Origin of the sequence: uncultured Bacillus sp. (assembly GCF_958411575.1) — a bacterium.
Classification (GTDB): domain Bacteria; phylum Bacillota; class Bacilli; order Bacillales; family Bacillaceae; genus Bacillus; species Bacillus spizizenii.
The window spans coordinates 171,114-382,758 of record NZ_CATYRA010000003.1; the positions used below are offsets into that span (position 1 = coordinate 171,114).

The following is a 211,645-nucleotide window of genomic DNA, read 5'->3' on the forward strand; positions in this document are numbered from 1 at the left end:
ATAGCTAAACCTATCTTTAATGTCACACACAATTTTAAAATTAGTACATCACTTAGATTAGAGGTGTACTTTTTTAATTATTTCGACCTCTTAAATGACCTCATTCACCACAACAACAAGAATTAAAAATGTGAAAAAACATGTTTTTTCAATCAAACAATCACTTCTATTCCTGGAACGTATACTCCTTTTAAACTATTAAACCTTGAATACGTTAAAGCAAGATACCTAGCTCGTACAGAAATAGTGGCATAGAGGTTGGAGAATTATTAAATCTGAACAGGATAAAACGAAGGAATGCTTTCTTATTTTTAATACCAAACAACAGATAGTGATAAAATTTAAATAAATCTCTATCGAGGCACGTTACTTCAATAAAAGGAGGAATTTAGGGGAAAAAGGCTAATTGTTATTTGATGTATTATATTATTGGAGTGATTTGAGTGATAAAATTTTTTGAGTATAACTGGCAGGTTAGGGATCAATGGTTTACTTGGTGTAATCAACTAACCACTGAAGAGTTACTTAAAAACCATCTTGGTGGAGTAGGAAGTATTTTATATACCCTTTTTCATATTATTGACGTGGAATATAGTTGGGTTCGTGCTATCCAAGGGAAAGAAGATATAGTTGTTCAGTTCGCTGATTATCGCACACTAGACAAGGTTAAATCTCTTTCAAATACATTCCGAACTGAAATTATTGACTTTTTAGAAACAAATGTAGATGAAATAAAAGATGAGCTTGTAAGCGTTCCTTGGGATAAAGAAGTTTTATATACGAGAGACGAAATATTACACCATATCATAGCTCATGAAATTCACCATATTGGTCAACTTTCTGTATGGGCTAGGGAATTAAAATTAAGCCCAATATCAGCTAATTTTATTGGCAGAAAATTAAAATCTGTCCATTCTTATTGAAGTAAGGGGGGCTTTATTGTAACAACAAGTCCGATATTGTTGTTGTAGTAAATGAAGTCATTTGTAGTACAAAAAAGGATAGATAGAGCATATTTCTCTGCTCACCTATCCTTTTTTTGTTTTAGTCTATAAAAAGTGTGACATTCCATTGGGAATCTTCTAGATAATAGTGACCTTTAATAAAATTTGTGCAGAGTCGGCTTTTTCTTTATCCCTCATCAATATCAATGCGATACGCTTCAAACCATGTATGAATTTGGGCAAGGTGGGCGATCAGCTGAGGCCCCTTCATGAGCTGCCCGAACCACGGAACCTTGAAGGAGGAGCCTTCCGTTTCTAAGAGCTGATCCAATTGTTTTCTGTCCAGCAGCGTATGAAGCACAGAGTCCTTTTGGCTTCTGATCGTTTTCAGCCATTCGCTGACGCCTTTTGTATATTCCGGGTGGTGTGTTTTCGGATATGGGCTTTTTTTGCGATACAGAATGTCATCAGGCAAAATGCCCTCGAGCGCTTTTCGCAAAATGCCTTTTTCCCGGTTGTCATGCATTTTCATTTCCCATGGGATATTCCAAACATATTCCACGAGCCGGTGATCGGCGAACGGCACCCGCACTTCAAGGCTCGCCCCCATGCTCATGCGATCCTTCCGATCCAAAAGGTTCGTCATAAACCAAAGCATATTTAAATAGAACAGCTGTCTTCTTGCTTTGTCCACACCCGTTTCTCCATCTAATAATGGCGTTTCCGCCAAGGTTTCTTCGTATTTGGCATTTACGTATTCTTTAAGATTCAATTTTTTCTGCCATGAATCAGAAAGCAGCTTGATCCGCTCTTCTGTCGATCTCATCCATGGAAAGCCCGACTCAACGTCTGCCATATGGAACCACGGGTACCCGCCGAAAATCTCATCCGCGCACTCTCCCGACAGGCTGACGACAAAGTCCTTTTTGATTTCCCGGCAAAACCACAGCAGAGACGAGTCGACATCAGCCATTCCCGGCAAGTCTTTGACCAGTACGGCTTCCTCCAAATGATCGACGAGATTCTTTTGGCTGATGACGCATTTGTGGTGTGTTGTGCCGAAGGCCTCTGTCATTTTTTCAATCCAAGGCCCATCGTCATTCGGCTGAAAAGCGCTCGCTTGAAAAAATTTATCGTTCTCTTCGTAATCAATCGAATAAGTATGAAGTGGTGCTTTTCCTCCCTTTTCAAAATGGCCTGCTGCAATCGCTGTAATGGCGCTTGAGTCCAGTCCGCCTGATAGGAACGTACAAACCGGCACATCCGACACAAGCTGTCGCGTCACCGCATCCTGAAACAACGATCTGACATTGGCAACCGTGTCATCAAAACTGTCCGTATGTTTTTCGCTTTCAACATTCCAATAACGCCAAATATTCAGCCCGTCTTTAGAAAACGTCAGCGCGTGAGCCGGCCGGACTTCTTTTATGCCTTTAAATACGCCACTTCCCGGGGTTCTGGACGGTCCAAGCCCGAAAATTTCAGAAAGTCCTGTTCTGTCCACTTGCGCTTTTATATCAGGGTGTGCGAGGATCGCTTTGATTTCGGACCCGAAGAGAAAAGAAGATCCTTGCTTCGTGTAAAAAAACGGCTTCACACCGAGACGGTCTCTCGCAGCGAACAGCAGATCGCGCTTTTCATCCCACACAGCAAAAGCGAATATGCCATTGAGATGGTCTACACAGTCTTCCTGCCATTCAATGTAGCTGTGCAGCAGCACCTCCGTATCTGACGTACGCTCGAATTGATGGCCCCGCGCCCGCAATTCTTTGCGCAGGTCCTCCGTGTTATACAGCTCACCATTGTAAATAATGGTGTACGTATCCCCTTTATAGGTGCATGCCATCGGCTGGCGTCCGCCTTCAATATCGACAACCGCAAGCCTTTTATGTCCGAATAAAACATGGTGCTCTCCCCAAACGTTAGAATCATCAGGCCCCCGTTTGGAAAGAGTGTCTGTCATTCTGTTGATCGTTTGTTTTTCCTGGACGAGCTGCTTTTTAAAATCGACCCAACCCGTAATTCCACACATGTGATATCAGCTCCAATCCCGTTTCTTTCGTAACAATTTCGTTTCTTTCAGCACCTTAGTAAGTTTATGCATCTATAGGCAGATAGTTGATTTGTCCACAAAAGAGTTGTATGGGACAGGCTTGAATTGGAAAGAAAGGAGAGGAAAAAAGAAAAAGGAGACAGCATGCATGAAACGGAAACAATTATTATATAAAGAGGAACGAAAATGGGAATACGGTACCATCCTCATCGAAGATGGCATCTGTTTAATCGAAAACGGGGAAGGCGATATACTGCTTGCAGACAGTCTCCATCACAGCCCAATCTGGATCCATCATAAAGGAAAGTGGGAACAGGCCGGCTTTCAGGATAAATTGATTCTGGCATGCGGTGAAGAAAACATCTCCCTTTCAGGCGGAGAACGCATCCGCTATGAAAAATCGGTCAAGCGGCCGCTCATGGCGCTTTTGGATTCGCTTGATGACGAAACTTTTCTCGCATTTTTACAGCACTTGCACAGCTTTGGCTTATCGGTATTCGATTGCGTCTTTTCTTATAATAAAGGCGTCTTTTCGAATACATCAGAGGAGCAGGGTGTTTCGTTTTATCACTTTTCAAACGACACCGCCCAATGCGCGATGCAGCATCACTACAGCCATGACGGGACAGGAGACCGATTTGAATGGACGGCTTCCAATGGAAAGCGATCCATTATGTATTCAGCAGTCCAGCGGGGGCGCAAATAAAAAAAGCGGTGCAGCGAGCACCGCTTTTTGATTACTTCTCAACAACAACTTTTACATCCTTGCTTTCTTTTTTGTCTGTGTCAGCAGCCGTGACATACAGTACCGTTCCGGCTTTTTGTTTTTTGATTTTCACCGTGAACGTTCCTTTCGCGTCAGCTTTGGCAGAAGCAATGACTTTCTTTGATTTGTTTTTCACTCTGATCATTGCCTTGCTGTTCGCCTTTCCTTTCACTGCCGTATCCTTCGTTTTCACTGCATTTACCTTCGGTGTGCCGGAAGGTTTTCCTTTGACCACGACAATTTTATAAGATGTTTTTGCATCGCCTTTTGTCGCTTTCACATACAGTACTTGATCTTGTTTTTGAGTTGGGATATTGACCTTGAACGCACCGTCTTTTCCGGCTTTGGCACTGCCGAGTTTTTTCTTGCCGTTCATGACCTCGATAAACGTGCCTTCTTTCGCGCTTCCTCTGACAGCTGTTTGTGTGCTTTCAAGCTTGTTGACCTTGAGCTGTATATCAGCTGCGCTGACAGCCTTCATGACATTCAGCCGCCCGTAACCTGAGTGCCAGTCAACTCCAGGCGTCTTTGGAATGTCAATCGGATCGCCATTATCGTCATACATTTCTTCTTCCTCGCCATCCACGCTTTCAAAGGAAATATCATCTGCCGTCTTTTTCAAAATATCCTCTGCTTCTGTTCTTTTCAGCTTAGGGTTTTGAGCGAACAGCAATCCTGCAGCAGCGGCAGCATATGGCGTCGCCATAGATGTTCCGCTCATGTACGTGACATTTCCGTTCGGCACTAAGCTCGGGATATCAGACCCTGGAGCAGATATATCCAGACCTTTTCCATAGTTAGAGAAATCAGCAGTCATATCCATGCGGTTCGTTGCTCCGACTGACATCACATATTTAGAAGAAGCAGGATAAGATAAGGAATTGGCTCCGTCATTCCCGCTGGCTGCGGCAATCAAGACATTTTTGTCTGCTGCGTATTTCAATGCAAATTCAAGTACGCGGCTGTAGCCTCCGCCTAAACTTAAATTAATCACCTTGGCTCCTTTGTCAGCAGCATATTTGATGCCGAGGGCAATCTGTTCAGTATCTCCGTAACCTGTGGAATCAAGCACTTTTACTGGGATAATTTTCGCTTTGGCATTCAATCCAGTCATAGAAAAGCCGTTATCGCTTTGGGCGGCAATAATGCCTGCGACGTGTGTCCCATGCCCCTGATCATCCATTGCGTTGTTATTCCGTCCGACAAAATTGCGTCCGAGATCGGTTCTTACTTTTCCTTTTAAATCAGCAAGCGTGCTGTCCACACCTGTGTCTACTACTGCAATCAATGTATCGTTCAGCTTGCGTTTGGACAGCAAGGTGCTGGCAGGCTCATATTTCACATCCGCATTTTTGACACCGCCGTTTTCACCGTTGTTTTTAAGCGGCCATTGGTAAGGGTATTGAATATCGTGTGACAGGCTTTTGTATTCCTGCACAGGTTCCGCAAACTCTACGTTAGACATCTTGGATAATGTCGCAGCAGCGCTTTTGACCCGTTTGGCGCTTGCCGTATATGTGCCGTTCTGTTTCTCGTCTTTCGGAAGCTCAAATGAATACAGATTGTCAAACAGTTTCTTTGCCTTTTTCACATTGGAAATGTCTTTTTTCGATTGCGCACTTGCAGAAAAGCCCTTCATTTCATTATGTACGGATGAGAGGCTTTTATTGTTCTTCACCTTGAAAATGACCTTTGTTGTCTGAACTTCACTTTTTGCCGCAATACTGTTTTCTGTTAAAATAGCTCCTGCTGTTTTGCCTTGCAGCTGCTTGATATTTAATCGTTCCGCCTGTTTCTTTATCTCCTCTTTAAGGAAAGACGGGACTGATTGTAAAGCTGTATCATATAGCCGGTTGATTGCTTTTTGATCCTTTTCAGTCATCTTATATGAAGATGACGCTCCGTTTTCTGATACATCATCAAACAACGGCTTTAATGTCACAAGATCTTGATAGATTTCATTTCTCGCTGTTTTATTGAGTGCGAGCTTTGCCACGATAAACGGCGCCGCTTTGTAGTAAAGGCTAGTCAGCTCTTTGCCTTCTGCTGTTTGGCTCAGCTGCTCATCACGAATCGCTCTCAGCTTGTCCAGGATGCTTTTTCCCGATTTTTTCTGATCGACACTCATTTCCACCGGACAAGCTTCTTCCTGTTCTAAATCTGACGGCTGCTTTTTCGTGCCTTTATACCCAATCGAATACTTAGCTTCCGCAGCCACTTCTGCCGTTTCGCCGTCCTCTGGTTCTTCTTCTCCGAGGTATTCAACTTTTACATAGTAAGGGCCGCTCCACGCGTATGGAAAAATAATTTCGCTTTTTCCATCCTCCGCCGTGTAAGAACGGTACATCTCAAACGTTTCATCTTTAAGCGCTTTTTCCATACTTGGATATACAGATACATTCAGTACTGAATCACTCTTTACGGACAAGGCCATATGTGAGTTTTTCTGAATATCCGTTTTTCCCGGAGTCACTTTGTACCATTTCACCTGTTCTGGTTCCTTCATGGTGCCTGTCTGTTCTTTGCCGTTTTCCAGAGCAGCCGCCTGATCTATTGCACTGGTCGCTGCCGCTTTGGTTCCCGGAGAAAAAAGGCTGAAGATCAGTGCAAAAATGAGCACTGCCGCCACAAACGAGCTGAATTTTCTGCGTTTCATGATATCCCTCCTGCAAAATAATGAATCTTCTTGAAGGTATCATAATTTCATAGGACGAGATACCGCTTACAGGGAATTTTAAGGTTATTTTAAATGATTTGGAATATAAGGGAGGAAATACACAAAACCCGACTCCATCATAGGGCCGGGTTCGTGCTTTTTCTATTAAAACAATTGAAAACCGATTGGCAAATGCAGACCGAGCAGCACTGTCAGCACAAGGACAACGACGAAGCCGATCCATAAGCCTCCGGTTGATTTTTCTTTTTTCTTGCGGATAAGGAGCATTTCCATCAGGCCGATGGTGATAATGCCAAGAATCATTTTGCCGGCATATTCTCCGTTCCAGTTGGCGAAACGGACAAACAGCTCAGCTCCTGTCAAAATAATAAGGATATAGAATAACCGCAGAATCATATGAGTAATTTTTGCGCCCTTCGCACTTCTTGACGAATACAGCGAGTAGCTGACGAAAAGCAGAATCAGCGCTACCACCCATGTCGTAATATGTAGATGTGTCATACATGTTCCCCCTAACAGATAAATTACCCCACCTATAGTACCATGAACTTGTCCTCTGCCACAAAGATGAGTCTCAGAAAAAACGGGCGGGTTCGAGCCCCGACTCCTGATTGATTCAGCCGATTGGGTTTGACAGCGTTCCGATCGGGTCAATCGTAATGTCGATTTTGTCACCTGGCCGCAAGAATTTTGGCGGCTTAAATCCCTTTCCGACTCCGGACGGCGTACCGGTGGCAATGATGTCTCCCGCTTCAAGCGTCATCCCCTTTGAGAGGGTTTCAATTAATTCCGGAATGGAAAAGATCATATCGCTCGTCGAACCGGATTGGCGCAGCTCGCCGTTGACTCTTGTTTCAACCTTGAGGCGCTCAGGCTCCTGAATCGATGATTTATGTACAAGGACGGGTCCCATCGGACATGTCGTATCCAGGCTTTTTCCGATAAAAAACTGCTTATGCCTTTTTTGCAGATCACGCGCCGTGATATCATTCACAATCGTATATCCGAAAATATGGTCATAGGCGTCTTCTTTTGAAATGCGAGTGCCGCTTTTTCCGATAACGACAGCAAGCTCTCCTTCATAATCAAGCTGAGAGGTGACCTCTTCATGGCTGGTTACGATATCACCGTGCCCTGTAACCGTTACCGGCGATTTTGTAAATACCATCGGATGCTCCGGAATGTCAGCTTCGCTTCCCATTTCAATCGCGTGATCCCTGTAGTTTTTGCCGATGCAGATGATATTTTTTGACGGCTTAGGAATGGGTGCATGAAGCTTCACCTCGGATAATGAATACATAAATGACCCCAGCTCATCATTCGGTTTCTTTGCCCACTCGGCCAGTTGTCTTGCATGCGCAACAAATTTATCCCCTTCTGCGATACATTCAATCAGCGATCCCGGAATCGTCTCAAGTTCAAACAGTTTTTTTTCAGCCTTTTGCAAATCCATAATTTTCTCATCATCAATAATCAGGCCGACAAACATTCGGTTGTAAAGTTCCCCTGTCGCAAATTTCATGTTATTCCTCCATCATCTTTTAAATCAGAATCTCCTTCATGTATTCTCTGTCGAATGCTGAAATCCCTTTTTCTCATATCCGTTTTCATTTCGTTTCAGGACAGGCTTGCTGCACATATCATACAAATGTCGTTTTGAGGAGGAGGCAAGAATATGGAGAACGTACATTTATTTTTTCATCGGCAGCAGCTGAATCGTAAAGGTACTGCCAAAGGGCTTCTGGTGACAAACCGATCAGTTTCTCCCATTCTTCTCACACAGCGTGACAAGGCGGAAAAGGTATCCTATGAAATCAACTGGGAAAAGTCTCTGCTTGGTGAAAGCACACTTTTTTTGAATGCGGAACAGGATGATCCGTCCCTGATGCGGCGCAGGCTCGCTTATTGTTTTTTTAACCAGATCGGCGTTCCTGCTCCCGCTGCATCGTACAGCTTTCTGACCATCAATGGCGAGCCAGAAGGCATTTATTTGAGCATCAAGAACCATCAGCTAGCCGATAGAACAAGTTACCTTATGAAGACAGCCGATCCGAGGGTTCCGCTGTCCGTTTTTAAAAATGAACCTTCCCCGTTCTTATACGAATTTCTGACGCTGATCCGCACAGCTGAAGATGACGAATTGGCTGAACGCATTAAAATGTATCTGGATGTCAAACTGTTTTTTTTGTGGCTGATCGGCAGCGCCTGCACCAATCAAGGCTTTTATTACACATTTTGTTTAAACGAAGCGGGCCGGCTACACGTTTCACCGATAGAGACCAGATCGCTTGCCGCACACGGAATATCTGACGAAGACCCTCTGCTGACAAAAGGACGGACGCTTTCGTCAAGGCTTCTTGCCATTCCCGCCTTCCGGTCTCAATATCACACGTTAATGAAAAACGTGCTGAACCGGTCGTTTACCATTGAACGATTGTCTCCTTTCATCAGCGAATGGCATCATGACATTTGTCAAAAAGCTGATGATGATCCTTTCATAAAAAAAAGCCCCTTGCAATTCGAAAAGGAGCAGACAAACATACTTAGAGAAATTGAGAAGCGGCAGGACTTTTTGCAAGTACACTTAGCGAGACTATAGTCCTTTTCTTCCATTAAAAAGGCCGCAGCAAAAAATGTCGCTTTTTTAGTCAAATTGACGAAAGGCAACCTTTTCAGTAAAAATGGGTTATACTAACGATATCCTGTGTTTATCAAAATAAATTCTGAATTGGAGATAGTGTAATGAACAGTAAAATTGAAGAAATGAGAGTCACACTAATTGAAACAGCACAAAAATACGGCATGAATTCCAAAGAAACGATTCAATGCAGCCAAAAGCTGGATAGCCTGCTGAACACCCGAATTAAAGAAGAGATGATTTTTGGGGGATATCCCGAAAACTCCCGTATGTAAATCATTATCTATAACAATTTGAATACACCACATGTAACTCCGCTTTTTGCTCAGCACTTCTGGAATATACCTTGGGGCGAGAATATGTCCGTCCGAAAATCGAATACCGCAGCACGACATACTCCAAACGCAATTCTTCACGCAAAAACACCAAAGAAACTGAAACAAAAATCACGCAGGCGGATAGCGGCACTCTTCGCCGCATTTCCGCTCAGATAAAATACCCGCTTTTGAAATGTTTAGACATAACGACCAAAAAATGCGATCGCTTACATTCAAAGCCGATATGCCCACCTTTAAATTTCTCTCACACATATGTGCGTTTGTCATAAGCTATCGTGAATAGCCCAATTAAAATTAAATTCTATTTTTACTTTACCTGCCTTTTTTCAATTTTTCAACAAAGGATGTGCTCGTATGCCGGCCATTGTCGGAGCGTTTAAAATTAATGCGATTGGTACGAGCGGAGTCATTCACATCGGGGACTGTATTACGATTTCTCCTCAAGCCGAGGTCAGAACGTTTGCCGGTGCGGGCAGTTTTAATACCGGTGACAGCCTCAAGGTGATGAATTACAAAAACGCGACGAATGTGTATGACAACGATGCAGTTGATCAGCCGATCGCAGGGAATGCGTAAAGGAGTGTGCTTCATGAACTTTTATATTAATCAAACCATTCAAATTAACTATCTCCGGCTGGAATCAATCAGCAACTCCTCCATTCTGCAAATCGGAAGCGCCGGGTCCATTAAATCGCTTTCTAACCTGTACAATACAGGCAGCTATGTAGAAGCGGCTCCCGAGGTTTCCGCTCAGGGGCAGCCAGTTGAATTACAGGAGCCCGATACAGGTTCATTGGTTCCGCTCCAGCCTCCTGGCCGTTAATCATATGAAAGAGGTGAAAGACATGTATGATCAATCTGTTTCCTCTTACTTGCAAAACTTGAATTCCTTCGTTCAGCAGCAGGCGCTTCATATTCAGCAGCTCGAACGTCAGCTAAAAGAGATTCAAACTGAAATGAATACGATGAAACAGCGGCCGGCCACTACCATTGAGCGTGTGGAGTATAAATTTGATCAGCTGAAAATCGAAAGACTTGACGGGACTTTGAATATCGGCTTAAATCCGACAGACCCGAACAGCGTCCAAAATTTTGAAGTCAGCCAAACAACACCTGAAATCGGGATGATGCAACAGGAAGAGAGCGCTCAGCTCATGCAGCAGATCCGCCAGAATGTTGACATGTACTTAACCGAGGAAATCCCAGATGTTTTGGAACAGCTTGAAAACCAATATAACAGCAGGCTTGACGATACAAACAAGCATCATGTCATTGAAGACATCAGAAAACAAATGGACAGCCGGATTCACTATTATATGTCCCATATCAAAAAAGAAGAAAATACACCGCCTGCACAATATGCAGAACATATCGCTGAGCATGTGAAGCGTGATGTCATCCGCGCTGTAGAACACTTTCTGGAGCATATTCCATCAGAAATGAAAGGAGATGAGCAAGCATGATCTTTACAGTCATCAACCGCAACCTGGAAGTCGGGGATATCCGGATGAATGGTGTATCCAGCTCCTCTGTTTTCCACATTGGAGACGCAGAATCCATCTATTTATCTTCCATTTTCGATACGCCGCCTGAATCTCTCATTATTGGTCCGTTTGCTCCGCTGCCGTCAGACAATAATGTTTAAGCGTATATCACGCATCAGACAGATTAAATTCAACTCTCTTGGGATAGCAAGCGTTTTTCAAGCAGGCGATACAAACGAAATCGATATGAAAATAAAAGTGCTCGCTGTTCAGCGCTCGCTTTCAACGTTTTATGAAAGTGAAGGCTCATTTAACAGAAAGGAGTACCCTATTTTTGAGCAGCCCGCTGTAAAGCTTCTTCCGGAAACAGGCGTGCAAACCGCTTTTTGTCATGAGGTGCCTGTCATTTATGTCCGCAACATCAAAATTCAAGGGGTCTCATCCTCTTCAGTTTTTCATGCAGGCTCAGCTTCGGTCGTACGCGGCGACGCGCGGATTAAACATATCCGGCAGATTCAGTCTCCGCGCTCACAATCGCCAGACAAGAGCATATAATAAACAGAGACTTCGATAAAGGGTGTCGTTTATGCCAGCAATTGTCGGGCCTATAGCTATCAATTCCATATCGGGCGGAGTCGTAAACTTTGGTGATTCCTTTTACCTTTCTCCGAAAAGCTCTTCAAAATCTGCGCTCGGTTCGGGAGCAGGCAACACGGGAGATTTCCTTCTATTAAACAATGGAGTCAACGCGACAAATTATATAGACCCCGATGTCAGCGATCAAGATATGGTTGGAAACGGATAAAAGCAGCCGCTCTGCAAAGAGAGGGCTGCTTTTTAGTCATTTTTTCTTTTTTCGTTCATTTGATTTCTTTGTTTTGATCAGCTTCTCAGGCGGCTGTTTTCTGATCCATTTGACAAACCGGGCAAGCTGCGGATCGCTTCGGAGTTCATCTATTCCGTTTAATCGAACGGCAAGCTCTTGATTGCTATATAAGGCATGAATCTGTTTATGGCAAGGAATACAGAGCATCGCTGTCGGCAGAAACGTTCCGCCTTCCTCTTTCGGTGTGAGATGGTGCTCTGTCAGCTGGACATCGCTTCGGCCGCACAGCTCACATATTCCGGCAATCTGCTTTGCCATATCCGCTCCTCCCTTACATCAACTCAAGTGTTACCCGTGTTCCGCGGCCGCTCGGTTCAGCCGGATGGACGATCAGCTTTTTCGGAAGCCGTGCCCGCAGTTCCTGCACATGGCTGATGACACCGACAGACAGGTTGTCTGACTGCAGTTTTTCCAAGGCTGTCACAACCGTATCAAGCAAATCTTGATCCAGGGTGCCGAACCCTTCATCTAAGAAAAAGAACTGGAGCGGGTATTCTCCGCGAAGCTGGATCTGCGCAGACAGCGCTAGAGCAAGAGAAAGCGAGGTGAGGAAGGTCTCTCCCCCAGACAAGCTGGATACCGGGCGTTTGACGCCTCCATTCGCATTATCCCGCATCACGAATCCGCCTTCTGAATCCACTTCGATGGCATAGCGCTGTCTCGTCAGCATGCCAAGTCTTGCTGATGCGTCCCGCGCAACGCTTTCAAGCTGCTCCTCTGCTAAAAATTCAACGAAGGTATTGCCTTTAAACACAGCTTGCAGCTTGTCCAGCCTGTCGATATGTGTCTGCCATTTCTTCAGTTCAGCTTCAATTTCGTTAAACCGTTTATGATGGTCGCGAATGACGGCCAGCGCTTTCGCTGCTGCGCCTTTTTCCTCTATAGCAGCGCCAAATGCGTCCTCAGCTTCTTGTAATGCCGTAACGGTTTCGCTCCATTCGCTCTCTGATAAGGCTCTGCCGGCAAGTATCTCTGCAACTCGTTCTAAGTTTGCAGCATTTTGCTTCAGTTTATCCATAAACTGATCTATGCCCGCTTTCATCTTTTCAAGTTCAGCGTCTGGGATGAGACTTCGCTCCACCTCTTCAGTCCGGGTAAAACGGGTGCTTTTCGCATGCTCAAGCCAAGCAGCTTCCGCTTTTTCCAATCTGTCCTTCGCCTCTTTAAGGGTGAGCTCGCTTGCTGAAGCGCGGCTTTTCGCCTGATTGAGCATCGTTTGGGCGCTTTGCAGTTCTTCATACAGAGATTGCTCTTTTTCCTTTAACAGCTTTAGATCCTGCTGGACAGAGCGGAGTTTGATTTGGATCGAATCTCCTTTTGCGTAATCTCCGAGCTCATGCTCATAATCAGCTATCACGCTCTTGATGCGTTCAGCCGCATAATGAAGCTCCAGCTTTTCCCGTTCAAGCTGGTGTCCCGATTCCCGCAGCTTTTCCTTTTGTGCTTCATGCTCAGCAAGAAACGCGATGCTCTTCTCAATCCGTTTTTCACATTCTTCTGCAGCCCGATCCTTTTCTTCAATGGCTTGCTGCCATTTTTCCGCTTCATTCACAGACTGATCTTGAAACGCTTCTTTAAACATTTTCAGGCGGCTGTCCATCGAGGACTGAAGCTCAGCGATGATACTGTCAATCCGGTCAGCCTCTCTTTGTTCAAAACCGATTTTTTCATTAAGCTGATCGGCCGTTTTTAAAGACTCCTGATAGGCGCTGATCACTTGTGCCATTCGTGTTTTAACAGAAAGAATATCCTGTTTGACTTGTTTCCATTCAATTGTGGCAGTATCGAATGCCTCCTGCACCGGCTGGTTCTCGTAAGAAGCTGCCGCTTCAAGGTTCGGTGCTTGGATCGTTTGCAAAAACGGACACTGTTCAATAAAGCGCGCGGACTGTTCTTCAAGCGTAATTTTGGCTGAAAGAATCTCCTGGCTGAGTGCTGCCGCTTCCGTCAATAACACATCCGTCTGTTTGATGTTCTTTTCAAGATTGCTGTCGAGCTCATATGTTTCATGTACTGAGGCAGACGGATCATGATGGGTTGAACCGCAGACCGGGCAGGGCTTTCCGGCGGTCAGCTTTTCGGCTAACTCTTTTGTGAGCAGCGCCATTCTTGCTTTTTCACGCTGCGAGTGAAGCGTTTGCTGTCTCTTTTTAGCCTGCTCAGTCATACGTGTTAATGAACGTTCCGTCTCACACACCATATGGTACACAGTTTGTACAGCCTCATATGCCTGAATGATGTTGCTTTTTTCCGCTTCCGTCTTTTGAACGAGTGTACTTTTCTCCTCATTCATCTTCTGAAGCACGAGGTTCAATGCGTCACTTCGTTTTTTCTCTTTTCTAATTTGCTCTTCAGTCTGTCTGATGCGCAATGCCATTTCTGCGGCCTGCTGGCAGCTTTTTCGCTCATCGGATGTCACTTGCAGGGATTTTAGCTGCTGCTTCAATTCCGTCTGTCTGTTTTGCCCTCGTGTCAGACGGTCTGTTACAGTCTCCAATTCATTCATGACAGATTGAAGGGCCTCTTCTTTCTGCTGGAGTTCAGCCTTTTTGCGCTCTTCGTCTTGCTTGGCCTCACTCAGTTTGACTTCGATCTCCTGCAAACGGGAAAGCTGTTCCTGCTCAGTTAAAAGCTCAGGCTCTTTCCCGCTTTTATGCTGGCGCCACTCTTCATACTCTTCATGTTTTTGATGAAAGAAAGCGGTCCGGTCTGCTAAATCCTTTTGAGCAAGCGTTTGTTCCTTTTCAGCTTTTTCCTCATGCTGGATTGCTTCTGCGTACCGGTCCGCATAGGGCTTGAGAGCGGCGGCTGTTTCGGCTTCCAGCAGACGCTTTTTCATGCTGTCTACGTGCAGCTGTTCTTTTTCGAGACGTTTTTTCTCTTCCTCATAAGCGGCTTTTTCCTTTTGGACATTCCAAATCTCCTGATACTCCGTAAACCGCTCTTTTGCCTGATCACGATTCTTTCTCATCGCTTCCAGCCGTGCTTCTGCTTGTTCGAGAGCCTGTTCCGCCTGCTCAACCGCTTCTGAACTTGCCTCACCAAGACCGGACTGTTCAGCAAGCATTTCATTTTTTCTCGCATTGGCTTCCTGTGCCTGCCGTCTCAGCTTTTTCACAAGCCGGTCTCCATACTGCTCCAAATTAAATAAACGCTGAAGCATATGTCTCCGCTCCGCCCCTTTTAAAGACAGAAATTCAGCAAATTTTCCTTGCGGCAGGACCACCGCTCTCGTAAAGTCGTCGATCGTCAGCCCCAAAAGCTCCTCCACTCTTTTATTCACTTCGCTGGCTTTATCCGCCAGCACCGTATGCTCGTCCCTGATTTCGATGAAGCGGCAAAGTGCCGTTTTCACCTTCATTTCATCCGTTCTCTTAAAAACACGTTCGACTTTGTAAGAGATTTGATGATTCGTCTGAAGCGCAAAGGTAAAGGAAACAGACAGCGTATCTTCCGCATGGTTTAAAATTCCGTGCGTATTATTCGCCGCCCGCTCCACCTTTCCGTATAAAGCAAGCGTCATTGCATCGAGGATAGAGGATTTACCGCTTCCTGTCGGGCCGAAAATGCCGAAAACACCGGCACCGGAAAGACCCTCAAAATCTATCGTCTGCTCCTCTCTAAAGCTGTGGAGCCCTTTAATGCTTAAGACGATCGGCTTCATTTCGCATCCTCCTCTTCAATGCCTGATGCAAGCTCTAAAAACAGCTTCACCATTTCTTCATCCGGCACCGCGCCGCCAGTTTGTTTTTCATAAAACTTCTTAAAGCGGTCTTCGATCGACACATGCTTGACCTCGATCCGTTCCCGGTCTTTATTCTGTTCTTCGAAAACCGGCCTGATATGGATAAAGCCCGGGTGCGCCTTTCGCAGCCTGTGAATTTCTTCAAGTGACAGCTGGTCCGAGACACGGATTTCTAGATCAATCCAGGCATTCTGATCCCTGCCTTCATCCAGCCAGCTGTACACCTCGCTTAAGCCATTTGCGGCTTTCCACTTCACAAGTGGCTTGCCGCTTGATAATAATACCTCACGCCAAGAGGCCTCTTCCCCCGGCTTAGCATCCACGATCGTCACTGATTTGGCGTATCCCGCTTCAGAAAAGCTATAGGCGAGCGGAGAGCCCGAATAACGCGCAAGCGTCCGCGCCCGCTTGATCGTTTGCGGACGATGCAAATGGCCGAGCGCAACATAAGCTGCATCCGCAGGCAGGCTTTCAGCAGCCACCGTATAAGCGCCGCCGACTTCAATCGGCCGCTCAGAATCCGTTTGGTTGCCGCCTGCCACATAGATATGGCTGGCGGCAACCTTCACTGCATCCTTGCGGAACCGGCTTGTCATATGCTCAAACGCCTGCCTGATTTTCACGTCATAATGATCACGGAGCAGCTTTTCATCAAATGTATCGGAAAGCACTTCATTTAACCGCGCTTCAGATGGGTACGCCAGCGCTCCGACAGCCAAAAGCTCCCCTGCTGAAGGCACTTCAATATGAAGCGGTTCTGTTGTCGGATAGCCAATTAAATAAATGCCGTTTTCATGTGTCAGCGGTGAAGCGGCGGACAAACGGTCAGGATTATCATGGTTTCCGGCAATGACAACAATTGGGCGCTTTCCTCTGTCGCTAAGCGCAGACAAGCTTTCATAAAACAGCTGCTCGGCTAAAGCCGGCGGGTTCACGGTGTCAAACGCGTCCCCTGCCATTACAATGGCATCGATCTGCTCTTCCTTTACAATCGTATTCAATTCATCAAGCACATCGGCCTGTTCACTCAGCCTGCTTCTTCCTTCTAGCGTTTTTCCAAGATGCCAGTCAGCCGTATGTAAAATCCGCAAATGCTTTCACCTCTCTTTTGTATAGAAAACGAGATCCGCTCCGTCTGAATTCCCGGAGCTTACGGATCTCGCTATAATGTCAGAATGTGCCCTCCGTCAAAGAAATACAGCGCACATCCCTTTACCTTTGTTTTTGCAATTTGCTCAACTGCCTTCGTGTACAGCTGAATTTGCGTTTCATATCGTTTCTTCAAGATCGGGGCCGCTCCTTCAAAGCCGTGTTGGAACTTGCCCTCAATCCGGTCTGATTTATAGTCCAAGAGATATAAGCCGTCCTCAGTTTCATAGAGACAGTCGATGATCCCCTGCACTAAAAGCGGTTCATCTGCCTCCTGTGCATCAGGATAGATTTCCTTGGCCGGAAGCGCTAAACTAAATGGCACTTCCCGGTCCTTCCATTTAGCGCCGATCAGCTGTCCGCCGATTTCTGTATGGAAAAATTGCACGATTTCTTCTATATCAATAGCGGTTTTTTGTTCTTCAGTGAGCAGTTCTTTTTCATAAAGCTTGTGAACCGTCTGCTCCGCTTCTTCTATCGTTGGGATATGTGTAAGCGGGATATGCTGCATAACCGTATGCATGGCCGTCCCTTTCTCCGCCGCTGTCAGGCCTTTTTTCATCATGAAAGCGGGGCGCCTGTACAGAATGCTTCCGTCAGCAGGTTTAACGGGGGCCCGGCCGCTGTATTCATCCTCGTACTCTCTTTTTCTCTTGATCTCAGAAACCGACTGCTTTGTCCGAATTTGCGTGACCTCGTGATGCGGGTATGTCCAGCTCAACTGCTCGCGGGCTTTTTCATCAAATGCAAACGTGCCGGGAACTGGTTCACCTTTGCGGATCGCTTCTAAGCGCTCGCTTTTTTCTTCCGTCCTTTCTTCCAGATCATCATCCAGTAAATCATAGGAATGAATCATTCGAACGGCAAAACGAGCCGGGTGTCCTGATATATCAGCATGCGTTGCCGCACCGTTTTCAGCCAAAACCTCCATATCTCTGTGTCTCGCAAGAGCCGGTCCAATGAAATCTAAATACGTTTTTGCCTGATAACGGTCAAATTCCGGAAGAAGCCAGTCAGTCTGGGACGCGGATGCCTGCCATTTTGCGAGCTGTTTTTGATGATCCTTGCACGAGCCAATCAGAAACAGTTTTTCTTTCGCTCTCGTTAATGCAACATAGAGAACACGCAATTCCTCTGACAGCAGCTCCCTGCGCATTTTTTTCTTCATCGCAATGAGCGGCAGCGTCGGGTAGCTGATGCGCAATTGCGGATGAATATACTTTGTGCCGAACCCAAGCTCCTTGTCCAGCAGGTACGATTTGTTCAAGTCCATCATGTTAAAATTCCGGCCGAGACCTGCTGCAAACACGACGGGAAATTCGAGCCCTTTGCTGCTGTGGATCGTCATTAAGCGGACGACATCCTCCTGCTCGCTGAGCGCTCGCGCCGTTCCAAGATCATCGCCCCGCTCCTGCATGCGTTCGATAAATCGCAGGAAACGGAACAGGCCGCGAAATGCCGTCGATTCATATTGGCGCGCCCGGTCATAGAGAACTCGCAAATTGGCCTGGCGCTGTTTTCCGCCCGGCATTCCGCCGACATAATCCATGTATTTCGTGTCGCGGTACACTTCCCAAATCAGCTCAGATACTGAGTGGTTTTTCGAAAATGCACGCCATTTTTGAAGATGCCCGTAGAACGTTTCCAGCTTTTGATAAAGCTCGTCGTTCCGGTCGCCGGCAGCCAAATAGTCTTTCATCGCTTCATAGTACGGCGCTTTTTTATTTTCAAGCCGGATCAAAGACAGCTCGTTTTCATCTGCTCCGACAATCGGTGAGCGTAGAACAGAGGCAAGCGGTATATCCTGATACGGGTTATCGATCACCTTCAGCACAGAAAGCGCGACGGCAACTTCGACCGCTTCAAAATAGCCTGACGTTAAATTGGCGTAAACCGGTATGCCCTGAGCTCTCAGCTCCTCCATGATTTGCGGTGCCCACGGCATGGAGCGGAGCAAAATCACAATATCGCGGTATTGAATATTGCGGTGTGTTTTCGTTTTTCCGTCATACACCTTAAATGGCGATGAAATCAGCTTGCGAATTTCCTTAGCGATCGCTTTCGCCTCAAACTGCACCGTTTCCAGCTCTTCTGCTTCTTCGCCTGCATCCGTCTCTTCTGCGTTGTCGATCAGCAGCAGCTCCGTTTCCGTCTCATCATTGTCCGGATACGCCGCACCAAGCTTCAGCTCAGCCTGCTCGTCATAATCAACCTCACCGATTTTGCCGCCCATCAGTTGTTTAAATAGAAAGTTTGTGCTATCTAAAATATCAGCCCGGCTTCGGAAATTCTTATTCAAGTCAATTTTCCGTCCCGTGCCTTCTCCACTTTCTGTAAACCGTTTGTATTTGGAGAGGAATAGAAGCGGCTCCGCAAGCCTGAATCGGTAAATTGACTGTTTGACATCTCCTACCATAAACAGGTTGCCTGTTTCCTCAGGTCCGCTTGTGACGAGCTGCAGGATCGATTCCTGCACTAGGTTGGTATCCTGATATTCGTCAACGAGCACCTCATGAAACTGCTCTTGATAAAATCTTGCTGCCTCGCTCGGCTCGCGTTCACCTGTTTCATTCTCAGCTGTCAAAATGGATAAACAGTAATGCTCCAAATCAGAAAAATCAATGATTGATTTTTCCTGCTTCGCGGCTTCGAACCGTTTTCCATAGCTGATGACAAGCCGTACGAGCGTTTCAATAACAGGCTTCATGTCGGCTAGGCTTTTTAAATGCTGTTCAGGACTTCTCGTGAAGTAGTCGGTTTTAAGCTTTTCAAGCAGTTTTTTTGCACCGTTTCTCAAATCTGTCGCTTCCTCAAGGAGTGTAGGATCAAACTCGTCCCCTTTTACTGCTTTCACGCGCTTAAAAGAGACTGCGGGCACCCGCTTATAAAGCTCAGTAAAATCATCCTGATGCTGAATCAGTTCATCAATCTGCGCAAGATCATCAAGAAAATTGTCAGCACGCGGCGCGGGACCGCCCGGCACTTTCGTCAGTTCAAGCGCGCGCTGAAGCTTTTCCTTCGCTCCGTTAAGCACCATCTCAATATCCTCTTTGACATATTGATAAAACGGAAGCTCCTCGATGGCACTCTTTTCCGATACATCATACAAATGAACAAAGCTTTCCAGCCATGCCTCCGGGTTTGGGTGGGAACGGGAATACTCGTACACCTGTTTGACGAGAAATTGCAGATCCAGATCGTGCCGATCTGTCGTGTAGCGGTCAACAAGCTCAAAAAACGCCTTTTCGCCCTTTGCATATTCGTCTTCAAACAGCTCGTCCAGCACCTCATCCCCGAGCAGCTCGCCTTCTGTCTGATCAGCAATCCGAAAGCCCGGATCAAGATCGATCAAGTAGTAATATTTCTTCAGCACTTGCAGGCAAAAGGAATGAAGTGTCGAAATGCTGGCCCGGTTTAAAAGAGACAGCTGGCGCCTGATATGCAGCGAGCCGGGGCGTTTTACAAGCTCTTTTTCCAGGGCATCCGCGATCCGGTGTTTCATCTCTGCCGCTGAGGCGTTTGTAAATGTCACAACAAGAAGCTGGTCTACATCAATCGGGTTTTCTTCCGCGGTGATTTTCCGGATCATTCGTTCAACGAGCACAGCGGTTTTACCGGAGCCCGCCGCCGCTGCTACGAGAATATCCTGGCCGGTTGAGACAATGGCATTCCATTGGTCATCTGTCCATGTGCTGTCTGCCGGTTTAGGAATGTTCATTGCCATCTGCCTCCTTTTTTATCCACTCAAGTATCGTCTTATCCTTTTCAGCCTTTAACGGACGATATTCGTTCTCTTCTAATGATTCATCAAATTGGCATACTGATTTGAACGCACAGTATGTGCACGGCGTCTTGTTCTTCATTTTATAAGGCTCAATCGATACGCGTCCGTCGGTGATTTGTTCGCCTGCTTCTTGGAAGGTGCGGCGCACATGTTTCGTCAACAACTCAAATTCCTTTTCGCCGACTGCTGCTGAGTCCGATCTGAGAGAGCCGTCTTTTTTCAAGCCCGCATTGATGATATTTGACCGTCCCTCTTGAAGGGTCGTATCCATAAGGCGAACCGCTTCCTGATCGCCGAGGAGCAAGCCCTTCATTTTAAATTTCTTAAAGATCTCCTGTTCAATCTCGTCAAGCCCAAGCGGGAGATTAGATTGAATCATCGGGTCATGTATATGGAAATACAGCACTCCTGCCGGCGTCGCCCTCATTCCGAGCCAGTCGGCTGAATGAGTAATCGATAAATCAAGGTACGTCAGCATTTGCAGCGCCAGTCCGTAATATACTTCCGCTAAGTCAAGGCCTTTGTCGCTAGATTTATAATCGACAATCCTTAGAAGCAGGCCTTTTGAGCTTTCTGCTTTATCAACACGGTCAATTCGCCCGACAAGTTCCATCGTGCAGCCGTTTTTCAGCTTAAAGGTCAGCGGCGGAAGCGGCCCTTTTCCTCCAAAGCCCAGTTCAAGCCCGATCGGCACAAACCCGCTCGCTTTCGCATGCTCGCTTAAAATACCGGACACACGTGTCACAATTTTTTGCAGTTTTTCCTTCACATAATAATGCCGGTTTGAGCTGAGCAAAATTTCCTTTTGCAGTTTCGGTGCCAGCCGCTCTACCGCATCATAGGAAAACAGTTCACACTGCTCTTTCGTTAAATCGCGCCAATTCATTTTTTGCTCGCGCAGCCGGTCTGAAATCAGCTTTAAGCTGGAATGAAACAGCTGGCCGATATCCGGTGCTTCGAGCTTGAAAAATTGCCGTTCCTTTAGATGCAGCCCGTGTGATGCGAAATGGGAGAACGGGCACGCGTTAAAGGTTTCCATTCTCGATACACTGCCCTGAATGCGTTCACCATAGAGCTGTCTCGACACGCTGCGTTCAAGCTGCTTCACTTCATTCCGGAAAAACAGGCTTGAGAACAGCTTTTTCGATTGCAGCCTGTCCGGCTCACTCATCAGCACATTGTACGTGCTCCACCAGACGTCGCTGATGTCGTATTCCCGAGTCCATAATCTGAGCTGGCTTGCGGTAAAGGACTGTGCCACGCTTTTATTGACGACATACATAAGCTGTTCCTCATCGCTGACCTGTTCAGGTTCATTTGTCAACAGCCGCTCCTTATGCTGCGGAAACAGTTCTTCCAGCCGTTTAATGACAATCGACGGCAAAAGCGTTTTTCCTTCCGCATCAGCAATCGGATACGATACGTAAAGCCGGTCAGACGGACTGGAGAACGCCATATAGATGAGGAAATGCTCATCAAGCAGACGCTCCCGCCCGCCTGAGGAAAGCTCAATCCCAATCGTTTTCAGCCATTCCCGGTCATCGTCCGACAGCACCCCATTTTCATCAGGGCGTGCAGGCAGAACGCCGTCGTTTGCCCCCAGCACAAAGGTGCAAGAGGTGCCGTACATTCTGGATAAATCCATATTGCCGACAAACACCTGGTCAAGCGCAGGCGGAATTAGAGAAAATGTAAGCGACTCCGCGCCGGCTTCCATCATTTGCTGAAACAAATCAAGAGAAATCTCATCATCCCCCATCATTTCAACAAACTCCTCAAGTAGCTGAATGACTGCATCCCACGCCTGCTGATGCTGCTGCGCTTCAATGATTCTGCCGTCTTCCTCAGCACGCTGTCTTTCCTGATCCAGCTTCAGCGGTACATCCGTCTCTTCTAGATAGCGGTAGAGCGCCTCCGCCTTCTCCTGAACCGTCTTTGCTTTTTTCATTCGTTTTTGAAACTGAAAAAGCGGCGGAACAATCCAGTCGCGTGTGTCATTCAGCATGTTTTCCATTTCGATTTCCTGATCGGTTTGCGCAAAATCATCATCCAATGACACAAAACGTCTGTAATGGAAACGGTCGCCCTTTGTCCAGCGATCGCCTTTGATCCCGTAGGCGATACAGTAATTTTCAAGCTGATCGACCTGTTCTCTCACCTTAGTCTTCGGCTCGTTAAGCGGGAATAGCAGTTCGGTTTTCACGCAGCGAAACACCGCTTCATAACGCCAATTCCCTTTCAGAACATCAATGCTCGACCGGATAAATTCGATTAACGGATGGTTCAGCATAGATGCTTTTCCGTCAATGAAATAAGGAATCTCGTAATCTGCGAAAACTTCCTTCACCATATCCTTGTAGTCTTCCGGCTGGCGCGCAAGAATCGCTACATCTTTATAGCGATAGCCCTTCTCTCTGACTAGAGTGTGAATTTCCCGGGCAATGCCTTCCAGCTCAGCTCGTCTGTTTGCGGCTTGCATCACAGTAAAGGCCTCTTGTTTTTCTGCGTACGGGATGGCCGGGCGCGCTTCATACTGCGCCTCTAGATGTGCCAATTCCGGCGTCTGCGTATGCCGCTCAATCCCGCTCAGCTCTTTATAGGTAATGTCCAAATTCAGTTCCTTCGCCTTCTGATGCAGGCGGTAATACGTTTTCCCCGTCATTCTGAACAATTCCAGTTCATGCGGCTCTCGCTCATAAGACGGCTTGTCCGCTGTCAGCGAAAACGTGATGTGCTCTGCATGAACCATAAGCTGCTCCAACACCCTGAATTCCTGCGGCGTAAACTGATAAAAGCCGTCCACATAGATATGCGCGCCTTTTATATCTTCCGCAAGCGGAATATGCTCTGCCAGCAACGTCAAATAATCCTCAGAGTGAAGATATTGATCTGCAAGACTTTTTTCCATTTGCTGATACAGAATCGATAAGTCATGGAGCTTTTCAGATAAAACGCGTTCTCCGCGATACTCGGAAGCCGTTCCGCTTTCCGCCATCCGGCGGATATCCTCCGGTTCCAGACAATACCGCTTAAACTCTGTCAGCATCCGCTCAACTTGTGCGGTAAATCCGCTTTTATCACTTGCTTTTTGATAGACTTTAAACTCCTGTTTATGCTCCTCAATGAGCTTCCGCAGGAGCATCTGTACGCCTGTGCTCGTAAGAAACGGCCTGCTCATTCCTCCCGTATGCTGGAGGACGCGCCAGGCCAATCGTGAAAAGCTGAACACTTGAGCACGTATCATTCCGCCCATATCAGGCGTTTTAGCAAGCTCGTATTCCATTAAAAACGTCATTTGATCCGGGACTAGAAAAATGATCGGTTTCCCGAATGGAGCCCGGCGCAGTTCATCCTGAATGCTGTCGATGATCAGCTTCGTTTTTCCACTCCCGGACCTGCCTACTAAAAACTCTGCTCCCAAATTAGAAGACCCCTCTCTTTTTATCTCTATATATTTTATCGAATGTTGACGAAAATGACCAATCTGATCTATTGGTAAAAACGGCCTTTTCGCATATAAAAAGCTGAATTTCTCCGCACATGTCTTCCTGCCCTACATATACTTCTACAGAAGCCCAATTCCTAAGAATGGAGCTGAACCCTTTTGCATTACAGCTACTATCCCTATCCGGCGCCATACCGGGAAGATCCTGTTTTGATTCGGAATCTAGAAAAGGCCATTAACGGAGAATTCAGTGCGATCCAATGTTATCGCAAGCTTGCCGAACTTACCCACCGCGATGAAGTCAGAAAGCAGATTGAAGAAATCAGGCGTGACGAAATGCGCCACCTCCGTGAATTTTCCACACTGTACGGTGCCATTACCGGCAAACACATCATGCCGAAACAAACGGAGGAATGCCCGGACACTTTCACGAAAGGGCTGGACGCCGCTTTTAAAGATGAACAAAAAACAGTCGACTTTTACTTGCGTGCGGCCGAGGAAACCTCAAACTTAAAAGCGAAAGGCATCTTTACGCGCGCCGCACGGGATGAACAACATCACGCCGTCTGGTTACTATACTATTTGATGGAACGTTAGATATACCCGTTCAGGGTATATGTACATATCCATTCCCCAAAAACACACTCACCTGTTTTTTTCAAATGCAGCCGGGAAACATTAAACCATACACTGCCTTACAGGGGGAATCAACCATGGAGCAATATTCAGAAGCTTGTATTGAGGCTTGTATCGATTGTATGGAGGCTTGCAATCATTGTTTTACAAAATGCCTGGAAGAAAGCGCGCATCACGATCTCAGCGGCTGCATACGGCTTGACAGGGAATGCGCTGATATTTGCACGCTGGCGGTCAAAGCCATGCAAACGGACAGTCCGTTCATGAAAGAAATTTGCGCACTTTGCGCCGATATTTGTGAAGCGTGCGGCACTGAATGTGAAAAGCATGATCATGATCATTGCCAAGCATGTGCGAAGTCCTGCTTTGCCTGCGCTGATCAATGCCGAAGCATGGCAGCATCTTAAAAGACGGAGAGGGTTCAATAATAGAACCCTCTTTTTTATTTGGACAGCCACACGGAGTACAAATCAATCCACCCCTCTTCATCAAGCATCAAGCCTTTCACATTCTCACTTGATGTCACCTGCAGCACATTTTGATACAGCGGGATCGCATTGAACTCCTGTATAAGCTGACGGTCAATGTCCTGCAGCATATGGATTCTCATACAGCGGTCAGTCATTGAAAATATTCGTTCTGTCATTCCTGAGCATATCTGTTCCAGCTTTTTAGATAGATGCTGACACAAAAAACTGTTCTCCGACAGCAGCAAATGCAAAAATCCAAACTCACTGTCTTGATAAAACGTCGCACTGTCATGAATGATATCTGCCATCTGCACGATTTCGTGCCGGCGCAGATCAGCAGAATCACAGAATTGAAGTGTAAGCCTGATGCCATGTTGGGCGCAAACATTTTGAATCCACTCCGCATCCTCACGATGATCCGTTTCCGAAAAAGTATACAGCACCAGCGTTTCTCCCTTATATCCGCTTTGCTTCAGCAATTCAGAAGGTGAAACGCCTCCCCAATCAAAAGGACTTGGATGCAAAAAAGATGTAACCGGGGTTTTGCGATGCCCTCCCGCTTCACGAACGAGCCGTTCAGAGGAAATCAGCTTGCGGAGCGCTTTTCTAAAGCTTCGATGCTGCAGAGGCCCCTTCTTTTTCAGATTGAGTGACAAATACTGAACATGCCGCTCTTCAAAAACAGTTTGCTGCTCAGAAAATGTTTGTTTTTCTTGAATGGTAAAACCGTTCATCTCTCCGACTTGTTCAGAAAAGACAAACTCAACGCGATCCAAAAAGGGCCGTCCCTTGAAGTAGCGCTCATTGGCTTCAAGCACAAGCATCTGCCCGCAATGCTGATTCACCCGAAAAGGCCCTGTTCCATTGATCCCGCTTCCCTGTTCCGCCGGCAGAATGGACAGCCGTTCATCACAAAGAACATACGGCAAAAGCTCATTCGGCTTATCAAGTATGATCTCCACACAATAAGGGCCATTTTCTAAGACTTGTTTCACTCCGTGTAACAGCCATTTATACGGGTTGTCAGCTTGTGTCAAAAAGCGCTGAAACGTAAACGCAACATCCCGCGCTGTCAGCGGCTGTCCATTATGAAATGACACACCCTTTCGAAGAAAAAATCTCCAGCGTTTTTTCCCGTCCGCTTCCCATCCATGAATCAAATGAGGCTTCGGCTCCTGCACAGCCGGATCAAACGTGAGCAATGTATCAAATATCTGCTTGACGAAATGCCCCTCAGACCGCAAAAATATTTGGCACGGGTCCAAACTGCTGACAGATTCAGGGGTGATGAACAGCCGGAGAACATCCTTTTCTCCATTCCGGCCGGTCTCTGTCACAAAACCGAATACCTCAGAAACCCACATACCATATTCGTTTTGAAGCCCCGGAAACGCGGACTGATACTGCTGAAGCAGCTCCTTTGCCTTTTTAAGCTTTCCAGCCATTGTATATTCCTTGGCAGTTTGAAGAAGCAGTTCCTCAGGCTGGCGAAGAAATGCGATTTTGGATTTGCGGCCGCGCCCTGCCCCGCTTTCCCGTATGATCCAATTCTTGTTCTCCAGCTTATGTAATATGAGCTTTGCATTTCTTTCTGTACAAAATAAACAGTCAGCAACTTCAGTGAGCGTCATTTCGTTCATTTGCCCATATGCAGCGCATCCTATTTTTACAAGTGCCACGTAGTGCTCAATCAGCTTCAATCCCCGCACCTCCCAACAAAAGGGGAATCTTTTTCTCATATTGTCTTCACTTTTTGGGCCGCCGCCCCTTCTATACACTACTACTATATCAAACAGCGAAAGGCGGCGATCACATGTTGACCAGCTTACAGGCTATAAAATCGAGATATACCGCTCCAGTTTGGCTCCGCTTTATCGGCGAAATGCTGACAAGCCTGACAGGTGCAATGATGGGTCCTTTTATGGTGCTGTACCTGCATGAACAATTAAACGGCAGTGTCATGATTCCGATGCTTATTATCAGCCTTCAGCCATTTGCTGATATTTGCCTCACACTCGTTGCAGGACGGGTAACGGACCAGCTCGGGCGGCGCACAGCGATTCTGATCGCATTGCTGCTGCAATCAGCGGCCATGACGGGGTTTGTGTTTGCCGGTCATGCGTATGTTTTTGCCATTCTCTACGCCATGAATGGCATCGGGAGATCGTTGTACATACCTGCTTCCCGCGCCCAAATCGCCGAAAGCACGCCGGAAAGCAGACGTTCGGAAGTGTTTGCGGTTATCAATTCGATCTATTCGGCTGGCCTGACGGCAGGGCCGCTAGTGGGGATGCTGCTGTACAATCATAACCCCGTGTGGATATTCGCTTTAGATGCTGCGGCATTGTTCATCTACTTTCTGATCGCTGCACTGAAACTGCCAGAAACAAAGCCGCTAAAGACAGCTGTAACATCGGAAATGTCCGAGAGCTTTACGATATACAGGCCTGTACTGCTTCTGTTGCTGCTTTCTCTCCCCATCAGCATGTTATACGCGCAAACAGAAACAACATACAGGCTGTTCAGCAAAAACATGTTTTCTGATTATCTATCCATGCTGACCATCTACTCGGCTGCAAAAGCTTTATTCAGCTTTGTTCTCCAAGTTCCTCTTGTAAAAGGGACAGAAAAGCTTTCAATGAAAACGATCCTTTTCATTACTTATATTTGCTACTCTCTTGCGGCTGCCGGCTTTGCATGCTCAACCTCCCTGACAATGCTTTTAGTGACGGCAGCGGTGATGACAGTTGGCGAAAGCATCGGACTAACTCACATCCAGACCTTCATTTCGAAATTGGCACCGCCTCATCTGCTCGGCCGGTTTTATGCGGTATACGGCCTGCATTGGGATATATCCCGCTCAATCGGACCACTGGCAGGCGGGCTGATCCTGACATCGTTTGGCGGAGAAGTGATTTTTTACGCCCTTGCCGTATGTTTGCTGGCAGCGGGTTTATGCCTGACTTACACAATAGAGAAGCTCGAACACAAGGTCATAAGAAAAATGAATGGCTAATAGAAAATAATTCATAATTTCTTTATCAACGAAAATATACTATAGTAATAATACATTCACTACGTGAAGAATTGGAGTGTTACGTGAAAAGGAAGAAGGGTTTTACATTGAAGAAAGACGAAAATCTCCTCAAAGATCTATGGTTTATCGCAATCAGTGCAGCCGGGGGGTTTATTCTTTCATTAACCGGAATATCGATTGGATGGATGATCGGAACGCTGATTGTCGCCTGCTGTCTCGCTATGATACGGCCGGCATGGCTGATGATGGCGCCAGACCAAAAAGGAATTAACCGCCGATGGCTCGCCCTCGGGCAGATGATCCTCGGCATCGAATTGGGCCAAAAGCTGAATTTATCCGTTCTTTCTGTCCTCAAAGACCATTGGTTTTCAGTCGGCGTTATGCTGATATTGTCTATACTGCTGGCCATGCTGTCAGGATATGTGCTTTGGCGTTTCAGCAAAACGGATATGATGACAAGCTTTGTCGGTACAGCTCCCGGCGGGCTGTCCGCTATGCCGAGCATCGCACAGGAGGTCGGCGCCAATACCGCCATTGTCAGCCTTGTTCAAATGATCCGGGTGCTGCTCGTGGTGCTTTCCATTCCGTTTTTAGTCATTCTGATCTATACAAAACAAGATCGTTCTGTAAGTGCCGCAGCAGAAACACTTTCCTCAGCAACGGCAGATTTTAGGCTCGCTCCCGTTCTGTGGACCGCCGTCCTTATTCTCGCTGCCTGGGGAGCTTGCAAAGCTGCGAAATATTTAAAATTTCCGGCTCCATGGCTGCTCGGCAGCATGCTCGGTGTGGCACTTGTGCATGTTGGCGGAGCTGCGGTGATGGGACACGACATGACGGCTTGGTGGCCGTCACAAGCTAACCATGTATCGCAAGTATTTCTAGGGGCCACGATCGGCTCTAAGATGTACAAAAGCATGTTTTCCGGCGTCAGCCGCATTATCATCGTCGGGTTTGTCTCATCTGTCGGTTTAATCGCGGCTATGTTTTTGAGCGCCGTGATCGTTTCCAAGCTGACAGGAATCTCGCTCATCACTTCTGTTCTGGCATTTGCGCCCGGCGGCATTGCAGAAATGGCGACGACGTCTGTTACCTTGCATGCCGATTCCACCTTTGTCGTTGCGGTTCAGGTCATACGCGTCATCCTTGTTATTGCCCTCTTGCCGCCGTTTTATCGTCTGCTTCACCATCTTCATGGTGAAAAAAAAGGCAAAGAGAGTCCGGTAAGCGGCAGCAATGCCTAATTAGAAAAACAATCCCAATACAATAAGCTTAGGCAGTAAAGGATAGGGATTACTCTATCTGTAGAGTATGGAAGACTTCAAAATGGGGCAGGTAAGTGAAATAAAAGGGTTCAAGAATTAAGTCCACAGGAGTTTGCGGATGCTGTAAAAGAATCATTTGGCAGGGACAGTTTAATTAAAGAGCTATCTACAAAGGTAGAGCAATTTCACACTTATTTAAATCTCATTTTGATAGAAGTAATTCGAGGTTATGTACAAACTCAATATAACCAAAAAACCATTCTTGCGTAATAGCATAGGATGGTTTTTTTATTGTATATGTCTGCTCATCCGCATTGCTGCACAAAATTTGTTTGATAAGAAAATGGACCAGATTTGAAGTGACGCTACCAGAGGGTGAAATGAAAGGCGAAGAAATAATTGACGACTTTGGTATAGGAGCATTCATGAGAATTCCAAAAAACAGGCTTCCTGATTGAAAAAGAGGTTAAATATGGATAACCTCTTTTTCTATACAAAGATATAAAATGATAAGGAAGTGAAAATCTATAGTTAAGTTGATTCTCTTATAATAAGATTTGTTGGCAGTTTAATAATTTTTCTGTTTAAAGAAGTGTTACCCGAAATATACTCGATTATTTTCAACACAGCCTGTTGACCTAATTCTATTATGGGAATATCAATTGTTGTTATAGTCGGAGTAACTACTTGGCAAATCGATTGGTTGTCAAAACCAATTACAGCTAAGTCTTCCGGAACTTTAAAGCCATTTTTTATCGCCTGTTTAATAATTCCTGCGGCGACTTGATCATTTCCTGTAAATATTGCTGAGGGTCTGTCCTTTAGATCCTTTATCTTATGAAAAACACGAAAGCCATCCTCGATATTAAACAATTCGCCGAATATCCATTCATTTCTATGATGTAAATTGTAATCTTGTAAAGCTTTCAAGTAACCCTCTTTCCTCTGACATTGTGCTTCGCTATATGGAGTATCAAAACAAAATCCAATTTTTTTATGTCCTCTTTCAATTAAATGTACTACCCCCATGTATGCGGCTTCAAATTCATCATACCCAATTATCGTGATGTCCGCTGAGTGATGATATTCATTACATAATAAGATAGGACCATACTTTAAGAAAGGAGATATCTTATCCCATTCATTTTCTAAAGTTCCAAGAATAATGCCATCAACTTCTTTGTGTTTCAATAACTCTAATAGTTCCAGCTCTGTCTGTTGGTCATAAAAGGTTTGAAATACAATTACCTTGTAATTCTTAAACAGCGCTTCATGAGAGACCCCTTTTATTAATTGAGCAAAAAATGGATGGTCGATACTCGGAACCGATAAAGCTATCGTTTGTGTCTTATTTCTCCTAAAATTCCGAGCTAAATAATTGGGAGTGTAGTCAAGTTCGTTAATAGCCTCTAAGATCATATCTCTTTTTTCTTTCGACACATAAGGATGATTATTCAATACTCTTGATACTGTGGTTTTAGACACATTGCACAATTTTGCTATTTCATCAATTGTAGGCATATTTTCCCTTCCTTAAAAAAGTTATTGACATGTTATCGGTTTCAGAAATTAGGATAAATTTGTATCAAATTTTCCAGATTATAAAAATCATTGGAGGTACTGTTCATGCAAAAACAAGTTAAGGTTTCAGGTAAAAGTAAAGAAAACATGTTACTCCTAAAACACTTAAAAGGTGACGTACAAGGAAAAGAACTTGTTATTGAAGACAGTATTGTAAACGAGCGATGGAGACAAGTATTAAAAGAAAATACAGATATTGAAAACGACCTTTTCAACTACCAAAAAAATCGTGAAATCAGTAAAGTCCCTTTTATGCCTGTAGACAGATTAATAACCAATGATGAAGTGGATGATATCTTAGATACATTAACGAAAGTTTTGCCAACTGGAAAATTTACGAGTGGTTCCTATTTAGAGCAATTCGAAAAGGTTTTATCTACATATTTACATAAAAGGTATGTTATTGCAACCAGCAGTGGAACGGATGCTATTATGATAGGATTATTGGCTTTAGGGTTAAACCGAGGGGATGAAGTGATCATGCCAGCTAATAGCTTTTCAGCTACTGAAAATGCTGTGTTAGCTTTGGGAGGCGTTCCTATCTATGTAGATATTAACCCACAAACATTCTGCATCGATCCTAACAAAATTGAGGAAGCAATAACCCCTTATACAAAGTTTATTCTACCTGTGCATTTATACGGAAAACATTCAGAAATGAAGCAAATCCGTCAAATAGCAAATCGTTTTAAATTGAAAGTCATTGAGGATGCTTGCCAAGGAATTGGACTGACAGACTTAGGAAAGCATGCAGACATAACTACATTAAGTTTTAATCCATATAAGAATTTTGGTGTATGTGGTAAGGCCGGGGCGATAGCAACTGATAATGAAGAACTCGCTAAAACATGCATTCAATTTAGTTATCATGGTTTTGAAGTAAATGTGAAAAATAAGAAAGTCATTAATTTTGGATTTAATTCAAAAATGGACAATTTACAGGCAGCGATTGGTTTAGAGAGAATGAAGTATCTTTCATTAAACAACTTCAAAAGACTATTTTTGGCGGATAGATACATTACTCAATTAGCAGAATTACAGAATAAAGGCCTTATTGAATTACCAGAATTAAGTGAAGATCATGTGTGGCATCTGTTTCCTATTAAGGTAAGAACAGAAGATAGGACAGATATAATGACTAAATTACATGAAGATTTTGGTGTTCAAACAGATGTATATTATCCAATACTGTCTCATATGCAAAAAACTCCATTAGTACAGGACAAATATTCAAAACTCCAATTGGTTCATACGGAAAAGGCTCATAGTCAGGTACTGCATTTGCCATTATATCCGTCATTTACTTTAGAAGAACAAGACAGAGTAGTGGAGGGACTGTTTCATGTTATTAAGCAAGAAGTCAGAGTATAAAACGTTACCCAAGGTTGAACATCCTAAATATATTGTTTTTTGTGATTTTGATGAAACGTATTTTCCGCATACAATCGATGAACAAAAACAACAAGACATATATGAACTCGAAGACTATCTAGAGCAAAAAAGTAAAGATGGGGAACTACTAATCGGATGGGTTACTGGGAGTAGTATAGAATCTATTCTCGATAAAATGGGACGAGGAAAATTTAGATATTTCCCGCATTTTATAGCTAGTGATCTTGGAACTGAAATTACGTACTTTTCAGAGCATAATTTCGGACAGCAAGATAATGAGTGGAACAGTCGTATAAATGAAGAGTTTAGTAAAGAAAAGATTGAGATACTTGTGAAACAGTTACATGAAAATCATAACATTCTTTTGAATCCCCAAACTCAATTAGGAAAGTCGCGGTATAAGCATAATTTTTATTACCAGGAACAAGATGAAATAAACGACAAGAAAAACCTGTTAGCAATTGAAAAGATCTGCGAGGAATACGGAGTTTCAGTTAATATAAATCGGTGTAATCCCTTAGCAGGTGATCCAGAAGACAGCTATGATGTAGATTTTATACCCATGGGAACAGGAAAGAATGAAATTGTAAAGTTTATGTTAGAGAAATACAACCTAAATACTGAAAAAGCTATCGCGTTTGGAGATAGTGGAAATGACGTTCGTATGTTACAGGCAGTAGGGAATGGATATCTACTAAAAAATGCGACACAAGAAGCCAAAAACTTGCACCAATTGATAACTGATAGTGAGTACTCAAAAGGAATTACGAATACCTTAAAAAAATTAATTGGGTAATAAGGAGGAAATAGAGTATGAAGAAGATTGGTATCATAGGTGCAGGCGGTATTGCAAGAGCACACGCAACTGCTTTATCTACAATTAAAAATGCAGAGTTAGTAGGGGTGTATGACATAAATCAACAAAATGCGGAAAGCTTTGTTAAAACTTTCGGTGGGAAGACATATGAAAATGTAGATGAACTGATTGATGTCTCAGAAGGTGTAATTGTAGCATCTCCAAACTTTTGCCATAAAGAACATGCTTTGCAAGCATTAGCAAAACATAAGCATGTATTGTGTGAAAAGCCTATGGCTATTTCTCTTGAGGAAGCGAGCATAATGAAAGATACTGCTGAAAGGTTAGACGTAAGAGCTAGTATGGGATTTAATTATAGATATTTGTCTTACGTAAATATCTTAAAAAGCTTAATTATCAATAATGAACTAGGTACCATACTGTCCATAAAAGTACATTTCAAGAAAAATAGTGCACTTAGACGTAAGAAGTTTACTTGGAGAGATGACGCTAATAGTAAGAAGACTAGTGGATCATTGGGGGATCTGGGTATTCACCTTATCGACATGGTATGGTATTTGTTCGAGAGTGATTTCATCACAGAATCAGTAAGGGCAAAGATGAACACAAATGTAAAAACAAAAGAGGATAAACAGGTACTTGTAGATGACTATGCAGAAATTTATGGCCAACTGAAGAACAAGGTATTTGTAAATATCATCACATCAAAATGTTCTGTAACTGAAGACTGTGGTTTTAGCATTGAGGTAGTTGGACACAAAAAAGAGTTTAAATACCACACAGGTAATCCTCACGTTTACAAGCTTATAGATGGCTTGAACGTGGTAGACTGCCCAGTACCGCAAAGTCTATTAAACGATCCGCCAAACGAATTTTATGGTTGGGCTGATTCTTTTAGAAGCGAGTTAATCAATTGGATTGCATCAACTCAAAAAAATTGGGTTGAAATCCCTTCTTTTAGCGATGGTTTTAGATCTCAGGAAGTATTAGAAATGTTCTTTGAGAAAGATAGCAACTCTCAAACCATGTCTGTTTTAGCAGTCAACTAGTATTTAGAAGAGATAAGTTACTGAAAAAGCAGGAATTTATTTTCCTGCTTTTTCATATAGGGGTGTAAATAATGTTAAGAGGGACATATTTATTTGGATATGCTTTCTTTTTCACAGTAGGTATTATCCATATATCAACAGGAAGTTTGACACCATTTCTATTAGAGTCTTTTAACAAGACAACAGATGATATTTCGGTCATCATTTTCTTTCAGTTTACCGGATTCCTAAGCGGAGTATTAATCGCACCGTTAATGATTAAGAAATACAGTCACTTTAGGACACTTACTTTAGCTTTGACAATAATGCTTGTAGCGTTAAGTATCTTTTTTCTAACTAAGGATTGGTATTATATTGTTGTAATGGCTTTTCTCTTAGGATATGGAGCAGGTACATTAGAAACGACAGTTGGTTCCTTTGTTATTGCTAATTTCGAAAGTAATGCAGAAAAAATGAGTAAGTTGGAAGTCCTCTTTGGATTAGGTGCTTTATCTTTTCCATTATTCATTAATTCCTTCATCGATATCAATAATTGGTATTTACCTTATTACTGCATATTCACCTTTTTGTTCGTCCTATTAGGAGGTTGGTTCATTTTCTTATCTAAGAACCGAAAGTACGCTAAGAATGCTAACCAGCAAGTGAGCTTGCCAAATGTAGGAGCATTTCAATACTTTATAGGAGATCGAAAAAAATCAAAGCAATTAGGCTTTTTTGTATTTTTCGCCTTCCTATATGCTGGAATTGAAACAAATTTTGCCAACTTTTTACCTTCAATCATGATAAACCAAGACAATGAACAAATTAGTCTTATCAGTGTCTCCTTTTTTTGGGTAGGGATCATCATAGGAAGAATCCTGATTGGTTTAGTAAGCAGCAGGCTTGATTTTTCTAAGTACCTCCTATTTAGTTGTAGTTGTTTAATTGTTTTGTTGATCGCCTTCTCTTATATAAGTAACCCAATACTTCAATTGGGTGGTACATTTTTGATTGGTCTAAGTATAGCGGGCATATTTCCCATTGCTTTAACACTAGCATCAATCATTATTCAGAAGTACGTTGACGAAGTTACAAGTTTATTTATTGCTTCGGCAAGTTTCGGAGGAGCGATAATCTCTTTCTTAATTGGATGGAGTTTAAATCAGGATACGGTCTTATTAACCATGGGAATATTTACAACGATGGCGGTCATTCTAGTAGGTATTTCTGTAAAGATTAGGAGAACTAAAACAGAAGAGCCTATTTCACTTGAAAGCAAAGCTTCAAAAACACAGTAAAAAACATGTAAATGAAAGATGCTAATAGACATATCGTAAGTAAGGAGAGGACTCAATGTCCTCTTTTTTATCAGGAGAAAACAGGTTTTTAGCAAGGGAGACAGTAGATGATAGAAGTGATTATGATTCTGTACCTGTCCGAGATACGTTCAGGTGACGTAGCAAAGGTATTTACAGAATTGTTTTATGATACATAAATTAAGGTATACTAGCCTGTTGCTCCCCATCAATATAATTCTAAAATTCCCTCGAAATATTTTGAGGAAGTATCAAAAGCCAAAGATCGAATTTTGAGATTAACCGAAGATGCATGTAAACTAAAGGAGAAATCATAAAATTAGTAGGGGCGTTATGATGAAAAAGATTTTTAAAGGGGGTTTTCTGCGCGACAACCCCGAGAAAGCAATGCACTTATATTATGGAATATGTTTAGGAATCTGGCTGATTTATAATTTGGTGACATCCAGCTCCCCTGGACTGCCGCTTATCATTTTAGCCGGAGGAAATCTGATTTACGTTACAATCTTGAAAAAGAAAGAAGAAACGTGAAAAACACGCACCTCAGTGCGTGTTTTTTATTTAAAAACGTTGTGAAGCCCCCCTTCCATTTCTTCTGAGGACGGATACCATTTTGTCACCAAATCCCGAAACAGCCGTTCCGCAAAAAGAATCTCTTCCTCTGTATACCGATCAAAAAATGACAGAAACCGCTGTTCGACCTTCTGGTGATAATATTTGTGCAAACTGTGCAGTTTTTTCCCGGCCGGCGTCAATCGGAAGTAGACCTCCTTTTTGTTATCGCTGAGCTGTGTTCTGTGAAGGAAACCCGCGCCGAGCAATTTTGTGCTGATGCGCGATACAGTCGCTTTTGTCGTATTCATTTTTTCTGCAATAGACGTGACATTGATTGGTTCATTGTCCCCAACACAAGAAAGAACATGAATTTCTGTCATCGATAATTGAGATTTACTCCCGTGCTCGACATCGAGCTTCTTCAATTCGTCAGCCAAAAAGGCTTTAATGAGCCCCTCCCATTTCTCCTGCTGATGAATGAGCTCCGCATATAATTCAAAAATGTTGCGTTTCGTATGATCTGTATTCATCGGATTTTCCATCCCTTTTCATTCGATTGTTTCTTCTATTATATCGTTTTGTTACAGATGAAACAATCGAATTGAGCTACACTCGGCTGGAAACGGAAATCCAGCGGCTGATCCCTGCTTGAATCACCTCGGCATAATCGGGCGCCGATGCATCCACCGCCCAGGCAACATATCCATCAGGGCGAATCAAAATCGTATGCACGTCCCGCAACTTTTCATTCGGTTCTGCAAGCGAGGCGTTTACCGTACGTAAGCCTTTTAATCGACTATGATCACAAGCCTCCTGTGTTAGCGACAGTAAAACGAGTGTCCCGTTCTGGAGATAGCTGTACAGCCGTTCCGAACTGCCGTCGGGAAGAATCAGCTCCATGTCAGGAAGCCTTGCCCCATTCAAACGATGTGGCGCCATGTTAGGATCTGCTTCATACCTGACATCGAGCGCAGAAATTTGCCCCGCTACATATCGATTCACTTCAGGGAAGGCGAACAGTTCCGACATCATACTTCGCAAATGGAGGCCTGCTTGAGTAAAATCAAACAGCTTTGTTTGTACCCCCGTGTTCCTCAAAAGCTCTTCAGCAGCTGGGTGCCGTTCCTTATGGTAGCTGTCCAAAAGCCATGAAGGCGCAGCACCCTTGACGGCCGCCGCCAGCTTCCACCCAAGGTTCATTGCATCCTGAAGGCCGACATTCAGCCCTTGGCCGCCCGCTGGAAAATGAATATGTGCTGCATCCCCTGCAAGAAAGATTCTGCCGTCCCGATACCGCTTCGCTTGGCGGGCGGCGTTCCCAAACCGCGACATCCACGAAGGCTCGGTTAAACCAAAATCAGTCCCGCAAATCCGGATGAGGTCAGTTTTCAGCTCCTCCTCAGTGACAGGCGTATCTTTCGGCGTCTGGGTGCGATAAGGGCTGATCACGACGACACGGTACCGGTCCGGAGAAAGCGGAACGATCATGAAGCCGCCCTCTTTTGTATAAAGAGACAGCACGCCTGACGGCGGCGGAGAAAGGAGCGCCACATCTCCAAGCGCGGCGGTGACAGTGCTGTCTGTTCCCGGAAACTCAATTCCAGCCTGTTTCCGGACGGTACTTCCTGCTCCATCGGCACCAACGACAAACATGCTCGTGATCGTCCGCAGACTGCCGTCCCGATCCTTAAAAATCGTTTGCGCTTCTGTCCCGTTTTGCGTAACCGACAGTGCCTCTGCCCCTCGAAATACCTCTGCACCCAGGCTTCGTGCATGTTCCTCAAGCAGCTGCTCTGTTTTGGCCTGCGGAAGCAAAAGCGTGTAAGGACAGCTCGTATCCAAGCCTGAAAAATCAAGACGGGTATCCAGCATCGAAAAGTGCCCGGAAGGTATCTTGCTTCCTTTGGATACGAAACGTTCCAGCAGCCCTCTCATCTCAAGAAGCTCCAACGTCCGGGGATGCAGGGTCAACGCCTTGGAATGCGGAACAGACTTTTCAAGGCGCTCAATCACACATGTTTTCACCCCGGCCATCGCAAGCTCGGATGCCAGCATGAATCCGACCGGCCCTCCCCCTATAATCACTGCTTCAACATTCATCTTAATCACTCCTTTTGTTTCATACAAAACGAACGAAAACCACTAAAATAAAAGAAAATCTAAAGACAGTTTTATTTTTTGTTACGTATGTAACAATTCAAATTATAACTTCTTACAATTTTTTCTTCAACACATTTTTCCAAACCAGCACAAAAAAAGACGCCGTTTCAATTGGCGTCTTTTTATTCAGAATCGGAAATCACACCGACAATCATTTTTTCTCTAATCGGACCAAAGTGCCGGCTGTCGAAGCTGTATATGCGATTATCTCCAACGACAAAATATTGTCCTTTGGGCACCTTGCTTGTTCCCGTCACATCTTTCAAGGTAAAATCACCCGTTACATGGCTTCCGGCAGAAACAGATTTCAAATGCTTCAAAAATGGTTCAGCAACCTGCTTTCCGTTCACATACAGCTGATCATCTTTATATTTGATCGTTTCACCGGGCAAGCCGATTACCCGCTTAATCAGCACTTTTTGATCAGGGCCTTTAAATAGGACAATATCAAAACGATGGATGGTTTTAAATCGATGTGAGAATTTATTGACCAACAGTTCGTTTCCTTCCTGAAAGGTCGGGTTCATACTGACGCCTTCTACCTTGTAATCAATAAAGACGGCATTTTTAACCTGAATGGCGAGAACGACGGACACTACACCGGCAAGAAACCAAAACCGTTTTTTCATGTTACTGTCTCCCTCCATCATGCTCACGCTGACTGGCTTTCACATGCAGGTACCGCTCTACCTTTTTGCCGATGTACCATAAGATAATGATCACCAATACAGCAATGACCGTTCGAATCGGCTGTGTAATCAGTGCGTGCAGATCATATCCGATGAAGCTGATCATAAAAATCATGACAAGCTTTCCCGAGGCTGCCGCTAAAATAAACGGCCGCGTTCCGATCCTTGACAAACCGGCAACAACATTCACCGCGGCTGACGGTGTAAACGGAAAACAAAGCAGAAGAAACATGGGACCGAAGCCGTGCCTCTCCACCCATAACATCAGCTTTCTGACCGAAGGATGACTGCGGATAAAACCAAGCAATCTTCTCTGTCCGTATTGACGGACAATCAAAAACACGAGAATAGATCCAGCAGTTGATCCCGCCCAAGACAAGATGAATCCTTCCCACAGGCCAAACGAGTTCGTATTCGCCACCACAAACACGATCAGCGGCAAAAACGGGAGAAATGCTTCAACTAAAGGCAGCAGCACAGCTATGAGCGGACCAAAAGCCCTATAGCTTTGAAATAATTCAGTTAAATGTTCTTGTGTAAAATAGGATAAAAAATGCTCCAACATTTATACTCCTTACCGGGTTTGTCTATCCTTATTCTACACATTATCAGCAGAAAACTAAAAAGTTTTGGCGATTTTTTCTGTCTTGAAACATTTCACCAGCCGATATAGAATACAGATAGAACAAACGTTCCTATTGGAAAGAAGGAGTCAACATGCCGAATCTGCAGGAGGAAATATACGATTTAATTGAACGGGCTCTTTTTTTGCCCATGGCCATTACGATTTTAAATCGTGATCTTGCCGTAATTGAACAAAGCACATTAAAATTGAAGCATCCTTATAAACAGCTTATCAGCGAATCATTAAAAATAGCACAAAAGGATTTGATGGAGGTCAGAAAAGAGCTGAGGAAAAGAAAAATTGCGATCCACGAGGCGGAACGCGATGAGGCCTTTACGCTTTATGTATTTGTGATCGGTGGTTATGAAGAAAAGCACCGCTATTTTAATCCGCGAATCCGGGAGCAAGTCAGCGAATTATTAACGTTCTATTTATTTGCCCCGGACAGGCCATGAGCCTTTTGAATCATTCTGAACTCTCCCAAGACTGCCCGCTCCCTCTTCGGGTAATTCCAACAATAAATTTCAGACAATTCACACTATACAAACAAAATAAATTTATTTATAATTCGAACCACAACCATTTCACCCCAAAAAGTGACATGTGCCGCCATATCTGCGACATCATTTTCAGTACGTTTGGGCTTGCACACCCCCATCCTAAAAGAGAAGGAGGATTCTATGAAACTGATTCACGTTCTCGCCGCTTTGCCCTTTATCGGAATCTTACTCGGCATCCCTTTTGCAAATAAAGTGACTCCCTATGTGTTCGGCATGCCGTTTATTCTTGCCTATATCGTGATGTGGGCTCTTTTGACCTCTGCGTTAATGGCGATTGTGTATGTCCTCGACAAAGAAAATAAAAAGGAGGAAGCAGAATGAACGCAGCTCTCATCATCATTTTCGGCGTCCTGCTTTTGAGTATTTTTCTCGGCATACGCGCCCAAAAAGGAAAAGATATGAACCTTGAGCAGTGGACGGTTGGAGGCCGCGGCTTCGGAACCGTGTTCGTGTTCTTATTGATGGCAGGCGAAATTTATACCACATTTACGTTTCTCGGCGGAAGCGGCTGGGCCTACGGGAAAGGCGGACCGGCCTTTTACATCATCGCCTACGGATGCCTGGCTTACATCCTTTCTTATTGGCTCCTGCCGGCGGTTTGGACGTACGCGAAACAGCATAAGCTGATGTCACAGTCTGATTTTTTCACCAAAAAATATAACAGCCCGCTGCTTGGCGTGCTCGTTTCACTGGTCGGCATCGCCGCTCTCATTCCGTATCTTGTGCTGCAGCTGAAAGGCCTCGGGCTGATTGTATCGGAAACATCGTACGGCAAAATCTCCCCGACGGCCGCCATCTGGATCGGCGCCATTTCGATCACGGTTTACGTTATGGTATCCGGCATTCACGGGTCTGCCTGGATATCGGTTGTGAAAGACATCATGATTTTGGTTGTCGTTCTGTTTTTAGGTGTATATTTGCCAATTCAATACTACGGCGGATTTCAAGACATGTTTCAGCAAATTGAAACGGCAAAGCCGGGCTTTCTTACGCTTCCCGAAACGGGGCAAAGTGCGGCCTGGTTCAGTTCAACCGTGCTCTTGACAGCACTTGGGTTTTACATGTGGCCTCATACGTTTTCCGCTTCGTATTCAGCCGAAAACCCAAAAGTCTTTCGCAAAAACGCCATCATCATGCCTTTATACCAGCTGGTCCTGCTCTTCGTCCTTTTCGTCGGCTTTGCAGCTATCCTGCAAGTTCCTGGTCTGAAAGGCGCAGACGGGGATCTATCGCTTTTGAGACTGTCACTGCAAACATTTGACCCTTGGTTTGTCGGGATTATCGGCGCTGCCGGACTGCTGACGGCGCTTGTGCCGGGGTCTATGATCTTAATGTCCGCCTCCACGCTGTTTGCAAAAAACGTGTACAAAGTGTTCGCGCCCCGTACGACAGAACAGCAAGTATCGGTGCTTGCTAAGTTTTTAGTGCCGGTGATCGCGCTGATTTCGGTGTACTTTACCTTCAAAGGCGGGAATACTATCGTTACGCTGTTATTGATGGGCTATAGCCTTGTCACACAATTATTTCCGGCCCTGCTGTTCAGCCTGTTCAAGCATCATATGGTGACGAAGCAGGGAGCTTTCGCCGGCATCATTACAGGTGTCGGAGCGGTTTCTTATATTACATTGACGGAATCGACGATCGGCACTTTATTTCCCGCGCTGCCTCAAGCCGCAAAAGACTTGAATGTCGGCATCGCCGCCCTGCTTTTGAACATCTCGGTCATGATGGCAGTCAGCCTTATGACAAGGAAAGCAAAAAGCGCTGCGGCCGATCAGGCGGCATAAGCATAAAAAAAGCAATCTGGACACCAGATTGCTTTTTCTTAATTACCGTTCACAGGCGATCAGATCTTTATCGCGGTCTTTCTTTTTATTGGCATCATAAAGATCCTTAGAGACGTAAGGCTTGTACTTTGTTTTTCCGCCTTTGTTTTTCGCCTTCGACGTGCGGGCCACCCCGCCTTTGTATACTTTGTTTAACTCCTTGCAATTCTTATAGACCTTCACCTTTGTTTTAGCTTCCGCTACATGGTCAGCTCCGTATGAAAAACCGAAAACGAGACCGAGTGACAGCAAAACCGCAGCCGCTTTTTTCATGACGATTCACTCCCCCAACACCCAAAATTTAGTTGATTTATAGCTCGAATTTATCATAATTCATATAGTCTTATTTGACAAGATAAATATGGAAGAAGGGTTAGGTTTTTCTTGTTTTCTTTGTCTTTCAGTGTTCAAACTGCCAAAACGTGTTTTTCTCAGTATGTTCAGGGGTACACATACGAATGTACACCAAACAGAAAAGGAGCGTTGATGATGTCTGATTCAAACCTTACCAATCCTTTAACAGCATTTTTTCATGATGAATTTCCCGAACAATATCAAGAACCGCCAGGCCTGCAAAAGAACATGAAGCCTGTCCCTGATTGCGGAGAAAAAAGCTACAAAGGATCAGGTAAACTAACCGGCCGAAAAGCGCTTGTCACCGGCGGCGATTCCGGTATCGGCCGCGCTGCAGCGATCGCTTACGCCAGGGAAGGCGCCGACGTGGCTATTAACTACTTGCCTGAGGAACAGCCTGATGCTGAAGAGGTGAAAGAACTGATAGAAGCAGAAGGGCGAAAAGCAGTGCTGCTCCCCGGAGACTTGAGCGACGAATCCTTTTGCCAAGATCTAGTCAAACAGGCGCATCAAGAACTCGGCGGACTTGATGTGCTAGCGCTGGTTGCAGGCAAACAGCAAGCGGTCGAAAACATCGAAGACCTGCCTACTGAACAAATCTATAAAACATTTGAAGTGAACGTCTTTTCCCTTTACTGGGTTGTAAAAGCGGCACTTCCGTATTTGCCGGAGGGCGCTTCAATTATCACTACTACCTCAGTTGAAGGCTACAATCCAAGTCCGATGCTCTTGGATTACGCAGCGACGAAAAACGCCATTATCGGCTTTACCGTCGGACTGGGAAAACAGCTAGCTTCCAAAGGCATCAGAGTGAATTCAGTTGCACCTGGGCCAATTTGGACACCGTTGCAAATTTCCGGTGGACAGCCGACGGAAAACATCCCGAAATTCGGCCAAGGCACCCCGCCCGCTCCATTAAACCGCGCTGGGCAGCCAGTAGAATTGGCAGATGTTTATGTATTCTTAGCTTCAGAGAATTCAAGCTATGTGACATCTCAGGTATATGGCATCACCGGCGGAATTCCGACAGCCTAAAGCAGGAGAAGGAGCTGCCCTGTGGTCAGCTCCTTTCTATTTCTAATACCGCTCCCCGAGCTCACGCAAAATAAAATCATAAATCATCTTCGTACGCTCTTCCTTCGGATACAGCATAAATTCCTGCCGTTTCGGCACGCGGTGTTCGATTCTATCTTGGAATTTAGTTCTTAGCCATGCTGTCCGGTATACCTGATTCTCGAACGAATTATAGGAGATCGGCAACTCCATCGTTTTCCCATTCGAAAACGTCACTTCCGTATCGTCGAATTCAGTCGGTTTGAATTCTTTCACATGCACATGGGAAATCCAGCCGCATTGGGGTCTTGTCGAAGAAAGTGTAGGGAATAAAAAGATTTGATTCGAAGGGTCCACCATGATCGGCGGTTTGTGTGAAATTTTTGTTACTTCATAAGTTCCAGCTTTTCTTCCCGCATAGCTTGATCCGAAAAAACGGCAGCTTCTGTCGACAATTTGCAGCGGTTTCATCCTGACGTAAAACACGCAGTCTTTTTCAATAATTTTGGAACAAATTTTGCCGTCGATTTCTTCTGGCAGCACGGCAATTGTTGCGCCGTTCACTTCATACGATTCTAAAGGTGCGTCTGTTTTCTGACTCATATTATGGCCTCCATCCTTTTTCTGCAAAATTTATACTAATAATCTATCATCTGTTTTTATAAAACGACAGGTTTTTTTAATAAATGAGCTAAAATCATCTTTTAATGATATTTATTGGTACTAAATCACTAGTAATAAACCGGTTTTACATTCGTAAGATCTTCCGATTGACGGCATTTTGCAGGATATGTCGATAGATTGCCAAGTATTAGTTGTCTAAAAATTATAAAAATTAATTGATTTTTTCGACCGTTATCCATATACTATAAAAAAGGCATTGGGGGGATTCTTTATGAAAGAGAAAAAATCGTACACTGAGCTCATGAAGTCCCGCAACACGCAAAATACAAATGAATTTGATGTCACAATGACGGATGTCTACATTCAAATGGTGCTCGATGAATCCTTGTATAAGCGTCGGCTGGCTATGCTGACGGACCAAATCAACAAAGCCTTGGACGAAAAAGATAAAGATGCGTTTCTTACGCTCTCTAAAGAATATGCAACGCTCAAGCAGAGCGAATAAGCCAATCCTCAAGGATTGGCTTTTTTATTACCCATTCACAATTGTTCCGCCATTGACATGAATCGTCTGTCCTGTGACATAGGTGGAATCGTCACTGGCAAGGTATAAATAGCTTGGCGCCACTTCCACCGGCTGTCCCGGGCGTTCCATCGGCACGTCTGAACCAAACACTTCCACATCCTTTGCCGCAAAGCTGGCCGGGATAAGCGGTGTCCAAATGGGGCCTGGCGCTACTGCATTAACCCGTATGCCCTGCTGAACAAGCGACTGGGAAAGTGACCTTGTAAACGTAACGATCGCCCCTTTTGTCGCTGAATAATCGATCAGCGTTTTATTGCCTTTATAGGCGGTAATTGATGCAGTATTAATGATAGAGCTTCCCTTTTTTAAATGAGGCAGTACAGCCTTCGTTAAGTAAAACATGGAGAAAATGTTCGTTTGGAAGGTTCTGATCAGCTGGTGGCTTGTGATTTTTTCAATGCTGGGCTGGACATGCTGCTCAGCTGCATTGTTAACCAATATATCAATCGACGGAAACGCTTGGCTTGCCTGCATGACCACATCGTTGCAAAACGCTTCATCTCCGATATCTCCTGCAATCAGCAGGCATTTTACCCCTTCCTTTTCTACATACTGCTTTGTCTCCTCAGCGTCCTGATGCTCATTCAAATACACAATGACCACATTAGCCCCTTCTTTTGCGAATAACACCGATACAGCGCGTCCGATTCCGCTGTCTCCTCCAGTAATGATAGCGGTTTTGCCCTCTAATTTTTTCTGTATCTTCGGCTTATCAAAAACCGGACGGGGATCCATAAGATATTCAAAACCCGGCTGCTGGTTCTGGTGCTGAGGCGGCAATGTTTTCTTTTTTTGATTCGCCAATGAAATCACTCCTTTTCAACCCTATTATGTTATGAACAATCCCTGCCTCCTATGTATGAAAAGATAGAATATGGAAAAATTAAGAATAAATCTGATTGGAGGTATCATGGCTTGGCTAATCCATATTTTGCAAAGGAAGCACCTGAAACATACTGGAAAACATCAACTGACCTGCCTTCTTTTCCGGCGCTTCAAGAGGATACTGAATGTGACGTCACCATTATCGGAGGCGGGATTACGGGAATCACAACGGCGTATGAACTCACGAAAAGAGGCTTCCGTGTCGTATTGATTGAAGCAAATCAGGTTCTCAACGGCACCACTGCCCATACAACAGCTAAAATAACCGCCCAGCATGACATGATATACGATGAGTTTATCCGCCATTTCGGACTAAACCACGCAAGGCTTTATTATGAAGCCAATCAAAACGCAATTGATTACATAAAAGGAATTGTGGATGAACATCAAATTGATTGCGAATGGATCGAACAAGATGCTTATCTGTACACAGCAAAAGAAAACGCTGTACAAAAAATCCGCACTGAGCATGAGGCTTACACAAAGCTTGGCATTGAAAGGGATCTTATCAAGGATCTTCCGATTCCCGTAGGTTCTAAGCTGGCGCTTGTCATGAAGAATCAAGCCCAATTTCATCCGCTGCAATACTTAAAAGCGCTTCTGGAGCAGATTGTTCAAAAAGGCGGACGGATATATGAAGAGACCGTCGCGCTTGATATCAAAAAAGGCGAAAGGCCTGAAGTGGTAACAAAAAGCCGGCACGCCATTAAGAGCCGTTTTATCATATGCTGTTCCCACTTCCCTTTTTACGACGGAGGCGGATTATATGCTACGAGAATGTACTCTGACAGATCTTATGTCCTCGCCATCAAGCCGAAGATCGAGTATCCCGAGGGCATGTATTTGAGTATCGATCAGCCGTCAGTGGCGCTCCGCTATACCATCGTAAACGGAGAAAAGCTGATTCTCTTCAGCGGCGTAAGCCATAAAACAGGCCAGGGAAAGGACATGTCAACACATTACGAAACACTGAGACAAATGGCAGAAAGCACCATTGGCATCGAAAGCATCCCATATTATTGGTCCACCCAGGATCTTGTGACCATTGACAAAATCCCATTTATCGGGCCGATGTCGGAAAATGAGGACAATATACTTGTAGCAACCGGGTTCAAAAAATGGGGCATGACATCATCAGGAGTTGCGGCTACTCTCTTGTCAGACCTTGTAGAGAGAAAAGATAATCCATACGAAAGCATATTTACGCCGAGCCGTTTCCATCTGAACCCCGGACTGCAGAAAGTAATTTCTTACAATACAGATGTTGCCAAGCATTTCATCAAAGGCAAGCTTGAAAAGCCTGACGTTCAGTTTGAAGACATTGCGCCTGGAGATGGGAAAGCCGTCACCGTGAACGGCAAACGCGCGGGGGCTTTTCGGGATGAAAAAGGCTGCCTCCATCTCGTCGATACGACGTGCACCCATTTAGGCTGTGAGGTGGAGTGGAACGACGGTGAGCATACGTGGGATTGTCCGTGCCACGGATCACGTTTTAAGCCAACCGGCGAAGTTGTGGAGGGCCCAGCCATCAAACCATTAAAACAAATTGACCTTGATTAAACCGTTCATTTTAATGAACGGTTTTTTAAATATTTTTCATCTGCATCTTCATTCATGTTTCCCTTGGCCGATAAAAAAGAAAAAGGCTTAAAAAGCCAAAAGTAAAAATTATATTTTCCCAAGGGGGATCATTGTATTGTTATTTAAAAAAGATAGAAAACAAGAAACAGCTTACTTTTCTGATTCAAACGGACAACAAAAAAACCGTATTCAGCTCACAAACAAACATGCAGATGTCAAAAAACAGCTCAAAATGGTCAGACTAGGAGATGCCGAGCTTTACGTTTTAGAGCAGCTTCAGCCATTAATTCAAGAAAATATCGTATACATCGTCGATGCGTTTTATAAAAACCTTGACCACGAAAGTTCATTGATGGATATCATTAATGACCATAGCTCAGTTGACCGCTTAAAACAAACATTAAAACGGCATATTCAGGAAATGTTTGCAGGCGTTATCGATGATGAATTCATTGAAAAACGAAACCGAATCGCCTCCATTCATTTAAGAATCGGCCTTCTGCCAAAATGGTATATGGACGCGTTTCAAGAATTGCTTCTGTCAATGATTAACATTTACGAATCATCTATTACAAATCACCAAGAACTGCTGAAAGCTATTAAAGCGACAACTAAAATCTTGAACTTAGAACAACAGCTTGTCCTTGAAGCGTTTCAAAGCGAGTACAACCAGACCCGCGATGAACAAGAGGAAAAGAAAAACCTTCTTCATCAGAAAATTCAAGAAACCTCTGGGTCGATTGCCAATCTATTTTCAGAAACGAGCAGATCTGTTCAAGAGCTTGTGGACAAATCTGAAGGCATTTCCGAAGCATCCAAAGCCGGCACAGTGACATCCAGCACTGTTGAAGAAAAGTCGATCGGCGGAAAAAAAGAGCTTGAAATCCAGCAAAAACAGATGAATAAAATTGACACAAGCCTTGTCCAAATCGAAAAAGAAATGGTCAAGTTGGATGAAATCGCACAGCAAATTGAAAAAATCTTCGGCATCGTCACAGGCATTGCTGAACAAACAAACCTCCTCTCGCTCAATGCTTCGATTGAATCTGCCCGCGCCGGCGAACACGGCAAAGGCTTTGCCGTAGTGGCAAACGAAGTGCGGAAGCTTTCTGAGGACACGAAAAAAACCGTCTCTACCGTGTCTGAGCTTGTGAACAATACGAATACACAAATCAACATCGTATCCAAGCATATCAAAGACGTGAATGGGCTAGTCAGCGAGAGTAAAGAAAAAATGACGCAAATTAACCGCTTATTCGATGAAATCGTCCACAGCATGAAAGTCAGCAAAGAGCAATCAGGCAAAATCGACGTCGATTTGCAGGCCTTTCTTGGAGGGCTTCAGGAAGTCAGCCGCGCTGTTTCTCATGTGGCCGCATCTGTTGATTCACTTGTCATCCTGACAGAAGAATAAATATCAAAAACCGGTCTGCCAAGCAGCCGGTTTTTTCACGCTTATTATGTTAACTTATAATAAAAATAAGTTGACATAATAAAAGCCTGGATTTATTGTATAACCATATTTTATTACTGTTTGGAGGATTTCACATGCTGAGATTAATAGACATGATGCATATTGCCATTTTCACCGCGCTGATGGCCGTGTTGGGATTTATGCCCCCTCTCTTCTTATCCTTTACACCCGTTCCGATTACATTACAAACGCTTGGTGTCATGCTGGCAGGCAGCATCCTCAGGCCTAAGTCTGCTTTCTTAAGCCAGCTTGTCTTTTTGCTGCTCGTCGCCTTCGGAGCGCCGCTTTTACCCGGCGGACGAGGCGGGTTTGGCGTTTTTTTCGGGCCGAGCGCAGGCTTTTTAATCGCTTATCCTCTCGCCTCATGGACGATCAGTTTAGCCGCTTCCAGACTGCGAAAGGTGACTGTATTGCGTCTCTTTTTCACTCATATCGTATTCGGCATTATCTTTATTTATCTGCTCGGTATACCAGTACAAGCTTTTATGATGCATATTGATTTATCACAGGCCGCCTTCATGAGCCTTGCATATGTGCCTGGTGATTTGTTAAAAGCGGCTGTATCTGCGTTTCTGGCGATAAAAGTCACCCAAGCCTTGTCGCTTTCTGATACGATGTTTACGAAAGGAGGCTGACACTCATGACCATTACTCATACCTATTCAGCTATTGCCGAAAAATCGCCCGGGCGTGTGGCGATCCATACTGAATCGGAGCAAATCACGTACCGAGATTGGGCTCGCCTTGTCTCTCAAACCGCAAATTGGCTGCGGTCGCAGCCGAGCATGCCGAACCGTGTGGCAATCCTGCTCCCGAACAGCCTGGCGTTTTTACAGCTGTTTGCCGGAGCTGCAGCGGCGGGGTGCACGGCTGTTCCCATCGACACACGCTGGAGTGCTGATGAATGCAAGGAGCGTCTCTTCATAAGCGATGCGGACCTTGTGATTACTTCAGCCTTTTTCAAAAACAAACTGATAGATAGCAAGACACCTGTTGTATTGCTGGATCACTGTATGGAAGATATTTCTGAAGCATCCGCCGCTCCCTTGCCTACCATTAATTCGGAGCACCCTTTTTATATGGGGTTTACGTCAGGCTCGACAGGAAAACCGAAGGCCTTCACGCGATCTCACCGCTCATGGATGGAGAGCTTTACCTGTACGGAAACAGATTTTTCGATTTCATCAGATGATAAGGTTCTGGTTCCCGGGTCGTTAATGTCCTCTCACTTCCTATATGGGGCTGTCAGCACCTTGTTTCTCGGAGGAACCGTTTGTCTGTTGAAAAAGTTTTCACCTGTCCAAACGAAGGAATGGCTGAGCCGTGAATCTGTCAGTGTTCTCTATACCGTACCTACGATGACAGACGCCCTCACCCGTGTTAAGGCCTTTCCCAACAACCCTGTCAAAATCATTTCATCGGGTGCAGACTGGCCGGCAGAATCTAAAAAGAAGCTCGCCGTTACATGGCCTCACCTCAAGCTATACGATTTTTACGGCACATCAGAACTTAGCTTTGTGACATATTCCACACCGGAAGACAGCAAACGGAAGCCGCATTCAGCCGGCCGCCCGTTTCACAACGTCCAGATTGAAATCCGTAATGCTGCCGGGGAACGCTGTCAGCCGGGGGAAATCGGAAAAATATTTGTCAAAAGCCCAATGAGGTTTTCCGGCTATGTCAACGGCAGCGCACCAGATGAATCCGGGTGGATTACAGTGGATGATATGGGCTGTGTCGATGAGGATGGTTTTCTATACATATCAGGAAGAGAAAACGGGATGATCGTATACGGAGGATTAAACATTTTCCCAGAAGAGGTTGAACGTGTGCTTCTCTCCTGTCCAGAGATTGAAAACGCGGCTGTCGTCGGAATTCCGGACGAGTATTGGGGAGAAATCGCTGTAGCTGTCATTCACGGAAACACTAATGCCAGAAAGCTGAAAGCCTGGTGCAAACAGAAACTGGCAGCCTACAAAATCCCGAAAAAATGGGTATTTACTGACTCCTTGCCAGAAACGAGCAGCGGAAAAATCGCCCGTTCCAGCGTGAGGAAATGGCTTGAAGAAGGTGCAGTATAACTTGAATGCGGTTATTGTTGGTGCAAAACGAACGATTTTTGGAAAACAAAACGGACTGCTAAAGCCATTTCTGCCGGAGGATTTAGCGGCTCCCATCATCAGCTGTCTCAGCCGAAACCTAGAGGATCAAATCGATGAAGTGATTCTCGGAAACGCGACCGGCAGAGGCGGCAACCTCGCCAGGCTGTCAGCTCTGCAAGCCGGGCTGCCTTTATCGGTTCCTGGGATGACGATTGACAGACAGTGCGGCTCCGGCCTTGAAGCTGTGCGCTATGCCTGCAGTCTCATTCAAGCCGGAGCCGGTACGATGTATATTGCGGGCGGCTCAGAAAGCAGCAGTCGATCGCCTTTTTCAGAACGGGCCCGTTTTTCTCCAGATGTAATAGGTGATCCCGACATGGGCATCGCAGCCGAATATACGGCAGCAAACTATTCCATCAGCAGAAGCATGCAGGATGAATACGCGCTTCTCAGCTATCAACGCAGCAGAAACGCGCATGATGGAGGGTTTTACCGTGAAGAAATTGTTCCCCTCGGAGAATTGGAGATGGACGAAGCATTTCTGAAAAAGCGGCCGATAGAAGCGATTATTTCCCGTGCAAAACCGGTTTTCGACACCAGCTCCGGAACGGTTACAGCAGCCAACAGCAGCGGCATATCAGACGGAGCGGCCGCTCTCCTTGTATTGGAAGAAGAAAAAGCGGCATCTCTCGGCTATAAGCCAGTGCTCCGGTTTATCGGAAGCGCTGTCAGCGGGATTCACCCGAACTATCCGCCCGAGGCACCGGTTGATGCGATCCGTAAGCTCTTATCCGCACATGATGTCACACCTGATGATATCGATTTATATGAAATCAATGAAGCCTTTGCCGTCAAAATTTGTGTCTGCTCGCAAGAACTCGGCATCCCCTTCTCAAAAATCAATGTGCGTGGCGGCGCATTGACTCTAGGCCATCCGTACGGCGCATCGGGTGCAGCTCTGGTAACCAGATTGTTTTATGAAGCGCAAAGACGGACAGACTGTCAATATGCCGTTGCGGCTATCGGAAGCGGCGGCGGAATCGGACTGGCTTTATTATTTGAAGTTCTTGCATAGGCTTTTTCATAGGATGCGTGCTGTTGATTTAGTATAATAGCGATATGACCAAAGTCAGGAAGGGGATTTTATGACAGCCGTTTGCTTAGTTAGACATGGAGAAACCGATTGGAACCTGCAGCAAAAATGCCAAGGCAAAACCGATATCCCGCTGAACGCGACAGGTGAACGCCAAGCAAGAGAGACCGGAGAATATGTAAAGGATTTCTCTTGGGATATTATTGTGACGAGCCCGCTGAAAAGAGCGAAAAGAACCGCGGAAATCATTAATGAATATCTGCACCTTCCGATTGTCGAGATGGATGATTTTAAGGAACGCGATTATGGCGATGCGGAAGGCATGCTGCTGGAAGAACGGACAAAGCGCTATCCGGATAAAAACTATCCGAATATGGAGACGCTGGAAGAACTCACTGACAGGCTGATGGGCGGTTTGGTAAAAGTAAATCAGGCGTATCCAAACAAAAAGGTGCTGATCGTCGCGCATGGCGCAGCGATTCACGCACTGCTGACGGAAATTTCCGGGGGTGACCCAGAGCTACAAAGCACGCGCCTCGTCAACGCCTGCCTCAGCAACATTGAATTCGCAAAAGAGAAATGGCGGATTAAAGACTATAATATCAATAGCCACTTATCCGGCTTTATCAAATAAGAAAAAGACAGGCGTTCGCCTGTCTTTTCTTTTATTTCTTCTCAGCCGGCATCACTTTCTGAAGCTCATCCAAAATGGCATTCGCTCCGTCCACACTTCGGCGCAGAGACCACACCGCACGATCCACGTGGTACACATGTCCGTTTTTCACTGCCTTCAGCTTCTTCCAAAGTATATTCTTTTCGATCGGGCGTTTGCCGTCCGCATCGATGTCATCTGTTTTTCCTGTCATCAGGATGATCACATCCGGATCTGTTTTCAGCAGCTGCTCAAGTGTCATTTTCATGTTCACTGAGTCGCCGCCATTGCTTGATTCGCTGTTTTCTGACGTGCTGATCGCATATCGATAGCCGGCCTGTGTTAAAAGTCTTGATGTAAAGAAACTTTCATCTCTTGCCATAATCGTATCATTTGTATTTCCAATCAAAAGGACGGACTGGCTGTTAGCGCTGATTTTCTGCTTTGTCTCGCTAAGTTTTTCTTCATGTGCCGTCAGCTTTTTCTCCATTTCCTTCTCCTTGCCGACTGCTTTTGCAATCGTAAGTGCAGCGTCAATTGTATCCTGATAATCAGCATTTAAATTATTTAGCGCAATCGTCGGCGCAATTTTTTTCAGCTGATCGTATACTTTCTTATGACGGGTCGTGTCAGCAATAATTAAATCGGGTTTTAATGAAGCGATTTTTTCCATGCTTGGCTGTGAGCGAGTGCCGACAGATGTGTAGCCGTCAATTTTCTTCAACACATCTTTGTTGATCAGCTGCTTCGCTTTATTGTCATCGGCAACCCCGACAGGCGTAATGCCGAGATCAAGCAGTGTGTCGATAAAACCAAGCTCAAGAACAACAACCCGCTTAGGATGCTTAGGCACTTTTGTCTTCCCTAAATCATGTGTTACCGCCACTTTATTTTCTTTGCTGTTTTGATTGCCGCTTGAAGACGAGCAGGCAGCCGTTAAAACAGAAAGAAGTAAAACTGTAAGAATAATCAGTGTTTTTTTCATACGTTCCAGTCTCTCCTGTATGTAGTTTCTAAGATTAAGATGTCCAAAAGATAGTATAACACGGAATGAGAATCATTATCACTAATTATTTTTAAAATGATCAAACATTGATGTTTTAGATCAGCACATCAGAATCTTAGATCATGCAATCGCTACCGTAACGAAAGTATATCTGACAGGCTCATTCGGAACGCCATTTGAAGGTGAGTTTACTCAACATAAGAATGGCAAATGGCAGATTGTTTCAGGACACAGCGGTACAGCAGCTTAACATCACATCATGTACACAAAAAAGCTTGCAGAAAACATAGCTTTCTCTGCAAGCTGATCCTGTTAAAGCTTCACAATGATTCTTCCTTGAATGCGATTTTGCAAAATATCGTTTAACGCAGCCGGGACTTCTTCCAATGATACTTCCTTGTCCACGATGGTCAGCAGCTGATCAGGCTTGAGATCAGAAGACATGCGCTCCCAAACAGCGGATCTGACATCCATCGGACAGTACACTGAGTCGATTCCGAGCAGGCTGACCCCGCGGAGAATAAACGGATACACCGTTGCAGGAACCTCTCCCCCGCCCGTTAAGCCGCTCACCGCGACAGCTCCGCCATATTGGATTTTGCTTAAAAGCGAGGCAAGCTGTTTTCCGCCGACAGGATCAACCGCTCCCTGCCATTGCTGCTTGGACAGCGCCTTAAGCGTTCCGTCATAAACATCTTCCCTGCTGATTACTTCGCTTGCACCGAGCTGCTTCAAATAACCAGCCGCCTCCCGGTTTCCGGTGCTAGCCACCACATCATAGCCCCGCTTGTTCAGCATCGATACCGCAATTCCGCCGACACCGCCGGTTGCTCCTGTGACTAGCACGCTCCCTTTTTCCGGAGACAGGCCGTTCTGTTCAAGTCGATGCACCGATAACGCCGCAGTAAATCCAGCCGTTCCGTACGCCATCGCTTCTTTTAGTGTAAGATTCGATGGCAGAGGCACCAGCCAGTCACCAGGCACTGAAGCATATTGACTTAATCCGCCATCGCGTGAGACACCGAGCTCATAGCTTGTCGCAATCACCTCATCCCCCTCGGCAAAGCGCGGATCATTGGAAGAGACAACCGTACCCGCAGCATCAATGCCTAAAATTAGCGGATACTCTCTGACAATATTGCCGCCTGCTTTTCCGGCCAGACCATCTTTATAGTTGATGCCGGAATAAGCAATTTTAATCAGGACACCGTCTTTCGGCAAATCCTCTGTTGACATGGTTTTCACATGGACTGAAACATCATCGGCATGTTTCTCTGCCAGCAATGCTTGAAATAACGTTGACATTCGGCACACTCCTTTTCGTTTATATCGTAACCGAAGAACGTTCAAAAAACCAAATCATCAAGCTTCAATTTTACTTCGCCGGCACATTGAGACGATAATGGACAAATGCAGTTTCCTCTTCATAGCCGTTTTGCTCATATAAGCTCCTTGCCGTCCGGTTGTGGTGCTCCGTCTGAAGCGATAAACGGTTTGCCCCGTTTTCCGCAGCAAAATTCTTTGCGGCAGACAGCAGCTGCCCGCCGGCTCCCTTTGTCCGCGCATGAGGAGTGACGAATAAATCATTTAATATGTAAATTCTTTTCATAGCCACAGAAGAAAACGTTGGATAGAGCTGGGTAAAGCCTATGAACTCTCCATTTTCTTCTGCTATCAAAATAATAGACTCGTCATTTTCCAGACGCGCTTTCAAAAAAGCCTCTGCCCCTTTCAGATCGGACGCCTGTTTATAAAATTCCCGATACTGGTTAAACAGCGGCGCAATCGCTGCTGCATCTGATGTTTTTGCTTGGCGAATGTACATCTCATTTCTTCCTCCCTCTCTATAATCGTTTTATTCTAACTTTAATAGAATTTTCTGTAAAGTTTATTTTTCAGAATACTTTTATCAGCATGCACAGAAAAAATATCAGGATAATATCCATTGATCTTTTCGAAACAAACGCAGGTCATTTGAAGGATTTTTTTCGACAGGAATTTGCCGGGACTCAGGAGCATTTAACCTGAAAAAGCATGACATTTCAGTATAATGAACATTTACTCATGTCTATTTTCGTTCTTTTCTGTATAAAATTAGTTATTTCGAGTCTCTACAGAAATAGCGAGAGATGATATACCTAAATAGAGATAAAATCATCGCAAAAAAATGGGTCTACTAAAATATTATTCCATCTATTACAATAAATTAACAGAATAGTCTTTTAAGTAAGTCTACTCTGAATTTTTTAAAAGGAGAGGGTAAAGAGTGAGAAGCAAAAAATTGTGGATCAGCTTGTTGTTTGCGTTAACGTTAATCTTTACGATGGCGTTCAGCAACATGTCTGCGCAGGCTGCCGGAAAAAGCAGTACAGAAAAGAAGTACATTGTCGGATTTAAACAGACAATGAGTGCGATGAGTTCCGCCAAGAAAAAGGATGTTATTTCTGAGAAAGGCGGAAAAGTCCAAAAGCAGTTTAAGTATGTTAACGCAGCCGCAGCAACATTGGATGCAAAAGCAGTAAAAGAATTGAAACAAGATCCGAGCGTTGCATATGTGGAAGAAGACCATATTGCACATCAATATGCGCAATCCGTTCCTTACGGCATTTCTCAAATTAAAGCGCCGGCTCTTCACTCTCAAGGCTACACAGGTTCTAACGTAAAAGTAGCCGTAATTGACAGCGGAATTGACTCTTCTCATCCTGACTTGAACGTCAGAGGCGGAGCAAGCTTCGTACCTTCTGAAACAAACCCATACCAAGATGGCAGTTCTCACGGCACACATGTAGCCGGTACGGTTGCCGCACTTAATAACTCAATCGGTGTTTTGGGCGTAGCGCCAAACGCATCGTTATATGCAGTAAAAGTTCTTGATTCAACAGGAAACGGCCAATACAGCTGGATTATTAACGGCATTGAGTGGGCCATTTCCAACAAAATGGACGTGATTAACATGAGCCTTGGCGGACCTTCTGGTTCTACAGCTTTGAAATCAGTCGTTGATAGAGCCGTAGCCAGCGGTATCGTCGTTGTTGCTGCAGCCGGAAATGAAGGCACTTCCGGAAGCTCAAGCACAATCGGCTATCCTGCAAAATATCCTTCTACCATTGCGGTAGGTGCGGTAAACAGCAGCAACCAAAGAGGTTCATTCTCAAGCGTAGGTCCTGAGCTTGATGTAATGGCTCCTGGTGTATCCATCCAAAGCACACTACCTGGAGGCACTTACGGCGCTTACAACGGAACGTCAATGGCGACTCCTCACGTTGCCGGAGCAGCAGCGTTAATTCTTTCTAAGCACCCGACTTGGACAAACGCACAAGTCCGTGATCGTTTAGAAAGCACTACAACATACCTTGGAAACTCTTTCTACTATGGAAAAGGGTTAATCAACGTACAAGCAGCTGCACAATAAGATAAAAAAGAAGCAGGTCCTCCATACCTGCTTCTTTTTATTTGTCAGCATCCTGATGTTCCGACGCATTCTCTTCTTTTTCCGCGTGTTGTATCCGTTCCATGATCGAAGGGTGGCTGCCTCTGAAAATTTTTACAAGCACGGGAGGATCAACCTGGCTCAGTCCCGTCACAGCCAAATCCTGAAACGTCTTCACAGCGGCTTCTCTGTTCTCCGTCAGCTCGATCCCATACCGGTCAGCCTGATTCTCCTGATACCGCGAGACCGCATTAGAAAAAGGCGTGACCGCAAAGCTTAAAACGGACACCAAAAGCAACAACAGCGGCAGTGCTGCAAGGTCATGCCGTCCCTCCAAATGAAACATGCTGCGGGTAAAGCGGACCGTTAGCTTGTAAAGCTTATCAATGACATAAAATCCGGCGAGCGACACTAGCAAATAGCCAGCCAGTCCGATATAGACGTGCTTCATGACATAATGGCCCATTTCGTGGCCCATAATAAAGAGAATTTCTGAATCGTCAAGCTTGTTAAGCGTCGTATCCCACAATACAATCCGTTTGTTCGCCCCGATTCCTGTGACATAGGCGTTAAGCGCATTTGTTTTTTCAGACATGTTCACTTCATATACATGATCAGCCGGGATATCAGCTTCTTCTGCCAGCTCTAAAATTTTGCTTTCAAGCTCCTTGTTTTTCAACGGATAAAAATCATTGTATAAAGGATCGATAATGACCGGCTGAATAAAAAACAGAAACAGCGAAAACGGCACAGTTAACAGCCAAGCGTATAACCACCATTTTTTTTCATGCCTTTTGATCAGCCAATAAAACACGAGAACGCAGAGCGTAAAGATCGGAAAGCTGATCCAAAAGTCTATGACCTGATCCTTAGACCAGCTGGCCGCTGTTTGTGTGGAAATGTTGTAGTCAAGCGATACTTGATAGCCTATCCAATCTAAAGGCAGCGTTACTACCGTTGTGATCAGCGAAAGCACAAACACAAAACCAATAATCTGCAAAAAACGAAAGGGCACGGCCGCTTCCATCCATTTCTTGATTTTCTTTGAAACGCCGCTGACCAGCAATACAAAGAACAAAAACCAATCAAGAGGAAGCCCGATAAAAAATAAAAAATTCTTTACATTCGAATACTGCTCCGCCACTGCCAATTCAGACGGCTTCATGAAAGAAGCCGGGTCAGCCTGCGTCCCTTTCACAGCCTCCGGTACTGCGGAATCACCGGACAAGAAAAAGTACCAATAAAAAAACAACCCGTACAGCACGTAAGCAAGCCCTGCTGCTGCAATCCACTTGCGCATAACGCCTCACTCCTCATATCAACCCGTTACTTCTATTGTAATCATAAATGCAAATTCTTAGAACCAAGCTGTGTATCCGTACTTTTCCGTCCTTTTAGGCATGGAAAGCCCGATCGCTGGGAAAACTAACAATGTTTGGAGTGATGCAAATGAAAAAAATAATGGCAGCCATCGTGGTTATCGGTCTTGTGTTTCTTGCATTTTTCTATCTTTACAGCCGGTCAGGCGATGTGTACCAATCGGTAGACGCGGATTTGATCACGCTGTCTTCAAGCGGCCGGGAAGATATCGAGATTGAAAAAAGGCAGCACGTCAAAGACATGCTGGATATTATGAATCAGGGAAAACAGCTGAAGACAGAAAAAACATCAACCCCTGATTACGAAGGGACAATCAAGTTTCATAAAGACCGGTACGACTCATTCAGACTATGGATTGACGGCAGCCAGCAAGCCGTTTATTTGAAGGACGGGACATACTACAAATTAAGTAAAAGAGATACAAGGGCGCTGCTAAACATTATTAAAAAAGAAGCAAAGGATTGAAAATGAAAAAGCGAAGCTCGCCGCTTCGCTTTTTTCGTATTATTGAGGCAAAATATCTCTCAGCGCCCGTCTGAGCATTTTCCCCGTCGCATTTTTCGGAATGTCGTCAAGAAACGTAATGGCAGCGGGCCGTTTGTATTTGGCGAGATGTTTTTCACAGTGCTGCATGATATCAGCTTCTGTTACGCCAGAGCGTTTTGGTACAATATATCCCTTTACCGCTTCCCCGCTTTGGGCGTCCGGCACACCGATGACAACCGCCTCCTTGACATCCGGGTGGCTGTACAGCACTTCCTCCACCTCGCGCGGATACACGTTGTATCCTCCTACAATGATCATGTCTTTTTTCCGGTCAACAATGTAAAAATAGCCGTCCTCATCTCTTCTTGCCAAATCCCCCGTATAAAGCCACCCGTCTTTTAACGCATGCTTTGTTTCCATCGGCATTTTATAATAGCCCTTCATCACATTGGGGCCTTTCACGATCAATTCGCCGACCTGGTGATCGGGCAGCTCGCGCCCGAGCGGATCTACGACCTTGTTTTCGACATGTAAGATACTTGTCCCGATGGAGCCCGGCTTTCTGCCCCTGTCAAACGGGTTAAAACACGTCACGGGCGATGCTTCCGAAAGCCCGTAGCCTTCCAAAATGGTCACGCCGAATTTTTCTTCAAATGCGGTCAGCAGCGCGACTGGCATCGCCGCACCTCCCGAAATGCACAGCCGAATGGACGAAAAGTCATCTTTCTTTCCGTTTTCATGCTGAAACAGATAATTATACATCGTAGGCACACCGGCAAAAATGGTCGCCTGCCGCTGCTTCACAAGCTGAAAAACAGATGCCGGACTGAATTGTGGCTCAATTAAAACAGTTGCGCCGCTCATCAGCGGGGCATTCATACAGACGGTTAAACAAAACACGTGGAACATAGGAAGAGCGCAGACCACATTGTCCTTCTCATCCATTCCCAAATAGCCGGCGACATCGTTGGCATTGCTGTACAAATTTTGATGGGTCAACATTGCGCCTTTTGGTTTTCCGGTCGTTCCTGACGTATACAAAATGACCGCGGTATCATCAGGGACAATCTCCGGGCTTTGTTTAGCGGCAGATGTCGGACGCAATATTTTTGCAAACGTTGTCATTTTCATCCTGACCTCTGGGTCTGAAGCTTCTGGCTCGGCATCTCCCGTCTGGCATAAAATGACGAGCTCAACCTTTGGCAGCGATTCATGCATGCTCTCATAAAGCGGCAAAAGCTGGTCAACGCCCACGATCGCCTTTACATCGCCATTTGTCAGCATATAACCGATTTCTGTGGGCGTGTACAGCGGGTTGATGGGCACCACCACAATCCCAGCCTTTAACGCACCAAAAAACGCGATGATAAAATCCGGCGAATTGCCAAGCAGCAAAGCTAGATGGTCCCCTTTCTCCATACCGGCTTCCTGAAGGCCGTCCGCAAATCGCTGAATGTGTTCATTCAGCTCCTGATACGTCATCATGCGATCCTTAAACCTGCATGCGATGCTGTCGGGCTTCTCAGATGCTGTTTCTTCCAATTTGGAAACAAGATTCATTCTCCCACCCCTTAAAGTGAATGAATAGTCATTCATTATTGAAGCCAAGCTTTCTCCTCCATTATAGAGAAACAGAAAAAAACACTCAAGAGCAAAAAGCCCTGAGTGTCAGTACTGTTATAGTTTCTTTAATGCTTCGGCAATCGGTGTATCTCCTTCTGTCAGATCAAAGGCTCGATTTTCCGTATTGGTTTCATCTAAAGAAGCAATGACCGTTTTTGCCACGTCATCACGGGAAATGAATCCCCGTTCCAGATCGGCGGCGACTGAAATAGTTCCCGTTCCAGACTCATTGCGAAGGCCTCCCGGACGGATAATCGTATAGGTTAAGCCACTGGATTCGAGAATTTTATCAGCGTAATGCTTGGCCACATAATAAGGTTTAAGTGATTCATTCCAATTTTCACGGTTGTGGGCTTGCAGGGCGCTCACCATGACAAACCGCTTGATGCCCGCGATATCCGCAGCTTCCATCGCTTTTGCCGCTCCGTCTAGATCCACCAGCAGCGTTTTATCATAGCCTGTGCTGCCGCCTGAACCCGCTGTAAAAATGATAGCGTCACAGCCTTTTGCCGCGGCGGCGATTTCTTCGGGGCTGCCTTCCAGATTCGCAAGCACAGCTTCTGCACCGGCAGCTTCGAGAGACGCTTTCTGTTCTTCTTTTCTGACCATCGCTCTGACAGAATGATCAGGATTGTCTCGGAATAAAGAAACGAGTCTTTGTCCGATTTGTCCGTTCGCTCCGATTAAAAACACTTTCATGTGAATCCCTCCTGCCTCCATTATTTCAAAAACACAACCGCTCTTTCAAACAATGTGTTTTGCTTTAGTAAATCAGATCAAGGAAATCCTCTTTCGTAATATTCCCAAAGTAATGCTTGAGATTCACATCGTCCAGCACATCAGCGATGACGCTGCGTTCATATTGTTTTCCAACCAGCAGGTTTTCAATTTCAGATACATCACCGGCACCGAAGAAATCTCCAAAGATTTTGCAGTCCTCAATTTTGCCTTTCTTGACTTCCAGACGCAAATCTATCGATCCGATCGGATAACGTTTCGAATGATTGAGGTTAAATTTCGGTGAACGGCCATAGTTCCAATCCCAATTCTGGTAGCGCTCTTTCGAAATTTGATGAATGACCTCCCAATCTTTTTCGGTCAGCTTATACTCCGGCACGTTTTGAATGTCATTTGTGTTGAAAATATGGCGAAGCAAATGGCTGCGGAATTCTTCCGTAGTCATTTTATCATCGAGAAACTCACTGATGTTTGCCACTCGGCTTCTAATCGATTTGATGCCTTTTGATTCAATTTTATCCTTTTTCACCTTTAATGCTGACACAACATGATCAATGGCTGAATCAAACATGAGAGTGCCGTGGCTGAAAATGCGTCCTTTTGTTGCAAACTGGGCGTTTCCGGATATTTTCCGGCCATCCACTACAATGTCGTTCCGGCCGCTCAATTCTGCTTCTACCCCGAGCTGGCGTAAAGCCTGGATCACCGGCTCAGTGAACTTTTTGAAGTTATGAAAGCTGTCCCCGTCATCCTTTGTAATAAAACTGAAGTTCAAGTTCCCCAGATCATGATACACAGCGCCTCCGCCTGATAAACGGCGGACGACGATAATCCCATTTTCCTCTACATATTTTGTATTGATTTCTTCTATTGTATTTTGGTTTTTCCCAATGATAATAGACGGCTGATTCACATAAAAGAGCAAATACGGCTGTTTAGGGTCTAAATGCTTTACACAGTACTCCTCGATAGCAAGATTGATCCGCGGATCATTGATATTTTGATTGTCGATAAATAACATGGTGCTCCTCCTTTATCCTTCCCACACAAAACCTGATTTCGCAATATTCACTTCGCCGCTAAAAACGGTTTTCGCTTCTTTGCGAAGATTATCATGCACGCCGAAATGCGGCAAATGCGTCAGCAGCAGCTCTCCCGCTCCCGCTTCTTTTGCAATTCGCCCGGCCTCTAGGCTGTTCATATGGCCTGCGCTTGTCCCGTCTTGATCAGCATAAAAATTGCATTCTGAGATCAGCAAATCGGCATTTTCCGAAAACGGAATAAATGAATCCTGATAGCTGGAATCAGCAGTATATACGACAGTATGGCTGCCGTCAGTAATCCGCATGGCATAGCACGTCACCGGGTGGATTGTTTTTAAAAAGGTGATCGTAAACGGACCGGCAGTCAGCGGCTGATCCGGCTGAAAGGCAATCCCTTTCGTATGTGTTTTATATGTAAGCTTTTGAAACTGTTCTATATCAGCATCATGTCCGTAAATCGGAAGCGTATGCTCTCCTTTGCCGAGAAACGAACCGACTTGTTTGGCAAATTGCAGCGGCCCGATGTCAGCGATATGGTCATGGTGATAATGAGACAGAATCACCGCATCCAGCTTTTCCGCCGGCACATACCCGAACAGCTTAGATAATACGGCACTGCCGCAATCGACAAGCAAAGAGTAATCACCTGACTGAAATAAATAGCCCGACGTCGCTTCATTTGCGGCCGGAAAACCGCCATAGCATCCGATAACTGTAACTTTCATAATGTCCTCCTATCTTTTCAAGAAAATTGATCCTCCTTCAATATACCCATTTTTCTTAAAAAAAGCATGTTTTAAACATTGTATCAAAACAGTTATTGATTTTTATAATCTGTTATATTACAATGGAGGCACTACAAAGGGGAAAGAGGGATTGGTTATGCTGGGGAAAATCACAGATTTTTTTAGAAACCTGCCTTCGAAAAAGTGCGCGGAATGCGGAAAAAAGATTGAAGAGCAGCATGAGTGTTATGGAAATATCTGCAATGACTGTATAAAAGTGAACGATTTGTAAAGAGCGAAAATCCCGCGCCGCACGCGCGGGATTTTCTTTATTTTTCCACACTTCTTTATTTTGAAATAATAATTAGGTTAGGTCAAAGCTCACCCGTTTTTAGATAATTCTGGTGATTCTGATCGAATTTTAGAAAATTCTTTATTTTCTAAATATAATTTACTATAGACGAATTCATTTCTTATCTATTATAATTTGATCTAATAGTGAGATTAAATATATGTCTATTCATGATATATGTTGATACTTTGTTTTTTGGGAGGTAATCTATGAAAAGAATTAAGTTTGGATTAGCCACACAAATATTCGTTGGACTTATTCTAGGTGTCATTGTTGGCGTTATTTGGTATGGCAACCCAGCATTGCCTACTTACCTGCAGCCAATCGGGGATCTCTTTTTACGCTTAATCAAAATGATAGTGATTCCTATTGTTGTCTCCAGCTTAATCATCGGTGTAGCCGGTGCAGGAAATGGAAAGCAAGTCGGTAAATTAGGCTTCAGAACAATTCTGTACTTCGAGATCATTACGACTTTTGCTATCATTCTCGGACTAGCCCTTGCAAACATCTTCCATCCGGGTACAGGAGTTAATATACACGAAGCTCAAAAATCGGACATTAGTCAATATGTTGAAACTGAAAAAGAGCAAAGCAACAAATCAGTGGCGGAAACGTTCCTGCATATTGTGCCGACAAACTTCTTCCAGTCCTTGGTTGAAGGGGATCTTCTTGCCATCATCTGCTTTACAGTTCTATTTGCACTAGGTATTTCCGCAATAGGTGAAAGAGGCAAGCCTGTATTAGCCTTTTTTGAAGGCGTTTCCCATGCCATGTTCCATGTGGTAAACCTTGTGATGAAAGTAGCGCCATTCGGCGTTTTCGCGCTAATCGGCGTGACTGTGTCTAAATTTGGACTCAGTTCTCTTCTCTCTCTCGGAAAGCTCGTCGGATTGGTGTATGTCGCACTTGCTTTCTTCTTAATTGTCGTGTTTGGAATTGTTGCAAAAATTGCCGGCATCAACATTTTCAAATTCCTTGCTTACATGAAGGACGAAATCTTACTGGCGTTCAGTACGTCCAGCTCTGAAACCGTTCTTCCGCGCATCATGGAAAAAATGGAGAAAATCGGCTGCCCGAAAGGCATTGTTTCATTTGTAATTCCGATCGGATATACGTTTAACTTAGACGGTTCCGTTCTCTATCAATCTATTGCCGCGCTGTTTTTGGCACAGGTATACGGCATTGATTTGACGCTTTGGCACCAAATTACACTTGTGCTCGTCCTTATGGTGACATCTAAAGGGATGGCTGCCGTGCCTGGTACTTCTTTTGTCGTCTTGCTTGCGACACTTGGCACTATCGGCGTTCCGGCTGAAGGACTTGCCTTTATTGCCGGCGTAGACCGCATCATGGACATGGCACGTACAGTTGTCAACCTGACTGGTAACGCGCTTGCTGCCGTTGTGATGTCTAAGTGGGAAGGCATGTTTAATCCTGCGAAAGCTGAAACTGTGATGTCTCAAGCAAAAGCAGACCAAAACGCAACGATTTCCGGTTAATGAAAAGCCTGCGGGGTTCTTGTCCCGCAGGCTTTTTTTATTCTTGAACAAGCTCAAATAGCTCTGTCATCAAAACAGTATCCTCATTCAGCTCCAGTTCACCGTTTTTGATCAGTTCCGCCCATGCCATCCGATGGTCTTCCTGAAATTCCTCAATTCGATCTCCATTGCCCTCTCCTTTGACTAACCTTAGATCAGGCGCTCCAAAGGTCGTTTCAAATACTTCGGTCACTTTTATATTGCATCTCGGATTATCATGTTTATCATAAACGGTAACAAGCTGCCCCGCCGTTTGATACACTTCACTCAATTCATCTTTTGAATACAATGATTTCGGAGCACACGTGGCTGTTTTTTCTCCGGCGAGGATTTGCTGAATCAGCTGTTCCCCCAAGCCGTCATCACCTTCCCAGCCGAAAGTGCTCTTCAGCTTATATATCTTCATTTGCCTTTCCCCTTATACCATCGGTGACTGTACATAATAGTACAGAAGCTTAGCCGTATGGGAAAGAGACGATTTATGAGTGCGTTCAAATGCATGCGAAGCGTCAATTCCCGGCCCGATGAGGCCATGCACAATATCATGCCCGGATTTGATCGCTGCTGACGCATCCGACCCGTAGTATGGGTAAATATCAAGCTTATAGTCGATATGATGCTTCTCGGCTAAATGGACTAAATGCTTTCTCAGCTGATAATGATACGGCCCGCTCGCATCCTTCACACAGATTGATACTGAATACTCATCTGTCGCCTGCCCGTCACCGATAGCTCCCATATCAACCGCCAAATATTCGACTGTTTCAGGAGGAATATTCGAATTCCCGCCGTATCCGATTTCTTCATTATTCGAAATGAGAAAATGAGTTGTATACGGCAATTCAATTTCTTCTGTTCGAATTTGATGAATTAAGCGGAGCAATAAGGCGACGCTTGCCTTATCATCCAAATGGCGCGATTTAATAAATCCGCTTGATGTGATCTCGACACGGGGATCAAACGACACAAAATCTCCGACGCCAATGCCAAGCTCTTCCGTATCTTTCCGGCAGTGAACAGGTTCATCAAGGCGGATCTCCATATTCTCTTGATTCCGCTCAGCTTTTCCCGCGTCCTTGTATACGTGCACAGACGTTTGATGCATTAAAATTGTGCCTGTATACGTTTTTCCCGAGGCGGTTTCAATTTGGCAATACTCCCCCTCAATCGAGTTGTAACGGAACCCGCCGATCAAATCGATTGTCAGCCTGCCGTCAGCTTTAATTTCTTTCACCATAGCACCGAGGGTGTCAACGTGCGCCGTCAGCATGCGGTGCCGGGATGTGTCGCGTCCGGGAAGCGTTGCAATTAAGCCGCCCTTATGGTTCCGAACCGTTTCTACCTTCCATTCTTTTAAAAGGCTTTCAATATAATTGATTACCTCATATGTATTTCCTGTCGGGCTTGGGATCGATACAAGTTCTTTAATGAGCTCCATCGTTTTACGTACGGACGTCATAGGACATTCCTCCTTTTACTTTTCTATATAAAATATACTCTTTTCCCGAGGGACCCGTCCAATCTTTTCCTATCAATCTCTCATATGCTGTAGTAAGCATGGGAATAGGAGGGATATCTATGTGCTGTCGTCATTCACATGAACGGAAACATCACTGTCACGATTGGTTTGATGAGTTTTGGTTCTTTGACGAGTGGTTCGATAAAGATTTCCACGATCATTGCAAGAAAAAGAAAGAATGCCATGACCCTTGCGAGAAGAAGAAAAAGAAAAACCACTGTTTCTCTTGTAAAAAACACAGATGCTCTTGCTGTCATTGCTAGAGACTGAATCAGAAATATTCTGATGACCCATGCTTCATGAATATTTCCATTCACATTTTTCCAAGCGGGCTATGCTGCTGCTTGGACTTTTTATTGAAACAGACTTTTTGCTTTTACAATCCAATAGACGGATATGGCAGCGATTAGAGCAACAATGATTTCAACAGCAGCAGCATGCTCTATCATTCTTTTTTGGTATAAAACCGCCGGTACATTAAAGAGTGCATGTAAAAGAATAGAATACAGCAAAAACAGCAGTCTGTGGCTTTTAACCGCATACAAGACAAGCAGCGACAGCCCGATTTGAACAGCAATCGCACTGATTCTTTCTATTCCGCCCAGCAGCCATTCATACGAATGGGTGTGCAGCAGCTGCTCCTGTATCGGCAGAAGCGCCTGTTTGATGTTTTCATTGATCAAAAACTGTTCAAACGTTCCATTATTAATCGCAAATGCGTATACAATAAGCGAGATAGAGGACAAGCCTGTAATCAGGATAGCCTCAAGCCCGCCATGGCCCGTTCCGAAAGCCAGGCCATCCGCCCAAGCATGATGGCGCTTCATAAAAAACCTCATCATGATATACCTTCCGCACTCCTCAAAAATCCCGGCCATTAAGCAGCCGTAAATGCCATACCACAATGGATTTTGCATGGCTTCTTTCGTCATTTCATTCACTTGCAGTACATAAACATGAACGCCGCTTTCCAACAGCTGAGCAAAGACAAAAAACGTAAGAGCGCCAATAAAAAACACCTTTAACGAGGCGCCGTACTTTCGCTTAAACCATACTATCAGTCCGATCGGCAACAAAAACGCAACAGCCCCAGAGACCGCCATAAAGACTATTGATTCTTGACTGACCATTTACCAGCCTCCTTTTTCTATTTCTAGATTTCCTATTTCACATTTTCTCTTTTTTTATGAAAAACCCTTCTTTTTAGTACCAGATACTAATATCTAGTGTTATAATCTGATCACAAGGAGTGATTCATATGTCAAAAGCAAAAATTACAGCTATCGGCACCTATGCGCCGAGCAGGCGCTTAACCAATGCTGATTTAGAAAAGATCGTTGACACGTCAGATGAATGGATTGTTCAGCGCACAGGAATGAGAGAACGCCGGATTGCGGATGAGCAGCAGTTCACCTCTGATTTATGCATCGAAGCGGTGAAGGATCTTAAGAGCCGTTATGAAGGGACACTTGATAATGTCGATATGATCCTCGTTGCCACAACAACATCTGACTATGCCTTTCCGAGTACGGCATGCCGTGTGCAGGAATATTTCGGCTGGGAAAGCACCGGCGCGTTGGATATTAATGCGACGTGCGCCGGGCTGACATACGGTCTTCATTTAGCAAACGGATTAATCACATCCGGCCTTCATCAAAAAATTCTCGTCATCGCAGGAGAGACACTGTCAAAAGTAACGGATTATACCGATCGAACGACATGCGTTCTGTTCGGCGACGCTGCAGGTGCGCTGTTGGTTGAACGAGATGAAGAGACTCCCGGATTTCTAGCGTCCGTACAAGGAACAAGCGGGAACGGCGGAGACATTTTGTATCGTGCCGGACTGCGGAATGAACGAAACGGGGTGCAGCTTGCCGGTTCCGGTAAAATGGTCCAAAACGGCCGTGAGGTGTATAAATGGGCAGCAAGAACCGTTCCGCGCGAATTTGAACGCCTTTTACATCAAGCGGGTCTGACAAGCGGCGACCTCGATTGGTTTGTGCCTCACAGCGCCAACCTGCGCATGATCGAGTCGATTTGTGAAAAAACACCGTTCCCGATTGAAAAAACGCTCACCAGTGTCGAATACTACGGAAACACGTCTTCTGTTTCGATTGTTTTGGCGCTGGATCTCGCAGTAAAAGCCGGGAAGCTGAAAAAAGATCAAACCGTGATGCTTTTCGGATTTGGCGGCGGATTAACCTATACAGGATTGCTTGTCAAATGGGGAATGTAATAAAAAAAGAACTTGTTTCAAAGGAAACAAGTTCTTTTTTTTATTATGAAGCCGGCTGTTCTTCTGAAGTTTCTTCCTTCCGGCTTAAAATTGTAAAGTAAGTAATGCTGAGTAAAATCATAACGAGGGCGATGCCGATTAAGACGCCGGCCATCTGCCACATGTAGCCAAAATCCCCGTTTGAAATGACCGCTCTGAACCCGTTAATGCTGTAGGTCATCGGCAATGCGCCATGGATGACTTGATAGAAATTCGGAAGCAATTCTAACGGGAAGGTTCCTCCGCTGGCACCGAGCTGCAGCACTAAAATAATGACTGCGATAAATCGTCCCGGATTGCCCATCGTTGTCGCCAAAAATTGAATCATCGCTAGGAAAGCGAGACTCGTAATGATCGTAAACATGTAAAATCTCCACGTGCTCTCTACCTCGAGACCAATTCCAAGAAGCAGAACCGTCGCCACAATCAGCGATTGAATAATTCCAACGAGCATCATGACATTGAATTTGCTGAAGAACCACTCAAAACCGTTTCTAGGACGTCCTGACGCTTCCTTCAGCGGGAAGACCACCGTCAGCATGATGCCGCCGACATACAAGCCCATTGACAGGATATAAGGTGTCAGCCCTGTTCCGTAGTTAGGAACAGAATGGATGGCATCATCTTTGGTTTTAACCGGATCGGCAAACATGCCGTATGTTTGATCGTCAGCATCGATATCACCTGTTTGATCAGCCGCATCCTTCAGCTTACTAGACAGCTCTCCTGTGCCGTCCAATAGCTTGCCTAAACCTGTATCAAGTGAAGCAGATCCGTCTGCAAGTTTTGAAGATCCGCTTTGGACCTGTTTAGAACCATCTAACAGCTTAAACAATCCGCCAGATACTTGACTGCTTCCCGTCACCAATTGCTCTGAGCCTGCTTTTGCTTTTGCAAATTGCTTATTATATTCACCGATACCGGCTGTCAGTTTGTTTTGGTTTTCTGTCAGCTGCTGTGAACCGTTGTATATCTTCTGGGTTCCTTCAGTTAATCTGTCAATCGCATCTTGAGTTGTTTTTGCGCCGTTATAAAGCATAGAAGTAGCTTCCGGCATTGCTTTTAGCTGTGCCACCTGCGCTTTCACATCTTCCAGAGAGCTTTTAATCGCTGAAATGTCAGGCAGTTGATCAGCTGAAGGCAGCTGGCTTAAGATATTATCAAAATCAGGCGCATCAACTTGCGGAAGCTTCTTCTCAACAGAGTTGATCAGCTGGCTCTTCTGCTCCGCTGTTAAGAAATCACTCGAATTGATGAGATTTTTAAATGCCTGATCACGGTTTTTTAAGCTGTTTTCAAAGTCCGTCAGCTGTTTTTGGAAATCTTTCATCGCTGTTTCTGACTTTTCCAGATTGTTCACAGCTGTTTCAAGCTTCGTTAAATCGACTGCATTTATGAGCTTTTCCGCTTTTGCTGCTTTCTCAGAACCTTCTTGGGCTTTACTGTTGAGCTGATCCAGCCCGTTTGTGAGATTAGGCAAGCCCTGCTGTACTTTTTGAAGTCCGGCAAGAAGCTCATTCATCTTGCCTGTCAGCTCGCCTGATCCTGCCGCAAGCTTTCCTGAGTTTTCATAAATCGTATTGCTGCTGTCCTGGAATTTTCCGAGCGAGCTGTCAAGTGATTGGATACCGCTTGTCACCTGAGCCGCTCCATCCGCAAGCTGCGCCGTTTTGTCACTGATAGTGGCGGTGCTTTCCTTCAGCTTCTCCAGGTTATCTTTCAGCTGGGCGCTTCCGTTTTTCGCATCCTTTGTGCCATCATCAATTTTTTTCGCTCCGCTGCTCGCGTCGCTCAAACCTTTGGCGATATCTTTAAAGTTATCAAAAATGACTTTCGTATATTGCTCGGTCACTTCTTTAGAAACAGAGGCTTTTAGTTTATCAATCGCTTTTTCACCGATCGTTGCCCCTACATAGTTCGAACCGGCATTCGTATGATATTTCAGATCCAGCTTTTTCGGATTTTTGTCCAATACAGTACTGGCATTCTTAGAAAAATCCTCAGGAATCTCGACAACTAAATAGTATTTTTGATTTAATAAGTCCTTTAACGATTGGTCAAGATCACTGGAAAAATGCCAATCAAAGTTATTATTATCCTTTAATTCTTTGACCAGATCATCACCGATTTGAAGTTTTTCTCCTTCATACGTTGCCCCTTTGTCTTGGTTGACGACAACGACAGGCAGCTGGTCAACTGTGCCGTATGGGTCCCAATAAGCCTTTAAGAACACGCCGCTGTAAATAAGCGGGACAAACAAAATGGCAATGATGGGAATTAATAATTTTTTACTCGTTACGATGTCTTTCCACTGACTTCGTATTGTGTTCATCCTGATGCCTCCATTCTAAAACTGACTCATCATGAAAAATGGTCATTTTGTTGCAAAGAGAAAGGATTATCTAGTTGGCTGACAATCCTTTGACAACATACAATTCAAGCAGTTCCGCAATCGTCTCTTTATCGAGCGGGGGATGCTGTTTTTCCCAATCAAAAATGAGCGCGATATAAAGCTTCAGCATCACAAAAGCTGTCAGCTCAGGGTCGCACGGCTTGATCGCACCGTTCTTAATCCCGTCTTCAATCTTACTTTTTATATAAGACAGAATGCCTCTCTCCATTTTCTGGATCACTTCCTGAACTGCCATTGTACCAATCTCAGCATTTTCTTGGAAAATTTTAATCGTCAGCTGATGTGTTTTCCTGAACTCCAGAATGGCAAACAGCGCCCTGTGCACATTTTCATGGAACGGAAGGTCCGGCTCCATCGCTTCGTCCGCTTTTTGCTTCATTTCCTTCAATAAAGTAGTGAAAATCTCGTCAAACAGCTCTTCTTTGTTTTTGAAAAAAGTATAAATGGTTCCCTTCCCCACGTTCGCAAGCTTTGCCACAAGATCCATTGTCGTCGCTTTATACCCGAACTGGGTGAAAGATTTTGTGGCCGCCTCCAAAATGAGCTTTTTTCGATCTATTGACATTGTATTCACCTCGAAACTGACCGTTTGAACATTTTAGTCATTAAGTACATATGCAAATGTATCATAACCTGCTGATCAATTCAATCATTTTTTTACACAATATTGCCATTGCACAACAAAAAAACCTCCGCCAGAGCGGAGGTTTTTAACTGAATAAATAGGTAAGCGCGTCAGACACGGCAGCTTTTCCTTGATCGATGCAGTCGGGAATTCCAACACCTTCAAAAGAAGCGCCTGTCACGTAGACACCCGGATATGCGGTGCTCAGTGCTTCGCGCAGTTCTTTGATGCGCTGCTTATGGCCGACATGGTACTGCGGCATGCTTTCATGCCAGCGGGTGACACATGTCATTTCCGGCTCCCCGTTTATGTTCATGACTTTCTTTAAGTCTTCTAACACAATGTTGATAATGTCGTTATCTGAGAGATCGACAATCGATTCGTCTCCGGCTTTTCCGACATATGCCCGAAGCAGCGTTTTGCCTTCAGGCGCTGCGTGCGGCCATTTTTTGTTCGTCCACGTACAGGCTGTGATCGCGAAATCACTGTTTCTTGAGATAACAAAGCCCGTTCCCTCGTGCTCCATTTGGACGGCGCCTTCAGGGAAGCCCAAGGCGACATTTGCCACGGATGTGGAGTGCATATTTTTCAAATGAGAAATGGCAGGAAGCTCAGAAAGCATTCCTGCAGCCGCTTTATGCGGAGCAGTCACAATCACTGATTCAGCATCAAGTGTGACGCCGTTATCCAGTTCGAGCGAGTAGCCAGTGCCGCCGCGGCTGATCTTGGTCACTTTTGTCCCTTTGTATACCTTCGTCAGCTTTAATTGCTTTTCAATCTCTTCGACAAGAGTCTGCAAGCCCGTTGAAAGGGTCTGGAACTGCCCTTGCTTTTTAGCCGTGAGCTGCTGGCCGGAGCCTTGAGGCCTTGTTTTTTTCATGCCGAGAATTAAGCTTCTGTGCTTTTGTTCCGTCTGGTAAAATTGCGGAAAAGTCGACATTAGACTAAGCTTGTCAATGTCGCCAGCGTAGATGCCTGATAGAAGCGGCTCGATTAAATTCTCAACCACTTCATCTCCGACACGCCTGCGGAAAAATTCTCCCAATGACTGGTCGTCTTTTGACTTGCTTGCAGGCAGAATGAAATCCATAGCGGCCCTTGCCTTCCCAGACACAGAAAACAGACCGGTTGAAACGAACGGCGCAATTTTTGTCGGTATCCCCATCACGGCGCCCTTCGGCATTGGATGCAGGGTGCGGTTTACAAGCACATAGGATTGTCCTGTTGCATTGTTGACAAGCAAATGTTCAAGGCCGACATCTTTGACAAGCTGCGGAGCGCTTGTCTTCCGTTCCAGAAATGAATCAGGCCCTCTTTCGATGATATAGCCGTCTTTCTTGACAGTTTGGATTTTCCCGCCGACTCTCGGACTTGCCTCAACAAGCGTCAGCTCAAGGGGAAGATTTTTTTCTATGATTTCTTTTTCCATATAGAAGGCGGCGGCTAAACCGGTAATGCCGCCGCCGATGATGACTACATGTTTTTTGCCGTCACTCATGTTCATCGCCTTCTTTAACGTCCTAATTTTTTTAATACAACTGTTGCTAATGCATCAATAAATTCCGGCTTTGCATTCGGCATTTCCGGGCGGTAGTAGCTTGCATCGATATCGTCTGTGACCACTTTGCATTCATAATCATTATCATAAAGCACTTCTAAATGATCTGCTACAAATCCGACAGGGACATATACGAATGCCTGATAACCTTTTTGTTCGAATAAATCACGTGTTAAATCCTGGACATCAGGTCCGAGCCAAGGATCAGGCGTGTTCCCTTCGCTTTGCCAGCCGACAGCATATTCGGAAACGCCTGCGCCTTCAGCAATCAATTTCGCCGATTCATGAAGCTGGTCCGGGTACGGGTCTCCAAATTCTTTGATTTTTTCCGGCAGACTGTGTGCAGATACAATGAGCATCGCGTTTTCTCTTTCATCTTCAGGCATTGACGCATATGTTTCCTTCACTCGGTCAACCCAGTATTTCACGAATTTCGGTTCATCGTACCAGCTTTCAACAGACGTAATCGCTAAGCCGCCAAGTTTTTCAGCCTCTTCTTTGGCACGTTTGTTGTAGGACTGCACGCTGAACGTGGAGAAATGCGGTGCCAGCACGATGCTGACCGCTTCTATAATGCCGTCCTTATGCATCTCTGCTACAGCATCTTCAATAAATGGCTCGATATGCTTCAGTCCAATATACGCTTTAAACGTTATCTCGTCCTGAATTTCATTTAAGTGCTGTTCAAGCTTGTGCGCTTGCTCTTCTGTGATTTTGGCAAGCGGTGAAATGCCGCCAATTGCTTCGTATCTGTCTTTCAAATCTTGAAGCATTTCAGGTTCAGGCTTTCTGCCTCTTCTGATATGTGTATAATAACGTTCGATATCTTCTTCTTTATAAGGCGTGCCGTACGCCATAACGAGAAGCCCCATTTTCTTTTTACTCACTGTTTACACCCTCTTTAATGATCTGATACAAACATTTTGACAGGATATCATTTAGATACCAAAACATATGCTTAGGAATATTGACCCATTTTTTTGTTTTGTGAATATTTATGGACAAATGCTGTCAGTTTTTTCAAAACCTCAGGACTGACGTCTGGAAACACCCCGTGTCCAAGGTTGAAAATGAAGCTGTCCGATTTCATGCCCTGATCAAGTATTTCCGTCGTTTTCTTCTCAATGACTTCCCATGGCGCAAGCAAAATGGACGGGTCCAGGTTGCCCTGCACTGTTTTAGTGATGCCTTTTGATCTGGCTTCATCAATGCTGAGTCTCCAATCGAGCCCGACAACATCGAGGGGCAGGTCATGCCAATCACCTGCCAGATGGCTTGCGCCTACGCCAAACATGATCAGCGGCACATTCTCCTCCGCAAGCTCTGAAAAGATCCGGTTCATCACGGGTTTGATGTATGTTCTGTAATCTGCTTGATTCAGCGCGCCGACCCACGAATCAAAAATTTGAATCGCTTTTGCGCCTGCCTTAATTTGCGCTTTCACGTACACAATGATCATGTCGGCAAGCTTGGACATCAGCAGGTTCCATGCATCCGGCATGCTGTACATGAAGGCTTTTGTTTTATTGTAGTTTTTCGACGGACCGCCCTCGATCATATAACTGGCCAGCGTAAAAGGCGCCCCTGAGAAACCGATGAGCGGGACGTTGAGCTGCTCATTGACAAGCAGTTTAATCGTCTCAAGCACGTACGGCACGTCCTGTTCGGGATCAATCTGCCCAAGTTTTTCAATGTCCGCCAGAGATCGGATTGGCTGATCAATCACAGGCCCGATCCCGTTTTTGATTTCAACATCCACACCGATTGACGGCAGCGGAGTCATGATATCTTTATAAAGGATTGCAGCATCGACTCCGTATTGCTCAACCGGCAGTCTTGTGACATACGCACAAAGTTCCGGCTGATGTGTAATGTCAAACAATCCGTACTTTTCCTTCAGCTTACGGTATTCCGGCTGTGATCGCCCTGCTTGTCTCATATACCATACAGGCGTGTGATCCGCTTTTTCTCCCCGTGCTGCTTTTAAAAACGTCTCGTTAAACGTTTCTCGTTTACTCATCTGATTTCCACCTTTCATACTGCAACCATACGTTCGTATTTCTTGACTTATTACACTATACCTTGTTTTAGGCAAATGGTATAGAAGTGAGGCTTAAAGTTCAAAAAATCGCCGAATTCCATTACGAGGAAAACAATTTAGGCTGAACGTAATCGGTTCCTTCCCCTTCTCTCTTTGTCTGTGTATTATAAGGCACAATTTTATAAGAAGCGCCCGAAAACAAGTTGGCATAAGGGATTTCATAGTTTCCCTTTCCTTCAACTGAATCAAGAAGCGTCTCCTTGCCGTCCTTATTTACATAAATTCTGTATACGGCCCGGTCATCCTCTTGAGCGTCCCATTTTAATTCAATGGTAAAGAGCCCCGCAGCTTTAAATGTGTAATCTGCTTTCAGCATTTTGACTGGCTCCAGCTTTATCGGGCTTTCCAGTTCTTTGACGTTTTTAGGCTTCGTAAACACAGAACCGGTTTCTCCAGCCTGTGTCAAAATATCCTTAAACAGTCTTGTTGAATACGCACTGCCGCCTTTTAAATAATGACTTTGATCCGTTTTGTCATAGCCCATCCAGACAGCTCCGGTTATTTTCGGTGTATAGCCTGCAAACCAGGCATCCTTAGTCGCTCCGGAGACGCCAGTATAAGAAGTAGAGCCTGTTTTTCCCGCCAGGTCGCCGTGATAAGTGCCGGACGTTGCCGTTCCCTTTTTGACCACCTGCTGCAGCATTCTCGTCATATTCCAGGACGTTTGCTTGCTGAATACCCGCTTTCCTTCTTCTTTATGTTCGGCTATTGTTTCTCCGTCTTCATCCTTTATGCTGGAAATAAAGTACGGTTCAGTATACGTTCCATTCGCGGCAAACGTATGAAATGCGCCGGCAAGCTGGAGCGGCGAAACGCCTTTTTCCAAGCCGCCTAGAGCGAGAGCAAGCCCTTCATCAGGGATATCAATGCCGTTTGCTTTCAAATAAGATTTTCCTGTTTCGACGCCGATTTCATTCAACGTCCAGACAGCCGGCGCGTTTTTGCTGTACGTAATGGCGTCAGACATGGTGACTTCGCCCTCATATTGGCTGTCATAGTTTTTCGGCGTATAATCATCGTAGGATTGCAGCTCATCCTTCAATAGAGAGTAGGGCTTAAATTTCTTTTCTTGCATCGCCGGTCCGTATACTGCAAGCGGCTTAAATGTGGAACCCGGCTGGCGGGCAGCTGTGACACGGTTATACCCTTTAGATGTGTAATCTCTTCCGCCGATCGCCGCTTCCACACCGCCTGTCTTGTTATTGATAAAGACCGCGCTTCCTTCGGCATTCTGATCTGTTCCGGGATAATAGCTTACCTGCTTCATCACCTGATAAGCCGTCTTTTGCAGCTTCGAATCAAGCGGCACCTTGATCGTGAATCCGCCTTGAAGGAGCTGCTCACCGGAAATCGAGTACTTGTCCTCCGCCTCTTCAATCACAAGGTCAATATAGCTGTCAAACCAAGGTGTTTCCGACTGTTTCTTCACGTTCAGCCCGAGCGTCCTCCCCTGCGCGCTGACAGCCTCTTTTGCACTGATGTAGCCTTGGTCATTCATCATGCCAAGAATCGTATCACGCCGCTCCTTACTTTTATCAGGATGCAAAACCGGAGAATACGTAGAAGGCGCCTTCGGAATAGCGGCCAAAACCGCACCTTCGGATACAGTTAAATCTTTTACTTCTTTATTAAAATAATAGTGGGACGCCGCTTGTATGCCGTAGACTCCATGTCCGAAGTAAAGCTGGTTCAAATACATTTCCAGCAGCTTGTCCTTGCTGTAATCCCGTTCAAGATTGATCGCAATGATCACTTCTTTTGTTTTTCTTAAAAACGTTTTGTCATGTGTCAGAAAAATATTTTTGGCAAGCTGCTGGGTGATCGTGCTTCCGCCTTCCACCTTTCCGCCTGCTAATATATCGCGGTACACTGCCCTTCCAACAGATTTCACATCGATACCGTGGTGTTCATAAAATCTCTTATCTTCCACTGCGATAAACGCTTCTCTGACCTCTTTCGGAATTTCATTGATAGAGACCGGTTCACGATTTTCTGTATACAGACTTGCGACCTCATCCCCGTTTTGATCCACAATTTTTGAAGATGCATGAAGGATCAGCTTCTTTTCATCTATGACATAATGACCGAGAAAAATGATTGAAATATATCCTATTAAAGCGAGAAAAGCAGTTAACACTAAAATAATGATGGGAATGAAAAGTTTCTTTTTCTTTATCTTAAACATGAACTCACCTCGCCTTTCTAAAGGTAGTATGGGAAAAATTGTTTGGAATTATGTTCGAAGCACTCGCCAATAGAAACTTATACCATTGTTTTGATATACTAGCAAGCAGGAGGTGGCTGATATGAAGGTTTATATTACATATGGGACAGCCGATTTTTTAAAAACGATCGTAAAGAAGCATCCCTCGGAAAATATCCTTTTGATGCAGGGACAGGAAAACGCGATTTTGATCCACGAAACAAGCGGAGATACGGTTTTCCAGGCACCCCACGCTTATGAAGTGATTGACCAAGTCGGAGAGATAAAGCATCCCGGTTTTGCAGTATTGAACAATATTGCCGTCACTCAGGAAGGACGTCCGCTGTTTGAAAACAAATTTAAAAACAGAGCAGGTAAAGTCGAAAACGAGCCCGGTTTTGAAGCGATTCGCGTGCTCCGTCCGCTTGACAGTGACACCTATGTCATTCTCACCTTGTGGGAAACGGAAAGAGCCTTTCAAGATTGGCAGCAGTCCGATTCATACAAAGAAGCCCACAAAAAACGCGGCACGTCTGCCGGAATTGACACAACGTCGATCTTTTCCCGGCCTTCGTATGTCACCACATATTCCGCTGTCGAATAGCTGCCGGCATGTCCGGCAGCTTTTTTATGCGAAAGGGAGGAAGCTAGATGAAATATATTTGCCCAGTCTGCGGGTTTAAAGGGCTGACAGAACCGGCATATGATGATCAAGGGAATCACTCTTATGAAATCTGCTCGTGCTGCGGCTTCCAATTCGGATTCGACGATTATGAAATGATGCGTGAGGACGGTTCATATTTAGAACCTTCGGAAAGTATAATCGCCTACCGAAAAAACTGGCTCGCTGCCGGTGCCGTTATTTTTTCACCCGAATGCTACCCGCAGCATCAGCAGCAGGCTAAAAAAGTATTGAAGCACGAGTTGATCGAGCAGCTAAAACATATTCATGTCTATCTGAAGTAATATCTGCGAACGGACGCTTCTGTCCCGGCACCTTCCGCCCGCCTATGAATAATCTGTAGGAAGCGGAAGGAGTGATCAATGATGGAAGTCGGGATTTTGTCTGTCCATGTTCTGTATGTGTTTTTTATCGGGGCGATTATCCTATTTATGCTGCTGCGGAAAGATACGACCTTTATTTCCTTATTTGGCATTTTTATCATATCGCTATGGGCCAGCCATTCACTTTCAGCTTCTGTCAGCAGTTTATTCCACAGCTTTATCTACGCGGCCGGCGAACTGCTCCCCACGATTTTCATCATTTGTTTTATCGTTTCGATGAGTGAATTGTTAACAAAAACAGGGATAAATGAAGCGATGATTTCTCCCTTTGCAAGCCTTGTGAAAGGTCCTGTGACTGCCTACTGGCTGATTGGCGGCCTGATGTTCGCCATTTCTCTCTTCTTCTGGCCTTCTCCAGGTGTCGCTTTGATCGGCGCCGTCCTGCTCCCAGCAGCCACCCGTGCCGGTTTGCCGCCTATTGCCGCCGCCATGGCCATGAACTTATTCGGACACGGTTTCGCTCTGTCTGGAGACTTTGTCATTCAGGCGGCACCAAAGCTGACAGCGGATGCAGCAGGCATTCCAGTCGGTGATGTCATCTCAGCGAGTATTCCCCTTGTGCTGATTATGGGCGTGACCACAACAACCGCAGCATTTATCATGATTCAGCGCGAACGCAAAAAGAAGCTGGATCCAGCTTCTTTTTCCCCTGTACATTCTGGCGAACAAGACACCTCGCTGTACTTGCCAAAACGCCTGCGATCTATACTGGCTTTTTTGATTCCGCTTGTCTTTCTTGCGGATATTGCCTGCATGCTCTTATTTAACCTACAGGGAAATGATGCGACCGCGTTAATTGGCGGGTCTGCAATCTGCATCCTCCTGATCGTTCATTTTCTCGTGTATAAGCAAAAAGGGCTTGAAAAAATCACCGGTTATTTTATTGATGGATTCCAGTTCGGCTTTAAGGTTTTCGGCCCCGTCATCCCGATTGCCGCTTTCTTTTATCTTGGCGACTCAGGCTATAAAAACATACTCGGCACTTCACTCCCTAAAGGCTCCCACGGAATTGTCAATGATCTCGGCATAGCTTTATCCCACATGATGCCCATGTCAAAGGAGCTTGCCGCTGCTGCATTAACTGCCGCCGGAGCCATAACCGGCCTCGACGGATCAGGGTTTTCAGGCATTTCTCTCGCCGGCTCTATCGCCAAGCTCTTTTCGTCCGCTCTTCATACTGATCCCGCCGTTCTGACCGCGCTCGGCCAAATATCTGCCATCTGGGTGGGCGGCGGAACACTGGTCCCATGGGCGCTGATCCCCGCAGCGGCCATTTGCAAAGTTGATCCTTTTGAGCTTGCCAGAAAAAACTTTATTCCCGTCGCAATTGGCCTTTCAGTGACAACCATCGCAGCCATGATGTTGCTTTGAAATACAACGAGTTGAAATATTCAGACTTTTTATATACAATCATGGAATAGCATAGAAAAAGGGGGAAGCGGCTTTGTCCATATCCACACTGCAGAAAGAGATAAACAAACAGCTCGACAGCTGTTTTGAAGAAATGGTCGAGATCAGGCGCCATTTTCATATGTATCCTGAACTCTCGTTTCAAGAAGAAAAAACCGCCGCATTTATTGCTTCCTATTATGAATCATTAGGAGTCCCGATCCGCACGAACGTGGGCGGCAGAGGGATTTTAGCATATATAGAAGGAAGCGAACCAGGCCCCACCGTCGCTTTGCGGGCCGACTTTGACGCCCTCCCCATTCAAGATGAAAAAGATGTTCCTTACGCCTCCAAAGTGCCCGGTGTCATGCACGCATGCGGCCATGACGGCCATACGGCAGCTCTTCTCGCAGTGGGGAAGGTCCTTCACCAAAACAGACATGAGCTGAAGGGAACATTTGTGATGATCCACCAGCATGCGGAAGAATATTATCCGGGAGGCGCAAAGCCAATGATTGATGACGGCTGTCTCGAAAACGCGGATGTGATATTCGGCACGCATCTTTGGGCGACTGAGCCGCTCGGAACCATTCTCTGCCGCCCCGGCGCCGTGATGGCGGCGGCGGACCGATTCACGATAAAAATCCTCGGGAAGGGCGGCCACGGCGCTCATCCGCATGATACAAAAGACGCCGTCCTGATTGGCTCGCAAATTGTTTCCTCTTTGCAGCACATTGTCAGCCGCAAAGTCAACCCGATTCAATCCGCCGTCATTTCGACCGGCTCGTTCATCGCCGACAACCCGTTTAATGTCATCGCAGACCAAGCGGCACTCATCGGTACAGCGCGTTCTTTTGACGAAAATGTCCGTACCATTCTGGAGAAAGAAATTGAAGCAGTTGTAAAAGGCGTGTGCAGCATGCACGGTGCATCCTATGAGTACAACTATGAACGGGGCTATCCGGCGGTTGTGAATCATCCAGCAGAAACGGGCCACTTGGTCAGCATCGCAAAGAACACGGAGGGCGTTCAGCAGGTCATTGACGGAGAACCGCAAATGGGCGGCGAGGATTTTGCTTATTACTTACAAAACGTCAAAGGCACCTTTTTCTTTACAGGGGCCGCTCCTGAACAGCCAGAGCGCGTCTATTCCCACCATCATCCGAAATTTGATATCAATGAAAAAGCGATGCTGACTGCGGCCAAGGTCCTTGCGGGCGCCGCGATTACCTATCATAAGCTATAAAAAACAGCCGGAGTGCTTATTCTCCGGCTGTTTCCTTTACTATTCTCAGGTGAAAAACGTGTCTTGCCGTCTCTCCAAGCTGAGCCAGCAGCTTATAATTGGCAATTCCGCCGACTGCTGCTCCAACACCCGGCAAAAGCTGAAAAAGCTTCACGACATCGATATAATCACGATATTCCTGCTGGAACACCCTCCAATCAATGCTCTTTTTCTCCGTCTCCCAATTGTCGACGACAGAAAAAAGTGATTTGCGGCAGTCATCACTCGAAAACGCAAGCTGAAATACAACCAGCAAGAACATTCTTTCTTGTGGATCCTTCACATCAAAGCCATAAATTGAGGATAAGGTAAATAAACACTTCATCTTAATCGAAAGCAGCAGCGGGAAATCGGCAATACCTAAAAAAATGCCGCCCGCTCCGGTGCCGACTCCCTCAGCAGCCGCCACCTTCTGATAAGAAGCAACCGTTTTTTTCGCTAGTTCGTTTTTTTCACTGAGCGAAAGTTCGCTTGTATCCTTCTTATAGGTGATGATATTGGAGCCGGCCATCGTCGCTTCCACCATTTTTTTCACGCTCTCAGTGACGACCGTATGGATTTTTTCAGGAATCCGCTCATTCACCTTCGTTTGCACACGCTTCGAAAAGCGTTCAAACATGGAATCCTTCCGCAAAAAATGCATTTTCCATTGAAGGGCTTCCTGCATCAGCTGCTGATTGTCTGTCATTTGACCTACCCCTTTTTTTAGCTCACAGCTTTCCATGTTTTTTCAGTCTTGTTGTCATATAAGACGGCAGAACAACAAAAATCAGAACGGCAGAACCAATCAGCGCATAAAGAAAACCTGTCAAGCCGGCAGCATAGGCAGATGCAGCGGATATCAGCAGCGCTTGAACGGTAAGTGCAGTTTTTAATAGAGAGAAATAGCTTTTCCGCTTTGTTTCTTTTTTCACAGGATAAAGCTCTTGAAGCGCAAGATGGTCAAAGTGGCCGAACAGCGGCAGGAGCTGAATGCCCGTAATGAAAATGGTAAACACAGTCAAAACCCCTGCAATGAGCGGGCTTGCCGACACATACATAATGATCAGCGCGAAAATGACCGTTAATCTGACGAGAATCCCCAAATAATCACTTGAACGCAAAAAGGCGCGGGTGAACATGTAGGCAAACGTTTTGCGCTGTTCAAACGGCACGAGCCGCAGCAAAAAGTCAAGATACGCTCTGCGTTTCGCTTGCTTTCGTAAATGCGGCACATCAGTGAACAAGTTGGCAATCCGATAGAAACGCTGCTTGCGTCTCAATTCGGACTCAATATGGCTCTCCCATTTAAACGTTTTCCGTTTTGCTGCCGAAGCCATATACAGATAAAGAGCAGCCATAATGACATAGACCACAAGAGCATACATATAAACAGATTGGAAAACAAAATAAAGAACGAGCGTATTCGCCGCAAAGCGAATGATCACATCCATCCGTTTCATGCTTCGGTCATTCTGGAAGGTTGTACGCCATTCCATCAACTGATTCCACGCTTTCAGCAGCAAAAGCTGGATAAAGACTGCCGCATACGATACAAGCGAAGCTCCCGGTGCAACAGCGAAATATAGCGGCATTGCAACAATGCTCAATGCAATCAGCGGAAACAGCTGAGACACATAGCTGTAAACAAACGCCTGCTTCAAGTAAGGCTCCATTTTTGCTTCAAGCGGCAATAAGAAGACAAGGTCAGCCTCCTTCAAAAGCGTCCGCACATAAGAGCTTGTCAACACGAGTGAAAACAGCACGGCCATCACCCAGAAGGACGGAAAGTGAGCAGGAATGTCCCGTATCCATTTGCTGTACCAGCTTGCAGCGCCCGCGAGAAAAAAGATCAAAACAATGACGAGGTGATCGTTGAGCATATATTTCATGTACGTTCTTGTTTCTTTGATATGCTCCTGCAGCCGCGACTGCCAAATATCAAGCATATTATTCATGGCCAGCGTCTTCCTTTGTGAGCTCAAGATACAAATCGTCCAGCGCCGCTTCCTTCATTCCAAACTGCTCTCTGAGCTCAGACAGCGTGCCGCGTGCCCGCACCTCGCCGTTATGTAAAATAATAAACGAATCACAATAACGTTCTGCCGTTGCCAAAATGTGCGTTGACATCAGCACGCTCGCCCCGCCTTTTTTCGCTTCATTCATCCGCTCAAGCAGCGCGTTAATCGCAAGCGGATCAAGCCCTAGAAAAGGCTCATCAATAATGTAGAGTGCGGGCTCTGCCAAAAATGCGCACATGATCATAACCTTCTGCTTCATTCCTTTAGAAAAATGAGCCGGGAACCACTTCAGCCTCTTTTCCATTCGGAATTCCTTTAAAAGCGGCGGCAGCCTTTTCTCCATCGTTTCTTTTGACAGGCCGTATGCCATGGCTGTTAATTCTAAATGCTCCATCAGCGTCAGCTCTTCATATAAAACAGGTGTTTCAGGTATATAGGTGAATTGTGAACGGTAGCCTTCCGGATCCTCAGCAAAGGTTTTTCCGTTTAATTCGATTGAACCTTTATGCGGGTCCATCAGCCCGATGATATGTCTGATGGTTGTACTTTTACCTGCACCGTTCAGCCCGATTAAGCCGACAATTTGATTCGGTTCAAGGGTGAATGATACGTTTTTTAAAACCGGATTTCTAGTATATCCGCCGGTTAAGTCTTTTACCGATAGCAGAGACATAGTTTCTCCCCTTATATTGTTTTTCTTCATAGTACCAAAAACAAGGCCTGATTTGAAACAATTCCCTTTTAACAAATGATGAATTTGCTGTCATAAAGAGACAGGTTTCTGGACATCATAATGGTCGTAGAGGAAAAGCATATCAACTGAAAAATGAGGTGTTTGTCAAAGACGTCTTAGATACAGTTGGATAGAAAATAAACATGTCCAATGCTGAAACCATTTCTCTTCACTGAATTGATGAATTCTTCATCTATGAAGCAAATTGTCAAATGAGGTGTTTATCGCAGGAATCGTTAGGCATTAAACAAGTCTTCATTTTATTGACAAATGAGGTGCTTACCAAAGGCATATCACATTTTCTTCATATAAGCTCTTCCTCTGCATTCAGGGTGAACGCTTGCCGTTCATCCTGTTTTCTATTTTCTGCATTTCTGTGGTACGATGAGTGTATACATATTAAACAATTTCATAAGGAGGAACCCTCATGCATTGTGAAGAGAATTGCATCTTTTGTAAAATTATCGCCGGCGACATTCCGTCCGCTAAGGTGTATGAAGATGAGCATGTACTGGCCTTTCTTGATATCAGCCAAGTGACAAAGGGTCATACACTTGTCATTCCGAAAACACATATCGAAAATGTGTATGAGTTTACGGATGAATTAGCAAAACAATATTTTCACGCCGTTCCGAAAATCGCCCGCGCTATTCGGGATGAATTTGAACCGATCGGCTTAAATACGCTGAACAATAACGGCGAAAAAGCAGGACAATCTGTTTTCCATTACCATATGCATATTATCCCGCGCTACGGAAAAGGAGATGGATTCGGAGCGGTTTGGAAAACACATGCTGATGATTACAAACCGGAGGATCTGCAGAACATCTCTTCCTCTATCGCAAAACGCCTGGCCTCATCATAAGATGAGGTTATTTTATTTGTGAACATTTCGCAAACATCCGTCAATTTCTTTTGATTATTCTAATTTTTTATCAAAAAACTGAATTTTTGTGATAGGATAATTGTATTATTTTATACATTAACGTGGAAAACAGGGAGAGATCATGATGGAACGTACAACGAATTTTAACGCAGGTCCTGCAGCGCTGCCATTGGAAGTTCTGCAAAAAGCACAGAAAGAATTTATTGATTTTAACACATCCGGCATGTCTGTTATGGAGCTTTCCCACCGCAGCAAAGAGTATGAAGCGGTGCACCAAAAAGCGAAAAGTCTCTTAACTGAACTGATGGGCATCCCGGAAGATTACGATATTTTGTTTCTTCAAGGCGGGGCAAGCCTTCAATTCTCAATGCTTCCAATGAACTTTTTAACACCTGAAAAAACCGCGCATTTTGTGATGACAGGGGCTTGGTCCGAAAAAGCCCTCGCTGAAGCAAAGCTGTTCGGGAACACCTCTGTAACAGCTACAAGTGAAGGAGATCATTACAGCTACATTCCGGAGATTGAACTTACGGATGTAAAAGACGGCGCGTATTTACATATCACGTCCAACAATACGATTTTCGGCACACAGTGGCAGGAATTCCCGAATTCCCCTATTCCGCTCGTCGCTGACATGTCAAGCGATATTTTAAGCAGAAAAATTGATGTGTCCAAGTTTGACGTGATTTACGGAGGCGCTCAAAAGAACCTCGGCCCTTCCGGCGTGACAGTTGTCATCATGAAAAAAACTTGGCTGCAGAATGAAAATGCGAACGTTCCAAAAATCCTGAAATATTCAACGCATGTCAAAGCGGACTCACTCTACAACACTCCGCCGACATTTGCGATTTATATGCTGAGCCTTGTTCTGGAATGGCTGAAGGAAAACGGCGGTGTAGAAGCTGCAGAACAGCGCAATGAGCAAAAAGCTCAAGTTCTTTACAGCTGCATTGATGAAAGCAACGGATTCTATAAAGGCCATGCCAGAACGGACAGCCGCTCACGCATGAATGTTACCTTTACGCTTCGTGATGACGAATTAACGAAAACATTTGTTCAGGAAGCAAAAGAAGCAAAAATGATCGGCCTTGGCGGACACCGTTCGGTAGGAGGCTGCCGTGCTTCTATTTATAACGCGGTGTCTCTCGAAGACTGTGAAAAATTAGCTGCGTTCATGAAGAAATTCCAGCAAGAAAATGAGTAAAAAGTCTGGCTATGCAAACGATCCGTTTGATATACTGTTTGCATATCACATTCTTAAGCCTTCGCAATAAATGACGAGCATATTATTGGAGGGCAAAAAGCTTAGCAGAGGAGAGCATAGATATGAAAACAAAAGAGTTAGTCATTATGGCTCTGTTTGCCGCAATCGGCGCAGCGCTTCATTCCATTATTCCGCCCTTTTTAGGCGGCATGAAACCAGATATGATGCTGATCATGATGTTCATGGGCATCCTTCTGTTCCCGCGGGTGCAAAACGTACTCGTCATCGGGATTGTGACCGGAATCATCTCCGCGCTTACAACCGCATTTCCAGCCGGACAGATTCCTAACATCATCGATAAACCCGTGTCCGCGTTTCTGTTCTTCATCCTGTTCCTCTTGTTCAGAAAGAGCCAGAAAACAGGTGCAGCCGCTGTGCTGACAGCGATCGGGACCATCTTATCGGGAATTGTATTTTTATCGTCAGCTTTATTGATCGTCGGTTTGCCTGGCGGTTTTGCCGCACTGTTCGCAGCTGTTGTTCTGCCGGCAACTGTGCTGAATACAATTGCAATGATCATAATTTATCCGATTGTCCAAACCATTTTAAGACGTTCGAGCTTTATGGAAGCTGCTAAATAATTGTCACACAAAACCTCTTCCGCTTCCGGGAGAGGTTTTTTTAGAACAGAGAGCCCGCAGCATGTCAGCATGTTTTAAGCGAAGAGTTTTGTGAAAAAGATAAGACATAGTGTAAAGGCGGTTCCGGTTGAACAAACAAGCGCTTTCTGCCGGATGACCCTTTTGGGCGGATAAGAAGCAGCCTGGCTGAGAAGTCTGATATAGTAAACAGCGCCTGAAGCGAAGGCAAGGGTGATGCAGGATAACACAATCATAAAGACAGACAACCTTCTCCCTCCTTTTCACTTAAAAAATATGCTAAAATAAAGCAAGCTATGTATAGAAGTTCAGGCTTTCAACAAAAATGAAATATGCTGAATGAATCCTATTTTCAAGAAAAAGACGGGGTGATTGTAATGGCGGACGGACGTTCCCTATTAACAGGACTATTCGTAGGCGGCATCATCGGAGGAGCAGCAGTTCTTCTTTCTGCACCTTCCTCAGGAAAGCAGCTGCGTGAAAAAATGAAAACCAATTATGATTCTTTCGAAGAAACGATCAAACGCTTAAAATCAGACGGGCTTGCTTTAAAAGACCAGCTGATCAAAGCGGCAAAAGAAAGTACAGATGTCATTAAAGACGTGAGCGGCGAGCTCCAAACGTCAATTAAAAAATGGCAGGAAGAGATCAAGCCTCACCAGCAGGATCTGCAAAAAGAAATCGCTGATATTGAAGAGAAAATCAGACAGCTGGAGAAAACCTTACAAAACTAATATCCTATTCTAAAGAAAAAAATGCGGGCCAAAATTGGACCCGTATTTTTTTTTGCCGAAAAAGCCTCTCACCGCAATGGATTGTGAATTTATTAAAAAATTCTTACATTTTCATCTTTATTAATCTTTATTTTATTGGCATAATAGAGTAAAAGAAAAAGAGAAGCAGGTGACGTAATGAATCGAGTGGAACCGCCCTATGATGTGAAAGAGGCTCTTGTCTTCACCCAGAAAATGGCTCAGCTTAGCAAGGCTCTTTGGAAATCGATCGAGAAGGATTGGCAGCAGTGGCTCAAACCGTATGATCTGAATATTAATGAGCATCATATTTTATGGATTGCGTATCAATTGAATGGAGCTTCCATTTCTGAGATCGCGAAATTCGGGGTCATGCATGTATCAACCGCATTCAACTTTTCAAAAAAGCTGGAAGAACGAGGATATTTAAGGTTCTCCAAACGGCTGAATGATAAACGGAACACATACGTCCAATTGACTGAGGAAGGCACTGAGGTATTCTGGAGCTTGCTTGAGGAATTTGATCCGACACGCAACGCGGTTTTTAAAGGGTCACAGCCTCTATATCATTTATTCGGAAAATTCCCTGAAGTGGCTGAAATGATGTGTATGATACGCCATATCTACGGCGATGATTTTATGGAAATTTTCGAAACGTCACTCACCAATATTGACAATGACTTTGAAAGCGCAAACGGAAAACTGAAGAAAAAAGCAAAGGACAGTGCGGCGGATAAACCGGCAGAAGAGCTCGAACCTGTAAACAGTTAATCAAAGTGCTTCATGATGTCGATAAAGACTTCCATCAGCTCTTGATAAAGCCCCTGCTCATACAGGGCAAAAATCGTTTCATGAACATCTAACTTTTCATTCAGCTGTCCGGCAAAAAGCGCAAGGAGCTTATCGAAGGTTACAAATCCTTGCGCTTTTTGTGTTGCCAGCTCTTCCGACAATTCATCGCATATCCTCATAACTTCTTCCCCTTCTTCTCTGCTCAGCCCTTTATCAATGAGAAGCGCATAGAAGGGGTACCTGTCCATATCTACTGTTTTCACTAATAATTGTATGTAATATTCTAATCGCTTAATGCGATGATCCATCGAATCCATCCACACCACTTCTTTCTATCTTTAATCTTATTTTAGCTGATAATTCACTGAGAAGAAAGTTCTAACCCCATATTTCGCAGTTTGTTTGCTTGTTTCAAAAAAATACCTGCCGGATGATATTTTTTCTTAAAAAAGCATTGATTTTTTCTCTTGGGAGGAGTAAATTATTTTGAGATTCTATTCAAGATGTATGGAAGGATGACTTTGATGAATTGCTGGAAGACCATAAATCTCATGAAGGATTATGGTGCCGTTCGCATAATATTAACTGCTGTATGTTTTATGATTTTGGTTTTTATATCTACCTTTTTAGCATTTGAGCTGCTGCGGCCTGGCACAAGCTTAAGCGATGCATATGTACCTTTATTCGGCGGTTTGCTCGTCGTTATTTTATTTGTACATAAAGTCATCCATGTCCTGCCAATCATCTGCAAAAAAAGAAAAATAGAAAAAAAGTTTTATATACTACGCATGCGCACATGGAAACGAATACCAAAAACAACCATGCTGATTTCACTCGTAAGCCCGTTCTTGCTGATTACGCCTGTACTGTTTTACGCCGCGCTGGCTTTTCCGAATCACGCCCATTATTTCTGCATGATTTCGGGTATTCATGCCGGCTACTGTCTGCCTGACTTCTTGCTGGCTCTCAAGCTGATAAAAGCGCCGAAAGCCGCTTTCATTGATCAGGAAGCAGACGGCTTGGATATTCTTGTTGAAAAGTAGCTAAACCTTGGCGCTAGTGGCGATTTTTCAATTTGTATTCTATCTTTTTTGATAAATATTTGGTAATGTAATATGGGACAGTTCAGAGAGAGGGGGAATCTCCCATCATTTTATTCTATTTTATCGTGGCTGCCGTGTTTATTTTATATTTCATAAACAGGCTCACCAATACATTATGCCTTGTCAGAGAGATTCCTGAAGAGCGGCAAGATAAGGTATTCCGATTTATTAACGTATCTATATTAATTTTACTGATCTCTTCGTTTGTGGAGATCTCCTTTACAGTGTAAATACGAAAGAAAGCATAGCTGCTGATTCAGCAGCTATGCTTTTTTATTTTGATTAGTACAGCCAAGAAGCGCCGATGATAATCAATAAAATAAATAACACAACCAATAAAGCGAATCCGCCTGCAAATACTTCACCCATCTTAAAAAGCACCTCCTGTAAAAAGCTTTATTTACCAATTACATCTTATGCAATTCATGTTTGAAACGATTAGGCGCTAGTGAAAATAAAGGATCGCTTATCTTGCAAGCGATCCCCGGGCTGCTTAGTAGATGTAAGCTGCACCTACGATGATAAGCAAAATGAACAGTACTACAAGCAGCGCGAATCCGTTAGAGTATCCTCCGCTCATGTTACATACCTCCTTTTCTTGATCAATATATAAGTATGCCATCAGCAAAAGTTTGACTAGACGAATGCCCTTTATTTAAAATCTTTTTACAGAAAGCCACAATATGTTATGATACGCATAGGTAATTTAATTTGGAATGATTAGGAGTGTTTGAAAACAATGAAGAAAATCGCAATAGCAGCTATCACTGCTACAAGCATCCTCGCTCTCAGTGCTTGCAGCAGCGGCGACAAAGAAGTCATCGCAAAAACAGACGCAGGCGATGTAACAAAAGGCGAGCTTTACACAAACATGAAGAAAACAGCTGGTGCAAGCGTCCTGACACAGCTGGTGCAAGAAAAAGTATTAGACAAGAAATATAAAGTTACAGATAAAGAAATTGACAACAAGCTAAAAGAATACAAAACACAGCTTGGCGATCAATATACTGCTCTCGAGGAGCAATATGGCAAGGATTACCTTAAAGAGCAAGTAAAATATGAATTGCTGACACAAAAGGCAGCTAAAGATAACATCAAAGTAACAGATGCTGATACTAAAGAGTACTGGGAAGGCTTAAAAGACAAAATCCGTGCAAGCCACATCCTTGTCGCTGATAAAAAAACAGCTGAAGAAGTAGAGAAAAAGCTGAAAAAAGGTGAGAAATTCGAAGACCTTGCGAAAGAATACTCTACAGACAATTCTGCTTCACAAGGCGGGGACCTTGGCTGGTTCGCAAAAGACGGTATGGTGGCTGAATTCAGCAAAGCTGCATTCAAATTAAAAACAGGTGAAGTCAGTGATCCTGTCAAAACACAATACGGCTACCACATTATTAAAAAGACTGAAGAACGCGGCAAATACGATGATATGAAAAAAGAACTGAAATCCGAAGTTCTTGAACAAAAACTAAATGACACCACAGCTGTCCAAGAAGCTGTTCAAAAAGTCATGAAAAAAGCTGACGTTGAAGTGAAGGATAAAGACCTGAAAGACACATTTAACACGTCTTCAACAAGCAGCAGTTCTAAATAATAAAAAAGCTGTGCAGGCTCATTGAGCTGCACAGCTTTTTTATGCGATGGAATGGTTTGGATTTTCTTCATCATGCTGTTGAGAACTGCGGCGCTCTCTCTCCTTTTCCATTCTCTCCATATAAATCTGCCCTTCTTTTTCAATAAAAGACTGGTCTACTTGTTCTTCCTCTTTGGCTGCCGCCACAAGTTTATATGCACTGAAAATGATGCCTACAATACAAAGATACACCCACCATGGAAAAAATAACACGGGCTCCTCCCCCTTTTTGCATAGATTCTTTATTCTTAACCATATGCGGGAATGAGACGAGTTATGAGCGGCAAAAGCGCATAAAAAAGGACTGACCTGAATGTTTCAGCATCAGTCCTTTTACGATTATTTATGAAAAGTCGGTTTATAAAAGGAACGGTTTTCCAGTGCAAATACACGTTCAGTGTATTCACCCGGCTTCACGCGCTCAAGCGCTCTGTCCATCATATTCATTTTTGCATCCAGGTTGTCGATATAGTGTAAAATTTCCGCTTCTTTCACCATCGGCGGTTTCGGGCTGCCCCATTCTGCTTTGCCGTGATGACTCAAAATCAAGTGCTGAAGAATTAACACCTCTTCAGAATCGATTTGAAGCTCCTCAGCCGCTTTTGACAGCTCTGTGACCATAATCGAAATATGGCCGAGCAAATTGCCTTCGACCGTATACGAAGTGGAAACAGGGCCGGACAGCTCTTTGACTTTACCGAGATCATGCAGGATAACGCCGGCATAAAGCAGATCGCGGTCAAGAGACGGATATAAATCTGCAATGGATTTCGCCAGATTCAGCATAGAGACAACATGATACGCTAAACCTGAGACAAACTCATGGTGGTTTTTCGTAGCCGCCGGATAATCCATAAATTCAGTTTCGTGTTTTTTGACTAAAAATCTTGTGATCCGTTGGATATTCGAATTTTTCATTTCAAATATATATTGAGTGATGGTATCCATCATTTCATTTTTCGGAATCGGCGCGGTTTCTAAAAAATCATCAATATTGACGTTTTCATGCTCGCTCACCGGTCTGATATTTCTCAGCTTCAGCTGGTTGCGCCCGCGGTAATGGTGGACATCCCCCACAACCTTCACAATCGTCTGCGGCGCGTAGGTCACTTCATCACTTTGCTTGGCATCCCACAGCTTCGCTTCAATATCACCTGACTGGTCTTGCAGCATCAGCGTTAAAAACGGTTTTCCATTGCTGGCAATCCCTTTCGTCGAGGATTTAATCAATAGATATTGGTCCACCTGTTCGCCAACCTCATGTAGCATAATCCCTTTAGCCATTCTATTAAAGCTCCCTCCGTATCTTACATAATACCAGTATATCACATACCGTTTTACAGCTATAGAACCTCTTTTATGACACCAAATGAATGATTTGGCTGCTTTGAAATGCATCTTTCACATGGGCATGGCATGTAAAATACAAAATCTGCCTTCCGCCTTCAGATAAATCATAAAGAACGTCTAATACACGTTTGAGTCTTTCCTGATCAAAATGAACAAAGCTGTCGTCAAGCTGGAACGGAAGCCCTGACCCATCCTGACGGGTAACGGCCAGAGCAAACCGGATCGCTGTATACAGCTGCTCACACGTCCCTTGTGACAGCTCATCCGCATGATAGACAGTTCCGTCACAATGCATCACCATAATGGAATCATCCGTTTCAGAAAAATAAATCGTCTTGTAGCTACCGTCAGTCAGCGGGCGGAAAAATGCTCCAGCCGTCTCCAGAAGGCGTGGGAGCTCAACTTTTTTATGCCGTTCCAATTTGTTTCGAATCACCCGTTTGATCATTTGGATCGAGGCCCATTTTTTAGCGGTTTCTTTTACACGCTCTTTTTGCATTTCCGTTTGAAGCTTGAGATCTGAGACCAATCCTGAAGCCTCTAATTGTTCCTGTTTGACGAAGAGCAATACGATTTGGCTGCGAAGCTGTTGGATCTCCTCAGCCAGCCGCTCTTTTCTTTCATTCTCAACTAATTGCTTGTTTTTCAATTCAGAAAGCGTATTGGAATCCGCCAGTTTAAGCTCCTCTGGCTGTCCGCCTTCAAGCTGTGCGTTTATGTGATGAAGCTTATTCTCCGTATCCTTCAATTGCCTGTTGATGTCGGCTATGGCGCAAAACTCATTTCTGTCTTTTGCAGCCGCCGCAGCAAATAGCTGTTCGATCTGTACTTCAAAATACTGTATTTCTTGCTCCAGCTCCAGCAGCTGCTCCTTTGTATAATGAATATCTGTTTCAATAGCCTTTTTTTGCTTCGCGATTTCTTTTTCACGTTCAACGTTTTTCCGCAAAGTGTGCAGGGCGTCCGAGATGGAGATGTTCTGACTCTCATTCACAGGATGAAGCATGCTGACGCGTTCTTCGAATGTGCGTCGGTGCTTTTTCAGCCTGCCTGCTTCAATTGTCAGCTCATGCTTTTTCTTCACTTCTTTTTTGACATCCTTCATTAAGCTGTATGCATCAAGCAAAAAAGACGGATCTTCCTTGAATCCGAGCTCCTTCATAAAAGACTCGACCTGTGTAAAGGCCGGGGCCATATCGGCTTCCCACTGTTCAAACTGCTGGATGACTCTTTCATACGCCGCCTCTTTTTGCTGAAGCACTGCCCGCTGTGTGATAAGATGCTGTTTATTGCGGTCATCCTCCCATAATGCTTCTCTATGTGCTTCGGCTTCTGCCGGTGTAATGTTTGTCATTGGCTGTCTCATCCCCCGGCTGTTTCCGGAAGACGGTGTTTTTTTCCCAGACACAAGCCAATATACAATAAGGGCGGCGCCGATACTTATGGCGGGAATCCATTGCTGAAGCAACAGAAAGAGAACGATGAACAACATACCAGCTGCAATGACAACCTTTTTCTGTTTAGCCTGCTGCCTTTCAAAAAACCTCAGCTGCTCTCTCAGCTTCGCTTGCTCCTGATACTGCCCCTGTGCTTCATCATATGCTTTAAGAGCCGCTTCTTTATCTTTTCTTTCGTTGTTTTCAAGGATAGCGGACGAAGCGGCATGAACGACCTTTTCTGCGTCTTCCAGCTCTTGCCGGGCAAGTTCAAATGTCTCATCAAGCTGCCGTTTTCTGTCTCTTGCCTGTACGTATTGCTGCACCGCCTGCTGAAGCTGCCATTCATAGTCATATGACGAGTTCATATTCAGGAGCTCATTTTCATCCGTTTTATTGAGCTGTTCCAGCCCTGCCGCAGCCTGTGCAGATGACTGGCGCAGCTGTGCCTGAATGGCGGCGAGCTGTTCTCCATAGGATTGGTACACATGAAACGCTGCCGAAAGCTCTTGTATCAGCGTTTCTTTTGCCAACATTTCTTTATCCGGATTAAGCTTTTGCATCTGTTTGTCCAGCTCTGCCATCTTCACCCGAAGAGCCTCCAGCTGTGCGGATTTCGGGTGGAGGTGAGATTCATATTTTTCCAGCTGATGCAGTCCGTCAGCCGGAAATTGTCCCGCCTGTTCCGGATATTGTGCCATCGCTTGTTCCAGCACCGCTTTTTCATTTAGCAACGGCTTCAGCTCAATCGCTCCCTCAATCGTTCGGATATGTTCTGCCGCCTCTTTCAATTCGGTTTCTGCGGCTGCAAGACGGGCTTCAAGCGTTCTTTTTTCCTCAAGAAGCTGATGATAGCCCGCTTCCTCTGCTTCAGCCTGTTTCAGCTTTGCTCCCAGTTGCTTGAGCGTTTCCAGTTCCTGATTCAATTGAGGGTTTCGCCCGTTTGGTTTATAGAGCCTTTCGCTTTCCTTTGTCAACTTTGAATCAAGCTTAGATACGGCTTCAGCGCCAAACAAGCTGGAAAACAGCAAAAATTCCCCTATCTTGTCCCGATTAAAGGCGTGAATTTCCTGCAGCCCGAATACATCAAACGAATAAATGGCTTTGTACAGCGCCCTGTCTGTGGTGCCCTGGAACAGCTGCTTTAAAAAATCTCCTTGCTTCACTTCGCCTTTTTCTGTGTACACTCTCAGCTTTTCGGCAGTCCCTTTCGTCCGTTCGATTTTCACAGCCCCATACTCAGGATGTTCAGCTTCAAGAACACCGCCATAGACACCGCCTGTTTTCGGTTCATATTTTTTCGTTTTCGGAAAACCAAACAGCATGCTTTCAATAAATGACATCATCGTCGTTTTTCCTGCCTCATTTAATCCGTAGATTAATTGGACAGGCGAGGCGGAAAAGTGAAAGGTCTGATTGGAAAATTTCCCGTATTGGTAGATATGTAAAGATTTAATTCGCAAAGCTTTCACCGCCTCATATTTCAAGCACCTTAAGCTGTCTTTTCAATAAAATCTGTGCCTGCTCTTTTATTTCCTGTAACTCCTCTTGGCTAAACCGGTCGGCGTGCCTTCTGTACACAGGATGCCGCTCAAGCCCTTCCAGCACATCTGACAGATCGCCGCGGTCAATGTCCGCAAATAAACCGCCAAAAAAAGGATCAAGGTTTGTAAGGTTTGCTTCATTTTCTGTCTCATCGTCCAATGAAAGCGGCCAAACGAATTGTTCCTCCTCAGCCTCTTGCTCCTGAAAGGCTTCGAGAAGCTCATCCAAGGTGCCTTTCGGCGCCTCCAGCAGCCATTCCGGCGCCCGCCCTTGTAATACTAGTCTTACACAAACAGGGCTCCCCTTTATCCGCAGCTTCGAAAACACGTCCTCAACCATTCGGAAAAGGGCGGTCATATTCTTTGCCTCTGTCACATCAACTGTCACTTTTTCCCACAGGACATCATGCGCTTTCTGAAATTCATAAGAAATATCTCCATTAGTCACATGAACGAGATAATAGCCTTTATCTCCCGTCTCCTTCATATGGCGCGCTTGTGTGTTTCCCGGATAGATGACTGCCGGGTGCTCGGCAGAAAGAATCTGGCGTTTATGTATATGGCCAAGCGCCCAATAATCCATTCCGCTTTTCACGAGATCGTCATGCGTAAACGGGCAATACGGATCGTGTCCTTCAGATCCTGATAGCGTGCCATGGAGCATACCGATATGAAACGGCGCGTCAGTCGACCTCCGATAGCGGGCGGCTTGGTTTTCGGTCACGGCTCTGGCCTGATAGCTGAAACCGTAAATGCTTGCTATGCGCCTGCCTTCCTTATAAAACGATTTTTCTTCAGGAACTGCGGACGAAAAAATATGGACATTCTCAGGCCACTCAATCGGCGTCCACTCTCCGCCAAGATGATCGTGGTTCCCAAAGATCACATAAACTGAAATCCCGCATTCTCTCAGTCTTTCAAACTGTTTTTTCAAAAAGAGCTGCGCCTTTAAGCTTCGATTGGCTTCGTCAAACAGGTCCCCCGCCAGCAAAATGAAATCAACGTTTTCTCTCACTGCGGCATCTATCATATGTTTCACGCTTGCAAACGTGCTTTCTTTAATCCGGGCAAAAATCGGTTCCGGCAGATGCGATACCCCGTAAAACGGGCTGTCTAGATGTAGATCTGCCGCATGAATAAAGGTTAGATCAGTCAACAATCTGCTCCTTTCCAGGATGAAGTACCCTTATTTTAGCATCGAATTCTTACGAATGCACGTTCTGTCAATAAAGAAACAGCCTGAGAATCCCCAGGCTGTTTTTATCAGTTTTTCGCTAAACGAAGTGCTTGTTTGATCGCTTTAAACGCGCTTGAATTGCCGTAAATCAACACACCGCCCTTGTAAATTCTGGCGCCGATGACAGCCAGTATGACAATGGTGAGCAGTGTGATTCCGATTCCGGTAGCAGCCTGCCAGAATGGAATATCAAGCATACCGACACGCAAGAACATAATCATTGGTGTAAAAAACGGAATAAACGAAGTTACCGTAATAAATCCTGCATCAGGTGCATTCAAGCCGAACATCGCGATCATAAAACCGGCGACAACCAAAAGCGTCATCGGCGTGATCGTTTGCTGCACGTCCTCTATTCTGCTGACGACACTGCCGAGAAATGCGGCAAGTGTTGCGTATAAAAAGTAGCCAAGCAAAAAGAAAATCACAGCATAGATGACAGTGGTTGCGGAAACGTCGGTCAGATTAAGGAATCCGCCGACAGATGAAGCCGTTTCGCTCGTTTTGTTCAACTTAAGTGACAGAGAGCCGGCTGCTATAATGACAGCAAGCTGTGTGATCCCGACGAGCCCGATGCCAAGCAGCTTTGCAAACATCTGCTGAATCGGCGGCATGCTTGAGATCAGGATTTCCATGACACGCGAGGATTTTTCGGTTGCAACCTCCATCGCAATCATGCTGGCATACATAATCACAGAGAAATAAATGACGAACAGCATAATATAAACAAGCCCTACTGTCTGACCAAGCTCTTCCTCAGACTTCGCTCCCTCTTTCAACGCCTCCTGTCCGACAGTAACAGGCGCATAAAGGCTGCTGATCGTTTCCTGCGAAACGCCGAGCTCCGCCGTTCCGACAGCCGTTTTGGTTTGCGTCAGCGCCTGCTGCAGCGTTTGATACGTGCTTTCATCTGAAATCGTTAACGCTTTATATGTTCCTGATATGGTCCCTTTTTCATCGCGTTTGATGATGAGCATGCCATCAAGCGTTTCATCTTTGACTTGCTTTGTGGCCTCATCCTCCGATAGCTTTGATTGCTTCACATCAAGATCACCGTTTGTATCCACCGCTTTCAGCTGCTTCGAGAAAATCGGATATAATTCGTTTGTTTCATCAACAACGGCGATTTTTTCTTTCGCATCATCACCTTGAAACAAAGAAATGATCGACTCCAGATTCGTTACAACTAAAACAAGCAGTACTGTGATGACAGTCGAAATAATAAAAGATTTAGCCATAATCTTATTTTTGTATGTATGAGAGAGCATGATCCAAAATTTATTCATAGACGGCCCCCACCTTTTCTATAAAAATATCATGCAGTGACGGCTCTTCTAGCTCAAACTTTCTGATAAACCCTTTTCCTTGAAGCATAGCAAAGATCTCTTGAGAAATGTCTTCATTAGCGATCTGCAGCTTGACGCCTCCGGCCGTTTCCTTCCATTGGAGAATGCCTTCATGAGACTGCAAAAAACGCAGATCATCATCGGAGTGAATGGTGACATTCTTTTTGCCGAAAGAACGCTTTATCTCCTTCAGCTTGCCTTGCACAACCGGCTTTCCTTTCTGCAGTATGCAAAGGTTCTCACATAGCTCCTCCACATGCTCCATCCGATGGCTAGAAAATAAAATAGAAACGCCGCTGTTTTTCAAAGAAATCACAGCCTCTTTTAACAGCTCAACATTGACAGGGTCAAGGCCGCTAAATGGTTCATCAAGAATCAGCAGCTCCGGCTTATGCAAAACAGCCGAAATGAATTGGATTTTCTGCTGATTTCCCTTCGAAAGCTCTTCTACCTTCTTATTCTCATAATCTGTTATATTGAAGCGTTCAAGCCATATGCCGAGCTCTTTTACAGCCTCCCGCTTCTCCATCCCTTTTAATCTGGCAAGATAGACGAGCTGATCCTTTACCTTCATTTTCGGATAAAGTCCCCGCTCTTCCGGCAAATAACCGATTTTGCTGCTGATATTATAATTCACAGGACGGCTCTTCCAGCTGATTGAACCCTCCGTAATGCTTAATAAGCCAAGGATCATGCGAAACGTCGTCGTTTTTCCCGCTCCGTTTGCGCCTAAAAGACCGAACATTTGCTGTTCCGGAATGTCTAAGTCCAATCCGTCAACAGCTTTAAAATCTCCAAATGTCTTCGTTACGTGATCAATCTTAAGCACCGAATCTCCTCCTTCCCTGACCCATTATATACTAATTTTGGAGGAAACATAATAAAGGATTTTGATTTCCTTTTTAGAATATAAATGAAGAAGACTGATAAACCTTGAAAATGGAGGGGAAACCTGATGGCTGATTATTTCCTTACAGCTTTTGATCCTTCGGGGAAAACACTGGTAAACGAGCGATTCGAGGCGAAAAATGAAGAAGCGGCAAAAACGCATGGTAAAGCCCTCTTAAAAGAAAAAGAGCTTCACAGTCATACCCATCGTTTAGTCAATGCGGCCGGAAAGCTGATTTTGTTTCACAGATGATCAGCTTTCCGGCTGATCTGTTACACTTGGAACTTCGGCTCCCGTTTTTCTAAAAAGGCACGGATTCCTTCTTGGTGATCCTTGGTCCTTCTCATTTTCTCTTGGGCGCTGCGCTCAAGAGAAAGCACCTTTTTCAGTTCTTCAAGCTGGAGGCTCTGAAAGATGGCTTTCGTTTCGATCATCGCCAAAAGAGGTGAGGCCAAAAGGGTTTCGATAAAGGGTCTTGCGCCTTCCGCAGGGCCTCCGGCAAATGTCCCGTCAAGGAGCCCCATATCGGCGGCTTCCGCGGCGGAAAGTTTTTTCCCGCTCCAAATCAGCTTTTTCGCCTTCGCTTCCCCAATTCTTTTCTTCAGCAAATAATGCCCTCCGCCGTCCGGAACAAGGCCAATGCCGATAAAATTCATCGCGAGAACGGCGTTTTTTTCTGCGAGCACAATGTCAGCGCAAAGCGCCAAACTCAGACCCAGTCCCGCGGCAGCGCCGTGAATAGCTGCAATTGTTACTTTCTTCATCTGATATAACGTCAGAGTGACAGCCTCAATCGTATCCATCAGCTGCTTAAATTGATCAGGGTCATGCTCTGATGTCATCATCCGGATATCTCCGCCGGCCGAAAAGCCTTTCCCGGTTCCTCTCAGAAGAACGATGAGCGCCTCGCTTGCAGCCGCCTTTTCAACCGCTAGCTTCAGTTCAGACAGCATCTGTTCATTCAAGGCGTGGTGGGCATCAGGGCGATTCAAGATAATCTCGGCAACGGCTCCATTCACTTCATACTGAATAAATTCCATATGAAACACCTCCATGTATGCGCTTGCTTTTTTTCTTTCACATATACATTCCCTTCCATCCTCAAATAAACCTTTTTATTTTTCAAGGTCAATAGATACTGAAAAATGCATATTGTTTGAGTGGGAACATAAAGTTTTATATAGTGAAAGAAGGGATATTAGGATGAGAAAGGAGGAAAGGAAACATGGATAAATTGCTGATCAGTTTTCTATTAAGTTTATTTGTGGTGTACTTTCCCCCTTCGGACGTGGTTCTGCCTTCACAGCTTGAAGCAAGCACTGACAGCTATGTGCCTATGTCCTCATATCCGCAGGAAGCACAATCAGCCAAAATTCCGTCGCCGAGCAGCCTGTACCCCGCAGAGCTGATCAAAGAGTACAGCCCGCTGGCGCAGTCTGTCAGGCGCCTATCTGTCAAGCCCCTTGACGAACCGCTGATGAACAGGCTGGAAAAGGTTTGTGCCGTCCCTGTCAAATACCAGTCTAATTACCTCCGAATATAAATGCTCAAGCTTTATTTGCAACTCACCCCATTTGGCCAACACTACATTCGGAGGGATTTTCATTGAATATTAAAGAAAACGATCTGCCGGGCATCGGCAAAAAATTCGAAATCGAAACGAGAAGTCATGAAAAAATGACGATCATCATTCATGATGACGGAAGAAGAGAAATATACCGGTTTAATGACCGGGACCCGGATGAGCTCCTTTCCAATATCTCATTGGATGATTCTGAAGCAAGGCAAATTGCCGCTATTCTAGGTGGCATGGTCTATAAACCGCAAGCACTGGAGTCCATTGAAATGGCCTTCAGCGATCTCATTATTGAATGGTTTAAGGTCGAAAAAGACGCCAAATCGATCGGGCGCACACTTGGGGAACTTGATGTCCGCCAGAACTACGATGTCACTGTAATCGCCATCATCAAGCACAGCCAGGAAAAGCTTTTAAATCCCGGAGCCGATTCGGTTATTGAAGAAAATGACACACTTGTCCTCTCAGGTGAAAGAAAGCATCTGAAGAAACTGATTCACGATTTTCTTTCTGGAGAGGGCGTGTGAACGGCCGATGGATCATCTCGTATTTGAAGTCGGTACAGCACTTGTGCTTGTCGCGATTGCCAGTGTAATCGCCAATAAGATTAAATTTTCGATTATTCCGTTTCTGATTGTGCTGGGCATGCTGGTTGGACCGCACGCGCCGAAAGCGGGCATTATTGACCTAACATTTATAGAAAGCAGTGAAATCATCGAGTTTTTCGGGCGAATGGGCGTACTGTTCCTCCTCTTTTATCTCGGACTCGAATTCTCCGTCGGGAAGTTGATCAAATCCGGAAAATCAATCGCGGTCGGCGGAACGATTTATATCTTGATTAATTTCAGCCTCGGGCTGCTTTACGGGTTTATTACCGGTTTTTCCTTTCTGGAAGTCCTCGTCCTCGCAGGGGTCATCACAATCTCGTCAAGTGCGATTGTCGCAAAAGTGCTCGTTGATTTAAAAAGAACCGCCAATCCGGAAACCGAGCTGATTCTCGGCATCATTATGTTTGAAGATATTTTCCTTGCCGTGTATTTGTCCGTTGTTTCCGGCCTTGTGTTAGGTGATGCGACATCAGTCGGAAGTGCACTCTTGTCCATTTTGATCGCCTTCGGTTATATGCTGCTGTTTTTTATCGCAGCAAGAAAGCTCCCGCCGCTGTTGAATAAACTGTTGGACATTCGCTCAAACGAAGTGTTTATTATCGTCATTTTCGCCGCGCTCTTTTTTATCGCCGGGTTTTCAGAGACGATCCATGTAGCGGAAGCGATCGGCGCGCTGCTGCTTGGGTTGGTTTTTTCTGAAACAGAGCATTCCGATAGGATTGAGCACCTTGTCGTTCCGTTTCGCGACTTCTTCGGCGCGATGTTCTTTTTCAGCTTCGGCCTCAGCATCGATCCGTTTTCACTCGGCGAAGCGGTCTGGCTTGCGTTGGGAGCAGTGATTCTGACCATTCTCGGAAACTTTATTGCCGGAATGGCGGCAGGACGACGCGCAGGGCTTTCTCATAAGGCTTCATCGAATATCGGACTGACGATCGTATCACGGGGTGAGTTTTCGATTATCGTTGCGAACCTCGGGATAGCCGGCGGCCTGTCAGCCACATTAAAGCCGTTTGCCGCATTATATGTCCTCATTCTGGCGATTTTGGGACCGCTTTTAACAAAGGAATCAAAACGAATTTACCGCTTGCTGAACAAGGTATTTAAATGGAAGCCTGATGTTCAGCCTACAAGAAAACAGGGATAAAAAAAGCAGCACTGTGATCAGTGCTGCTTTGTCGTTTTCTCAAAAATCTGCTCTAAATATTTAATTTTTTCGTCCGTATAGTGCTCAAAGCGCTCATTGTACGATTTCGGATCTTTCGGATTGGCAAAGTGCGTGATTTTCCCTGTATCCCGGTCAATAAATTTACTTGCAGCGCCGCAGCCGATGCCGATAATCGTCTGCACCTCTTCCATAATCATGATGTTGTAGATGCTTTCTTGTCCCGGCAAAGAGTATCCGACGTTTTCAAGGTTTCCAAGAATGTTTTTCTGGCGGTATAAATAATAAGGCGCGTACCCATGCTCTTTCGTCCAGGCTACCGCGTCATCCATCATTTGAGAAACCTCTTCCCTGCCGGCGACTTTGTACTTATGCTTGTTTCTCGTCATTTCTGACGCCCGTTTAAAGGAAAGCGTATGAACCGTAAGAGATTCCGGCATCAGCTTTTCCGTTTCTGAAAGGCTGTGTCTGAATTCCTTCACGCCTTCCCCAGGCAAACCGATAATCAAGTCCATGTTAATATTATTCATGCCATGTCGGCGTGACAGATGATACTTCTCAATGGTCTCTTCAACCGTATGGTGCCGCCCGATCGCCTTTAGCGTTTCGTTTTCATATGATTGCGGATTGATGCTGATTCGGTCAATGTCATATTTGTTTAAAACGGCGAGTTTTTCTTCTGTAATCGTGTCAGGGCGTCCGGCCTCCACCGTTATCTCACGAATGTTTTTTACATCCGGGAAGGAGCGGACCATTTCTTCATACAGCAGATCCATTTCCTCCGCAGTAATGCTTGTAGGTGTCCCGCCGCCAAAGTAAATGGTCGTAACCTTAACATCATGCTCCTTCAGCCATTCGCCGATTTTCTGCATTTCGTAATGCAGCCCCCATAAGAATGAGCCAACTCTGCCCGCCTGCCCTTGAATGGCGTACGCAGGGAATGTGCAATATGCGCACTTTGTCGGACAGAACGGAATGCCGATATAAATGCTGACTTCATCCTTTACTTGATACAAATCCGGCACTGCCGCCAGCTGCCGGTCAACAATTTCCTGCATTAACTCGATTTTCTCATCATGAATTAAATAGTCTTTTTTCAATTCAGTGTGAGCTTGCGCCTTCGGCATTCCGCTTTGCAGCTTTTTATGAAGCAGCTTTGTGGGCCGGATGCCTGTCAGGATTCCCCACTTTTGCGTGATGCCCGTATGCGCCTGAAGAAGATTGAGATACACATAAGAAATCGTGTTTTTCACTTGCTTAAAGGCTTCTTTTTCATTCATGCCGGGAGAAAAAGATTTTGTATGCCGCTCCTTTATGACAGTTCCCTTCACTTCTCCCGAAACCGTCACATGCTCATCCGTTTGTAAGCAATCTAAAGAAATGACAAAATCTGCGGGCTCCTCTCCGCCGTACATAAGCTCGCACTCTTCATAAAACAAATTTGCAATATTTTGCAGAGGCCGATGCAGGCGGTCATCATGTATGCCTTCTATTTTAATTTGCAACTTCATCACCTAATTTATCAGATTCAAAACTTTCTTTAGTGTACAGAAATAAACCGTTAAAATCAATCCGGCAAAAAAGCCGCCGCACCTATCAGGGCGCGAACGGCTTTTTTTACACACGTTTCATGTGGAACTTATCAAGAAATCCTTTTCGCTGCTGCATTCGAAAATATTCCTTCATCATGTAGGCAACACCTTGCTCGTCATTGGACCTTGTGACCCAATCTGCCTTTCTCTTGATCTCCGGAGCGGCGTTCCCCATCGCTACCCCAAGACCGGCAAGTTCAATCATCGGGAGGTCGTCATACTGATGCCCGATGGCCACGACATCATCCATAGTCAGGCCCAGCTCTGAAGCGACGAGGGCCAGACCCGCTTCCTTGGAGACACCTTTCGGGACGATATTCAGCTTCTCATCGTTTACACGAATAACATCAACCGCAGGGAAGGCTTTCGTAATCGTTTCTGTGATGTCATGCTGAATGTCGTGCTCCGTATACACTTCGATGACAGGTGCACTCACCGGCTCATCCATGAGAAGATCGCTTAATGATTCAACGAACTGGACTGGATAAAAGATCGGATCAGACGGATGAATGAGTGCTTTCCCCAATAAATTTGAATTCACCTTTTTCTTGTTTCCAATAGAATACTTCTCGTGAAGAAGCCGAATATTGCATTGATAGCTCTCCAGCACTTGAACAATGTTAAAGGTGTGATCGTCAGAAATTCTTTTTTCAAAAAACGGGGCGTCTATTTTCTCAGCGATGTATGCCCCGCTGTGGGTAATTAGCTTGACATCAAGCTTTAGTGATTTCGCTATTTTTTGTGCTGAACGAAAATGCCGATTGGTCACGAGAGTAACGTAAATCCCTTTTTTCTTTACATATTCAATCGCGTCCTTCGTTGCCTGATGAATCTTCCCGTTCGACCGTAGCAGCGCTCCATCTATATTTAAGGCAAGCAATTGTTTTGACACAGAGATGTCCCCCTCCTTGATGACTGTACTTGTGTATAGGATATGACCCTGTCTCTGTGTTTAGAACAACCTTTTCTGGAAAGCAAAAAAAGCCTGACTCAGCAGACTTTATGTATGGCATGATGATAGGATACGATCGAAGCAGCCATTCTCCCTAATATCGTTATTTCGATTTACGAAAAATCATGTATCAGGAACCCCTTGTTTGACCGATGATGCGCTCCGAACACTTACTCTCTGTTGCTTATCCCCTCTATATAACGGCATGATATGCGACCGTATCCAATTGAAATCTTGTAAGTGTAGGCGCTTTCAATGCCATTATCTCAGTTTTTCTTGCTGATGACAAGGGTTTTTTTAACTAAAAAAAGTATCCAAATGGTGTATACTAAGGTAGGAGTTGTTGTTAATTTTTGGGAGCGACTTGATGGAGAACATACATTCTCATATAATATAAATAATAAACGAAAAAGCGGTGATCAGATGGCTGATTTAAAAGAAATATACAATGAAAAACTGATATCTCGATTGATACACCATATAAAGGCATCTTGTCCTGATTTTAATCAAGACAGCTTCGAGGAACAATTGCTGCAGGAAGACTGGCCTGAACTCGCTTTAAAAGAGCGGATGCGCCGCATTACAGTTTCCTTATACGAAACACTGCCAAAACGTTACAATGAAGCGCTCGCAATTTTACGGGATGCGGCCCCTCATTTTAAAGGACTCAGCGGAATTCTATTCCCTGATTATGTGGAACAGTACGGGTTAGCGCATTGGGAGGAATCAATAAAGGCATTGGAATACTTTACACAATATTCTACCTCAGAATTTGCTGTAAGACCTTTTTTGCTTTTAGACCAAGAAAAAATGATTGCACAATTGCTTAAATGGTCCGAGCATGAAAATGAACACGTGAGAAGACTTGCGAGTGAAGGAAGCAGACCCCGCCTGCCATGGGGAAAATCGATACCCGCTTTGAAATTGGACCCTTCCCCTGTCCTGCCAATCCTTGAGAAGCTGATGCAGGACGAATCCTTGTATGTAAGGAAAAGCGTGGCCAACAACCTTAATGATATATCAAAAACGCACCCTCATTTGCTGAGAAAAATCGCAGACCAATGGTATGGAACACATTCTGATACCGATTGGATCATCAAACACGCCTATCGGACCTTATTAAAAAAGGGTGATAAACAGGCCTTAGCGCTTTTCGGTTATGAAAATGCTGATTCGATACAATTACATGATTTAACATGTCAATCCAGCCGTATAGCCATTGGCAAAAGCCTTGAATTTTCTTTCTTTATTCATTCAGACAGGGATCAAAAAGTAAGAATTGAGTACGCAATTGATTTTGTAAAAGCAAGGGGTCAGCGTCATCAAAAAGTATTTAAAATAACAGAAACAAATATAAGAAAAAACGAAACGAAGTCGTACACAAAAATTCAATCCTTTAAGGATCTAACTACCAGAAAGCATTACAAAGGAATTCATACATTATCAGTGATTATCAATGGAGAGGTAAAAGATTCATTGGATTTCCAAGTTTGTTGAATAAATAAAAAATCCCTTCTTTTCCAAGAAGGGATTTTGCTGATTAACCTTCGACACTGCCGTAAAGCTCTTCTAAAGGCTTCATAATGATTTTGTTCAATTCGCCGATCAGCATGCTCATGCGCTGCTCCGCTTCCATCAGCTGAGAAATTTTTTCGTGCTGCTGTACAAGCGCAACTGTTTTTTGAGCCTGAGTCACTTCTTCTTGTGTAATTTCTTCTCCTGCCATTTGTTTTTGCTGGAGTCTAAGCTGCACATCACGGAAGTTTTCGAACATGCGCTTCGCTGATTCATCTGCATTTACTTCATCGTAAAGGTTTTTTAAACGGGTGAACTCTTCGCTCCCGCGTAATGCATTTTCCAGATCATATGCTACATCATAAAAATTAACAGCCATTGTGAATAGCTCCTTTCATCATTGCCGTTTAGACATACCACTCCACTATAACAGACTATGGAGCTCCTTTCATTATTCAAGAACCATTTCTTCTTAAAAAAGGGTGACAAACAACGCTTGAACTGCACCTATGATTCCGCCGAGAAGGCCTCCCAAATAGGTAATCATTTTAAATTCTTTTTTTGAAATGGACAGCACCATTTCTTCAAGCCGCTGCACCGGGAACTGATCCACCTGCTCCTTGACGATTTCCTCAAGGCGCATCCGTTTTAAGACACTTTCAAGATTAGCCGAAACCCCTTCAAGTAATTTGTCTAACAGTGCCGGCAGCATTTGCTCGGTCAGCTCAGATTCATAGCGGACGGTGAGTGTGCCAATTGTATTGTCGAAGAAAGGAGCAGTCGAAAATGTTTGCAGCACTCTTCGTTTCAGGCTGAAAATGAGCGCTTTTGCATTCCATTTTTCGTCTGCTTCATAAAAAGTATACTCCCTCAGCTTGCCCCATTCGTTTTTCAAAAGATCAGAAAGCAGTTTATTTGTTTCCTCATTCCGCAAAAACTTCAGCAGCTCCGGCAGTACGCGGTCCGCAAGGCTTGTATTACCCAGAAACATTTGTACCATGCTTCCAAGCATGCCGCGTTCTTTTAAAAAGCCATCAATCATATTGCCGAGACGGATTTTTCCTTCATCACTTTCAAAATAACTTGCACTGCGTGACAATATATACCCTGAAATCATCGGAATCTTTTCCTCAAGCTTATCCTGCACTTCCAAAGGCACCAGGTCTTTTAACGATTGGTGCTCGTATTGACGGAAAAGCTCATTCAGTTTATCATCCGTCCAGCGGCTGATCCATGTGTCTGCCGCTTCATCAGGACGCTTCACCCCGGCTTTTTCAAGCGCTTCTTTCACTGTCATTTCAGAAAGTGACAGCTTTTGAATCAGCTGTTTCCCGACTTGAAGAGCCTGCGTTTTGGCTGCATCAGAAACGAGCCGCTTTTTAATGCCCTCAGCGGTTAAGAGATGATTGACTACCATCAGTCCCATTTGTTTTGCAAGTTCATCCCGTCGTCTCGGAATCAGCCCGGGGGTAAAAGGGACTCGTTTTCCAAACAAGTAGTACGCCTTATAGGGCCTAAATAGCATTTGAATTGCTAAATGATTGGTCACCGCGCCAATAGCAGCGCCGATCACGATCATAAAAATAAAGGTTCCTGCAATACCCATTCCTATTCATCTTCCTCCATCTGTCATTCAGCTTTTTTTATATAGATGATGTACCTATTCGTATTATAGAGGCTCATGCAATCACTTAGCAAACGAGGAGACAAATTCCTGTTGTCAGAAAATCAGCTTGTTCTTTTGGAATAGGGCAAGGTGAAGAATCGTAATCTGTAAAGTAGAATACCGTCAGCTGCGTTCATCCTGAATGTATTTAGCGTAAAGCTGCTGACACCCGCCGGCAGCTTTTGAATAAAAGGGGGAGTCTCACCATGATAACACTCGGTTTTATGTCCTTATCCCGCCAGCATGAAGCGGACTATTCTGCAGAGTTGGCCAAGAGAGCACCCGAATTTGGCATACGTTTCATCCGGTTTACACCGTTTGATATTTCTCCTGACACCCTGCGTGTCAAAGCATCGGTTTATCATTCGGCCAGCAGTACATGGAACGAAACCGAAATGGCGATTCCAGATTATATTTATGACCGCTGTTTTTACGGCAAGGATTCACAATCCCAAAAAGCAAAACCTATCGTTGAGTGGCTCAAAAAATATCCAAAAACGGAATTTATCGGGCGCGGCCTTCCCGATAAGTGGACCGTCCTTCATGATCTGCAGCAGCATCCTGTGATCAATCCTTATATTCCGGAAACGATGAAGGTGAGCCGTTATGATCAAATTCACTCCTTCTTATCCAAAGAAAAAGCCTGCATCTTAAAACCAGCATTCGGCGCAGGAGGCAGAGGCGTGATTCTTTTGGAGCTGGGCAAGAAAAACATAACCGCTACGTATCACATCGGAAAAGATAAGCAGACAAAAACCTTTTCCAACCAGGCTTCTTTTAAAACATGGTGCAAAAAAGTGCTTCAGCATCAATATTTGCTTCAGCCTTATTTAAATATTCAAGATAAGGAACAATATCCGTGTGATATCCGCCTGTTCATGGAAAAAAACGAAGCAGGTGAATGGAATACAGTTGGAAAGGCAGTGAGACGCGGATACAAACACGGGCTGCTGGCCAACTTGTCTGGCGGATCTGATGCGCTGACATTTGATTCTTGGTTTGAAGATATACCGAAAAAACAACAAGTGGTCTTACTTGATGACGTGTTCTCGATTACACAATCGGTTCCGTATTATCTTGACGAGCGCTACGGGCCGCTGTTTGAACTCGGGCTTGATATATGCCTTGCGAAGGACGGGAGAATTTGGATCTTGGATATCAATTCCAAGCCGGGCAGAAAGTCAATCCTGCGTGTTTCACCCGAGCAAAAAGAACACCTGTACACTTGTCCCCTAAAGCGCTGCCAATATCTGTTTTCTGAGCAAAGCCAGAAAGGAGTTCTTCCGCGTGAATCGTAAACGGTTTTTGATCGGCATAGACAAAAACAGTGAAAATACCCTGTTTCTGCCTTCTTCGCTGAAACGAGACGGACTCTTGCATGCCGCGTTCGGGACGAAGGTTGTCAGATGCCACGTTTCTTACAGACAGCATCTAGACCAAACCGTGCTTCTCTCTGAAAATCTATATCATGAGCTGTTGCTTCCCCACCGAAGCAGGGCTGACATTTTGATTCATGATCATACGGTGCATATCGGGCCGTTAATCGGCATCTTTACGGCGGGATTTACCGTATCTCTTGAACGACCTTTTAAGGATCGTTCCCTCTTTTTTTCTAAGCTCGTCACGTTACACGAGCAAGCCGGAGGCTACTGCTTCGTTTTTGGCGCGCACCAAATCAATTGGGAGGAAGGCACGATTGAGGGGCTCCTCTACAGAGAAAACGGCTGGGAGAAAAAAATCGTCCCCCTGCCGAACGTCGTTTATGACCGTTTGCCCAACCGAAAAATTGAAGATTCGCTTCTCTTGCAACATACAAAAAAGAGACTAATCGATGAATATCAAATTCCATGGTTTAATAAAACGTTTTTTAATAAATGGAGCGTTCATCAACTGCTCGAACAAGATCCGAGAACAGCCCCTTTCTTGCCGAAATCCGAGCTGACACCATCTGAGAAACGGATTGATGAGCTCTGTGCTGCATACAAAAAAGTTTATATCAAACCGGCTAACGGAGCACTCGGCACCGGCATTTATCAGCTGACAAAAACAGACAACGGCCTGACGGTGAAACATACGAATGACGCCAAAACGTTTTCTTCAATCGATTATTCCGATGCCGCCGCATTTCTGGCAGCCTTTCAAAAACAGCACGACCCGTCTGACTTTCTCATTCAGCAAGGTGTCGATCTAATCGAATTTCAAGGCAAACCAGCGGATTTTCGTGTCCATACGAATAAAAACAGAATAGGGAAATGGACGGTGACAGCAATAGCCGTCAAGATTTCCGGAGAAAACAGCATTACAACACATCTTTCTAATGGCGGAATCGTAAAAACACTTGCAGAAGTATACGATGATCCCGCTGAAAGAATTGAGGTCATTAAAAAGCTTTCTGCTGCGGCACTGACGGCAAGTCATGTGCTTCATGATCATATCGAGGGGTTTATCGGGGAGATCGGTTTCGATTTTGGCATTGATCAGAACGGTAAGGTATGGATGTTTGAAGCAAATTCACGCCCGGGCCGCAGTATCTTTTCTCATCCGAATTTGCATCATGTTGATTCTCTGACAAAACGAAGAAGCTTTGAATACGCGTCATATCTATCCGAGAAGGCGATCACCTCCCATGATGCGCTGTGGCCTTCATAATCTGCCCCGCTTTTTTTTGATAAAGCGGGCTTTATTTTTGTCAAAATATAGGACAAACTGCATCACAAAGAACTCTTCAATGATGTTTTGAAACAGTGGTACAATGAACATGATTCGTTCGTATTCAGGTCAATTGATATCAATTTTAAGGAGCGTGGCCGTAATGATTTCTCATTTCAGCTGGAAACCTTTGTTCCAAAAAGAAAAGCTGCCTGGATGGAGAATTTCGTTTTATTATAAAGGAACCCATTATGAAGGCATCTATCATAAAAGCGGTGAGATTGAATGGGGAGATTTGTTTCCCGCCCGCGCTGACGAGCCTGCTCTTACAAACGAGATACATGAACTGATGCTTTTTCATATTTATGACTAGCTTAGCCGTTCAGGCTAAGCTTTTTTATGCCTTCTCAAGATTTACCACTCAATTCTCCGCATGAGTTTCCGGCCATTTTAACATAATACTAGTAACAAGCCGGCAAGCATTGGGTTACGCCGAGCGGCAGTGACACCCGAGACGGGTCCACAGACTGGTGCAACTCCAGTTAACCCAACCATACTATACAAAAAGGAGATTTTACACATGGCTAACCAAAACTCTTCAAATGACTTACTAGTTCCTGGCGCAGCTCAGGCTATCGATCAAATGAAACTTGAAATCGCTTCTGAATTCGGCGTTAACCTTGGAGCGGAAACAACTTCCCGCGCTAACGGTTCTGTCGGAGGAGAAATCACAAAACGTTTAGTATCTTTCGCTCAGCAGCAAATGGGCGGCAGAGTTCAATAACAATTCAATATATGGCTTTAGAGGGCGCGGTTTCCCGCGCTCTCTTAGATTATTGACAAGATCCTAAAACTGTTTATAGTTTTAGGATCTTGTCATCTTTTCAGCGTGATTGAAAACCCTTGAAGTCTAGGAAATGCGAGCATCGGAGCACAGCGAATGTTGAAATTCGTGAGCACCGAAGCACAGCCTTGACAACGAATGCGAGGGTTTGTCGACACGCTGAGGGCGCGGTTTCCGCGCTCTCTTTATATTTGTCACCCTTTTTTCCCACTCCACATATCCTAGAAAAAAAGGGAGGGAATAAGGGTGGCATTCATCGCCTTTGTAAATTGGGAGCTGGTTCAGTTCGTAAGTATATCCATGATTCATGAATATGTTTCCCATCGTTCTGTCTATTTGTCCAGGTATTCTTTCCCCCGCTGTTCAAACTGAGAACATCCTTTTATAATGAGGGGCGAGGAGGTTATTTGATGAAAATCGCTTTATTTGGTGCCAGCGGCCGCGTCGGACAAGCCTTTTTAAAACAAGCTGCCGCAGATGAACAGTTTGACATTTACGCTCTGGTCAGATCTCAACATGCTGAGCTTCCCCTTCCAAAAGACCGAATCGTCATGGGGAACGCGCGCCGCCGGGAAGATGTAAAAAAAGTTGTGAAGGATGCTGGAATCGTGATCAGTTGTCTCGGCACAGATGGTAATGATACCCTGTCCGCAGCTATGGCAAATATAATCGCCTTTATGAGAGAACAGCATATCAAACGGCTGATTACGATCGGTACCGCAGGCATTCTTAATTCCCGATATGAACCGGGAAAATATCGGTTTGAAACAAATGAATCGAAACGAAAGCTAACCCGCGCAGCCAAGGAGCATGCAAAAGTATACGAAATGCTAAAAGATTCCTCGTTAGACTGGACAATTATCTGTCCCACTTACCTCCCGGACGGAACAGCAACCGGCATTTATCGTACAGAGCGTGACGTTTTGCCGGAGGGCGGCACGAGCATTACGGTCGGCGACACTGCTGATTTTCTACATCGTGAGCTTGTTACAGGAGAGTATGTCGGATACCGTGCCGGACTGGCTTATTAACTACATAAAAAACCCAAAACACGATTGTTTTGGGTTTTTGAGCGTTATGCAATGGAATGTTTCTGGCCCTTTTGCAGCTCATACATTTGATAATATTGCCCTTTGACTGCCATCAATTCCTCATGATTTCCTCTCTCAACAATTTCTCCTTTATCGAGGACCAAAATCTGATCCGCGTTTCTGATTGTTGAAAGCCGATGTGCGATGACGAAGGTGGTGCGTCCTTGTTTAACGACATCGAGCGCCTTCTGGATGACGGCTTCTGTCTCTGTATCAATGTGCGCCGTTGCTTCATCTAAAATCAAAATGGCGGGATCAAACGCCAAAGCTCTTGCGAAAGAAATTAACTGCCGCTCTCCAGAGGATAGCGTGCTCCCTTTTTCAATCACAGGTTCATTAATGCCTTTTGGAAGCTTTTCCAGAAGCGGCTCGGCACCGACTTGCCGCAGTGCTTTTTTGATATCTTCTTCGGTCATTCTTTCGTCATCCAGACTCACGTTAGATCCGATTGTGCCCGAGAATAAGTACGGGTCCTGAAGCACAATGCCCATATGGGATCTGAGTTCCTGTCTTGACATGTTGTAAATGCTTTTCCCATCAATCAGAACATCTCCTTTTTGCGCATCATAAAAACGAAACAGGAGATTCAAAATCGAGCTTTTTCCTGATCCGGTATGGCCGACAAGCGCTACGGTTTCGCCTTTTTGCGCGGTAAAGGAAATATGCTTTAATACCTCTTCACCATCTTGATAAGCAAATGACACATCACGAAATTCAACCCGCCCCAACGCGCGCTCCTTCGCCGGATCACCCGCTTCTTCCGTATTCTTTTCTTCAAGCAGTTCGAAAACACGCCCGGCGGAAACCCGTGCAAGCTCCAACTTTGAAAACTGATTGACGATGCCTGTGATCGGTTGAAATAACCGGTTCAAATAATCGACAAACGCGTACAGCACACCGACAGAAACAATCCCGGCCGCATTCAGGCTTGCACCGCCAAAATGCCAGATCAGACTGACAAACGCAAGGTTCCGAATCACATTGACAAGATTATGGGACATTAAGGAGTTTAGATTCAGCATCCTGTTTTGAAAATAAAAATGAGATTCATTTAATTCCTCAAATTCTCTCATTGTTTCCTTTTGATGACGGAAAGCCTGAATAATTGTCATGCCTTGAATGGACTCATTCATTTTTGCGTTAATGTCACTGTTGATCGAGCGGATTTTTCGATTATAATAAGACGCGTATTTCCGGTATATGACCGACCACAGCCAGATAATCGGCACAATTGCCAGGCACACAAACGCGAGCTTAACATCCAGCAGAAACAAAGCCGTGAATATTCCGAACATATAGATTCCGCTTGTCACAAATGTTGACAGCACTGTGACATATAAATCCCTGATGGCCTCCGTATCATTGGTAATCCGCGCAACCACTTTTCCCGCCGGAAGGTTGTCAAAATAGCGAATCGGCATTTTCTGTATGTGTGAAAACACGTCCTGCCTCATCTTTTGAATAATCCGATTGGCGCTCATCTGCAGCAAATAATGCTGTCCATATTGAAAGAAAACCGAAAACACAAGCAAACCCCCATACAGGCAGATCAAAAACACCATTCCCTTTATTTCCGGCTGATAGAACTGGAAAAGCTCCTCTTTTGTCAGCTTTTCGGCAGCATATGTCCGGCTCTTGTCTCCATTTGTGATTGTCAGCTTTCCGTCAGAAACCGTTCTGTTCCCGTCAAAGCTGACAGCCTGATCAATAAAATAGAACGCCATTCCTACTTGATAAATATGCGCTTCTTTTTCTTGAGAAACAGGTCCCTGGATACGGTCTTCTCTGACATAAGAAGTGCCGTGAAATTTAACGGCGTTTTTATCTTTTTCCGCAGCTTCATACCATGTTTTTTCAATACCGAGGATATGGTCGTCAATCATTTTTTTGCCGATAAACGGCCCAGTCAGTTCTGCCCCGACGGCGACCGCAAGCAATAGGACGGCAGTGATCAGCAATTTCCGATATAGGAGTGCGTATCTCCATAACGTTTTTCCTGTTTTCATGCCCCTGCTCCCCCTTCTTCCGCAGTGAACAGCTGCTGTCTTTCATATTGTTCCCGGTACCACCCATTATTGGCCATTAGTTCTTGATGCGTGCCTCTCTCAGAAATCACGCCGCCGTCCATCACAAGGATCAGGTCAGCATGCTCTACCGCGGATAAACGGTGTGTCAAAATAAATGTCGTTTTTCCTTTGCGGTTTTCTCTGATATTCCTGATAATCGCAGCCTCTGTTTTGGCATCTACGGCAGAAAGCGAATCATCCAGGATCAAAATCTCCGGATTCGCCATAAGTGCTCTCGCAATCGAAATTCTTTGTTTTTGCCCGCCGGACAGCGCTACCCCTTTTTCACCAACCATCGTCTCCAAACCGGATGGAAGCATATGTAAATCTTTTTCAAAATGTGCTTCGGCAATGGCTTGGTTAACCTCTTCATCAGTTGCATCTTGTTTTCCATATAAAATATTTTCTTTTACTGTCCGTGAAAACAGCAAATGATCCTGAGGCACATATCCGATCCACCCGCGGAGCCGGTCAAGAGGGATCTGCTGAATCGGCACGCCAGAGAATGTGATGCTCCCTTCACCGGCAGGGTACTGGCGCAAAAGCTGCTTAATAATCGTCGTTTTTCCGCTCCCGGTTTTACCGGCAATCCCGACAGTCTGCCCTTTTCGTACCGTAAACGAAATATCTTGAATATTGCCGCTTGTTGAGCTTGGATATGTAAAGCTGACATGGCTGAAAACAATATCTCCAGGCTCTTTCAGTTCAACGGGCTGCTTTGGGTCCATCACGTCCGCTTGATAAGAAAGGGTATCATTTACCCGGTCTAATGACGCATTGCCCCGCTGCATCACATTAATGAGTTCACCGATTGCAAACATCGGCCAAATCATCATGCCGAGATAAACATTAAAGGAAACAAGCTCGCCAAGCGTCAGCTCGTTCCGGAACACAAGAAACGCTCCGTAGCCGAGCCCGATCAGATAGCTGGCACCGACAAGCAGCTTTACCGTCGGCTCAAAAAGTGAATCAATAAAAGCCACTTTCATATTTTTCTGATAAACATCTGCGGTCATTTCATTAAACCGGCGGACATCATTTGTTTCCTGTACATACGCGCGAATCACCCGCACGCCCGAAACGGATTCAAGCACCCTGTCATTCAGCGCCCCGAACGCATTTTGGGCCTCCGTAAACCTTTCATGAATTTTACTTCCGTATAGACTGATTGCAATCGCCATAATAGGAAGCGGGATAATGGCGGCAAAGGTCAGCTTCCAGCTGATTAGAATTCCCATCGTCAAAAAGATCGTCATCATAAACATCGTAGAATCGACTAATGTCAAGATGCCAAACCCCGTCGTTAAACTGACAGCCTGAAGATCATTCGTCCCCCGTGCCATCAAATCGCCTGTCCGGTTTTTTTCATAAAACGGCGGCGACATGGCCAGAAGATGCCCCATCAGCTTCGTACGGAGAATTTTCTCCATCAAGTTCGCTCCGCCGAACAGCTGGTGCATCCAAAAGTAAGACATGATATACACGACCGCCGTCAGCGCAAAAAAGATACCGATATAAAACAGCAGCCCTTTCGCAGTAAACGCCCCCGATTTCATATCATCTATGGCGTTCCCCAAGAGCTTAGGCGGAAACATTTCAATTACATTAACTCCTAATAAAAGCACAATTGCAATCGTATAGCGCAGCCAGTACGCTTTAAAAAACCAGCCAAGCTTTTTCAATACTGAAAACATCGATCTCCATCTCCTTTATCTCATCAGCCGCCTTCTATTTTTCCCTTGCTGCTTTTTTCGCTTCGCTTGACATGAGCTGCCCTCGCCTTTGTATTTGTCTTCACATCCCATACACCTGTCTTTCCTTCAATTTTGTATATAAAAAAGGCATGAAGCGTCAGCTCCATGCCTTTTTTAACCGATATGATATGCACAGCGCTTTTCAGCGCGCGGCTAGACTTAAAAAACCGTTCAATCAAACAGAACATAGGGTTTGCCGCGCCAATATGAAACTGTTTTGTAAACACGCAAATTCCTTGGCATAGCAAACCCTCCTTCCATTCTGATTTCATCTTTTTTTCATCATATAAACAAAACCTTTTTTTGTCAATCATTACTTGAATAGGAAAAGGTTAATTGTACCCGAATCTGGGTATTGTGTTGTAAGACGTTTTTGAAAGGGTGAGAATGATGTTTCATGCTGACCGTATCATCGTTGCGTTTGACGGAAGTGATAATAGTAAGAAAGCGCTGCAGACAGCCATCGATCTTGCTAAAACCGTAAATGCTGCCATTACCGTCGCCCATTCACATGATATGAAAGACACTCAGACCATCATCGACCCGCCAAGGCCCGCAGCAGGGGCAAGCTATATTGGCGGAGGCATGACAAGTGTCCCTGATCCGCTGATATCAGATGTTGCACCACCTGAGCCAATGATCTATGAAGACCGTACGGAAGAAGTCATCGCCGAAGCCAGAATGATGCTGAATGACCAGCAGGCAGACGGAAGTATTGATATATTAGAAGGCGATCCGGCTGAATCAATTATCGAGTATGCAAACCGCATTTCTGCCGATATGATCGTAACCGGAAGCAGAGACCAAAACAGGCTGAAAAAGCTAATATTCGGAAGTGTAAGTGAAAAGCTATCAGCGAAATCGGATATACCCGTCCTGATTGTAAAGTGAGCACGCCCTGTGCTCGCTTTTTTAAATTCATAATTGTGAAAAAACATAGATTTTCGTTTTTTTCTGTTATAATGCTTTCGTGCCCAAAAGCACAAAAGCATTAAAGATAAATATGGGGTGTTATTTTGGATTCTCAAAAAAAGCTGACGTTTCCGTTAGCCGTCGGTTTATTTATATTTATGTTAGGAATCATTATTTCTTGCTTATTCTTGCTTCATACAGAACCGCATATCCCGCTGTTTCTATGTGTTGTCATGCTTTCAGCTGCCGGTTTATGGTTCGGTTTTTCCTGGAAGTCCTTAGAAAAAGGGATTACAGATGGGATCAAGAACGGCGTACAGCCAATTATCGTTCTTGCGCTGATCGGCATCTTAATCGGCGCTTGGATGTACAGTGGCGCAATACCGTCCGTGACGGTTTATGTCCTGTCCTTTATTGAACCCAGCCACCTTCTTTTGACTGCTTTGTTTTCCTGCATGATCATCAGCACGCTTGTCGGCTCAAGCCTGACAACTGTGAGCACGATTGGGGTCGCGCTGATCGGCGTGGCGAGCGCGGCCGGCGTTCCGCTTGAATGGACGGCAGGCGCGGTCATATGCGGCGCATGCTTTGGTGATAAAATGTCGCCGATGTCGGACACAACCAATTTTGCCGCCGGTATAGGCGAAATACCAATCTTTGAACACATTCGCCATATGATGGGCACTACTATTCCAGCTTTGCTCATCACCATCGTGCTGTTTTACTTTCTCGGGTTATCTGTGTCAGCGGACACTGCTTCAACTGATGATATTCAACATGTCATAACCGGAATCAAGGATGCCGCAAACGTAACGCCGTGGGCGCTTCTTTCACCGCTCTTGGTCGTTTTGCTGGCGGTTAAGCGTGTGCCCGTGATTCCCGTGCTGACTGCCGGAATTATTTCCTCGGGAATTTTGACTGCTATTTTTATCCCTGACAGCAGCCTGCAGGGGTTTATGACAGCTTTACAAAATGGCACGACGTTCGAAACTGACAATGAGGCCGCCGCTAAAATTATCAACAGAGGCGGACTGCAATCCATGATGGGCTCAGTCTCGCTCATTATGATTGCTTTTGCACTCGGCGGACTGATGGAGAAAATCGGATTGATTTCCGCGCTATTGGAGGGTGTCATGAAAGGCATCCGCTCAAAAGGCCAGCTGATTGCGGCAACTGTCTGTTCAAGCATCGGCATCAATTTGGCAACCGGCGAACAGTATCTTTCCATATTAATTCCGGGACAATCATTTAAAGCCTTATACGACAAACAAAACATCCAGCGAAAATTTCTTTCCAGATCCTTAGAGGACGGCGGGACATTAATAAATCCGTTGATCCCTTGGGGAGTATGCGGTGCTTTTATGGCGAGCACACTTGGTGTTCCCGTCATAGACTATATCCCGTTTACGTTCTTCCTCTATATATCGCCGATGATCTCAATTTTGGTTGGATTTATTAAAAAATAAAAAGAGCTCCGCTTGCAAAGCGGGCTCTTTTTTTATGTTTCACTAATAAATGCTTGCTGCCTGCTGAATGCTTTCTTGAAAAGCAGCCTGAAGCTGTTTTGTCACCGGTCCGGGTTCACCGCTTCCAACCGATTCTCCATCAAGCGCCACGACTGGAATAATCTCTGCTGTCGTTGACGAAATAAAGATCTCTTCCGCCTGTCTCAGTTCTTCCTCACTGACAGGCTTCTCTTCTAGCTCGATCCCGTTCTTTTTAATAAGCCCTAAAATATTCATCCGTGTAATTCCATTGAGAATGAGCCGATTAGCCGGATGCGTTCGCACCGTCCCATTGATAACTGCATAAACGTTAGAAGATGTACCTTCCGTAACAGTGCCGTCTCTTAGTAAAATAGTTTCAAATGCTCCTGCTTCATAGGCTTTTTGCTTGGTCATAACATTATACAGTAAATTCAGACTTTTAATGTCGCATCTCAGCCAGCGAAGATCCTCATCTGTAATGGCTGCCACTCCGTATGCCTGCTCTTGCTCCGGTTTTTTTACAGTAAATGTGTAAGCAGTAGTCTGCGGCTTAAGTCCAGCTTCATACTGGTGTTTTCGCGGCGCCACACCTCTTGTTGTCTGAATGTATACCGCTCCCTCACTGACCGCATTCTCCTGTACAAGTTTTTGCAGGTCCCACTCTAAATCTTCTATGCTGAACGGCAGTGACATTCCGATTTCAGCCGCACTTCTGAAAAAACGCTCCACATGCTCGCGCAAGCCGAACAATACCCCTTTGTACACCCTGATAACCTCATAGATACCGTCACCAAACTGATAACCGCGATCTTCCAAATCAACCGAAGCTTCGCTGCGTTCGATCAGCTGGCCGTTGACTAAAACCTTCATATTAGCCCTCCCTTTTCGAGATTTCCCTGATGGTTTTTCTAGCTGTCATTGTCACTTATTCTACCATATTGGACTAGCTGAAAAACAGAAAGATCCAAGAGATCTACAGCGGGAAGGAGTTTATTTTTTCCTTAAAATCTGACATTTCGACAAATTTTCTATGTTCTTTCCAGTTTTATTCCTGTATACTTGACTGGTGATACATAGGTTGTAAACATATGGCATCTTCATAAGCTGCCTGCTGTACAGCGGTATGTAGAGATTTTATGCCAATGGAGAGATTGTTATGCGACAAACAAGAGGAGACGCTTCTCCTTCTGCCATTTCGCTTGCTTTTAAATTTGCAAGTTTAGCAGTTTTATGTGTGCTGCTTTTGCTTATGGTGATTCTAGGGTATTCCAACAGCTCATCGAAAGCAAAGGAAGTCACTGCCACCACAAACGGCCAGCTTCGCAATGAGAAGGAAAGCCTGAAGCTGAAAAACGACTCCCCCGATCTGCTGATAAAACATCTGCAGACAAAGCAGAACATGGGAGATAAGACGGTTTACTTAACCTTCGATGATGGCCCGTCAGCCTATACAAACCGCTTGCTCGACGTACTGAAAAGCGCTGATGTAAAAGCGACATTTTTTATGCTGTCACCGCGGATGAACGAATTCAAACAAGCGGTGAAAAGGGCAGAAAAGGAAGGCCACGCACTCGGTTTACACGGCGTCACCCATAATAACAAATTGTTCTATCAAACACCGACATCTCCGTTAAAAGAAATGCAGGAGGCGCGTGATACGCTGCAAGACATTACAGGATATAAAACTGACCTTGTCAGAACGCCATACGGGAGCAAGCCGTCACTGACCGCTTCACAAATCCGCAATCTTGAGAAAGACGGTTTTGTGTACTGGGATTGGACGATTGACAGCATGGACTGGAAATACCGGAATTCAAAATATGTGACGGCGGTATTACAGCAGCTTGAGAATATGGAACACAGCCATTCAAGCAGGCCGTATGTCATTCTCATGCATGATCTTCCCGCTACCGTATACGCGCTGCCGGCATTAATCAATAAACTAAAAGAAAAAGGCTATTCCTTCGGAGTGTTAGAGGACACTATGGTTCCTGTTCATGAATAAAAAAGTGAGGCGCACGCATATGGGCGGCCTCACTTTTTTATGCCCAAACTTCGGGCAAACTCTCCAATTTTTTGGTGGATGACCATGTCAAACAAGCTGTCGCAATACGTCGGCTCAAGGTTAATGATGACCTTCTTCATGCCGGGAATCCGGCTTGCGTCCTCAGGCACAAATCTCGCCGGAGCGACTTCAAGAGACGTGCCGATGACCAATAAAAGATCGGCTTGATCCAGCTTTTCATAAAGGGTGTCAAAGTGCAAGACCGCATCGCCAAAGAGAACAACATCGGTTTTTAATACCGTTCCGCATATCCCGCCATCTTTGCCGGCCGCCGTACACTCCGGCACCTCCCGCCCCAGCAAATGAGGGAGTTCATATCGGGCCCCGCATGCCGGACAAGCTGCTGTCTGGATAGAGCCATGCAGTTCGTACACATGTCTGCTCCCTGCTTTTTTATGAAGACCGTCAATGTTTTGCGTAAAGATATCGACCTGCTTCCCTTGCTTCTCCAGCTCAGCTAAAAGCAAGTGCCCTTCATTCGGTTCAAAGCTGCCGCTCATTTTCATCTGGAACAATTCTTTGAATTTAGGCCAAAACAGACGCGGATGGCTTAAAAAATAATCAAGGCTCATCGCTTCCATTCTTGAGGCATCCTCCGTCCAAATGCCTCCGGCTGAACGAAAGTCGGGAATCCCTGATTCTGTGCTCATCCCCGCGCCAGTCAGCACGACAATTCGCTGCGATTCTTTTAGAATATTTTTGAATGCTTCCAACTCAACACCGCCTTTTTTCTCTTATTTTACCACGAAAAAGACTCCGCCTCTGTCAGACGAAGTCTTTCTCTTTTTAAGCCCGTTCCTTTTCCTCTTTATTAAGATTGACTTGGAACGGATCGTTTTGGTGCTTTTGCTTTACAAAAACCATTTGGCCTGGGTAGGCAAACTCAACACCTTCTGCGGCGAGGATTTCAATAATTTTATAGTTGATATCCTCTCTAACATCAAGGTTTTCAGCCCAAATCGTTGTTTTTGTATAGAAGTTGAAAAATAAATTGTAGTAGCTGTCGGCAAACGTATCAAAGTTGACCATGATCGTTTCATTATCAACGCCCTCATGTTCCAAGAGCATGGTTCTGAGAGAACGAATGGAGCGTTCAAGGTTCTCAATCGGCGTTGCGTAGGATACATGGATGGAAAACGTGATCTGGCGTTTGGTCATTCTCGTCCAGTTCGTGATCGCTTCCATCGACAGCGTAGAGTTCGGCACCGTTACAAGCGCCCCCTGTGCTGTTCTGAATCTCGTGCTCCTGAAGGTAATATCTTCTACTGATCCAGTTACTGTCGACGTCTCCACCCAGTCACCGATGGTAAACGGCTTTTCAGTAATGATAATGATACCGCCGAAGAAGTTGCTGATGGTATCCTTCGCTGCAAGCGCAAAAGCCAGTCCGCCAAGACCTAGGCCCGCCACAAACCCGTTGACATCATAATTGAATTCCTGAGCGATCACACTGACACTGAGCGCAATGATGACAAAACGGAGCAATTTGGATAAAAACGGTGCCAGAATGTCATCCATGTCCAGCTCGAAGCGCTGATTCACCTTATGGAAGATAAACGACGACGCTGCGGTCAAATTACAAAGCCCCCAGCACAATAGCGCAACAATCAGTGAGCGATATATTTTGCTGATGACCGGCATTTGTTCGTCTAAAAACGGTGAATACCGGATCGCTAAAAACAGCCCTAAGGCAACAAAAAACCATCTGGCCGGCTTTTCAAACGCAAGAACCACCTGTTTGAAAATTTCTGTTTTCCGCCGATTCGTTACATTAAATAGCAACTGAAAGAAATATTTTGTAAACAGTTTTCTCAGTATAAGAAACACCAGCAAAATCGCCAAGCTGATGCCGATTTGTATGATTTTATCAAGCGTGAAATATTGCTGCAGATAATCTGGCATGACAGTCTCCCTTCTACTTAAATCGAATGTTTATTATACTAAAAGATTCGTAAAGATGCGCTTCTAAATGTCTTTTTCCAGCACAAAACCCCGGCGGAACGCCGGGGTCATTTCTCAATTCATCTATCAGCCAGATTCAATAGGGACAGTCACTTACTTTTTTTCGTTTGTGTCTGATCAAGGAGAGTTGCTTTTTGCATTTCAGCATCCGTTTCGGCTTTAATTCTTTCCTCCACTCTGATTCTCCCTTTACCCATGATCTCGCCTCCTTTTTTGCTATTATAAAGTAACAGAATGTTTTGTGAATATGTCGAAAGGCCTAATTTCCTGGCGAAATATGTTCTGATGCGCTGAGTGTCTTTTTTTAGTTATACGCAGTCCTAAGCCCGGACCATTCCGATATGGCAGAAAAAATTCACCAGTTTGTATCGCCGCGCATATATGGATTTGATACAATAACAGAAATGCCCATACGAGGAGCTGACTTAGCTTGTACACCATTGCCCATCGCGGAGCATCAGGTTACGCTCCGGAAAATACGTTTGCCGCATTTGACCTTGCGGCGGAAATGAATGCAGATATGATCGAACTGGATGTCCAGCTTACAAAAGACAGGCAGATTGTTGTGATACACGATGACAGGGTTGACCGAACAACAAACGGCTCGGGTTTTGTAAAGGATTTTACATTGGAGGAATTGCAGAAGCTCGATGCAGGAAGCTGGTACGGCCCCGCTTTTCAGGGAGAGCGTATTCCAACCTTGGAAGCAGTGCTCAAGCGCTACCACAAAAAAATAGGTCTTTTAATTGAATTAAAAGGCCATCCATCTCAAGTCGGAATTGAAGAAGAAGCGGGACAGCTGTTAGGGCAATTTTCTTTTTCTATTAATAATATTGTCCAATCCTTTCAGTTCCGCTCCGTCCAGAGGTTCCGCGAGCTTTATCCATCGATTCCGACAGCAGTCATTATAAGGCCCAATTTTGGCATGCTGTCCAGAAATCAGCTGAAGGCCTGCCAATCTATCGCAAACTATGTCAATATAAAATACACACGGCTCAACCGGCTGATGATCGCTTCCGCCCATAAAAACGGCTTAAAAGTATTTGCATGGACTGTCAAGAATCAAAGGGCAGCAGCAAAATTACAAGCCATGGGCGTGGACGGCATCGTAACAGACTACCCGGATTTCATCATAAAGGATGGAAAACATGAAAATATATAGCGCAGTTTTTATCGGAGGCGCGCTTGGCGCCTGCCTCCGATACGGATTAAATATGTGGATACACACCGATCAATTCCCGGCAGCAACCTGGCTGGAAAACGCGGCTGGCAGCCTTCTATTAGGCATTCTGACCGGCTTTTTTATGATCAGGGCAAAACGGCCTTTGCTGTCGGCTTTTTTAGGCACCGGCTTTTGCGGAGGCTTTACGACAATGTCTACGTTTTCTAAAGAAACGGTGATGCTATTGCAAGCACAATCCTCACTGGCTGCTTTGTATATGGCAGTTTCACTGATATCGGGAATCGTTCTTGCGCTGATTGGCGTTCTGGCGGGACGGGGCATAGCAGGCATTCAGCTAAGAAAGGGGCTGCAGGAAAGATGACACTAGCGGGTATCTTCATAGCGGGCGGTCTTGGCGCGATGCTGCGCTTCTGGGTTGGCGATGTCATAACCGCCAAAGCCAAAGGTCTCAGCCTGCCCATCGGCATAGTAACAGTCAATATTCTCGGAGCTCTCGGGCTTGGAATATTTACAGGGCTTCACGTTACAAATGCTTCGGCCTCCCTCATCATCGGCACGGGTTTTTTTGGCGCCTTTACAACCTTTTCCACTTTCAGCGTTGAAAGTGTTCAGCTCCTGCTGGCCAAACGCGTAATGGAAAGCATCTTGTACATCGCCCTGACGCTTTGCGGGTCGCTTTTGGCATTTTGGTGCGGCTGGACAATTGCAACGTAAAAAAACCTTGAGCTTATTTCTCGCTCAAGGTTGCACTGTTCAGCATCACAGGCTCGGGCATTGGCAGCGTGTGGTGCGCCGTAATCCCGGTTGTGTTGCCAGCTTCTTCTTTTATATCGATTTGCTTGATTAATCGGCCGTCCATCTTCAGTATCTTTATCGTATATGAACCGATGCGGATGGATTCACCAGCCTCAATATCGATATTTTCTTTTAATATCAGTCCGCCAATCGTATCGACGTCCTCATGAATGGATGCGCCAAGAAGGCTGTTCACCTGATCGATCCGAACCTTTCCGTCCATCACATAATGGCGGTCGTCAAGCTTTTGGATCAGCGGCTGTTCATCTTCGTCAAATTCATCTCTGATCTCGCCGACAATTTCTTCAAGAATATCCTCTGTCGTCACAAGTCCCGAGGTTCCTCCGTACTCATCAGACAATATGGCCATATGAATACGTTCGCGCTGCATTTTAATCAGCAAGTCATGGACCGGGATGGTTTCAATCACTTCGATTACGGGCCGTACATACGGATGGATCGTCATCTTCATTCGTTCCTCTTCTGTCATAAACAGCAAATCAGAAAACAAATGCTTCGTATTAACTAAACCGATGACACTGTCTTTGTCCCCGTCTGTGACAGGCCAGCGCGTGTATTTTTCCTTCAGCATGACTTCAAGCATCTCGGCCATTGTCATCTCTGTTGACACAGCGGCCATTTCCTTCCGCGGTATCATAATTTCTTTGGCGATCCGATTATCAAATTCGAAAATTTTATTCACATATTTATATTCAGACGGATTAATCTCTCCGTTTTTTAAACTCTCAGACAACAGCATTCTGAGTTCTTCCTCAGAATGGGAACCGTCATGTTCTGACGCAGGCTTTAAACCGAACATGCCGCATAAAAGCCGCGCCGATCCATTGAGGATCCAAATAAACGGAAACAGGAGCACATAGAATAAACGCAATGGACCCGCTATCAGCAAGGTCAGCTGCTCTGCCTTTTGAATCGCGACCGTTTTCGGGGCCAGTTCACCCACAACAACGTGCAGGAACGTGATCAAGCCATATGCGACCGCAAATGAAATCGCATGAGAAACCGATTCCGGCAGACCGAGCGGTTCAAACAATGGATGCAGCAGCCGTTCAAATGCCGGCTCCCCCAGCACGCCGAGTCCGATTGATGTCAATGTAATGCCCAGCTGGGATGCGGATAAATATTCATCCAAATCTGTAATGACACGCTTTGCGAGTATCGCCCGTTTGTTTCCTTCCGTTATAAGCTGATCAATTCTGGATCTCCTTACTCTAACAATCGCAAACTCGCTTGCAACGAAAAACGCGGTTAAAGCAATGAGCACGCCAATTAAAATCAGACTGTCAATATCGTCCATTTAACCTTATCCCCCTCATGGAAAGGATAAGGAGTCACCTCCTGATATAATCATTTTTCCTTAACATTGAGGTACGCGGTGTATTGTTGCCTAAGCAGAGGGCCCCATCATACCACCTCCAAGTCAAAGTTTGATTATAATTTGTATATTTTATTGTAACACAACTCATTCCAAAAATGATTTTTAATTTTTAGACTTTTGTCAGTTGCCTGTTTGGATTGGAAGAGGGAGGATTTTGTGAATAAAAAAAGAAAACAGCATTTAAAGCCGTTTTCTTTTTCTTTGCTTTCCTAAGCAAAATCTCTATATAAGGATATGAAAATATCCCGTGAGTTTTTAATCTGCTCGATCGGCACGCTGAAGGATAAACGGAAGTGCCCTTTCATTCCAAAACCGCTGCTCGGCACGATTAATAGTTTGTATTTTTGGGCGGCATGCACGCAAAATGCGACTTCATCTTCAATTGGCGATTTCGGAAAAACGAAGAAGCCGCCCTTCGGCATTTCAAATTCAAAACCGGCTTCCTTTAAAATGTCGACCATTAAATCCCTGCGCTCTTTATAAGCGCTCGCATCTACTCTTAAATCATCCATTCTTGCCACAGCCCGCTGCATCATGACAGGGGCATTCACAAATCCAAGCGTTCGATTACAGTACACAAAAGCGTTGATCAAAAGGCCTGCATCCGGCATCTTGCTATCCAATCCGATATACCCGAGCCGCTCCCCAGCTATGCCGAGATCCTTACTGAATGAGCTCGCCAAAATCACACGATGATACGATTGAAACGGATTTGCCAGCTCTTCATCATAAATGAATTGACTGTACGGTTCATCAAACAGCACATAAATCGTCTGGCCGCTCTTCTCTTCTATTTCTTTTAATAAAGCGCCTAAATCATCTATATTTTTCTGGCTGAGAACGGTGCCTGTCGGGTTATGAGGTGTATTGAGAATCAGCCCTTTCGTCTTTGGAGTGATCGATTGCCTTACCGCATCAATATCGATCTCGAACCGGGAGGTCAACGGGCAGCTGACAGCCTTTCCTCCGTAGTTCTCAATATACAATTTATACTCGGCAAAATAAGGTGCGAGAATAATGACCTCATCTCCCGGGTTTACGATACTTTTTAAAGCGACATTTAATGCGCCGCCCGCGCCCACCGTCATGACGACGCGTTCTGCCGAGAACTTTGCTTCAAAACGGGACGCCAGAAATTGCGCGACTTTTTCTCGCGCTGCCGCAAGCCCTTGGTTTTGTATGTATCCGTGATTGCCTTTTTCAGCTTCCTCTATTAATGCTCTCTTAAAAGCTTCGGGCGGTTCAACAATCGGGTTGCCGAGTGAAAAATCAAATACCTGGTCATCCCCGAACTCTTTCTTCAGCCTTGCGCCTTCATCAAACAGCTTGCGAATCCATGAGCCTTTATTTAAGTTTTCTTCAATTTCCCGGGATAACACAGCCAATTTCATCTGTCCCTTCCGCATATAAAAGTTTGAAAATTCTATCTCTATATGTTACTTCAATTAGATGATGAATTCCACACTTCCAGTTCCCGTCTGGAAAAAAACAATAAACTTGTGCAAGACACCGTTCATATATTAAACTATTCTCATAACTATAACGTGATGGTTGGGAGGGATATAGATGGGGCTGAGACTTATCGTATCAGTGAACTAGCGGCACTTGCCGGAGTAACGAAACGAACAGTTGATTATTATACGAATATCGGTCTGCTTACGCCGGCCAGATCCTGTTCAAATTACCGTTACTACGACGAAAATGCACTCAAACGGCTTATATTTATTGTAGATTGTAAGAAGCAGCGATTGGCCCTGTCCGATATTAAAGATCGACTGGAGAACCAGTTTCCCTCTTCAGCTAAACTTGATGATGAAATTGGAAATCTGGCATTAGAAATTGATCATATGAATCAAAACATCTCCGGAATCTTGCATCGGTTTGAACGGCTGAAGCCCGAGGATCGTGACAAGCTGAAAAGCAAGCTCCCGCCCGAAAAGCTCGCCGTGTTCCAATCATTTATGCTGCTGTTAAGTTAAAACCATTTTATCTAACAGGAGGTGTTACCTTCATTCTCAATGCTAGAGTGAAGGTTCTAATTGGACATAGTGAATTTGATTTTAGTTGCTGTTTTAATCGCCCTGACGGCATTTTTCGTTGCATCTGAGTTTGCCATTATCAGAATCAGAGGCTCACGGATTGATCAGCTGATCGCGGAAGGAAATAAAGCAGCAATAGCCGTAAAAAAAGTGACCACGCATCTTGATGAATATTTATCTGCGTGTCAACTCGGAATTACATTGACTTCCATCGGATTAGGGGTTTTAGGTGAATCAACGATTGAAAGGCTGCTTCACCCGCTTTTCGTACAATTGAACGTTCCAGGTTCCCTTTCACATGTCATATCGTTTATTTTTGCGTATGCCATTATCACGTTCCTGCACGTTGTTGTCGGAGAACTTGCACCTAAGACAGTCGCTATCCAAAAGGCGGAAGCAGTGTCTATGCTGTTTGCGAAACCGCTGATTTGGTTTTACCGCATTATGTTCCCGTTCATTTGGCTTTTGAACAATTCCGCACGGTTATTGACAAAAGCATTTGGCCTGGAGACCGTTTCAGAAAACGAACTCGCTCACTCTGAAGAAGAGCTGCGAATCATTCTGTCTGAAAGCTATAAAAGCGGTGAAATTAACCAGTCAGAGTTTAAATATGTGAATAAAATCTTTGAATTTGACGACAGGCTCGCGAAAGAAATTATGATTCCGCGGACCGAAATTGTCAGCCTTCCGCATGATATCAAGATTTCTGAAATGATGGACATCATTCAGATTGAAAAATATACCCGCTACCCTGTAGAAGAGGGCGATAAGGATAACATTATCGGGGTTATTAATATTAAAGAAGTGCTGACCGCCTGCATCAGCGGCGAGGTATCTGTTGATTCCACCATTTCTCAATTCGTCAACCCGATCATTCACGTCATTGAATCTGCGCCGATCCAAGATCTGCTTGTCAAAATGCAAAAAGACAGGGTTCACATGGCCATCCTGTCTGATGAATACGGCGGGACTGCCGGGCTCGTGACGGTTGAAGACATTATCGAAGAAATCGTCGGTGAAATCCGCGATGAATTTGATATTGATGAAATTAACGAAATCCGCAAAATCGGCGAAGGCCATTATATTCTTGACGGAAAAGTGTTGATCGATCAAGTAAACGACCTGCTCGGCATCCATTTAGAGAACGAAGAAGTCGATACAATCGGCGGCTGGTTCCTTACCCAAAAATACGATGTTGAAAAAGGCGATTCTATCATCGAAGAAGGCTGCGAATTTATCATCAACGAAATTGACGGTCACCATGTCGCTTATATTGAAGTCAAAAAGCTTGCGGCAGAAGAGCTTGTCGAAGCTGGGGAACCGAAAGAAGCATAATATGAAAAGACACCTTTTATTAGGGTGTCTTTTTTATTATGTGTTGTTTTAACCTCCCCATTCTGCTCCTATGAAAACTGTTGCTAATAAAACGCTAATCCTCGGGAAGCCTAATCATGGGGTTCGATCTCATTTAAACAAGAAAAAGGAGTGAAAACATGAAAGTAGTGGTAACTGGGGCAGCAGGCAAAATCGGTCGTTGGGCCGTAAGAACAATATTGGAGGCCGGCCACGATGTGACAGCGTCAGATCGGTTATTAAGAGAAGAATCAGCATCGAAAAAATTTATTCAAGCAGATTTGCGGGATTATGGCCAGGTATGCCAGCTTATTATGGGCTGTGATGCTGTGGTCCACCTCGGGAATATCCCGACCGATGTCAGGAATACCTCTCAGGCGATATTTGAAAATAATATGCTCGTCAATTTTAATGTCCTGGAAGCCTGTAAAGATTTTAAAATCCCTAAGCTGGTATGGGCTTCAAGTGAAACGGTACTGGGATATCCGTTTGTCCCGAAAGAGCTCAGCTACCTTCCTGTAGACGAAGAGCACCCGACGATCGTAAAATCATCGTATGCCATGGCAAAACGGCTGACTGAAATTCTCTCAGATATGTATTCAAAGCTTACCAAAACACAAATCGTCACCCTCCGTTTTGCGAATATATATGAGCCTGATGAGTACGAAAAAATCCCTGGCATGCACTGGAACGAGCAGCAAAAAGAGATACAAAAGAAAAATGCATGGGCGTATTGCGATGTAAGAGATGCAGCACACGCTTGCCTCCTTGCAGTCGAAAAAAATAATCTCGGGAACGATGTCTTCCATATTACTGCGCCGGACACCATCATGAAAGAACCGAGTGAAGACTTAGTTAAGCGGTTTTTCCCGGATGTCTCTTTAAAAAGAGATATAAAAGGATATGAAACGCTGATGGCAATCGATAAAGCGAAAAAGATCCTTGGTTATGAACCGCGTTATACATGGCGTTCTGTATTAAACAATGACGGCTCACTCAAAGCACTGCCAGAAGATCAGCTTTCATTATCCAAAATTTAAAAACAAAAAGCAGCAGATGTTCAATGAACGTCTGCTGCTTTTTTTATATCATATTCTTCTAAATTGATGTCTACATCCATTTTAAGAGCCAGCTTTGCCAGCTGCAGCCCCATATAGGGGCCCATTGTCAAACCTGACGATCCAAGGCCATTTGCTGCTATGATCCCATCCCAGCCGGGAAGGGGACCGATCACCGGCACATCACCTGGTGTAAAAGGGCGTAAACCGACTCTTGCCTCTTGAAAGGTGCTGTTTGCTAAACCAGGGGCCATTTCTAGACCTTTGTTCAACAACTCCTGCAGCCCGCCGGCCGTTATCCGTACATCATGTCCTTCTATGTCATCTTCGCGAGTCGCTCCAATGGCTATTCTCTTGTCAGCATAAGCTAACAGATATTCCTTAGAAGGCGGCATCAAAGCCGGCCAGCTCTCCATATCATTTGCGTCCGGAACTTGTACATATACGATTTGCGCTTTTTGCACGCTTACTTTGAAGTGAATGCCTAAAGGTTCCAGCAATTGGTCTGCCCATACACCTGCACAAACAATCACCTCATCAGCAGCATAACATTCATCACTCACGGTTACTCCTGTCACTCGTTTCGAATGATATTGAAGTTTGGCATCGCCTGTTAAAAAAACGGCGCCCATTCTTTGAGCAGAACGCACTAATGCATCTCTCAGCACTTCGCCATCCACTCGGGCAGCTCCGCTTATATGAATGGAATGGTACCGTTTAGCCAGCAACGGAAACATGCCAGCAGTTTGCACTTCAGAAAGAAAGGAAATCTCACCGATTTCCGGGGCACCTTGTTTACGTTCCTGCACCCGTTTTTCAATTTTCTCAATCTTTTCTTTCTCGTGATGAATACTAAGAGCACCAACAGGAGCATAACCCGTTTCTTTCTCGCCTGCTTTTCTAAGCTCTTCTATGAAACTGGGGTAAAAGTGTGCTCCTGCCTTTGCCATTCTGTACCACGCCTGATTTTGCCTCGGTGACAGCCACGGACAAATAATGCCTTTCGCCGCATGGGTGGCCTGCCCCTTATCTTTCCGGTCTATAACAAGAACCTCAGCCCCCATTTTGGCTAACTGATATGCAGTTGACGCTCCCAGAATTCCAGCTCCTACTACGATGATTTTTTTCATTTTCCGTAACCTTTCCCAATAGTCAATTCCTCAATTAGTATAGCTAATTACCGAGGAACTTATAAACAATCGGAAAATTAGTGAGTAGAAGCACTGATGGTTTATAGCTGCTCAAGCTTCTTTTCAAGTTCTTTAATACTATTATTCAAAGCCTCTGTCATAGCTGCAAGTCTTTCCTTTGACGGCAGGTGGGCAAAATCAGCCTGCTGAAGAGGCTCACCGATAATAAGCTTCATTTTTCCTTTTTTGAACAATTCCTTTCCGCTTGAAGGCCCTTTATAAGCAGCGGGAACGAGCGGCGCTTTCCCCATTTGCGCAATCGTCACCGCACCTCTTTTCAAAGGCACGTCCTCAGAGGTTCTTGTTCCGCTTGGGAAGATACCGACGATCTCTCCTTCTTTCAGCAGCTTAATCGGTGTTTTAATACTGCTTGGCCCGGGATTTTCCCGATCTACCGGAAAGGCATGAATTTTCTGCAGAAATGAACCGATCCATTTATTTTGAAAAAGCTCTTTTTTCGCCATGTAGTGTATTTGATAAGGAAGAATCCCGACTCCGAGTGTGATCACATCAACCCAGCCGGAGTGTGTACACGCGATGACAAAACCTGAATCGGCCGGAAGGTTTTCTTTGTTATACACCTTCACTCCTCCGCGAAGAGAAAGAATAACTTTTAAAGCATTTGCACAAAACTTATACATATCGCACTTCCTTTGTCGTAATCAATGATTCTTACTGTTATTATAACAACATTTTTTATTACCTGGTACTAATTTTTATGATTTCTCCGGTTAAAACGCCAAAAAGCTGAGGATTTGCCCTCAGCTTTCAGATTGTTGACAAAATGCTAAAATGGTTTTCATTTTAGCATTTTGTCATCTTTTCAGCGTGATTGAAAACCCTTGAAGTCTAGGAAGGACGAGCATCGGAGCACAGCGAATCTTCTAATTCGTGAGCACCGACATGCAGGCCTGACAACGAATGCGAGGGTTTGTCGACACGCTGAAAGCTGAGGATTCCCCCTCAGCTTTTGTTATATTTCCTCCCTGGTCGGCGGTGCCATAAACTCCGGCCCGACCGGGTCTGATATCGTATTTTCTAATATAGTATTGATGTCTTTATGATCTTCACTGCTCAGCGTCCAATCTGTAATCTTTGATACCGCCTCAACCTGCTCAGGCTTTCTCGCTCCCCAAAGAGCGATATCCGCTCCCGGCTGATCTAAGATCCATCTGACGGCCAAGTGAATCACTGATTTTCCATAACGTGTCTTCGCCAGCTCATCCAATTGTTTGACAGCGGAAAGATACTCTTTAAAACGGGGCTTCTGGAATTTCGGATCGTGATTTCTCAGATCGTCGCCTTCAAATGGATACTCTTCGGTCATTTTTCCTGTTAACAGCCCTCTGCATAAACTGCCGTATAATAACGTTGTGATCTGTTTGTCTTTTGCATAGGGAAGAACATTCTCTTCGATTTCTCTTTCAAACAGATTATATGGAGGCTGTACCGTATGAAGCGGTGCAGCGGCGCGAAATGTATCCATTTGCTCAACTGAAAAATTGCTGACGCCAATCGCCCGGATTTTCCCCGCATCATATAGTTCCTTCATTACTTCCGCCGTTTCTTCAATTGGCACAAGCGGATCAGGCCAATGCACCTGATAAAGATCAATATAATCCGTTTGGAGCCGCTTCAAAGAAGCCTCGACTTCCTCTATGATTCTCGCTCTGTTTGCGTGGCGGAATAGCTGGTTGTTCTTCCAGTCCAGAGCCGTTTTCGTTGCGAGAATCACCTGATCTCTTTTGCCGTGTTCCTTGATCGCCTTCCCGACGATTTCCTCGGACTGCCCGAAGCCGTAAGCCGGCGCAGTGTCAATCAGTGTGATCCCCTGATCAAGAGCGGCGCGGATTGTTTTGATGGATGTTTTTTCGTCAGTGCCTCCCCACATCGTTCCGCCAATCGCCCATGTACCGAGGCCGATCCTGGAGGCTTTGATTCCTGTATCTGCAATACTGGTATATTCCATTGTGCCACTCCTTCACTTTTTCACTATCTTTTCCCCGCTGGCAAAAATGTTAAACATTTCTCGGTACTATCTTTTGCGTCCATTTTTGGTTACTATATAGGAATGGTGTTTGATTAGGTATAAAAAAGCCGTTTGCACGTAATGTGCAACTTTAAACCTTTCTTATGCGTGTATAAGATAGAGGGGAGAAAAGGCAGTGACGATCGATGAAATTTACCAAATGTACATGAATGATGTTTACAGGTTCCTGCTCTCCATGACTAAAGACAAGCATCTTGCCGAAGACTTGCTGCAGGAAACCTTTATGCGGGCATACATACACATTCACTCCTATGATCACAGCAAAGTAAAGCCCTGGCTTTTTCAAGTAGCGCGAAACGCCTTCATTGATTACGTCAGAAAGCATAAGAAAGAAGTAACCATTTCTGATGACTTGATCGGAAGCCTCTTTCAAAATGCTGTTCAGAGCCCTGCCCATCAGGTAGAGATAAAGGAAGTGCTGACTGGTTATATGTCCGAGCTCCCCGATAATTATCGGGAGGCCTTAACGCTATATTATTTAAAAGAGTTAAATTACAAAGAAGCATCCCATATTATGAATATTTCAGAAGCGAATTTTAAAAGTGTTTTATTTCGCGCCAGACAGCGGCTGAAAGCACTTTATAATAGAGGTGTTAATGATGAATGAAGAATTTAAAAAGCGTTTTGATCAATATAAAAATGGGGAAATGAGCGACCAGGAAATGACCGCATTTGAGGAAGAACTTGAGAAGCTAGAAGTGTATCAGGAACTGATTGACAGCGAGCTAGAGGACGACAACGATTGGGATGTCAGCATCAGTCCTGAAAAACAAAAAGCGATTTTAGCCTACGGCAAACGCAAGTCTTATTTGCGAATTTCTGTACTTGCCGTCATTTCGACATTGATGATTTTGCCGCTTTGTACGCTGGGAAGCTACCTCTATTATGGAATGGGAGGAAAACACAGCACCGGCAATGAGTTTATGGAAACCGCCGCAGTCACTGTAGCCCTGACCATGCCGAATGTTCTTGTCGATACATCCGGACTGAAAAGCCAAGTGAAGCTGTTTGGCATGAATACGGAATTCCCGCTGCAAAAGCAGATCGGCACGAAGACAGCTGCCGTAGGGAATGAACGGGTTGAAATGTTTTATGATAAAGTGAAAGCGCCGGCCGTTAACTACTATGACTTAGAAGTGAATAAAACAGGCCATTACTTTACACACCCATCAAATGCGTCAGAACAATCAACCGCAAAAGCAGAAAAAACATTAAAGACATTACCTGAAGGAACGGTTTCCGAGGTCTATCTTTCATATGACCGTGCATACCCGACAAAAGAAGTGTATAACAAGTTCAAAGGCTATGATGTGAGCTTTTTGTGGAATGCAATTGAAACAGAGAGAAATACAAATGAGACAGTGTACACAGAACCTCTTGGCTATCCTGGGAAGGATTCAAAGTTCTTGGCCGCACTTAATACAAAAGGCAAGTCAAATGGCGATCAGTTTATCAACGCCCTGAAATTCATGTCCAAGCACGAAAAATGGGCGCAGGTCATTTCAAAACGAAAAGACCTGAATGTAGATAACCGATTGGATTATGTCGAGAAAAACGGTGTCAATGTATACGGTTCGGTCGTTACAGGACCAACCAAGGAAATCCAGCGCATGCTGAAAAACAAATCTGTAAAATCAGCGAATGTCGGCGAGGTGGAATTATGGAACTGGTAAGAATTTTCAAAGAACACAATGTATTTGGCTGGATCTCTGTCGGGACAGCGGTTCTGTCCCTGCTTCTGCTGAATTTGGCGATTATCAGCAACGTCACATTTTATTCCTATCAAATGCTTCCGTTCGCCATGGCTGCCGTTCCGTTTGGCGTTATTGAACTCTTCATCAAGAGAGGACGCACAGGCCCCGGCCTGCTCGGCGTCATCCTGAATCTCTTTGTGATCATTTGTGTGTATACCATTGTATCTGTAGATACCAATTTACAGTTTGGCTTTTAAAAGAAATAGACGCCTCTTCAGGCGTCTTTTTTAATTACACCTGCTTTCGAAACAGATAGCTTTCTATAGAAAAACCCATTTTGTCTGTATAAAATCGGTGTGCGTCTTTACGCTGAAGGCCAGATGAAAGACTGATAAAGCCAAATCCGGCTTTTCTCGCCCAGTCTGCGGCATAATCTAAAAGCATTTTGCCGTATCCCTTTGATCGGCAAGGCGCGGTTGTCACAAGATCCGCAATCCATAAGTGCTCCCCTTTATGAATGGATACTCTCGGCAGCGCGCCGCACAGCGCCCTGATTGCTGTACCCTCATATAAGGCAAACAGCATATACGATTCTTTCTGTACACAGGCTTCAAGCCTTTGTAAATACGTCTCTTCATCCAGTTCTGTTCTCAATTCACTCATGACCGGATACGACTCGGCCCATTCTTCTTTCGTGGTTAGTTGTTTCAAATGAATCATCTTCTCAATCCCCTTTCCTTTCGTTACAATGATCATAGCGAATAAATGGCATTTGCCAAATAGCCAATATTAGAAAAATTGACCATGCCAGATACAAAGGAGATATGAGATGGATATTACGCCGTTTCTTAATAAAAAAAGCAAAACACCGCTGTATGAGCAGCTTTATACCTTTTTCAAACAAGAAATTTCACATGCGCGAATAACGAAGGGAACAAAACTTCCGTCAAAACGCAGACTCTCCGGCTTGCTCGGTGTCAGTACAGCAACAATCGAACGTGCTTACGAGCAATTAACTGCTGAAGGCTATGTCAAAAGCAAGCCAAAAATCGGCTGGTTCGCGGCGGGAGTAGAAGCAGGCTTCCCGGCGGTTCCTGACCATTTTCACCAGTCTATGCAACAGGTCTTACATGAACATAACGCACCTGCTATTGACTTTCATCAGGGCAATGTTGATCATATCCACTTCCCCTTTAACGCCTGGAGAAAAAGTACGGCAAAAAGTCTGGAGCGCTACTCCGGATCGTTCCACACCTCTGGCGATCCACAAGGAGAACCTGAACTCAGGCACATGATTGCCCATTTCGTCAGAATGTCACGAGGTGTCAATTGTGAGCCCGGCCAGATCATCATCGGCGCAGGAACAACCGTGCTTCTGCAAATTCTTTGCCTTACGCTTGAGCCAGGAACAAAAATCGGCTTTGAAGAACCGGGTTTTCACCGGTCAAGAAGGATGTTTGAAGCCAATCGCATGAATGTCATTCCGATTTGTTCTGATGAAGAAGGCGTCCTGTTGGGTGAGGTTAAACGGCAGAATCCGTATCTCGTGTATACGACTCCTTCGCATCAGTTTCCGCTCGGGACCATTATGACAATAACCCGCAGACAGGAGCTGCTGGCATGGGCAAAAGAAGCAAACTCTTTCATTATAGAGGATGATTACGATGGAGAATTTCGTTACAGCGGCCAGCCTATTCCGTCTTTGCAGGGTCTTGATCCGAATGGCAGAGTCATATATCTCGGCACTTTTTCAAAGTCACTGTTGCCTTCCTTGCGGCTCAGCTACATGATTTTACCCCCTGCACTCATGGAACCGGTCAGAAAAAACGCTCAGTTAATGAAGCAAACGGTCTCTTTCCACTCGCAAATGGCATTAGCAGACTTCATCGAAAGCGGAGAATGGCAAAAGCACGTAAATAGAATGAGAGCCTTATACCGAAAAAAACACGCTGTCCTGTTAGATGCCATACGCTCTGAACTGGGAAATAGCGTTGAGATTCTCGGTAAAAACTCCGGGCTTCACATCCTGCTGCGGATTTTGTTTCCAGTAAGTGAAGAAGAAGCGATCAAAGCTGCCGCCGACAACGGCGTAACCATCTATCCCGTATCTCCCTCATATAAAGGACAGCCGCCATTTGTTTCTGTCTTAATCGGTTATGGCAGTTTGTCAGAAGAGGACATCAGGCTCGGTATCGAAAAACTGAAAACGGCTTGGGCACCGTGGATATCGTCTTATTAAATAAAAAACAGGCCCCGGAAACGGAGCCTGTTTTTTAAAATGATAAAATTCCGATTAAATTTAAGAATACAATGATAATGGCTAACGGCACGATAAACCGAAGCAAATAAAACCATGTGTAAAAGAATGCTTTACCTGCATTTGATCCGTTTCTCATTTCTTCCCAGAGCTCGCGCTTCGAAATTCTGAGCGGGATAAAAAGAGAAATTAACAGAGCGCCTAATGGCATTAAAACATTGCTGACGGTAAAATCGGCCATATCAAAAAACGTTTTACCAAATATGTGCACATCGCTTAATACACCATAAGACAAGCAGCAAGGGATTCCGACCAAGAAGATCAAAAGCCCGGTCGTCCATGACAGTTTTTTTCTCTTCTTTTCATTCCCTTTTCCAATTGTGGCGACAATAATTTCAACCATCGAAAACGCTGAGGTTAAGGCTGCAAATAAAAACGCAACCAGAAAGCCGATAAAAAACAGCGTGCCGAACGGAAGCTGTTCAAATACAGCCGGAAGCACTGTAAACAGCAGTGTCGGACCTTCGTTTGGCTGAAAGCCGAATGAGAAAACCGCCGGAAAAATGGCCAAACCCGCCAAGAGTGTCACAATGACATTCATCACGACAATGGATGCTGCCGAACGAGGGACATTTTGTGCTTTCGGCAAGTAAGAGCTGTAAGTCACCATCACCGACACACCCAGTGTTAATGTAAAGAAGGCTTGTCCCAACGCGAATAATATGGATTCCGGCGTCAGATCACCGAAATGAGGCACAAGCAAAAATGTCACGCCTTCCATCGCACCATTAAGTGTAAGAGACCGAAGAACGAGAAGAATAAACAATATAAACAAAATCGGCATGATCACCGCACTGACCCGTTCAATCCCTTTTTGAACCCCTCTGGCAACTACTAAGACAGTCAGCACCATAAATACAAACTGAGCCGTGAGCGTCTGCACCGGATTTTGGATAATAGAAGCAAAAAGGGTGCCATACTGCGCTTGAGAAAGTCCGGACAGTGAACCTGATGCTGTCTTCACGATATACAGCAAAATCCATCCTCCGATTACACTGTAAAACGACAGTACTAAGAAACATGCGGCTACGCCGACCCACCCTGTAAGAAACCAAGCTGTTCGCGGCGCTTCTTTTTTATATGCATCAATGGCATTCGTCTGGTTCCGTCTTCCAAAAATAAATTCCCCTACTAAAAGCGGATAGCCTAAGAGGATGGTAAATAACACAAAGATAAGAAAAAAGGCTCCTCCTCCATTGGTCCCCGCTACATAAGGGAACTTCCATATCGCGCCCAAGCCGATGGCCGAGCCGGCGGCTGCCATGACGAAACCGATTTTCGAAGCCCATTGGACTGGTTTTTGCTCAGACAATAAACGTCACTTCCTTTCCAGCCTATATTATCTCTTATTTTTGTCTTCATTTCTATATATTCATTTGCCAAGAACATAAAAGAGAGAGCAGCCTGTATGGCCGCTCTCTTAATCACAAGATTATTGATTTAATTTTGAATGCTTTCTTGAATACAGGAAATAGATTGCCAAGCCGATTAACAGCCACACAAGGAAGCGGACAATCGTCACCCATCCAAGATTTAAAATTAAGAACAGGCAGAACAGAATCGCCAGGCCTGGGATAACCGGAACCCCTGGGCATTTAAAGGCTCTCGGAAGATCCGGCTGTTTCTTTCTCAAAACGATAACTGCCACAGAAATCAGCACAAATGCTGACAGCGTTCCGATGTTTACCAGTTTTGCAAGTTCATCCAGAGGAACAAGTGAGCCGAGAAGCGCCGACATCGTTCCGAAAAACCAAGTGGCCACATAAGGTGTTTTGTGCTTTGGATGCACCTTAGAAAGCGAGCCAGGCACCAGTCCGTCACGTGACATGGCAAACATGACGCGTGTCTGTCCATAAAGCATCACGAGCATAACTGTTGTCATTCCCAAAACAGCGCCAATATCAATGATGCCTGCCACCCAGTTTTGCCCGGCGCTTTGAAGAACGAGAGAAACCGGATGAGCCACACCCGCAAACTGAGCAAATGGGATTACCCCTGTCATGATCGCTGATACGGTGACATATAAAATGGTGCAAACCAATAAAGAGAATATAATGCCTTTAGGCAGATCCTTCGCAGGATTTTTCGTCTCTTCCGCAGCAGAGGATACAGCGTCAAATCCAATAAAAGCAAAGAATACGAGTGCCGCTGCACTGAATACGCCGCCAAAGCCCATCGGCATAAACGGCTGCCAGTTATGCGGCTTCACGTAAACCGCTGCCACTGCGATAAACAACAGAACGACCAGCACTTTCAAGATAACCATGATGTTGTTGACTCTTTTGGATTCTTTAATGCCTAAATAAAGCAAAAACGTTATCGCCATTACAATCACGAATGCAGGCAGATTAAAAATGGTAAAGGTGTCTTTCACCGCTCCCGGTGCCGCGGTTAAAGCAACCGGAAGATGAATGCCCAGCCCTGATAAAAACGATTGGAAATAACCAGACCAGCCGACTGACACTGCACTTACCGCCAGCATGTATTCTAAAATTAAATCCCACCCGATAATAAAGGCCATAAGCTCTCCCAATGTCGCATAAGTGAATGTATACACCGAACCTGAAACAGGCACACTTGAAGCAAATTCTGCGTAAGACAGGGCGGCGAATAAACAAGCCAGTGCCGCCACAACAAATGAAATGGTCAGCCCGGGACCGGCCGTGACTGCACCTGTTCCCGTCAGCACAAAAATCCCTGTGCCAATAATGGCTCCAATTCCAAGCAATGTTAAATCGAATGCCCCTAATTCTCTTTTTAAAGATTTTTCACCGCTCGTCGCAGCAAGTAAATCCTGAATGCTTTTCTTCCTAAATACGCTCCCTTTCATTCCCCTTCAACTCCTAGACTAATGATCTATTTATATATATTTTATTTGAATTTTCTGAATTCATGAGCAACAATGGTCATTTATCTTTTTTTCTACTCTATTTGTACTAGTGGCGAATCATTCCTTTCTCCTATTCAATATTATATATAAAATCACAAAAATGAAAACAAAATTGTCAGAAAAATCGACATTATTTTATTTCGAGATTTCTTCTAACATAAAAAAACCAGCCATCAGGCTGGTTTTTCGTTAATTATGTTGAAATAAAACGTCCGCCATTTACATGAATGGTTTGACCTGTCATATAGGAAGATTCGTCAGACGCCAGCAGGACATAGGCACCTGCATGCTCAACCGGCTGTCCCGGTCTTCCCATCGGCGTATCCAAACCGTGCTGTTTCACTTTTTCCTCAGGGAATGTCGCCGGAATGAGCGGTGTCCAAATCGGGCCGGGTGCCACCGCATTTACTCTGATGCCTTTATCCGCAAGCGACATCGCCATAGATCGCGTAAAGGAGACAATCGCACCTTTCGTGCTGGAGTAATCAATTAATGCCGTGTCCCCTTCATAAGCGGTAATCGATGTCGTATTAATAATTGCACTCCCCTCTTTCAAATGAGGCAAAGCTTTCTTCGTCATATGAAACATGGAAAAAATGTTTGTGCGAAATGTTTTTTCCAGCTGTTCTGTTGAAATATTGAGAATGCTGTCCTGCGGATGCTGTTCAGCGGCGTTGTTCACCAAGATATCAAGTTTGCCAAAATGGTCTACGGTTTGCTGTACAGCTTGTTCACAATGGTTCTCGCCCCCAACATCTCCCGGGATAAGCAGGCAGCGGACATTTTCCTTTTCGACCTGTTTACGCGTTTCCTCTGCGTCCGAATGCTCATCTAAGTAAAGAATGGAGATATCAGCCCCTTCTTTAGCAAACGCAATAGCAGCTGCTCTCCCTATTCCGCTGTCGCCCCCGGTAATGATGGCGACTTTTCCTTTCAGCTTTCCGCTTCCTTGATAATCCTCGTCCTCTGACAGAGGCAGCGGATTCATTTCTGACTCAATGCCCGGCTGTCTGTCCTGATGCTGCGGGGCTTGTCCTTCTGTTTGTCTGTCCATTGGGTTCACATTCATCACTCCTAGACTTGTGGTTGATACAGAACGTTACCACGCCATAGAAGCGGCTAAACGGGAAAATATGTTATGAAAGAACTTCTTCAGGAATGGCGCCAATATATTTCGCTGAAGGACGGAAAATCATGTTGTTTTCAGCCTGTTCGAGCACATGGGCGCACCACCCTACCATTCGGCTTGCTGAAAAGGTCGGTGTAAACAATTCATCGTCAAAATCAATTGCCTTCATGACAGCCGCCGCATAAAATTCAACATTTGTATAAAGCTTGCGTCCCGGTTTATAGATTTCAAGCAAACGAATCGCTTCTGCTTCTACATGCAGCGCAAGATCAAGATCACGGTCATTGCCAGCCACCTCTTCTGCTTTCTGTCGCAATGCTTCTGCCCTCGGGTCCTTCGTCTTGTACACCCTGTGGCCGAATCCCATCAGGCGCTCTCCTTTTTCGAGTTTTTCTTTCAGATATGCTTCAGCATTTTCTTTTTCTCCAATGTCTTCAAGCATTTTTGTCACCGCAGAAGGAGCGCCTCCGTGCAGCGGGCCTTTCATCGTGCCGAGAGCAGCAGTGACGGCAGACACTAAATCACTCTCTGTAGATAATGTAACCCGTGCCGAAAAAGTGGATGCGTTCATGCCGTGCTCCATGGCAAGAATCATATATGTTTCAAGCGCTTTCTTTTTTGCCTCTGAAGGCTGTTCACCTGTGAGCATATAATAGTAGTTTTCGACATGTCCGTACTGGGAAGATGGCGCAATTGCTTGTTCACCGCGCGTCCATCGTTTTCTGTACGCAATGATAGAAGGCGTGATTGCAATCAGCCGAATTGCTTCTTCTGTTTTTGGTTGAAACGAGTATGCATTTTCGCCCAATGCTGAAACAACCGTTCTCAGTACCGACATGTCGTCCATGTTGTTTGGCAATGACTGAATCAAGCGCTCGATGTGTTTCGGCAGATGCCGCTCCGCAGCCAGCTTATCTTCAAATGTTTGCAATTCTTCAGTTGTCGGCAGCTTTCCAAATAAAATCAAATAAGCGGCTTCCTCAAAGCTGTGGTTCAAAGCAATGTCTTTTGCATGATGGCCTCTGTAAATCAGACGGCCTTTTTCGCCATCAATATGGCTGATAGATGTTTCCACACATGTAATTCCCTTTAATCCGTAATGTACCATTTGTATTCCCCCTATCCTTTTCTGTTATTATAGTAAATATAATATTTAAAAAATAATGAATATTTTAAAGGGAATTAATTAAAAATATTAATCAGAGGGAGAATAGAAATGGATTTCAAATGGCTTCACACCTTTGTGACCGCTGCGAAATATGAAAACTTTCGAAAAACAGCGGAAACGCTTTTTTTATCTCAACCCACTGTGACCGTGCATATCAAGCAATTGGAAAAAGAAATCAGCTGCAAGCTGTTCGAGCGAAAAGGCAGGCAGATTCAGCTGACTGATGAAGGCAGGGCTTATTTGCCGTATGCGCTCCGGCTTCTTGATGATTACGAAAACAGCATGGCAGAGCTTCACAGAGTGAGGCAAGGCTACTCTCAAACCTTACAGCTCGCGGTTTCTCCGCTTATCGCAGATACTGTGCTCCCTTCTGTCATGAAGCGGTACACAGCGATGAATACGGAAACAGAAATGGCAGTTACCATTTTCGAATCGGCAGAAATCGCGTCACAGATTAAAGCCGGGGAAGCAGATATCGGACTGAGCTGTTTAAAGGTACAGTCTTCCTCTTTAACCTGCCACTGTTTATACAAAGACCCTGTTGTCCTTGTTGCTCCGCCCGATCAGCGGATCATAGATGACAAAGAAATTGATGCCAAAGAGGTGCTCGAGCAGTACCTGCTTTTGACCCACAATCACCCTGATTACTGGGACGACTTGCTCCGTCAAGTCAGAGTGACATTTCCATTTGTGAGAACAATGAAAGTCACACAAACACATATAACGAAACGGTTTATCAAGGAAGGACTCGGCGTTTCATTTCTGCCCTTATCTACAGTAAAGCGTGAATTGGCAGAAAAACAGATGATCAGAATCCCTTATCAATCTGTACAGTTGCCTTATGCCGGCGCTTACGCAATCGCCCTTTATGAAAATAAGAAAGAAAAAAAATTTTTGGATTTTTTATCACATTTTCATTTTTAGGAGCAACCAAAACGGATGTGCTCCGTCTAATGAAAAAAACCCGTTCCAATGAACGGGTTCCCTTTATAATTAGAATCTTTTCGCACCGAGGTAACGAGGCTTCCAGTAGCTGTTGTCCAGGCTGCTGATTTGTACGCCGTCAGACCCTGCATGTACGAAACTGTTGTTTCCGACATAAATTCCCATGTGGGAAGGGCCGGATTTATAAGTTGTGAAGAAGACAAAATCTCCGACAGACGGGCTGGAAATGCTCTTCATAGAACTCCAGTATCCCGCAGTGCTTGTTCTGCCCACGCTTGTTTGTTTATTCAGTACGTACCAGATGAATCCGCTGCAGTCAAAGCCGGAAGTTGTCGTTCCGCCCCATTTGTATGGCGTACCGATTAACGCTTTGGCATCAGAAACCAGCTTGCTCACATTAAGTGATGTGGTAGATGATGGTTTACTGCTTGAAGATGATGAAGAGCTGGAAGAAGCAGGTTTTGAGCTTGTGCTTGTTCCTTTTACTTTCAACACTTGGTTGACATAGATGACATCTGATTTTAAGCCGTTTAAGCTTTTTAATTTGCTAACGGTCGTGCCGTATTGCTTTGCGATTTTAGACAGACTGTCCCCGCGCTTCACTTTATAAGTTGAAGTTGAACTTGATGATGTTGATACGCTTGATGAGCTTGAGCTGCTTGAACTTGCTGAACCTTTCAGTTTCAGGACTTGTCCGATACGAAGCAAGTCTGACTTTAAGCCATTCAGTTTTTTCAGTTCACTGACCGTCATGCCGTATTTTTTCGAAATTTTCCAAAGGCTGTCCCCGCTCTTTACAGTGTATGTAGAAGAAGATGAAGAACTGCTGCTTTTTGAACTTGTAGATTTGCCGTTAATCGATAAAGTCTGCCCTACATAAATAATGTCTGAACGAAGGTTGTTCTCTGATTTAATTTTACTGATCGTAGTGTCATATTTTCTTGAAAGATCCCATAAAGTGTCACCTTTTTTCACCTTGATGCTTTGTGCAGATGCCGCTCCTGCAAATAATGTCGATCCTAAAACAACTGCTGTCGTAGCTGTAATGATTTGCTTTTTCATATTTTCCTCCCCAAATTTTATATCTATATATGTATCTCTTTTTTTAATTAATCTTATTGTTTTCTATTATAAGGATAGATTCCCAACATAAATAGTCTTGACTTCATGCGACAAATTTCTTAATTATTCGTTCTTAAAAAAAGTTTTTAAGGGTATTAAATATTTCATTTTCGTTTCAAAGGTGACAAAAAACGAGTGCTTTTGTCATGTTTTATGGGAGGTTTTTCAACATAAAGGAAATAACTGAAAAACTTTCGGGGTCAACTCACTTATGGAAGAATGTGTGATAAAGAATATACGAGGAAAGCTGCGGTTATCCGCAGTTTTTTTATTTAAACAAACATATCATGCAAGGGTAAAGAGGTAAAGATTTTTCTGAAAAATGAATGCTTTACATCAAATAAGGCAAGATAACGAAACAGCGTTTTTTCATTTTCTTACAATGCTTTACTTAATGTTTACATGATCAACAGCCGCATTTAACAAAATTCCCCTAACATGAGAAACAGAATACCTTAAGGAGGCATGCAAAAATGAATTTGTTTCAAAACATGAAATCAAAGCTTTTGCCAATCGCCGCTGTTTCTGTCCTTACAGCTGGGATCTTTGCCGGAGCCGAGCTGCAGCAAACCGAAACGGCAAGCGCCAAAAAACAAGACAAAGCCGAGATCAGAAATGTCATTGTGATGATCGGTGACGGCATGGGGACTCCTTACATAAACGCCTACCGTTCCCTGAAAAATAACGGTGAAACACCGAATAACCCGAAGTTAACTGAGTTTGACCGGAACCTGACAGGCATGATGATGACGCACCCGGATGACCCTGACTATAATATTACAGATTCAGCAGCTGCCGGAACAGCATTAGCGACGGGCGTTAAGACATATAACAATGCAATTGGCGTCGATAAAAACGGAAAAAAAGTAAAATCAGTACTTGAAGAGGCCAAACAGCAAGGCAAGTCAACAGGGCTTGTCGCAACGTCTGAAATTAACCACGCCACTCCAGCGGCATATGGCGCCCACAATGAATCACGAAAAAACATGGATCAAATCGCCAACAGCTATATGGATGACAAAATAAAAGGTAAACAAAAAATAGACGTTTTGCTTGGCGGCGGAAAATCGTATTTTAACCGCAAGGACAGAAATTTGACGAAGGAATTCAAACAAGCCGGCTACAGCTATGTAACAACAAAACAAGCACTGAAGAAAAATAAAGATCAGCAGGTGCTCGGGCTTTTCGCAGACGGAGGGCTTGCCAAAGCGCTCGACCGTGACAGCAAAACACCATCTCTCAAAGACATGACGGTTTCAGCAATTGACCGCCTGAACCAAAATAAAAAAGGATTTTTCTTGATGGTCGAAGGCAGCCAAATTGACTGGGCGGCCCATGACAATGATACAGTAGGAGCCATGAGCGAGGTTAAAGATTTTGAACAGGCCTATAAAGCTGCGATTGATTTTGCGAAAAAAGATAAACATACACTTGTCATTGCAACTGCTGATCATACAACCGGCGGCTTTGCCATTGGCGCAAACGGCAAAAAGAATTGGCACGCGGAGCCGATTCTCTCCGCGAAAAAAACGCCTGAATTTATGGCCAAAAAAATCAGTGAAGGCAAACCGGTCAAAGATGTGCTCGCCCGCTATACAAATCTGAAATTTACATCAGAAGAAATCAAAAGTGTTGAAGCCGCTGCACAGGCTGACAATAGCAAAGGCGCCTACAAAGCCATCATCAAGATTTTTAACACACGATCTAACAGCGGCTGGACGAGTACCGATCATACCGGCGAAGAAGTGCCAGTATACGCGTACGGCCCCGGAAAAGAAAAATTCCGCGGACTGATTAACAATACAGATCAGGCAAACATCATATTTAAGATTTTAAAAACAGGAAAATAAAGAGGATGCAGAACACTGCATCCTTTTTTTTATAAATACCTGCGGTGAACACCTTTTCCGTCGTACGAAAACATAACTTCCTTACCCTCAAGCACAGAATCGATGTGTACGCTTCTTCCCCAAAGCTGAAATAAATAAGGAAGCACTTTCTCCAAATATTTTAAATCCAGCTCTATGCCTTCATACCAATGCTTAATATAGAGCTCGTTATTTTTCATGTAATCACCGTCGTTTACTGTCAAATATGGAAACCCGCCGTTTACCCGCATGCTCACGAGCTGGTCGCGTACCGATTTCCATTCTTTGTCGACGATTTTATAATCTCTGCCCTGTTTTTGAAACAAATAAAGATCCTCGCGCATAACTAAGTCTTTTGTTAAGTAATTGCGGATGAAAGAGATATCGGATTCAATTTCCCTGACCTCAAACATTTTCTCCCTGCCTGAGCCAGGCTTCACGCCCATTTTCTTCATTTCTTCCGTCGGGTTGTTGTACCGTTCCTCAATGTCTTCAAATATTTTCAGCCCTAAATAATAAGGATTGATGCCTGTTTTGGACGGCTGAACGACACCTGCATTCAGCTTGGCGAACTCTATCGCTTCATCAGATGTTAAATCAAGCTCACGTATAATTCGCTGGTGCCAATAGGAAGCCCAACCCTCATTCATAATCTTTGTTTCCAGCTGAGGCCAGAAATAAAGCATTTCCTCTCTCATCATCGTTAAAATATCACGCTGCCACGGCTCTAGCTCCCGGGAATGCTCCTCGATAAAAAGCAGAATATCTTTTTCCGGCCGCGGCGGGAAAGGTTTTTTCGATTTTTTCACTTGTTTTTTCGGTTTCTTTTCATCCAAAGACCATAGATCATCGTACGGCGTCGCTGCCTCTTCAATATCCTCTTCCTCATCGTCCACACTCCATAGGAGCTTCGGACGGACCAAAGACGGATCGATATGCTCCTGAATCGAAAGAATCGCGTCTAAAAAAGCTTCTACTTCTTTTATCCCGTGAACCTGTTCATAATGTTTAATCCGCTCGGCCGTTGCCGCCATGCTTTCCACCATATCGCGCTTCGTGTTTTGGAATCGGCAGTTGTTTTTGAAGAAATCGCAATGGGCCAGAACGTGAGCGACAATCAATTTATTTTGGATCAGTGAGTTGCTGTCCAGCAAAAAAGCGTAGCATGGATCTGAGTTAATGACCAGTTCATAAATCTTGCTTAATCCAAGATCATAATGCAGCTTCATTTTGTGAAACTGCTTACCGAAGCTCCAGTGGCTGAATCTTGTCGGCATCCCGTACGCGCCGAATGTATAAATAATTTCAGCCGGGCAGATTTCATATCTCATCGGGTAGAAATCAAGGCCGAATCCTTTTGCAATTTCGGTAATTTCCTCAATTGCCCGCTGTAATCCCTTTTTCTCCTCCGCGTTCAACCGAATCCCCCCTACTTGGACTTATCTATAATGTATGAGCCCGCCTGACAAAAGATGATAGCCTCACTTGGGCAAGAAAAAAATTCGCCCGGCATATTCAGCTGTTTGCCGATTGTGTCAGTGGGTAAAAACACACCATATTACGAAAAAAAGGAGCGATACCAATTGAATGTAGCAGACATGCTTTCTTCTTATCTCAGTAAGCTGCCAAACTTAATCATTGCTTTACTCGTCTTATTAATCGGATGGGCTATCGCTAAAATCATTGAAAAAGCGGTTTACAAAGGGCTCAGAAAAACAAAAATCGACGACAAGCTCTTTGCTGGGAAAAAGCCCTCACGCTATTCCTCAGAAAAAGTCATAAGCAAGGTCGTTTATTTTATCGCATTGATTATCGTCTTTATTTTATTCTTTAACATTTTGCACCTGACATCAGTGGCATCCCCGTTTGTCAGCATGCTTTCCGCAATTACAGCGGCTATCCCGAGCGTGCTGAAGGCCGGACTCATTTTGCTGTTAGGATGGGCTGCAGCCTCTGTATTGAGCTTCCTTGTTAAAAAAATCGGGATGAAGCTGAACACGAGTGACAAGCTGCGCAAGTGGAATTTAGTGTCTGAAGGAAAAGATATTCATCAGGCAGTCAATGCCGCTTCACAAATTGTCTTTTATCTCGTGCTGCTTGTTTTCCTGCCAGGGGTTTTATCTTCTTTGAAAATCAGCGGCATTTCAGGTCCGTTTACAAATATGATGGAAAGCGTACTTGCTTTTCTGCCTAAATTATTTGCCGCCGCGCTTATCGTTTTAATCGGCTGGCTTGTTGCCCGTCTTGTACGCGACATCATTACGAATTTCCTTGCAAGCATCGGTACGGAAAGATTCGCCGCACGTATGGGTTTATCTATTTACTTAAAAGATACAAGTCTTTCTGCAGTCATCGGAACAATCGCTTATGTGCTGATTTTAATACCGGTCGTCATTTCAGCGCTTGACCAGCTGGATGTCGCTGGCATTTCGAAACCGGCTGTCTCTATGCTGAATACCATTTTAAACATGCTACCGAACATCATCATTGCCATCGTGCTTGTTTTAGCGGGTATGTGGGCAGGAAAATGGGTAAACACCATGGTGTCCGGACTGCTCCATCGCGCAGGCTTTGATTCTGTATTAGGAAAAATGGGCATGGAAACAAGAACGCCTGCCAAGCTGTCCCTGTCTCAAGTTGTCGGTATGATCACGCAAATCATTGTCATCCTGCTGTTTACAGCCGAGGCGCTGCAAATTGTTCAACTGCACTTCCTCGTAGAGATTGCGACTGGCATCATTGCGTATCTGCCGAATGTCCTTGTCGCTGTATTCATTCTCGGCATCGGCCTTTACGCCGGGGAATTGGTGCGAAAAGTGCTCGCAAGCATAATCAAAGGCCAGGAATTCAAGTCTTTAGCGGCGATTGCTAAATATACGATTATCGCACTTGCTTTCTTTATGGCTTTGGACCAGCTTGGTGTCGCTGCCACAATCGTCAATTCCGCGTTCATCATTGTGCTTAGCGGCTTCGCACTCGCCTTCGGTTTATCCTTTGGCCTTGGCGGAAAGGATTTTGCATCACGTTATCTATCTACATTTGAACGTAAAATGCAAAACACCGAAATTGACAAGAACCGTAAAAACCAAAATCCGCCGAATAACATGTAAACAAAAACGTGTACCCAGCAGGGTACACGTTTTTTAGTGGAAAATTCCTTTTTTTTCATTTTTCAATCGATTATGATAAGATATAGAAAATGTCTTATTACGAGGTCTTATTATGAAGTTAACAAATTATACAGATTACTCATTAAGAGTGTTGATTTTTCTGGCTGCAGAACGTCCCGGAGAACTTTCAAATATAAAACAGATTGCCGAAACGTATTCTATTTCAAAAAATCATCTTATGAAAGTGATATATAGGCTCGGCCAGCTCGGCTACGTAGAAACAATACGCGGACGAGGCGGCGGTATCCGCTTAGGCATGGAACCTGAAGACATCAACATCGGTGAGGTTGTCAGAAAAACGGAAGACGATTTTAATATTGTTGAATGTTTTGATGTAAACAAGAATCTCTGCGTTATTTCCCCGGTGTGCGGCTTAAAACATGTGCTTAACGAAGCGCTTATGGCCTATCTTGCAGTTTTGGACAACTATACACTGCGCGACCTTGTCAAAAACAAAGAAGACATCATGAAGCTTTTAAGAATGAAGGAATAGAAATGATTCCTTCTTTTTTTTATGCCCTTTTTCCCCCTTTTTGTTAAGATAATATGGCTGTTTTTCAAAAAATGCAAAACGATGGGGAGAACCTGCCGATATAAAAAAGAAACAGCCTATTCAAAATCATTGGGGGAAAAAGGAGAGCTCAGATGAAAAAGAAATTAGCAGCAGGTCTGACAGCATCTGCGATTGTCAGTACAACTTTAGCAGTGACACCAGCTGAAGCAGCAACGATTAAGGTCAAAAGCGGAGATTCTTTATGGAAACTGGCCCAAAACTACAACACAAGTGTGGCGGCTATCACATCCGCCAACCATCTTTCGACTACCGTTCTGTCTATCGGCCAGACGCTTACGATTCCGGGCAGCAATTCCGGCACTTCATCTACTTCAAGCTCAACAACCAAGAAGAGCGGAAGTTCTGTTTACACAGTGAAAAGCGGAGATTCACTTTGGCTGATCGCAAATGAATATAAAATGACGGTGCAGGAACTGAAAAAATTAAACGGACTAAGCAGCGACATGATTCGTGCAGGTCAGAAATTAAAGGTAGCCGGTACAGTTTCTTCTAGCACCAGCTCTAGTTCCAGTACAAAAAGCAGTTCCAATAAGAGCTCAAGCTCTTCATCTTCTACCGGAACATACAAGGTGCAGCTTGGAGATTCGCTTTGGAAAATTGCAAACAAAGTCAATATGTCCATCGCAGAATTGAAGGTCTTGAACAACTTAAAATCAGACACCATTTATGTGAATCAAGTATTGAAAACAAAATCAAGCGGTTCTAATACGTCTTCCAAAGACACTTCATCTAATTCGAGCCACACTTCAGCAACAAAGACTTATACTGTAAAAAGCGGAGATTCACTTTGGAAAATTGCAAACAACTATAACCTGACTGTACAGCAAATCCGAAACAGCAACAATCTAAAATCAGACATGCTGTACGTTGGACAAGTGCTGAAGCTGACAGGTAAAGCTTCTTCAGGCACTTCATCATCATCATCGTCTTCTTCGTCAAATGCCAGCTCAAGCACGACGACTACATACACGGTGAAAAGCGGCGATTCCTTATGGGTGATTGCTCAAAAGTTTAATGTAACAGCTCAGCAGATTCGTGAGAAAAATAATTTAAAAACGGATGTCTTGCAGATTGGCCAAAAGCTGGTCATTAGCGGAAAAACTTCAACTTCATCATCTTCTTCATCCGGTTCTTCAAGTAACACCAGCTCAACAAGCGCGAAGATTAACACAATGATTGCCGCCGCTAAAGAGCAGCTTGGGGTTCCGTATCGCTGGGGAGGCACGACACCGGCCGGATTTGACTGCAGCGGATTCATTTACTACGCACTGAACAAAGTCACATCCGTATCTAGATTAACGGCAGCCGGATATTGGAACACAATGAAACCAGTCAGCCAGCCAGCTGTCGGAGATTTCGTTTTCTTTACAACATATAAAGCCGGCCCTTCCCACGTCGGAATTTATCTTGGAAACGGGGAATTCATTAACGCCAATGATTCCGGAGTTGTCATTTCCAGTATGAACAACTCTTACTGGAAACAGCGCTATCTCGGTGCAAAACGATATTTCTAAAAACAGAAACTGTATGGCCTTAGCAGCTGTACAGTTTTTTTGATTAGAGCCTAAAGACGTTGATGCTAATCATATGCTTTGTCACTGGATGAAAATAGACTTCGGCCCGAACAGAAAATGTATCAGCTTTCTGTCTGACCGTCACCCGAAAAACATCTTTCGTCTGCTCATCATTCACCTCGGTCCGCCCCATATAAGCGTAATCAGAAAATGAAGCGCCCTTATATTCATCCTGAATTTTGCTCCAGGCGAGCTGTTCCCACTTTTGAACGGACTCATCCGTGTCCGCTGAATGCCCTTTTGCAGCCATTGACATGATGATCAATCCGCAAAAAAGAAGCGCAATGGTATACGGCAGAGATTTCATGTTTTCAGTCTCCTGTACCCAGATTATGTTCTCTCATAGGTTTTCCAAAAGCGACGGCTTCATTCAGGCATTTTGATTTTATGTCTCCCTCATATTGCTATCCCTGTACTGCCGCAGGCGCCAAGTTTTGCCCCGTCAATAACATGGGATGCGGCATAAACTAATCATGAACTTCTCACACAAGAAAGGAGAAGCGATTCATGGATTATGCCGATTACGATAAAGCGCTGTATTACACCCATCGTTCTCAATGGGATAATTTACTAATTTTAATGGTGCGTACAGAGGATGATTTGTTATCAAAACGAATCGAACATTTTCTGCATGCGTATCATTTTGAACAGGATTACGCGGTTCTTGAAAAGATGCTGTACTCCCTTCTCCGTTATATTGATCATGCCACAGAGCTGACTTACGAAGATCAATTAGCCTTGCTCACATAAACAAATCCCGGCGTTCAGACGCCGGGATTTCCTGCTTTTGCAAACATGCTGAGTTCTTCGACAAGCTCTTTTATGCTGACCTTTATATTTTCCGTCACTGCAGCATTTTCAATATCAATGTGCACCGGATCAAGCACGAGCTGCTTCGGAATGACATTGGCGTAGACACCCCGCATCACCGTTCTCATATTGTTCAGCGCGTTGATGCCGCCTTTTCCGCCTCCCGCCACTGCCAATAATGCCACGGGCTTATATTTAAATTGTTCGCTGCTTAGATAATCCAGCGCATTTTTTAAAGCGCCGCTCATGCCGCTGTGATATTCAGGAGATATTAAGACAATTGCATCCGCTTTAGTGACGCGCTGCTTAAGCTCCTGTACCTGCAAAAGTTCAGATTGCTCCGCTTCACCGTTAAAAATCGGCAATATAAACTCACTTAGGTCAATTAAATCCGTGTGATACAACGCTGAAATATAGGATGCGGCAATTCTCGTTCTGCCATGTTTTCTAGGCGTACCGTTTATGACTAACATGTTCATTTCGTGATCTCTCCATTCAGGTTATATTTTACTGCGAAAAGCGCTGCTTGCGTGCGGTCGGCCACTTCAAGCTTTGCTAAAAGATTTGACACATGGGTTTTCACTGTTTTTTCTGAAATAAACAAGGCTGCCGCGATTTCTTTATTGCTTTTCCCGTTCGCAATTTCGTTCAGAACGTCCTTTTCCCTGCGTGTTAATTGATAAATTTTTTCTTTTTCCGGATCATGCTGATTTCTCATATGTGTCAGCACATGGGGCATAATAGCTGAAGAAAGCTTGTATTGGCCGTCATGCACTTGTCTTAGTGTTTTCACCAATTCCTCGGGCTCCGTATCCTTTAATTGATACGCCTTTGCACCTGCCTGAAGCGCGGGGATGACGTGCTCCTGATCGGAGTAGCTCGTCAGCACAATGATATTGATCCCTGAAAATTGCTGTACTGCTTTTTTTATGGCTTGAATGCCGTCCATCTCAGGCATAGACAGATCCATCAGCACAAGATCAGGTTTTGTCTCTTCGATGACACGAAGAGCTTCTGCTCCGGTTGCCGCCTCGCCAACAACTTCAATATCACCCTGGGTGGCAAAGAAAAAACGAAGCCCCTTTCTGACAACATGGTGGTCATCCGCAATTACAATTTTCATTGCACTGTCCTTCCTTTCTGATTGGTAAGCGGAAGCCTAATGGACAGCTTTGTCCCCGCTCCAAGTTCTGACTCAATCAAAAACTCCGCTCCGGCTTTTTCCGCCCGTTCTTTCATACCTTTGATGCCGAGTGAAGGCAGACCTTCATGCGCTTCATAGCAAAACCCTGCCCCATGATCGATGATACTCAGCTCCGCATGACATGAAGAAGCGGTCAGACTGACATACGCCGTATCAGTTCCGGCGTGCTTTTTGCAGTTATTTAAAGCTTCCTGAACAACACGCCACAGCATATGCTCCTGCTCATCGGTAAGAATAGGACTTCCTTTTTGTGTAAAAATGACATTCAATCCAATCAGCGCGCCATAACTTTTAATGGCTTCAGAGAGCCCTTTTTCCAATCCTCCGGGGCGAAGCTGCCAAATTAACGCTTTCATTTCTGCAAGCGCGTCCTGTGATAGGTTTTGAATGAATTCAATCATCTGCTGCAAATTCTCATCTTTTGTCAGTGTCTTTGCCGCTCTGGCTGTTAAACTGACGGAAAACAGCATTTGATTGACAGAATCGTGAAGCTCTTGAGCGAGGCGGTTGCGCTCCATTAAAAGAGCATTTTTTTGTTTATATTCAGAAAGCTTCATGCGCTGAATCGCCGTTCCGATCTGAAAGGCGACAGATTCGAGTAAATGCAGCTCTTCCTCATCAAACATGGTTTTTCCGGCCGCCGCTACATTTAACAACCCGAATCTCCTGTCCCCGCCTTCTAAGGGCACAGTTGCATGATGCGTAATCCCTTCTGTGTCAAAACAGTGCAGTTCCTTAGCTGATTCTATGCGCTTGCAGTTCATGATATTAGCCGCCCTTCTAAGCCCTCCGTTATTGAATTTTGTCAGGCAGTAGCACTCCCCTTCGCACATCAGCACTTTTTCCTTACGGCTTAAAGCCGGGGGCAAATAAGCGTCGGCCGCTAACGTATAGGACCCGTCTTCTTCGATCAGAAAAATCCAGCCGGATTGAAGGTTCGTCAGACTCAGCAATTCTTTTAAAACCTCATCCAGTGTTGCTCTGACATCGTGCCCTTGGTTTAAGGTTTCCGCAATCGTTTTCAGCGTTTTTAATTTTTCCATCCTCGTTTTGGTCACGTTTCTCACTCCGGCATTGGTCTTGTTATTTAAGATTATACCAGTTTTTTGTATGTCTCTACTTCGCCCTTGAGGGAGGATTTTCTTTCATACTTTTGGATGAGAAAAAGAAAAAAGCCGGATCATTTCCAATGATCCAGCTATACTCAAATTATTTTGCTGTAGCCTCTACAATGTCATCTACCGTCTTCATTACATCGTCAGAAAGAGCGGCAAGACGCTTTTCACTGTCTTCTAAAGAGGTTCCTTTTACGGCGAAATAGAATTTGACCTTCGGCTCAGTTCCGGAAGGACGAAGGCAGAACCAAGACCCATCTTCCAGGAAGTATTTCAGTACATTTGATTTTGGCAAGTCGATCTCTTCTTCTTTGTTTTCCTTCAGAAGCGTTCGTTTGCTTACAGCGTAATCTTCGGCTGTTACAACCTGTTTGCCAGCCATTTTTTGCGGCGGATTTTGTCTGAAGGAAGCAAGGATCGCTTCAATTTGCTCTGCTCCCTGTTTTCCTTTCAGCGTCAGTGATTTCAGTCCTTCACGGTAAAAACCGTACTCGTTAAAGAGATTGATGAGCGCTTCATACAATGACATCCCTTGTTTTTTATAGAACGCACAAACCTCAACTGCCAAAAGCGCCGCCTGAATAGCGTCCTTGTCGCGGGCAAAATCCCCAATTAAGTAACCGTAACTCTCTTCATAACCGAATTGGAAGGTGTATTGGCCTGATGCCTCGTATTCCTTAATCTTTTCACCGATAAACTTAAAGCCTGTCAGCGTATCAATCGTATCAAGACCGAATGAAGAAGCGACCGCACGCCCGATTTCACTTGTGACAATTGTTTTGAGAACAACGCCATTTTCAGGCAGGATGCCTTGTTTTTTCTTTTCAGAAAGCAAGTAATGAAGCAGCAGAGCACCGGTTTGGTTTCCTGTCAGTACTGTATATTTGCCTTGTTCGTTTTTCACTGCTATACCGAGACGGTCAGCGTCAGGGTCTGTTGCGATAAGAATATCTGCGTTCTGCTCCTCCCCAAGCTTAATGGCATATTCGAATGCCGCATGCTCTTCCGGGTTTGGAGAGGCAACAGTAGAGAAGTTTGGATCCGGCAGTTCCTGTTCTTTGACAACCGTTACATTTTTGTAGCCGAGTGCTTCAAGACCGCGTCTGACCGGTTTATTCGCAGTTCCATGCAGCGGTGTAAAAACAACGTTTACATCTGCTTCTCCGGATAATTCAGGATGAACGGAAATGGACGTCAATTTTTCTGTATAGACTTTATCAATGTCTTCCCCGATGATCTTGATTAAGCCCTTTTCTTTTAACGCATTTTCATCAGCGACTGTGATCGTCAGCTCATTTTCAATCGCGTTTACCTGCTCAATGACGATGTCCGCTTCCTTTGGAGGCAGCTGGCCGCCGTCATCCCCGTATACTTTGTAGCCGTTATATTCAGGCGGGTTATGGCTTGCCGTCACCACAATTCCCCCATAGGCGTTCAGCTGTCTGACAGCGAATGACAGCTCCGGCGTCGGGCGAAGCTCATCAAATACGTATGTTTGGATGCCTTGTGTCGCAAGTGTTTTTGCCGCTTCCATCGCGAACTCCGGCGATTTATGGCGGGAATCATAAGCAATGACAACGCCCCGTTTTTTCGCTTCCTCACCTTGCTGCGAGATGTATGCCGCAAACCCGGCTGATGCTTTGCGCACAGTGTAAATATTCATCCGATTCGTCCCGGCGCCGATTTCGCCGCGCATTCCGCCGGTACCGAATTCAAGGTTTTTATAGAAGCAGTCCTCCAGAGCCTGTTCATTCCCCTCTAATTCAGTGAGGCGCTCTTTCAGTTCCGGATCTAAATTTTCTGTCTGTTTCCAACGTTCATAGCTCTTTCTCCAAGTCATATTCGTCCTCCTATGTATCAGCTTATGCCATTATTTTATATGAAGCGGGTGCCTCTGTCACTTGATAACCTGAGGTCTGGCACTTTCGGCACGTAAAAAGAAATAACGGGCTGAGAGACAGCCCGTTATGATTTATTGTTCGAGCGGTACAACCGCATCGTGTAAAAGCTTGTTGAGGTTTTCTGTATGTTTGTTTTTCGTCTGCTCATCCCATTGGAATCGCTCGCTCATAAAATCAATAACGGCATCTTTATATGTTCTTACCCAATTGATATCAAAAAATAAACGTCCCGTTCTGCGGACAAAGAAGTCAGCAGGTGTTGCAGTCATCTCTTCTTCTATACTGTATTCTGCCTCAGCAAGAATATGAACCGGAATGTGACGTTTCGCGGCCTCATCTTTCAGTGCTTCTACCCGATTAAATACACGCTCTACATTGGAGCCGTATCTGATCGCCAGCTGTTTTGCATCTTTTTCTGATAAACCGGCTGCGATTCCTTCTTTTGTTTTCGTAGTAACGAAGGACATGAGATTTTTCGAACCTCCGACGTGCCCTCCTGAGATTGGCATGTTTTTCGTTTTACATGGACCGAAATCCTTTTCGCCTTCTTCTTTTAAGCGATCACGCACAAGATCGACGATGTGCTCCGCCATTTTTCTGTATCCTGTCAGCTTCCCGCCGGCGATGGTGATCAAACCTGAGTCAGATGTCCAAATCTCGTCTTTCCGTGAAATTTCAGAAGGGTCTTTGCCTTCTTCATGAATCAGCGGACGCAGCCCCGCCCAACTGGATTCAATGTCATTCGCAGTGATATTCAGTTCCGGGAACATGTAATTGATTGAATTGATGACGTAATCACGATCCTCCGTTGTCATTCGCGGATGTTCCAGCGCCTCTTTGTATACGGTGTCTGTTGTTCCCACGTATGTTTTGCCCTCACGAGGAATCGCAAATACCATACGGCCGTCAGGTGTATCGAAATATACTGCCTGTTTCAGCGGAAAGACAGACTGGTCAAATACAAGGTGAATGCCTTTTGTATGCTGCAAATGCTTTCCGTTTTTTGAATGGTCTTTTTCTCTGAGCTGGTCGACCCAAGGGCCTGTCGCATTGACAATTTTTTTCGCGTACACTTTATATTCTTTCTTTGTCAGCATGTCTTCAATTAATACGCCAACTGCTTTGCCTTTTTCATAAAGGAGCTCCTTCACTTTGGAATAATTCACTGGCTCTGCCCCAAATTTGACTGCTTCCTTCATGACCTCGATTGTCAGTCTTGCATCGTCAGTGCGGTATTCCACATAGTAGCCGCCACCTTTTAAGCCGTCTTTTTTCACCAAAGGCTCTTTATGCAGCGTTTCTTTTGCTGAAAGCATGCTTCTGCGTTCTGATTTTTTTACGCCGGCTAAGAAGTCATAAACTCTTAAACCGATAGAGGTTGTGAATGAACCGAATGTGCCGCCTTTATGAAACGGAAGCAGCATCCATTCCGGTGTAGTGACGTGCGGGCCGTTTTCATAGACAATCGCCCGCTCTTTCCCTACCTCAGCAACCATTTTCACTTCAAATTGTTTTAAATAACGCAAGCCGCCATGAACCAATTTGGTTGATCGGCTTGATGTTCCCGCCGCGAAATCTTGCATTTCGCTAAGCGCGACTTTCATTCCCCTTGATGCCGCGTCAAGAGCTGTTCCCGCTCCTGTAATTCCTCCTCCGATAATAAATAGATCATAGTTTTTTTTCGTCATGTCTGTCAGCATGCGATCTCTTTCAAGACTTGAAAATTGTTGTTTCATTATTGCTCCTCCTTGTTGTCACGGTGTGTAAATAGAAAAAGAGACCACAACAGCCAAAGTGCATGCTTACACTTTGGTGCTGTGGTCTCTCCTCATCTCAGGACCGTTCTTATTAACTTGTAACCATTATATCATAGTATGATTTTATTTAAAAGCCATAGCTGCTTTGACGGCTTTTTGCCAGCCTTTATACAGCTCATTTCGTTTTTCTTCTTCTAGTTCAGGTTCAAACCGTTTATCCAGTTTCCACTGGTTCGCGATTTCAGAACGGTCCTTCCAGAATCCCACAGCAATACCTGCCAAATAGGCTGCGCCAAGCGCAGTTGTTTCATTAATTTCCGGTCGCTCCACAGGAACATTCAGAAGATCTCCCTGGAACTGCATCAGGAAATTATTTTTCACAGCCCCTCCGTCTACACGAAGCGTCTTTAATGAAATGTTTGAATCTGCTTCCATTGCGTCAAGCACATCTTTTGTCTGATAAGCCAATGACTCCAGTGTCGCACGAATAAAGTGCTCTTTTGTTGTCCCTCTTGTCAGGCCGAAAACCGAACCGCGCACGTCGCTGTCCCAGTAAGGCGTTCCCAATCCGACAAATGCCGGAACAACATATACGCCGTCAGTTGAATCCACTTTCTCTGCATAAGATTCACTAAGCGAAGAATCTTGGAACATTCTCAATCCGTCTCTCAGCCATTGGATGGCAGAGCCTGCGACAAAAATGCTTCCTTCTAACGCATAGTCAACTTTTCCGTCAATGCCCCAAGCGATTGTTGTCAAAAGCCCGTGTTCGGACTTAATTGCTTTTTCCCCTGTATTCATCAGCATGAAACATCCAGTGCCGTATGTGTTTTTCCCCATGCCTTCTTCAAAGCACGCCTGGCCGAACAATGCGGACTGCTGGTCGCCTGCCGCTCCCGCAATCGGGATATTTTTTCCGAAGAAGTGATAATCAACAGTTTCCGCATACACATGGGAAGACGGCTTCACTTCAGGCAGCATAGATTTCGGAACGCCTAGAATGTCGAGCAGTTCTTCGTCCCATTTTAAATCGTAAATATTAAACATCAGCGTTCTGGAGGCATTGGAGTAATCGGTCACATGCGCTTTTCCGCCTGACATTTTCCAAATGAGCCATGTATCAATCGTTCCAAACAGCAGCTCGCCTTTTTCCGCTTTTTCTCTTGCGCCTTCTACATTGTCTAAAATCCACTTCACCTTCGTGCCAGAAAAGTATGGATCGATTAAAAGCCCAGTTTTTTCTCTGAATTTATCATTATATCCTTTTTCACGAAGTTCCTCACAAATGCCGGACGTCTGTCTGGACTGCCAAACGATCGCATTATACACAGGCTTTCCTGTATCCTTATCCCACACAACCGTCGTCTCACGCTGGTTCGTGATGCCGATACCGGCAATTTGAGAAGCGCTGATTCCCGATTCAGAAATGACTGAAGCAATACAAGCGAGCACCGATCCCCAAATTTCATTTGCATTATGCTCAACCCATCCTGGATGCGGGAAGTATTGTGTAAATTCCTTTTGAGCGGAGTGAACGATTTTGCCTTCTTTATTAAACAGAATCGCTCTTGAACTTGTTGTCCCTTGATCTAAGGATAAAATGTAAGTTTCCATATGATGTCTCCCCTTTGCCTAAATATATTTTGAATTTGATAGTGTTTTAGCTGCATGTTTTTTCGTATAGCTATAGAGTCCTAACAATACCACAACCAATACAACGCTTACAATCCAGAAACTGCTTGTGATCTGCCCCTGAAACGCGGCGTTGTAAAATACACCGCCGAATGATCCGCCCAAAATCGGGCCGGCAACAGGAACCCATGCGTACTTCCAGTTTGATGATCCTTTCCCCGGTATCGGCAGAAGTGCGTGGGCAATCCTCGGTCCTAAGTCGCGGGCGGGATTAATTGCATATCCCGTGGTTCCTCCAAGAGAAATACCGATAGCAACAATGAGAAAACCGACGATTAAAGGGTTAAGTCCCTCTGTAAACTCATTTGCCCCAATGGCCAAGATTCCAAGCACAAGGACAAATGTCCCGATCACTTCACTTAAAACGTTTGCAAACGTATGCGGAATGCTGGGCCCGGTTGAGAAAACACCCAGTTTGGCAGCGGGATCATCCGTTGACTTCCAATGCGGCAGGTAATGCAGATAGATAATCACCGCACCGATTATTGCTCCAATCATTTGCGCCGCAATGTAAACCGGAACCTCTTTCCACGGAAAATCACCAACAAAAGCAAATGCTATCGTTAACGCGGGATTAAGATGGGCGCCGCTGATGCCGCCGACCGCATAAGCGGCCATTGCCACACCCAATCCCCATCCAAATACAACAACAATCCAGCCAGATTGATATGAAAGCGATTTCTTTAAATTGACTCCTGCACAAACACCTGCACCAAAAATGACAAGCAGCATCGTACCGATTAGTTCTCCCCAAAATGCTGTCATAGATAATTCCTCCTAAGGTTGCGATTAAGAAGTATGATAGGGAATAAAAAAACCACAACAAACCGCTTTACGGGTGCATAACCTTTACCGTAAAGAGCTGCTGTGGGTCTCCGGATTCTCCATCACATTGTATTAACCTAGTGCAATTGTATCAGTGGATGAAAGCGGTGTCAATCATTTTCCGTTCAAAAATTATTCATATTTCTTCCACAATTTGGTATTAGATGTTGTAACAGCTACAGCCCCCGCTTTCAAGGCCTGTTCTACATCCTCTTCCGTACGGATGAAACCGCCAGCAAAGATGGGAATCCCCGTTTTCTCTTTAATTTCTTTAATGAGTGATGGGACGATGCCGGGCAGCACTTCAATAAAGTCAGGCTTATGCTTGCCGACAAACTCCATGCTTTTCTCCATCGCGCTTGTATCAAGCAGAAACAGGCGCTGAATCGCATAAATTTTCTTCTGCTTCGCTTTGGCAATCACGTTCGATCTTGTGGAAATAATCCCAGCGGGCTTGATGTCCTGGCAAATAAACTCCGCTCCGTATTCGTCATGCTTGATCCCTTGAATGAGATCGACGTGTACCATCATGTTCTTTCCGTGCTTTTGCGCTTCTCTGATCACGCCCTTTAGCTGGCCGAGATGAATATCAAGAATAACACCGTAGGAAAATGAACTGTTCAAAAACTCATCAAACTGCTTCATATTGCGAATAGCCGGTAAAATGGGCTGGTTGTGAAAACTCATCGTGTGCTCCTTTAACAAATCACTTTTATATTAAATGGTCTGAAAGCTATCTTTCACCGTTTTCACGATAAAGGAAAGGTCCTCTTCTGTCAGGCAAAATGGCGGCGCGAGCTGGATGACGTTGTTGTAGCCGGCGACTGTATCGCCGTTTTTGCCGATGATCAGCCCTTTTTCTTTGCACGCCGCAACCACTTGGTTTACTTTATCGGCATCAGCCGGCTCTTTTGTCAATTTATCTTTGACGAGCTCGATTCCGATCAGCAGCCCTTTTCCTCTAACATCTCCGACTGCCGGGTGTTCTCTTAAAGCCTGGAGCTCACCCAAAAGCGTTGCCCCAAGGTCGCGGGATCGCTGAATCAGCTGTTCGTCCTCCATAATTTGCAGGTTTTTCAACGCCAATGCACAGGCAGCCGGGCTTCCGCCGAACGTGTTCACGTGGCGGAAACGGTCATAGGGAGCTTCACCTTGATACGCTTCGAAAATGTCCCGTTTAACAGCAGTCGCTGACAATGGCAAATACGCACTGGTGATTCCCTTTGCCATCGTAATGATATCAGGCTTCACGCCATAATGCATAAATCCGAACGGCTCGCCTGTCCGTCCGAACCCGCAGATGACTTCATCGCAAATCAAAAGAGCTCCGTGACGGCGGCAAATGTCCTCCACCTTCTTCATATATCCGTCCGGCGGCATTAAGATGCCTCCTCCTGTAATGATGGGCTCCATGATGACCCCGGCAATCGTTTCGCTTAATTCCCATGTCATGATGCGATCAATTTCATTTGCGCTTTCTAGCGTGTCGGCATCCTCAGGATTCCGGTATACATCTGGAGGAGCTGCATGCAGGAACCCCTGGCTTAAAGGCTCATATTTATATTTTCGCTGCGCCTGGCCGGTAGCTGAGAGCGCTCCCAATGTGTTGCCGTGGTATGCTCTGTATCTAGAGATGAATTTATAACGGCTGTGGTCGCCGTTTTGCAGATGGTACTGGCGGGCGATTTTAAAAGCAGTTTCGTTTGCTTCCGATCCGCTGTTGGAAAAAAAGATGACATAATCGCCGCCAAGCCATTCATTCAGCTTTTCCGCCAGTTGAATCGCCGGTGCGTGACTTTGCGTTAACGGGTAGTAAGGCAGCTCCTTTAATTGCTCATAGGCAGCCTCCGCAAGCTCTTTTCTCCCGTAACCAATGTTGACACACCACAAACCGGACATTGCATCCAAATAGCGGCGTCCATCTATGTCGGTCACCCAGGCCCCTTCGGCCTTTTGGGCAATCAGGCTGTCCGCTTGATGCGCTCCCTTCATGGCATGCCACACAAATTGCTCATCTTTTTGCTTTAATCCCTGATTTTGCTGAATGTTTTCCATCCCCATCATCTCCATTTCATTAGCGTTCACTAAAGTGCCAATTCAATTGAAACAGACCTTCTCTTATGTGATGTCTTGGTGATGATTTCCCTGCCTTCAATATAAAGCCAGATGGGGTTAGAGTCAATAAACCCCGGAAATAATAAAACTTCCTCTTTCTCAAGAAGAAAGAGGATGCAGCATCCAAAGCAGAACAGGCAAGGTGACAATACTCAGCATCGTGCTGATAAAGGTTGCGCTCGAAACGATTTCCGGCCTTGTATTAAACTGGACAGCCATTAAAGTCGTATTGGCAGCAGTCGGCATGGCGGCGACGAGAATCATGATTTGTTTTGTCATATCATCCATCGGCAAGATAAACGTGAAGCCAAGTGCAATTACCGGAGATACCATCAGCTTCAAAAGCAATGAATAAGAAATTTTCCTGTATTCAATATGCTTAAAAGATATCAGTGCAAGCTGCATGCCAAGGATGATCATAATCGTCGGAATGGCCGCATTTCCGACCAGTTCAACACCCGTCATTACCTCTTTAGGAATTGATATACGCATAAGCTGAAGTATTGCGCCTAAAAGTGCCCCGTACGCAACTGGCATACGGATGACCCGGGCCATGACCATTTTAAATCCGCCTACCTCCGAACCTCCTTTTGCCGCATAATACATGCCAATCGTGCTCATAATTAACTGCTGCAGCACCATTAACACAACGGCCGTGTCCAGCCCGGCTGTCCCAAACACCAGCAGAACAACAGGCGTTCCGTAATTGCCGTTATTCATAAAAGCGGATGACAGGATCATGGCACAGCGATCTTGATTCGGGTACTTATGATAGAAAGATAAAAAGTAGACAAATAGAACAAGAATCAAGCAAAGCCCCAGCACAAAAATAGAAAGATAGACATAATCCATCGTCAGCTTATTCGTATAAAACGTATCAAACGCCAGAAAAGGAGACATTAAGTATAAAGACATTTTGGACAGTGTTTGAATATCAAAGCCGAGCGTTTTCTGTCCGATATAACCAATTGCGAAAATTCCGAAAACAGGAACTAAAACAAACAGAAACTCCATAAAGGCACCTTCTATCCCAATATACAATTTACTTTTATTTTAAAGAAAGCGCATAATCGTTTCAATTCCGTATTCGCTGAAAAAACCCGCCAATTCAGGCGGGTTCCGGGATTATTTTTTATATTGAATATGATAAACATCACGCCGTCTGTCTTTTAGCTGGCGCACTGTACCGTTTTGGCGCTGTCTTCTGAGAATTTCCAGGTCAACATCGCCGATGACGACCATTTCGATATTTGGATTTGTTTCACCGACAATGCCGTCTCTGGCGAATTCAAAATCAGATGGTGCGAAGATGCCTGACTGAGCGTATTGGATATCCATATTTTCCGTTTGCGGAAGGTTTCCAACCGTTCCGGAGATGACCGTATAAACTTGATTTTCAACCGCTCGGGCCTGCGAACAGTATCTGACACGAAGATAGCCTTGGCGGTCTTCTGTACAAAACGGCGTAAAAATGATTTTTGCGCCTTTATCCGCCGCAATCCGGGCGAGCTCAGGAAATTCAATGTCATAACAGATTTGAATCGCGATTTTTCCGCAGTCCGTATCAAACACGCGAACCTGGTCTCCGGCGCTGATTCCCCACCATTTGCGTTCATTCGGCGTAATATGGAGTTTATATTGCTTCTCGATCGTTCCGTCCCGTCTGAACAGGTAAGCGATATTATAAATCTTGCCCTCTTCTTCAACGAAATGAGATCCGCCGATAATGTTGACGTTGTACTTCACGGCCAAATCAGTAAATAGGCTGATGTAATCTTCCGTATACTCGGTAATTCTCTGTACCGCCAAGCTCGGTGACCGTTCCTCAAGGAAAGACATGAGCTGGGTTGTGAAAATTTCCGGGAACACCGCAAAATCAGATCTCGCGTCAGAAGCGACATCGACGTAGTATTCTACTTGATTCGCAAATTCCTCAAAGGAATAAATTTTCTTCATTTCATATTGGATCACACAGATTCTCACAGGGAACGCCGATTTATAATAACGTTTTGTCTGCTGCGGAAGATAATCGACATTGTTCCATTCCATCAGCGTCGCATACTTGATCGAAGCTGTATCATCCGGGAGATAATTCGGATTAATCCGCATAAGGGTAAAGCCGTTCATCAGTTGAAAAGATAGGACCGGATCGTAAATTTGGTGGCGGGTCACCTGTTCAACATACTCTCTCGCCGTCATTTCCTCTGCATATTTATGATAGTTCGGGATCCGTCCGCCTATGATGATGCTTTTCAGATTTAAGCGTCTGGCCAAGTCCTTTCTCGCCTCGTACAAACGGTGGCCGATCTTCATTCGTCTATACTTCGGATGCACCATGACCTCAATACCGTACATATTCAAGCCGTCCGGATTATGGTTGGTGATATAACCATCATCTGTAATGTCCTGCCACGTATGGCGGTCATCATATTCATCAAAATTAATCAGGAGACTTGAGCACGAACCGATAATTTCACCTTCGAATTCTGCACAAAACTGCCCTTCTGGAAAATGTTCCAGATGGCTGATTAAATGCTCCCGCTTCCAAGGCTCCATTCCCGGAAAGCAGTCCTTTTGAAGATCGATAATCTTGTCAATGTCTTTCTCTTCGATATTGCGAATGACCATTTTCTTTTCAAAACGGGTCAAATCTAATTTCTCAGACAATCTACTCGCTCCTCTCTAGTGTTGTTTATTCAGATGATCAAGCAATAGGGCGAGTTCCATCTCCGCCATTGATTCAAGCCTGTGATCATAATCTTCAAACATCAAGGTGCTTGTTACTTTATTCGGGACGATGACACACTTCATGCCCGCTCTTTTCGCAGCAATCGAACCATTGACAGAATCCTCAAACGCGAGACATTCTGATGGTGATACGCCAAGATTCTTTGCCGCCAATAAATACAGTTCAGGATTCGGCTTCACCTCTTCCACGTCATCTGCCGTTTGAATGACCTCAAAATCATCAAACAGGCCGATTTGCTTCAAATGGCCCGATACCCATTTATAATCAGAGCTGGAGGCAAGGCCTACTTTTAAGCCTAAATCCTTTGCCGCATTCAGATACGCCTCGACACCCGGTCTTGCTTTTTCTGTTTCCATGCGTTTCGCAAACCGTTCTCTTCGCAATGTTGTCAGCTCTTCATGGTTCAGCTTTTTGCCGATCTGCTCTTCTAAATATTCAAACGGCCGAAATCCCGCGGCTGTTCCAATAACCTTTCCCCAGACGGATAACGGCAGGACTGAGCCGTGTTCTTCAAATATTTCCTGAAGGACTTCATATTCGTGTGTTTCTGTATCAAGAATCAGTCCGTCAAAATCAAAAATTAACGCTTTAATCACTGCGTACAACTCCTTTAGTCCGAATTGAGACATATGTATACACTCACTATACCCCGAAACATGTCTGCTTTCAAAAAGTAAGGTTTATGTGAAGAAAGAGCCTGCACACCGCAAGCTCTTTCTTATTAATGAATGTTTTGATGAGAAATGTTTGTCAGCGCTTCTCCAGCAGACGCGTTCGACATCTGATTGACTGCCAGGTCTCCAAGCGCAACGATCCCGACTAGATTGTTTTGATCTACAATAGGAAGGCGGCGGATTTGGTGCTGGGCCATCAGCTGTGACGCGTCTTCCAGACTCATATTAGGATTTCCCGATACGAGGTCTGTTGACATCACTTCTGAAACGGGTGTCTGGCCATCTCGGCCCTGAGCTGTAGTTCTTAATGCAATGTCACGGTCAGTCAGCATTCCTTTTAAAACACCTTGCTCTACAACGGGAATCGCCCCGACGTTATGCTGTTTCATGAGAGAAGCCGCTTCCTGAATCGTTTGATTCGGAGAAATGGTTGCCACCTGCGTTGTCATTGTATTTCTTACTGAACTCATTGTCAGCACCCCTTTCAATCATTAGTATGTTCAGACACGTGCCGATTAAAAAGGGAGTTAGAGGAAAGGTTTTATGATATGATTTCTCTGATACAAAAAAGAGCTTTTTGAAAATGAAAAAGCTCTTGCTGCCTGATTATATCAGCCTTCTGTGACCGAAAAAGGCTTTGTTTGTCTTCGTTTGAAAGTCAGAAAAAGCAAACGGAAAATAAATCCCAAAGTCATTCAGCATCTTGCTGTTTTTATCAAAAATCTCCTGATTACTCAAATCATTGTGCGGCGAAGGCTTTGTCAGGATAATATGTATCATTTGCAGACAAGCCATAATTTGAAATGCTTCTTTTAATGTTCCTTGGTAATAATGGTTATTTAAAGACAGAACGCCTTTCTTTTTAAAGCGCTGAATGTCCAGTTCGGAGAAATAAAGAGGAAATACATCATGGATCAGCTCCATTGACAGCTCCTTGATAAAGCTCTCCTGTTCTGCAGTTGCTGCGTTCACAATTCTCACGTCAATCACCTTTCTTGCCATCGAATATCCTAAGTCTTAATCAAGAATAGCACAGAAAAAAACACGAAAGCTAAGGTAAGTGTTTCCTATGAGAAACAGCAGCCTTCTGCTTCGAAAAGGAGCCATTTAACATGAAACAAAAAGGCAGAGGGCTTCAACTCCTCATCAATGAAAAACAAGATGGCCAATGGCTGTTTTCTGTACTGAAAACAGCGCTTAAAGCCTCTAAACCCGTGATTCAAGACTGGATGTCCCATCATCAGGTAAAGGTCAATCACGAATCCGTCCTAAATAATGTTATCGTCAAAAAAGGAGACCGTGTATTCATTGATCTTCAGGAAAGTGAAGAATCCTCCGTCATACCAGAGTATGGAGAGCTTGATATTTTATTTGAGGACAATCATATGCTGATCGTCAATAAGCCTGCGGGCATAGCGACGCATCCAAATGAGGATGGCCAAACCGGCACACTGGCTAATTTGATCGCATACCATTATCAGGTGAATGGGGAAATATGCAAGGTGCGCCACGTCCATCGTCTTGATCAGGATACATCTGGCGCAATCGTTTTTGCGAAGCATCGATTGTCACACGCCATTCTGGATCAGCAGTTAGAGAAAAAGACGCTGAAACGCACGTATACTGCCATCACTGAAGGAAAGTTAAAGACAAAGAAAGGGACAATTGATTCACCGATCGGCAGAGACAGATCTCACCCGACAAGACGCCGGGTTTCACCAAGCGGACAAACAGCTGTCACGCATTTCAAGGTAGTTGCAAGTAATGCGAAAGAGCGGCTGACGCTTGTGGAATTAGAGCTGGAAACAGGCAGAACCCACCAAATTCGTGTTCATATGGCGAGCATCGGCCATCCGCTGATAGGAGATGCGCTCTACGGAGGCGGGAGCAAGCTGCTAAACAGACAGGCGCTGCACGCCAAAAAGGTACAAGCCGTTCACCCGATAACCGGCGAGCTGATTGTTGCCGAAGCGCCTTTCCCAGCTGATATAGAAAACCTGTTCGACACATATTTTTCATGAAAAAAAGCCGCAGGAATTGACTGCGGCTTTTTAAGTGACTCGTTTTCCGTATATAATATAGCGCTTCGGGGCGTTTCCTACATATGAAAACGGATAGCAGGTCGTCAGAACGAGCTCTTCCTTTTCATGCTGGAGCGTAATAATGGATGTGTCATCTTTATCGACAATTTTTGTTTTCACAATTTCATATGTGAAATCTCCATATGACAGGATTATACGAAGCCGGTCCCCCTTTTCCAGCTCTCCCGTCCGGCGAAACACGGTATCCCGATGTCCCGACAGCACAATTTGCCCGTTTTCATCAGGATAATAGCTGTCCTTGTAATGCCCGACACCTTTTTCTAAATCATCTGCATCGGTGCCCTCCACGATCGGAAGCTCTGCGTTGATTTTAGGTATTTCTAAAATGCCGCTCGCTTGGCCGGTCTCAGGCTTAAATGATGCTTTGTTCTCTGTTTGACCTGCGCTTTGTTTCGTGCCCGAAGCTTCCTGCGGCTTTTCAGCCGCCAGTTTTGCTTCTTTTAATGTCTGTTCGGTCTTCATATTCGTATCGATCAATTTAAGGCCCCCATAGCCTGTGATCACAAGACCGACCGCAATGATGACGAGTGGAATAACCTTTTTCACGTTCTGGAGGCGCTCCTTTTTCTTCTGACATATAGATAAGTTCCGGACAGTGTCACCGCCGCACCGATTACCATAAAGTTATAGTAGCCCGCTGATGTATCCGGAAGCTGATGATCAGGCCCTCTTTCTGCAGTATCGTTTTGTAAAGGCAATGTGCTGATCTTGCCGGCAGTGTTAGCATTTTTTTCACCGCTCGGCATTTCACCTAATCTCAAAATGTCTGAAGGCGTCAGCTGATGAACTGGCACAGTACTTGGAGTTTCTTTTATATCAGTCTGGCCTTCTCCAGGCTCTGGGTCCTCTTTGAACGGCTGCTCCGTGCCGGGGTCACCTCCCGGCTCTTCCGTAACTGGGTCGTCTGTTACAGGGTCTTCAATGTCACTCGCTTCAGCAAGCTTAATTCTTCCCTCTTTTGTATAAGCAATTGGCTCATCAAAGCCCTTCACATAAGCAACTGTTGCTTCCAAATCCTCAGGACCTGTCACCGGATTTTTCCCAAGCAGTCCGATTGGCTGATATTTGGTTCCTGTCGCCGTCGCCATAAAATTGTTGACGGTTAATGTATATGTGGCATCAGGCTGAATCTCGGTTCCATCTGCCAATTTTATATCGACAGCTTTTCCGGTTTCTTTGTCCCACGTATATGTAAACCCGCTGATGCTATAGTCAGGACCAAAAACCGGCGAGATTTGCGCATTGATAATCTCCCTTAAATCTTTTCCTTTAATCTTAAGCTTCGTTAACACATTTCTGAACGGCTGGATGTTGTAAAGATCTCCCCACGTAATGGGTCCCTTCTTCAGTGCTTCACGTATTCCGCCGCCATTCATAAGAGCAAAATCCGTTTTCATGGCCGCTCGCATGCCATCCGCAATCAGGTTTCCAAGAGGCGTATCACCGTCATTCGAATACCCCCCTTCCATATCAACAGCCGCTTCGCCGACAACCTCGCTGATAATCGGCTCAGCAAGTGTTTGGTATTTCTTTAAAATGGCTGACGCGCTGGCATCCGGTTCTATTTTACTTTGATCGACATATACGATGTCCGCTGACTTTTTGACAATGTCTTTGGTCGTTTTATCGAGCTCTACATCAACAACACCTATCGCTTTTCCATATTCAAACGCCTGAACAATCAGTTTTCCATTCACTTCACCGTTAACAACCTTATGATTATGCGCTGCAAAAATGACATCTATTTCGGAATCTGTTTTGTTTGCAAGATCAGCAGATTCACCGGTAATTGCGGCACCATTTTGTTCGGCTGACATATGCGCGAGAACCGCGATGGCCTTCACGCCTTTTTTCTTCAGCTCTTCGGCCGCCTTATTCACCGCTGTTACTTCATCTGTAAACTCGATATTTTTTATTCCGTCTGGCATGACCATGCCCGCGGCCGACTGTGTGACAACCCCTATAAAAGCAACGGGTATGCCCTCCACATTTATGATGTCATATGCCGGCAAAAAGGGCTCTCCTGTAGATTTCATTTTACAATTGGCGCATACAAGGGGGAAGTTCTGTCCATCATATCCGCTCGTGCCTTTCGGGTGATCTCCGCCATTTAATATCCTCAGCAGTTCATCCGTACCTTCATCAAACTCGTGGTTGCCGACAGTTCCGACATCAAATCCGATGTCCTCCATCAGTTCTACAGTCGGTTCATCTTGAAGAAGAGATGAAACTGGAGAGCTGCCTCCGATCATATCTCCCGCGTGCACAATCAGCGTGTTTTTCTTTTCGGCCTTTTTCTCTTTCAAATAGGCGGCGGCATAGTCCATGCGTCCAAATGTGCCGTCTGCAGTTCCGTTTCCATCGAGATCAAGCTCATATTGCTGATCGATCTTGCCATGCAAATCATTCATGCTGAGAATTCGAAGCGGCACATTTTCTTGAGGTGCCGTTTGACTCTTTTTATATCCTGCGTTCTCCGCTTCACTTGCTGAGGCAAAGAAAATTCTGTTTTCCACAGCTACCTGCTTCCAGTCAGCCGGCTGCACATACGTTTTATTTGATGAATCTCCCACATATCTTGTCAGGCCTTTTCCCTGCTCTCTGGCTCTAAATTCAAACGGCATTTCCAAGAGGGGATCGTCTTCATTCCAAATTCCTTTTTGCTCTTTTTTCGCAGCAGCTACGGCAGTTTGAAACTGCTGATAATCCTCTTCATTGTCAACTGGCCAAATAAAATACGTCGGAGCATAGCCATTTTTCACAAGCTCTAAATTCACGTTTGAACCCGATTCGGTTATGACCTGCCCAAGAAGCCTGCCATAGTTGTCCTTGGCTTCACTTCCGACCTTGACAGTAATTTTATCCCCTGGGGACAAAACCGTTTTTAGATAGTCAGATGCTTTTTTGCCAAATCGTAATTGATTTTCGTCTGCTTCATTTTTGGGTGTGTGATACGTTTCAGGTGTATCTACATTTACAAACCTGATTTTTGTCGTTCCAAGTACTGGAGTTTTAAGATGGATGGTATCGCCGTCAACAACCCGGTCAACAATACCTTCATATTCACCCTCCGCAGACGGAGGTGAGGGCTGTTCTTCAAGCAGCTTCAGGTCAGACGATTTTCGCGGTAGCAGCTGAAACGATTGGTATCTGCTTAACACACCGGTGAATTCATACCATTTGCCCTCATCAAGTTCATCTATCACCCCTGTTTCATTCATAACCCGGAGCGTCATCGCATGATGGACTTCATCAACCATCGTTACATTGTAACCGCCGCCGGCAGGAGAATTTGGAATTGAGGAAACAAATGCTTTTAGTGTCACAAGGCGGCCTTCAAACTGATCACCAAGACTGCTGTTCATCAGTTCATTTATTGTTAAATGTTTAGGAGCAGGGATAGATTGGTTTGTCTGGTTGATTTTAATGCCTGATGAGTTTGGAACGATTTCTGTCAGCCCTTGGTATGTTGTGATTTTCCCTGTTACCGTGATATCCATGCCTTCTTTTAATTCGGGAAATGGTTTAGGGGAAGGCGAATAAATGTTAATGCCTCCGGTTTCATCCTGCATAAAGGTCGACAGCTTTCCGCCTCCGATTGCACCTTGATCAGCAGTGACGATCCCTTTTATCGTTACTTCTTCATTCAGCCGCCCCCGCGCTTCATTTATTGTGACTGGCTGTTCAGCCGGCGGAGTTTTCGTATCATCAGTTAATTCCATCGACTGAACGTTCTTAAGTCCTGTCGTGTTAAAGTAATCTTCAAGCTTTCCTTGAACAGTTATCTTTTTTCCGAAAAGAAGCGGATTGGTTTGCAGCCCAAATTGGCTTCTGAAGGCGGAGGGGATTTGTACAGGAAGGATGTGATCGGACAATGTCTCGTTTTTACTGTCTGCCAACGCGACATTATAATCATTTGAAAAAGGGCTTGTCAGCTTATAGTGCTGCGGGGAAACAGCCTGGCCGACAGCATATCCTTCAACAAGCGCCTGTCCTTCTTTTTGCTGTATCGCCTTATCAACCGATATCGGCTGTTGCGGTTCAGCTGCCTTTACAGCTTCGCACGTGTACATCACATTCAGGAACATCAATGCCGTGATCAACACAATATGCAGAATACGCCTCATCATTTTTCCTCCCTTAAGATACACATTATGACAACGACTTTGTCTGCTTATCATTTCGACAGACAGCATATAATTCCTTTCAGGCATCTGCATAAATCGCGGCAGACTGACACAAAATACAGCTGATCTGAAAAAAAAGGAGGAATTCGGTTTGGATCAGTTAAATCAGCAGCAGCAATCCCAGATGAACAAAGGTATTCCTGGCAAGCCGCATAAAAATCACGGCGGACATGAAATGTTTGATATGCACGAGGTACTTTCCGGAACACTTACTGTGCTTGATCAGTTTATGATGCTGAGACAATTTTGTAAGGATCAGGAATTATTAAACATCCTTGATCGCCAATATCAATTCATTACGTCTCAATATAACTTAACTGCAGAATGCTTCAAAACAGGAAGCGAACCTTCACAAAAAACAGCAACTTATATGATGAAGGAAGACAACCAGACTGTTTACGGCATGCAGCCGTCACAGCCTAAAAAACCGGTTCAATCCATGAATGATATTGATGACAGCATCATCAGCCGACAAATGCTTTGCGCGATTAAAGCACAGGCCTCTATGCTGACGATGGCTTCTCTGGAAATGACAAACCCAGCCGTAAGACGCGTACTGTCTGCGCAAATTCAGCAGTATGTTGAAATGGCTTTTGAAATTTTCCTATACCAAAACAAACACGGCTATTACCAAGTTCCTCAGCTAGATGCGCAGGATATGGAACAATTGAGAAATTCATTTGCTCCGGCACAAGGACAAATGCCTCCAACTCAAGGTGGTATGGGCCAGCAAGGACTTCATTAATAACAAAGGCATTGGATAAATACTATCCAATGCCTCACTGTTTTCTTCAAATGTGTTTTTAAAATCTTTTTCAAACTGATCAAGACTTTCCTTTGTTGCCGATTGAAATCCTTTTTTAAAGTCCCCTTTTTTTGCCGTTTCCTTTATTATTTCTGAAATAATGTCTTTCCCGTATTTGTCCGTCAGCTCATTGATCATATAAAAGCTTTGCAAATAGACGTCAGTGTCATATTCGACTCGGGCTTCCTGCCAATCTTGATCTGTCTGCAAACGGTCAAAGGGCACAACAGAGAACGTGATCGGATCTATGAGCAATTCATAGTTCGCGATCCACTCGCTTAACCCTTCGTGAAACCATAATGGAAACTCATCGGGATCTGCTTCAAGCTCCTTTAATTTCTGGTGAAACGCATGGTGCGTGTATTCATGAATCAACAATCTCTGGTACAAATAAACCGCTACTTCGTCACCTTCTAAAAGTTTCTTTTTCTCTTCAGGCAACAATCCAATCAGCTGCTCCCGTTCAGAATAAAAACCGACGACATCCAGTAAACCGGAGTAAGCCTCCATCTGTTTTTCATTAGGAAAAAAAATAATATCAATAGGCTTTTGATTCGAATATCCAATCATAATCTGATTAATACTGACCGCATATTCAAGCGTATCTTTCGTCAATGGCAGTAAGGACTTTTCCTTAGAAGTGTAATAAATATCGGCCTGTTTGAATGACTCTTTCTTCATGTGCTTCGTCACTTGTTCTTTTGTTATACCAGATGCCTGCCCTGGCAAAGACAGTATATACATCGTGCTTGATACGATGGCCGAGCTTACAGCCAGCATCACAAGGACTCCGCACAGGAATAGAGCGGATGCCGCACGCTTTCCTATGCCATCCCGCAAACGTCTCCCTCCCTGAGCCGGTCCGTCTTGTACCTTTTATTTTTACTCTATGCAGCCTGCATTCGCGGTGTGTCATTAACGCAAAGAAAAAGCCGCACAAATTATGCGGCTTTTTTCATTTATTCAGCTTGCGGGAATATACGCTGTACAGTTTCACTGAATTCATCAAAGAATCCTGCAATCGGATCGCCATTTTGTATCCGCTCGCCATATCCCTGCATTCGGTCTACAAAGTCTGGATTCGCAGAAACGTAAACATTATCCATGTTTTTATCAGTGTCTCTCACTTTATCAGAAATTTTCTTTTTGAGATCTTTTCCAACTTCTTTATTTCCATTTGTTAATACAACCGCAACATATGCTTGATTTCCAGCAACAATTACATTTGCATGTTTTACTTCTTTCATATCTGTGATTTTATCGGCAGCGTCGTCAGCAACTTCTAATTTACGGTTATCATTACCGTTGTTATTGTTGCCGTTATCATTATTGTTGACATTGTCAGTTACATTATTATCGACATTGTCACGATTATTATTGGCAGCGTTATTATTTCTAGTGCCATTATCGTTTACCGGATTTCGGTAGTTAACATTTTCTGGATTTGCATTATCACGTCTGCCCTCACCCTGATTGGCCATACCGCAGCCAGTCATAAGCAAAGGGATAAGAAGCATGGACGCAAGGACTTGTTTTTTTCCAAGCATGTGAATTCCTCCTTTATCACTTTACTTATAGGTTTTTCTAATTGGCTCTAATTATGCATGAAAATATAACGGAAATGCTTTCCCGGGAAATAAAGCGGTTAATTTGTCTAATTAGAGGGGAAAATATCAATACACTTATAAAGGAGGGATCACGTTGTTCAATCAGCGAAAAGGACTCAGCCCCGCAGCAATGATTATAGGGTCAACTTTGCTTATTGCTGCTTTATCACCACAGATCCGCCAAAGAATTAGCGGGTTTATTTCAGGACAAATGAACAGACAAAATTCTAAAAATAACATGTTTGATGCTTCTAATGTAGGAAATATGGTCAAACAAGCACTTGGCGGCGGTAATAATCAGGAACGTTCGCAAAATCAAAGCCAACAGCAAAATGGCCGTCAGCATCAGCACGCTGGAGCGCAGCAAACCCAGCATCAGCATACCCAGACTCAAACTAGGCAAACTGAGACAGCTGCGAAAAAAAGACAGCCGCATTATGCTGAACCCATTCAATTTGAACAAAGCGCTATGAATGTGATGGACGACAACACCATGATGGAAATGCTGGAGGACTTAGAACCCGGACGTTAAAAAAAACGTGTAATCCAAGGTGGATTACACGTTTTCATATGTTACGCTTCTTCGGCTTCGATCACCCTGGTTTGATCATTGAATATACCTGAATCAATTTCCTTCGTTACCTTACTCGTAATGAGACCTGATGTCATACTTCCGCTGACATTCAGAGCAGTACGCCCCATGTCGATTAACGGTTCGATTGAGATTAATAAACCGGCGAGTGCAACAGGCATATTTAATGATGATAAAACAAGAAGCGCCGCGAATGTCGCTCCGCCGCCAACTCCGGCCACACCGAAGGAGCTAATGGCAACGACTGCGATAACTGTGATAATAAACACCGGGTCAAACGGATTTTGGCCGATAGTCGGAGCAATCATCATCGCCAGCATCGCAGGATAAATGCCGGCGCATCCATTTTGGCCGATCGAAAGACCGAACGAACCGGCAAAGTTTGCGATTCCTTCCGGCACACCCATGCTTTTCTGTGTTTTAATATTCAGCGGCAAAGCACCCGCGCTTGACCGTGACGTAAACGCAAATACAAGTACAGGCAGCGCCTTTTTCAAATAAACAATCGGATTCAAACCGCTGAGCGTCAGCAGCAGCAAATGAATGATAAACATTGTGATTAACGCGGCATACGAAGCAACCACAAACATTCCTAATTTTAGAATGCTGTCAATATCACTCGTCGCAATCGTTTTTGTCATAATGGCCAGCACCCCATAAGGCGTCAATCTCAAAATGAGGGTGACAACACGCATGACAATGGCATAAACGGCATCAACCATTTTTTTAAATGTTTCTGCCTGTTCCGGCTGTTTATGCTTCACACCGAGGAATGCCATTCCAAGGAAAGCGGCAAAAATAACGACCGCGATCGTTGAAGTCGGTCTAGCTCCCGTAAAATCTAAAAACGGGTTTCCTGGCAGCAGTTCGACAATCTGCTGCGGCAGCGATTTCGCTGTCATATCTTCTGATTTTTGCTGAAGCTCCTGTCCCCGTGAAAGCTCTGTATCCCCTTGGTCAACCTGAATCGCCTGCAGGTCAAAAGAAAGCGCGGAGGCAATACCGACAGCTGCCGCTACAGCTGTTGTCGCTACTAATATCCCGATAATCAAACCGCTGATTTTTCCGAGATTTTTTGTCAGCTTCAGCTTTGTAAATGCGCCGAGAATTGAAATAAAAACGAGCGGCATGACAACCATTTGAAGCAATTTGACATACCCGCCCCCGGCAATATTAAACCAGTCAGCTGTTTGAATGACTATATTTGAAGTCGGGCCGTAAATCAGCTGAAGTGCAAATCCGAATACAATCCCCAGCCCCAGCGCAGTAAATACACGTTTAGAAAAGGAAACATGTTTTTTCTGCATAACAAAAAGCCCTAAGATAAGTAAAAATAAAATAAATACATGTAATACAACTAGTAAAGTCTCCAAAGCAGGTAAACTCTCCCTTCAGATTTTCTCATTTACTATATTACACTAATTCCGATAGGTCAAGTGCGAATTATTCCAACTAAGGATTCAAGTAAAAAACCTTATATAATCCCTTTTTTGTTCTTTTCTTTCCCTTCCATCTTTAGTACCTTATATAAGGGTGATAATATTTGTTGAAAGAACTGTTTGTAAACTTGACCATTTTAATCACATTTAATTATCTCTTCACCCACCTGTTTAAAGAAAGGTTAGTACATAAAAAAGACAGCATATCCTTCCAAGCTGTTAAAGGACTGGCCTGCGGTTTGCTCGGGGTTATTCTAATGGTTTTTGGATTTACCTATCAGCATTCAATCATTGATCTTCGAAATATCCCTATTATGATTGCCGCTCTTTATGGGGGCTGGGTTTCAACGGCAACGGCCTTGATTATGCTCGCTGCAGGCCGCATGCTGATCACGATGAACACATCTGCAATATACTCGGTTATTATCATTTGTATCGCTGCCATCCCGTCACTCATTGTTTCTAGAAGAAAAAAAGTTGAATTAAAACATGCTTTCTATCTTTTAATGATCACAAATAGCATGATCTCCTTTTCCTTTTATTTTCTTATAGATTTACATTCATATGAACTTCACTTCTATTTTTGGATTACCTCAATAGCTGGCGGCATGCTCAGTTTATATATTATTGATCATGAAACAAATGCACACCTTCTTTTTAAACAATACAAGTTTCAAGCGCACTTTGACTTTTTAACAGGCATTTATAACCGTAGAAAGTTTGAAGAAATCACACAAGTTCTGTATGAACAAGCGGCCAATACCCCGCATTTTCAATTCGCACTGATTTATATGGATATCGACCATTTTAAAGCCATCAATGACCAATACGGCCATCATGAAGGGGATCAGGTGCTGAAAGAGCTGGGTTCACGTCTGAAGCAGAGCATCCGAAATACTGATCCTGCCGCACGGATTGGCGGTGAGGAATTTGCCGTGCTCCTGCCGAACTGTACGCTTGATAAAGCAGCCCAGATCGCGGAACGGATCAGATGTGCTGTCAGTGACACACCAATTAGATTAACAAATGGCGAAGAGCTGTCAGTTACGATATCACTGGGGGCCTCTCATTATCCCAATAATACGGAGCATCCAGAATCTTTGCCGATTCTTGCCGATCAAATGCTGTACAAAGCGAAAGAAACGGGACGAAACAAAGTATGCTTCTCAGAAAAAAAAGAATGAATTCAATGTTCGAATTCATTCTTCCAATCTGAAAGACGTTTTAAAGGCAGAAAAGCCGGTACAAGATCTCCCTGATACTCATTTTCTATAAATGCCGCTGTATCATCAGCGTGATAGAGCTCAAGAATGGTTTGCAGCGCTTCCCGATCTTGGTCCTCCGCTCTGACAACAATCAAATTCATCTCTTCCTTAGACATTAGTCCGCCGCTCTTTATGGTATGTTTCTCAGGGTTCAGTCCCGCTTTTTTTGCTTCAGACGGTTTCATGACAAACACGTCGGCGCCGCTCACTGCATCCTGTTGCCGGACAGCTTTTAATTTCAGGTGCCTCGGATTATCTTTAATCATATCGACTGAACCTGTTCCGTTAAATCCGTTTTTCAACGTTAGCAACCCTGCCTCCTGAATCACCGTAAGCGCCCTGCCAAAATCGAGTGCTTTATCCGGTACAGAAACGACAGCTCCTCGTGGTATATCTTGGATTCGGTTATATCGTTTTGAATAAATGCCCATAGGCGTTATGTATGTCGTACCGAGCGGTGCCAGCTTCAGTTTGTATTTTTGGGTGAACGACTGAAAATATGAAATGTTTTGAAAGGCGTTGGCATCAATTTCTTTGTTAGCAAGCGCGATATCAGACTCCGCATAATCAGAAAAAGGTATCAGCTGAATATCCAGCCCTGCTTCTTCAGCTTTTTTAGCAATATAGTTCCATATTGCTTCGTCAGACTCAGCAATTCCGATTTTTATCGTTTCATGTTCTGCTGATGGTGAGCATGCAGTAAATGAAACGAGAAGAACAACAACGAAACTGCATAAAAGCCACTTTTTCATTGTGACCATACTCCTATCTATGTATTAGAGCATGCAAGCAATATCAGACATAAAAATCATACGCTCTCTTAGTTGATAAACGTTGTCATTTGTAATATTGATTAACTTTTACCTTACTCATATCCAATAAGGTTGTCAATTCCTATTACATTGTCTTCCCGAAAAGAAGGAATATCTAAGGCAAACGTATGATCACATATCGAGAAAACAGATGAATTTCCGTAAATAAATATCAAATTGAAAAATAAATATGGTATTTTCCGAAAAAAGTTTCATTTAGCAGTTGTTTTTTTTGAGGATTACTGGTAGAGTAAAGGTAATTATTTTTGTTCGAACTATCTTTAAGAAGAAAGTTTTGTAAGAGTTTTCGTCTTGAAAGTTTGTTAAGAGCAAGAATAGTGAATTTAAGCGTTATGATCGCTTTAGGAGGAAATTTCATGTTAGAAGGTAAAGTAAAATGGTTCAACTCTGAAAAAGGTTTCGGATTCATCGAAGTAGAAGGTCAAGACGATGTATTCGTTCATTTCTCTGCTATTCAAGGCGAAGGCTTCAAAACTTTAGAAGAAGGCCAAGCTGTTTCTTTTGAAATCGTTGAAGGAAACCGCGGACCACAAGCTGCTAACGTTACTAAAGAAGCGTAAGCATAAATTGATATGAAAAACTGCAGGTGCAAACCTGCAGTTTTTATTTCGATAAAAAAGCTGTTTTGCATAAGCAAAACAGCTTTTTTTTAGTTTGCAATATCCCGTTTCATGAAGATTCCGAAAGCAAGCAACAGGAAGATGATAAAGTATCACCAGCATAGCGATAGAGAACGTCATAGTCATCCCTTTTATTAACGGTGTGCCATCCACATACTGAGACAAATCTACATTAGCAAACAATATATACTTCGCCCAGTCAAATTTCGTTGCAATAAATGCAGTGGCAGTCGTACCGGCTACCAACAAAAAGATGGAAAACCCTACTGCAAGAGAGCTGTTTCTAAATACAGCGGACAGCATAAATGCCATCGTCGCTACCATTAAAGCCGCGACGGATTCAGAAAGATACGTTGTGGCCAAATGCCCCATCATGTTTTGCTCAATGACATGTCCATCCTTATAGATTAAATGAATATTCGCGGCAGTGTCACCGCCTGTCCCGAAAAAGATCAGTCCCAGCAAAGTAGAACCTATAAATAAATAAACAGCAATAAGAAACCAAACAAGAGAACTGTAATATATTTGGAGAGCAAAATCTGAAAACGGCTGAGCGGGCGGATCATTAATAGCTTTATGGTACCCCAATTAAATTCGTTCGCGACAATTCCGGCTGCGATAATAATGGTAAACAGTCCGGTAAGGATTGTAAAACCTGCTGAATCCGTTACATAAGACCATACCGTATAGCCTGTGTCACCGGGGATATTATGCTCTATGCGATAGTCGTTGAGTGTGATTGTTTCTTTATATCCATCTTTCAGTGAAGGATTTTCTTTAATTTCTTTCTTTAATTCGGCATTTTCTGCTTGAAGTTCTTGTTTCCAATGGGGATTTGATTCACCAGCAGAAAAATGATTCGCCAGAAATGCAAACCCAACCATTGTTAGCCCCAAAATTCCGATCATCACCCATGTTCCGGCACGGCTGAAAATTTTGATCCACTCATTATAAATCAAATTAAGCATGTTGAACCTCCTCTTTTGCTTCACCTGTCATTTCTAAGAAACGGTCCTCTAACGATTTTGTCACTACTTTAACTTCATAAATGCGGACTTGCTGCATCACCAGCAATTCAATAGCCCTAGGGACTTCGTCTTTAGCCAGTTTGACTTCTACACCATTTGTCTTCTTCACCAAATTGTACTCCTTCAGAACAGAAGCGGCTTCATTCGGCTGCTCAACTTGAAAGAAATATGTATCGTTCTCATCAGTGATTTCATCTCTCACATTTTGAATATCGATAAGCTTTCCTTTTTGCAGAATCGCAATTCGGTCACACATCAGTTCCATTTCTGACAGCAGGTGGCTTGAGACGATGACAGCCATTCCTTTTTCTCGCGTCAGTTTCTTTAAATGATCTCTGATTTCCCTGATCCCCGCCGGATCAAGGCCATTTGTCGGTTCATCCAAAATCAGCACTTTCGGGTCATGAAGAAGACATTGGGCCAAGCCAAGACGCTGTCTCATCCCAAGAGAATACGTTTTCACCTTGTCATGGATTCTGTCTGTTAAACCGACCAGCTCAACGACTTCATCAATTTTTTCCTTCGTGACACCCTTGACCATCCTTGCGTATTGCTGGAGATTTTTATATCCGCTCAAAAATTTATACAGCTCTGGATTCTCGACAATAGCCCCAATATGCTTAATCGCCTTTGCATACTCTTTCGTAATTGATTGGCCGCAAATGAGCACATCACCTTTTGACAGCTTCATTAACCCCACCATCATCCGGATAGTTGTCGTTTTCCCTGCTCCGTTCGGCCCCAAAAAACCGAATACTTCGCCTTCACGAATCGAAAAACTCAGATGATCAATGATCGTTCGGCCTCTGATGTTCTTTGTTACATCTTTCAATTCCAATACTATTTTCATCGAATTCCTCCTCTAGCAAACTTCCATTTTTGATTTAAACCATTGCAATACAGACATGCCTTCCTGCTCACGAATGTCTTCCACATCACGCTGCTCAACTTTTTCTCCATTTGCAAGTATGATTACTTCATCTAGCAAAGTTTCAATTTCATCAATTTCATGCGTCGCGATCACGACAATTTGCTGCTCAAAATCAATGTATGACACCAAGCTGTTTACGATGGAGTCCCTGACCATCGGATCAAGCCCGGAAAAAGGTTCATCAAGCAAGATGACAGATGCCCGTCTAGCTAAAGCAAGGACAATTTTCAGCCTTCCCCGATTTCCTTTTGATAACTTTTTGATCTTTTTTTCCGGATCAAGCTGCATCTCATTCAAAAGCTTATAAGCTTGTTCTGTTTGAAAATCAGAAAATTGCGACTGATAAAAATTCACCATTTCCTTTACAGTGAAATGCGCATAAAACATATCAAGCTCTGTAAGATAAGCCGTTTGACGCACCATCTCTCTCGTAACCGGCTTTTCATCCGCTTTAACGAATCCTGAAGTCGGAAAGAGAAGGCCAGCCATCATTTTTAAGGTCGTTGACTTGCCGCTGCCGTTAGGTCCGATCAGTCCATAAATTCGTCCGGATGATAAGGTGATGGATACATCATTGACGGCGATGTGGCGGCCGTATTTTTTTGATACATGTTCTAAGTTGATTTCCATTTTAGCTCCCCTCAGTGAATGTTTTAATCCTTTCTACCATTTCCTCTTTCGTTAGCCCCAGCTCTGTCATTTGCTTCACAAAGCCTTCCAGCACTTCTCGTGTCAGCCTGTCCTTCAGCTCATCTACAATTTCTGCTTTCTCCGCAATATATGTGCCTTGACCTCTTCTTGTCTCCACAATACCCAGCCTTTCCATCTCACTGTATGTTCTTTGAATTGTATTGGGATTTACCTTGGTTTGAATCGCCATTTCTCTTACAGAAGGAAGCTTGTCTCCTGGGAGCAGCTCCTTCCTGACCAGCTGATAAAAGATCTGATCTGCGATTTGCAGATAAATCGGTTTCGAGGATTGGAAATGATTGTCCATATTCACACCTCTACTTTACGATCAAGCAGTTTTGAAGCCATGATGAGCAGCAAGACCGTGATGATTATAGCAATAGGAAACCCTAGCACAGACAGATGTATAGGTTTTAATTCCAATCTCCAAACGTTGTGGAAGTGGAATTCAAAATTGCAATAAACTGTTACCGGCCAGAAATGCTTTTGAGATTCAATCAAAGGGCTTATGATATATTCATCGAAGAAGAACCACACAGCGACCAACAGAACCATCGCAGCCCACCGCATTCCGCGCCAATTCCTGAGAGAGTGAAAAACAGCCCAAAATACGATGACTGTTACTGACATATATAACGAGGAAATAAGCCCGTATATATTCAGCAAAACCACTGTACTTGTTATATCAGCTTGATGCTCCAGCAGATTATTTACAGAGAGCATATGATAAATCCAAATACCATAGGCTGTTAATGCCAATTGAATCACAAATTGATAGAGCAAAGACGCTGCCAATTTTGAAGAAAACAGCCAGAAGCCGCCATTTGGATTGTACAGCCAAAGCTGCGATTTCCCTTCCTTGCGAAGATGATAAAACAAAAAAACAGGAGATAAGAAAAGTAGAAAAAAAGCAACTGCAACAAAAAAACCAAAAATGACTAGAGGTTCTTTCGTACGAGAAGCAATGATATGGCCTGTTCCCAATAAGAAAATGATTCCGCATATCCATACTAGCAGCCACATTCTTGAAAGCTTTATATCTTTTTTTAATAGACCTAAAAAAGAATCCATGTCTTTACCTCCCTGAAGCCTCTTCGGTCAAAGTCTAACACAACATATTCCATGGATTTATTTGATAAAAAAACATAATACATACATATAAACAGCAAAAAAGGCAAATCCGCCATGAGTAAACGGATTTGCCTTTTTGATTACTTTTTCTTATTTTTCATGGAGAGCAGTGCATCACGATAGCTGCGGTCCTGCATTTTGTCACTTTCCTCAGCGACCTCTTCTTCTGCCTGATCTGCATCAGAATGCTTAAACTTTTGCAGCGCCTGCCTGTAAATATCATCTCCCATTGTGTCACGTTTCTCTTTTGGAGAATCGCTTTTGACAACGGATGGCGTATGCTCGGCAGCCCTTGCTTCAGCAGGGTATTGCGCTTCGTTTTTTTCCTCTTCTGGAGGGGCGATTCTATCAGTTGCTTCTTGCTTCTCGGGTCCAGGTGAGGCATTGCGGACGTTAAACGTAATAAGGGCCGCAATGACAATGACAGCAGCAATAATTGCTATAATAATGGCCATTTCAACCTCTCCTTACTGTCCTGCTGTTAGGTTTCCTGTAACTTGGCTGACGCGTCTTCCTAAGGCGCGTCCAAGCTGAATACCTTCCTCAGACATTAACTCATCACTGTCAACCGGACAAGTGACGCCTGCTCCGTAATAAGAGCCGTACAGTGCGTTTTCAGGCACGTTGCCAGGCAGACCGACAACAATCATCCCTTGGTGGAACATTGGGGTGATTAAGTTATGCATTGTCATTTCCAAGCCGCCGTGTGTTGTTGCCGTTGTGCAGAATACGGCGCCGACTTTGTTGATCAGCTCGCCTTCAGCCCACAGGTAGCCGAGTCTGTCGATCCAAGTTTTCAGACCTGCACTGATTGTTCCGAAATGCCCCGGGCATCCCCAAATAATCGCGTCCATGTCTTTAAGCTTGCGGATATCCGCCTGATCTACGTGGTCGATGAACACTTCAGCCGCGTCGTTTTCCCGAGCGCCTTCAGCAATCGCTTCTGCCAATACCTTTGTATGTTCGCCTTCACTGTCATACACTACATAAATTTTCATTCAGGAAACCTCCCTGTACAGTTTAAGATTCCTTAACTTCTTTTGGAGCCGGAAGCAATGAAAGCTCCTCTTTTTTCTTCTTGCGCAATTTATCTTTTCTGACGTCACGCAGGAAGATACTTAAAATTAATCCTGCTACGCAGAATAATGTTGCCCACATAAAGGCGTCATTAATCCCCATGACGTTTGAATCGAGTGTCGCGTGTTTATAAATATGAGTGTAAACATACGTTTTCGCTGTCTCATAAGGTACATTCATATTCACCATTAAATTCGAAACTGCATTTTGGAATGCATGGAGGAAGTTCGGGTCCGCCGTGCTTGTTTTATCTGCAATTTGTGAATAATGGAATGTCGTGCGGTTTGTATAAATCGTCGTAATTAAACTTGTTCCGATTGATCCGCTGATTTGGCGGAGCGTGTTGCTCATTGCCGTTCCGTGACTGTTCAGACGGGCAGGAAGCTGGTTCATCCCGGCTGTCATGACCGGCATCATTAAGAGTGACATACCGAATGCACGAATTGAATAGATTAGCATGATGTGCGTATATGGTGTATCAATTGTCAATTGTGTGTATTGATATGTTGTCACCACTGTCACGAGAAGTCCAATAATCGCAAGCGGTCTCGGACCGAATTTATCAAACAAAATACCTGAGATCGGTGACATAATCAGCATCACGATCGCACCTGGAAGCAGAAGCAGACCGGATTGAAGGGCCGTAAATCCGACCAGGTTTTGCAGATAGATCGGTAAAAGGAACATACCAGTGTAAAGTGCCACTGTAATAATAATGTTAATGACACTTGAAAGTGAGAAAATGTCGTATTTAAACACTCTGAAATCAAGCATCGGATCATCATGGCGCAATTGCTGAACCACAAAAGCAACAATTGCAATGACGCCGATTATAACTGTAGACAGTACAATCGGATCGGTCCAGCCGTCAGAACCCGCTTCACTGACTCCGTATAACAAGGATGCGAATCCGACAATCGAGAGGATCGCTCCAAGTGTGTCGAGTTTGATTTTTTGCGGCTCCACCAGATTCTTAAAGATGAAGAAAGCCACGATGATAACAATTGCGCCGATCGGCACAAGTCCGTAAAACATGATGCGCCATGTGTAATGCTCAATAATCCACCCAGAAAGAGTCGGGCCGACCGCTGGAGCAAACATCATCGCAAGTCCGAAAATCCCCATTCCTTTCCCCCTGCTTTCAGGCGGGAAGATTAACAGAATGGTTGTCATAACGAGCGGCTGCAAGATACCTCCGCCCACGGCCTGGATCAAACGGCCGATCAGCATTACAGAGAAGTTAGGTGCGATACCGCAGACTAACGTACCGAGCGTAAAACAGAACATCGCGACGAGAAAGAGACTCCGTTGGCCGAACCGTGTAATCAGGAAGGCAGATAACGGAATCAATACGCCGTTAACAAGCATGTAACCTGTTGTCAGCCACTGAATCGTCGTTGCACTTACGCCAAATTCAGTCATTAAGTGTGGCATTGCGACGTTAAGCAATGTTTGGTTTAGTATTGCCAAAAATAAACCCGCCATTAGCACAATCAGCAATGTCATTGGGCTTTTTGTATTTTTTTCTTTGCCTGTAGCCATCTAAGACAACCTCCTTTCATGGTTTGATGACTGATCTGTTTTACTCAGAAATCTTAACAGATGCATTCATACCAGGAAGCACCTTATCAGATGGGTTTTTGATTGAAATTTTAACAGGAACTTTTTGCGTTACTTTTGTGTAGTTTCCGCTTGAATTTGTAGATGGAAGCATATCAAAAGTTGAGTTAGTCGCATAGCCAATTTCTTCTACAGTACCGTCAAATGTTGTATCAGGGTCTCCGTCAACTACTACGTCTACACTATTTCCTACTTCAATATCGGCAATATCTGTTTCTTTAATATTTGCTGTGATGTACAGGTTGTCCATATCAATGGTTTGCGCAATTGTTGTACCAGCCTGTACAGTTTGTCCGTTTTTCACTTCGTTTTTCACAATTGTTCCATCCATAATGGATTTCACATCAACAGTTTGTTCACCTTTGATTTTTGCAACTGTGTCGCCTTTTTTCACTGTTTTTCCTTCTTCAAGATCCCAGTCGGATACTTTACCTGCTGCTGGAGCTGAGATAGCTGCCATATCGCCGGCTACTTTTGCTTCATCTGTTTTCACGTAGTTTGTGCTTTGATAATAGTAGTAAGCACCTCCGCCTATAATTGCAAGAACAACAATCAAACCGATAATGTTGGTCAGAATTAAACGTCCTCTGTTCATTTTGTTTTTCTCCTTTCGTTTCTTCCTCTATCATTTTGTGGAAAGCTGGTGAAAATATGTGGGAAGTTTTCAATTACCGCTTTTTTCTGAACAGCCTTCAGCGAGCTTCGATAAGCTCCCTGCAAGCTTGCGCAAATATTGAAGCTGAGACGTGTCAAGCTTCTGATACAGGCTCGCGCCCATTTTTGCGTATTGCACAGCGGCTTTCTGTAAAAGTTCTTCCCCCTCTTCGGTTAACTGAATCATTACGATACGGCGGTCATCCGGACTGTCATATCGATTCATCAATTGCCGGTTATATAGGATATCAGTCATCCGCGTTACAGAAGCAGGCTTAAGATCAAGCGACATGGCCAGCTTGCTGAGCGGCGTGCTTCCGCTTTGATGAATTTTAAACATCAGTAAATATTGAAGGACTGTAATATCAAAAGGCTCAAGTACAATCTCCAATATCTTCTTCTGTTTTTTATAGATAGCCCGAGACGTATCGAAGAGCTGTTCAAAACTGAGCAAAGCATGTTCTGATTCAGTCAACTCCTTTTCACCCCAATCCTCAATAATAGTTCACAAGATAAAATATTAATAAATGAAAGAAGATTTGTCAAAGGAAAAATTTCTTTTTTCCCCCGTATTTTTTTCGCAAACGTTTTCTTGCTTTTATTAAATAAAAAAAAGCCCTGAAATGGGCTTTTCATTACGAAAATTGATGGCTTACACCGGACTCTTCATTTCTGAAAAAGTTCTTCAGCGCCTGAAAAACATCAGATTTCTGCTTTAAAATATAGTACTTAAATTTCTCGTCTTTCACATTTTTATATGCAGACATTAACGTTGAATGCCTGTTGTACTGATTGACCTCGCCGTAACAGAATAGATTGGCCTTCTTCATAATATCATTAACCAGTTTCACACAGCGCGCGTTATCCGATGTCAGGTTATCACCGTCAGAAAAATGAAACGGGTAAATGTTGTAGCGGGCGGGATTATACTTTTCGTCAATAAGCTCAAGCGACTTCCGGTATACGGAAGAACAGATTGTTCCGCCGCTTTCCCCCTTTGAGAAGAAGTCTTCTTCCGACACGACTCTTGCTTCTGTATGATGGGCAATAAATTCAATTTCTACAGTCTCATATTTCGTCCGCAAAAAACGGGTCATCCAGAAAAAGAAACTTCTGGCCATGTATTTTTCCCAAACCCCCATACTGCCGCTTGTATCCATCATTGCTAAGACGACAGCTTTTGACTCAGGCTTTGTTATGTCATTCCACGTCTTATACTTCAGGTCCTCCGGGTAAATCGGATAGAACGACGGTTTCCCTGACATCGCGTTTCGTTTAAAAGCTGACATCATCGTTCTTTTCTTATCAATATTACCGGTTAACCCTGTTTTACGGATATCATTAAATTCAATATCTGTATGAATAATATTATCCCGCTCTTTTTGCTGGAGATTCGGAAGTTCTAATTCTTTAAAAAGCGCTTCTTCTAAATCCATTAATGAAACTTCTGCTTCATAATAATCTTCGCCTGCCTGATCACCGGCGCCCTGCCCTTTTCCAGGTCCCTGTTTTTTGTCTGATCCATCCCGGGCCACAACATCTCCAACCTGGCTGTCGCCTTCTCCTTGCCCTACGTGCTTATTTTTATCATAGTTATAACGGATTTTATACTCATCCAGTGAACGGATTGGGATCTTCACTACATCTTTTCCATTAGACATAATAATACTTTCCTCAGTCACGAGGTCCGGAAGATTGTTTTTGATTGCTTCCTGCACTTTTTTCTGGTGGCGCTGCTGGTCATCGAAGCCTTTGCGATGGAGGGACCAGTTTTCCTCAGAAATCAAAAAATGGCCGCTGTCATTTTGGGACATGAATTCCCCTCCTTAACCATTTGTGGTCGTGATACATACGTATTCCGGCTTGTGCCAGATTATGAAACAAGTCTTTCGAAAAGATTTATATTCATCATATGCACAAAAGCACGGTTAATTGACAAACTATTTAGAAAATGGGACAAAATAACCCGCCCTATTCGGACGGGTCACGTTGCTTATCGGTTCAGCAGGCTGCCGACATATTTCAGCAGCTCATTGGCACTCGTCGAGTTGTAGCCGTGTTCATCAATTAAACGGGCCACGACTTCATTTACCTTTTTCAGCTGCTGCTCATCCGGCGTTTTTGTTGAAGTCGTAATTTTAACAACATCCTTCAGATCAGCAAACAACTTTTTCTGAATGGCTTCACGCAGCCTTTCATGAGAATTGTAATCAAACCGCTTACCTTTTCTAGCATAGGCTGAGATCCGGATTAAAATTTCTTCGCGGAACGCTTTTTTGGCGTTTTCCGAAATGCCGATCTGCTCTTCGATTGATCTCATCAGCTTTTCGTCAGGGTTCATTTCTTCTCCTGTCAAAGGATCACGAAGCTTATTTTTATTGCAATAGGCCTCTACGTTATCGAGATAATTGTCCATAAGGGTTTTAGCTGATTCTTCATATGAATACACAAACGCTTTTTGAACTTCTTTTTTTGCAATGTCATCATATTCCTTGCGGGCGGCAGAAATAAAGTTCAAATACCGCTCCCTGTCCTCGCTTGAAATCGAAGGATGCTGATCAAGACCTTCTTTTAAGGAACGAAGAACATCAAGAGAATTGATCGACTCCATATTTTTTCTGATAATCGTTGAAGAAATCCGGTTGATCACGTACCGCGGATCAATGCCGCTCATTCCTTCATCGTTATATTCTTTTTTCATATCCTCAACGTCGACAGAATTATATCCTTCCACACTTTCTCCATCATACAGTCTCATTTTCTTGACCAAATCAATATCCGACCGCTTCGGTTCTTTTAATCGGGTAAGAATCGAGAACATCGCAGCAACCTTCAACGTATGCGGAGCAATGTGAACATCCGACACATCGCTCTCCGCGATCATTTTTTCATAAATTCTCTCTTCCTCAGACACTTTTAAGTTATAAGGGACCGGCATCACGATGATTCTCGAGTGCAGGGCTTCATTTTTCTTATTAGAAATAAATGAGCGATACTCCGTTTCATTCGTGTGAGCCACGATCAGCTCATCAGCAGAAATTAACGCAAATCGCCCGGCTTTAAAATTCCCTTCCTGTGTCAATGAAAGCAAATGCCAGAGAAATTTCTCATCACATTTCAGCATCTCCTGAAACTCCATCATCCCGCGGTTCGCTTTATTCAGCTCTCCGTCAAACCGGTATGCGCGCGGATCTGATTCTGAACCGTACTCAGCAATGGTTGAGAAATCAATACTTCCCGTCAAATCGGCAATATCCTGAGATTTCGGATCAGACGGGCTGAATGTTCCAATTCCCGTACGCTTATCTTCTGAAAAGAAGATGCGTTCAACCTTCACATCCTCAATTCTTCCTCCGTACTCTTCCTCCAGCCTCATGACATTTAAAGGAGAAAGACTTCCTTCTATTCTAATGCCGTATTCTCTGTAAAAGTCATCACGCAAATGATGGGGAATTAAATGTAGAGGGTCTTCGTGCATCGGGCAGCCTTTAATCGCATATACAGCGCCATTATCCGTCAAGGTGTACGCTTCCAGACCTTTTTTCAGCATCGTGACCAGCGTGGATTTACCGCCGCTCACAGGTCCCATCAGCAATAGAATCCGTTTTCTGACATCAAGCCGTTTCGCTGCTGGATGAAAATACTCTTCCACAAGACGCTCCAAAGATTCCTCAAGCCCGAACAGCTCGCGGTCAAAAAAGCTGTACTTCTTACGTCCATCAATCTCCTCTATCCCGCTGTCTTTTATCATATTAAAAACACGAGAATGAGCAGATTGCGCGACCATTGGATTTTCTTTAATAATCTCCAAATAATCGGCGAATGTTCCTTCCCATTTCAGCCGCTGCTCTTCCTCTCTGTACTGTTCAATTTTCTTTAATATATCCATAAGGACCTCCTCCATCATGTTTGATGCGCTATGCAAATAAGGTACTTTGATACAATCTATGCCGCCATCCCGTGATACATGCTTTGGTTTCTTAAAAATAAAGATACTTATACAGCGTTGACAAGGCAGACCGCAACCGTTCATAATGAAGAAAATACAGAATCATCCAGACTCGGACAGCACGGAAAAATTGAAGAGGGGGAGAGACGGTGAAAACAATCATCATGATGGGTGTCATTGTCACTTTTTTAGTATCAATTTTTACTGCAGGGTACGAAAGCAAGCCGGGAAAAGAATAAAAAAGGTGCTCCTCATAAGAGCACCCTTTTTGTATAACAGAACAATGTTTTATAGTTTGGTTTTTTCTTTAATGTTTGAATGATGATCACATTCGCATATGTTTTTGTACTCAATTGTTCCAATGCTGCAACCCGGCCCGATGATCACTTCTTTTCCCCTGACAACCGCCGCCTCGGTATTCTCCAAATAAACCTGATCTCCTTCTATGACGTCGGCAATCAGTTTCACTTTCTTCCGGTTAAAAAAGCTCGCGCGACTTTTCACTGTAATGGCTGTTCCGCCGATTTCCCGCACATGGCTTACATCATGGCTCAATCCAAGCTTGATATCACCCGCATTTAATAAACCTGATACATCAATGCAGCCTGTGACATGGAACATTTCCGTTTCACAGTCACCTTTAACGCTAAGCTTCCCTTTCACATCGCACGATTCTCCAGTCATATTCCCGCAAATTTCAGTCAGGCCCTTTAGATTGAATCGATCAAATTGAAGGAAGCCACTGACTTTCATTGTGCCGTAAATATTGATTCTGCCAGCTGACAGATTACCTTTACATTCACTTTCTCCGAATACACGCAGCCATTCACTCTCCGCTTTCCCGAGAAAAAGACCAGTTCCGAATATGCGGCAGCCCGCGGCAGACAACCCTTCACCGATTACACCTTTACCTTTGATGCTGACATGGTGGTATGCGCCGCCTGCAGCGTGTCCGGTGCCATATAATTTTAAATTTCCCAGTTTTGTTGCCTCCATTACGATCCTCCTCACATCTTCGTGCATGTTTCTACCGATGCGCTCGGATCACAAGTATAGTCCCCGCTATATTCCACGGTTTCAATCTGGCAATTCGGTCCGATTTTCACTTTATTTCCGCGCACGGTTTTCGCATTTGTATTTGTCAGTTCAATCACGTCACCTTCGATCAGTTCAGCCGTTAAAACAGGCTGCGGCATCAGTCTGAGCAATGTCAGCATCCCTTTTCTGCCTGTCACTTGAAGGTGGCGGCAGCCGATCTCACGTACATAACTTTCCCCGGCAGAAAGCTTAATGATCACCTGGTCAGCGTTTAAAAGCCCGCTGACTTTGCATTTCCCTTCCGATTGAAAAGTTTCCGTTTCACAATCCGCTTCCATGACTGTTTTTCCGCTAATGACAATGTCATCAGCCTTGACTGTGCCGCCAAATGTTGTTGATCCAGCAATCTTCAATTGTTTTGCAGATACCTCTCCCTCAATTAAACCTGTTCCGTTAATTCGAATAGATTCTGCTTCAACGTCTCCATGTATCCTTCCTGAACCGCTGATGGTTACCACTTTCGCTTTGACGCTGCCGTCAGCTTTTCCGGTTCCATTAAAAGAAAAAGTGTCACACTCCACGTCCCCGGCCACTGTTCCGCTGCCGTTAATTTCAACTGATTGAAATGTTCCTCCCTTTGAACTTCCTGATCCGTTTATCACCAGATTTTCCATCACATCCATTGATGGCCCTCCTGTATATATGTTGTTTTTAATTCCTCTGACGCTTTTACTAAATCTACCCGTTCCACAACCTTGACGGATGATTCAAACAGAATGCTGTCCGCTGCAGCCGCTATAAAACAAGTTGTGACACCGAGCTTCCGCAGCACAATCAGCTCCGTCTGTTTCTTAATCTCTTCAGTATCATGCTGCTTTAACACCTCTGCAGCCAGTTTTGCTTCTGCCAGACTGACATTACCGGACTGCAGGAGCCCTTCAAGCACATACAACGATAGCAGATCTCGGGAAGAAAAAACCGAATTTCCTCCGCCATCTGAAAAAACATCAAGAGCAGTTCTTGAAATCAATCCTTTATGAATCAATTCATCAGCGGTCATGCTGACATCCTTCATTTTCGGCGACAGCATTTCCCTCATTTCATCCAGTGACAAATTTTCCTTCATCTTTTGAATCATTGAAATGCGTTTTAAAATATCCTCTCTCGGAAAAAACGTTTCTTGCCCTGTAAATGTGGATTTGCGAATAAACCATTCCTCAGGAATTAAGTTTTTCCGCTTCCACCGATACAGCTGACCGTATGAAATCGATGTTTTTTCAAGCAATTCTTTTTTAGAGATTAATTGTTCTTCCATAAGTCCAGCTCCTTTGATGGATTTATTGTAACATAACACTGTTACGTTGTTAAGCCCAAAAAAAACAAAGCATCTCTCTCAGCACAAAAAAATCCGCTCATCGATGATGGGCGGATTTTTTCACTATTTTAAATCACGGTAATTTTGCTGGCGCAGCGCTTCATAAACGAGAATCGCCGCAGTGTTGGACAGATTTAACGATCTAACGTGCTCTGTCATCGGAAGACGCAAGCAGCGGTCCATGTTATTTTGAATTAAATCCTTTGGCAAACCGCTTGTTTCTCTTCCGAATACGAAGAAATAATCCTCATCAAGGTCAGTGTAATCAAACGATGTATGAGGCTGCTGGCCGAATTTCGTGATAAAGAAAAACTGGCCTTTTTGATATTCCTCAAATAATTCTTCTAATGAATCATGATACACAACGTTAACAAACTCCCAATAATCGAGTCCGGCACGCTTCAGCATTTTATCATCCGTTGAAAAGCCGAGCGGACGAATCAGGTGGAGCGTTGTATTGGTTGCTGCACAAGTACGTGCAATATTCCCTGTATTGGCGGGAATTTCTGGTTGATATAAAACGACATGTAATGCCACAATGTTCACCTCTGTTTTTCTTATCCGCCCACCATTATATCATTAATTAGTCTTTTGTCGTATCATCAACGATATGAAAAAAGGCATATCGTATTGACGGCGTGTATGCCGTAGAATCCTCATATGACCAATACCTCATCCGGCTGTCATAGGACTGGGCATTGACAAGCGGCATATTGCCTTTGTCCTTCGCCACGACAATCGTTGTATGATTAAACCGGCCGTCTCCTTCAAAGTCATAGCAAATCACATCGCCCGGCATCAGCTCTTCCGCAGATTTCACCCGCACCGCACGAAGACCGGCCTTTGAATTCGACAAATACATTTTCATAGAGTGAGCCACCGTCCAGCTGTAGCTCCATGAGCTTTGTTTCATCCACCAGCCTGATCCTCTGTTCGGATGGCCGCGCATCGGCGCGCCTCCCGCATGAAAACACTGTGAAATAAAATTCGTGCAGTTATCGCTAAAATTTTTATAAGCCGGGTTGCGCTTGTTCCAAAATTTCTCGGCATATTGCACAGCGCCGAGACGATCGTATTGAAAGGACCTGCCAAACGCTTCCCTTTCCTCTTGAGAATAGTCAATAATACTGGTCCCTTCATGAAATCCAGCCGGTTTCTTCGCAATTTCTTGATCACTAATCAAAATATGATCATAAAGGAATGCCACCCGCTCCTCTATGTGCTCTTCCATATACAAGCTGTCGTCCTGCTCCTTACACACGTATTCGTAATGGATGGTATACGTAAGGCAGGTCGTTCCGTCATCCTCAACCCGCACGTGATCGATGATGGCCTTTGCTTTTGCTTTTATGATGTCAACTTTACGTTTTTCCAGAAGCTTCTTCTTTCGCTCCATGACTTCAAGGTCTCCGACTTCAGACTCTTGTCTCATAGCATGCCCGTTAACCAAATAGCTCAGCCGCTCCTCCGCTAATTGTTCTAAAATGTGCTTCAAGCTCACCCCACCCGCCATACTTTTTTATAGAGAAAAAACACTTGGATACATCTCAAGTGTTTTTTCCTTCTGTTCTATACGTATGTCAGGACAGGCCTTGTTTAGTCATGCCTGAAGCTTTTAGCAGCTCAATTCCTTTTTCAATTTCCAGCTTTGCCTCTTCATCCTGCTCTTTTTCAAGCGCTTTTTCAAGCTCTTCCGCATATGCATGGTCTCCGATTTTACCGATCGCCCATGCAGCTGTTCCTCTGATAACAGGACGCGGGTCCTTATGCATCAGTTCCGTCAATTCAGGCAGTGCAGAAGCATCCTTAAAGTGGGCAAGGGCGAGAATGGCGTTTCGCTGAATCGGTTTCTTCCCGCGCCAAGAACCTGAGACATGTCCGAATTTCTCCTTAAATTCACGGTTGCTGATGGTCAAGAGCGGCTTCAATAACGGTTTGGCTATCTCAGGGTCAGGCTCCATTTCCGGATGAAGGTGAAAGTCCTTCCCCTTATTGAGAGGACACACCGTTTGACACGTGTCGCACCCATACAGGCGGTTTCCAATCTTTGTCCGGAATTCATCAGGCAAAAATCCTTTCGTCTGGGTCAGAAAAGAGATACAGCGCTGCGCATTCAGCTGTCCCGGATTTACAAGTGCTCCCGTCGGACAGGCGTCCAGACATTTTGTGCAGGACCCGCACATATCTTCAATTGGCACATCAGGCTCAAAAGGTATATTCGTAATCATTTCTGCCAAATATACATAAGAGCCATACTCAGGCGTTGTGATCATACAGTTTTTCGCGCTGAATCCGATGCCTGCCCGCTCTGCAACGGCCCGATCAGACAATTCGCCAGTATCGACCATTGACTTTGTTCTGATATCCTCATGCTTGCTTCTCAGAAATTCCTCCAGCAGATCGAGCTTTTCCCTCAGCACATCGTGATAGTCTTTGCCCCAGGAAGCTCTGCAAAAAATGCCCCTGCGCTCAGTTCTCGTGCTTCTCGGCGCGTCCTTCATTCTGGAAGGATATGCGAGAGCGATCGCCACAATTGATTTCGCTTTCGGCAAAAGCAGCTTCGGCGTCACCCTTTTCTCGATATCAGGCTCTTCAAAGCCGGAGAGATAGCCGAGTGATTCTTGAAGAATCAAACGGTCTTTTAAACTGTCAAATGTATCAGCGGTCGTAAAACCAATCTTGTCCACGCCAATGCTTTTCGCGTATTCAATTAATTCTTCTTTGAGCTGATAAACGTTCATGTTTTGCACAGCCTCCTTTCTTTGTGATAAAACGATACAGCGTTTATAATAGGTTGATATCACGTAACTGGAGTGAATGCTAGTGAATATCAAACTTGATTCTGTTATTACTGAGCGCGCGGCCTGCTTACATGCGGCGGCTGTGATTTATGAGAATATTGAAGTCGGCTCCTCTCCGCAAATGCTGAAAGGCAGGCTTCGCCTATTTCAAGAATCCCTGTTTTTCGATTATGCGGACGGCGGAATATCTGAAGAACCGTTCGTCAAGGAATGGCGGGAACTCTTTAAACAGCTTAACCCTACATTTGAGGGAGAAACAACCCCAATGGAGAACATGCTGATCCCAATATCCAAAGAACAATTCATGGAAAGTAAGGATTCAGCCCATGACACCATCGATTTTTTCGCATTAAAATATTCTCTGCCCATTATGATTTATGATGCCGGCAAGCTTCATGAGCCAGTCCGAATCTCATTGGGAGAAAAAGAAAACATACTGCTTTTCTCTGATGAAAACGGCATATTTGGTGATTTTAAAAACAGTGTCAATCGCTATCCAGTTTCAAACAAGACCAAGAGCATGCTGCAAATCATTTTTTTCCCGCCATCCATTGAAAAAAGCAGCGCTGTTAAACTCTTATCATCATTAACGAAAATGTTTGAACAAATTCACGGTGGCGCCCATACAGTACATTGGCTTACGTAAAAGAACACGAATGACGTGTTCTTTTTTACATAAAAAAACGCAATACTTCGTTTATCTGAGAAACGAAACACTGCGTTAATAACGTATGTATGGAGCGGGTGATGAGAATCGAACTCACGACATCAGCTTGGAAGGCTGAGGTTTTACCACTAAACTACACCCGCATTTGTGTTTGTCAGTAACAGCACCGCTCTGACTTTTTTAATATTACACGTTTATTAATTTTTCGTCAAGGGAATATAAAAATTTTGTCGAAAAAAAGTTTTATAATTGTAAAGTTGTTAAGTCACATTTACAAAATGTTAAGTATACTATACAATATAATCAATCGAGCATGTGAAGGGGACAGACGTCATGATGAAAAATAAAGTAAAAGAGCTGAGGGCACGCTTCGGCTATTCTCAGGAAAAACTCGGAGAAACGATCGGCGTTACAAGACAGACTGTAGCAGCTATCGAAAAAGGCGATTATGTTCCCTCACTGTTGTTAGCACTGAAAATCTGCAAGGCCTTCTCCATGAAAATGGAGGATGTCTTTTGGTTAGAGGAGGAAAACTAAGATGAGCATGAAAACAAAAGCAGCTTTTCAACTTGTTTTATTTGGCCTTGCATGCTGGACGCTGATTGCATACTTTGAAGCATCAGAAGGCATCGCATCCTTTATCCGCACAAAGAGCGGCGAGATGGTGTTTGAATTAAACCTCACTCCCTTTATTCTGTTTGTTGCGGCGTCTGCGGTTTATTTGTACTTACAGAAAAAAAGCCGTCCTGCTGCAAAAAAGCTTCTTCTGCCTGATGAATTTGAAGAGCAGGATGAAAGAGAGCAGATGATGACGGCAAAAGCATGCCGCGCGTCATATATCGCCGTCTACTTCTCGCTACCTGCCGCAGCGGTTCTTCTCATTTTTTATCCGCTTTTTCAATCGCGCATTCCGTTTTTCCCTATTATTATTGTGTTTATCATCATGATCATCCAGCACCTATCCTATGTCATCTCTTTCAAGAAGAACGAAAAAAACTCCGGCGCGCTGTAATCGGCCGGAGTTTTTTCTTACCAGCTCGCTTTTTTCACACCGGGAATCTGGCCTTTATGAGCCAGTTCCCTGAAAGCGATTCTGGACATTTTAAACTTCCTCATATATCCTCTCGGGCGCCCCGTTACCATGCAGCGATTGTGGAGTCTTCCCGGTGCTGAATCTCTTGGCAGCTTGTTGAGTGCCTCGTAATCTCCTTTTTCTTTCAACTCGCGTCTAATATCAGCGTATTGTTCAACAAACTGTTGGCGTTTTAACTCTTTTGCCACTTTTGATTTTTTAGCCAAGACACAGAGCCCTCCTTTTCAAATCGAAATTATTACGATTTAAAATGTATCATGCACCATTCAAAAAAGCAAGCATACCGCTTTGTAAAACAGACGGCCTGAAGCCGTCCGTTTCTAATGATGCAATTCCACGTAATACAGTAACGCATCTTGATGCTTAATAAGCTCTTTTTTATATTCAGAGGTGTGCATTGGCTCGTCAGTCCCTTTAATACTGCTGCCGATCAAAACAGGTTTCTCGAAAGAAATAGGTTCCGCCGCTGAAATATTCTGAGCCATTTCCTGTGTTGCGCTATCGTCACGTTTCACCGATGAACTGGCCGCTGTATTTCCCTGTTTATCAACAATGCCAAAATGAACAGTCCGGCGTTTATTCTTTCCTTCTCCCTCATCATTCTCAAAATAAACAAATTGTAATGTATCGGGTTTTTCCTCTGAATAATCTGCACTTACCGGACCAATCGTCTCAACTAGCTTTCCTTTTTGATAATGTTCGATGTACATGTCAGCTGAAGAAATACTTTCACTGATATTGACGGCTTCGGCAGTGAATGCCTGTAAAGCTGCAACATCCATTCTATTTTTTTCAAAATCTGATATGTCCGCTGCTTTGATTTCCATCTGCTTTGAATGTCCGCATGCTGACAGTATAGCTATCAGGCAAATGACTGCTGCGCTTATCAATGTTTTCAGAAAAACAGCCCCCTTTATTTGAATATCATACCATGTTCGGGGGCTGTGTTTTACTTAAACTGACGCATTTTTCTCTTTGACAAAATAAGTGTTCCCGACGGCTTCTCCCCTTTTGTTCTGAAGCTTTCTCGTCCGCTCATTTTCAAACGGCAAAAGCGGAAACACAAGCTCTGCAAAATAATACGCTTCTTCTAAATGTGGATATCCAGAGAATATAAACGATTCTATGCCGAGTGCCTGGTACTCCGCTATCCGGTCGGCAATAGTCTTCGGATCACCGACAAGAGCTGTTCCTGCCCCGCCCCTGACCAGGCCGATCCCCGCCCACAGATTCGGGCTGATTTCAAGCTTCGTCCGATCGCCTTGATGAAGAACGGCCATCCGCTGCTGGCCTGAAGAATCGTAACGGCTCAAAGCTGCCTGCGCTTTGGCAATGGTGTCATCATCCAAGTGGCTGATCAAGCGTTCAGCCGCTTCCCAGGCCTCTTGTTCAGTTTCACGGGCAATGACGTGCAGCCTAATGCCGAATCGAACGGATCTCCCTTCTTTTTCAGCCTGCTTTTTGACTCTCTCAATCTTTTCTTTTACTTGTTGAGGCGGCTCGCCCCACGTTAAATACACGTCTGTATGCTTTGCGGCCGCCTCAATCCCCGCCTGTGACGATCCTCCGAAATAGATAGGCGGATGCGGCGCTTGCTGCGGCGGGAAGAGCAGATTGCTGTTTTCCACTTTTATATGCTTTCCTTCATAGGAAACCGTTTCTCCCTGCAAAAGTCTCCGCCAAACGGTTAAAAATTCGTCTGTCGCTTCATAGCGTTCATCATGGCTGATAAACAGGCCATCTCCAGCCAGCTCGAACGGATCGCCTCCTGCCACAACATTGATCAGCAGCCGGCCGTCTGAAATGCGGTCTAAGGTGGATGTCATTCTGGCTGCTAGAGAAGGCTGCATTAAACCGGGTCTTACCGCGACTAAAAACTTTAGGTCCTTTGTTTCTCCTGCTAAAGCCGCTGCTGTAAGCCACGGGTCCTCGCACGATCTTCCCGTTGGCAGGAGAACACCCGTATATCCCAGCCTGTCAGCCGCCTGCGCGACTTGTTTAAAGTAAAGATGATCCGCAGTCCGCCCATCGCTTTCAGACCCTAAATATCTCGCGTCTCCATGAGTCGGTATAAACCAAAGAATTTCCATATCCATCTCCCCTTTACGTATATTACCCTTCGTAACTGTTTCTCCACTTTAACAGTTTTCGTTCAAGCAGCCTGACAAAGGAATCCGTCAGCTTTCCAACAACAGCAAAAATGATAATCCCGGCAAATACTTTGTTCGTTTGTGAGAACTGTCTTGCATCCATAATCATATAACCGACTCCTGAGCTTGAGCCCATCAGCTCTGCCACAACAAGTCCGAGCCATGCAATGCCGAGCGATAAGCGGATGCCGAGCAGTATATTTGGCAGGGATGCCGGCAATATCACTTTGGAAATCTGCTGATGCCATTTAAATTCAAGTACCCGGGCGACTTCAAACAGCTTCGCGTCAACCCCGCGGATGCCGTTAAATGTATTAATATAGACAGGAAAGAAAGCGCCGAGCGCAATCAGCAAAATTTTAGATACCTCATCAAAACCGAACCATAAAATAAACAGCGGCGTGACCGCCAGATGGGGAACGGTTCTGAGCATTTGCAATGACGGATCAAGATACAGCTCCGTCCGTTTGGAGAACCCGGCAAAAATTCCGATAATCAAGCCAAGCCCCGCGCCAAGCAAAAAACCAAGCGCCGCCCGATAGATGCTGATTTGCAAATGCCCGAACAGCTCACCGGACAAAATAAGCTCTTTAAACGTCAGGACGATCGCAACGGGTGTGGGCAGCACTGTAGCGGACACTACCCCAAGGCCGCCGATGATCTGCCAGATGGCGATGATGACAGCAGGCAGCAAAAGCCCCTTCATCCAGCCGTATTTCATCCTTCCGGGCTTTTTTCGCACCGCTTCCGCATTCGTTTTCGGCAGCGAGCCTGCAGCCTCTGCTTTCATCATTGATCACCTCCGGAGGAATTTTGCTTTAACGCTTTTTTAATAAATGTGTTATCCACAACCTCTTTCACATCAATCTTCTTGTCTATCGCCTTCGTTCGGTATTGAAAATCTGCTGTCTCCTGCTGTGCTTTCACAATGTCGTCACTGATGACCTCATTCAGAGGCTCAGTATTTTTCAACACATTTTCGACGACCTTTTTATCGAGACCTTTAATGTCTGCATACAAGTCAGCGGCTTCATCCAGATGTTCCTTTTGCCACACAACAGCCTTATTAAACACCTTCAGAAAACGGACCACTTCGTCAGGGTGCTCTTCGGCAAACTTTGTTCTTACTAAAGTAAATCCGGGTGAATATAAATCTGTGCTTTCCCCGTTCACAAGGATTTTTGCTCCGTGTTTGATTGTTTCTAAAGACAAGTACGGCTCCCAAATGGACCAGGCATCAACAGATCCGTTTTCAAACGCAGAGGCCGCTTCATCAGGCTGAAGCTGAATGATCGTCACATCATTAGCTGACAATCCCACTTGATCAAGTGCTTTATACAGAAAATCAAAACCGCTGCTCCCTTTGGCGACTGCAATTTTCTTTCCCTTTAAGTCCTTGACATCCTGAATGCCGCTGTTTTGATTGACAAGGATACCGTTCGCTTTCAACCCGTCTTGAGATAAGCCGATTTCTTTAAAATCAATGCCTGCCGCCTGCCCTGAGATCACAGGCGAATTCCCGACTTGAGAAAAATCAAGTTTGTCTGCCGCAAGGCCTTCAAATTGGGGCGGACCGCTTTGAAACTCCACCCATTTCACTTTGATGCCTTCTTTTTCAAATGCTTCTTCAAACCAGCCTTTCTCCTTCGCAATCAAAAGCGGGCTTAAACTTTGCTGAATACCGATTCGAATTTCTTTCAATTGTTTGTTGTCACTGCTGGCTCCATTTGCTCCGCAGCCTGCCAGCAGAAAAAAAACGGCAATCAATACAATGAGTCCTTTTTTCATTTCTGCTTCCGCCCTTTCTATATCCCTGATCCTTCAGCGTACTCTAGATCTTCTGTTTTCTCGAATTCCGACAGCACTTTCTGTCTGATCGCTTGGAAATCCGGTGTCGTCCGGTTTCGCGGATACGCCAGATCAATGGGCATCAGCTTGTGGATGTTCCCCGGTTTGGCCTTAAGGATCGCAAGCTCATTTCCTAAATAAACAGATTCATCTATATCATGAGTGACGAGAATCATCGTTGTTTTTTTCCTCCGCCATATATCCAGCAGCACGTCCTGCAGGTGTTTTCTAGTAAAAGCATCCAGTGCACCAAACGGTTCATCTAAAAGCAGCACCTCAGGCTCCCGCAGAAGAGCACGTGCGATAGCGACTCTTTGTGACATACCGCCTGACAGCTCGCGCGGATATGCTTTCTCCGATCCTTTCAATCTGACAATCTCAATCAGTTCATCCACCTTCTGTTTGACTGTTGGATCTTTCAAGTTCAAATCGGCGGCAATATTCTGCTCAACTGTCAGCCATGGAAAAAGGCGGTGCTCCTGAAAAATAAATCCTTGCTGAATACCCGGAGCTGTTACGCTGCGTCCGTTAATTTCAACACTCCCGTCATAATCTGAATCAAGCCCCGCAATAATCTTTAACAGAGTGCTTTTTCCGCACCCGCTCGGTCCGATGAGCGTCAAAAATTCACCTGGTGCGATTGATAATTGAATGTTCTCCAAGACCGTTGTTTTGCGGCCCTCTTGAACAAATGTCTTTTCTTTGATGCTGATGGTCACAGCCACTTTTATCCCTCGCTTTCTGCCAACCCCGCCTTCTACAAAAACAAAAAGGCCCCCATCTCTGTTCGTTGTAGAGATGAGAGCCTTCGGCGGTCCGATCAGCTGCCCAATTGTTTTTTGTTTGAATATCATGTTAATTCAAATTATTCCGATATGTCAACTCTTTTTTTAAAACGAGATTTTGCCATCCTTGTTTATCACTTACTCTGCTTGTTTCGCAAATAGAGAAGAAAAAAATCATTTCTTCAAAAAACTTTATTCTCTCTAACAAGCTGTTATGACAAGGGTTTATCAAGATTTTTAATACTTGATATCCCTTAATAGAGATAACTATTTTATAATAATTATAAAATAATATTGACTTTTTACTTAGAGATGATATTATGTTCTTATAAATTTCAAGAGGTGATGACATGAGTTCAAATAAACTGACAACTAGCTGGGGCGCTCCGGTTGGAGATAATCAAAATTCAATGACCGCCGGTTCTCGCGGACCAACTTTAATCCAAGATGTACATTTACTCGAAAAATTGGCCCATTTCAACAGAGAACGTGTTCCCGAACGTGTCGTTCACGCCAAAGGAGCAGGCGCACACGGATATTTTGAAGTGACAAACGATGTAACAAAATACACGAAAGCCGCTTTCCTTTCTGAAATCGGCAAACGGACACCGTTGTTCATCCGTTTCTCAACAGTTGCCGGTGAACTTGGCTCGGCTGACACCGTTCGCGACCCACGCGGATTTGCTGTTAAATTTTATACTGAAGAAGGAAACTACGACATCGTCGGTAACAATACACCGGTATTCTTCATCCGCGATGCGATTAAGTTCCCTGATTTCATCCATACACAAAAAAGAGATCCAAAAACACACTTGAAAAACCCTACAGCTGTATGGGATTTCTGGTCACTTTCACCAGAATCACTGCACCAAGTGACAATTCTGATGTCAGACCGCGGAATTCCTGCGACACTTCGCCACATGCACGGCTTCGGAAGCCATACATTCAAATGGACAAATGCCGAAGGCGAAGGCGTATGGATTAAATATCACTTTAAAACAGAACAAGGCGTAAAAAACCTTGATGTCAATACAGCTGCAAAAATTGCCGGTGAAAACCCTGATTACCATACAGAAGATCTTTTCAACGCGATTGAAAACGGTGATTTCCCTGCATGGAAACTATATGTGCAAATCATGCCTTTAGAAGATGCAAATACGTATCGCTTCGATCCGTTTGATGTCACAAAAGTTTGGTCTCAAAAAGACTATCCGTTAATTGAAGTTGGACGCATGGTTCTAGACAGAAATCCGGAAAACTACTTTGCAGAAGTAGAACAAGCGACATTCTCACCTGGAACACTCGTGCCTGGTATTGATGTTTCTCCGGATAAAATGCTTCAAGGCCGGCTGTTTGCTTATCATGATGCACACCGCTACCGTGTCGGTGCGAACCATCAAGCGCTGCCAATCAACCGCGCACGCAACGAAGTAAACAATTATCAGCGTGACGGACAAATGCGTTTTGACAATAACGGCGGCGGATCTGTTTATTACGAGCCTAACAGCTTCGGTGGTCCGAAAGAGTCACCTGAAGATAAACAAGCAGCATATCCGGTACAAGGAATCGCTGACAGCGTAAGCTACGATCACAACGACCACTACACACAAGCCGGTGACCTCTATCGTTTAATGAGCGAAGATGAGCGTGCCCGCCTTGTTGAAAATATCGTAAACGCCATGAAGCCGGTAGAAAAAGAAGAGATCAAACTTCGCCAAATCGAGCATTTCTACAAAGCGGATCCTGAATACGGAAAACGCGTGGCAGAAGGCCTTGGATTGCCGATTAAAAAAGATGCTTAATAGAAGTGTAAAAACCCGCTGTAATTAGCGGGTTTTTTTATATTTAGTTACGCACCGCCGTATGCTTCTTATCAATCTTCATATAAATTTCCTCCATAAGCTCCGCGCTGTTCATAATCTCTCTTTTGTTTTTTTCAATCAGAAGATCAAGCGGCAAAATCTGATTCCCATATGTTTTTCGCTTCCTGAATCGTTTTCTCCCCTTCTCTTTTTTGATTCCCATCAATGATCCCTCCTTTTTCATACAAAAAAGGCCCTTATCTAAAAGATAAGGGCCTTCGGTGTCCCGATCAGCCAATGCTGGAAATATATATTAGCTATATTAAAACGTATTCCATTTCGCCTGTCAATCTATTATTTATACAGCTTGCTGCCTTGATTCACAAATTCTTCAGCTTTTTCTTTCATTCCCTCTTGAATGGCATCCCATTCACTAAGCTCTTTATCCTTCGCATAATCCCGAATATCCTGAGAAATTCTCATACTGCAAAACTTCGGCCCGCACATTGAACAAAAGTGAGCGGTTTTTGCTCCTTCTGCCGGCAGTGTTTCATCATGATATTCAAGCGCTCTTTCCGGATCAAGAGATAAATTAAACTGGTCTCGCCAGCGGAATTCAAAGCGGGCTTTCGATAACGCATCATCCCGTATTTGCGCTCCGGGATGTCCTTTTGCAAGATCTGCTGCGTGCGCAGCAATTTTATATGTAATGACCCCTTCACGAACATCATCACGGTTTGGCAAACCCAAATGCTCCTTCGGCGTTACATAACAAAGCATTGCTGTCCCATACCAGCCGATCATCGCCGCTCCGATCGCTGAAGTAATATGGTCATAGCCCGGCGCAATATCCGTCGTCAGCGGCCCCAATGTGTAAAAAGGCGCTTCTTTGCAAATGTCCATTTGTTTATCGACGTTCTCTTTGATTTTATGCATCGGCACATGCCCCGGTCCCTCAATCATCACCTGAACATCATGCTTCCAGGCAATTTGCGTCAGTTCTCCGAGGGTCTCTAATTCAGCAAATTGCGCTTCGTCATTGGCATCAGCGATTGATCCGGGGCGAAGCCCGTCCCCAAGAGAAAAAGCAATATCATACGTTTTCATGATTTCACAGATTTCTTCAAAATGAGTATACAAAAAGCTTTCCTGATGATGGGCCAGACACCACTGTGCCATAATCGCGCCTCCGCGTGACACGATTCCAGTTGTCCGTTTGGCGGTTAGCGGGACATACCGCAGCAAAACACCAGCGTGAATCGTAAAATAATCCACTCCCTGTTCTGCCTGCTCAATCAGCGTATCACGGTAAATCTCCCACGTTAAATCCTCCGCTACGCCGTTTACTTTTTCAAGCGCCTGATAAATCGGAACAGTTCCCACAGGCACAGGGCAATTGCGAATAATCCATTCACGCGTCGTATGAATATCTTTTCCGGTAGAAAGATCCATCATCGTATCCGCTCCCCAGCGGATGGCCCACGTCATTTTTTCCACTTCTTCTTCAATTGATGACGTAACCGCTGAATTTCCGATATTCGCATTAATCTTCACATGGAAATTCCGGCCGATAATCATCGGTTCACTTTCAGGGTGATTAATATTTGAAGGAATGATCGCCCGGCCGCTCGCTACCTCATCTCTGACAAATTCGGGAGCCACATGCTCGCGAATGGCGATAAACTCCATCTCAGGTGTAATGATACCCTTTTTGGCATAATGCATTTGGGTGACATTTTGGCCTGCTTTCGCCCTCAGCGGTTTCCGCTTTAGTTCTGGGTAGCTTATGTTTGGGTTTGCTTTTTTATAACCGTTATCTTCTGGTTTTATAGTCCGTCCTTCATATTCTTCAACATCGCCGCGCTCTGTGATCCATTTTTGGCGGAGCGGCTTTAATCCTTCTTGAATATTAATGGTCACATCAGGGTCCGTATACGGTCCGCTTGTATCATATACACGCACAGGCACGTTTTCCTCTTCGCCGAACGATCCTGTCGTCGGACTTAAGGCGATTTCCCTCATCGGCACTTGGATGTCAGAGGAAGAGCCCTCCACGTATACTTTTTTACTCCCCGAAAAACTCGACATAATGGAAATGTTGGCTTGCTGCACTGAATCGTTTTGCATCATTGATCCTTCCCCTCTCTTCGTTTGAAAGGACAAAATCAAGCCCATAACCAGCACAAAAAACCGGATTCAAATGAATGAACCCGGTTACAGTCAGAAAGAAACATATTATTGCCCAGCACGACAATAATAAAAACAATTCCTCTACTTCCCCACGCTGGTACGAACCAGATCAGGTCCAAAGGGTTAAGAAGCTTACCTTCTCTCTCAGCCCGAAAGCGGGCACCCCCAGTAACTATTGATTTCGGACTCATCTTAACATAAAACCAATTGAAAAAAAAGAGAAAAATAGAAAATATTCAGCCAAATCAATCCAAGTATTTGACCGTCAGCGGAATTTCAGATATCTCATGTGCACCCCTCATCACCCGATATGCCTTTGCATCCGGTCTTGAACTCACAGTCTGAAACAGCTGATCATTTATGAAATGGAGAGCCGCTCCATCGTCCGCCGCATAGCCATCGCACAAGAATTCGTTAAATATCAGCTGGTGGTATATCGGTCTCCGATTCTTTTCACCGTCATAATGAGGACAAAAGCTCCCTTGTAAAAAACCTAAACTTTTCATACTTGTCAGCGGTCCGGCTGAATCTGTCACCCCTTCTTCAAACCAGCAGATCGCACCGGCACTTAATCCAGCTAAAATCACCCCGTTCTTCCATGCCTCCCTGAGAATAAGCTCCAGCCCCCACTCCTTCCATAGCACAAGCATATTCCGCGTATTTCCCCCGCCAACATAAATCACGTCCTTTTCCATAACAAAAGAAATTAAATCCGTTGACGGCGGCTTAAATAAGGATAAATGAGACGGCACACAATCCAGTGTTTGAAATGCCTGATAAAATCGCTGAACATATTTTTGGGAATCACCGCTCGCCGTCGGCAAAAAACAAATGCGAGGCGACTCCCGTTCCGCTTGATTGATGATATATTGATCAAGGGACAAATTTTCCGGCTCCATCGAAAAACCTCCGCCGCCCATCGCAATAATCTGCTTCATCATCCCACTCCCCGAAAAAGTTTGTTAATCATTATAGCATTTTGTATAAATGCATGATACAAGGCTAAATACTTCTTAATAGGAGGATCTAGAAGAGAAAACCTCTGACAATAACACGAGGTGAAGCCATTGAACGATTTTCCAGCCCCAATTATACCTATTATGGTTCTTGATTGCTTAACAACAATACAAACCAGCATAAAAAAGTACACTGTCGCAATAACAGAAACTACAAACCCCGACCTCAGAACAGCGTTGCATGATCAATTAGATGCAGCTGTTCATCTGCATGGGGAACTATCTGAACTTCTGATGGAAAAAGGCTGGATCCTGAGTAAACCATTTCAAATCGATTTGCTTTTATATTGAGGAGAACTGTAACAAAGTCACAAAAAAAGACGGAATCTCATCTTTCAGATCCCGTCTCTCCCTTTTATTGCTCCACTCTTCTTAAAGCCTCGTTTACCGTTTCTTTTATAAACGCATCTTCACCGCTTAATCGGTCTAAACTAAGATCTCCGTTTCTCAGCCTTTCGGAAATATTGTTTATATCCTCCTCTACCGTGATTTGCAGCTCACCAGCCAAAAACATTCTGTGTAATTCATCAGCAACCATACTTTCTTTATCCATTTCAATCCGCTCCTTTGCTTTCAATATTATTCTTAGTCTGTCCCTAGGCCGGACGAATAATAGGTAAAAAGTATGAATCAAATGAATCTTTTTTCTTCCTTCTTACGTATATCTGTTGAGAAAAAGAAAAAGGGGAAGATCTAATATGTCATTTTTTAAGAAGCTTGCGGCAAGTGCCGGTATCGGTGCTGCAAAAGTAGAAACAATTTTAGAGAAAGACGCATATTATCCAGGAGAAGAAGTACGGGGAACTGTCCATGTCAAAGGCGGAAAAATCGCTCAGGACATCCGCTATATTGATTTACAGCTTAACACACGGTACGTCATTGTAAAAGACGATGAAGAGCATCGGAAATACGCTACAATTCATTCTTTTCGGGTCACTGGTTCATTCACCATTCAGCCTGGAGAAGAGCATCAATTTCCGTTCTCATTCACCCTCCCTCTTGATACACCGATTACTGTAGGGAAAGTAGAGGTCGCCGTGGTGACAGACCTTGATATCCAAGGCGGTATCGATAAATCCGATCATGACCGAATTTTCGTTGAAGCGCACCCTTGGATTGAAAGTGTGCTGGAAGCATTTGAAAACCTGGGCTTCCGTCTTAACGAAGCAGACTGCGAACAAGCGCCTTACTTCCAACGCCGCCTACCGTTCGTTCAAGAATTTGAGTTCATTCCGACATCGGGCTACTATCGTCAGATGCTTGATGAATTAGAGCTTATTTTCCTTTTAGACGAAGACGGTTTAGACATTATTTTCGAAGTCGACCGCAGGGCAAGAGGCCTGCGAGGATGGCTGGAAGAGATGTATAATGACGGAGAACAGCTCGTACGTGTCCGCTTCAGCCAATCAGAGCTTGAAGATGCAGAAGAGCTTAAAGAGGTACTAGAAGAGATCATAGACCAATACGCTGAGTGAATTATAAAAATAAAAACCCGTTTCTGTATAAGAAACGGGCTTTTTCAGTATACCGGTGGTCGGGGTCGAACCGACACTCCAGAAGGAACACGATTTTGAGTCGTGCGCGTCTGCCAATTCCGCCACACCGGCAAGTTTTACGTCGTATCTAACCGACGAATATAAATATATCATGGATCTTATAAAGTGTCAACGTATTTCAAAAAAGTTTTTTTGGAAAGATAATAATAAAAAAGTGTTAAGAGACTTAGCTGATAATGATAAATCAAACAATAAAAAAATGATCTACACAAGTAGATCATTAATATGATTAGTTATAATAATAAAACACAAACACCAATTCAACTTACCATGGTAAGTAAAATTGGTGCCGAGGGCCGGACTTGAACCGGCACGGTAGTCACCTACCGCAGGATTTTAAGTCCTGTGTGTCTGCCAATTCCACCACCCCGGCAAAAGAAAGGCGACACCCGGATTCGAACCGGGGATAAAGGTTTTGCAGACCTCTGCCTTACCACTTGGCTATGCCGCCGTAATTGGAGCGGAAGACGGGATTCGAACCCGCGACCCCCACCTTGGCAAGGTGGTGTTCTACCACTGAACTACTTCCGCATCTTAAGGGACTTCATACATCATATGCAATTTATATAAAAAGTGAGACTGGGCTAGCTGGATTCGAACCAACGCATGACGGAGTCAAAGTCCGTTGCCTTACCGCTTGGCTATAGCCCAATGATAATATGGGGCGATTGATGGGAATCGAACCCACGAGTGCCAGAGCCACAATCTGGTGCGTTAACCACTTCGCCACAACCGCCATAATCTCAAGATGTAAAAAATTTGGCAGGGGCAGTAGGAATCGAACCCACACCGGAGGTTTTGGAGACCTCTGTTCTACCGTTAAACTATGCCCCTATAAATGGTGGAGGGGGGCAGATTCGAACTGCCGAACCCTGAGGGAGCGGATTTACAGTCCGCCGCGTTTAGCCACTTCGCTACCCCTCCATATTAATGTTAAGAAAAGAGTGCCGGCAAGAGGACTTGAACCCCCAACCTACTGATTACAAGTCAGTTGCTCTACCAATTGAGCTACACCGGCATAGGTGGTGGCTCGGGACGGAATCGAACCGCCGACACACGGATTTTCAGTCCGTTGCTCTACCAACTGAGCTACCGAGCCTAAGTATTTAAATGGCGGTCCGGACGGGACTCGAACCCGCGACCTCCTGCGTGACAGGCAGGCATTCTAACCAACTGAACTACCGGACCATATTTATAAAGTGAATTATTTTAGTTGCACCCTTCGGGCACTCCTTATTTCATTCATATAATTTGGTTGCGGGGGCAGGATTTGAACCTGCGACCTTCGGGTTATGAGCCCGACGAGCTACCGAACTGCTCCACCCCGCGATGATAATGGTGGAGGATGACGGGCTCGAACCGCCGACCCTCTGCTTGTAAGGCAGATGCTCTCCCAGCTGAGCTAATCCTCCATCATATAATGACCCGTACGGGATTCGAACCCGTGTTACCGCCGTGAAAGGGCGGTGTCTTAACCGCTTGACCAACGGGCCCAGACTTTCAAATGTAATTATGTATAAGTATCAGTGGCGGAGAGCAAGGGATTCGAACCCTTGAGACGGAGTTGACCGCCTACACGATTTCCAATCGTGCTCCTTCGACCACTCGGACAGCTCTCCAATAATGGCTCCGCAGGTAGGATTCGAACCTACGACCGATCGGTTAACAGCCGATAGCTCTACCACTGAGCTACTGCGGAATGAAGTCTGCCTGGCGATGTCCTACTCTCACAGGGGGAAACCCCCGACTACCATCGGCGCTGAAGAGCTTAACTTCCGTGTTCGGTATGGAAACGGGTGTGACCTCTTCGCCATCATCACCAGACAATTTCAGTGACATTTAACATTATACTATGTATTCTTGAGAAAATCAAGTGTTTTTTTGAAAAAACTTATTCTCTCAAAACTAGATAACAGGTGTGACATCATTCAAAATGTGGGTTAAGTCCT

205 protein-coding genes, 17 tRNA genes, 1 rRNA gene, 6 pseudogenes and 1 riboswitch are annotated in these 211,645 nt (G+C 44.5%); of the genes and pseudogenes, 88 read left to right on the top strand and 141 right to left on the bottom strand.

Annotated elements, in window-relative coordinates; translation table 11 throughout:
* Positions 1–443 precede the first annotated feature (443 nt).
* Positions 444–923, top strand: a complete 480-nt coding sequence (locus Q5C82_RS06665) for a DinB family protein (RefSeq protein ID WP_003224458.1) — start codon at positions 444–446, stop codon at positions 921–923.
* 208 nt (positions 924–1,131) lie between these two features.
* Here the strand turns inward: Q5C82_RS06665 and asnB are convergent, their stop codons facing one another.
* On the bottom strand, positions 1,132–2,976 hold the full coding sequence (asnB, locus tag Q5C82_RS06670; RefSeq protein WP_003224455.1) for an asparagine synthase (glutamine-hydrolyzing): 1,845 nt from the start codon (positions 2,974–2,976) through the stop codon (positions 1,132–1,134).
* Positions 2,977–3,145: 169 nt separating this feature from the next.
* Here asnB and Q5C82_RS06675 point away from each other — a divergent pair, with 169 nt between their 5' ends.
* Positions 3,146–3,703 carry a DUF2777 domain-containing protein gene (locus tag Q5C82_RS06675; protein ID WP_003224453.1) on the top strand — a complete coding sequence of 186 codons (558 nt, stop codon included), beginning with the start codon at positions 3,146–3,148 and terminating at the stop codon, positions 3,701–3,703.
* 31 nt (positions 3,704–3,734) lie between these two features.
* Here Q5C82_RS06675 and wprA read toward each other — a convergent pair whose 3' ends face one another.
* The 3 genes from wprA to Q5C82_RS06690 form a co-directional block, all read right to left on the bottom strand.
* Positions 3,735–6,419, bottom strand: a complete 2,685-nt coding sequence (wprA, locus tag Q5C82_RS06680) for a cell wall-associated protease WprA (protein ID WP_003224451.1) — start codon at positions 6,417–6,419, stop codon at positions 3,735–3,737.
* Between the two features lie 165 nt (positions 6,420–6,584).
* Positions 6,585–6,941 carry a YisL family protein gene (locus Q5C82_RS06685; RefSeq protein ID WP_003224449.1) on the bottom strand — a complete coding sequence of 119 codons (357 nt, stop codon included), beginning with the start codon at positions 6,939–6,941 and terminating at the stop codon, positions 6,585–6,587.
* A gap of 115 nt (positions 6,942–7,056) precedes the next feature.
* Positions 7,057–7,962, bottom strand: a complete 906-nt coding sequence (locus tag Q5C82_RS06690) for a fumarylacetoacetate hydrolase family protein (RefSeq protein WP_003224447.1) — start codon at positions 7,960–7,962, stop codon at positions 7,057–7,059.
* 153 nt (positions 7,963–8,115) lie between these two features.
* On the opposite strand from Q5C82_RS06690, the gene Q5C82_RS06695 reads away from it, so the two are divergent.
* The 8 genes from Q5C82_RS06695 to Q5C82_RS06730 all read left to right on the top strand — a co-directional run bounded on the left by Q5C82_RS06695 (position 8,116) and on the right by Q5C82_RS06730 (position 11,705).
* Positions 8,116–9,039 (top strand): CotH kinase family protein, encoded by a 924-nt coding sequence (locus tag Q5C82_RS06695; protein WP_003224445.1) that lies wholly within the window; start codon positions 8,116–8,118, stop codon positions 9,037–9,039.
* A 143-nt stretch (positions 9,040–9,182) separates the two neighbouring features.
* Positions 9,183–9,353 (top strand): aspartyl-phosphate phosphatase Spo0E family protein, encoded by a 171-nt coding sequence (locus Q5C82_RS06700; RefSeq protein WP_003224444.1) that lies wholly within the window; start codon positions 9,183–9,185, stop codon positions 9,351–9,353.
* A 417-nt stretch (positions 9,354–9,770) separates the two neighbouring features.
* Entirely contained in the window at positions 9,771–9,992 is a 222-nt protein-coding gene (locus Q5C82_RS06705; RefSeq protein ID WP_003224441.1) for a spore germination protein, read from the top strand.
* A 13-nt stretch (positions 9,993–10,005) separates the two neighbouring features.
* Positions 10,006–10,239 (top strand): spore germination protein GerPB, encoded by a 234-nt coding sequence (locus Q5C82_RS06710; protein ID WP_003224438.1) that lies wholly within the window; start codon positions 10,006–10,008, stop codon positions 10,237–10,239.
* Positions 10,240–10,261: 22 nt separating this feature from the next.
* Entirely contained in the window at positions 10,262–10,879 is a 618-nt protein-coding gene (locus Q5C82_RS06715; protein ID WP_003224436.1) for a spore germination protein GerPC, read from the top strand.
* Complete coding sequence (gene gerPD / locus Q5C82_RS06720; RefSeq protein ID WP_003224434.1) at positions 10,876–11,061, top strand: spore germination protein GerPD; 186 nt, start codon at positions 10,876–10,878, stop codon at positions 11,059–11,061. The genes Q5C82_RS06715 and gerPD overlap by 4 nt, the downstream gene beginning before the upstream one ends.
* The gene (locus tag Q5C82_RS06725) at positions 11,054–11,455 is read left to right on the top strand and encodes a spore germination protein GerPE (protein WP_013307955.1); all 402 of its coding nucleotides are present in this window, start codon (positions 11,054–11,056) and stop codon (positions 11,453–11,455) included. Before gerPD ends, Q5C82_RS06725 begins: the two co-directional genes overlap by 8 nt.
* Positions 11,456–11,486: 31 nt before the next feature.
* Positions 11,487–11,705, top strand: a complete 219-nt coding sequence (locus Q5C82_RS06730) for a spore germination protein (protein WP_003224430.1) — start codon at positions 11,487–11,489, stop codon at positions 11,703–11,705.
* Between the two features lie 36 nt (positions 11,706–11,741).
* On the opposite strand, the gene hlpB is transcribed toward Q5C82_RS06730, so the two are convergent.
* From hlpB to addB, 5 genes are all read right to left on the bottom strand, one after another.
* Positions 11,742–12,044, bottom strand: a complete 303-nt coding sequence (gene hlpB, locus Q5C82_RS06735; RefSeq protein ID WP_003224428.1) for an HNH nuclease-like protein HlpB — start codon at positions 12,042–12,044, stop codon at positions 11,742–11,744.
* 13 nt (positions 12,045–12,057) lie between these two features.
* Positions 12,058–15,450, bottom strand: coding sequence for an exonuclease subunit SbcC (gene sbcC, locus Q5C82_RS06740; RefSeq protein ID WP_003224426.1), 3,393 nt, complete (start codon positions 15,448–15,450; stop codon positions 12,058–12,060).
* A complete protein-coding gene (gene sbcD, locus Q5C82_RS06745; RefSeq protein WP_003224424.1) occupies positions 15,447–16,622 on the bottom strand; it encodes an exonuclease subunit SbcD in 1,176 nt (391 codons plus the stop codon). The genes sbcC and sbcD overlap by 4 nt, the downstream gene beginning before the upstream one ends.
* A 71-nt stretch (positions 16,623–16,693) precedes the next feature.
* Positions 16,694–20,398 (bottom strand): helicase-exonuclease AddAB subunit AddA, encoded by a 3,705-nt coding sequence (gene addA, locus Q5C82_RS06750; protein ID WP_003224421.1) that lies wholly within the window; start codon positions 20,396–20,398, stop codon positions 16,694–16,696.
* Positions 20,385–23,885, bottom strand: coding sequence for a helicase-exonuclease AddAB subunit AddB (addB, locus tag Q5C82_RS06755; protein WP_003224417.1), 3,501 nt, complete (start codon positions 23,883–23,885; stop codon positions 20,385–20,387). The genes addA and addB overlap by 14 nt, the downstream gene beginning before the upstream one ends.
* A gap of 183 nt (positions 23,886–24,068) precedes the next feature.
* On the opposite strand from addB, the gene Q5C82_RS06760 reads away from it, so the two are divergent.
* Both Q5C82_RS06760 and Q5C82_RS06765 read left to right on the top strand, forming a co-directional pair.
* Positions 24,069–24,506, top strand: a complete 438-nt coding sequence (locus Q5C82_RS06760; RefSeq protein ID WP_003224414.1) for a ferritin family protein — start codon at positions 24,069–24,071, stop codon at positions 24,504–24,506.
* A gap of 116 nt (positions 24,507–24,622) precedes the next feature.
* Entirely contained in the window at positions 24,623–24,952 is a 330-nt protein-coding gene (locus Q5C82_RS06765) for a four-helix bundle copper-binding protein (RefSeq protein WP_032727222.1), read from the top strand.
* A 35-nt stretch (positions 24,953–24,987) separates the two neighbouring features.
* Here Q5C82_RS06765 and Q5C82_RS06770 read toward each other — a convergent pair whose 3' ends face one another.
* Entirely contained in the window at positions 24,988–26,715 is a 1,728-nt protein-coding gene (locus tag Q5C82_RS06770) for an SgrR family transcriptional regulator (RefSeq protein WP_003224409.1), read from the bottom strand.
* 113 nt (positions 26,716–26,828) lie between these two features.
* On the opposite strand from Q5C82_RS06770, the gene Q5C82_RS06775 reads away from it, so the two are divergent.
* Together Q5C82_RS06775 and Q5C82_RS06780 are read left to right on the top strand one after the other, a co-directional pair.
* The gene (locus Q5C82_RS06775; RefSeq protein ID WP_003224407.1) at positions 26,829–28,031 is read left to right on the top strand and encodes an MFS transporter; all 1,203 of its coding nucleotides are present in this window, start codon (positions 26,829–26,831) and stop codon (positions 28,029–28,031) included.
* A 107-nt stretch (positions 28,032–28,138) separates the two neighbouring features.
* Positions 28,139–29,293: an AbrB family transcriptional regulator gene (locus tag Q5C82_RS06780; protein WP_003224405.1), complete on the top strand. Its 1,155-nt coding sequence runs from the start codon at positions 28,139–28,141 to the stop codon at positions 29,291–29,293.
* 552 nt (positions 29,294–29,845) lie between these two features.
* Here Q5C82_RS06780 and ntdR read toward each other — a convergent pair.
* Positions 29,846–30,835 carry an NTD biosynthesis operon transcriptional regulator NtdR gene (ntdR, locus tag Q5C82_RS06785; protein ID WP_003224403.1) on the bottom strand — a complete coding sequence of 330 codons (990 nt, stop codon included), beginning with the start codon at positions 30,833–30,835 and terminating at the stop codon, positions 29,846–29,848.
* A gap of 105 nt (positions 30,836–30,940) precedes the next feature.
* Here ntdR and Q5C82_RS06790 point away from each other — a divergent pair, with 105 nt between their 5' ends.
* The 5 genes from Q5C82_RS06790 (at position 30,941) to Q5C82_RS06810 (ending at position 35,979) form a co-directional block, all read left to right on the top strand.
* Positions 30,941–32,266, top strand: coding sequence for a DegT/DnrJ/EryC1/StrS family aminotransferase (locus tag Q5C82_RS06790; RefSeq protein WP_003224401.1), 1,326 nt, complete (start codon positions 30,941–30,943; stop codon positions 32,264–32,266).
* Positions 32,238–33,083: a kanosamine-6-phosphate phosphatase gene (gene ntdB / locus Q5C82_RS06795; RefSeq protein ID WP_003224399.1), complete on the top strand. Its 846-nt coding sequence runs from the start codon at positions 32,238–32,240 to the stop codon at positions 33,081–33,083. Before Q5C82_RS06790 ends, ntdB begins: the two co-directional genes overlap by 29 nt.
* Positions 33,084–33,100: 17 nt before the next feature.
* Positions 33,101–34,153 carry a glucose-6-phosphate 3-dehydrogenase NdtC gene (gene ntdC / locus Q5C82_RS06800; RefSeq protein WP_003224396.1) on the top strand — a complete coding sequence of 351 codons (1,053 nt, stop codon included), beginning with the start codon at positions 33,101–33,103 and terminating at the stop codon, positions 34,151–34,153.
* A gap of 71 nt (positions 34,154–34,224) precedes the next feature.
* Positions 34,225–35,430, top strand: coding sequence for a glucose/mannose transporter GlcP (gene glcP / locus Q5C82_RS06805; RefSeq protein WP_003224394.1), 1,206 nt, complete (start codon positions 34,225–34,227; stop codon positions 35,428–35,430).
* A gap of 351 nt (positions 35,431–35,781) precedes the next feature.
* Positions 35,782–35,979 (top strand): hypothetical protein, encoded by a 198-nt coding sequence (locus Q5C82_RS06810; RefSeq protein ID WP_032727223.1) that lies wholly within the window; start codon positions 35,782–35,784, stop codon positions 35,977–35,979.
* Positions 35,980–36,005: 26 nt separating this feature from the next.
* Here Q5C82_RS06810 and Q5C82_RS06815 read toward each other — a convergent pair whose 3' ends face one another.
* The 4 genes from Q5C82_RS06815 to Q5C82_RS06830 form a co-directional block, all read right to left on the bottom strand.
* Positions 36,006–36,533 carry a MarR family transcriptional regulator gene (locus Q5C82_RS06815; protein ID WP_003224390.1) on the bottom strand — a complete coding sequence of 176 codons (528 nt, stop codon included), beginning with the start codon at positions 36,531–36,533 and terminating at the stop codon, positions 36,006–36,008.
* Positions 36,534–36,609: 76 nt separating this feature from the next.
* A complete protein-coding gene (locus Q5C82_RS06820; RefSeq protein ID WP_079996537.1) occupies positions 36,610–38,109 on the bottom strand; it encodes a monooxygenase in 1,500 nt (499 codons plus the stop codon).
* A 176-nt stretch (positions 38,110–38,285) separates the two neighbouring features.
* Positions 38,286–38,792: a signal peptidase I gene (gene lepB / locus Q5C82_RS06825; RefSeq protein ID WP_003224385.1), complete on the bottom strand. Its 507-nt coding sequence runs from the start codon at positions 38,790–38,792 to the stop codon at positions 38,286–38,288.
* A gap of 1 nt (position 38,793) precedes the next feature.
* Complete coding sequence (locus Q5C82_RS06830) at positions 38,794–39,417, bottom strand: TVP38/TMEM64 family protein (protein WP_032727224.1); 624 nt, start codon at positions 39,415–39,417, stop codon at positions 38,794–38,796.
* A 152-nt stretch (positions 39,418–39,569) separates the two neighbouring features.
* On the opposite strand from Q5C82_RS06830, the gene Q5C82_RS06835 reads away from it, so the two are divergent.
* From Q5C82_RS06835 to Q5C82_RS06845, 3 genes are all read left to right on the top strand, one after another.
* Complete coding sequence (locus tag Q5C82_RS06835; protein WP_003224380.1) at positions 39,570–39,932, top strand: hypothetical protein; 363 nt, start codon at positions 39,570–39,572, stop codon at positions 39,930–39,932.
* Between the two features lie 225 nt (positions 39,933–40,157).
* Positions 40,158–40,358, top strand: coding sequence for a DUF3311 domain-containing protein (locus Q5C82_RS06840; protein ID WP_003224377.1), 201 nt, complete (start codon positions 40,158–40,160; stop codon positions 40,356–40,358).
* Positions 40,355–41,824 carry a sodium:solute symporter gene (locus tag Q5C82_RS06845; RefSeq protein ID WP_003224375.1) on the top strand — a complete coding sequence of 490 codons (1,470 nt, stop codon included), beginning with the start codon at positions 40,355–40,357 and terminating at the stop codon, positions 41,822–41,824. The genes Q5C82_RS06840 and Q5C82_RS06845 overlap by 4 nt, the downstream gene beginning before the upstream one ends.
* 42 nt (positions 41,825–41,866) lie before the next feature.
* Here the strand turns inward: Q5C82_RS06845 and Q5C82_RS06850 are convergent, their stop codons facing one another.
* Positions 41,867–42,136, bottom strand: a complete 270-nt coding sequence (locus Q5C82_RS06850; RefSeq protein ID WP_003224373.1) for an excalibur calcium-binding domain-containing protein — start codon at positions 42,134–42,136, stop codon at positions 41,867–41,869.
* 216 nt (positions 42,137–42,352) lie between these two features.
* Between Q5C82_RS06850 and Q5C82_RS06855 the strand changes: the two genes are divergently transcribed.
* Positions 42,353–43,252 (top strand): SDR family oxidoreductase, encoded by a 900-nt coding sequence (locus Q5C82_RS06855; protein WP_003224369.1) that lies wholly within the window; start codon positions 42,353–42,355, stop codon positions 43,250–43,252.
* A 42-nt stretch (positions 43,253–43,294) separates the two neighbouring features.
* Here Q5C82_RS06855 and comK read toward each other — a convergent pair whose 3' ends face one another.
* Positions 43,295–43,873, bottom strand: coding sequence for a competence transcription factor ComK (gene comK / locus Q5C82_RS06860; RefSeq protein ID WP_003224368.1), 579 nt, complete (start codon positions 43,871–43,873; stop codon positions 43,295–43,297).
* A gap of 292 nt (positions 43,874–44,165) precedes the next feature.
* On the opposite strand from comK, the gene Q5C82_RS06865 reads away from it, so the two are divergent.
* The gene (locus Q5C82_RS06865) at positions 44,166–44,399 is read left to right on the top strand and encodes an IDEAL domain-containing protein (protein WP_003224366.1); all 234 of its coding nucleotides are present in this window, start codon (positions 44,166–44,168) and stop codon (positions 44,397–44,399) included.
* 27 nt (positions 44,400–44,426) lie between these two features.
* Here the strand turns inward: Q5C82_RS06865 and Q5C82_RS06870 are convergent, their stop codons facing one another.
* On the bottom strand, positions 44,427–45,284 hold the full coding sequence (locus tag Q5C82_RS06870; RefSeq protein WP_003224364.1) for an SDR family oxidoreductase: 858 nt from the start codon (positions 45,282–45,284) through the stop codon (positions 44,427–44,429).
* Between the two features lie 111 nt (positions 45,285–45,395).
* On the opposite strand from Q5C82_RS06870, the gene Q5C82_RS06875 reads away from it, so the two are divergent.
* The 6 genes from Q5C82_RS06875 (at position 45,396) to phoE (ending at position 52,248) form a co-directional block, all read left to right on the top strand.
* Positions 45,396–46,925 (top strand): FAD-dependent oxidoreductase, encoded by a 1,530-nt coding sequence (locus Q5C82_RS06875; RefSeq protein WP_003224362.1) that lies wholly within the window; start codon positions 45,396–45,398, stop codon positions 46,923–46,925.
* A gap of 136 nt (positions 46,926–47,061) precedes the next feature.
* Positions 47,062–48,360, top strand: a complete 1,299-nt coding sequence (gene hemAT / locus Q5C82_RS06880) for a heme-based aerotactic transducer HemAT (RefSeq protein ID WP_003224357.1) — start codon at positions 47,062–47,064, stop codon at positions 48,358–48,360.
* 134 nt (positions 48,361–48,494) lie between these two features.
* Positions 48,495–49,055 carry a biotin transporter BioY gene (locus Q5C82_RS06885; protein WP_003224355.1) on the top strand — a complete coding sequence of 187 codons (561 nt, stop codon included), beginning with the start codon at positions 48,495–48,497 and terminating at the stop codon, positions 49,053–49,055.
* A 5-nt stretch (positions 49,056–49,060) separates the two neighbouring features.
* Positions 49,061–50,500, top strand: a complete 1,440-nt coding sequence (locus tag Q5C82_RS06890; protein WP_003224353.1) for an acyl-CoA synthetase — start codon at positions 49,061–49,063, stop codon at positions 50,498–50,500.
* 1 nt (position 50,501) lies between these two features.
* Entirely contained in the window at positions 50,502–51,596 is a 1,095-nt protein-coding gene (locus Q5C82_RS06895) for an acetyl-CoA C-acyltransferase (RefSeq protein ID WP_003224351.1), read from the top strand.
* Between the two features lie 70 nt (positions 51,597–51,666).
* Entirely contained in the window at positions 51,667–52,248 is a 582-nt protein-coding gene (phoE, locus tag Q5C82_RS06900; RefSeq protein ID WP_003224349.1) for a phosphatase PhoE, read from the top strand.
* Between the two features lie 31 nt (positions 52,249–52,279).
* Here the strand turns inward: phoE and Q5C82_RS06905 are convergent, their stop codons facing one another.
* The 3 genes from Q5C82_RS06905 to Q5C82_RS06915 all read right to left on the bottom strand — a co-directional run bounded on the left by Q5C82_RS06905 (position 52,280) and on the right by Q5C82_RS06915 (position 55,097).
* Positions 52,280–53,251 carry an ABC transporter substrate-binding protein gene (locus tag Q5C82_RS06905; RefSeq protein WP_003224347.1) on the bottom strand — a complete coding sequence of 324 codons (972 nt, stop codon included), beginning with the start codon at positions 53,249–53,251 and terminating at the stop codon, positions 52,280–52,282.
* Positions 53,252–53,584: 333 nt separating this feature from the next.
* A complete protein-coding gene (locus tag Q5C82_RS06910) occupies positions 53,585–54,577 on the bottom strand; it encodes an acryloyl-CoA reductase (RefSeq protein WP_003224345.1) in 993 nt (330 codons plus the stop codon).
* A gap of 70 nt (positions 54,578–54,647) precedes the next feature.
* On the bottom strand, positions 54,648–55,097 hold the full coding sequence (locus Q5C82_RS06915; protein WP_003224344.1) for a GNAT family N-acetyltransferase: 450 nt from the start codon (positions 55,095–55,097) through the stop codon (positions 54,648–54,650).
* Positions 55,098–55,538: 441 nt separating this feature from the next.
* Between Q5C82_RS06915 and aprE the strand changes: the two genes are divergently transcribed.
* The gene (aprE, locus tag Q5C82_RS06920; RefSeq protein WP_003224341.1) at positions 55,539–56,684 is read left to right on the top strand and encodes a subtilisin AprE; all 1,146 of its coding nucleotides are present in this window, start codon (positions 55,539–55,541) and stop codon (positions 56,682–56,684) included.
* Between the two features lie 37 nt (positions 56,685–56,721).
* Here aprE and Q5C82_RS06925 read toward each other — a convergent pair whose 3' ends face one another.
* Positions 56,722–58,002 carry a M48 family metallopeptidase gene (locus tag Q5C82_RS06925; protein WP_003224335.1) on the bottom strand — a complete coding sequence of 427 codons (1,281 nt, stop codon included), beginning with the start codon at positions 58,000–58,002 and terminating at the stop codon, positions 56,722–56,724.
* A gap of 149 nt (positions 58,003–58,151) precedes the next feature.
* Between Q5C82_RS06925 and Q5C82_RS06930 the strand changes: the two genes are divergently transcribed.
* Positions 58,152–58,547, top strand: coding sequence for a hypothetical protein (locus tag Q5C82_RS06930; protein ID WP_013307953.1), 396 nt, complete (start codon positions 58,152–58,154; stop codon positions 58,545–58,547).
* A 39-nt stretch (positions 58,548–58,586) separates the two neighbouring features.
* Here Q5C82_RS06930 and lcfB read toward each other — a convergent pair whose 3' ends face one another.
* From lcfB to Q5C82_RS06950, 4 genes are all read right to left on the bottom strand, one after another.
* Entirely contained in the window at positions 58,587–60,128 is a 1,542-nt protein-coding gene (lcfB, locus tag Q5C82_RS06935) for a long-chain-fatty-acid--CoA ligase LcfB (RefSeq protein ID WP_003224332.1), read from the bottom strand.
* Between the two features lie 117 nt (positions 60,129–60,245).
* Positions 60,246–60,890 carry an SDR family oxidoreductase gene (locus Q5C82_RS06940; RefSeq protein ID WP_003224331.1) on the bottom strand — a complete coding sequence of 215 codons (645 nt, stop codon included), beginning with the start codon at positions 60,888–60,890 and terminating at the stop codon, positions 60,246–60,248.
* A gap of 64 nt (positions 60,891–60,954) precedes the next feature.
* Positions 60,955–61,950, bottom strand: a complete 996-nt coding sequence (lplJ, locus tag Q5C82_RS06945) for a lipoate--protein ligase LplJ (protein ID WP_003224329.1) — start codon at positions 61,948–61,950, stop codon at positions 60,955–60,957.
* 12 nt (positions 61,951–61,962) lie between these two features.
* Positions 61,963–62,697 (bottom strand): MBL fold metallo-hydrolase, encoded by a 735-nt coding sequence (locus Q5C82_RS06950; protein ID WP_003224328.1) that lies wholly within the window; start codon positions 62,695–62,697, stop codon positions 61,963–61,965.
* 157 nt (positions 62,698–62,854) lie between these two features.
* On the opposite strand from Q5C82_RS06950, the gene yhfH reads away from it, so the two are divergent.
* Both yhfH and gltT read left to right on the top strand, forming a co-directional pair.
* Positions 62,855–62,989 (top strand): protein YhfH, encoded by a 135-nt coding sequence (gene yhfH, locus Q5C82_RS06955; protein ID WP_003224325.1) that lies wholly within the window; start codon positions 62,855–62,857, stop codon positions 62,987–62,989.
* Between the two features lie 269 nt (positions 62,990–63,258).
* Entirely contained in the window at positions 63,259–64,548 is a 1,290-nt protein-coding gene (gltT, locus tag Q5C82_RS06960) for a glutamate/proton symporter GltT (RefSeq protein ID WP_003224323.1), read from the top strand.
* A gap of 37 nt (positions 64,549–64,585) precedes the next feature.
* On the opposite strand, the gene Q5C82_RS06965 is transcribed toward gltT, so the two are convergent.
* The 4 genes from Q5C82_RS06965 to Q5C82_RS06975 form a co-directional block, all read right to left on the bottom strand.
* Positions 64,586–64,993, bottom strand: a complete 408-nt coding sequence (locus tag Q5C82_RS06965; protein ID WP_003224322.1) for an ASCH domain-containing protein — start codon at positions 64,991–64,993, stop codon at positions 64,586–64,588.
* Between the two features lie 12 nt (positions 64,994–65,005).
* Positions 65,006–66,046, bottom strand: a complete 1,041-nt coding sequence (locus Q5C82_RS06970) for a M42 family metallopeptidase (protein WP_003224320.1) — start codon at positions 66,044–66,046, stop codon at positions 65,006–65,008.
* A gap of 134 nt (positions 66,047–66,180) precedes the next feature.
* Positions 66,181–66,363, bottom strand: coding sequence for a hypothetical protein (locus Q5C82_RS20490; RefSeq protein WP_032727343.1), 183 nt, complete (start codon positions 66,361–66,363; stop codon positions 66,181–66,183).
* Positions 66,364–66,459: 96 nt separating this feature from the next.
* Entirely contained in the window at positions 66,460–67,236 is a 777-nt protein-coding gene (locus Q5C82_RS06975) for a YhfC family intramembrane metalloprotease (RefSeq protein ID WP_003224316.1), read from the bottom strand.
* A 128-nt stretch (positions 67,237–67,364) separates the two neighbouring features.
* On the opposite strand from Q5C82_RS06975, the gene fabHB reads away from it, so the two are divergent.
* Positions 67,365–68,342 (top strand): beta-ketoacyl-ACP synthase III FabHB, encoded by a 978-nt coding sequence (gene fabHB / locus Q5C82_RS06980; RefSeq protein WP_003224314.1) that lies wholly within the window; start codon positions 67,365–67,367, stop codon positions 68,340–68,342.
* A gap of 43 nt (positions 68,343–68,385) precedes the next feature.
* Here fabHB and Q5C82_RS06985 read toward each other — a convergent pair whose 3' ends face one another.
* The 6 genes from Q5C82_RS06985 to Q5C82_RS07010 form a co-directional block, all read right to left on the bottom strand.
* Positions 68,386–70,713, bottom strand: coding sequence for a YhgE/Pip family protein (locus Q5C82_RS06985; protein WP_003224313.1), 2,328 nt, complete (start codon positions 70,711–70,713; stop codon positions 68,386–68,388).
* 70 nt (positions 70,714–70,783) lie between these two features.
* Positions 70,784–71,359 carry a TetR/AcrR family transcriptional regulator gene (locus tag Q5C82_RS06990; protein WP_003224311.1) on the bottom strand — a complete coding sequence of 192 codons (576 nt, stop codon included), beginning with the start codon at positions 71,357–71,359 and terminating at the stop codon, positions 70,784–70,786.
* A gap of 145 nt (positions 71,360–71,504) precedes the next feature.
* A complete protein-coding gene (gene hemY, locus Q5C82_RS06995; RefSeq protein WP_003224309.1) occupies positions 71,505–72,917 on the bottom strand; it encodes a protoporphyrinogen oxidase in 1,413 nt (470 codons plus the stop codon).
* Between the two features lie 14 nt (positions 72,918–72,931).
* Positions 72,932–73,864 carry a ferrochelatase gene (gene hemH / locus Q5C82_RS07000; protein WP_003224307.1) on the bottom strand — a complete coding sequence of 311 codons (933 nt, stop codon included), beginning with the start codon at positions 73,862–73,864 and terminating at the stop codon, positions 72,932–72,934.
* 71 nt (positions 73,865–73,935) lie between these two features.
* Complete coding sequence (gene hemE / locus Q5C82_RS07005; protein ID WP_003224305.1) at positions 73,936–74,997, bottom strand: uroporphyrinogen decarboxylase; 1,062 nt, start codon at positions 74,995–74,997, stop codon at positions 73,936–73,938.
* 121 nt (positions 74,998–75,118) lie between these two features.
* On the bottom strand, positions 75,119–77,263 hold the full coding sequence (locus Q5C82_RS07010; RefSeq protein WP_003224303.1) for a transglycosylase domain-containing protein: 2,145 nt from the start codon (positions 77,261–77,263) through the stop codon (positions 75,119–75,121).
* A gap of 121 nt (positions 77,264–77,384) precedes the next feature.
* Between Q5C82_RS07010 and hmoB the strand changes: the two genes are divergently transcribed.
* The 4 genes from hmoB to sndC all read left to right on the top strand — a co-directional run bounded on the left by hmoB (position 77,385) and on the right by sndC (position 80,981).
* Positions 77,385–77,885 carry a heme-degrading oxygenase HmoB gene (gene hmoB, locus Q5C82_RS07015; protein ID WP_003224300.1) on the top strand — a complete coding sequence of 167 codons (501 nt, stop codon included), beginning with the start codon at positions 77,385–77,387 and terminating at the stop codon, positions 77,883–77,885.
* 47 nt (positions 77,886–77,932) lie between these two features.
* Entirely contained in the window at positions 77,933–78,247 is a 315-nt protein-coding gene (locus tag Q5C82_RS07020; RefSeq protein ID WP_003224297.1) for a hypothetical protein, read from the top strand.
* Positions 78,248–78,325: 78 nt separating this feature from the next.
* The gene (locus tag Q5C82_RS07025; RefSeq protein ID WP_079996325.1) at positions 78,326–79,717 is read left to right on the top strand and encodes a hypothetical protein; all 1,392 of its coding nucleotides are present in this window, start codon (positions 78,326–78,328) and stop codon (positions 79,715–79,717) included.
* A gap of 73 nt (positions 79,718–79,790) precedes the next feature.
* The gene (gene sndC, locus Q5C82_RS07030) at positions 79,791–80,981 is read left to right on the top strand and encodes an N-acetyl amino acid acetylase SndC (protein ID WP_003224294.1); all 1,191 of its coding nucleotides are present in this window, start codon (positions 79,791–79,793) and stop codon (positions 80,979–80,981) included.
* A gap of 16 nt (positions 80,982–80,997) precedes the next feature.
* On the opposite strand, the gene Q5C82_RS07035 is transcribed toward sndC, so the two are convergent.
* From Q5C82_RS07035 to ecsA, 3 genes are read right to left on the bottom strand one after another with little or no spacing between them, the layout of a single operon-like run.
* A complete protein-coding gene (locus Q5C82_RS07035; protein ID WP_003224292.1) occupies positions 80,998–81,708 on the bottom strand; it encodes an EcsC family protein in 711 nt (236 codons plus the stop codon).
* Positions 81,709–81,730: 22 nt separating this feature from the next.
* A complete protein-coding gene (gene ecsB / locus Q5C82_RS07040; protein WP_003224290.1) occupies positions 81,731–82,957 on the bottom strand; it encodes an ABC transporter permease EcsB in 1,227 nt (408 codons plus the stop codon).
* Positions 82,950–83,693 carry an ABC transporter ATP-binding protein EcsA gene (gene ecsA, locus Q5C82_RS07045; protein WP_003224288.1) on the bottom strand — a complete coding sequence of 248 codons (744 nt, stop codon included), beginning with the start codon at positions 83,691–83,693 and terminating at the stop codon, positions 82,950–82,952. The genes ecsB and ecsA overlap by 8 nt, the downstream gene beginning before the upstream one ends.
* 487 nt (positions 83,694–84,180) lie before the next feature.
* Between ecsA and Q5C82_RS07050 the strand changes: the two genes are divergently transcribed.
* From Q5C82_RS07050 to trpP, 3 genes are all read left to right on the top strand, one after another.
* Positions 84,181–84,618 (top strand): HIT family protein, encoded by a 438-nt coding sequence (locus Q5C82_RS07050; RefSeq protein ID WP_003224286.1) that lies wholly within the window; start codon positions 84,181–84,183, stop codon positions 84,616–84,618.
* Between the two features lie 145 nt (positions 84,619–84,763).
* Positions 84,764–85,843, top strand: coding sequence for a 3-phosphoserine/phosphohydroxythreonine transaminase (serC, locus tag Q5C82_RS07055; RefSeq protein WP_003224285.1), 1,080 nt, complete (start codon positions 84,764–84,766; stop codon positions 85,841–85,843).
* A 122-nt stretch (positions 85,844–85,965) separates the two neighbouring features.
* On the top strand, positions 85,966–86,484 hold the full coding sequence (gene trpP / locus Q5C82_RS07060; RefSeq protein ID WP_003224283.1) for a tryptophan transporter TrpP: 519 nt from the start codon (positions 85,966–85,968) through the stop codon (positions 86,482–86,484).
* 74 nt (positions 86,485–86,558) lie between these two features.
* Here trpP and Q5C82_RS07065 read toward each other — a convergent pair whose 3' ends face one another.
* The gene (locus tag Q5C82_RS07065) at positions 86,559–86,750 is read right to left on the bottom strand and encodes a hypothetical protein (protein ID WP_003224281.1); all 192 of its coding nucleotides are present in this window, start codon (positions 86,748–86,750) and stop codon (positions 86,559–86,561) included.
* A 129-nt stretch (positions 86,751–86,879) separates the two neighbouring features.
* On the opposite strand from Q5C82_RS07065, the gene Q5C82_RS07070 reads away from it, so the two are divergent.
* Positions 86,880–87,236: a YtxH domain-containing protein gene (locus Q5C82_RS07070; protein ID WP_003224279.1), complete on the top strand. Its 357-nt coding sequence runs from the start codon at positions 86,880–86,882 to the stop codon at positions 87,234–87,236.
* 177 nt (positions 87,237–87,413) lie between these two features.
* Complete coding sequence (locus Q5C82_RS07075) at positions 87,414–88,025, top strand: HTH-type transcriptional regulator Hpr (RefSeq protein ID WP_003224277.1); 612 nt, start codon at positions 87,414–87,416, stop codon at positions 88,023–88,025.
* Here Q5C82_RS07075 and Q5C82_RS07080 read toward each other — a convergent pair.
* Positions 88,022–88,363 carry a YhaI family protein gene (locus Q5C82_RS07080; protein ID WP_003224275.1) on the bottom strand — a complete coding sequence of 114 codons (342 nt, stop codon included), beginning with the start codon at positions 88,361–88,363 and terminating at the stop codon, positions 88,022–88,024. The genes Q5C82_RS07075 and Q5C82_RS07080 overlap by 4 nt on opposite strands.
* Before the next feature lie 207 nt (positions 88,364–88,570).
* Between Q5C82_RS07080 and Q5C82_RS07085 the strand changes: the two genes are divergently transcribed.
* Positions 88,571–89,089, top strand: coding sequence for a DUF3267 domain-containing protein (locus Q5C82_RS07085; protein WP_013307950.1), 519 nt, complete (start codon positions 88,571–88,573; stop codon positions 89,087–89,089).
* A 107-nt stretch (positions 89,090–89,196) separates the two neighbouring features.
* Positions 89,197–89,379, top strand: coding sequence for a hypothetical protein (locus tag Q5C82_RS07090; protein ID WP_024571667.1), 183 nt, complete (start codon positions 89,197–89,199; stop codon positions 89,377–89,379).
* A gap of 52 nt (positions 89,380–89,431) precedes the next feature.
* Here Q5C82_RS07090 and yhzE2 read toward each other — a convergent pair whose 3' ends face one another.
* Both yhzE2 and yhzE1 read right to left on the bottom strand, forming a co-directional pair.
* Positions 89,432–89,518, bottom strand: coding sequence for a sporulation protein YhzE2 (gene yhzE2 / locus Q5C82_RS07095; RefSeq protein WP_003155248.1), 87 nt, complete (start codon positions 89,516–89,518; stop codon positions 89,432–89,434).
* Between the two features lie 124 nt (positions 89,519–89,642).
* Positions 89,643–89,729 (bottom strand): sporulation protein YhzE1, encoded by an 87-nt coding sequence (gene yhzE1 / locus Q5C82_RS07100; protein ID WP_003327753.1) that lies wholly within the window; start codon positions 89,727–89,729, stop codon positions 89,643–89,645.
* A gap of 159 nt (positions 89,730–89,888) precedes the next feature.
* Here yhzE1 and prsA point away from each other — a divergent pair, with 159 nt between their 5' ends.
* Positions 89,889–90,743 carry a peptidylprolyl isomerase PrsA gene (gene prsA, locus Q5C82_RS07105; RefSeq protein ID WP_003224270.1) on the top strand — a complete coding sequence of 285 codons (855 nt, stop codon included), beginning with the start codon at positions 89,889–89,891 and terminating at the stop codon, positions 90,741–90,743.
* 39 nt (positions 90,744–90,782) lie between these two features.
* Here the strand turns inward: prsA and yhaL are convergent, their stop codons facing one another.
* The 6 genes from yhaL to Q5C82_RS07135 form a co-directional block, all read right to left on the bottom strand.
* Entirely contained in the window at positions 90,783–90,995 is a 213-nt protein-coding gene (gene yhaL, locus Q5C82_RS07110; RefSeq protein ID WP_003224265.1) for a sporulation protein YhaL, read from the bottom strand.
* A 126-nt stretch (positions 90,996–91,121) separates the two neighbouring features.
* Entirely contained in the window at positions 91,122–92,066 is a 945-nt protein-coding gene (gene yhaM / locus Q5C82_RS07115; RefSeq protein ID WP_003224263.1) for a 3'-5' exoribonuclease YhaM, read from the bottom strand.
* A 73-nt stretch (positions 92,067–92,139) separates the two neighbouring features.
* Complete coding sequence (locus Q5C82_RS07120; RefSeq protein WP_079996535.1) at positions 92,140–95,040, bottom strand: ATP-binding protein; 2,901 nt, start codon at positions 95,038–95,040, stop codon at positions 92,140–92,142.
* Between the two features lie 4 nt (positions 95,041–95,044).
* Positions 95,045–96,271 carry a DNA repair exonuclease gene (locus Q5C82_RS07125; protein ID WP_032727225.1) on the bottom strand — a complete coding sequence of 409 codons (1,227 nt, stop codon included), beginning with the start codon at positions 96,269–96,271 and terminating at the stop codon, positions 95,045–95,047.
* A gap of 104 nt (positions 96,272–96,375) precedes the next feature.
* Complete coding sequence (locus Q5C82_RS07130) at positions 96,376–97,635, bottom strand: ABC transporter permease (RefSeq protein WP_003224257.1); 1,260 nt, start codon at positions 97,633–97,635, stop codon at positions 96,376–96,378.
* Positions 97,628–98,524, bottom strand: a complete 897-nt coding sequence (locus tag Q5C82_RS07135; RefSeq protein ID WP_003224255.1) for an ABC transporter ATP-binding protein — start codon at positions 98,522–98,524, stop codon at positions 97,628–97,630. The genes Q5C82_RS07130 and Q5C82_RS07135 overlap by 8 nt, the downstream gene beginning before the upstream one ends.
* A 126-nt stretch (positions 98,525–98,650) precedes the next feature.
* On the opposite strand from Q5C82_RS07135, the gene Q5C82_RS07140 reads away from it, so the two are divergent.
* The gene (locus tag Q5C82_RS07140) at positions 98,651–98,836 is read left to right on the top strand and encodes a YhzD family protein (RefSeq protein WP_003224254.1); all 186 of its coding nucleotides are present in this window, start codon (positions 98,651–98,653) and stop codon (positions 98,834–98,836) included.
* Positions 98,837–98,856: 20 nt separating this feature from the next.
* On the opposite strand, the gene Q5C82_RS07145 is transcribed toward Q5C82_RS07140, so the two are convergent.
* Positions 98,857–99,624 (bottom strand): enoyl-CoA hydratase, encoded by a 768-nt coding sequence (locus Q5C82_RS07145; RefSeq protein ID WP_003224251.1) that lies wholly within the window; start codon positions 99,622–99,624, stop codon positions 98,857–98,859.
* A gap of 185 nt (positions 99,625–99,809) precedes the next feature.
* Between Q5C82_RS07145 and Q5C82_RS07150 the strand changes: the two genes are divergently transcribed.
* The 3 genes from Q5C82_RS07150 (at position 99,810) to khtU (ending at position 101,912) form a co-directional block, all read left to right on the top strand.
* A complete protein-coding gene (locus Q5C82_RS07150; protein ID WP_003224249.1) occupies positions 99,810–100,127 on the top strand; it encodes a hypothetical protein in 318 nt (105 codons plus the stop codon).
* A 62-nt stretch (positions 100,128–100,189) separates the two neighbouring features.
* Complete coding sequence (gene khtT, locus Q5C82_RS07155; protein ID WP_003224247.1) at positions 100,190–100,687, top strand: K(+)/H(+) antiporter subunit KhtT; 498 nt, start codon at positions 100,190–100,192, stop codon at positions 100,685–100,687.
* 7 nt (positions 100,688–100,694) lie between these two features.
* Positions 100,695–101,912, top strand: a complete 1,218-nt coding sequence (gene khtU, locus Q5C82_RS07160; protein ID WP_003224245.1) for a K(+)/H(+) antiporter subunit KhtU — start codon at positions 100,695–100,697, stop codon at positions 101,910–101,912.
* A gap of 17 nt (positions 101,913–101,929) precedes the next feature.
* Here the strand turns inward: khtU and Q5C82_RS07165 are convergent, their stop codons facing one another.
* Together Q5C82_RS07165 and Q5C82_RS07170 are read right to left on the bottom strand one after the other, a co-directional pair.
* Positions 101,930–103,435 (bottom strand): coproporphyrinogen III oxidase, encoded by a 1,506-nt coding sequence (locus Q5C82_RS07165; protein ID WP_003224243.1) that lies wholly within the window; start codon positions 103,433–103,435, stop codon positions 101,930–101,932.
* 112 nt (positions 103,436–103,547) lie between these two features.
* Complete coding sequence (locus tag Q5C82_RS07170; RefSeq protein WP_003224242.1) at positions 103,548–104,414, bottom strand: Cof-type HAD-IIB family hydrolase; 867 nt, start codon at positions 104,412–104,414, stop codon at positions 103,548–103,550.
* Positions 104,415–104,897: 483 nt separating this feature from the next.
* On the opposite strand from Q5C82_RS07170, the gene Q5C82_RS07175 reads away from it, so the two are divergent.
* Positions 104,898–105,971, top strand: a complete 1,074-nt coding sequence (locus tag Q5C82_RS07175) for a DNA alkylation repair protein (RefSeq protein ID WP_032727345.1) — start codon at positions 104,898–104,900, stop codon at positions 105,969–105,971.
* A gap of 43 nt (positions 105,972–106,014) precedes the next feature.
* Here the strand turns inward: Q5C82_RS07175 and Q5C82_RS07180 are convergent, their stop codons facing one another.
* Together Q5C82_RS07180 and Q5C82_RS07185 are read right to left on the bottom strand one after the other, a co-directional pair.
* Entirely contained in the window at positions 106,015–106,368 is a 354-nt protein-coding gene (locus Q5C82_RS07180) for a YlbF family regulator (RefSeq protein WP_003224239.1), read from the bottom strand.
* 93 nt (positions 106,369–106,461) lie between these two features.
* Entirely contained in the window at positions 106,462–107,595 is a 1,134-nt protein-coding gene (locus Q5C82_RS07185; protein WP_003224235.1) for a DUF445 domain-containing protein, read from the bottom strand.
* Between the two features lie 266 nt (positions 107,596–107,861).
* Here Q5C82_RS07185 and spaC point away from each other — a divergent pair, with 266 nt between their 5' ends.
* From spaC to Q5C82_RS07215, 6 genes are all read left to right on the top strand, one after another.
* The gene (spaC, locus tag Q5C82_RS07190) at positions 107,862–108,953 is read left to right on the top strand and encodes a spore coat associated protein SpaC (RefSeq protein ID WP_003224233.1); all 1,092 of its coding nucleotides are present in this window, start codon (positions 107,862–107,864) and stop codon (positions 108,951–108,953) included.
* The gene (locus tag Q5C82_RS07195) at positions 108,943–110,304 is read left to right on the top strand and encodes a YheC/YheD family protein (protein WP_003224231.1); all 1,362 of its coding nucleotides are present in this window, start codon (positions 108,943–108,945) and stop codon (positions 110,302–110,304) included. Before spaC ends, Q5C82_RS07195 begins: the two co-directional genes overlap by 11 nt.
* Before the next feature lie 154 nt (positions 110,305–110,458).
* The gene (locus Q5C82_RS07200; RefSeq protein ID WP_072566014.1) at positions 110,459–110,677 is read left to right on the top strand and encodes a YheE family protein; all 219 of its coding nucleotides are present in this window, start codon (positions 110,459–110,461) and stop codon (positions 110,675–110,677) included.
* Positions 110,678–110,884: 207 nt separating this feature from the next.
* Positions 110,885–111,088 (top strand): beta type acid-soluble spore protein SspB, encoded by a 204-nt coding sequence (sspB, locus tag Q5C82_RS07205; RefSeq protein WP_003224226.1) that lies wholly within the window; start codon positions 110,885–110,887, stop codon positions 111,086–111,088.
* A 306-nt stretch (positions 111,089–111,394) separates the two neighbouring features.
* Positions 111,395–111,520: a hypothetical protein gene (locus Q5C82_RS07210; protein WP_079996323.1), complete on the top strand. Its 126-nt coding sequence runs from the start codon at positions 111,395–111,397 to the stop codon at positions 111,518–111,520.
* A 38-nt stretch (positions 111,521–111,558) separates the two neighbouring features.
* Complete coding sequence (locus tag Q5C82_RS07215) at positions 111,559–112,179, top strand: NAD(P)-dependent oxidoreductase (RefSeq protein WP_003224223.1); 621 nt, start codon at positions 111,559–111,561, stop codon at positions 112,177–112,179.
* Between the two features lie 44 nt (positions 112,180–112,223).
* Here the strand turns inward: Q5C82_RS07215 and bmrD are convergent, their stop codons facing one another.
* The 3 genes and pseudogenes from bmrD to Q5C82_RS07230 form a co-directional block, all read right to left on the bottom strand.
* Positions 112,224–114,245: a multidrug resistance ABC transporter ATP-binding protein/permease BmrD gene (gene bmrD, locus Q5C82_RS07220; protein ID WP_003224221.1), complete on the bottom strand. Its 2,022-nt coding sequence runs from the start codon at positions 114,243–114,245 to the stop codon at positions 112,224–112,226.
* A complete protein-coding gene (bmrC, locus tag Q5C82_RS07225; protein ID WP_003224219.1) occupies positions 114,242–115,999 on the bottom strand; it encodes a multidrug ABC transporter ATP-binding protein BmrC in 1,758 nt (585 codons plus the stop codon). Before bmrC ends, bmrD begins: the two co-directional genes overlap by 4 nt.
* Positions 116,000–116,127: 128 nt before the next feature.
* A pseudogene (locus tag Q5C82_RS07230) lies at positions 116,128–116,286 on the bottom strand (hypothetical protein); the annotation flags it as partial.
* A 163-nt stretch (positions 116,287–116,449) separates the two neighbouring features.
* On the opposite strand from Q5C82_RS07230, the gene Q5C82_RS07235 reads away from it, so the two are divergent.
* Both Q5C82_RS07235 and nhaC read left to right on the top strand, forming a co-directional pair.
* Entirely contained in the window at positions 116,450–116,950 is a 501-nt protein-coding gene (locus tag Q5C82_RS07235) for a universal stress protein (protein WP_003224214.1), read from the top strand.
* A gap of 125 nt (positions 116,951–117,075) precedes the next feature.
* The gene (gene nhaC / locus Q5C82_RS07240; RefSeq protein WP_003224212.1) at positions 117,076–118,437 is read left to right on the top strand and encodes a Na+/H+ antiporter NhaC; all 1,362 of its coding nucleotides are present in this window, start codon (positions 117,076–117,078) and stop codon (positions 118,435–118,437) included.
* A gap of 42 nt (positions 118,438–118,479) precedes the next feature.
* Here the strand turns inward: nhaC and dat are convergent, their stop codons facing one another.
* Entirely contained in the window at positions 118,480–119,328 is an 849-nt protein-coding gene (gene dat, locus Q5C82_RS07245; RefSeq protein WP_003224211.1) for a D-amino-acid transaminase, read from the bottom strand.
* Positions 119,329–119,614: 286 nt separating this feature from the next.
* On the opposite strand from dat, the gene Q5C82_RS07250 reads away from it, so the two are divergent.
* Entirely contained in the window at positions 119,615–120,463 is an 849-nt protein-coding gene (locus tag Q5C82_RS07250) for a polysaccharide deacetylase family protein (RefSeq protein ID WP_003224209.1), read from the top strand.
* A gap of 29 nt (positions 120,464–120,492) precedes the next feature.
* Here the strand turns inward: Q5C82_RS07250 and srtN are convergent, their stop codons facing one another.
* From srtN to Q5C82_RS07265, 3 genes are all read right to left on the bottom strand, one after another.
* A complete protein-coding gene (gene srtN / locus Q5C82_RS07255; protein ID WP_003224207.1) occupies positions 120,493–121,236 on the bottom strand; it encodes a sirtuin NAD-dependent deacetylase in 744 nt (247 codons plus the stop codon).
* Between the two features lie 73 nt (positions 121,237–121,309).
* Positions 121,310–122,425 (bottom strand): small-conductance mechanosensitive channel protein MscY, encoded by a 1,116-nt coding sequence (gene mscY / locus Q5C82_RS07260; RefSeq protein ID WP_003224205.1) that lies wholly within the window; start codon positions 122,423–122,425, stop codon positions 121,310–121,312.
* A 149-nt stretch (positions 122,426–122,574) separates the two neighbouring features.
* A complete protein-coding gene (locus Q5C82_RS07265; RefSeq protein WP_003224203.1) occupies positions 122,575–122,682 on the bottom strand; it encodes a YhdX family protein in 108 nt (35 codons plus the stop codon).
* Between the two features lie 233 nt (positions 122,683–122,915).
* Here Q5C82_RS07265 and Q5C82_RS07270 point away from each other — a divergent pair, with 233 nt between their 5' ends.
* Genes Q5C82_RS07270 through crcB form a run of 3 tightly spaced genes read left to right on the top strand, consistent with a single transcriptional unit; the run spans position 122,916 to position 124,382 of the window.
* Entirely contained in the window at positions 122,916–123,647 is a 732-nt protein-coding gene (locus tag Q5C82_RS07270) for a glycerophosphodiester phosphodiesterase family protein (RefSeq protein ID WP_003224201.1), read from the top strand.
* Positions 123,634–124,029, top strand: a complete 396-nt coding sequence (locus Q5C82_RS07275) for a CrcB family protein (RefSeq protein WP_003224199.1) — start codon at positions 123,634–123,636, stop codon at positions 124,027–124,029. The genes Q5C82_RS07270 and Q5C82_RS07275 overlap by 14 nt, the downstream gene beginning before the upstream one ends.
* Positions 124,026–124,382, top strand: a complete 357-nt coding sequence (gene crcB / locus Q5C82_RS07280) for a fluoride efflux transporter CrcB (protein ID WP_003224197.1) — start codon at positions 124,026–124,028, stop codon at positions 124,380–124,382. Before Q5C82_RS07275 ends, crcB begins: the two co-directional genes overlap by 4 nt.
* Positions 124,383–124,395: 13 nt before the next feature.
* Here the strand turns inward: crcB and Q5C82_RS07285 are convergent, their stop codons facing one another.
* Together Q5C82_RS07285 and Q5C82_RS07290 are read right to left on the bottom strand one after the other, a co-directional pair.
* Positions 124,396–125,781: a hemolysin family protein gene (locus Q5C82_RS07285; RefSeq protein WP_003224195.1), complete on the bottom strand. Its 1,386-nt coding sequence runs from the start codon at positions 125,779–125,781 to the stop codon at positions 124,396–124,398.
* A 290-nt stretch (positions 125,782–126,071) separates the two neighbouring features.
* The gene (locus Q5C82_RS07290; protein ID WP_003224192.1) at positions 126,072–127,253 is read right to left on the bottom strand and encodes a pyridoxal phosphate-dependent aminotransferase; all 1,182 of its coding nucleotides are present in this window, start codon (positions 127,251–127,253) and stop codon (positions 126,072–126,074) included.
* A gap of 156 nt (positions 127,254–127,409) precedes the next feature.
* Between Q5C82_RS07290 and cueR the strand changes: the two genes are divergently transcribed.
* From cueR to Q5C82_RS07305, 3 genes are all read left to right on the top strand, one after another.
* A complete protein-coding gene (gene cueR / locus Q5C82_RS07295) occupies positions 127,410–127,841 on the top strand; it encodes a Cu(I)-responsive transcriptional regulator (protein ID WP_032727347.1) in 432 nt (143 codons plus the stop codon).
* 60 nt (positions 127,842–127,901) lie between these two features.
* A complete protein-coding gene (locus tag Q5C82_RS07300) occupies positions 127,902–129,236 on the top strand; it encodes a hemolysin family protein (RefSeq protein ID WP_003224188.1) in 1,335 nt (444 codons plus the stop codon).
* Between the two features lie 158 nt (positions 129,237–129,394).
* The gene (locus tag Q5C82_RS07305; protein ID WP_003224186.1) at positions 129,395–130,294 is read left to right on the top strand and encodes an NAD(P)-dependent oxidoreductase; all 900 of its coding nucleotides are present in this window, start codon (positions 129,395–129,397) and stop codon (positions 130,292–130,294) included.
* A 20-nt stretch (positions 130,295–130,314) separates the two neighbouring features.
* On the opposite strand, the gene Q5C82_RS07310 is transcribed toward Q5C82_RS07305, so the two are convergent.
* The 3 genes from Q5C82_RS07310 to Q5C82_RS07320 form a co-directional block, all read right to left on the bottom strand.
* Entirely contained in the window at positions 130,315–131,442 is a 1,128-nt protein-coding gene (locus Q5C82_RS07310; protein WP_003224184.1) for an FAD-binding oxidoreductase, read from the bottom strand.
* A gap of 101 nt (positions 131,443–131,543) precedes the next feature.
* Complete coding sequence (locus tag Q5C82_RS07315; protein WP_003224182.1) at positions 131,544–132,143, bottom strand: 1-acylglycerol-3-phosphate O-acyltransferase; 600 nt, start codon at positions 132,141–132,143, stop codon at positions 131,544–131,546.
* Positions 132,144–132,475: 332 nt separating this feature from the next.
* Entirely contained in the window at positions 132,476–133,471 is a 996-nt protein-coding gene (locus Q5C82_RS07320; RefSeq protein ID WP_003224180.1) for an aldo/keto reductase, read from the bottom strand.
* A 196-nt stretch (positions 133,472–133,667) separates the two neighbouring features.
* Between Q5C82_RS07320 and sigM the strand changes: the two genes are divergently transcribed.
* Genes sigM through Q5C82_RS07335 form a run of 3 tightly spaced genes read left to right on the top strand, consistent with a single transcriptional unit; the run spans position 133,668 to position 135,503 of the window.
* Positions 133,668–134,159: an RNA polymerase sigma factor SigM gene (gene sigM, locus Q5C82_RS07325; protein WP_003224177.1), complete on the top strand. Its 492-nt coding sequence runs from the start codon at positions 133,668–133,670 to the stop codon at positions 134,157–134,159.
* Positions 134,149–135,225: an anti-sigma factor gene (locus tag Q5C82_RS07330; protein WP_079996321.1), complete on the top strand. Its 1,077-nt coding sequence runs from the start codon at positions 134,149–134,151 to the stop codon at positions 135,223–135,225. The genes sigM and Q5C82_RS07330 overlap by 11 nt, the downstream gene beginning before the upstream one ends.
* Complete coding sequence (locus Q5C82_RS07335; protein ID WP_003224169.1) at positions 135,213–135,503, top strand: anti-sigma-M factor; 291 nt, start codon at positions 135,213–135,215, stop codon at positions 135,501–135,503. The genes Q5C82_RS07330 and Q5C82_RS07335 overlap by 13 nt, the downstream gene beginning before the upstream one ends.
* Positions 135,504–135,537: 34 nt before the next feature.
* On the opposite strand, the gene Q5C82_RS07340 is transcribed toward Q5C82_RS07335, so the two are convergent.
* The gene (locus Q5C82_RS07340) at positions 135,538–135,966 is read right to left on the bottom strand and encodes a GNAT family N-acetyltransferase (protein ID WP_003224165.1); all 429 of its coding nucleotides are present in this window, start codon (positions 135,964–135,966) and stop codon (positions 135,538–135,540) included.
* 109 nt (positions 135,967–136,075) lie between these two features.
* Between Q5C82_RS07340 and Q5C82_RS07345 the strand changes: the two genes are divergently transcribed.
* Positions 136,076–137,485, top strand: coding sequence for a PLP-dependent aminotransferase family protein (locus Q5C82_RS07345; protein ID WP_003224163.1), 1,410 nt, complete (start codon positions 136,076–136,078; stop codon positions 137,483–137,485).
* Between the two features lie 34 nt (positions 137,486–137,519).
* On the opposite strand, the gene Q5C82_RS07350 is transcribed toward Q5C82_RS07345, so the two are convergent.
* The 4 genes from Q5C82_RS07350 to citA all read right to left on the bottom strand — a co-directional run bounded on the left by Q5C82_RS07350 (position 137,520) and on the right by citA (position 142,690).
* Positions 137,520–138,875: a sodium-dependent transporter gene (locus tag Q5C82_RS07350; RefSeq protein ID WP_003224161.1), complete on the bottom strand. Its 1,356-nt coding sequence runs from the start codon at positions 138,873–138,875 to the stop codon at positions 137,520–137,522.
* A gap of 120 nt (positions 138,876–138,995) precedes the next feature.
* Positions 138,996–140,393 (bottom strand): branched-chain amino acid transporter BcaP, encoded by a 1,398-nt coding sequence (bcaP, locus tag Q5C82_RS07355; protein WP_003224160.1) that lies wholly within the window; start codon positions 140,391–140,393, stop codon positions 138,996–138,998.
* Between the two features lie 253 nt (positions 140,394–140,646).
* On the bottom strand, positions 140,647–141,516 hold the full coding sequence (locus Q5C82_RS07360) for an SDR family oxidoreductase (protein WP_032727226.1): 870 nt from the start codon (positions 141,514–141,516) through the stop codon (positions 140,647–140,649).
* A 73-nt stretch (positions 141,517–141,589) separates the two neighbouring features.
* Positions 141,590–142,690, bottom strand: coding sequence for a citrate synthase CitA (gene citA, locus Q5C82_RS07365; protein ID WP_003224156.1), 1,101 nt, complete (start codon positions 142,688–142,690; stop codon positions 141,590–141,592).
* Between the two features lie 108 nt (positions 142,691–142,798).
* Here citA and citR point away from each other — a divergent pair, with 108 nt between their 5' ends.
* Positions 142,799–143,674, top strand: a complete 876-nt coding sequence (citR, locus tag Q5C82_RS07370; protein WP_003224154.1) for a transcriptional regulator CitR — start codon at positions 142,799–142,801, stop codon at positions 143,672–143,674.
* 69 nt (positions 143,675–143,743) lie between these two features.
* On the opposite strand, the gene Q5C82_RS07375 is transcribed toward citR, so the two are convergent.
* Complete coding sequence (locus Q5C82_RS07375) at positions 143,744–144,757, bottom strand: LysM peptidoglycan-binding domain-containing protein (RefSeq protein WP_003224152.1); 1,014 nt, start codon at positions 144,755–144,757, stop codon at positions 143,744–143,746.
* A gap of 533 nt (positions 144,758–145,290) precedes the next feature.
* On the opposite strand from Q5C82_RS07375, the gene phoA reads away from it, so the two are divergent.
* The gene (phoA, locus tag Q5C82_RS07380; protein WP_013307948.1) at positions 145,291–146,667 is read left to right on the top strand and encodes an alkaline phosphatase PhoA; all 1,377 of its coding nucleotides are present in this window, start codon (positions 145,291–145,293) and stop codon (positions 146,665–146,667) included.
* Between the two features lie 29 nt (positions 146,668–146,696).
* On the opposite strand, the gene spoVR is transcribed toward phoA, so the two are convergent.
* Complete coding sequence (gene spoVR, locus Q5C82_RS07385; RefSeq protein WP_003224150.1) at positions 146,697–148,103, bottom strand: stage V sporulation protein SpoVR; 1,407 nt, start codon at positions 148,101–148,103, stop codon at positions 146,697–146,699.
* A gap of 54 nt (positions 148,104–148,157) precedes the next feature.
* Between spoVR and Q5C82_RS07390 the strand changes: the two are divergent.
* The 3 genes and pseudogenes from Q5C82_RS07390 (at position 148,158) to Q5C82_RS07400 (ending at position 151,943) form a co-directional block, all read left to right on the top strand.
* Positions 148,158–149,795 (top strand): annotated as a pseudogene (locus tag Q5C82_RS07390) (mechanosensitive ion channel).
* A gap of 112 nt (positions 149,796–149,907) precedes the next feature.
* Entirely contained in the window at positions 149,908–150,348 is a 441-nt protein-coding gene (gene nsrR / locus Q5C82_RS07395; protein ID WP_003224147.1) for a nitric oxide-sensing transcriptional repressor NsrR, read from the top strand.
* A 152-nt stretch (positions 150,349–150,500) separates the two neighbouring features.
* Positions 150,501–151,943: a peptidoglycan endopeptidase gene (locus tag Q5C82_RS07400; protein ID WP_003224145.1), complete on the top strand. Its 1,443-nt coding sequence runs from the start codon at positions 150,501–150,503 to the stop codon at positions 151,941–151,943.
* Between the two features lie 43 nt (positions 151,944–151,986).
* Here Q5C82_RS07400 and Q5C82_RS07405 read toward each other — a convergent pair whose 3' ends face one another.
* Positions 151,987–152,310, bottom strand: a complete 324-nt coding sequence (locus Q5C82_RS07405; RefSeq protein WP_003224141.1) for a YqzG/YhdC family protein — start codon at positions 152,308–152,310, stop codon at positions 151,987–151,989.
* 200 nt (positions 152,311–152,510) lie between these two features.
* Between Q5C82_RS07405 and Q5C82_RS07410 the strand changes: the two genes are divergently transcribed.
* Positions 152,511–152,753 (top strand): YhdB family protein, encoded by a 243-nt coding sequence (locus Q5C82_RS07410; RefSeq protein ID WP_003224139.1) that lies wholly within the window; start codon positions 152,511–152,513, stop codon positions 152,751–152,753.
* A 14-nt stretch (positions 152,754–152,767) separates the two neighbouring features.
* On the opposite strand, the gene yhdA is transcribed toward Q5C82_RS07410, so the two are convergent.
* The 14 genes from yhdA to Q5C82_RS07480 form a co-directional block, all read right to left on the bottom strand.
* Complete coding sequence (yhdA, locus tag Q5C82_RS07415; RefSeq protein ID WP_003224137.1) at positions 152,768–153,292, bottom strand: FMN-dependent NADPH-azoreductase; 525 nt, start codon at positions 153,290–153,292, stop codon at positions 152,768–152,770.
* Entirely contained in the window at positions 153,289–153,936 is a 648-nt protein-coding gene (locus Q5C82_RS07420; protein ID WP_013307947.1) for a response regulator transcription factor, read from the bottom strand. The genes yhdA and Q5C82_RS07420 overlap by 4 nt, the downstream gene beginning before the upstream one ends.
* Positions 153,933–155,075, bottom strand: a complete 1,143-nt coding sequence (locus Q5C82_RS07425) for a GAF domain-containing sensor histidine kinase (protein WP_003224131.1) — start codon at positions 155,073–155,075, stop codon at positions 153,933–153,935. The genes Q5C82_RS07420 and Q5C82_RS07425 overlap by 4 nt, the downstream gene beginning before the upstream one ends.
* A 151-nt stretch (positions 155,076–155,226) precedes the next feature.
* Positions 155,227–156,972 (bottom strand): phosphoglucomutase, encoded by a 1,746-nt coding sequence (gene pgcA / locus Q5C82_RS07430; RefSeq protein ID WP_003224130.1) that lies wholly within the window; start codon positions 156,970–156,972, stop codon positions 155,227–155,229.
* A 132-nt stretch (positions 156,973–157,104) separates the two neighbouring features.
* A complete protein-coding gene (glpD, locus tag Q5C82_RS07435) occupies positions 157,105–158,772 on the bottom strand; it encodes a glycerol-3-phosphate dehydrogenase (protein ID WP_079996319.1) in 1,668 nt (555 codons plus the stop codon).
* 141 nt (positions 158,773–158,913) lie between these two features.
* Positions 158,914–160,404, bottom strand: a complete 1,491-nt coding sequence (glpK, locus tag Q5C82_RS07440; protein WP_003224126.1) for a glycerol kinase GlpK — start codon at positions 160,402–160,404, stop codon at positions 158,914–158,916.
* Between the two features lie 18 nt (positions 160,405–160,422).
* A complete protein-coding gene (gene glpF, locus Q5C82_RS07445) occupies positions 160,423–161,247 on the bottom strand; it encodes a glycerol uptake facilitator protein GlpF (protein ID WP_003224124.1) in 825 nt (274 codons plus the stop codon).
* 192 nt (positions 161,248–161,439) lie between these two features.
* Positions 161,440–161,994 (bottom strand): glycerol uptake operon antiterminator GlpP, encoded by a 555-nt coding sequence (gene glpP, locus Q5C82_RS07450; protein WP_003224122.1) that lies wholly within the window; start codon positions 161,992–161,994, stop codon positions 161,440–161,442.
* A 30-nt stretch (positions 161,995–162,024) separates the two neighbouring features.
* On the bottom strand, positions 162,025–163,377 hold the full coding sequence (locus Q5C82_RS07455) for an aspartate aminotransferase family protein (protein WP_079996528.1): 1,353 nt from the start codon (positions 163,375–163,377) through the stop codon (positions 162,025–162,027).
* 144 nt (positions 163,378–163,521) lie between these two features.
* Positions 163,522–164,436, bottom strand: coding sequence for an AEC family transporter (locus Q5C82_RS07460; protein WP_003224117.1), 915 nt, complete (start codon positions 164,434–164,436; stop codon positions 163,522–163,524).
* 111 nt (positions 164,437–164,547) lie between these two features.
* Entirely contained in the window at positions 164,548–166,089 is a 1,542-nt protein-coding gene (locus tag Q5C82_RS07465) for a bifunctional GNAT family N-acetyltransferase/carbon-nitrogen hydrolase family protein (RefSeq protein WP_003224115.1), read from the bottom strand.
* Positions 166,090–166,104: 15 nt separating this feature from the next.
* Positions 166,105–166,767, bottom strand: coding sequence for an HAD family hydrolase (locus Q5C82_RS07470; RefSeq protein ID WP_003224113.1), 663 nt, complete (start codon positions 166,765–166,767; stop codon positions 166,105–166,107).
* Between the two features lie 125 nt (positions 166,768–166,892).
* Positions 166,893–167,315 (bottom strand): CBS domain-containing protein, encoded by a 423-nt coding sequence (locus tag Q5C82_RS07475; protein WP_003224111.1) that lies wholly within the window; start codon positions 167,313–167,315, stop codon positions 166,893–166,895.
* Positions 167,316–167,451: 136 nt separating this feature from the next.
* A complete protein-coding gene (locus tag Q5C82_RS07480) occupies positions 167,452–167,847 on the bottom strand; it encodes a YhcU family protein (protein ID WP_003224108.1) in 396 nt (131 codons plus the stop codon).
* A 110-nt stretch (positions 167,848–167,957) separates the two neighbouring features.
* Here Q5C82_RS07480 and Q5C82_RS07485 point away from each other — a divergent pair, with 110 nt between their 5' ends.
* Entirely contained in the window at positions 167,958–168,866 is a 909-nt protein-coding gene (locus Q5C82_RS07485; protein WP_003224106.1) for an RluA family pseudouridine synthase, read from the top strand.
* A gap of 30 nt (positions 168,867–168,896) precedes the next feature.
* Here Q5C82_RS07485 and srtA read toward each other — a convergent pair whose 3' ends face one another.
* Both srtA and Q5C82_RS07495 read right to left on the bottom strand, forming a co-directional pair.
* Positions 168,897–169,493 (bottom strand): sortase SrtA, encoded by a 597-nt coding sequence (gene srtA / locus Q5C82_RS07490; protein ID WP_003224104.1) that lies wholly within the window; start codon positions 169,491–169,493, stop codon positions 168,897–168,899.
* Positions 169,490–173,143 (bottom strand): 5'-nucleotidase C-terminal domain-containing protein, encoded by a 3,654-nt coding sequence (locus Q5C82_RS07495; protein ID WP_079996317.1) that lies wholly within the window; start codon positions 173,141–173,143, stop codon positions 169,490–169,492. The genes srtA and Q5C82_RS07495 overlap by 4 nt, the downstream gene beginning before the upstream one ends.
* Before the next feature lie 82 nt (positions 173,144–173,225).
* On the opposite strand from Q5C82_RS07495, the gene Q5C82_RS07500 reads away from it, so the two are divergent.
* Positions 173,226–173,879 carry a spore coat protein gene (locus Q5C82_RS07500; protein ID WP_032727227.1) on the top strand — a complete coding sequence of 218 codons (654 nt, stop codon included), beginning with the start codon at positions 173,226–173,228 and terminating at the stop codon, positions 173,877–173,879.
* On the opposite strand, the gene Q5C82_RS07505 is transcribed toward Q5C82_RS07500, so the two are convergent.
* Both Q5C82_RS07505 and Q5C82_RS07510 read right to left on the bottom strand, forming a co-directional pair.
* Positions 173,811–174,779, bottom strand: coding sequence for a hypothetical protein (locus Q5C82_RS07505; protein ID WP_003224097.1), 969 nt, complete (start codon positions 174,777–174,779; stop codon positions 173,811–173,813). The genes Q5C82_RS07500 and Q5C82_RS07505 overlap by 69 nt on opposite strands.
* 119 nt (positions 174,780–174,898) lie before the next feature.
* The gene (locus Q5C82_RS07510; RefSeq protein ID WP_003224095.1) at positions 174,899–175,486 is read right to left on the bottom strand and encodes a YhcN/YlaJ family sporulation lipoprotein; all 588 of its coding nucleotides are present in this window, start codon (positions 175,484–175,486) and stop codon (positions 174,899–174,901) included.
* Between the two features lie 190 nt (positions 175,487–175,676).
* On the opposite strand from Q5C82_RS07510, the gene Q5C82_RS07515 reads away from it, so the two are divergent.
* The gene (locus Q5C82_RS07515) at positions 175,677–176,078 is read left to right on the top strand and encodes a hypothetical protein (protein WP_079996526.1); all 402 of its coding nucleotides are present in this window, start codon (positions 175,677–175,679) and stop codon (positions 176,076–176,078) included.
* Positions 176,079–176,119: 41 nt separating this feature from the next.
* On the opposite strand, the gene tcyP is transcribed toward Q5C82_RS07515, so the two are convergent.
* The gene (gene tcyP / locus Q5C82_RS07520) at positions 176,120–177,511 is read right to left on the bottom strand and encodes an L-cystine transporter TcyP (protein ID WP_003224092.1); all 1,392 of its coding nucleotides are present in this window, start codon (positions 177,509–177,511) and stop codon (positions 176,120–176,122) included.
* A gap of 170 nt (positions 177,512–177,681) precedes the next feature.
* Between tcyP and Q5C82_RS07525 the strand changes: the two genes are divergently transcribed.
* On the top strand, positions 177,682–178,761 hold the full coding sequence (locus Q5C82_RS07525) for a GGDEF domain-containing protein (RefSeq protein WP_032727228.1): 1,080 nt from the start codon (positions 177,682–177,684) through the stop codon (positions 178,759–178,761).
* Between the two features lie 2 nt (positions 178,762–178,763).
* On the opposite strand, the gene Q5C82_RS07530 is transcribed toward Q5C82_RS07525, so the two are convergent.
* Positions 178,764–179,594 (bottom strand): MetQ/NlpA family ABC transporter substrate-binding protein, encoded by an 831-nt coding sequence (locus tag Q5C82_RS07530; protein ID WP_003224088.1) that lies wholly within the window; start codon positions 179,592–179,594, stop codon positions 178,764–178,766.
* Positions 179,595–180,031: 437 nt separating this feature from the next.
* On the opposite strand from Q5C82_RS07530, the gene cspB reads away from it, so the two are divergent.
* A complete protein-coding gene (cspB, locus tag Q5C82_RS07535; protein ID WP_003224086.1) occupies positions 180,032–180,235 on the top strand; it encodes a cold shock-like protein CspB in 204 nt (67 codons plus the stop codon).
* Between the two features lie 89 nt (positions 180,236–180,324).
* Here the strand turns inward: cspB and Q5C82_RS07540 are convergent.
* The 19 genes and pseudogenes from Q5C82_RS07540 to queG all read right to left on the bottom strand — a co-directional run bounded on the left by Q5C82_RS07540 (position 180,325) and on the right by queG (position 196,529).
* A pseudogene (locus Q5C82_RS07540) lies at positions 180,325–181,263 on the bottom strand (ABC transporter permease).
* Positions 181,256–182,173 carry an ABC transporter ATP-binding protein gene (locus Q5C82_RS07545; RefSeq protein WP_003224072.1) on the bottom strand — a complete coding sequence of 306 codons (918 nt, stop codon included), beginning with the start codon at positions 182,171–182,173 and terminating at the stop codon, positions 181,256–181,258. The pseudogene Q5C82_RS07540 and the gene Q5C82_RS07545 overlap by 8 nt, the downstream one beginning before the upstream one ends.
* 12 nt (positions 182,174–182,185) lie before the next feature.
* Entirely contained in the window at positions 182,186–182,884 is a 699-nt protein-coding gene (locus tag Q5C82_RS07550; protein ID WP_003224071.1) for an ABC transporter ATP-binding protein, read from the bottom strand.
* Position 182,885: 1 nt separating this feature from the next.
* Complete coding sequence (locus tag Q5C82_RS07555) at positions 182,886–183,251, bottom strand: GntR family transcriptional regulator (RefSeq protein WP_003224069.1); 366 nt, start codon at positions 183,249–183,251, stop codon at positions 182,886–182,888.
* A gap of 2 nt (positions 183,252–183,253) precedes the next feature.
* Positions 183,254–184,015, bottom strand: coding sequence for a hypothetical protein (locus Q5C82_RS07560; RefSeq protein ID WP_003224067.1), 762 nt, complete (start codon positions 184,013–184,015; stop codon positions 183,254–183,256).
* 38 nt (positions 184,016–184,053) lie between these two features.
* Positions 184,054–184,156 (bottom strand): annotated as a pseudogene (locus Q5C82_RS07565) (hypothetical protein); the annotation flags it as partial.
* Positions 184,156–184,530: a hypothetical protein gene (locus Q5C82_RS07570; RefSeq protein ID WP_003224065.1), complete on the bottom strand. Its 375-nt coding sequence runs from the start codon at positions 184,528–184,530 to the stop codon at positions 184,156–184,158. The gene Q5C82_RS07570 and the pseudogene Q5C82_RS07565, both read right to left, overlap by 1 nt.
* Before the next feature lie 12 nt (positions 184,531–184,542).
* Positions 184,543–185,073 carry an NAD(P)H-dependent oxidoreductase gene (locus Q5C82_RS07575; protein ID WP_003224063.1) on the bottom strand — a complete coding sequence of 177 codons (531 nt, stop codon included), beginning with the start codon at positions 185,071–185,073 and terminating at the stop codon, positions 184,543–184,545.
* A 22-nt stretch (positions 185,074–185,095) separates the two neighbouring features.
* Positions 185,096–186,694: an MFS transporter gene (locus Q5C82_RS07580; RefSeq protein WP_003224061.1), complete on the bottom strand. Its 1,599-nt coding sequence runs from the start codon at positions 186,692–186,694 to the stop codon at positions 185,096–185,098.
* Between the two features lie 40 nt (positions 186,695–186,734).
* Positions 186,735–187,401: pseudogene (locus Q5C82_RS07585) on the bottom strand (HlyD family efflux transporter periplasmic adaptor subunit).
* A gap of 35 nt (positions 187,402–187,436) precedes the next feature.
* The gene (locus Q5C82_RS07590) at positions 187,437–187,901 is read right to left on the bottom strand and encodes a MarR family transcriptional regulator (RefSeq protein WP_003224058.1); all 465 of its coding nucleotides are present in this window, start codon (positions 187,899–187,901) and stop codon (positions 187,437–187,439) included.
* A 160-nt stretch (positions 187,902–188,061) separates the two neighbouring features.
* Positions 188,062–189,240 carry a sporulation protein YhbH gene (gene yhbH / locus Q5C82_RS07595; protein WP_003224054.1) on the bottom strand — a complete coding sequence of 393 codons (1,179 nt, stop codon included), beginning with the start codon at positions 189,238–189,240 and terminating at the stop codon, positions 188,062–188,064.
* Positions 189,241–189,419: 179 nt separating this feature from the next.
* Positions 189,420–191,315 carry a serine/threonine protein kinase PrkA gene (gene prkA / locus Q5C82_RS07600; protein WP_003224051.1) on the bottom strand — a complete coding sequence of 632 codons (1,896 nt, stop codon included), beginning with the start codon at positions 191,313–191,315 and terminating at the stop codon, positions 189,420–189,422.
* A gap of 348 nt (positions 191,316–191,663) precedes the next feature.
* Positions 191,664–192,371, bottom strand: a complete 708-nt coding sequence (locus Q5C82_RS07605) for a hypothetical protein (protein ID WP_003224049.1) — start codon at positions 192,369–192,371, stop codon at positions 191,664–191,666.
* 11 nt (positions 192,372–192,382) lie between these two features.
* Positions 192,383–193,096, bottom strand: coding sequence for a polymer-forming cytoskeletal protein (locus Q5C82_RS07610; protein ID WP_003224046.1), 714 nt, complete (start codon positions 193,094–193,096; stop codon positions 192,383–192,385).
* Positions 193,087–193,728 (bottom strand): YhbD family protein, encoded by a 642-nt coding sequence (locus Q5C82_RS07615; RefSeq protein WP_003224044.1) that lies wholly within the window; start codon positions 193,726–193,728, stop codon positions 193,087–193,089. The genes Q5C82_RS07610 and Q5C82_RS07615 overlap by 10 nt, the downstream gene beginning before the upstream one ends.
* A gap of 123 nt (positions 193,729–193,851) precedes the next feature.
* The gene (gene trmL, locus Q5C82_RS07620; RefSeq protein ID WP_072183318.1) at positions 193,852–194,334 is read right to left on the bottom strand and encodes a tRNA (uridine(34)/cytosine(34)/5-carboxymethylaminomethyluridine(34)-2'-O)-methyltransferase TrmL; all 483 of its coding nucleotides are present in this window, start codon (positions 194,332–194,334) and stop codon (positions 193,852–193,854) included.
* Between the two features lie 37 nt (positions 194,335–194,371).
* Positions 194,372–195,301, bottom strand: coding sequence for an amidase domain-containing protein (locus Q5C82_RS07625; RefSeq protein WP_013307944.1), 930 nt, complete (start codon positions 195,299–195,301; stop codon positions 194,372–194,374).
* A 67-nt stretch (positions 195,302–195,368) separates the two neighbouring features.
* Entirely contained in the window at positions 195,369–196,529 is a 1,161-nt protein-coding gene (gene queG, locus Q5C82_RS07630) for a tRNA epoxyqueuosine(34) reductase QueG (protein WP_003224038.1), read from the bottom strand.
* Positions 196,530–196,611: 82 nt separating this feature from the next.
* Here queG and Q5C82_RS07635 point away from each other — a divergent pair, with 82 nt between their 5' ends.
* A complete protein-coding gene (locus Q5C82_RS07635) occupies positions 196,612–197,235 on the top strand; it encodes a B3/4 domain-containing protein (RefSeq protein WP_003224036.1) in 624 nt (207 codons plus the stop codon).
* A gap of 90 nt (positions 197,236–197,325) precedes the next feature.
* Here the strand turns inward: Q5C82_RS07635 and Q5C82_RS07640 are convergent.
* A tRNA-Gly gene (locus Q5C82_RS07640) sits at positions 197,326–197,399 on the bottom strand.
* 193 nt (positions 197,400–197,592) lie between these two features.
* Between Q5C82_RS07640 and Q5C82_RS07645 the strand changes: the two genes are divergently transcribed.
* Positions 197,593–197,793 (top strand): helix-turn-helix transcriptional regulator, encoded by a 201-nt coding sequence (locus tag Q5C82_RS07645; RefSeq protein ID WP_003224033.1) that lies wholly within the window; start codon positions 197,593–197,595, stop codon positions 197,791–197,793.
* Between the two features lies 1 nt (position 197,794).
* The gene (locus Q5C82_RS07650; RefSeq protein ID WP_003224031.1) at positions 197,795–198,268 is read left to right on the top strand and encodes a hypothetical protein; all 474 of its coding nucleotides are present in this window, start codon (positions 197,795–197,797) and stop codon (positions 198,266–198,268) included.
* Between the two features lie 17 nt (positions 198,269–198,285).
* On the opposite strand, the gene rpsN is transcribed toward Q5C82_RS07650, so the two are convergent.
* The 6 genes from rpsN to Q5C82_RS07680 form a co-directional block, all read right to left on the bottom strand.
* The gene (rpsN, locus tag Q5C82_RS07655; protein ID WP_003224029.1) at positions 198,286–198,555 is read right to left on the bottom strand and encodes a 30S ribosomal protein S14; all 270 of its coding nucleotides are present in this window, start codon (positions 198,553–198,555) and stop codon (positions 198,286–198,288) included.
* A 114-nt stretch (positions 198,556–198,669) separates the two neighbouring features.
* Positions 198,670–199,206, bottom strand: a complete 537-nt coding sequence (locus tag Q5C82_RS07660; RefSeq protein ID WP_032727348.1) for a hypothetical protein — start codon at positions 199,204–199,206, stop codon at positions 198,670–198,672.
* Positions 199,207–199,302: 96 nt separating this feature from the next.
* Positions 199,303–200,439 (bottom strand): FMNH2-dependent alkanesulfonate monooxygenase, encoded by a 1,137-nt coding sequence (gene ssuD / locus Q5C82_RS07665; protein ID WP_003224024.1) that lies wholly within the window; start codon positions 200,437–200,439, stop codon positions 199,303–199,305.
* 22 nt (positions 200,440–200,461) lie between these two features.
* Positions 200,462–201,292 (bottom strand): ABC transporter permease, encoded by an 831-nt coding sequence (locus tag Q5C82_RS07670; protein ID WP_079996309.1) that lies wholly within the window; start codon positions 201,290–201,292, stop codon positions 200,462–200,464.
* Entirely contained in the window at positions 201,289–202,287 is a 999-nt protein-coding gene (locus tag Q5C82_RS07675) for an aliphatic sulfonate ABC transporter substrate-binding protein (protein ID WP_003224019.1), read from the bottom strand. The genes Q5C82_RS07670 and Q5C82_RS07675 overlap by 4 nt, the downstream gene beginning before the upstream one ends.
* A 17-nt stretch (positions 202,288–202,304) precedes the next feature.
* A complete protein-coding gene (locus Q5C82_RS07680) occupies positions 202,305–203,072 on the bottom strand; it encodes an ABC transporter ATP-binding protein (protein WP_032727349.1) in 768 nt (255 codons plus the stop codon).
* 410 nt (positions 203,073–203,482) lie between these two features.
* Here Q5C82_RS07680 and katA point away from each other — a divergent pair, with 410 nt between their 5' ends.
* The gene (katA, locus tag Q5C82_RS07685; RefSeq protein WP_003224015.1) at positions 203,483–204,934 is read left to right on the top strand and encodes a catalase KatA; all 1,452 of its coding nucleotides are present in this window, start codon (positions 203,483–203,485) and stop codon (positions 204,932–204,934) included.
* A 24-nt stretch (positions 204,935–204,958) separates the two neighbouring features.
* Here katA and Q5C82_RS07690 read toward each other — a convergent pair.
* The 3 genes and pseudogenes from Q5C82_RS07690 to Q5C82_RS07700 form a co-directional block, all read right to left on the bottom strand.
* Positions 204,959–205,157: pseudogene (locus Q5C82_RS07690) on the bottom strand (FbpB family small basic protein).
* 131 nt (positions 205,158–205,288) lie between these two features.
* The gene (gene thiC / locus Q5C82_RS07695; protein ID WP_032727350.1) at positions 205,289–207,061 is read right to left on the bottom strand and encodes a phosphomethylpyrimidine synthase ThiC; all 1,773 of its coding nucleotides are present in this window, start codon (positions 207,059–207,061) and stop codon (positions 205,289–205,291) included.
* Between the two features lie 132 nt (positions 207,062–207,193).
* Positions 207,194–207,301: riboswitch (TPP riboswitch) on the bottom strand.
* A 68-nt stretch (positions 207,302–207,369) separates the two neighbouring features.
* Entirely contained in the window at positions 207,370–208,062 is a 693-nt protein-coding gene (locus Q5C82_RS07700) for a Type 1 glutamine amidotransferase-like domain-containing protein (RefSeq protein WP_003224009.1), read from the bottom strand.
* Positions 208,063–208,224: 162 nt separating this feature from the next.
* Here Q5C82_RS07700 and Q5C82_RS07705 point away from each other — a divergent pair, with 162 nt between their 5' ends.
* Positions 208,225–208,431: a spore coat protein gene (locus Q5C82_RS07705; protein ID WP_044427423.1), complete on the top strand. Its 207-nt coding sequence runs from the start codon at positions 208,225–208,227 to the stop codon at positions 208,429–208,431.
* Between the two features lie 64 nt (positions 208,432–208,495).
* On the opposite strand, the gene Q5C82_RS07710 is transcribed toward Q5C82_RS07705, so the two are convergent.
* On the bottom strand, positions 208,496–208,699 hold the full coding sequence (locus Q5C82_RS07710; protein WP_072566821.1) for a hypothetical protein: 204 nt from the start codon (positions 208,697–208,699) through the stop codon (positions 208,496–208,498).
* Between the two features lie 139 nt (positions 208,700–208,838).
* On the opposite strand from Q5C82_RS07710, the gene spo0M reads away from it, so the two are divergent.
* Positions 208,839–209,615: a sporulation control protein Spo0M gene (gene spo0M, locus Q5C82_RS07715; protein ID WP_003224004.1), complete on the top strand. Its 777-nt coding sequence runs from the start codon at positions 208,839–208,841 to the stop codon at positions 209,613–209,615.
* Between the two features lie 50 nt (positions 209,616–209,665).
* On the opposite strand, the gene Q5C82_RS07720 is transcribed toward spo0M, so the two are convergent.
* The 17 genes from Q5C82_RS07720 to rrf all read right to left on the bottom strand — a co-directional run bounded on the left by Q5C82_RS07720 (position 209,666) and on the right by rrf (position 211,520).
* Positions 209,666–209,747, bottom strand: a tRNA-Leu gene (locus tag Q5C82_RS07720).
* A 233-nt stretch (positions 209,748–209,980) separates the two neighbouring features.
* Positions 209,981–210,069, bottom strand: a tRNA-Leu gene (locus Q5C82_RS07725).
* Positions 210,070–210,076: 7 nt separating this feature from the next.
* A tRNA-Cys gene (locus Q5C82_RS07730) sits at positions 210,077–210,147 on the bottom strand.
* Positions 210,148–210,152: 5 nt separating this feature from the next.
* Positions 210,153–210,227: transfer RNA gene (locus Q5C82_RS07735), tRNA-Gly, on the bottom strand.
* 48 nt (positions 210,228–210,275) lie between these two features.
* Positions 210,276–210,347, bottom strand: a tRNA-Gln gene (locus Q5C82_RS07740).
* Between the two features lie 9 nt (positions 210,348–210,356).
* Positions 210,357–210,432: transfer RNA gene (locus Q5C82_RS07745), tRNA-His, on the bottom strand.
* A gap of 24 nt (positions 210,433–210,456) precedes the next feature.
* Positions 210,457–210,530 (bottom strand) — tRNA-Trp (locus Q5C82_RS07750).
* A 5-nt stretch (positions 210,531–210,535) separates the two neighbouring features.
* Positions 210,536–210,620: transfer RNA gene (locus tag Q5C82_RS07755), tRNA-Tyr, on the bottom strand.
* Between the two features lie 21 nt (positions 210,621–210,641).
* Positions 210,642–210,714 (bottom strand) — tRNA-Thr (locus tag Q5C82_RS07760).
* A 5-nt stretch (positions 210,715–210,719) separates the two neighbouring features.
* A tRNA-Phe gene (locus tag Q5C82_RS07765) sits at positions 210,720–210,795 on the bottom strand.
* 12 nt (positions 210,796–210,807) lie between these two features.
* Positions 210,808–210,884, bottom strand: a tRNA-Asp gene (locus tag Q5C82_RS07770).
* A 64-nt stretch (positions 210,885–210,948) separates the two neighbouring features.
* Positions 210,949–211,025: transfer RNA gene (locus Q5C82_RS07775), tRNA-Met, on the bottom strand.
* 7 nt (positions 211,026–211,032) lie between these two features.
* Positions 211,033–211,108: transfer RNA gene (locus Q5C82_RS07780), tRNA-Val, on the bottom strand.
* Between the two features lie 9 nt (positions 211,109–211,117).
* Positions 211,118–211,189: transfer RNA gene (locus Q5C82_RS07785), tRNA-Glu, on the bottom strand.
* A gap of 34 nt (positions 211,190–211,223) precedes the next feature.
* Positions 211,224–211,315 (bottom strand) — tRNA-Ser (locus Q5C82_RS07790).
* A 5-nt stretch (positions 211,316–211,320) separates the two neighbouring features.
* A tRNA-Asn gene (locus Q5C82_RS07795) sits at positions 211,321–211,395 on the bottom strand.
* Between the two features lie 9 nt (positions 211,396–211,404).
* A 5S ribosomal RNA gene (rrf, locus tag Q5C82_RS07800) occupies positions 211,405–211,520 on the bottom strand.
* Positions 211,521–211,645 lie beyond the last annotated feature (125 nt).

Coding starts and splice junctions, on each gene's coding strand:
- ntdR (WP_003224403.1), bottom strand. CDS start 30,835: ATGCCTACAATTGATGAAATAGCAAAATTGTGCAATGTGTCTAAAACC.
- Q5C82_RS06915 (WP_003224344.1), bottom strand. CDS start 55,097: ATGTACATTCGCCAAGCAAAAACATCAGATGCAGCAGCGATTGCGCCG.
- Q5C82_RS07550 (WP_003224071.1), bottom strand. CDS start 182,884: ATGGAAATCAACTTAGAACATGTATCAAAAAAATACGGCCGCCACATC.
- Q5C82_RS07140 (WP_003224254.1), top strand. CDS start 98,651: ATGGCTGATTATTTCCTTACAGCTTTTGATCCTTCGGGGAAAACACTG.
- Q5C82_RS06830 (WP_032727224.1), bottom strand. CDS start 39,417: ATGTTGGAGCATTTTTTATCCTATTTTACACAAGAACATTTAACTGAA.
- Q5C82_RS07700 (WP_003224009.1), bottom strand. CDS start 208,062: ATGAAGCAGATTATTGCGATGGGCGGCGGAGGTTTTTCGATGGAGCCG.
- Q5C82_RS07310 (WP_003224184.1), bottom strand. CDS start 131,442: ATGAAAAAAATCATCGTAGTAGGAGCTGGAATTCTGGGAGCGTCAACT.
- glpF (WP_003224124.1), bottom strand. CDS start 161,247: ATGACAGCATTTTGGGGAGAACTAATCGGTACGATGCTGCTTGTCATT.
- Q5C82_RS07315 (WP_003224182.1), bottom strand. CDS start 132,143: ATGTATAAGTTTTGTGCAAATGCTTTAAAAGTTATTCTTTCTCTTCGC.
- Q5C82_RS07555 (WP_003224069.1), bottom strand. CDS start 183,251: ATGGACAATCATTTCCAATCCTCGAAACCGATTTATCTGCAAATCGCA.
- hemE (WP_003224305.1), bottom strand. CDS start 74,997: ATGAGTAAACGAGAAACGTTTAACGAGACGTTTTTAAAAGCAGCACGG.
- Q5C82_RS06930 (WP_013307953.1), top strand. CDS start 58,152: ATGAAAAAAATAATGGCAGCCATCGTGGTTATCGGTCTTGTGTTTCTT.
- Q5C82_RS07705 (WP_044427423.1), top strand. CDS start 208,225: ATGGTTCTTGATTGCTTAACAACAATACAAACCAGCATAAAAAAGTAC.
- citR (WP_003224154.1), top strand. CDS start 142,799: ATGGATTTCAAATGGCTTCACACCTTTGTGACCGCTGCGAAATATGAA.
- ecsB (WP_003224290.1), bottom strand. CDS start 82,957: ATGAATAATATGCTTGATATTTGGCAGTCGCGGCTGCAGGAGCATATC.
- ntdC (WP_003224396.1), top strand. CDS start 33,101: ATGAAGAAGATTGGTATCATAGGTGCAGGCGGTATTGCAAGAGCACAC.
- Q5C82_RS07515 (WP_079996526.1), top strand. CDS start 175,677: ATGATTATAGGGTCAACTTTGCTTATTGCTGCTTTATCACCACAGATC.
- Q5C82_RS07675 (WP_003224019.1), bottom strand. CDS start 202,287: ATGAAAAAAGGACTCATTGTATTGATTGCCGTTTTTTTTCTGCTGGCA.
- Q5C82_RS07410 (WP_003224139.1), top strand. CDS start 152,511: ATGGATTATGCCGATTACGATAAAGCGCTGTATTACACCCATCGTTCT.
- Q5C82_RS07215 (WP_003224223.1), top strand. CDS start 111,559: ATGAAAATCGCTTTATTTGGTGCCAGCGGCCGCGTCGGACAAGCCTTT.
- Q5C82_RS06840 (WP_003224377.1), top strand. CDS start 40,158: ATGAAACTGATTCACGTTCTCGCCGCTTTGCCCTTTATCGGAATCTTA.
- sspB (WP_003224226.1), top strand. CDS start 110,885: ATGGCTAACCAAAACTCTTCAAATGACTTACTAGTTCCTGGCGCAGCT.
- Q5C82_RS06790 (WP_003224401.1), top strand. CDS start 30,941: ATGCAAAAACAAGTTAAGGTTTCAGGTAAAAGTAAAGAAAACATGTTA.
- Q5C82_RS06690 (WP_003224447.1), bottom strand. CDS start 7,962: ATGAAATTTGCGACAGGGGAACTTTACAACCGAATGTTTGTCGGCCTG.
- Q5C82_RS07285 (WP_003224195.1), bottom strand. CDS start 125,781: ATGGACGATATTGACAGTCTGATTTTAATTGGCGTGCTCATTGCTTTA.
- Q5C82_RS06925 (WP_003224335.1), bottom strand. CDS start 58,002: ATGCGCAAGTGGATTGCAGCAGCAGGGCTTGCTTACGTGCTGTACGGG.
- Q5C82_RS06940 (WP_003224331.1), bottom strand. CDS start 60,890: ATGAAAGTGTTTTTAATCGGAGCGAACGGACAAATCGGACAAAGACTC.
- Q5C82_RS07305 (WP_003224186.1), top strand. CDS start 129,395: ATGAAAGTAGTGGTAACTGGGGCAGCAGGCAAAATCGGTCGTTGGGCC.
- Q5C82_RS06850 (WP_003224373.1), bottom strand. CDS start 42,136: ATGAAAAAAGCGGCTGCGGTTTTGCTGTCACTCGGTCTCGTTTTCGGT.
- Q5C82_RS07075 (WP_003224277.1), top strand. CDS start 87,414: ATGAATCGAGTGGAACCGCCCTATGATGTGAAAGAGGCTCTTGTCTTC.
- sbcC (WP_003224426.1), bottom strand. CDS start 15,450: ATGAAGCCGATCGTCTTAAGCATTAAAGGGCTCCACAGCTTTAGAGAG.
- Q5C82_RS07545 (WP_003224072.1), bottom strand. CDS start 182,173: ATGAAAATAGTATTGGAATTGAAAGATGTAACAAAGAACATCAGAGGC.
- Q5C82_RS07185 (WP_003224235.1), bottom strand. CDS start 107,595: ATGGGTATTGCAGGAACCTTTATTTTTATGATCGTGATCGGCGCTGCT.
- Q5C82_RS07035 (WP_003224292.1), bottom strand. CDS start 81,708: ATGACAGACAATCAGCAGCTGATGCAGGAAGCCCTTCAATGGAAAATG.
- spo0M (WP_003224004.1), top strand. CDS start 208,839: ATGTCATTTTTTAAGAAGCTTGCGGCAAGTGCCGGTATCGGTGCTGCA.
- Q5C82_RS06865 (WP_003224366.1), top strand. CDS start 44,166: ATGAAAGAGAAAAAATCGTACACTGAGCTCATGAAGTCCCGCAACACG.
- Q5C82_RS07275 (WP_003224199.1), top strand. CDS start 123,634: ATGAAAATATATAGCGCAGTTTTTATCGGAGGCGCGCTTGGCGCCTGC.
- yhaM (WP_003224263.1), bottom strand. CDS start 92,066: ATGGCTAAAGGGATTATGCTACATGAGGTTGGCGAACAGGTGGACCAA.
- ssuD (WP_003224024.1), bottom strand. CDS start 200,439: ATGGAAATTCTTTGGTTTATACCGACTCATGGAGACGCGAGATATTTA.
- addA (WP_003224421.1), bottom strand. CDS start 20,398: ATGAACATTCCTAAACCGGCAGACAGCACATGGACAGATGACCAATGG.
- lcfB (WP_003224332.1), bottom strand. CDS start 60,128: ATGAATCTTGTTTCCAAATTGGAAGAAACAGCATCTGAGAAGCCCGAC.
- glpP (WP_003224122.1), bottom strand. CDS start 161,994: ATGAGTTTTCACAACCAGCCCATTTTACCGGCTATTCGCAATATGAAG.
- katA (WP_003224015.1), top strand. CDS start 203,483: ATGAGTTCAAATAAACTGACAACTAGCTGGGGCGCTCCGGTTGGAGAT.
- Q5C82_RS06685 (WP_003224449.1), bottom strand. CDS start 6,941: ATGACACATCTACATATTACGACATGGGTGGTAGCGCTGATTCTGCTT.
- Q5C82_RS06975 (WP_003224316.1), bottom strand. CDS start 67,236: ATGGTCAGTCAAGAATCAATAGTCTTTATGGCGGTCTCTGGGGCTGTT.
- Q5C82_RS07625 (WP_013307944.1), bottom strand. CDS start 195,301: ATGGCGGGTGGGGTGAGCTTGAAGCACATTTTAGAACAATTAGCGGAG.
- yhdA (WP_003224137.1), bottom strand. CDS start 153,292: ATGAACATGTTAGTCATAAACGGTACGCCTAGAAAACATGGCAGAACG.
- bmrD (WP_003224221.1), bottom strand. CDS start 114,245: ATGAAAACAGGAAAAACGTTATGGAGATACGCACTCCTATATCGGAAA.
- Q5C82_RS07495 (WP_079996317.1), bottom strand. CDS start 173,143: ATGCTGTCTGTCGAAATGATAAGCAGACAAAGTCGTTGTCATAATGTG.
- gerPD (WP_003224434.1), top strand. CDS start 10,876: ATGATCTTTACAGTCATCAACCGCAACCTGGAAGTCGGGGATATCCGG.
- Q5C82_RS06990 (WP_003224311.1), bottom strand. CDS start 71,359: ATGTCAATAGATCGAAAAAAGCTCATTTTGGAGGCGGCCACAAAATCT.
- nsrR (WP_003224147.1), top strand. CDS start 149,908: ATGAAGTTAACAAATTATACAGATTACTCATTAAGAGTGTTGATTTTT.
- cueR (WP_032727347.1), top strand. CDS start 127,410: ATGGTTGGGAGGGATATAGATGGGGCTGAGACTTATCGTATCAGTGAA.
- Q5C82_RS06905 (WP_003224347.1), bottom strand. CDS start 53,251: ATGAAAAAAACACTGATTATTCTTACAGTTTTACTTCTTTCTGTTTTA.
- Q5C82_RS07485 (WP_003224106.1), top strand. CDS start 167,958: ATGAAACAAAAAGGCAGAGGGCTTCAACTCCTCATCAATGAAAAACAA.
- Q5C82_RS07050 (WP_003224286.1), top strand. CDS start 84,181: ATGCATTGTGAAGAGAATTGCATCTTTTGTAAAATTATCGCCGGCGAC.
- Q5C82_RS07265 (WP_003224203.1), bottom strand. CDS start 122,682: ATGGGTAAAGGGAGAATCAGAGTGGAGGAAAGAATTAAAGCCGAAACG.
- Q5C82_RS06775 (WP_003224407.1), top strand. CDS start 26,829: ATGTTGACCAGCTTACAGGCTATAAAATCGAGATATACCGCTCCAGTT.
- hlpB (WP_003224428.1), bottom strand. CDS start 12,044: ATGGCAAAGCAGATTGCCGGAATATGTGAGCTGTGCGGCCGAAGCGAT.
- yhbH (WP_003224054.1), bottom strand. CDS start 189,240: ATGTCCCAAAATGACAGCGGCCATTTTTTGATTTCTGAGGAAAACTGG.
- Q5C82_RS06675 (WP_003224453.1), top strand. CDS start 3,146: ATGAAACGGAAACAATTATTATATAAAGAGGAACGAAAATGGGAATAC.
- Q5C82_RS06845 (WP_003224375.1), top strand. CDS start 40,355: ATGAACGCAGCTCTCATCATCATTTTCGGCGTCCTGCTTTTGAGTATT.
- khtU (WP_003224245.1), top strand. CDS start 100,695: ATGGATCATCTCGTATTTGAAGTCGGTACAGCACTTGTGCTTGTCGCG.
- Q5C82_RS07130 (WP_003224257.1), bottom strand. CDS start 97,635: ATGAATAAATTTTGGATCATGCTCTCTCATACATACAAAAATAAGATT.
- Q5C82_RS07580 (WP_003224061.1), bottom strand. CDS start 186,694: ATGGCTACAGGCAAAGAAAAAAATACAAAAAGCCCAATGACATTGCTG.
- phoA (WP_013307948.1), top strand. CDS start 145,291: ATGAATTTGTTTCAAAACATGAAATCAAAGCTTTTGCCAATCGCCGCT.
- crcB (WP_003224197.1), top strand. CDS start 124,026: ATGACACTAGCGGGTATCTTCATAGCGGGCGGTCTTGGCGCGATGCTG.
- Q5C82_RS07080 (WP_003224275.1), bottom strand. CDS start 88,363: ATGGATTCGATGGATCATCGCATTAAGCGATTAGAATATTACATACAA.
- Q5C82_RS07480 (WP_003224108.1), bottom strand. CDS start 167,847: ATGGCAAGAAAGGTGATTGACGTGAGAATTGTGAACGCAGCAACTGCA.
- Q5C82_RS06765 (WP_032727222.1), top strand. CDS start 24,623: ATGGAGCAATATTCAGAAGCTTGTATTGAGGCTTGTATCGATTGTATG.
- spaC (WP_003224233.1), top strand. CDS start 107,862: ATGATAACACTCGGTTTTATGTCCTTATCCCGCCAGCATGAAGCGGAC.
- Q5C82_RS07420 (WP_013307947.1), bottom strand. CDS start 153,936: ATGAAAATTGTAATTGCGGATGACCACCATGTTGTCAGAAAGGGGCTT.
- Q5C82_RS06810 (WP_032727223.1), top strand. CDS start 35,782: ATGATGAAAAAGATTTTTAAAGGGGGTTTTCTGCGCGACAACCCCGAG.
- Q5C82_RS07085 (WP_013307950.1), top strand. CDS start 88,571: ATGAATTGCTGGAAGACCATAAATCTCATGAAGGATTATGGTGCCGTT.
- hemY (WP_003224309.1), bottom strand. CDS start 72,917: ATGAGTGACGGCAAAAAACATGTAGTCATCATCGGCGGCGGCATTACC.
- Q5C82_RS06695 (WP_003224445.1), top strand. CDS start 8,116: ATGGAGAACGTACATTTATTTTTTCATCGGCAGCAGCTGAATCGTAAA.
- comK (WP_003224368.1), bottom strand. CDS start 43,873: ATGAGTCAGAAAACAGACGCACCTTTAGAATCGTATGAAGTGAACGGC.
- yhfH (WP_003224325.1), top strand. CDS start 62,855: ATGCTGGGGAAAATCACAGATTTTTTTAGAAACCTGCCTTCGAAAAAG.
- Q5C82_RS07510 (WP_003224095.1), bottom strand. CDS start 175,486: ATGCTTGGAAAAAAACAAGTCCTTGCGTCCATGCTTCTTATCCCTTTG.
- Q5C82_RS06855 (WP_003224369.1), top strand. CDS start 42,353: ATGTCTGATTCAAACCTTACCAATCCTTTAACAGCATTTTTTCATGAT.
- serC (WP_003224285.1), top strand. CDS start 84,764: ATGGAACGTACAACGAATTTTAACGCAGGTCCTGCAGCGCTGCCATTG.
- bmrC (WP_003224219.1), bottom strand. CDS start 115,999: ATGTTTTCAGTATTGAAAAAGCTTGGCTGGTTTTTTAAAGCGTACTGG.
- Q5C82_RS06725 (WP_013307955.1), top strand. CDS start 11,054: ATGTTTAAGCGTATATCACGCATCAGACAGATTAAATTCAACTCTCTT.
- bcaP (WP_003224160.1), bottom strand. CDS start 140,393: ATGAAAGGGAGCGTATTTAGGAAGAAAAGCATTCAGGATTTACTTGCT.
- Q5C82_RS07150 (WP_003224249.1), top strand. CDS start 99,810: ATGGATAAATTGCTGATCAGTTTTCTATTAAGTTTATTTGTGGTGTAC.
- prsA (WP_003224270.1), top strand. CDS start 89,889: ATGAAGAAAATCGCAATAGCAGCTATCACTGCTACAAGCATCCTCGCT.
- Q5C82_RS07400 (WP_003224145.1), top strand. CDS start 150,501: ATGAAAAAGAAATTAGCAGCAGGTCTGACAGCATCTGCGATTGTCAGT.
- Q5C82_RS06885 (WP_003224355.1), top strand. CDS start 48,495: ATGCTGAGATTAATAGACATGATGCATATTGCCATTTTCACCGCGCTG.
- Q5C82_RS07290 (WP_003224192.1), bottom strand. CDS start 127,253: ATGAAATTGGCTGTGTTATCCCGGGAAATTGAAGAAAACTTAAATAAA.
- Q5C82_RS06970 (WP_003224320.1), bottom strand. CDS start 66,046: ATGACGTCCGTACGTAAAACGATGGAGCTCATTAAAGAACTTGTATCG.
- Q5C82_RS07025 (WP_079996325.1), top strand. CDS start 78,326: ATGATGGAAGTCGGGATTTTGTCTGTCCATGTTCTGTATGTGTTTTTT.
- Q5C82_RS07330 (WP_079996321.1), top strand. CDS start 134,149: ATGATGAATGAAGAATTTAAAAAGCGTTTTGATCAATATAAAAATGGG.
- Q5C82_RS07650 (WP_003224031.1), top strand. CDS start 197,795: ATGAGCATGAAAACAAAAGCAGCTTTTCAACTTGTTTTATTTGGCCTT.
- Q5C82_RS06910 (WP_003224345.1), bottom strand. CDS start 54,577: ATGTCAACGTTATTTCAAGCATTGCTGGCAGAGAAACATGCCGATGAT.
- Q5C82_RS07335 (WP_003224169.1), top strand. CDS start 135,213: ATGGAACTGGTAAGAATTTTCAAAGAACACAATGTATTTGGCTGGATC.
- citA (WP_003224156.1), bottom strand. CDS start 142,690: ATGGTACATTACGGATTAAAGGGAATTACATGTGTGGAAACATCTATC.
- Q5C82_RS07645 (WP_003224033.1), top strand. CDS start 197,593: ATGAAAAATAAAGTAAAAGAGCTGAGGGCACGCTTCGGCTATTCTCAG.
- Q5C82_RS07575 (WP_003224063.1), bottom strand. CDS start 185,073: ATGAAAATTTATGTAGTGTATGACAGTGAAGGCGAACATACAAAGGTA.
- lplJ (WP_003224329.1), bottom strand. CDS start 61,950: ATGTTATTTATCGACAATCAAAATATCAATGATCCGCGGATCAATCTT.
- Q5C82_RS06715 (WP_003224436.1), top strand. CDS start 10,262: ATGTATGATCAATCTGTTTCCTCTTACTTGCAAAACTTGAATTCCTTC.
- prkA (WP_003224051.1), bottom strand. CDS start 191,315: ATGGATATATTAAAGAAAATTGAACAGTACAGAGAGGAAGAGCAGCGG.
- Q5C82_RS07340 (WP_003224165.1), bottom strand. CDS start 135,966: ATGATTCATTTGAAACAACTAACCACGAAAGAAGAATGGGCCGAGTCG.
- Q5C82_RS07180 (WP_003224239.1), bottom strand. CDS start 106,368: ATGGCTGTTAATTTTTATGATGTAGCATATGATCTGGAAAATGCATTA.
- Q5C82_RS07610 (WP_003224046.1), bottom strand. CDS start 193,096: ATGGATGTGATGGAAAATCTGGTGATAAACGGATCAGGAAGTTCAAAG.
- Q5C82_RS07020 (WP_003224297.1), top strand. CDS start 77,933: ATGAAATATATTTGCCCAGTCTGCGGGTTTAAAGGGCTGACAGAACCG.
- Q5C82_RS06835 (WP_003224380.1), top strand. CDS start 39,570: ATGCCGAATCTGCAGGAGGAAATATACGATTTAATTGAACGGGCTCTT.
- Q5C82_RS07250 (WP_003224209.1), top strand. CDS start 119,615: ATGCGACAAACAAGAGGAGACGCTTCTCCTTCTGCCATTTCGCTTGCT.
- Q5C82_RS20490 (WP_032727343.1), bottom strand. CDS start 66,363: ATGACAGCAAGAGCATCTGTGTTTTTTACAAGAGAAACAGTGGTTTTT.
- Q5C82_RS07375 (WP_003224152.1), bottom strand. CDS start 144,757: ATGAAAAAGCAAATCATTACAGCTACGACAGCAGTTGTTTTAGGATCG.
- queG (WP_003224038.1), bottom strand. CDS start 196,529: ATGAACGTTTATCAGCTCAAAGAAGAATTAATTGAATACGCGAAAAGC.
- Q5C82_RS06815 (WP_003224390.1), bottom strand. CDS start 36,533: ATGAATACAGATCATACGAAACGCAACATTTTTGAATTATATGCGGAG.
- Q5C82_RS06700 (WP_003224444.1), top strand. CDS start 9,183: ATGAACAGTAAAATTGAAGAAATGAGAGTCACACTAATTGAAACAGCA.
- Q5C82_RS07460 (WP_003224117.1), bottom strand. CDS start 164,436: ATGGAGTTTCTGTTTGTTTTAGTTCCTGTTTTCGGAATTTTCGCAATT.
- Q5C82_RS07145 (WP_003224251.1), bottom strand. CDS start 99,624: ATGGAATTTATTCAGTATGAAGTGAATGGAGCCGTTGCCGAGATTATC.
- Q5C82_RS06950 (WP_003224328.1), bottom strand. CDS start 62,697: ATGAAAGTTACAGTTATCGGATGCTATGGCGGTTTTCCGGCCGCAAAT.
- Q5C82_RS07615 (WP_003224044.1), bottom strand. CDS start 193,728: ATGGAAGAACAATTAATCTCTAAAAAAGAATTGCTTGAAAAAACATCG.
- Q5C82_RS07570 (WP_003224065.1), bottom strand. CDS start 184,530: ATGGCCATTATTATAGCAATTATTGCTGCTGTCATTGTCATTGCGGCC.
- Q5C82_RS07345 (WP_003224163.1), top strand. CDS start 136,076: ATGGATATTACGCCGTTTCTTAATAAAAAAAGCAAAACACCGCTGTAT.
- Q5C82_RS07320 (WP_003224180.1), bottom strand. CDS start 133,471: ATGGAATATACCAGTATTGCAGATACAGGAATCAAAGCCTCCAGGATC.
- Q5C82_RS07475 (WP_003224111.1), bottom strand. CDS start 167,315: ATGAGTTCAGTAAGAAATACAATGACAACGCAGGTGGCAACCATTTCT.
- thiC (WP_032727350.1), bottom strand. CDS start 207,061: ATGCAAAACGATTCAGTGCAGCAAGCCAACATTTCCATTATGTCGAGT.
- Q5C82_RS07455 (WP_079996528.1), bottom strand. CDS start 163,377: ATGGAGATGATGGGGATGGAAAACATTCAGCAAAATCAGGGATTAAAG.
- Q5C82_RS07670 (WP_079996309.1), bottom strand. CDS start 201,292: ATGATGAAAGCAGAGGCTGCAGGCTCGCTGCCGAAAACGAATGCGGAA.
- dat (WP_003224211.1), bottom strand. CDS start 119,328: ATGAAGGTTTTAGTCAACGGCCAGCTGATCGAACGCAGCGAAGCTTCG.
- glcP (WP_003224394.1), top strand. CDS start 34,225: ATGTTAAGAGGGACATATTTATTTGGATATGCTTTCTTTTTCACAGTA.
- cspB (WP_003224086.1), top strand. CDS start 180,032: ATGTTAGAAGGTAAAGTAAAATGGTTCAACTCTGAAAAAGGTTTCGGA.
- wprA (WP_003224451.1), bottom strand. CDS start 6,419: ATGAAACGCAGAAAATTCAGCTCGTTTGTGGCGGCAGTGCTCATTTTT.
- Q5C82_RS06730 (WP_003224430.1), top strand. CDS start 11,487: ATGCCAGCAATTGTCGGGCCTATAGCTATCAATTCCATATCGGGCGGA.
- asnB (WP_003224455.1), bottom strand. CDS start 2,976: ATGTGTGGAATTACGGGTTGGGTCGATTTTAAAAAGCAGCTCGTCCAG.
- yhzE2 (WP_003155248.1), bottom strand. CDS start 89,518: ATGGGTGAAGTATTTGCAGGCGGATTCGCTTTATTGGTTGTGTTATTT.
- Q5C82_RS07605 (WP_003224049.1), bottom strand. CDS start 192,371: ATGGAGGCAACAAAACTGGGAAATTTAAAATTATATGGCACCGGACAC.
- mscY (WP_003224205.1), bottom strand. CDS start 122,425: ATGCCAGATTATCTGCAGCAATATTTCACGCTTGATAAAATCATACAA.
- Q5C82_RS06965 (WP_003224322.1), bottom strand. CDS start 64,993: ATGAAGATATATAAGCTGAAGAGCACTTTCGGCTGGGAAGGTGATGAC.
- Q5C82_RS06890 (WP_003224353.1), top strand. CDS start 49,061: ATGACCATTACTCATACCTATTCAGCTATTGCCGAAAAATCGCCCGGG.
- Q5C82_RS07175 (WP_032727345.1), top strand. CDS start 104,898: ATGGCTGATTTAAAAGAAATATACAATGAAAAACTGATATCTCGATTG.
- ntdB (WP_003224399.1), top strand. CDS start 32,238: ATGTTATTAAGCAAGAAGTCAGAGTATAAAACGTTACCCAAGGTTGAA.
- hmoB (WP_003224300.1), top strand. CDS start 77,385: ATGAAGGTTTATATTACATATGGGACAGCCGATTTTTTAAAAACGATC.
- Q5C82_RS06705 (WP_003224441.1), top strand. CDS start 9,771: ATGCCGGCCATTGTCGGAGCGTTTAAAATTAATGCGATTGGTACGAGC.
- gltT (WP_003224323.1), top strand. CDS start 63,259: ATGAAAAGAATTAAGTTTGGATTAGCCACACAAATATTCGTTGGACTT.
- pgcA (WP_003224130.1), bottom strand. CDS start 156,972: ATGACTTGGAGAAAGAGCTATGAACGTTGGAAACAGACAGAAAATTTA.
- Q5C82_RS07235 (WP_003224214.1), top strand. CDS start 116,450: ATGTTTCATGCTGACCGTATCATCGTTGCGTTTGACGGAAGTGATAAT.
- Q5C82_RS07405 (WP_003224141.1), bottom strand. CDS start 152,310: ATGAAATCTCTGCCGTATACCATTGCGCTTCTTTTTTGCGGATTGATC.
- Q5C82_RS06710 (WP_003224438.1), top strand. CDS start 10,006: ATGAACTTTTATATTAATCAAACCATTCAAATTAACTATCTCCGGCTG.
- fabHB (WP_003224314.1), top strand. CDS start 67,365: ATGTCAAAAGCAAAAATTACAGCTATCGGCACCTATGCGCCGAGCAGG.
- yhzE1 (WP_003327753.1), bottom strand. CDS start 89,729: ATGAGCGGAGGATACTCTAACGGATTCGCGCTGCTTGTAGTACTGTTC.
- Q5C82_RS07560 (WP_003224067.1), bottom strand. CDS start 184,015: ATGGATTCTTTTTTAGGTCTATTAAAAAAAGATATAAAGCTTTCAAGA.
- ecsA (WP_003224288.1), bottom strand. CDS start 83,693: ATGTCTCTGCTATCGGTAAAAGACTTAACCGGCGGATATACTAGAAAT.
- glpK (WP_003224126.1), bottom strand. CDS start 160,404: ATGGAAACTTACATTTTATCCTTAGATCAAGGGACAACAAGTTCAAGA.
- trpP (WP_003224283.1), top strand. CDS start 85,966: ATGAAAACAAAAGAGTTAGTCATTATGGCTCTGTTTGCCGCAATCGGC.
- phoE (WP_003224349.1), top strand. CDS start 51,667: ATGACAGCCGTTTGCTTAGTTAGACATGGAGAAACCGATTGGAACCTG.
- Q5C82_RS06985 (WP_003224313.1), bottom strand. CDS start 70,713: ATGAACACAATACGAAGTCAGTGGAAAGACATCGTAACGAGTAAAAAA.
- Q5C82_RS07010 (WP_003224303.1), bottom strand. CDS start 77,263: ATGTTTAAGATAAAGAAAAAGAAACTTTTCATTCCCATCATTATTTTA.
- Q5C82_RS07070 (WP_003224279.1), top strand. CDS start 86,880: ATGGCGGACGGACGTTCCCTATTAACAGGACTATTCGTAGGCGGCATC.
- lepB (WP_003224385.1), bottom strand. CDS start 38,792: ATGAAAAAACGGTTTTGGTTTCTTGCCGGTGTAGTGTCCGTCGTTCTC.
- Q5C82_RS07530 (WP_003224088.1), bottom strand. CDS start 179,594: ATGAAAAAGTGGCTTTTATGCAGTTTCGTTGTTGTTCTTCTCGTTTCA.